Consider the following 230,686-nt stretch of genomic DNA (forward strand, 5'->3'; position numbering starts at 1 on the left):
CCTGAAAAAAATGTGCCTGTCGCCGTTTTGGCAGGAACGATGATTGCCGGCGTATGCTACATGATCTCCACGGCGATTATCGGAGGGCTTGTTCCTCATACAGAGCTGGTGTCCGCCGGCGCGCCTTTCGGTCTTGCTTACGCGGCCATGTTCGGAAATACAGTAGGACATATGGTATCTGCCATTCTTGTTGTTTCCTGTTTCGTATCCCTCACCGCATGGCAGTTCACCATCTCCGAGGTGGTAAGAGAGGCTGCCACCATCGGCCACTTCCCTTCCTATCTCCGTAAAGTCAATCGTTTCTATGCGCCTTACATGGCAATCGGGACCCTGGTTTGTATCCAGTCCCTACTGACGCTGTCTACAATCAGCCCCTCTCTGTTAAAGCAGTTCAATGTCCTTATCAATCTTGCCGTCATGGTCAATCTCATTCCCTACCTGCTTGCCATGGCTGCCGTTCCCGATCTGCAGAAAGCGGAAGGCATCTCCGCGGCAAAAGCAAAACTACCGAATATGGCAGCTATCATCGGTGGTGTATACAGCGTATATGCGGTCTACGGCTGCGGATGGGATATCATTCTTTACGGGACACTCGTTACCGTCTTCGGCATCATGATCTATATGCTGAAAACAGCCCGGCTTTCTCCTGCCGGATTCCAAACCTATCCGCCCAAAAAATAACGTTTCAACTTCAAGCCTCCGCAGGGAGGTTTTTTTACTGCGAGACACACACGATAAAACCCCTCCCGAAAGAGGGGCCTTTATTTCTTATAAGCCAAGATTTCTGTTTCCGTATTTACATCATATGCTTCTTCCCATTCTTCAGGAAGATTGTCCAATTTTTCCCATTCCCTGCATTCTTCCCCATCATCTTCCAAATTGAGGAAAGGGGAGAAATAAACAGGTTTTCTGATCTGCAGGTATCCCTTTTCAAAGATAAAACGGACTGCCTTTGTAAGATACACGCGGTATTCCGCTTTACCACAGCGGGAAAGCGTTTTCTTCTCATTGATGATCCGCACTTCTTTTATTTCTTTTTGAAGGGCATGATCTTCCTGCACCACGGCAGGGCGGCTCGAGTGGATTTCTTTTTCTTCCGCTTCACGGAAGACCCATTCCAAAACATCCGTCTTTTTTCCGCCGGCCGCCCTGCCCGTCATTTCCTGCGTCATTATATAGCATTTTCCGCCGGCATAAATACCGACGGGCAGGAGATATACAGGATGGAAAATGGACGGATCGCATCGGTACTTTTCAAAAACCTGTCCTGCCATCCCTTTTAAAATCTTCAGTGTTTTTTCGCTGAATCGTAAATCCAATAATTCCATGTTTTCCCTTTCTGATGAAAATGTCCGCCTCGCGTAAATAAAGGCGGACATTTTTTATTTCTGTTCTTTCTTTTACTTCGTCCCGAAAATCCTGTCTCCCGCATCGCCGAGTCCCGGAAGGATGTATTTCTTTTCATTCAGCTGCCTGTCAAGGGCGGCGGTGTAGATCGGCACATCCGGATGCGCGTCGTTCACGAGTTGTACGCCCTCCGGTGCAGCGACAAGACACATGAATTTGATCTTCTTCACGCCTTTTTCTTTCATCATGTCAATAGCCGCCACGGCACTCCCCCCGGTCGCCAGCATGGGATCAATCAATATGAAATCACGGTTTTCCACATCGGGAAGTTTGCAGTAGTACTCCACAGGCTTTGCCGTAACGGGGTCACGGTACAGACCGATGACACCTACACGGGCGGAAGGAACGAGTTCCAGAAGCCCGTCAAGCATTCCGAATCCCGCCCGGAGGATGGGGACGATCCCTACTTTCTTCCCTGCCACGCGTTTCCCTTTCATCACTTCCAAGGGCGTTTCAATTTCTATATCTTCCATAGGCAGGTCACGAGTCAGTTCATACCCCATGAGCAGTGTGATTTCCTTCAGAAGCTTTCTGAAATCACCGGAACTGGTTTCTTTCTGGCGCATAATCGTCAATTTGTGCTGAATAAGCGGATGGTCGATTACCTGGATCTGCATTTCATTTCCTCCTGTTACAACGGATTTCTCAATTTTACTCCCATTATTTTATCACTTTTTATTTTGGATGTCTGTAATTCTTCCGGCGGGCCACCGGAAATATTCTTACAGGCGCCGGTGACGCATATCTTCCCATGCCATGATCACCGCACCGCCGGCAAGAATAATCTGGACCGCCAGATGGATCCAGAGAAAGAGGAAGATCAGGCCGATAAGGGAACCGTAAGTGACGCCCATGCCCGATATATGGAGGATATAGTAACCATACCCTGCAGTCAGGAAAAGGAGAGCCGCCGCCACCAGAAAGGAAGCAGGAATGATGCGTGTCCATTTCGTGATGTACCTGTTTGGCGCATAACGGTAAAAGGCGGATAAAGACAGGCTCATGACGACAAAAGGAATGGCATACCGCGACGGCCGCCAGACCTGCCAGAAGACAGACGGCAGGTCCATGATATAGTCCTGTACAAGGAATATGACGGCATTGGCAAAGACAATCAGCGTAAGAGAAAGAATCATGGCAAATACAAGAAATACGGTAAAGAAGCAGGCTTTCAGGCTGACCTTGAGCCAGGACTGGATATTTCTGTCCTGAAAAAATATTTTATCCATCCCGCGGACAAGGACGGCCGTCCCCTGTGAAGCGGTCCACACTGCAGCGCCGAGACCGGCAAAGAGCCATATCGTACTCCGCCCCGCGATGATACGGGCTATATTTTCCTCCATACTTGCCGCAAACTGGGCCGGCAGATATTGCAGCAGGTCAAGGATCGTATCAAGCTGGGGCGCCGCAAAGAACAAGATACAGTTCACCAGGAAAATCATAAACGGAATGAGCCCGAGGATAAAGCAGTATGACGCTTCTGACGCAAAGGAGCCCACATCATCATCGATATATCTTTTAATCAAACACTTTATGAAGTATACGGCTGACGGATCTGAATTTTTCGGTTCCATATGCTGCCCACCTTGCCATTTTGAAAAACACTATAAAAAGGAGGTATAAAGGAATAAATTTCATTTCTCCATACCTCCTTTTGCTGCACACAATCAGAAATATCTGTGTATTTTATTATAGCACCAACTCTTACTGTCCGCTCTGGCTCTTCTTCGCATTGGCATTCTTGTAGCGGAGCTGCTTGGAAAGAACCATCTTGCGCATGCGGATACTGGAAGGCGTCACTTCCACCAATTCATCATCGTTTATCCATTCCAAAGCGGATTCAAGGGTAAAGAGGCGGCACGGCGGCAGTTTAATGGCATCATCGGAACCGGAAGCACGGGTATTTGTCAGATGTTTCTTCTTGCAGGGATTGACGTCCATATCCTGCTCACGGGCATTTTCGCCGACAATCATGCCTTCATAAACTTCCACGCCCGGGCCAAGGAAAAGTTCCCCTCTGTCCAGTATGGAATTCAGACCGTAAGCGGTGGTCGTGCCCGCTTCAAAGGCGACAAGCGAGCCTCTCGTTCTTTCGGGAATATCCCCTTTATACGGCGCATATCCCTGGAATACATGGTACATGATGCCTGTGCCGCGAGTGGTGGTGAGAAGTTCATTTCTGAATCCCAAAAGTCCGCGGGCTGGAATGGAAAAGTCCATCTTCATATATCCTGCCAGTTCTTCCATGGAAATCATTTCCGCGCGGCGCGGACCGAGTCCTTCCATGACGGCCCCCATAAATTCCTGCGGCACTTCGACAGTCAGCCTTTCCAAAGGTTCGCAGCGCTTGCCGTTGATTGTTTTATAAATAACCTGCGGTTTGGATACTTCCAATTCGAACCCCTCCCGCCTCATCGTTTCAATGAGAACGGACAGATGAAGTTCTCCCCGGCCGGAAACGAGGAATGCATCGGATGTTTCCGTTTCTTCCACACGGAGAGCCACGTTCGTTTCAATTTCTTTCATCAGGCGGGCGCGGATGTGGCGGGATGTAACAAAATCGCCTTCTCTTCCCGCGAAAGGACTCTTATTGACATGGAAAACCATGGACAGCGTCGGTTCATCGATATGAATGGATGGGAGCGCTTCCGGATTGGCGGCATCGGCTACCGTTTCACCGATATTGATGTCTTTAAATCCTGCCATCGCCACGATATCCCCCACGCCTGCTTCGGCGACGGGAGTACGTTTCATTCCCTGCCAGTTGAAAAGCTGTCCTACATGATCGGTACGGATTTTTTCTCCATCCGTAATAGCCACGGCCATCCCCTGCTTGACCGTTCCCCTGGTCACACGGCCGATCGCCACTTTGCCGAGATAATCATCGGCTTCCAGCGTGGTCACCATGATCTGCAGTCCTCCATCCGGATCACCTTCCGGAGCGGGAATCCGTTCCAGAATCGTATCAAACAGAGGCTGCAGATCCTTCCCTTCATCATTCATATGGAGTTTGGCGATGCCGCTCCTGGCGGACGCATAAATCAGCGGAAAATCAAGCTGCTCATCATCAGCATTAAGCTCGATGAAAAGTTCGAGAATTTCCCCTTCCACATCAGACACACGCTGGTCAGGACGGTCAATCTTATTGATGACGACGATCGGTTTCAGGTGATGCTCAAGAGCTTTACGGAGAACATACTTCGTCTGGGGCATCGGGCCTTCATGGGAGTCAACAAGGAGCAGGACGCCGTCCACCATGTTCAGGATACGTTCTACTTCCCCGCCAAAATCGGCATGCCCGGGCGTATCTACAATATTGATCTTCACACCATTATGCATGACAGACGTATTCTTCGCCAGGATTGTAATTCCCCGTTCCCGTTCCAGCGGATTGGAATCCATGACGCGTTCCGCCACCTTCTGATTTTCCCTGAAAATATGGCTCTGCTTCAGCATGGCATCCACAAGAGTGGTTTTACCATGATCGACATGGGCGATGATCGCAATGTTGCGGATATCTTTTCTGATCATTTCTTTCCTTCTTCTCTCCGGCCTTCCGCCTCAATCTATAAATCCACAGTATAACAAAATCTTTGTATCGGTAAATACAATTTATTTTACCACATCACAGACTCGGATAAAAGCATTTTCAAAAAATATTTTCCTTTTTATGCATCATATTTTTGTATTACCCCCTTGAACTATGTTAAAATGTAATTAAAGAGAGAAGATTTTTCTCCCTGGAATTTCATTTATAAAAGAAAGGTGGGCTGATGATCATGTTAGATTACAAACGGATTCTTGTACCTTACGACGGTTCCGAGTATGCGAAGCGGGCTCTTGACCGTGCCGTTTCCGTGGCAAGATGCTGCGACGGCGCAAAACTTTTCATTGCGACCGTTTCCCGGCCGATGCCGCCGATGGAAAAAATCGCGCGGGAAAAAGCATATGTCTTTGATGCCGATAAAAAAGAACCGGAAAAGAAAGACCCCGGGCAGGTTATTTTGGATGATTCAGAAAAACTCATTCCCGAGGATATTCCTCATGAATTGATTTTCCGTGTAGGCAATCCGGGATCCGTCCTGCTGGATCTCTCCTTTGAAAAAAACTGCGACTTGGTTATTATGGGCAACCGAGGCCGCGGCGCTCTCAAGAGCCTTTTCATGGGTTCCGTTTCCAGCCATCTGGCAAGCAACGTGAAATGCCCCATCCTTATTATTAAATAGTACAGCGGAAATACCGCGGAAAAGGAGGTCCGCCATGCTTACTTTCAAAAAAATCCTTGTTCCCTTTGACGGGTCGGAACACGCAAAGCGTGCCCTGGCAAAGGCTGTATCACTGGCGCAGTGCTGTGACGGCGCAAAGCTGTATATCATCACTGTTGATGAAGATGTTTCCGCGCTGAGCATGAATAATCTGGAAAGGGCTTACATCAATGAACAGATGCAGGCCATCCACTTCCGCCCGGCTGATAAAACTCTTGATGAAGCAAAAGCTGCCGTCCCTGAAGGAATCGAAGCGGAATATATCGCCAAAACCGGAGACCCCGGCATGCTGATTGAAAATACGGCAGACCAAATCGGCGCAGACCTGGTTGTCATGGGCAGCCGCGGCCTGGGCGCCCTTACGGGCATGCTCCTCGGCTCCGTATCCAATTACCTGTTGACCCACGTGGAGGCGCCTGTATTCATTGTGAAATAATTTCCCGTAAGACGAAACGCCGACCTTTAGAGGGCCGGTGTTTTCTCCCTCCGGTGCAGCCGATATTTTCACAGGTATTTCTTTATTTTCCGCACAGAAAATCAGATTTCTCCATCACAAAAAGAAAGGCGGTTATTATGCTGGATTTCAAAAAGATTCTCGTCCCCTATGACGGTTCCAGCCATGCGAAAAAAGCGCTGAACCAGGCCATTTCCCTGGCGCAGTGCTCAGACGGCGCAGAACTCTATGTCGCAACGATTTTAAACAGCACCATCCCTGCGGATGATGATCCCGACCAGGTCGACATGGCGGAAGTCGAAAAACTCATTCCTGAAAACATCCCCCATAAGGTTCTTCTTGAAATGGGGGAACCGGTACCCATGCTCCTCTATCTGGCAGGAGAAATCGGTGCCGACCTGATCATCACGGGCAGCCGCGGCCGCGGCGCTCTCAAGAGCCTTTTCATGGGTTCCGTTTCCAGCGGCATTTTGAAGAATGCAAAATGCCCCGTCTTTATCATAAAATAAACTTCCCAATTGAAAATACCGATACCGGACTCCCTGAAAATATGTCTGACTTTTTCAGAGATAGTGCGGTATCGGTATTTTTATGATGCTTTCGGCCCTTCCACCTTATAGTACCAGCAGTAAAGCGCAGGAACGACCAGTAATCCTATAGCAGTCGCAAGGAGAAGTCCGCCGATAAACGATACGGCAAGGGGACGCCAGAACGGACTGGGAATCAGCGGAACAAAACCAAGTACATCGGTTACGCTGGAAAGCATGATCGGCCGGAAACGGAGCGCCGCCGACTCGATGACCGCATCATAAGGCTTCTTCCCATCTGCCAAATGCTGGCGGATCTGGTCAAGAAGGATGATGCTGTTCCGGACAACCATGCCGGATAAGGCCAGCATACCGACAATGGATACGAATCCCATGGGCTGCCGCGTAAGAAACAGCGACAGAATCGCACCGATCAGTCCCAAAGGCCCGGTTATGCCCGCAATTACCATCAGCGGAATTTTATCCAGCTCAAACATCAGAATCATAAGGATAAGGAAAATCATGATCGGAACCGGCGCCGCCAGGTACTGTACGGATTTTTCACTGTTTTCTATGGCTCCGCCTTTTTCCAGCGTATAACCGTCAGGCAGATGTTCTCTAAAGTCCTTAAGCGTCCGGTCGTACAGTTCATTGACTACGGAATCGGCAGTCTTATCCCCGCCGGCTTCGCCGCGGATAGTGATGGTCGGGTGCAGATCGCGCCGCCAGATCGTGCTTGTTTCATTCTCATAGGAAATATCCGCGATTTCCCCAAGAGGCACATACCGTCCACTCCCCACATGGACAGGGAGGGAAGAAAGATCGGCCAGCCGCGCCGCATTGCTTCCTTCCAGCCGGAAGCTGATCGGCACGAGCTGATTTCCCTGATAGGATTCCGCCACTTTATAGCCTGACAATTTCACATACAGATCCCGGGAAATGGAATAATTATCTCCCCCCAGTTTCCTTACTTTATCCTGATCGATTTTTAACCTGACGACCGGTGTTTCTTCCGGCCAGTCCATACTGACATTCTTCATGCCGGGATACTGAGAAACAAGAGCCGCCGCTTCTTTAGCAAACTTTGCCGTGTCTTCCACATTCTTTCCCGAAAGCCGCAGCATGATCGGATATTCAGCAGGAGGCCCTGTGGTAATCAGACGGGCATGGGCCCTTGCATCCGGATATTGTTCCGCAATAAATGCCAGCGTATCGTCACGAAGACTGTCTCTCACCTTGCTGTCGCGCGCTACAAGGATCATCTGTCCGTGGCTGTCTTCCGGTGCCAGCGGATCAAAAAGCAAAATAAACCTCGGCGCGCTGTCCCCTACATAGGTGGAAAAGGAAGATACCCGATTGTCCCCGTATAAATTGTCCGCAATGCCCGCCATGACCTCTTTCGTTTCCTTGATGGATGCGCCGGAAGGAAGGTTCACATCAAGAATGATTTCCGGCCGTACGGAATCGGGGAAGAACTCCTGGTTCACAAAAGGAATAAGTGCCACTGTCCCCGCAAAAATCGCTGCTGTACCTATGATAACCGTCTTTTTGAAACGGATGCACCAGGCGATTGCCTTATAAAACAATCGGTAAGCCCTGTCCGCAAAAGCGGATTTCTTTTCTCCTGCTTTCACCCTGATGAAACGATACCCCAGAACCGGGCTCACAAAGATGGATGCCACCCAGGAAAGAAGAAGCGTAGAGGCGATAACCCAAAAGAAGGCGCCTACATATTCCGCCGTCTGCCCTGCGGCAAAACCGACAGGGATGAAACCCGCTGCTGTAATAAGCGTCCCAGCCAGCATCGGTTTCGCACATCCTTTATACGCCGCCTGTGCTGCCGCCAGACGGTCCATCCCTTCTTCCAGTTTGACCTGCATCATTTCAATTACGATAATCGCGTCATCTACAAGAAGGCCGAGCGATACGATGAGCGTGCCGAGGGAAACGATATGGAGATCGATCCCCTGCCATTTCATGTAGATAAAAGAAGCGCATACCACCACCGGAATGCACAACGCCAGCACGATCCCGCTCCAAAAGCCCAGCGACAGGAAACTGGCCGCCATGACGATAACGATGGCTTCCAGCAGGGATTTTGTAAATTCATGAATAGAATCATTCACCACCGACGGCTGATCCGCCACCTGCTCGATATCCAGACCGGCAGGAAGCTCCGCTTTCTCTTTTTCAATTTCCTTCTCCAGATTTTTCCCGAGAACCAGATTATTTCCGCCAGGCGCCATAGACACGGCAATTCCTACTGCCGGTTTTCCATTGAAATACATGAGAGACGTTTCCGGATCCGCATACATCTGTGTGACTGTCGCCACATCGCCCAGATGAAAAGAACGCTCTCCCACGTGGATCGGAAGTTCTTTCAGTGACTCCACCGTATCCAGAAGCCCTTCTACACGAACCGCCACATTTCTGGAATCAGTGTGGATCATACCGGCAGGCATCATCGCGCCCTGCTGCTGCAGCATGGCAAACACATCCGACGGCCTCATGCCGAAAGAAGCCAGCTTATTCTGATCCATTTCGACATAAATTTCCTGCTTCTGGACACCGAGAAGTTCTACCTTCTGCACATCCTCCACACCTGTCAGGCGCCGCCGGATATTTTCCGCATATTTACGTTTTTCTTCATAAGAAAATCCGTCTCCCGTGACGGCGTAAATAGAGCCGTACACATCATCGAACCGGTCATTAATATAAGGCCCCATGACTCCCGACGGCAGACTGCCCCATTCATCATTGACCAGATTGCGTATTTCATGCCAGCGGGTCTGCATCTCCTCTTTCGGCACAGAATCTTTCAGATTGACATAAATCACGGTTTTACCGTCATGGGTGAAAGATTTGATATAATCGAGCCCCTTGGTATCCTGCAGTTTCTTTTCCAAAGGATCCGTCACCTGCTGCGTGATCTGCTGCGCCGAAGCGCCCGGCCATGCAGCCATAACCACGGCCTGTCGGATTGTAAAATCAGGGTCTTCGCTGCGCCCCAGATGGAAATAGGACCACAGTCCGCCCGTAATGATGGCGATAATGAAAAAATAGACAATCTGTTTATGCCTGATCGCCCATTCTGCCAGATTCAGGCCTTTCATAACCGTACCTCTTCCCCTTCATGCAGTTTCTGCACACCGGCGGTCACTACACGGTCGCCTTTCTGCAGGCCTGAAACGATCTCTACCGTATCATTCCCATACTGTCCCGTTTCCACCTTCTGCAGATATACTTTATGATCCCGCACGATCCACACGGCAGGCTGCTCCGACTGTGCAGCCATAGCAGAAAGCGGCACCATGATCTGTTCATTCCCCTGCGGGTCATCAAAAGACACTTCCGCCGTCATTCCCACCACGACATCGGAAGGCGCGTCAATGAGCGTCACTTTCGCGTCATAAGTTCCCGTGGACGTATTTGGCGCTGCCGCCACTTCTCTGACTGTTCCCTTCAATTGCAGATCAGGAAACGCCCAGAAGGTGACTGTACAGGGAAGGCCGACAGAGTATTTTCCGTACTGCTTTTCCGTAAAGGAAATATGGACATCTTTTTTCGTATCATCCACGATAAGAACGACCGGCGTTCCTGCGCCGACCACCTGACCCACTTCGTAAAGCGTGCTTCCCACCACGCCGTCACGGTCTGCCGTAAGCGACGTGAAACCCAGATTATTTTCCGCCCGCGCCAGAGCAGCCTGCGCCTGGGAAAGCTGGGCCGATGCCAATTCATACTGGTTCTTCGTCTGATCCATCGCCAGGTCAGAAATTGCCTGAAGTTCGTGAAGCTTTTCATAACGGGCCATCGTGGATGACGCCAGACGATACTGCGCCTCCGCCGCATTCAACGCGCCCGCGGCAGCAGCAGCCTGTTCCGATGCATCTTTGGAATCCACCGTCATAAGGACCTGTCCTGCTGTGACACGGTCACCGGAAGAAACAAGACGGCGCGTAATCCGTCCCCCCACCTGAAAAGCAAGCGGCGATTCAAAATAGCCGTGAACCGTGCCGGAAAACTTACGGCTTTCTGCTTTTGCCGTTTCTCCGACAACCATCGTCTTGACAAGCACCGCTTTCGTTTCTGCCTCTTTTTTATTCCCACACCCCGTCAGTACAAGAGAAAAGCCGACCCATACAGCGGCAAAGATGACCGCGAACTTTTTCATGTATTCCTCCCGAAAGAATTTTAATAAACATTTGTTGATTATCGTTCAAATGTATTATATACTTAGGCTGACTGTAAAGGCTATCGGCAATTCCCATGAAAGTGCCTTTTATGAAACTGTTTTAGAGAAAGTGTTCAACAATGACTGATAAAAAAAAGGACTTGCGGTTCCGTAAAACGGAACTTTCCATCCGGGCTGCCTTCTTTGAACTGTTAAAAAGCAGGCGTATCTCTGAAATCACCGTGGCGGAAATATCAAGAAAGGCCATGCTCGGGCGGGGGACTTTCTACCTCCACTACAAAGACATCCATGACCTTCTGGACACCCTTGAGAACGAATATGTCGAAGCCATTGGGAATATTATTGACGAGTACTATCCCATCGCGCCGGCGGCAAATATTTCGGACCTCACGGAAAAACTGTTCCGTTACATCACCGCCCACGAAGAACAGCTCCGCCTTCTCTTCCACCACATTTCCACACGAAGCTTCATCGACCGCCTGATTATCCGCCAACGTTACGTATTCAGCCGTCTGGTGGAAGAAGGGGGCTGTGATGCTGCGTACAATGCAGTGGAAATGTCTTTCATGATTTCCGGGTTTGCCGGTGTTATCCTTGATTATTGGTTCTTAGGCTCTCTTCCTCTGTCAGAAAAAGAAATCATCTATAATCTGAACCGCCTTCTCCTCAATTTTTCCCGGGCGAAAAAGGAAATGAAAAGAGGCGGCCCGTCATGAGAAATATCCGGATCACTCTTGCCTATGAAGGAACGGCATACAGCGGGTTCCAGCGGCAGGAAAACAGTATAACCGTCCAGGAAATTCTTGAAACCGCCCTCCAAAAACTGACAGGTACGAAAACCACGCTCTACTTCGCCGCGCGCACGGATGCCGGCGTTCATGCCTACGGGCAGGAATGCACCTTTTATACGGAATCTTCTATTCCCGGCGATCGTTTCATATTCGCGCTGAACATTCTCCTTCCTCCCGATATCCGTGTAACGGAAAGCAGAGAAGTGCCCTATGATTTTTCCGTGCGCAGGAACAATTACGGAAAAACCTACGGCTACCTCCTTACCGAAGAAAAAGACTGCCCTCCCTTCTTTAAACGGTATACCTGGCAGACAGGACGAAAACTGGATATTTCAAAAATGGAAAAGGCGGCAGAAGTGCTGTCAGGCACTCATGACTTCACCTCATTCCGCGGGAATAATTCCGTTCCTGCCAGCCCGGTCCGTACTATCCATGACATACGGATCATCAAAAAGCATCACTTCTTTCACATTTTCGTTACCGGAGAAGGATTCCTTTATCATATGGTAAGAAATATCGCAGGTGCGCTCGCTGATGCAGGCACCGGAAAACTGACTCCCAAAGATCTGCGGGAGATACTGGAAGCAAAAGACAGAAAATTCCTTGGCGCCACCGCTCCTGCCCACGGACTCTGCCTTCTCAAAGTATACTTCACGCCTGTTACAAAAGAATTGACGGAAAAGACAATCTGCGGCTCTTATGCACCGTGGAGCGTATAGCAGACTCTGTTGCCCACACAGCAAAAAAGACATCTCCTCCCTGTAAAAGGAAAAGATGTCTTTTTTTATGTCCTGAAATAAAAATACATGGCCAGCAAAACGGCTGTCACAAGAAAGACTGTGATAAACGCCAGCCTGTCCCTGGACGTATACGCCAGCTGATGCATTTTCGTACGCCCTTCCCCGCCGCGGTAGCACCGCGCTTCCATGGCGGTCGCCAGATCATCGGCGCGGCGGAACGCGGAAATAAAGAGAGGCACAAGAAGGGGCACCATCCCTTTGGCTTTCTGCCACAAATTCCCGCTGGTAAAATCAGCACCGCGGGAAGACTGGGCTTTCATGATCCGATCCGTTTCTTCGAGCAGCGTCGGAATGAATCGGAGCGCGATGGTCATCATCATTGCCAGTTCATGGGCAGGCACGCCGAAACGGCGGAACGGATTTAAAAGCACTTCAATCCCGTCTGTCAGGACGATAGGACTCGTAGTATACGTCAGAAGCGAAGAAAAGCCGATAAGGAATACAAGACGGAGCGTCATAAAAAGACCGTTCCGAAGACCTTCTTCACTGATATGGATAAATCCATAACTGAATACTTCTTTCCCCGGCGTAGTCAGCACATGGATCAGGAGCGTAAATACCAGAATGACCCAGAGCGGCTTCACCGCTTTCCAGACCATGACAGGCGGCACGCCCGAAATCATGATGCATCCCAGCGTAAATACCGTCACAAGCAGGTAAGACCATGGATTGTTCGCCAGGAAAATGGCACAGATAAAAATCATGGTACAGAGAATTTTTGCCCGCGGGTCCATACGGTGGAGGAATGAATCTCCGGGATAATACTGACCCAGCGTAATATCGGTAAGCATTATTTCCCTCCTCCCAGCACAGCATACATTTTTTCCGCCGCCTCTTCCACTGTCCGTGCGGTTTCCGGCACAGGAATTCCTTTTTCTTTCAGATAGAGAAGCGTCTGTGTCAAAGGCGGCGCATCCACACCGCACTCCTTGAGCGTCTCCCTGTGATGGAGGAAAATATCCATAGGATCCCCGTCAAGGACAAGGCGCCCCTGATGCATGACAAGAAGACGGGTCGCCAGACGGGCAATGTCATCCATATTGTGGGACACAAGAATGACGGAAAACACGCCCTTTTTATACCATCCCTGAATACGGCTGAATATTTCCCGCCGCCCCACAGGATCCAGCCCGGCAGAAGGTTCATCCAAAATCAGAAAATCAGGATGCATGGCAATCACGCCGGCGATGGCCACACGGCGCTGCTGGCCGCCGGAAAGGCGGAAAGGCGACCGTTCGGCAAATGTTTCATAATCAATCCCCGCAAAGCGCATGGCGCTCTTTACTCGTTTTTCCGTTTCCTCTTCATCACAGCCCTGGTTCCGCGGACCGAAAGCAATATCTTTCGCCACCGTTTCTTCAAAAAGCTGATGCTCGGGATATTGGAAAACCATGCCCACCGAATGGCGCTTCACCATAGCTTCTTTTGTCTTTTCCGCCAGATCTACGCCGTCTACGGTCACTTTCCCCACGGACGGATGAAGGAGGCCGTTCAGGTGCTGTATGAGTGTAGACTTGCCGCTCCCCGTATGGCCGATGATGCCGATGAACTCTCCTTTATCTATGGTCAGGTCAATATCTTCAATCGCCGCCCGTTCAAAAGGAGTTCCCTTCCCATATATATAACTTACATTTTCGACACAAATGGACATAACGCCTCTCCCAATTCTTCATCGGTCATACACTTCTCGGAAACCGCCATCCCTTTCTTGCGGAGGCGTCTTGCCAAATCCGCAGGGACAGGCACGTCCAGACCGATTTCCGTCACCTTATCCGCCTGTGAAAATATTTCCCTCGGCGTTCCTTCCATCTTGAGGACACCCTTGTCAATAACAAGGATATGATCCGCCGTGACCGCCTCCTCCATGAAATGGGTAATGAGGACGATGGTGATCCCCTCTGTTTTATTCAGCTCATGGATCGTGTCCATGACCTCCTTACGCCCTTTCGGATCAAGCATGGCAGTCGGTTCATCAAGAACGATGCAGTCGGGCTTCATGGCAAGAACGCCGGCAATAGCCACACGCTGCTTCTGCCCGCCGGAAAGCATGGACGGCGCCTGTTTACGATAGGATGTCATCCCCACCTTTTCCAATGCAAGATCCACACGTTCTCTTATTTCTTCAGGAGGCACGCCCAGATTTTCAGGACCGAAAGCCACATCTTCCTCCACCACGGCAGCGACAAGCTGGTTGTCGGGATTCTGGAAAACCATGCCCACCTTCTGGCGGATATCCCATACACGGCCGGCGTCGGAAGTGCGCATTCCTTCCACAATAAGCTCTCCTTCCGTCGGTATGAGGAGCGCATTCAGATGGCGGGCCAGCGTGGACTTACCGCTGCCGTTCGTCCCGATGATGGCGGTAAATTCCCCTTTTTTGATCTGTGCCGTTACATCTTTGAGCGCATCAAAAGTTTTGCCTTCCTCCGTTTCAAAAGTATGGGAGACATGGCAGATATCAAAAAGAACTTCTCCGGAATCGCTTTCCATTCTTTCCTCACTTTACATACAACGGCGTTTCATAACAACAAGGCGGACTGCTTTTCGCCAAATGCAATAAATCAGTTTATATTCTAAGGAACTATGCGGCTTTTGTCAATGATTCCCTTCCTCTTTTCGTTAACAATACAATATAAAAAGGAGTTGGTCTCCCAACCCCTTTTAGTAAAAAATATTATTTCTTTGCTTCCAGTTCTTCAATCTTCTTCTGCTGGAGAGCAAGCTGTTCCTGCATACGGCCGATCATGTCATACAATTCAGATACAGAAGCGGTTCCCTTCATCGAAGAACCACGTCCCAGCTTGACGGAAGCACCGAAGGTATAAGCATTATCCCCATTGGAAATGCTGCTCCCGAAACTGAACATCACATCTCTGTTCGGACGATAGAAAGCACCCAAAGCGACAGATGTTTCGCTCTTGTATGTGCCGGTGGCTACGGCAACATTCCATTTATTGGCAGGATCAAAATCAAGCGGATGCAGGCCTGTCAACGCGGTGACTTTCGCCAGTCCTTTATTCGTCTCCGTATGCAAACTGTCGATCTGTCCCTGCAGGAATGTATCGCCTGCCTTACGTGCAGACGCTTCTGTATCGATATTGGTCTGCAGCCTCTTATCTGCTTCCCCGCGAGTCGTTGCTTCTGCATCGATATTGGCCTGAAGCCTCTTATCTGCTTCCTCGCGAGTCGTTGCTTCTGTATCGATATTGGCCTGAAGCCTCTTATCTGCTTCCTCACGGGCAGACGCTTCATCCTTAATAAGCCCGTGCAGCTTCATATCCATCTGCATACGTGCGTGTCTCTCTTTATCCACATTCCCTTGAACGGTATCTACTCTTTTATTCAGGTCTTTTACATTTAACTTCCGGAAATTCGCTTCAGTCTCCAGTTTTTCTTTAATATCGTTATCTGCCGCTTCTCGAGCCGCAGCCTCTTCTGCTACTGCCTGTTCACGGGCAGACGCTTCATCCGCAATTGCTTTATTCAAAATACGATCTGCAGATTTACGGTCTTTCAGTTCCTGAGTTATCATGTCTTTATTTTCCTTAATGGCCGCTTCCGTTTCTGCCTTATCCGCTTTATTCTGCTTCAACCCCTTGATAGCAAGATGATCTGTTTCGCTGCGGTCATCAATCTTGTTCGTTAAATTTTCTAAATCAACGATACGCGTTTCATGATCTTCCAGTGTCGGCGCAGCATACACCCCCGTTGTGCCTGCTGCCACCATAGCGGCTAAAACTGCTGTCCATACCAATTTTCTTTTCATCATTTTTTCTCTCCCTCTAAAAAATAACAAAAACCGATTACACCCATATGTAATCTAATACGTATCAATCTTATTACCCCCCCGATTTTAGTCAATATTTAACTTTTATTTTACACGTCCATAAATAAAAATTAAGCATTATGGAACATCATTAAGAATTAGTATACTGTTGCACAAAACTCATACCAATCCATCTGATACCCAAAATAAAAGGCTATCCTGCTGTCAGATAACCCCTCATTTCCCGCGATAATCCTATATATCCTTCTCATTTCCGGTCTGCTTATGAAATTATATATTGGGCAGCATCATATTCTTCATTCAGGCTGCCTTATATCCACCCGAAATGTCTGCACGCATTATAGATACCATCATCATCGGCATCATCAGTAATATACTTCGCCTTCTTTTTCAAAACCGGCTTCGCATTCCCCATAGCGACCGTCATCCACTCGGGACGGAACATGGAACAGTCATTCAGTCCGTCGCCAAAAACAACGATCCGGTCATCGGATACATTATACCTCTTCATAATTTCAAAAATGCCCCTCTCTTTGTGGACAGGTTCTACAAGCATTGTTCCTTTCGTAAGCCACACATGGGGCAGCGTGTGCAGAGGAATCTCTTTTACTTCCCTTTTGGCGCAGGCGATAAAAATTTTGTAAATCTGCTCCTCCCTGCGGTAATCGTAACGGCTGTCCACCACTGTTTCATAGTACCGGTCCGTCACACGCTCAAGGTAGTCATCGTACTTTGTTTTCCGCCGCTTTTTATTTTCCGTCGTCACCGCCCAGGGATGTTTTTTCCCGTCGATTTCACCAAGTAAACGGAAGCAGGCCTCCAGCGGCAGTCCTTCATGGTAAAGAATCTTTCCGCGGCAGGTCACGCCATTTCCCCCGTCGGAAATCACGGAATCGATACCAAGTTCTTCCGCCACGTCGACGGCATCCGCCTGCAGGCGCCCCGACGCAATAGCTACAAAATTTCCCTTTTCCTGCAGCCGGCGGACCGCTTCCCTTGCACTGTCCGGATAATCGGCAGTAAGCGGTGTCGTCAGTGTTCCGTCTATATCAAAAAAGAAATATCGTTTCATACAGCCTCCCTTGCTCTTTATTTTATGGTACGGGAAAGAAGCATTTCCTGCAAGCCGCTCCTGCGTTTCTCCTGCAGGAGTCCCTTCTCCAATTCCATGAATATATTTTTATTTAATCTTTAAAATATTTTTTGTATTTTATATTGACAATATCAAATTATAGTGGTAACATTGTTTTAACAGATAGTTAATACATAGTTTTAACTTGGAGTATATGCAAAATGATTAATGAAACACTGCACACATTCATCTCCGTTACCAAAAACGGCAGTTTCAACAAAGCGGCGGAAAAGCTTTCCCTTACCGCCCCTGCCGTGATGAAGCAGATGAATTCTCTGGAAAAAAGCATCGGTGCCCCTCTCTTCGAGCGGACGAACCGCGGTATCCGCCTCACACCGGCAGGAGAATCTTTTTTGAAAGATGCCAAAACCATCCTCCGGTACACAAGAAAATCCATCGAGCGTGCGCAGATCGCCTCGGGACAAACCCCTCATCTGCCGACATGTGGTGCGCAGAAGGCGGACTCTGTCCATCCTGCCGCCCCCCTCCCCACTGACAGGGAAGAAAGGAACCGGCGCGAATCGGCGAGACGCCACGCGGACATTGCGGAAGCCCAGGGGAAATCCGCAGAAGAAATTCATGAAATTTTCGAAAAGGTCATGAACGGCACAGGCAGGTGCAGCAAAAGATAGTCATCCATCGGGATGCAAACGGCGCCCATATATTTCCGTAAATAAAACTGCTATCTGTAAATATATTTTTTAAGAAAGAAGGAAAACATAATGACACATCCACAATATCCAATTCCTCAGGATGAAGAGGGAAGAAAACGTTACGAATCGGCAAAACGCCATGCGGCACTCGCAAAAGAACAGGGAAAATCCCTTGATGAAATCCATGAAATCTTCAAGAAGGTCATGAACGGCACAGGCAAGTGCAGCGGCAGGAAAGAAGAAGCGGTTTCAAAATGCCACGGCCATTACCCGATTCCCGAAGATGAAGAAGGCAAAAAGCGCTATGAATCTGCTCTGCGCCATGTGGCCATTGCCAAAGAAAACGGCAAGTCTGTTGACGAACTCCATGCAATTTTCAAGAAAGTCATGGAAGGCACAGGCAAGTGCAGCGGTAGGAAAGAAGAAGCAGTTTCAAAATGCCACGGCCGTTACCCGATTCCCGAAGATGAAGAAGGCAAAAAGCGCTATGAATCCGCTTTGCGTCATGTGGCCATTGCCAAAGAAAACGGCAAGTCTGTTGATGAGCTCCATGCGATTTTCAAGAAGGTCATGGAAGGCACAGGCAAGTGCAGCGGCAGAAAGCAGTAATCTTTTACCGGAAGCAGAAGATATGACATGAAATTTGTGTCATATCTTTTTTCATGCTGAAAATCCCGGTGATCTCTTGCGGAAGAAGACCGGCAGGTATTTTTGTACATTTCCCACAAAAAAACAGGAGCGCCACTCCCGTTTTTTTACAAAAAGTTCTGCCTTTCTCCGGTAGGATATTTTACAGAATTATTTCTTTTGTTTTTCCATTTCTTTCAGGCAGTCGATGGCAAATTTTGCGTAAATCGCCGCCCCGTCCGGAAATACATCTTCGTCCACGTCAAAGGCCGGGTGATGATGAACGCAGCAAATTCCCTTTTCCATATTTCTCCCGCCGAGGAATCCGAACACGCCGGGAATGGTTTCCATATAAACGGCGAAATCTTCCGCCCCCATTTCCTTTTCCATGGGAACCAGTGCCTTTTCGCCCATGACAGCTGCCGCTGCTCTCCGCGCGATACGGTTCAGAGAAATATGTTCATTTACTAAGGGAGCCGGGCCGAAGAAGTATGTGCTTTCCGCTTCGCAGCCGTAGCCTTCGGCGATACCTTCCGCCGCTGCCTTGATCATATCAGGGAGCCCTTTACGGAATTTCTTGTTGAAAGTACGGGTCGTACCGACGAGTTCCACTTCTTTCGCGATAATATTGCTTTGTGTTCCGCCATTCATCATCCCCACGGTCAGGACGAAAGTATTCTGCGGATCCGTACGCCGGCTTACCAGTGTCTGCAGCCCCATGACCACCGCAGCGGCAGCCACGACGGCATCGGCGCCTTTATCCGGCTCGCTTCCGTGAGCGGCTTTCCCTTTGATTTTCACAGTAAAACGGTCACTGCACGCCATCCGTTCCCCATCTTCGAAATTGACCTTGCCCGCGTCAAGAGTCGCCCAGATATGCATACCGAATATGGCATCCACATCGCTTAAAGAACCGTTTTCCACGTAATGGCGGGATTCCGTCCCTATTTCTTCCGCCATCTGGAAAAGAAGTTTCACGGTACCATGGATTTCTTCCCGATGGGCGCTTAATATTTTCGCCGCCCCAAGGAGCATGGCGGTATGGCAGTCATGGCCGCAGGCATGCATGACTCCCGCATTTTGCGATGCATACTCTTTCGTAAGATCTGCCTCCTGTATGGGAAGCGCGTCTATATCGGCACGAAGAGCCACCGTACCGCCGTCATGCCCGCCGCGGATAACGCCGATACAGCCTGTAATATCGCTGAACGTCATCACCTCGATCCCCATCTTTTCCAATTCTTCTGTGATACGCTTCGTTGTTTCCACCTCATGACGGCCCAGTTCGGGATGGGCATGGAAATGGCGGCGCAATGCCGTAATATATTCTTTTTCTCCATAAGCAAGCGCTTTGATATCCATCATGGCCGCGCCTCCTTTTCCAGATAATCATAAGCAAACTTTGCAAACAGTGCCGCGCCCTTATCCAATATTTCATCATTTACACGGAAATCTTTGGAATGGAGCGGATAAACAGTTCCTTTTTCTTCGTTATGGTAGCCGAGGAAACAAAGAACGGAAGGCACTTTTTCCATAATGACGGCAAAATCTTCCGAACCCATCTTTTGTTTCATCGATGCGAAGCAGTCCCCGTAGAGCGTTTCCACCGCATTATGAGCCGCCAGCCTGATGGATTCATAGTCATTGATGGCTGCCGGTTCACTCGTATCAACAGCCACAGAAACATGGCACCCCATGGCTTCTGCCGTTCCTTTTGCCATGGCTTCCAGCCGTTTCGGCATCGACGCGAATAAATCCCTGTCAAAGGTACGTATCGTCCCTTTCATGACGACTTCATCCGCCACGATATTGAACTGCGAACCGGCACGGACGGAACCGATGGAAACGACAAGCGGACGGAGCGGAGAGTGCTGCCGGCTTACAAGGGTCTGCAGATTCATAATGACCGCGCTCGCCGCCACAATCGCATCATGTCCCAGATGAGGCATCGAACCGTGAGTCGCCGTACCATGAACGGTAAGGGTAAAATCCGTGCATGATGCCATACGGGGACCCGCTTCGATACTAAACGTTCCCTCCGGTATTTCATTCATCATGTGTATCGCCATCGCCGCATCCACGCCGTCAAGACACCCGTGATCCACATAGTAATTCGCGCCATGCCCCGACTCTTCTGCTGACTGGAAAAGAAATTTCACGGTTCCTTTCAGTGCATCACGATAGACAGACAGAATTTTCGCCGCCCCCAGGAGCATGGCGCTGTGGCAGTCATGACCGCAGGCATGCATGACACCCGCATGGACGGAACAAAAATCAAGCTCATTTTCTTCCCGGATCCCAAGGGCATCGATATCCGCACGGAGGAGGACAGTCTTCCCTGCCCGGCCGCCTTTCAGGACACCGATCAATCCGTAGTAATCAGAAAAACGGATCACTTCGATACCCATACTTTCCAATTCTTTTTGGATATATTCCGTCGTTTCTTTTTCCCGGAATGAAAGTTCGGGATACTGATGGATATGACGGCGGTGATTTTGTATATACGGCAGAAGTTCCGCCGCTTCACGGGCAAAATCCATAATATTTTCCTTTCTTTAAAACAAAGGCAGGCAGAGAAACCCCGCCTGCGCTGAAAATCAATTACGGCAGATAGATGCCGCCGCCCGGCCCCAGCGGCAGGTCAAGCATGACCCATACTGCCAGCAGAACAATCCACGCGGCAGTGAAAGCAATGGAATAAGGCAGCATGTTCGCGATAATCGTTCCCATGCCCGTATCTTTTTCATAACGGCGGACAAAGCCGAGAATAAGGGGAAAATAGTAGAACAGCGGTGACAGCGGGTTCGTAATGGAATCACCGATACGGTACGCCACCTGGGTCACCGCAGGATCATAGCCGAGAATCATCATCATCGGTACCATGACCGGTGCAAGGATTGCCCACTTGGCCGAAGCAGAGCCGATGAAAATATTCACAATGCAGGACACGATAACCAATCCGATAATCAGCGGGATACCTGTAAAATTCATCGCCTGCAGAAGCCCCGCCCCTTTGATGGCAAGAACCGCCCCTAAATTGGACCATGCAAAATAACTGGTAAACTGCGCGCAGAAGAAGCACAGAAGGATATAGGATGAAATATCTTTGAAGGCCTGGGAAATATCGGTAAACATGTCCTTATCATTTTTATATTTCCCTGAAGCGAATCCGTAAACGGCGCCCGGGATGAAGAGTACCAGTGTTACCGTAAGAATGATGCCTGTCATAAAGGGAGATTTCCCGTCCATGACAGAGCCTGTCTGGGGATCGCCGAGAATCGGATTATCGCCGATGCAAAGGAGCACCAGAACGATAATGCCGATAACGGTGGCAATGACAGCTTTTGTCACAGCCGCACTTTTCTTTGGTGTGAGATTGAGTGTATCCGCATCAAGTTCATATTTTGACAAATCCGCACCTGCGAAACGGGGCGCCATGAACTTCTCCGTAACGAACGTTCCTACAAGGGAAAGAACGATGCAGGAAGCAACAAGGAAGTAATAATTAATGGCTGGCGACTCCGCATAGTTCGGATCAATCATCTGCGCCGCCGCTTCGGTAAAACCGTAAGCAAGGGAATCAGACATACCGATCATCAGGTTGGCGCAGAACCCAGCTGCCACGCTGGCATAACCGCAGAATACGCCAAGGAGCGGATGGCGCCCCATACCAAGGAAAATAACGCCCGCCACAGGAGGCAATACGACAAATGCCGCATCCCCCGCCACGTTACCGTTGATTCCGATAAGAATAATGGTAAAAGTAACGATGGCAGGTGCCGCGCTGCCTAGTACTTTCTGCATAAAAGCCGCAAGGAAACCGCTCTTTTCAGCTACACCTGCGCCGATGACGCAGACGAGTACCATACCCAGCGGAGCAAATCCGGAGAAGTTGGACACCGCCTTGGACCAGATCATCCGGAACCCGTCAACAGTCAGTAAATTCACGACCTTAATGACCTTGTGTGTTCCCGGATGGACGGCAGACGCCCCCATCGCGCCGAATACCGCTGACAGGACAAGCACCAAAACCGCCAGCAGGATAAATAATGTAGCCGGATCAGGAAGTTTATTTCCCGCGGCTTCGACAGTATTTAAGAATCTGTCCATCAATGACTTCTTCGCTACAGGCTCCGCCATTTTGAATCCTCCTTTATAAACTGCTGCCTTTCTCCCAATAAAAAAAGACCTCCATGCACAGGCAAGACAACTGTCCCGTGTACAGAATCCCCATCGATTACAGACAGCCCATATGAACTTGATTAGAGTATACCATATATAAAATCCCTTATCAAACCGCTTTTTTCCCCTGCCGCAAAAAAAAGAAGCAGCAGTGCCGCTTCAAAAAGGGGGAGGCACCATCGCGCCTCAAATGAGAACTATATAATAACATCATGTCGATGCTATTACCAAAGAGGGGGGAGAACGATGATGGTATTTCCCTGTTACCACCATCGTTCCAAGGAGGGTGAACCATGGCCGGCCAAGCCGGCAGTAATCATCCATAGTTCAAGCACGAATATATGTCTGCTCCGTTTCCGGAGTTACCGTAAAAAGGGGGAACGATGACTTTTCCCTGCCGCCATCGTTCGGAGAAAGTGAACCTTGCAAGTTATCCCTGCAAGTATATGTAAAGCCGTTTCCGGCATTACAACGAATATACAGAAACGCCTCTCGGGCTGTTCCTGAAAGGATGAACGATCGTATTTCCCTTTACCATCGTTCTTGAGAGAACCCACAAAAAATCCATCCCCTGCTGATGTAAGGATGGATACTTTGCGCGTTAAAATCAATACACGCTACCTCCCCATCACTCGCAGGTCAAACAGTAGTAAAAACAGGCAGTTCTCCTGACTTTGCTTCATCGCTTGTCCGGTCTTCCCAATTCCTCAGTGACTTTCATCGGATTCGCTCGGCATTACAGTGGCGGGACCGTGCCGGTATCTCACCGGTCTTCCCTATTAAGCCTTTACAGGCACCTGTTCCTTATTATGCAGTTTCTCCTCTGTCGAATAGACTTCGCCAATAAAAAACCTCTTTACACGAACGCAAAGAGACTATATAAGATCTCCTTCCCATCGCTCGTGGGTCAAACGGTGATTTTAAACAGGCAGTTCTCCTGACTCTGCTTCATTGCTTGTCCGGTCTTCCCAATTCCTCAGTGACTTTCATCAGACTTGCTCGGCATTACAGTGGCGGGACCGTGTCGGCATCGCACCGATCTTCCCTATTAAGCCTTCACAGGCACCTGTTTTTCCTATTCGGTTGTCCTAATGATATCACTCTATAAAGCTTCTGTCAATGATAAAATGATTGTTCCGAACGCATGATCAGCGCAAGCCAATTCATATCGTTTCAGGTGAGGATTTCCAGTGTTCCCGCCTCTTCTAAAAGTTTGATATCGATAGGAGAATAGGTATCTGGATATTTCCTGAGAAAATATTGTTCTTCTTCCGGTGCGGCATAGAAGTTTTCCAGGCGTCTGGCTTCTGTGCGGATCGGCGGCCGTATATTTTTCTCATTTTCATACTCATTGAAAACAAGACAGGATTCACTCACAGGCCTCGAGTTGCCCCTGTTCTGGTAGTAGGCCATATAGTAGGTAATCTGCGGCGTATCTTCTCCTGATACGTAATAGATGCCTGTCCTGTAATGGGGTCCGGTGCATTTCCCCTGGATACCGTCGGTGTAGGGATTGACTATGGTAAAAAACACAGAGAGCAATGTCCCTATATCTATTTTTTTCGGGTTATAGGTTACTTTTACGCATTCTACCGCCTGTACTTTTCCATTTTCCACGTCTTCTTTCCGCGGATTCGGTACAGAGCTGTTGGCAAATCCCGCGGTTGTCTCCACAACGCCTTTTATACGGGAAAATACTTCCTGCACTCCATAGTAGGGACCGCCCGCAAGATACAAGTCTTTCACGGCAATTCCTCCTTTTCTGCTGTCTTCGTTTCTGACAAATTCATATCGTATTTCATGGTAAAAATGAAGAATCCCCCCGAGGTCCTCCCCCGGGGTTTTTCTCCACACTTATTATTTCTTAATATTTTGTTTCTTCCAGGTGGCGCGCAGAAGCCCTATCCATATCAAAGATACGGATGAGTTCCGTAACTGCCTGGCTGGGTGACACGACGCCGGTCAATACCGCCGCACGGACTTCCGGCATACGGCTCTTGATGATCGGATCTTCAAAGAACAGGTTATGAAGATGTTCTTCAATCATACTGTGCACCCAGGAAAGAGTCTGACGCTGGCGCCGGTTCTCAAAGACACCCGATTTTTTGGTGACTTTCTCAAACTCGCGCATAACTGCCCAAAGTTCAAGCAGTCCCGTTTTCTTCAAAGCCGAGCAGCGATAAGCATGGGTCTGCCAGCCTTCTGTGGCGGGACGGATAAATTCTACCATCCGTTCATATTCCCCCTGGGTGACTTTCGCCCGTTCCAGGTTGTCTCCATCGGCTTTGTTGACCACAATAGCGTCCGCCAATTCCATAATCCCCTTTTTGATGCCCTGCAGATCGTCCCCTGCGCCTGTCAATACGACAAGCATAAAGAAGTCGACCATATCGCGTACTGTCGTTTCCGACTGCCCGACCCCGACAGTTTCCACAAGGATGACATCATAGCCTGCCGCTTCACAAAGCAGCATGGTCTCACGGCTCTTGCGGGTCACACCGCCCAGTGTCCCCTTAGAAGGAGAAGGACGTATGAAACAGTTCGGCTCTCTGGAGAGATTCTGCATACGTGTCTTGTCTCCTAAGATGGATCCGCCGGTAATGGTGCTTGTCGGGTCGACTGCCAGCGCCGCCACTTTGTAGCCTTGCTGGCAAAGCATTGTACCAAAAGATTCGATGAAACTACTCTTGCCTGCCCCGGGCACACCGGTGATCCCGACACGGAGCGCATGGCCCGTGCGGGGCAGAAGAGCCTGGAGCACGCGCTGTGCCTTGTCAAAATCCTTGGGAGCATTACTTTCGATAAGGGTGATGGCTTTGGAGAGGATCATGCGATCCCCCTTCGCCACCCCTTCGACGTATTCTTCGATAGACATTTTCTTACGAAGCGGCACTTTTCTCAAATGCACGGCATCCGGATATTCTTTGGCACCGGTCACACTGTTTACGGCACTGTCAATCCCCCGCACGACGGAACATGCAAATTCCGGGTTCGGTTCTTCAGGCACCCAGCTGGGTCTCAAGTCATCATCGTTCTTGGACATAATACTTACCTTAACCTTCCTTGGCTTCCGCCTCAGCGCGGTCTACGAGCATGTGGAGCAGCTTAATGCAGCATTCCGGAATGTTTGTGCCCGGTCCGAAGATCGCCTGTGCGCCATGATCGTAGAGGTATTGATAATCCTGTGCAGGAATAACACCGCCGATGCAGACAAGGATATCTTCACGGCCGCGTTTCTTCAGTTCTTCTACGAGAGCCGGCAAGAGGGTCTTGTGACCTGCCGCAAGAGAGGAAAAGCCAACCATATGGACGTCGTTATCCACAGCATCCTGTGCCGCTTCTTCCGGCGTCTGGAACAGCGGTCCTACGTCGACGTCCCAGCCCATATCGGCAAAGGATGTCGCGAGAACCTTCTGGCCTCTGTCGTGTCCGTCCTGCCCCATCTTAGCCAGGAAAATACGGGGACGGCGGCCTTCCAATGCTTCAAATCTGTCGGCCAGTTTCTTTGCTTCTTCCAGTTTCGCGGAACCGTCAAATTCGCTGGAATATACACCGGAAATAGTATGGATGGTGGCGTTGAAACGACCGGATACTTTTTCAACCGCATCGGAAATTTCACCGAGGGATGCGCGGTCATGAGCCGCCTGTACCGCAAGTTCAAGCAGGTTGCCGTTTTCACGGCTTTCTGCCGCTTTGGTGATCGCTTCCAGATCGCGGGCAACGGCCTCAGGATCACGGATGCTTCTCAGTTTTTCCAGACGTTTAATCTGCGCATTACGGACAGCAGTATTATCGATGGACAGTACGTTCAGCGGATCTTCCTTCGCCAGACGGTACTTGTTCAGACCGACAATGGTTTCCTTACCGCTGTCGATATCCGCCTGACGGCGGGCAGCGCATTCTTCGATACGCATCTTCGGCAGACCGGTGGAAATCGCTTTTGCCATGCCGCCCAAAGCTTCGACTTCCTGGATATGCGCCCAGGCACGGCGAATGATTTCATTTGTCAGGTATTCTACATAGTAGGAACCGCCCCACGGATCAATAATCTTGCAGGCTTTCGTTTCATCCTGGATATAAAGCTGTGTATTACGTGCCAGACGTGCGGAGAAGTCGGTCGGCAGCGCGATAGCTTCGTCAAGCGCGTTGGTATGGAGAGACTGGGTATGACCCAGAGCCGCAGACATGGCTTCCATACAAGTACGGGCGATATTATTGAAAGGATCCTGTTCCGTCAGCGACCAGCCGGATGTCTGGGAATGGGTACGAAGTGCCATGGATTTCGGATTCTTCGCGCCAAACTGTTTCAGAATCTTTGCCCAGAGAACGCGGGCCGCTCTCATCTTTGCGACTTCCATGAAATAGTTCTTGCCCTGGTCCCAGAAGAAGGACAGACGTTTAGCGAAGGCATCGACCGCAAGTCCCGCTTTTTCGCCGCAGCGGATGTATTCCATGCCGTCTGCCAGCGTATAACCGATTTCAAGGTCACAGGTAGCGCCGCATTCCTGGATATGGTAACCGGAAATGGAGATACTGTTGAACTTCGGCATATAGTTGGTGGTATATTCGAAAATATCACCGATGATACGCATGGACATGGCAGGCGGATAAATGTAAGTATTACGAACCATGAATTCTTTCAGGATATCATTCTGGATCGTGCCTGCCAGAATCTTCTTGTCTACGCCCTGTTCAATGCCGGCACTGATGAAGAATGCCAGAATCGGAAGAACGGCGCCGTTCATCGTCATGGATACGGACATCTGATCCAGCGGAATGCCTGCGAAAAGGATATTCATATCAAGCATAGAGCAGACGGATACGCCTGCTTTGCCGACGTCGCCGATAACACGGGGGTTATCCGCATCATAGCCGCGGTGGGTCGGAAGGTCAAATGCGATAGACAGCCCTTTCTGGCCTGCCGCCAGGTTTCTGCGGTAGAACGCATTAGATTCTTCAGCAGTGGAGAACCCTGCGTACTGGCGGACCGTCCACGGGCGGAATACATACATCGTGGAGTAAGGTCCGCGGAGGAACGGAGGGATACCGCTCATGAAGTCCAAGTGGTTGCACTGGTCATACACATCTTTGCCGTAGAGCGGACCTACAGGAATACGTTCCATTGTATTTTCATAGAGAGCATCATAATTTTTGCCCGTTGTTTTTTCCAGTTCCGCTTTCCATTCATCATAAGAACAATGGGGATGTTCTTCAAGGTTTAATTTTGTAAAATCGGGGTTCATTGCCATCTTATTTTACCTCCTCTTCCGTAATCTTCATGCCTTTTTTCTGCTGGAGCATACGGAGGATATCGTAGCAGTTTGCTTTCACGCTGATAAATTCATCTATGCCGGCTTCACGATATACCGCTTCCATATCTTTCGGAGCAGCGCCCGCAAGGAAAAGCGTACCTTTCCCCAAAACTTCCTTTAAACGCGGCGCCAGCGCCGGCACATCTTCCGGATAAGTAGCGTCAGTAGAGCAGATAACGGCACAGTCATAAGGAGTTCCTTTATCATCGCAGCCTGCCTTCAGCGCTTCCACACACTTATCCCAGCGTGAACCCGGTTTATCTTCATCATCCTGGAAGCCGTTATTCAGATGAACGCTGAATTCGCCTACCTGCAGGAAACTGGTGGAGAAATCAGCTCTCGCCTTATGCTGCGGAATCGGTCCCATATTGGCCAGGAATATTTCCACATTCTTGCCGGTTTCCTTTTTAAACGCCTGTGTGTCAAAGCGGAGTTTTTCAAAACGTTCGGTCCAGCGGTGCGCATAAATCTTTCTCACTTCGATGGAATCCGCTTTGGCAGCTCTTGCTGTGCGTACTTCAGAAATTGTAGCGCCGGCGGAGAATGCGGCAATTGCCTTCTCAACGATGTCGGTATCGGCTGCTTTCAGTTCTTCCAGCTTTTCCTTCAGGAAATCTTTGTCCATATCGGCACGATATTTCTCAACGCCTTCAGACAGTTCTTTTTTCAGCGCCGGTACATCTTCCGGACGCGGATCAAGAAGTTCTTCCGTCATATTCGGATACATATTTGTCCCGACAGCGCTGTCCTTGCGGAGGTCAAGCGCTTTGAAACGCTGTTTCAGGATTTCAAGAATCTGCTGCTGCGGATATTCTTCTTTAAGAGCTTTCAGGATACCGCCAAGAGATTCGATTTTCTGGAATTCTCCCCAGATTTTTTCAGCCATTTCCTTGGTCAGTGCTTCAATCCCCCAGGAACCGCCGGCCGGATCGATCGGACGAAGCATGCCGAATTCTTCCTGCAGCATAATGTGTACGTTTCTTGCGATACGGCGGGAGAATTCATCACCCTTGCGTACCGTTGCGTCATAAGGATCATTTTCATAAGAATCAACACCGCCGACAACTGCAGAGAAAATCTGGGTCGTTTCACGAAGCATATTTACACCGATATCGAAAATCGTCTTGGTAAACATCGCCGGACGGGCATGGATTTTGCAGGAACGGTCTTTTTCTTCGGCGCCGAAGGCTTTCATGATATTAGACCATACCTGGCGGGCAGCACGGAGCTTGGCAATTTCAATGTAGAAAGTGGCGCCTGTATTAAATGCGAACTGCAGGGACTGGGCAATATCATGGATATCGATGCCGCGCTTCTGCATTTCACGGATATATTCGACAGCGATAGCAAAAGTATAAGCCACTTCCTGTACGGCATTCGCACCGCCATTGGAGAAAATATCGCTCCTGACGAAAATGGTGCGGAGCTGCGGCGCATTCTTTCTCGTCCAGCGGATAGATTCCACCATTTCATCATACAATTCTTCCAGCGGCTGGTTCAGCTTTCCTCTCTTGATCAGCTGGGCAATCGGGTTTGCTCCGATAACACCTTTCACTTTGCTGACATCTTTTCCCTTAGCCTTCAATGTCGCGGCTACCAATGCCAGCATACGGAGAGAGGAAGTACCAGCATACATCATAAACGGGATCTTTTCCATATCAAGACCGTCAAGCAGGGTATGCATATCTTCCAGCGCGGTAATGCTTACGCCTATATCGCCCGGCTTTTCGGCATCCATGACATCAATGCCGTCGGCAGTGGCGGTATCAATACGTACATTATAAACAGTGGAACCTCTGTCGATTTCATGCTTCAGAAGTTCATTATTTTCTTTCGGCAGCGTTTCATCGCATGCCTGGGCAATACCCCAGGGAGCGCATTTATAGCCGTTTACCGTTGCGCCGCGGAGAAAATCTCCCATGCCCGGATAATCATCTGTCGGAAGAATCTTATCAGTTGCTGACGGTCCAGTTCTCCATGTATAAATCGGATCAAAGGTAATCCCTTCATAAGTCTTGGTAAACATGATCTTATCGAAAGGCTTTCCTTTCAACAGAGCATTGCAAGCCTCCACCCACTCCTCATAGGTCGGCTTTTCAAATTCGTCAAATTTTACTTCTGGGAAATCGGCTTTTTCATTTGATTTTCTCAAGATCGCTTCCAACTCTTTGTCAGTAAGCTGCTTGACCGATTCCTGGGTATTCTGTTCTGCCATGAAAACATCCTCCTTATAATAATTTTAGACAATTCCGCGGAAAATACAGCTTGCAGACAAGACGGCAGAGTCCCTGACGGAACATCCTTTCAAATGCCTGGCATAACGTCTTTCAAGCCGGACTTTCAAAATCCCCGATATGTGCACCTCCTTACAATCTACTCACAAAAAAACGACTATCACGCGAAACTGATAGCCGGACAAGGAAATAATTTCCCAATCCCCTCCCCATCTCTCGCAGGTATAACGGTGATTCTTAGACAGATAGTTCTCCTGGCTCAAGTTCCTCGTTTATATCGCCTTCCCAGTTACCCAGTGACATACTTGATATAAACTCCCTTTACAGTGGCGGGACCGCTCCGGATTCTACCGGATTCTCTTTTACGCTTTCGCACCTGTCAGATATGTGAAATTGTCTAAATAACTACATTTTTAGTATAATTCATTACATTCTAAGTGTCAATCAACCACATTCATATTTAATATAATTAATTTTTATATTTATCCACATCTTTACCCCTGATTTATTGATTTTTCATTCATTACTACTATATAATGATGTTAATGTTGCAAACTATTAAAAATATCTTACCTATCTTATAGGAGGAAACAGGAGGTCGGAAATATGACAAACACTGAAAAAGAAAGACGAACTGAAGAAGCATTGAAACTGAGCAGCCTCTTCGAAGAACTGGATGGCCGCCGTCCGAGGCTTTTCATGCCGGAGCTTGAAGATGATGACGATAAAGAGGCAAGAAAACTTGCCGCCACGACATTTGCCGACCACGGCTGGGACGTAGATGTAAGCCCCCTCCTCTCCCCGGAAAGCTCCGCGCAGAATGCTGCCGACAATGACGTCCATTTCATCTTCTACACATCCAAAAGTCCTACGATGAAGCAAAAATTAATCGCGCTCTCTCAGACACTTGCCATGATCGGCCGGGACGACATCCTCATAGCCGCCCATCAGGTCAGCAAAGATGATAAGGAACTCCTCTTCCGTTACGGCATCCTCGCCGCTTTCGACAAGAATACGGATGTAAGCGATGTAAGCCTTACCATGCTCCGCGTCCTCGTCTCCATGGCAAAAGAAGAACAGAATCCCACCGAGGAAATGCCTTATTGATCCTCAGTCCCTTATAAACAGGAGAAACATCCTCCTGTTTTTATTGCGGACAAACAGCATATGGACTCCCAAAAGAAAATGCCGGGCATTGCAAAAAATATTTCAGAAATACTTTCATCTACTCATCAGCATACTTTAAGCACTGCTATCCTGTATCTGTACAGACATGCAAAAACGATTTGATCCCCCAGCTCCGCGTTTCGGTCCGGCATCTCCGGAACCGCCTCAATACCACCTCTCCATGCAGCTGCTGTATAAGCAGATACAAATCAATATTCAGCAGTTTAGCAGATGACTTATTGCATAATTCTATTACGACCGGAGCCCTTAAAACACAATCAAAAAATTCTTCCGGCATCTCATAATGCAAAACAACCTATTCTGTATGCCCGACTGTTTCGGGTTCTCTATACTCATCAAGTAAGCAGAAATACTGCTCATCATTATAGTCAGATTCTTCCCCACCTCCTTACAAAGATGAATAGTACCTGCACTTTAATATGATATCTGCAATCCAGGAATCTCTAAAAATCTCTTTTTGCCTTTAATGAAATCCATTATCCCGTTCACAAAATTAAACAGCAAAAAAGCAGTGCCGAAGCACTGCTTTTTGTAATTAGAATCAGCCAACTGTAAAGAGTGTGTCGCCGCCCTGTACGCTCTGGCCTTCGCTGACCGGCATACCGGTAATCTTGCCATCGCAGGGAGCCATGATCGGGTTGCCCATCTTCATAGCTTCGAGAACGAGAACTTCGTCGCCTGCCGCTACTGCGTCACCAACGTGTTTATTGATACGCAGGACTTTGCCCGGCATCGGAGCTTCTACGACTTCACCTGCGCCGGCGGGTGCTGCTGCCGGTGCGGGAGCTGCTGCTGGAGCGGGTGCCGGAGCCGGAGCTGCCGCCGGTGCGGGAGCTGCTGCCGGTGCGGGAGCTGCCGCCGGTGCTGCTGCTGCGGGTGCTGCTGCTGCGCCGCTGTCTTTAACTACTACATCGTAATCCTGGCCGTTAACTGTTACGGTAAATTTTCTCATTGTTCTTCCTCCTAATTTTGTACTTTCAACTTTCAATTAGAACTGCTGGTTTCCGGAAACACCTGCAATGCGGGCGCCTGTGGTCCAGCCAGGTCTTGCTGCCGGGCGGATAGAAATGATTTCACCGCCGCCCATAGCAACGATTGCTGCTGCAATGGCTGCTACAACAGCACCATTATCAGCGGCTCTCGAAGCTGCCGCCGGCGCCGCTTTTTTAGCCGCTGCCGCCGGTGCTGCGGACTGATTGAGAGATGAACGTACTTGGCAGATCATGATCAGGGCAATGACTGCCAGAACGGCAGCTGCTACCGCGATATACATAACTGTATCGTTATTCATCCAAACCCATCCTTTCAAATATTATCAATGTGTAAATACATATTACAGCGGAATGTTTCCGTGTTTCTTAGCCGGATGTACTTCATGTTTGGAAGCAAGCATCTTCAGAGCATTGATAACTACCGGACGAGAGTTTCTCGGATCAATAACTGCGTCTACATAGCCGCGTTCTGCAGCTTTGTAAGGAGTTGCAAATTCATCAACATACTCCTGTGTACGCTGTTCTTTCTGCGGATCCTTCTTGAAAATGATATTTGCTGCGCCGGCAGGTCCCATAACGGCGATTTCTGCGGTCGGCCATGCAAATACTTGGTCAGCACCCTGTTCACGGGAGCACATGGCGATGTAAGAACCGCCGTATGCTTTACGGAGAATCAGGGTAATCTTCGGTACAGTTGCTTCGCAGTATGCGAACAGCATCTTAGCACCGTGACGGATTACACCCGCATATTCCTGCTGCTTGCCGGGCAGGAAGCCGGGAACGTCGACAATGTTCAGAACCGGAATATTGAAGCAGTCGCAGAAACGAATGAAACGGGCTCCTTTATCGGAAGCATTATAGTCAAGGCAGCCTGCCATGAAGTTTGGCTGGTTGGCAATAATGCCGACAGTCTGTCCATCCATACGGCAGAAGCAGGTAATGATGTTCTTAGCCCATTCCTTAGCTACGTCGTAGTACTCGCCGTTATCAACGATGGATTTGATGACATCGTACATATCGTACGGTGCATTGGAGTTTTCCGGCATAATGGTATCCAGACTTGCATCTGTACGGGTCGGATCATCTCCGGTTTCAACAATCGGCGCGTCTTCCATGTTGTTGCTCGGCAGGAAGGAAAGCAGGTAACGAATCTGTTTAATGCAGTCTTCGTCATTTTCAGCTGCAAACTGGGCCACACCGGATGTACGGTTATGGGTCATAGCGCCGCCGAGAGCTTCAGCGGTAATCTTTTCGCCGGTTACGGATTCAACTACTGCCGGTCCTGTCAGGAACATCTGAGAGGTGCCTTTTACCATGTAGATGAAGTCGGTCAGTGCCGGAGAATATACGGCGCCGCCTGCAGACGGTCCCATAATTGCGGAAATCTGAGGAATAACGCCGGATGCAATGGTATTGCACCAGAAAATCTTGCCATAGCCGGAAAGAGCATCTACTGCTTCCTGGATACGGGCTCCGCCGGAATCATTCAGGCCTACGCAAGGAGCACCGACTTTAAGAGCCAGTTCGTTTACGTGAACAATTTTCGCAGCGTGCATTTCACCAAGGGAGCCGCCTTCTACCGTGAAGTCCTGGGCAAATGCGAATACGAGTCTTCCGTCTACAGTACCATAACCGGTAACGACACCTTCGCCGGGGAGATCTTTCTTCTCCTGGCCGAAGTTGTAGCAGCGGGACTTAACAAGCGCATTGACTTCTACAAAAGAGCCTTCATCAAACAGAAGAGCAAGTCTTTCGCGGGCTGTCAGTTTGCCTTTTGCATGCTGTTTTTCAACTTTCTTTTCTCCACCCATAGCCTCTACGTGTGCGAGGTTATTGTGAAGAAGTTCAATTCTTTCTGCAACAGTTGCCATTCTTACACCTCCAAAAATATTGGTCCCTTACCGGGACGTCCCTATTATAGCATAGGGACCGATCCTTATGCTATTAGAAAGACGGGCCGCCGGGGCGTTCGGTCAGTTCCAGCAGAAGGCCGGTAGCTTTCGGGTGCATAAATGCGATGTGGCAGCCGCCAGCACCAACTCTCCAATGCTTGTCAAGCTTTGCGTCTTCCGGAAGTGCAGCAAGCGCTTCGACAATGTTGTCTACGCGGAGAGCTACATGCTGGAAACCGTTCTTGCCGCCGTTCTTAGCGATATAGCGGGCAATCGGGCCGTCCGGAGTTGTGGAACCCAGGAATTCCAGTTCGCATGCTTCGCTCTGTGCGGACGGTTTGAAGAAGCTTGTCGTTACATGCTGTTCTTCTACCGTTTCATCCGGAAGGGATGGTTCAAGGTTCAGCAGATCTTTCATCTGCTTCTTGATCAGCGCCAGATCATTAACAGCTACGCCGACATGGTCTACACATAATACTTTGAATGCCATAATAATTCCTCCTTTGAATTATTTAAATATATTTCCCACGATAGAATCAACGACTGTGAAAGGATCATTTTCTCTTTCATAGACTTGTTCTACGTAGTCAGCAAATTTACCCGTCTGTACGATATCTTCCATAACATGACGGGAAATGCGGTCGTGAATCATCTCTACCATCTCAGTGCGGGCGCGTTCACGTCTGCGTTCTTCCAGCAAGCCGGATTCTTCAAGATATTTACGATGAGAATTAAGAGATTTGACAACGTCCGCGACGCCTTCGTCCTTGTTTGCAATCGTCCTTTCAATAGGAGGACGCCAGTTTTGGGCTTCACCCAAATCAAGCATCATTTCGATTTCAACATTCAGACGGTCCGCGCCGTCACGATCACATTTATTAATGCAGAATACATCCCCGATTTCAAGGATGCCTGCCTTAATAGCCTGAATATCGTCACCCAGTCCGGGTACGAGCACAACGAGTGTTGTATCCGCATTCTTGACGATATCTACTTCTGACTGCCCTACGCCTACTGTTTCGATGAAAATGACATCGAGACCGAAAGCATCCATCAGTTTTACCGCATCGGTAGTCTTTCTGGACAAACCGCCAAGACTGCCGCGGGTACCCATACTGCGGATATATACACCTTCGTCCAGTGTGAGGTCATTCATTCTGATACGGTCGCCAAGGATAGCACCGCCGGAGAATGGAGAAGTCGGATCGATAGCCACAATACCGACTTTCTTGCCCTGTTTTCTGTACTGTTTAATCAGCGCGTCTGAAAGTGTGCTCTTACCCGCACCAGGTGCACCAGTGATGCCGATGACCTGTGCACGACCGGTATGGTGGTAGATTTCTTTCATGATATCTTCCCAGCCATCACGTTCGTCTTCAACGATGGTTATTGCTCTCGCTAAGGCACGTCTGGAACCGTCCCAAAAATTTTTCATTGAGAATTCCATGGATACACCGCCTTTTTAAGAGTAAATAATAGCGGCATGGGGCTACAGCAAATGCAGCCCCGTGCAACTATCGAGCTTCTATTGGATAGAAGAGAATGTCAATTATACGTTAGCTTTGATAAAGTCGATAATTTCCTTGGTCGGTGTGCCAGGTGTAAAGATAGCTTTTACGCCGGCCTTTTTCAAACCAGGGATGTCACCGGCAGGGATTACGCCGCCGCCGATAACGAGAACATCTTCCATTCCTTTAGCTTTCAGTGCTTCTACCACTTCCGGGAACAGGGTGTTGTGAGCGCCGGACAAAAGGCTCAGTGCTACAACATTAACGTCTTCCGCATCTGCCGCTTCAACGATCTGAGCGACAGTCTGGCGAAGACCTGTGTAAATAACTTCCATACCTGCATCGCGAAGTGCGCGGGCAACTACTTTTGCACCGCGATCATGTCCATCAAGACCCGGTTTAGCAACGAGTACTCTGATACGTTTTTCTGCCATAGTTATATACCTCCAGAATTTTAGTTAGGATTAAAGTGTGTTATGTGCTTTGTATTCGCCGAATACTTTGCGGAGAACGCCGCAAATTTCGCCGAGAGAGCAGTAAGCACGTACGCAGTCAAGGATAACAGGCATCAGGTTGACGGATTCGTCAGCAGCTGCAACTTCCAGCTTGGCCAGTTCTTCCTTAACCTTTGCGTTATCACGTTCTGCCTTAACTTTAGCCAGTTTGTTCTTCTGGAATTCGCCGGCGGATGCGTCAACCTTCAGGAGGCCTTCAACCGGAGCTTCTTCCATAGTGAACTTGTTGACGCCGACAATTGTTCTTTCGCCGGATTCAACAGCCATCTGCCAAGCATAAGCAGAATCCTGGATTTCTTTCTGGATATAACCTTTATCGATAGCTTCAACAGCGCCGCCCATTTCATCAATCTTGCGGATGTATTCTTTAGCTTCCGCTTCGATGGCGTTGGTCATAGCTTCTACATAATAGGAGCCGCCCAGCGGATCGACTACGTCAGCCAGACCGGATTCATAAGCAACGATCTGCTGTGTACGCAGAGCGATGGTTACGGATTCAGTGGTCGGCAGAGCAAGAGCTTCATCGCGGGAGTTGGTATGCAGGGACTGTGTTCCGCCCATAACTGCCGCTGCTGTCTGGAGAGCAACACGAACGATGTTGTTGTTCGGCTGCTGAGCTGTCAGCATGGAGCCGGCTGTCTGGGTATGGAAACGCAGTTTCATGGACTTCGGGTTCTGAGCATGGAAACGTTCTTTCAGAATCGTAGCCCAGAGACGACGGGATGCACGGAATTTAGCAACTTCTTCAAGTACGTTGTTGTGAGCGTTCCAGAAGAAGGACAGACGGCCTGCGAAGTCGTCGATCTTCATGCCTGCTTTCAGAGCTGCTTCGATGTAAGCGATACCATCAGCGATGGTAAAAGCGATTTCCTGAGCAGCGGTGGAACCTGCTTCACGGATATGGTAGCCGGAGATGGAAATGGTGTTCCACTTCGGTACATTCTTGGAGCAGTATTCAAAAATGTTGGTAATCAGACGCATAGACGGTTTAACCGGGAAAATATAGGTTCCGCGGGCTGCGTATTCTTTCAGAATATCATTCTGGATAGTGCCGCGGAGCTGATCAGCCGGTACGCCCTGCTTTTCAGCGACTGCAATGTACATAGCCAGCAGTACAGATGCCGGTGCGTTGATGGTCATGGATGTAGAAACCTTGCCCAGATCAATATGGTCGAAAAGGATTTCCATATCTTTCAGGGTATCAATGGCTACACCTACCTTGCCGATTTCACCGATAGCCATTTTGTCATCAGAGTCATAGCCGATCTGGGTCGGAAGGTCAAATGCGCAGGACAGGCCGGAACCGCCGTTTTCAATCAGGTAACGATAACGCTTGTTGGATTCTTCAGCGGTAGCGAAGCCTGCATACATACGCATAGTCCAGAGACGGCCGCGGTACATGGTCGGCTGTACGCCGCGGGTATACGGATATTCGCCCGGGATGCCGAGGTCTCTTTCATAATCAAAACCTTCGATATCAAGAGGTGTATACACCTTATTGTGTTTTAAACCAACTCTTTCCGGAGTCTTTGCGTAAGATTTAGCGCAAGCAGCTTCGTATGCTTCGAGTTTGGCTTTCAGGGATTCGTTTGCCATAAGTTCATCTTCCTCCTAAAAAATAAGTAAAATTGGGAAAGGTCTCATCCTTGGCAGAAATGTCAGATTGCGGCTTTTAGGCTCTTCTCATCTGTATTTCGCAGACAATCGCTTTCATTGGTATGGATCCGCAAAGCCTCTTGCTGTGATGCCGCATTATGTCTTGTCACCACAGCGGAGGAACTCTTGCGAGATCCATGTATGATTCTGCTCTCAGCAGTTATCACCATAGACAATTATATAACAATCATGCTTTTTGTAAAGAATGTATTATGGGAAAATTATTTTTTAAAAAGCATGGAGCCTGTTTCAGCAAGGCTGGTATGGAACTTGAATGCTTCAGAGAGAATATGCGGGGTCTGGCTGTTGCCGTTGAGCGCACATGCTCTTTCAAAGTAATCCATCAGCTGGTCACGGAAAGTCGGGTGGGCGACATTATTAATGATTACCTTTGCTCTTTCCTTCGGTGACAGGCCGCGGACATCTGCCACACCCTGTTCAGAAATGAATACATGGGTGTCATGTTCGGTGTGATCAACATGAGAACACATCGGAACAACGGCAGAGATAGCGCCTCCCTTAGCCACACTGTGGCAGAAGAAGCAGGACAGAGCACCGTTGCGGGCAAAGTCTCCGGAACCGCCGATACCGTTCATCAACTTGGTACCGGTTACATGCGTGGAGTTTACATGACCGTAAATATCCATTTCCAAAGCGGTATTCATAGCCACTACACCGATGCGGCGGGCTACTTCGCCGTTATTGGAAATTTCCTGCGGACGGAGGATGATCTTCTTGCTGTATTTTTCAATATTGGCATGGAAGCGTTTCAGTCCATCCGGGGACGGGGACAGGGATGTCCCGGAAATCATATCGATCTTGCCTTCATCAATCAGGTCGAACATGCCGTCCTGGATAACTTCCGTATACACAGACAGATTCTTGAAATCGGAATGGACAAGGCCGTTGATTACCGCGTTTGCCACATTGCCTACGCCGGACTGGAGAGGAAGCAGGTTTTCCGGAAGTCTTCCATGTTTTACTTCATTCTTCAGGAAATCAACCAGATTGTTGCCCATTTTTTCAGCGTCGTCATCAAGCGGAGCCAAGGCGCGGGTAACATCGGGCAGATCACAGGGAACAATAGCAACAATCTTTGCCGAATCTACCGGGATGTAGGTCTTGCCGATACGGTCACCGGCTTTAACGATCGGAATCGGCACACGGTGGGGCGGATTCGCCACTTCATAAATATCAGCCATGCCGTCCAGCGCTACCGGCTGGGTGGTATTCACTTCGATGATGACTTTTTTACCCTGGGATACGAATACAGGAGAATTGCCGATGGCGGTCGTGGGTACGATACCGATTTCACCGTCTCTGTTAACGATCTTGCAGGCTTCAATGACCGCAAAATCCGGACCGGTTACATGTTCTCCCTTAACATTGGTGAAGAAACCTTCACGGATCTGCTGCGCCACATGGCTGAGATGCAGGTCGAAATAGTTGATCTGGCCGGCATTGATTGCTTTTCTCAGATTGGCGTTTGTCTGATAGGGCATACGGTTTCTGATACCGTTTACTGCCACCAGTTCGGTATCGATCTGGGAACCTGTGGAAGCACCCGTCCAGACATCTACCTGGAACGGTGTCTGCTTCATACGTTCAGCCAGTTCATGCATCGTGATTTTCGGATAGCCGCACGGTGTGAATCCGCTGATCCCCAGGATATCCCCCGGCTGGATCATGGCTGCTGCCGTTTTGCCGTCGCATACTTTGTCCAGCAGTTCTTTAGGCTCGATACGGCTAAGGAATTCACTGTCATTGATGTCGATCATTACTATCATCCTCCCAAAATAAATAAAATATAAAAGCCCGCGGTGACGATTCGTTATTTTTCTCAGTCCGCAGAACCTTCAGCCCGGTAGTCCCCTCCAAACTTCATCAAAACAGTTCGGAATGAAGGCGCTGTAAAACAACCCTCCGTGGCTCATTACCTTGTTTATTATAGCATACTTTTACGGATAAAGTTCCATAAAGAATGCTTATCCTTTCTCAAAATTCCCTAACAGGGATTATAAATTTTTCCTATTGGACAAATACATTTTTATATGTACTTGGATCCGCATAATTGATTTACCCTGCCGCGCCCCGTCTTTCTTCTGAAACACAAAGCGCAGACAACGCCCAGAAGCAGCAGGAAACCGGGCAGCTGAAAAGCGCATAATCTCCGATCCCGTCTATGGCTGCCGACAAGACAAGAAGCATGCCCGACAACCCGAAAAGTTTCATAACGCCCACTCCTCTGCGCCAAATCCGCCATGACATCACCCCTTGCCCGAAGAAGAAAAGGAAGTACAAAATGCCGCCGGGAATGCCCACTTCCGCAGGGATATGGAGGTACATATCATGGGCGTGGAAAATAACGACACTCGCGTCCTCTATAAAAAAGTTGTATTCCGGATAAGCCAGCCAGTAGCTTCCCCAGCCGATTCCAAGCAGAGGATGTTCCTCAATCATGGCGATCGTACTTTCCCACAAAGCCAGGCGAAGTGAAAGCGATGTATCCTCGCCGGAAAAAAGAGAAATGAAACGCTCCGCCACCTGTCCATGGTAAAAAAATAAAATAAGAGGCACCGCCAGAAACACCAGACCGAACCGCTTATCATAAAAGACCGCAAGGCCTAAAACTATCCCTGCCAGACTGATCCATGCCCCCCGGGAATAGGTCAGTGCCAGGCATACGGAAAGAACAAAAAGAAATCCGGCAAACAGTATTTTTCTCTTATTATTTTTTTCCCCCAGAGCAAAAGGCGCAAACACACTGATAAGCATCAAAAGGTAGGCGCCGAAAAGATTCGGATTCCCCAAGGTGGAAAACATGCGCCGCCGCAGAAGAGGAAACCTCTCAGGATCCACCCATCCTTCGGCATTCAGGTCTCTCGCCATGCATCCCGCATCGGCATACTGTATAAATCCCCAGATGACAACGCAGACGGCACCCGCCAAAAAGACATAAAGCGCTTTCTTCTTTCCATCCTCTCCCGCAAGGTATGTAGAGATAAGCACATAAAAAAACGCATACGCCAGGGGCAGAAAGCACCAGTTAAAAATGGAAAAGAATTTGTCCGGCGCATTAAACACAGATAAAAAAGAACAAATTAAAAAGCCCCCGCCAAACCATCCCCACTTGCCGCCATAATTGACCTTCCGCTTCGTAAGGAATATGTCCCCCATAGAAAGCAATGCCGCCGGAACAAGGGCAAAGTAAAAAAGCCAGGAGCTTAGAGGCAGGAGAAATATCGTCAGATAAAGACAGATAAGAATATTCCGTTCACTGCAAATCCATCTCCCCATCACCATAAGCCTCCTCCTCTTATTTCACTGTTTATAGAAATCATGAAAATACTCTTACCGGCTGTCAGGTGATCAAAAACGATCTGCCGGCTTTTATTCCCGCTCCCCGCCGCCGTGTATCCTTACGGGATGATAGAGCCTCCACCCGAAAATGATTGCGCAGACACGGAGAAGAAGAACCGCGCCAAATCCGCCCCATGACGCATATACAATCCCCGTGAGCGGATACAGGACGCATATAACGATACCTCCGACGACCGAAGCCATGGCATACACATCTTCATACAACACCACCGGGACTTTCTGCGCCAGCACGTCACGGAGAATACCGCCTCCCACCGCCGTAATGAGCCCAAGCAGAACGGGAAGCACATACCGGTAGCCGGGATAACTGTCAATCGCCGTCATCGCGCCGGTCACCGTGAAAGCGGCAAGACCTGCCGTATCGGAAACACGATAAGCAAAAAGGACAAGTTTCCGTCCCCGGCGGGGTATATGGAAATGCCGGAAACCGATACACACCGCTGCCGCCGTCATGAGGGCAAATATGATCCCATCCGGCCCGCGCAGGGCAAAAGGCGGAAATATACCCGCCAGCACATCGCGGAGGATACCGCCTCCCACTGCCGTCACCACAGACAAGAGCGCAATGCCGAAAACATCCATTCCCCTTGCCAGTCCTACAGCCGCTCCGGAAAAAGCAAATGCCACAGTCCCCAGTATTTCAAAAACCGCCCACGTTAAAGACATACCGCACCTTTCCGCATTACATCTGCAGCACGGAAGCAATCAGGCGGATCGTCGTTCCCGTATAAAACTGCGCCAGCGGATTAATAATCCGTCCTATCATGCCGCTGAAAACCAGGAACAGTAAAAGAAGGAAACTGTAACGGTAACTGAAATTGTGGAACGCAAAAGCCAATTTGCCGGGAAGCACCATTTCCAAAATTTTGGAGCCGTCCAGCGGCGGCACGGGAATCAAATTAAAAAATGCGAACCACACATTGTACAGCATAATCCAATAAAGAAATAAATGCCCCGGCTGCCCCGCCGTTAAAAGCCCGAGCTTCATCATCAGCAGCATAATGCACTCCGCCAGAAAACAAATAAGCAGATTCATCCCCGGCCCGGCAAAAGAAACCTTCATCACGCCGCTTCTGAAATTCTTATAATAATTCGGATTGATCTCCACCGGTTTTGCCCAGCCGAAACCGCAGATTACAAGAAGCATAAGCCCCACCATATCCAAGTGAACCAGAGGATTCGCCGTAAGCCGCCCCTGCATGGACGGCGTGGGATCCCCCAGACTGTCCGATACATACGCATGGGCATATTCATGAAGCGCCATGGCAATCAAAAGCGCCGGCGCACGGTAAATCAAAGTACTCCAATCAAGAAAATCAGACATAAGACTCCTTTATGAAATCAATTTCAACAAACTGCTGTTTTAAATATCTGCCGCGGTCTTATTTCAAAACGGCCCTTCGGCCGACTGAAATTCAATGTGATTATTATAACCTGATTTCAAAATAGTATACAAGGATGACTGACCGATTCATTTTCCTCCTTGCTGCACGAAAATGGCAGCAGACACAAAAAAGAGACCCGCACAGGCCTCTTCCGTTTTTCTATCTGCCTCCAAAAACTTTCTGAAACAGTGTAAGGCGGCGGCGTTTAGATTTCTCCGCCCATTCAGCAGAATCCAATTCCGCCTGTTCCATCCGATACTCGCGATATGCGCGGTACACATCCATATCCAAAAGCACCACGCCCACCTGGCAGCAGGGATAAGCACGCTGAAGAACACATTCATCAGAAGCCGCCGGAAACTCGATTCCCTTTTCTTCCAGTTCCATAAGAGCCATACCGAGAGCTTCCCGCGCTTTCCGCGCAGCCTCCGCCATAGATTCCGCTTTCACGGCACACCCTGTCAAATCAGGAAACACCGCGCGGAATTCATTCTTTTTTCTATCCAAGGTAAAAATGGCCGGATAAAAATACTTCATCAGATTCCTCTTTTCACCCACCTGCACCATTGCGTAAACATTTTCTTATTATTTTGTTTTATTGTAATACATTTTATTGCCTGCTGCCAATAGCAAATCTTAAAAAAATTGATTATTTTCTCCAAATTTTACTAAAAATCTAAAATATTTCATCAAAAATCTGAAAAACTTTGTGTGCAAAACAGGAATTTCTCTTCTATTCCTTATAAAAAAAGCCGCATGTAAAAACGCGCCCGCCGAAGCATGACGCGTTTCGTGTAATTCTATTTTCAAAAACAGATCAGAATTTATACTTCGTTCCGACCATGAAGTATCTGCCTGGCATAGCGGAACTTCCGAGCCCGTTCCAGCTGTTGTAGGATATATAACCCCGGTTAATAGATTAACAGAATAAACTCCTCATTTCTTTTATTTCTATTGCATAGCACCGTCCCCTTTGCTATAATTTGAAAAGCATGGGGGTATAGCTCAGCTGGGAGAGCGTTTGAATGGCATTCAAAAGGTCAGCGGTTCGATCCCGCTTATCTCCACCACGTATTTAATCCACCACATCTGTCCGATGTGGTTCTTTTTATTCATTCCCCTCACCGCAATAAGTGACTCACTCGATTTCATGCGTCACTTTGTTCCTTTGAAATCGGTTCCCTACTTAACCGGTTCGATCCCGCTTATCTCCACCACGTATTTAATCCACCACATCTGTCCGATGTGGTTCTTTTTGAAAAAAGAAAACCCCTGGTTAGACCAGGGGTTCAGTTGAGCTTTAGCGTTGAGTCTTTGATATAAAAAAGCCTCCTAAGTATTAATATAAAATTGCGGCCTGTAAACTGCAGTTTTAATTAATAGAAGGAGGCTTTTCAACATGTCATATGAACATAGTTTAGCACATACAAAATGGATTGTAAGTATCACGTAGTATTTGCCCCTAAATATCGGAGGAAGGTATTTTATGGACAGAAAAGATATGAAATAGGACAAATACTACGTGAACTTTGTAAATGGAAAGGAGTAACTGTATTATCGGCTGAAGCTTGTCCAGATCATATACATATGATGTTAGAAATACCGCCAAAGTATAGCATCTCAGGATTTATGGGATTCTTGAAAGGGAAAAGCAGCTTAATGATATATGAGAAATGGGGAAACATGAAGTATAAGTATAGGAATAGACAGTTTTGGTGTAGAGGATACTATGTGAGTACGGTGGGGAAACAAGAGAAAGTGATAGAAAGATATATAGAAAACCAGTTAAAAGAAGATGCAATGAGTGAGGAATTAACATTGAATTTTGAAGACCCGTTTACGGGTAGCAAGAAGTAGGATGCAAGTGAACAGGCCGCAAGCGCGTAGACGCGCCGCTGGTAAGATAGGCCCTTGGGCCGCATAAGAAGAACCACCGGCTATGCCGGTGGGTTTCTCTTTATTCATTCCCCTCACCGCAGTAAGTGACTCACTCGATTCCATGCGTCATTTCATTCCTTTGGAATCGGTTCCCTACTTAACCGGTTCGATCCAGCTTATCTCCACCACGTATTTAATCCACCACATCTGTTCGATGTGGTTCTTTTTATTCTTTCCCCTCACCGCAATAAGTGACTCACTCGATTTCATGCGTCACTTTGTTCCTTTGGAATCGGTTCCCTACTTAACCGGTTCGATCCCGCTTATCTCCACCACGTATTTAATCCACCACATCTGTTCGATGTGGTTCTTTTTATTCTTTCCCCTCACCACAGTAAGTGACTCACTCGATTCTATGCGTCGCTTCGCTCCTTTAGAATCGGTTCCCTACTTAGCCGGTTCGATCTCAATCATCTATATCACAATAAAAAAGGTCCCGTTACTTGCGATGCGTTCTTTTTTGTATAGACGCTAAAAAGGAACAATACCTCATCTATACGATGGTATCGTTCCTTTTTGTTTTACCCGGTATCGTCCAGAAAAATTATTTCAGAAATGCATCGTCGCGGACAGGATGTATGTCCGGCCGGGGTTCAGCATGACCATGCCGTCCGCCCACACGGTCGTAGCCGTCGACCAGTATTTTCTGTCAAACAGGTTATACGCATTGAAGGAGAAGGTGGTGGGTATCTTTGCCAACTCGGTATCGTATGTGGCGCCCAGATCAAATCTTGTCCATGAGGATACGTTCACTTTATTTCCCGTATCCGCATAGGATTTGCCGAAATGGACAACACGTCCATTAATAGAGAGTCCTTTTACCGGGGTGTCCCAATTGAGCGCCAAGGTGGCATTCAGTTTAGGCGTACCATGAACACGGTTGCCGTCATTGGCACCATTCTGGGTTCTTTTGTATTTCGCATCGAGGAGCATGAGGCCGCCGGTAAGAGTCAAGTTTGAAGAAACTTTGCCGCTAATATTCCATTCCACGCCGCGGTTCCTTGTTTCACCGTCCAGTACATAGTAGTTGTCGGAGTTGGTGATGCCGGTCGGCTGTTTGATATGGAAGAAGGACAGCGTCGTCACCCAATCTTTAAAGTCTTTCTTCAGGCCGAATTCATATTGCTTTGTCTGCACCGGCGGCAGGACTTCTTTCTCATTCTTCGTCCCGCTCGGTATGGACAAGGTAGTAAGTCCTTCCGAATAGTTTCCATACACCGATAAGGTCGGTGTCAGTTTGTACAGTACGCCGACGGTGGGGGATGTCTTCGTCTTGTCGTATTTCTTTGTCAAAGCGCCTGATGTACTGAAAGACTTCGTCTGGATATTCTGGCGGCGGGCCCCCAAGATGACACGGAGGTTTCCATCCATCGCGGAGATGGTATCTGTCAGGATAAGGCTCCGGTTAATTTTGCGGCTGCTGATGTACCACGGTCCGCTGCTGAGCATCGGGGCACCATCATTAACTTTCCAGATGCCTGTATAAATATTTCCTTCAGGCTTCGAACGTTTGGCAGAGGCGTTCATATAGTACCAGCCATTGGAAAGCATTTCAAAGCCAAAATTGATTTTGTGGCTGACCGATGGTGTATCTATGTTAAACAGGAAGCCCGTAGTGAGGGAGCGGCGTGACCATTTGCTGTCCTGGGCACTCCCAAATCCCCATTTGCCGAAGTTGTAATCGCCGGCATCATTGAGAAGTACCGGTTTCTGATCGTAGTAGCCCGGCCAGCTCAGTTTTTCATAGCCCCCTTTCAGATAGAAAGTGACATGTCCATTCAGCTGCTGTTCATGGGAAAGCGTGTACACGTGGCGCTGGTGGGAAAGATCTGACCATGTCGGCATAAAGTTTTCAACCACTTTTGACGGATCCGGCAGTTTTGTCACGGTGCCGCCCCAGTTGTTAATCACGTTCAAAACTTCCGGCATACCATGGTTAATGACATGGTCATGTCCATACATGACGGACGTATTGCTTGATTTTGTTCTCTGGTCAAAATGAATGTAAAGATCGTTTCCATGAAGCGTCTCATTCGAGAAACTGGTGGTTCCGCTGTATCTTTCCGCATTGATCCGAATACCGTAACGATGATCATCGCCGAAACGCTGTCCCCAGTCGATGGCATGATTGAACAGTCTGTGGCTGGAATATGTTTCTGAAATAGCAAGAATCGGTTTATCTTTTGCGATTTTAGGAACAAAATTGATATATCCTGAAACACTCTGATTGATGCCGGTGCCGCTGAGAACGATGTTCGGTCCTGTGACCACGTCAATTTTTTCCACCCAGTTCATGGGAATGATCCCCATGGCCATCATGCCGGGAAGTCCATCCATTGTCATATCGTGGGTATTGAAAGCACTGCCGCGGATTTGAAGTTCCACATTATTATTGGTAGAAGCACCGCCGACCATGATGGACGGATTATTGGTCACCGTATTCATGAACGTACGGGCAGGAATATAGTTCTGCTTAATCGTCTTTTCTGTATAAGAAGCAATATTGGCCGGAACGTCCATGAGATCCATATTCCCATACAGGCCGAAGTGGATACGGCGGTCCGTCTTGCCCCCGGGCATAATGGTATCATCGGTATACTTATCCCCATTCACGATGATTTCATCCAATTGATAAACAGCAGCATCAGCGGTAATCCCGCATAAAGCCGCACCGGCAGCCGCAGCAACGGCAATAGCCAACAGTTTCTTTTTCATCTTACCATCTCTCCTCTTTTTACCGACAAATAACTGTACGATGAAATAAATCCCCCGCAACACCTGCCTTTCCTGCACGTCTTACTTAATCGTGGGGGTGAAAATCGTATTCTTTAGGGAAATCAAACTGCCCCGGGTACATCAGCCCCGCCATATATCCTGCCGAATCGATGACCCTTGTCATCGGGCCGTAAGCGTACTTCAAGGGCATTTCATAAATCCGGCCGCTGCGGACAAAATTCAGATGACTGAAAGCTTTTTTATTTCTGAGACGCGCCAGGCGTGTTTCCGCATCATCATAAGTAATAACAAAAACAATGTCCGGATTTTCTTTTATAATCAATTCATCGCTGACAGCGGCAGTTGTATTCGGGACAATGCCCCCAAGTTTTGACGCAATGTCTCCGGCGATTTTATTTCTTCCATAGGAAATCGTCGAGGAAAGCAAGTCCAGAATCATGACTTTCGGCGGTTTTTGCCCTTTTACTTTTTGCCGGACTTCTTCAAACCGCACCCTCGTTGCCGTTACAATCTTTTCCGCTTGCTCTTCTTTATGGTAAACCGCTCCCAAATCTCGGATGTATTTTATTTCTTTCTCCACGGTTTCCGGCTGATTTGTTTTGGCTGGTCCGGTTGTATTCAGAGACACCAAAGTATGGATACCTTTTGCGTTCCAATACTCTGTGCTTCCCAAACGATTTTTTGAAAACCACGATTCTTCTGAAATAATCAAATCCGGCGCGAGATTCAGTACACGTTCCATCGTCACTTGCTGCCGCGGCAGGAAATTCAATCGCTGAAAAGCAGCCTGGTTGCAGTCTTTGATCGGATACTTCTTATCATCTTCGTATTTCACCGCCCACAGGATTGAATCTTCCACACCCATATCCAAAAGTGTCTCCGTCTGTGATGCCCCGATGACCAATACACGGGAAGGTACTTTTGAAAAATACTGCACATTCTCGCCTAAGTTAAAGTAGTTTTCCACTTGAATATTGGTAATGGGTATCCCTGATTTTTCCTGCTCCGGATCTGCTGCGCAGCCTGACAAAAGGAGTATGCAGCCTGTAACCGCCATCCATTTCTTCATGGCCGGCCTCCATACTTCCCGCCAAGAAGCAGCCATGCAAAGAAAGGTGCGCCGCAGACTGCAGCCATGATTCCGACAGGGAGTTCTGTACCATTTATAAGGTTGCGTCCCAATACATCAGCCCACGCCATGAAACAGCCACCTGCAAGGCCCGCCAAAGGAATAAGGGATTTGTGCCCGCTTCCCGCCGCCATCCTTACCATGTGGGGAATGATAAGGCCGATAAAACCGACCATGCCCGCCACGTAAACGATAGAGCCCACTAAAACGGCAACAACCAGTATATATATTTTCCTGTATACCGCCAGATTCCTTCCCATACTGAGGGAAAGCTCATCACCGATAAGCATGAGGTCAAGAATTCTTCTCTGTCCCATAAAGAAAATACTTCCTGCCGCAATAATGCCTGCCAAGATCCCGATATCCGTCCAGCTGTCCGCCATAATATTTCCCATCAGCCAAAACTGGACCGACTTTGTTTTATGAGTATCCGCCATAGCCTGGATAATAAAACTAAGTGCCGCGGAGCAGAGAGCATTCATGGCAAAGCCCACAAGAAGCAGTGTCAGGCTGTCCCCTTTTCCCGCCGCAGAAGCAACAAAAAGGATAGCTAAAGAAATTCCCACAGCCCCCAAGAAGGCGCACATACTTACACCATGTACCCCCAAGTAAGCATCGGCGCCCAGCGCCATGGCAATGACCGCACCAAGCCCAGCCCCTGAGGATATGCCCAGCAGATAAGGATCGGCCAAAGGGTTCCTCATGACAGCCTGCATGACGGTCCCGCAAAGAGCAAGTCCCCATCCAACAGCAAAAGCAAGGATAAAATGGGGAAGGCGTAAGTACTGTACTACATCGGAAGAAATACTCCCGCTCTCAACACCAAGGACTGCCTGCCATGTATAGACCAGCGCTTCCCCCGGCGTAATTTCCACCGTTCCCCAGCTAAGCGACAGAAACGACAGTGCAAGAAACACAATCGACCACCCTGCTGTGCGGAGCTTCCCTTTCATCGTTTGTCTCCTCTTTCATAAATAATAGCAGGACGGCCGTCCGCTCTCATAAGAATTTCCGCATTCACATGGTAAAGAGCCTTTATGTTCTCTTTTGTAAGAACTTCCTGTGGAGTTCCTTGCGCTATTATTTTTCCATTTTGCAGTGCCACGATATGGTCACAGTACATGGCAGCAATATTCAAATCATGGATAGCGGCAATGACTGTCATATTTCTTGATGTAATCAAGTCCATGATCTGCAGCTGGTAGGTTATATCCAAATGGTTGGTCGGTTCATCAAGAATCAGACAGGATGTTTCCTGGGTCAAAGCCCGTGCCAGCATGACACGCTGCTGCTCGCCGCCGGAAAGTTGTATGAAACTGAGGCTGCCCATGTCAGCCACGCCGGTCTCTTCCATGGATCTTTCGGCTATGGCAATGTCTTCCACATTGTCCCCTTCCGCAATGCCTTTGTATGGAGTACGCCCCATAAGGACGACATCTTCCACGCTCAAATCAAAACCCGTCCCATGATGCTGTGCCAAGACAGCGATTTGTTTCGCGCTTTCTTTATAGGAAAGCTTCCCTATATTTTTATCTCCCACGAAAATCTGTCCTGCCGAAGGTTTCATAACACGATAGATACATTTCAGCAGTGTACTCTTTCCGCTCCCATTCGGCCCGATTAAGCCGGTCAATTGATCGGATGGAAAAGAAATATCCACATCTTCCAATACCTTTTTATTTCCATATCCCGCAAAAAGATGGCGGACACAGATATTCATGACGGCTCCTTTCCAAAGTTATAGGATTTCCGGACTTGCATATAAATAAAAAGCGGCGCACCAATCAGTCCCAAAGTGACCCCCAGGGGTACATCAGCTCCCGTGACAAGGACCCGTCCAAGAATATCCGCCCACACCGTGAGAATACCTCCGCATAAAACAGCTAAGGGCACCAGCTTTTTATGATCTGCCCCTATAAAGGATCTCACGAAATGGGGAACCACCAGCCCGACAAAGCCGATGAGCCCCGCCTCCATCACGATACATCCCACCAAAAGTGCATTGACTAATATATACAGCCGAAAGAAGGGCATCAGGTCCCTGCCCAAGGGCAATGTCCCTTCCCTTCCGAGAAGCATCAGATTCAGTATCCGCGACTGCCGGAGGAAAAAAGCGGATATGGCAATGACAATCATTAAAAGAAAAACGGCGTGATCCGTCTTGGCAAAAGCAACACTTCCCATCATCCAGTACAGCGTCACATCTATGCCGGAAGACGCTGCGCCCGAATAAATAATCACGCCCGTAATTCCGCTGCAGACAGCGCCAAGCGCCACTCCTGCGATAAGAATATAAGACGTACCGCTTTTCTTTCCAATAACCCCTGCAAGTATGACAGACATCAACAAAGCACCTGCAAAAGCACCCAGTCCGACACCACCTGCGCCCCAAGCCGAGCCGATTCCCAAAAACACGGCAGCAACAGCACCCAGTGAGGCTCCTGAAGAGATACCCATAATGTAAGGACTTGCCATCGGATTTCTGAACATCGCCTGCATAACGACACCGGAAAGTGCAAGTCCCATCCCGGCGGTTGCCGAGAGGAGGATCCGGGGCAATCGGAGATCACGGACTATATCTGCTGCCGCTCCGTCACATCCTGTCAGCGCGCCAAGCACTTCGGGAAAAGACAACGGAATATATCCGAGCATCAATCCTGCAAGGCATGAAAAAAGCAGTACAGAAACGGCAATCACCGCCAGTCCGCTGACGGACAGATATTTTCTGTACTGCATACGATTCTCCTTATTCCCAAAACAACTGACACCCAAGTATTAATTCCCTCAAAAGAAATTCAGGCCGTTCCGCCTCTGCACATTTTACAAATGAAGAGTGGCGGAGAGCATGAACGTACGAGGCGTACCGAGTACGACAGTACTGTTCCCCGCGCGGGCACTCCAATAATCTTTCCCAAATACGTTATAAAGCATCACCTTAAAAGTAATCGGCGTATTGCGGACATCAGCCTCATACGTTGCACCCAGATCGAAAAGAACATGAGACGGTACTTTGTACTTTTCATTGATAATCCAGGATGATCCCTGATAAGTCGCCCGTCCAAGAATATTCAGCCGTTCTGTCGGCTTATAAATGAGAGCCGCCGTACCGGACCATTTCGGCACTCCGTTTGCTTTCTTTCCCGTCCCTGCCTGTTTAGCGTCGACATAAGCAATACCGCCGATTAAATCAAGCTTCCTGCCAAGCGCGCCGGAGAAAGCATATTCAAAGCCTTTATTCTTCTGTTTGCCGAAAATACCGTAATAATTATCTTCTGTCCTTCCGAAGTTGGGCTGTTCGATCTTAAAGAAGCTTAAAGTATGGAGCATATCCCCCACTTTATATTTAAAACCGAATTCATTCTGTTTTGTCTTGCCGGGATCCAATGTTTCTCCGGAGTTTTTATATCCGGCGCCCACAACACGGCCGATCATAAAATCTTCAGCATGACTGGCGTATACAGAGAAATTGTCCGAAATTTTATAATTCAGGCCGAATGTGGGATTTACGCCATGATATTTTTTATTCTCCCCATTCTTCTTGATTTGTTTTGCATGATGCCCATGAAGTCCAACAATCATATTTAATCTGTCATCAAACATGGAAATATCATCCGATATATGCCATCCCGTAACAAACTGGGAAGAACTCCACGGCGCACTTCCTTGTTCATGAGGATACATATAATACTGTGAATCATCCATATATCCGGTATACATATTCCCGCGCAGAAGGATTTCACCGTTATTGCCCCATTTCTTATTCGTTCCGCCATAGTTGTCATACATCATCCGATCCGCGCTTAATACATAGTTATGCTTTGTCAAGCCCAGATTAAACTTACCTTTGATGCCGCCGCCGAAATACTTCGTTGTTACTGCCAGCGGATAGTTTTCCGAATGAACAGTATAATCCCCGTTCGCATTTTGAAGACGCGGCGTGCCATACTGGTAGCCATACCAGTCTTCGCGATGATATCCTGCATTAAAGAATGCCGTGGTATGATCACTTAATATCTGCTCATGATTCAATGTGGCAATCCAGTTATCATATTCATTATTTGTCCACTCCGGCAAATAGCTGCGTCCGTTATCAGGCGCCTTGGGCAGGCGGCTTCCCTTAGGCTGATTATATTCATTGAAATTCCAGGTAAACTGCGCCCCTTTCTGATCTGCATAATTATATCCGATAAGCAGATTTGTCTTGCTCTTTTTTGTTTTCTGGTCAATATTCACGAAGAAATCCCGCTGCGTCAGTTTGTCTCCGTCAATTGCCGTTTCTCCCTGTATATTATCCGCCATGACACGGATACCCCAGCGCTGATTATGTCCGAGGCGGGTACCGAAATCAACAGCTTCTTTAAATGATTTCCCGCCCTGATAAGCCAAAGTCAGATCGAGGTTCGGTTCCGCCTGCGCCTTTTTGGAAGTAAACAGAATAGTACCCCCTAAGTTTTCACGGTTCGGCGTCCCTACAATACCAAGATTCGGACCGGCTATTACTGTTGCCTTATCAATATAAATATCGGCAGCGTGCTGCTGGTCAAGCATCCCCTGTATACCGTTCAAATACATATTATGCCCGTTCAGGTTAAAACCGCGGATAGAAACATCATTGTAAAGATTACTCGAAGCATCTCTCACGGCAGGATTCAAGGTAAGCATGTCTGTCGGTCCTTTTTCAGGGCTTCCGAAATAATCCAAATCTTTCCGCGTCAATGTCATGCTGTTAAAAGGTGTCTCCAAGGCATCCTTTTCTCCTAAGAGCCCTACATTCTGGACCTGGTCCGCTACAACCCCCAATGGTTTAATAACACTTTCATTTCCGTTCTGGCGGTAGCGGTCCGCTTCTACGACCACCTCATCCAGCTGGCTTACCTCCGCCATAATTGGCACATTTGCCCCGGATACCATCATGATTGCCGCAAGCGCTGCAAGAATCTTTCCCTTTTTCATCTTTTCCTCCTCAGACAGAACAACTGATTGTGCTTTTTTGCTGCTCTATAAGGTCTCTGCGGCGCGATAAAAAATGTATCCCTGTTTCCATTTCCACCGCGCCCTGCGTATATGACCCGCCAGCATCCACAAAACAGCATGAAGCATTAATAATTACATACTACTACTTTAATTATAGTTAATCAATTTTGTATTTATTTTCATGAAATATTTTTGTAATTGATTTTATTTCAAATATAAACTGCACAAATTAAAAAGGAACCATACTTTATCTATAAGATGGTATCGTTCCTTTTGGTTTTATTAAATTTACTCACCCGGGTAAAATCAGAATTCGAATCGGGCAGAGAGCATGAATGTCCTCGGCATGGATAATCCGAAGGTGGTGGAACTCCCTCTTCCCATCCAGTAATCTTTATTTGTCACATTGTAGCACATGGCGCTTAAAGAAACGGGGATTCTCCCCAAACGTGTTTTGTAGTTCACACCCAGGTCAAAGGTGGTGTAAGACGGGATTTTCGTTTTTCCTGACGGCGCATTGGAATTATCGATATAGGCAGCGTCATTCCAAACGACTCTCCCTATGATTCCCAGGCTGTCGTTCGGTTCGTAAACGAGTCCCAGTACGCCGCTCCGGTCTGCCACGCCGTTAACGAAGCGGCCGTCGTTCTTCCCGCCCTGCGTTCTATCCCGCTTGGCGTCAATGTACATCAGCCCGCCGGTCACTGTCCATTTCGGTGCCAATTTCCCATTCACTGTCCATTCCACACCTTTGAACTTGTCTCTTCCGTCAGCAGCGCGGCGGTACTTACCGCTTCCCACATCTATATCAATGACATTTTCCTGATCGATATAGAAATAGCTCAAAGTGGTGAGAAGTCCGCCGTATTTATACTTCACGCCGATTTCTTTCTGCCTGCTCACCGACGGCACCAAAGTCTCTCCCTGGTTGACATACTTGCTGTCATTGGAAACGACGCCGCCCCTGGAAAGACTTTCCGTCTGTCCCGCGTAAAAGGAAAGATGATCATTTGCTTTGTAGGTAATCCCGAAAGTCGGAAGCCAGTCATCATTCCGTATGAGCTGCCCTTTAATTTCATTTCTGAAATGTTCGTGTTTTCTGGAAACTGCCAAAAGGACATCCCATTTCCCGTAGGCAAGAGAATCGGCCAGTGTAATGCCTGTATTGATTTCCGACCAGGAAAGTTTTGCTTTCCGGAGCGAAGGGATATAGAAACTGTTTTTATAGGCTGTACCGTCATAAAGACCGCCTGTGATATTTCCTTTCACGCTGTTATTCGTGTCATTCCAGTATCTGGCGCCGGAGCGGTCAAAGGCAAGGGATACATGATGTTCTACGGCGCCGGTATCGAACTTCCCTTTGATCCCTGTCTGGAAATAAGAATTCGTTCCTATTTCATTCTGTGCATTGGACACATTGCTGCTCATGAAATTTCCCTTTTCGTCAAACTTCAGGGCAGAGCTGGAATTATACTTATTTCCGCTTCTGCGGTTGACGCCCCAGTTCACGAACCAGCTCCAGTTACCATTGAGTTCTTTTTCGTGATTCACAGTAAGAAGCCAGCCGTGCATCCACTTCGTAGTACCGTCAAAATCATAATCCGTATTGGAATCCGGTGCGGAGGGAAGGACATCGGATCTGCCGCCATAGGTGAACCAGCGCTGCCCTTTATTCACACGGAGATCGAAAGACCCTGCAAAAATATTCGTAACGGATGTTTCCCCTTTGCGGTCAAGGTTGATGAAAATATTCTTTTCTTCTTTTTCCGCATGGCGGAGCGCCAAATCGCCATCCATGTATTCGCCCATGACACGGACGCCCCATTCGCCATTGGCGCCTGTCCTGCGGCTTACGTCAATAAACTCACCAAAGCTGCTTCTTCCCGAAAAGGTCTGCGTGTAGTTCAAAACAGGAGTCTGCCCCGCTTTTTTCGTGACAATATTGATGGTTCCCGGAGCCGGCGTGGCGCCGCCGTTGGTTCCATTATTCGACATGCTGACCCCATTGACGCCGGCATTCGGTCCTGAAGTAATATCCATTCTTTCGATGATGTGATTCGGCGGACCGTTGAACTGGTAAAACAGGCTGGGGATCCCGTTCAGCATCATATGGTTTCCGTTCATATTAATTCCGCGCATGGAAAAGTCCGTATACATGGGGGACGATGTGCTGGAACGGATAGAAGGATTATTCTGGAGCACATTGGCCAGCGGCTGGGACGGATCACTGAAAGTTTCCAGTGTCTTTTCAGTCATACTCATTTCAGAGTAAGGGATATCCATAATACTTTTATTTCCCAAAATCCCTAATTTGGCCGTCTGATTTACAAGCCCGCCCGGAAGCGCCGCCACAATCCCTTCTCTGTCTGCTGTGACGGTAACTTCGTCCATTTCATACACGGCACCTGCAGTCACAGTGCCAAGCGCTGATGAAACCAGCACAGAAAGCAGCGCTGCCGATAAGATTTTCTTTTTCATGCTTTTCTCCTCTTTCATAAAAATAACAGTATCCAAAATGTTTTTCATAGCCTGCCGTTTTGATTTCCACACCCTTGATCCGGCTCAAAATGTAAAGAATGCGGAAATCAATTCTTTTGTATACGGAGCCGCAGGACTGTGGAAGAGTCTCTCCGTTTCCTCCATTTCCACCAGTTTCCCCTGATTGAGTATTCCGATCCGGTGGCAGCAGGCGCGAAGCAGGTCAAGGTCGTGGGAAATGAAAAGATAGGAAATATTTTCTTCTTCCTGCACCTCTTTCAGTATCCCAATGATCTGCGCCTGCACGGAAACATCCAGCATAGAAGTGGGTTCATCAAGAATCAGAAGCTCGGGTTTCAGAAGAAGAAGCCGTCCGAGGCATACGCGCTGCAGTTCTCCTCCGGAAAGCTGGTGGGGATAACGGTACAGAAGCTCTTCCCTCAGCTGGAGGCGTTTCATCATGTCACAAATTTCCTGACCGCGGGAAATGTCCATTCCGTATATCCGCGCCGGTTCTTCCATAGATTCTCTGATTTTCATTCGCGGATTTAAGGAAGACGCAGGATTTTGGAAAAGCATATGCATTTGCCGCCGCCTGCGCCGGGCTTCCCTTAAAGATGTTTTTGTCAGTTCTTTTCCCTGAAAGACAATGTTCCCGCCGTCTTCACGAAGCAGACCCATGATGACTCTCGCCAGCGTGGATTTCCCTGCGCCGCTTGCCCCTGTAATGCCCACCGTTTCCCTTTTCCCTACACAAAAAGAGATATCATGAAGTATTTCTTTTTTCTGCTTACGGATAAATCCCGTTTCCACACTCCGGGAAATATGTTCTATAGAAAGAAGTGTCATAAGCCGCCTCCTTTCCGGATACAGCGGACGTCATGGTCTTCTGCAAGCGTAAGCATTTTCTGCTTTTCATCGCAGGAATTTTTCCTATACGCCGGGCAGCGGGATGCAAAAATACAGCCGCAGGGAAGACGGGAAAGATCAGGCGCGATACCGCAGATCGGCTGCATGCCCCTGTCGGGAGCTGCGGCAAACAGGCCTTTCGTATAGGGGTGCACCGTATTTGAAAAGATGTCTTTTGTCTTCCCATATTCAATAATCTCTCCCGCATACATTACCGCCATAAAATCGGAAAGGCGTTCCGCCAACCGGAGATCGTGGGTAATGAGCAAAATGCCCACACCTTTTTCCCTCAGTTTCCTGAAAGCGTCCGCTGCCTGCCGGCGGACAAAAGCATCAAGGCCTTTCGTCGGTTCATCTGCAATAAGCCATTCAGGACCGGGCAGCGTCATCATGGCGGTGAGCACTCTTTGCGCCATACCACCGGACAGTCCGAAAGGATAAGCATCCCACACGCGCTGGGCATCGGAAAGTCCGAATTCTTCCAACTGCCGGATACCGTCCGCTTTTGTCTCTTTCCCGTTCTGATAAAAATGCACCCCTTCCATCATCTGTTTTCCCACTTTCATCATGGGATCCATCGCTGTCACAGGATCCTGGGCAATCCACCCGATCCGTTCGCCGCGGATAGAATTCAATTCTTTTTCGGATAGAGAAAGAAGATCTGTATTTCCAAATAAAATTTCCCCTGAAACCCGGACAGACGATTCCAATAACCCCATAACCGCCGCGCCGAGGATAGATTTACCGCTTCCCGACTCCCCTACGATCGCCGTAATTTTCCCGCTTTTCAGGATTATATCCGCATTTCGCAGGACTTTTGCATCCCCCTTTGGCGAAGGGAAAGAAACAGACAGATTTTTAATTTGAATATCCACTTCTATCCCCTCCTTTCTTCCGGCGATTTTCTAATCTGCAAATTGTCCCGCAAAGCGTCTCCCAGAAGATTAATCGACAGACAGAACAGGGTGATTCCCATGCCCGGAGCCAGTATCATCAGAGGATAAGAGCGAAAATAGGTCCGCGCGTCGCTGATCATGACACCCCAGTCCGCTGTCGGCGGAGAAACACCGAGTCCCAGATAGGATAAGGCAGATGCCGACAAAAGAGAGGTTCCTGTTCGTAAGGTAAAGAGGACTATCAGAACAGGCAGCAAATTGGGAAATACATATTTCCGCAGGATATACCAGTGGCCGGCGCCGATGCTCCGTATTCCTTCCATGTATGTTTCCCCTTTGATACGGAGCACTTCATTACGGACGATACGGGAAAACCCCGTCCAGGACGTCAATGTCAAAGCGATGATAATGCGGAAATCATTTTCAGGAAGAATGGCTGCAATGGCAATCATGAGGCTTGTCCCGGGAAGTCCCTGAAAGAGCGCCACAAGGCACTGTACGGATTTATCCGCCAATCCCCCAAAATACCCTGACACCATGCCCAAAGACAATCCAAGCACCATGGTACAGAATGCGGAACAGAATGCAAAAGCCACGGAAGACCGGGCACCATAAATGACCCGTGAAAGAATGTCTCTTCCCAGGGCATCTGTTCCAAACCAATGAGCTGCGGAACTGTGTTCCAGTACTTCCTCAGGCGATACGGCTGATGGGTCATAGGGCGCAAGGAGCGGTGCAAAAACGGCGCAGAAAATAACGGCAAAAGCGATAACAACGGCCGTCGTGTAAAGGAGCCTGACGGCATTCTTATTCCCTTTCATAGGGCGCCCCCTTTCCGCACCGACGGATTCAGCATGCCGCACAGGATGTCCACAAGGTAATTAAATGTAAGGAAGACTGTGCCGCTTACAATGACATACCCCTGGATAACGGGATAGTCACGCCCCCATATGGCGGCCAGCACGTAACTGCCCAGTCCGGGAATGGAAAACATATCCTCAATGATGACGGATCCTCCCAAGATAGCGCCGAAGAAAGTGCCCAGCATCGTAATGACGGGGACAAGAGCATTGGGCAGTACGTGTCTTTTCATGATAAAAGGCATGGGCAGCCCTTTCGCCCGTTCTGTCGTGATGAATTCCTTTCCTGCCACCTCCGTCATGGACGTCTGCTGAAGGCGCATGACAGCCGCCGATGTTCCCGCCGCAAGGACGAAAGAAGGCATGATCATCTGCATCATGCTCCCGTACCCGCCGGAAGGCAGGAGCCTCCACTCTTCAGAAAAAAGGAGCATGCATAAAATGGCCAGGAAGAAAGAAGGGACGGAAATAAAGAAAAGAGCACCTGCGCGAAGGACTATTTCCCCTGCGGTGTCTTTTTTCTCTGCAGCCCAGATTCCGGTGGGTATGCCGGTAACCAGTACCCAGCCGATGGCCCATACCGCCAGATGGAAAGTAATGGGAAACCGGCGGAGTATTTCATCCAGTACAGGTTTCTGTGTAAGATAAGATACGCCCAAATCTCCGTGAAGCGCATTCATAAGCCACCGCCCATACTGGATCCATACCGGCTGATCCAGTCCCATAGCGTGGCGCAGCGCATTCAGTTCTTCCGCTGTCGGTTCCGACGTGCCGTCCATGGTAAGCAGCGCCAGCGCGGGGTCGCCCGGAGACAAAACGCCTAAAAGAAAAGCAACCAGCGTAAGTCCTATGAGGAAAGGGATCAGCATGCAAAAGCGGCGGAGTGCATAGAGAATCAATTCTTTCATTCTTTCCCTGCTCCTTTCCGCCAATAGACTTTATCCAATGTAATTCCATAAACGGCTGCCTTGTAGCCGCCAAGCTCATGGCTGCAGACCGCTATATTTTGATCTTCCAAAAGAGGAACTACTGCCGGATCAGCCAGAAGCTCATCAAGTATTTCCGTATAGACAGTCCGCCGCTCATCCAAATCATAGACCGTCTTTAATGCTTCAAAACAGGCATCCACTTTCGGATTGTTGTAACTGATGCAGCTTGCTTTATTCGTAGCGCCCTTTGAATTGAAATATTCAAAAAGGAGCGATGTGGGATCCAGGTTGCCAAGTCCCCTCGTACCGATAGACAGATCGTAGTCCCCTTTAGCCATCATTTTCCGTGAAGTCATCCCATCCACCATGACAATCTCTGCATCCAGCCCCAAAGGTTTCAGCTCCGCCTGGATAAATTCGGAAATCGTCTTGTAAGGATACCGCGCCATTCCGTACTGGGGCAGAAGGAATTTGACCGTCTGTCTTTTATCCCCCAGCACTTCTTTTGCCAATTCCTTTGCTTTTACGGGATCAAAGACAGGCTTCTCCACACGGCCGAAAGGATTGGTGCTGTTCAGAAAACTCATGGTAGGCGTGCCGAATCCGCGAAAATAATATTTCACGATTTTTTCCCGATCCACCGCCAGATTAACTGCTTTTCTCATACGCACATCGCTGAAGGGAAAACGTCCTCCATTCAAAGTGAGGTAATGGGAAATCGTGGAATGGGTGGCGTTCACGGTAAAACGCCCGTCACGCTCCAATTCTTCTGCCATAATAGGCGCAAGTCCGCCCAGATCCAAAACGCCCTGTATTTCCCCCGACTTCATCGCCGAGTACCGGGCATCAGACGACGTGATGGTCCGGATCCTGATTCGTTTTGCTTTTGCCTTTTCTCCGTGGTACCCGTCAAAACGCTCAATCACGGCGTAGGCGTCAGGCACCCGCTCCTTGATCATAAAGGGGCCCGTCCCTTTTGCCATACCCGTCCAGTCCCCTGTGGCGGAATCAAAACACCGGGGGCTGAACATGGCGCTTCCCCAGCCCGCCATGCGGTAAATGAGCATGGGTACCGGCTTTTCAAAATACAGATGAAGCGTGTTTTCATCATCCGCTTCCGCCCGAAGAAGCCCGGGATAAATACGGTCTGCCAAAAAGCCGTAAAATGTAGACGGACGGTATCCCATATTCCGGTATCGGCGGAAATTTTCCAGAGTTGCCGCAGCATTGAACAGCTCGCCGTCATGAAAACGGACACCTTCTTTTAAATGAAATATCCATTCCGTCTTATCCGCATTGCTTTCCCAGCTCTCCGCAAGAACAGGCATTTCATGGCCGTCATCGGAAATGCCCACGAGAGGTTCCCATGTTTTCAATATAATGGTGGCATAGTACGGATCTTTTTCCCCCTGCACCAGATCGCGCGCCGCGGCAAGGACGATTTCCTGCTCCCCTGTTTCTGTTTTATGCCCGCATCCCGTACATATTCCTGTCAGAAATAAGAAAATCAATCCGCACAGGAAGAGCCCTATCCTTCTCAAAGCGCCCTCCTTTCTCAGTCAAAACTCTTCTGCAGATAAAGAAAAGGGGCCGCCGCCTGCCCCTTCGCCTTATCATTTCTTAAAAATGCAGCTTCGCCGTAAAGCTGAATGTCCGCGGCAGGGAGAGATATACCTGGTTGCCTCTGGATACCTGCCAGTAGTCTTTATCAAAAACATTATTTACCATCAGGGACAATTCCGCAGGGATTTTCCCAAAATGTGTTTTATGGGTCACACCCAGATCGAAAATGGTGTATCCCGGTGCCCAGATTTTTTCATTCATGACCGGAGTTTTGCCCGTATAGATCGCGCGTCCCAGGATGCTCCACGCTTCATTCGGATTGTATTCCAGTCCGAGGACGGCAGTCCATTCGGAAGTTCCGTTGACACGGATTCCGTCAAGCGCTCCTTTAGTCGTCTTTTCCTGTTTCGCCGACATATGGGAGAAGCCGCCCAAAATATTCCACTTGTCGGCCAGTCTGCCGTTGATGGAAAATTCCAGGCCTTTATGGCGGGCCTGCCCGTCTTTCGACTGGAAAGGTTTTACATAGCCGTCTTTGTAGACGCTGATCAGGTTGTCCTGCTTGATGTCATAGTAGGCCAGGGTGTAGAGTAAATTATTTCTTTTATACTTGACACCGATTTCATTCTGCTTCGTCTTCAAAGGCGGAAGAATATCGCCGAAATTTTCAAAAGTCGTATTTACGCCGCTGCCTGCGTCGAAGTTTTCCGAATGGCTGGCATAAACGGACATATGGCTGTTGGGACGGTAAATGATACCGTATGTCGGACTCGTGTCATCAGTCTTTATACGCTCAATATAGTTCAATGTATTGTCATTCTTCCATTTATAGACTCTTGATTCCGCTTCATGCTTGTGGATGCCGAGGATAATATCCCATTTGTTGTAAGTCATGTAATCAACAAGAGAATAACTCTTCACTCTTGTTTTATTATTCCAGCGGGTATCAAATTTCGTAGGCGCCGCCAGTGTCTGATGGATGCCCGTGTACAAATCCCCGGTACCGATCTTAAGAAGCGGTCCGTTATTATACGCGCTCTTTCTGTTTCTCCATGCCTGATTGTAAGAAAGCGTGATATCATGCTTCACAGCGCCCGTATTATAGTGCGCCGTGGTACCTACCTGCCAATAGTAATATTCCTGCGGCGTGGAACCCGGTTTTGCTTTTACGTCAAGCGTGCCGTCATTGTGGAGTGTATATCCGCTGCCTCCGTTCGCCATGACATTTTTATCCAAATCGTTCCTCTGCATGCCGAAGTTGAAAAAGCCGTCCCAATGGTCATTAAATTTCTGATCATGGTTGTAAACGGCAAGCCAGCCGTGGGTCGCCTTTATCATCCCGTCAAACCCGTAGTCATTCTTTCCGGAAGGAACGGCGGGCAGTTTATTAACATCGCTGCTCAGGATAAACCACCGAAGACCGCGCTGGATATCCATATTTCTGTATCCGATAAATAAATTGTCTTTTGATCTTTCCGTAGTCCGGTCGATATTGGCAAAAATGCCCTGTCCGTTAATCTTCGTACCTTTGACGGATGTACGGCCGTTGAGATTTTCCGTCATAATGCGGACACCCCATTCCTTCTTATCGCCAAAACGCTGTCCCCAGTCAAGATATTCACCAAAAAGCCCGCGGCCGGAAATCGTCTGGGTATAGTCAAAAACACCCTTATCGGGAGCGACTTTTGATTTCACACTGACGATGCCGCCGGGATTCGTTGTTTCATACTGGACACCGGTGCCGTAAATCCCTACATTCGGTCCGGAAATCAATTCCAAAGATTCGATGGGATAGAGCGGCGTATTAAACTGGGTGAACACGCCGGGAACGTTATTCACATAAAAGTTGGTTCCGTTTGTACGGAATCCGCGGAAAAAGAAATCACCATGAAGAATAGATCCGGACTGGCGCACAGACGGCGAGTTCGCCAAAAGCGCATCCATCGGCTTATCAGGCCCCGTAAAGGTGTCCATCGACTTTTCCGTGAAATGCATCTGGGAAAAAGGAACATCCATCGTATCCTTCCCTGCCAGAAAACTTGTCTGGGATTTCGTGTAAACAAAATTGCCCGGCAAAACATCGCGCTCTTCATCACGGTTCCCGATGACAACCACCTCATCAAGAACGTAAGCGGCATCCGCCGCGCCCGCCGTGCAGATACCTGCAGCCGCTCCGACCGCACCCATGACGGCAGCAGCCAATAATTTCTTTCTCATAAGATTAAAACCATCCTCTCCTCAAAACAAATGAAACCATAAAGAAATAATTTATGGCTCCGCTTCCATCAAAACCACCGATGCAGGCTTCTGTACGGAAAACGAAAGCCTTCCAAGAAACAGATTTACTTCCCATGATTAAATTATTTTAAATGAATTATATCATTAAATAATTTTTATTACACTCCTACTTTAAAAAACTATTTGCCTGTTCTTTTTTCATTTTAACTGAATCATATCTTATTGCAAAAGAAATTTGCCGTCTTCTCCCTCATCCGCCGGCATACCTCAATATTCCTTCTTTATCTGCCTTACCGGTACAGACAGCAAAAAAGAACGGCGCATCCTGTACCACATTCCAAAAATCAGACTAAAAATCTAACGTCTGGACACCGGTACGGCGCCGCTCTTCTTTTTTAATTCTACGATTCGGTTTTGATTTGTATTACAGCTGCGGGGACGTCCTGCTCCGTCCCAGATCCGCCGTCATGACCAGATCCTCTTTCGGATCTCTGCCGCCGGTGGTAAGATAGCCGCCCACCATGATACCGTTAAGGCCGCCGGAAAGCGCGTGGGCCTGCAGGCTTCTCAGATTGACTTCACGACCGCCTGCCGTACGGATGAGGGCTTTCGGAAGAACAAAGCGGAACATGGCAAAAGTGCGGAGGATTTCCAAAGCGGACGGACGTTTATTATCATAAAAAGGCGTTCCTTTTACAGGATTCAAGATATTCAGCGGTACGGAATCAATGTGCATTTCTTTCAGCTTAAACGCCATTTCCACGCGCTGGTCCAAAGATTCGCCAAGCCCGATAATGCCGCCGGAGCAGACACGGATCCCTGCCTTCTGCGCCGTGCTGATGATATCTTCCTTGTCTTCCATGGTATGGGTAGTACAGATTTCCGGAAAATAGGACGGAGACGTTTCGATATTGCAATGAATGCGGGTAATGCCCGCTTCCTTCAGCCGGAGCGCCTGCTCAGAAGAAATAAGCCCCAGGGAGCAGCAGACTTCGATACCTACTTCCTTACGGATACGCTTCACGATTGCAATAATTTCTTCAAACTCATTGGGATTGTCCTGATTACGGCCGCTGGTAACAATGGAGAACCGGACGGCGCCTGCCGCTTTTGCTTTCTTTGCCGCTTCAATAATCTGTTCTTCCGGCAGCAGGCGGTATACCTTGGCACCTGTCCTGTACCAGCCGGACTGGGCGCAGAACTTGCAGTCTTCCTGGCAGTGCCCGCTTCTCGCATTGATGATGGCGCAGAAATCCACGGAGCTGCCGCCGAATTTTTGACGGATTTTATCCGCCATGGCAAGAAGCAGCATGGTGTCTCCATCTTTTGTACGAATGAGCCTCCCTGCCTCTTCCGGCGTGATCTGTCCGCCATCTATGACCTTTTCCGCCAAGCGGATAATTTCCTGACAAGCACTTTCCATAATAGAACTCCCCTTTTTACGGAATCATTCCGTTTCCTTTATTGTTATCTCGGATTCAAGTATAAAATAAGCAGTTTCTTCTGTCAATTGTTTTTATGTTATAAGTTTACAATATATTTTCGATATTCATTCCCGGAAATTCACACACAAAAAGCCCGATTTTCACCGGGCTGTTTTACCGATTACCATTCCCACCGGTTCCCGTATTCTCTTTTTGCCCATTCCGTATATGTCCTGACGAAATCTGTCTTTGCCTCCGTGTATCCATCCCTGTCATGAGGATACCCTTTCCATAAATGCAGTTTCAATGTTTCATACTCTTTCGCAACAGCAGGATGCGCCTGCAGATAAGAGAGAAAATACAATTCATCATGATCGCAGGGCAGCCGGATATGCAGATGATATACCTTCTCCGCAAATCCCTTTTCCGTGTACCCTTTATTCATGGAAATACGGGGTTATAGGACAGAACGTGTTGGTGGTTAATCCCAAAAACAAGCAGGAAATGAATCGGATTTATGTAATTCTGACCACACAATAGCATCTCCCCATGTGGGAATTGAATCCTCTAATTGGGATCGTTCATTCATCGCTTTATACAGTTTAGAAATGCTTCTGTCAGTGGGCATTATCTTTAGGATTTCAGATGCAGAAAGCGGTTTCGGTGTGTGGAAGTAACACCACCAGAAAACCGCTTTTATGCGTCTTTCAATGGACATCCCCCGATGGTTTCTAAGCATCGTTCTTAATTGTGCATTTATTCCGCCTTCTATACGGTTATTTGTCGATGGTAGTTCTTCTCCACAAGATAACGATTCATCCAAATAGGTAAATAATGTGTTTTGCCGTACTAATCTGACCAGTGACCGCTCGGCCTTTAGTAAACGTTCATGCATAGGGCGAAGTTTGCCTTTTTCATCTTGTGTCATTTCACTAAGAAAGGTCTTATGCTTTATTCTCCAGTTTATCAATCGGGTTGCCCAATGACCTGCTTGCTCCATGTCTTTTATCATCAGCAAATCCTTTGCTATCATGTACATCTCAATGCCGGCAATGGTTTTAGGACTACCGGTTGTATATCTCTTTACCTGGATGAATGCATGGAAAGTACAATGCTGCAACTTAGCCTTGGGCCAGACTCTTTTTAGTGCTTTCCGGAAGCCGTGGCCTCCATCAGAAACGACCATAGCGGGAGCCGCAATTCTCTGCATCAATGCTTCCCAGGCTCTGGAATTCTCATAGCGGCACAAATACCATCCAAGCACATATCTTTCATTACAACAAATAAGGATACATGCTTTTCTTCCTAAATAAATCCCATCCACATATATGACATTCATCGGACTCTCAATTTTAGGCTGCATAGGCCATATTTCCCAAAATTTAGAGGTTTTCCTTCGAAAACCACGACCGTTGCCAGGCATGGATTTTTGCACATCCTTACCAAACAACCACTGAATAAAGTGCTTAAAATCATGAACCGTCTTATTAATCGGATTCACAAAGACAGAATGACATTCTTTGCAGTACCACCGTTGCCTTCCTGTACGAGTTTTACCATATTTTGAGCAAAAGAAACCGCAATATAAACACCTAACTTGTTTCATAAGGTTCTCCTTTTAAAATAAACATATTTTAAAAAGATATAACCCTAATTAAAGCAGTCATAGCAATCATTTTCGGATTTTTTACCAACTCATTTTGTCCACCCTTTATCTTCTTAGGAAAAGGATAAAATACCGATGAAGCCAGACAATGTCTAACTTCATCGGTATTAAAATCAACACAAAATGTCCTATAACCCGAAATACGGTTCTTTGAAGTGTTCATGCAGAGCCAGCCGTTATTTTTCAAAATTTCTCGTACCTCTGCCATTCTTTTTTTATCCGGTACTTCTAACAGGATATCTATGATATTTTTGGCCCAGATACCGGAAACAGCCGTACTTCCGATATGGCTGACGCGCTTTATCCGCCCTGCGCCCAGCAGAACTTCCAAACGACCTTTTTCTTCCCTGTACCAACCTGCCCATTTTTTTATGCGGCACAAGAAATATGGGAAACAGCTGCCACAATTCTTCCAAACCCCTGTCTTCCAGTCTTTTCCCCATATATTCCTCCCTCCATTTTCCTCCAGCTTATTATAAACAGCCATGAAACGCAAACTGTTTATGGGAACATAAAAACAGGCCACGATAATGGGGGATTATCATGACCTGTTCCAAAGATGGACGGTACCGGGGAAGTACCGCCCGGAGAGAAAGCATGAATAAACTTTTCAGTATTCCAGGAATATCTTATACATCATCTTCAGTCAATCTGGATACGATGGGGTGCTTTTTCAATTTCCTGCGGGAGTTTCGGCAGTGTAATCGTCAGAATCCCGTCTTTCAAGCCTGCCTTGATGCCGTCTTCTTTGATCCCTTTCACATTGAACTGGCGGCGGAAGACAGAACTGGAACGTTCACGGCGGATGTAATGACGGTCATCATCTTTTTCCTCCGTCTGTTCCTCTTTCTGAGCGGACAGGGACAAAATTCCGTTTTCATAAGAAATACGGATCTGATCCTTGGTAAACCCGGGCATATCACAGGTAATTTCATAGAAATCTTTTTTATCCTCAATATCCACCTTGGGTACAGACACATAGTCTTTGTATACAGCCGGAGCATCACTGAAGAAATGATCCAGCGCCGTATCACCGAAAAAACCATCAAAAGGAAGTAAACCACGCATAATCAAAACCTCTTTTCTTTAAAATATTTATAACATATCTCAGGAGTCCATCTTTTCTTCCTGACAACTGTATTATATCACATTTAGCACTCATGTCAATAGAGTGCTAATAAATATTTTGACTTTTTGATTATTTTTTTACCATGGATATTTTCCAACAGTTATTTCATAATAAAAGAAATGAAATTCTCCATGAAGGAGGTTTACCATGAATGAAAAAACAATGGAAACAATAACGGTGGAAAAGCGGGCGGCACATATTATAGACATGTGCCACCGCATGACGGTCCATCACACCCTTTGGTTCCGTGAAGTAGAGCACCAGCTCGGTTTTGAAAAGGCGCTCAATGTCATGGACTACGCCTGGAAGCAGACACGAAAGGCGGCAGTTCGTCGTTTGGCGGCGCAATTTCATTTCCCTGAACAAGAGGGTTGTCCCGCTTTCCTCATCCGCCTTCCCAAAGAAGAGCAGCTTTCTCTTCTGGACACCATCGCAAAAAGCTGGCTTGCCCAGGACGGCTTCTGGTTTCAGGGAGTGGAGTTTTCCTACGGCATCAATGATGCGAAACGGTGCAACGATTCTACATGGGCCCGGTTCTCTCCCTTTGAAGCGCACTCCATTAAAAAACTTCTTGGCATGGAAGAGCATCCCGGGCTGGAAGGATTGGCGCAGGCTTTAAACTTCCGTATGTACAGCCGTCTGAACAGACAGTCCTCCCGCTTTGAAGACGGTTCTCTCATCTTCACAATGGATAACTGCCGTGTCCAATCGGCACGGATGCGGAAAAATTTACCCGACTATCCCTGCAAAAGCGCCGGTCTTGTAGAATACGCCCACTTTGCCGAAGGTATAGACGACCGCATACAGACAGAATGCATAGGCTGTCCCCCTGACGCCCACCCGGAAAGCTGGTTCTGTGCCTGGAAATTCACACTCAAATGAAATCGACTCCCTCATATCTTTCGCTGCGGCAATGAACAAAACTCTTCCATGGATTTCTCCAAACAAAAAGACCTCCGGCAAAAGAGGTCTTTTATATTGTCCCGTTACTTTTCTGTCATACAGGAAAGCGTCAGCATACTTAACTTATAAATTTCCACTGCTGACCGCCGACTTGCCTTTCTTATTCTCCCATCTCCGTAAGGACTTTAGCGCATCTTGCGCAGACGTGTTCATGTTTCGGATCGGAGTTTACATCAGGAGTGCGTTTCCAGCAGCGTTCACACTTTTCAAGAGTGCAGACGGCGATAGAAACTTTCACCGTTCCGTCTTCAGAAGCGAAGGCATTCTCAGGAGCGGCAGACAGATCGCCGGAAATCTTCGCCTGGGAAACAAGGCAGAAATCCGCCAGTTCTTTTTCCATGGCTTTCAGTGTTTCCAAATGTTCACCATCTGCGTAAATAGTAATTTCCGCGTCCAGAGGGTGGCCGATGACTTTCGCCTGGCGGGCTTCTTCCAGCGCTTTTGTCACAACGCTGCGGAGAGCAAGGCGCTTCTTCCACTTTTCTTCCAATACTTTATCCATGTATCTGTCGTTTTCCGCCGGCATATCCGCCATATGGACAGACCATTCTCTTTCTTCCCGATTCGGGAGTGCCTGCCATACTTCTTCGGCAGTAAAGCAAATAACGGGGGCTACCAGCCTTACGAGAGAGGTAAGGATTTCATACATGGCAGTCTGCGCGCTTCTTCTCAGGAGGGAATCATCTTTTTCTGTATAGAGACGGTCTTTCAGTATATCCAGGTAAATGGATGACAGGTCCACAGTACAGAAATTATGGACGGCATGGTACATGACGTGGAATTCATAATCCTCATAGGCTTTAAGAACGGTACGCTTTACCTGTTCCAGACGAAGCAGCGCCCAGCGATCCAATTCTTCCATATCCCCATAAGCCACGCTGTCGGTCTTCGGATCGAAATCATAAAGATTCCCCAGAAGGTAGCGGAACGTATTTCTGATCTTTCTGTATACATCGCTCATGGATTTCACAATCTTATCGGAAAGGCGGACGTCTCCCTGGTAATCGACGGAAGAAATCCACAAACGCATCACGTCAGCGCCGTACTTATCAATAATGTCCTGGGGCGCGACTACGTTTCCTACCGATTTGGACATCTTCCGTCCCTCTCCGTCCATGGTAAAACCATGGGTCAGAACAGCCTTATACGGCGCGCAGCCATTGACTGCCACACTGGTCAGAAGAGAGCTGTGGAACCAGCCGCGGTGCTGGTCGGAACCTTCCAGATACAAATCGCAGGGATACGCCGCGCCGGTCTCTTTCCACACCGGATGAGGGTCTTTTAGAACACCGTTCCATGTGGAGCCGGAATCAAACCATACGTCCATGATGTCTTTTTCCTGGTGGAAACGGCTGCCGCCGCAGTGGGGGCATTTGAAATCCTTCGGCAAAAGTTCTTCCGCCGGATGTGCCCACCATGCGTCGGTACCCTCTTTTTCCACGATTTCTTTCACGCTTTCAATCGTTTCGGGCGTGATCACATAATTGCCGCAGCCGTCGCAGTAGAAAGCAGGAATCGGAACACCCCAGGAGCGCTGGCGGGAAATACACCAGTCCTGGCGGTCACGAATCATATTATACAGGCGGTCATGCCCCCAGGAAGGGATAAACCGTGTCTCGTCGACCGCTTTCAATGCATCTTCGCGAAAATCATTGATGGAAGCAAACCACTGCTCTGTCGCACGGTAAATGACGGGATTCTTGCAGCGCCAGCAATGGGCATACTGGTGGTGGAGGGACTTTTTGCCAAGAAGCATGCCTTCGTGGGCAAGCGCGGAAATACTCGGTCCTTCCGCTTCCCATACAGTCTTCCCTTCCAGAAAGGATCCGGCTTCTGCCGTCATACGGCCTTTATTGTCCACAGGACAGATGACTTCCTGCTTCAGTTTTCCTTCATTTTCATATTTCTTATATACTTCAAAGTCATCCACGCCGTGGCCCGGGGCAGTATGTACACAGCCTGTACCGGCATCCAGCGTGACATGGTTGCCCTCAAGAACATACACGGTTCGGTTATAAGATGCCCAAGGGTGCATAAATTCGGCCAACTCCCATTCGGCGCCTGTCATTTCGCGGCCGGCAAACTCGTAATTTTCAATCTTGCAGTCCGCCAAAGCTGCCGGTGCCAGCTCCTTATTCATCAGATAGTACTCGTCGGCATCCAGATTATGCACCCATACATAGGTGAACTTCGGGTTGACGGAAATATACTGGTTGGCAGGAATGGTCCAAGGCGTGGTTGTCCAGATGACGGCAAAAAGCTTGGATTGATCTACGCCCTCCGGTCCGAGTCCTTTGATATTTTTCGCAGGGAACTTCACATAAATAGACGGGGACTTGCGGTCCTTATACTCAATTTCCGCTTCCGCCAGCGCCGTTTCACAGTGGGAACACCAGTAAACGGCTTTCTTTCCTTTATAGATGTATCCTTTTCTTGCCATTTCGCCAAAAACTTCTATTTCCTTGGCTTCCAGATGCGGATCAAAAGTAACGTAACGGTTATCAAAATCGCCGATAACGCCCATACGGATAAAATCAGTCTTCTGGATTTCAATCCACTTTTTCGCGTATTCCAGACATTTGCGGCGCAGTTCAAGAACGGACATATTCGCCCGATCCTCTCCCGAATCTTTCAGTACGGCATATTCAATCGGAAGGCCGTGGGTATCCCAGCCAGGAATATAATTTGCCATGTACCCCGCCATGTACTTGTAGCGGACAATAATATCCTTCAGTGTCTTATTCAGAGCGTGGCCGATGTGGATCTTGCCGTTCGCATAAGGAGGTCCGTCATGGAGCACGAAGCGGGGGGCGCCTTCTTTCTTTCTTTTCTCTATTCTCTTGTTGTATAAATCCTTATCTTGCCAAAGTTCCACAAACTGCGGTTCCTTCTGCGGAAGATTTCCGCGCATGGGGAATTCTGTCTGCGGCAGGCGCAGCGTCTTGCTGTAATCCATTCCATTTCCTCCTGTATGGTGTAAATAAAAAAAATCCCGCCCGAAAAGGGGCGAGAATATTTCCCGTGGTACCACCCTAATGACCCAAAGGCCACTCGGCACAGTTAACGGTGTCCCGTCAGGGCATTTCCTCCCTGAAGCTCAGAAGTGATCCGTCCGCGCCGCCCGCCCCTTCTTTCACCGGCCGAAGGCTCTCTCTGCCGGGCGCTTACGCAAACCGTCTTCATCACAGCTCTTAGTATCTTTTGTATTGTACAGATAATCATGAATATAGTCAAGTCCGCCCGAACTATTTCCAAAGGAAAAAAGCGAAAGCTGCCTGTAAAAGAAAGAGGACGGGCACACCGAATTGAAATGACACATGGCGTGTCTTATGGCGAAAAAAACGCATAGCAAGAAACGCGCCTGCCGATCCGCCCGCAGCGGCAATAAACAGAAGCGTCCTTTCCCTTATCCGCCGCCGTCCATGCACCGCTTTCCATTTGTCAAGGCCGTACAGAAAAAAGGCGGCGGCATTTATGGCAAGAAGTCCCCCAAAAAGCAATTCACCTGCTGACATAACTCTTCCTTCATAACCTCTCCGCCGCTTTGACTCCCATGAGGAGTGCCTTATCGCGGCTTTCTTTTCCCCACGCCCGCTGTTCGTGAGATAAATCGTGAAGTGTATCGGCGGTAAAAAGGATCTGGGCAAATACCTTCCCCCTGTATGCCGCACATGCCGCCAAAGCGGCGCATTCCATATCCACGACGCGGCAGCCTTCCGCCCGCCGCGCTTTTACCTTTTCTTTCGTTTCACGGAAAAATCCGTCCGTCGACCAAGTTACACAGCTTTCACAAGGCACATGATTTTCCCGAAGCACTCCTTCTACAATATTCGCCGCCGATTCATCAAGTGTCACAAACCGTGCCGACGGAAGATAATGGTACGACGTACCCTCATCACGAAGCGCCTTGCGTACGACAAAGAAAACATTCTCCGCCAGCTTTTCCAGCGCGCCGCAGCATCCCAGAGCTACCACTTTTTCCACACCATACGCATAGAGCCGTTCCAGAAGCAGGACTGCCGCCGAAGCTCCCGCCGGCGCCTGAAGGACGCAGAGTTCTTCCTTATCCGCTTTAATCATCCACAGGGGAAAATCTTTTGTCAGAGAAACAAATGTCCCGACCTTTTCACCGCCCCGGGCAAAAGCAAACCTTTCAATCCGTTTCTCTCCAAGAAAAGCAAAAACCGCTTTCTTCGGCAGGTGCAAATCCATTTTTTCAAAATCCGGAGAAATGATTCCCGGTGATTTATCATACTCCGATAAAATGTTTTCCATTTCCCCCTCCTTCTTACAAAGCGCTCATTCCCCGTTTTTCCAAAAACTTCCTTTCTCTCCAGTCCGCAATCGTAAAGACCGCAAGAGCTGACCAGATAAAAGAAAAAGCAGACACCTGTGCACGGGTAAAAGGTTCGCCGAAAAGGAATATCCCCAGAAGCAAAGTGATGGACGGAGAAATATACTGGCAGAACCCGAGAACGTTCAGCGGCAGATCATTCGCCCCTATGGAAAAGAGTACGAGAGGCGTCGCCGTCACAGCGCCTGCGCCGATAAGAAACACTGCTGTCCGCAGGTCATCGACAGTGAAATGTCCCATACCGTCATTCCCAAGAGAAAGTACATAAGCAAGAGCAAAAGGAAGAACAAAAAATGTTTCCAGCGTAATGCTGTAAAAAGCATCCAGATTCAATTTCTTTTTCACCGCGCCATAGAGGGCAAATGTCGATGCAAGACCGACAGCAATCAGCGGGAACCTTCCCAACTCCCAGGTCATCACACCGATTCCCGCAGCGGCAACAGCAATAGAAAACCATTTCATTTTTGACAGCCGCTCATGAAAACATACAACACCAAGAAGAACGCTCACAAGGGGATTCATGTAATACCCCACACTGGTATCCACCACATGGCGGTTCGTCACCGCCCAGATGAAGATGCACCAGTTTGCCGTAATAAGAAAAGATGCCAGTGCAAGGAGAGCGCCCCGGCTTTTATCCGCCCAAAGATGTTTACATTCCTCCCAAAACGACACCATCCGTCCCATGAAAGAAAGGATCATGAGCATGAAGAAGAACGACCAGATAATGCGGTGCGATAATATTTCATATGCGGAAACGGCAGACAGCTGCTTCCAGTAAACCGGCAGAAGCCCCCACAGCAGGTACGAACCTACAGCCGCTGTTAACCCCAGGTTCCTTTTTTTCATAGATGTACTTCCTTTTATTTATAATAAGTCATTTTATCACAAAAGAAAGGGAAAAAAGAAGAAGCGCCCCTGCCGGAAAACGCTCCTTACCATATCAGCCCGTTATTTTTTCTTTGCCGCCTCTTTCACCGCGTCAAAAACATCCATAAAAGGCACTTTATTTCTCTTCGCCAGTTTTTTCACGGTATCGTATTCAGGATAGGCCCGCGTCATCTTTCCCAGAGACACCTGCTTCACAGATGCTTTGCCGTAAACCGTTTCCACTTCTTTTTCTTCTCTATCTAAGACAGAGCGCCCGAGGGGATATTCGCGGATACCGATCGTCGTGGTTTCCGTGAAAATAATTTGTTCCAGCTCCTCCGCTTTGTCTTCCCCGCAGATCACTGTCAGTTCCCAGGCCGGACGGTTCTTTTTCATGAAAACGGGAGCATAGTGGACATCTTTCGCTCCTGCCTTGAACAATTTCTTCATGACATACCCCAAAACCTCGCCGGAGCAGTCATCAATATCCGTTTCCAGTTTCACAACTTTATCACGGCCTTCATTCTCCTCCCCCTGGATCAGGAATGCCTGGAGAATGCCGCTCCGTTCTGTGTATGCCCGTTTTCCCGCGCCAAGGCCTGCCTTCTTGATAACAAAAGACGGCGGCAGCTGATGGCTTGTGGAAATGGCCGCCGCAATGGCCGCGCCGGTAGGCGTCACATACTCCCCTTTCGCCCCAGTGAGCTCCATGGGGATTTTATAAGCGGAAACAATATTCACTGTCGCCGGCACGGGCACGGGCATGACTCCATGCCGGCACCGAACTGTCCCTGCCCCTTCCGTAAGTTTAGGGACAATCACCTCTTTGATGTGAAGGCTGTCAAAAGTAACGGCAGCCGCCACCACATCCACAATGGAATCAAGCGCTCCCACTTCATGGAAATGGACTTCGTCAAGGGGCAAATCATGGGCTTTCGCTTCTGCTTCGCCGATAATCCGGAATATTTTACGGGCCAGCGCTTTTGCTGTTTCCGTCATATCACAGGCATCAATCATCGGAAGAATTTCCGCAAGCCCCCGATGGGTATGATGATGATCTTTTTCCTGACGGCAGCAGTGATGTGCCTCCCCGTCATGCCCTTCCTCATGGCAATGGCAGTGATGTTCTTCTCTGTCCGGTTCTTCATGACAAGAGCATCCCGATCCTGCCGCCGGGGTCAGACTTCCGTAAAGGTAGTCCATGTCATGGTCATGGTTCTCACAGTCATCATCAAGCCGGACATGGAAATCACAGCAGTCGATGCCCGATTTCTTTACTCTGCCTATCTCTACGAAAAAACCGCCTGCCGGGATGGAGTCCAGCGCTTTTTGAAGAGCGTCCGGATCCGCCCCCAAATCGATCATTGCCGCCACGAACATATCCCCGCTGATCCCGGAGCCGCAGTCCAGGTATAATTTTTTATCCATTGCTTTTTCCCCTTTCCGCCAGCCTGTTGATCTGTGTCGCTACATACCCTGCGCCGAAGCCGTTATCTATATTTACCGTCACAATGCCGTTCGCGCAGGAATTAATCATCGTCAAAAGAGCCGACAGCCCATGAAAGCTTGCTCCATACCCCACGGACGTGGGCACGGCAATGACGGGATTAGCCACAAGACCGCCGATTACCGACGCAAGAGCGCCTTCCATACCTGCCACGGCAATGACGCAGTTGGCTTCCCGCACTTTCTTTTCACAGGATAAAAGACGGTGGATGCCGCTGACACCCACATCATAAATACGTTCCACACGGCTGCCGAAATATTCCGCCGTCTGCGCCGCTTCTTCTGCCACGGGAATATCTGACGTTCCTCCCGTGCAGACCGCGACTAAGCCTGTATGCTCCTTATCTTTCTTTTCCAGTTTCAAGATACGGGAAACAGGATCATAAGAAATATCCGGCAGTACGGCGCGGACGATTTCATATTGATGGGCATCGGCACGCGTACCGAACACCTCTCCTTCCGCTTCATATAACTTTCGGAATATCTCCGGCAGAAATTCATCCGATTTCCCCTGGCAGTAAATGACCTCGGCAAATCCGGAACGCCGTTTCCTGTCCGTATCCAGTTTGGCATATCCCATTTCTTCATAGGCGCGGACTCCGGAATGACTGCGCAGATACTTTTCCGCTGCGTCAATTTCCAGCTTCCCGCCTCTGACCTTTTCCAAAAGTTCTCTGATATCCATGCTACACCTGCCCTATATCCATGGACCCCGAGCGGAACCCCTCCAGATCCATCGTTATATACATAAACCCCAGTTCTTTAAACCGCGCGGCCACGACCTTTCTTTTTTCCACAAGCAGGGAAAATTCCTGCGGACGGATTTCAATACGCGCCATCCAGTCATGGCTGCGGACACGGAATTGGGTAAATCCCATTTCAAAAAGAAACTGCTCCGCCATTTCTACACGGCGCAGCTTTTTCCCGGTGATCGGTTCGCCATAAGGAAACCGTGTCGCCAGACAGGAAAAAGACGGCTTGTTCCATGTAGGAAGATCTTCCTTTTTCGAAAGCGCCCGTATTTCCTCCTTTGTCAGCTCCGCCTCTCTTAAGGGACTCACCACGCCCAGTTCCGCCAGCGCCTTCAATCCGGGCCGGTAACCGCCCATGTCACTGAAATTCGTGCCGTCCGCCACACAGGAAATATGATTCTTCTTCGCCAGCTCTTTCAAAAAAGAAAAAAGAAAATACTTGCAGTGGTAGCATCGGTCTCTTTCATTTTCCGCAAAGCCCTTAATCAGGAATTGGTCCTGTTCGACAATCATCTGCCGTATATGTTCCCGTTTGCAGAATTCTTTGGCGTCCTTCCATTCGCGGAAAGGAAAGGAATTCAATTTCATTGTCACCGCGACAGCTTTCTTCCCAAGAACGGCATGGGCCTCATGGAGCAGAAAAGTGGAATCCACGCCGCCGGAAAAAGCGACCGCCACAGTTCCCATTTCTTTCAAACGAAATCGCAGATCCTCCTGCTTTTTCAGTAGTCCGCTTTCCACCGCAGTCTCCTTTCCTTTTCTTAATTTAAATAAATTATACCATTCCGCCAAACAGGCTTTGCATGATTTTTCTTTTCCTTCCCAAGAAAATCCTTTCTAATTTATATTTGTACTTGCAGTCATATCGCTGTATAATAAATTATTAGTATAATAAGTAATTCTTGAAAGGACTCTATATTGAAAAGAAATCAGTATACCCTCGGAAAACCGATTTCCTTTAAGGGAAACGGACTCCATTCCGGAATTCCCGTAACAATCACGATGCGTCCCGCTCCGGCGGGCAGCGGCATCATCTTCCGGCGTATCGATCTTACCGGTGCCCCTGAAGTGCCTGCAAAGAGTGAATTTGTGACAAATACACTCCGCGCAACGACGCTGGAACGGGGAAATGCGAAAGTTTTCACCGTGGAGCATATCCTTTCCGCGCTCTTTGCGCTCCGTATCGACAACTGCATTCTTGAGATGGACGCGCCCGAACCTCCCGTAGCTGACGGCGGCGCCCTTACATTCTCCCAAATGATTTTAGAAGCGGGTATCGTGGAACTGGAAGAACAGACCGATATTCTTACTCTTGAGACGAGCGTAGCCGTATATGAAGATAATAAATTCATCACTGCGCTCCCTTATGACGGCCTCCGCATTACATTTACATCCATCAATCCCCATCCGCTTTTAGGTACGCAAATGAAAGACTTCACAATCGACAAGGAGACATACATCAGAGAAATCGCCCCTTCCCGTACCATCGGATTTACCTGGGAGCTGGAGGCCATGCGGCAAATGGGGCTCGGCAAAGGCGGTACGTTGGAAAACGCTGTCGTTTATTCTGAAACGGACTGCCTGTCAGAATTGAAATTCCCCGACGAACTTGTCCGCCATAAGATTTTGGATATCCTTGGCGATATTTCCCTTGTGGGCCCGCTCCACGCACACATCATCGCGGTCATGGGAAGCCATAAGCTGAATGCCGCTCTTGCGGCGAAACTGAGAGTATTGAAAAAATAAAAAGAAGTTCATGAACAGGAGAGAATCAATTATGGAATTAAATATTGAAGAAATCATGGAAATCCTCCCCCATCGTTATCCGATGCTGCTGGTAGACAAAATTACCGAACTCGTTCCCATGGATTATGCCGTCGGAGTGAAATCCGTCACCATCAACGAACCATTTTTTCAGGGACATTTCCCCGGCCACCCCATCATGCCTGGCGCCCTTATCTGTGAAGCCATGGCACAGGTCGGCGGCGTTGCTCTCCAGTATCCCGAAGAAAATCGGGGCCTCATTCCCATGTTTACAGGCATGGACAAAGTCCGCTTCCGTTCCCCCGTCCGCCCGGGAGACCAGCTTGTAACCAAAGCGGTCATCAAAAAGATCGTAGGGCGCATGGGCAAGGTACACTGTGAATGCTATGTAGGGGAAACCTTCAAAGCATCGGCTGATTTCCTTTTCTACCTCGCTGAACCGGAAAATAAAAAAGAAAAGGACGAGAACAATAAATAATTCATGAATCACAGTAATATAATCCGCAGTATGATTTTCCAGTTAATTCCTGCCATACGCAAGATATAAGGATCTCATACCGGATATTACCGCTTTATCAATTAGAAAGGATGATTTTTATGTCAGGTTGGAGTAAAACCTTTATTTTATTATCCGGTATTTTATATGCCTTTGTCGGTGTATACTGCTTCTTCCAGCCGATAGGCGCTCTGATCGGATTGGCATGGAGCATCGGATTTCTCGTACTGACAAGTGGTATTTTTGGTGTTATAGCCTATATACAGATTCCCAAGGAAGAGCGCGTAATCTGGGGACTTCTGGTGTGCTTGACGGACATTATTTTCGGCATGTTAGTACTTACTTTTAACGGCACCATGATATTATCTGCCCTGCTGCCGCTTTTCTTTGCGGTCACATTCATTATCCGCGGTATTTTTACACTCATCCACAGCCGTGATTTTGATGCATTGATTACACACAAAGTGCTGTTCCGCATCCTCTGCATCATGCAAATCCTGCTTGGTACCGCTCTTCTTGCATTTCCGCAGGCCGCCGCGCTTACGATGGTTTATTTCTTTGGCATAGGCTGTCTCTTTGCCGGTTTTGCCAAGATTTCTCTCTGGAACGATTTGCGTAGTCTATGATACCGTTTACCTTCTCTGTCTTTTATATGACACGGCAGAAAAACATAAGAACAGCATTAGGGTAAATTTTTTATACTTATATGTAGTAGAAATCAGTCGATATTCAAAGAAAAATAAAGAAAAATAAAGAAAAACGCATATATTTCGACAAGACCATTGTTTTATTTAAAAACCGTCTTGCCGATGTATGTATAAAAAGAAATTAAAATCCGGCAGGCAGTATCCGCCTGCTGTTGAAGGGAAACCATGAGAATGGAATTAACAGTTATCAAATCAGCGGAGCCGCAGATTCATGAAACGGCCGTTGTTGATCCTACTGCCAAACTTCATAAAAATGTAATTATCGAACCTTATGCCGTCATCGGTCCCAACTGTGAAATCGGCGAAGGCTCCATCATCGGCTCCCATGCGGTCATTTCGAAAAACGTACGCATGGGGAAAAACAATCATGTGTATCCGAACGCCGTCATCGGAGAAGATCCACAGGATTTGAAATTTGCCGGCGAATACAGTACGGTCGTCATCGGCAATGACAACAGCTTCCGCGAATTCGTCACCATCCACCGTGCTACGGGAGAAAACTGCGAAACCCGTATCGGCTCGCATAATATGCTTCAGGCATACACCCATGTGGCACACAACTGCAATTTCGGAGACTACATCGTCATGTCCAGCTTTTCCGGAGCAGCCGGCCACGTCACTGTGGAAGACCACGCGGTCATCGGCGGCATGAGCGGTATCCACCAGTTCGTAAAGATCGGCGCCTGCGCCATGGTGGGCGGTATGTCCAAGATCGTACAGGACGTATGCCCATTCGTGATCGTTGACGGCAATCCGGCAAGAGTGGTCGGACTGAACAGCGTAGGACTCGCCAGAAACAATATCACCCCCGAAGTAAGAAGCTGGCTTAAAAAAGCATACCGCACCATTTTCCGTTCCGGCCTGAAGCTGTACGAAGCTATCCATGAAATGGAACAGGACTTCCCGCCGACACCGGAAATTGAGCATCTTCTCCGCTTTCTCCGCAACTGCGAGCGCGGACTTTGCAGAACAAAAGATAAAAGTCAGAAATAATAAATATAAAAAGGCTTTCCATTTTTAGGGAAAGTCTTTTTTGCTGCGCCCAGCCTTTATACATTTTAATCTCCCTACTTTCAGGAAGACATATCCGTTTCCTTTTTACGCCTCCGTCGTCTCCGCACCCGGTTGATATGCCGCTCAAAATCTCCATGGCTGATGAGTTCCGCCAGAATGAGCTGATCCAATACAGGAACGGTACAGGAATAAAATCCCGTCCGCTCCTGAAATCTGGACAGACGATTTTCGGGAAGTACGAGGTACGCCACGCGGACAGAGGGAGCAATTGTTCGTGAGAACGTATTCATATATACTACCGGGCCATGGGGAGCAAGAGAAAAGAGCGTGTCTTCCGCTTTTGACAAAAGAGTGAACTCCGAATCAAAATCATCTTCAATAATCAGACCGGACCGCTCCTCCGCCCAGCGGATATACTCCCGCCGCTTCGAAGCATTTGCCGTAATGCCGCTTGGATAACTGTGGAACGGTGTCACATGAAGCACACGTGCGCCTGCCCGTTTCAGTTCTTCTGTCAGAATTCCTTTGTCTCCCAGACGGAGAGATTCTGTCCGTATGCCATGGGCACGGTACACCTGCCGTATCTTCTCATAGCAGGGATCCTCCACCGCTACAAGCCGTTCCCGGCCAAGGGCCTGCACTACAAGGCTGTACAGATACTCCGCTCCCGACCCGATGCATATCTGCTGCGGAGAAACGATGATATTCCTGCTTCGCGCCAGGTAGTCGCAAAGTGCATTCCTCAACTCCGCCGTTCCCTGATTGGGAGAGCGGGCCAGCACCTTTTCGCCCCATTTGGAGAGCACTGTCCGTGCCGTTTTCGCATAAACGGAAAAGGGAAATACTTCTTCATCCGTCTCCGAAGGAAGAACAGGCTTCACTTCCTTTCCCCTGTACCCCATGGGGAAAGCATCTTCCTCTTTATAAATGATAAAGTAGCCGCTCCGTTCCCGTGGTTCGACATACCCTTCTTCCGCAAGAAGCGCATACGCATGCTCCACGGTGATGACACTCACGCCATGCCTTTCCGCCATAGCGCGTTTGGAAGGCAGCTTGTGGCCCCACCGGTAAATCCCGCCGGTAATCGCTTCACGGACACGGGCATAAAGCGCCATATATGCCTTCTCTTTTACGCTATTCTCCATCACGCCTCCATCTGGTTATATTTTTATTTTTATTTTTGGTGATTTTCATAATGCCAGTTTATCATTATACTGTTTTTAAGTAAAGCTGTATAAGGAGGCTCTTCATGACAAACACCAATACCCCGGCAGGAAATATTTCCGCCGCCCCCCGCTATAAAGCCAGATGGCTCACGGTATGCGGCTTTTTAATGGCAATGAATACCGTCCTGTCATCTTTCAACATCCCCGTCCCCGGCGGACACTTTTACCTGAATGATGTCATCATCGTAGCGGCGGCTCTCTCTCTCGACCCGCTGGGCGCGTTCCTGGTCGGCGGTGTAGGCGCATTCCTGGGCGATTTCTTTTTCTACCCTCTCCCCATGTTTGTTTCGCTTGCCACCCACGGACTGGAAGCCGTCGTTATTTCCCTCTTTGCCCGGCGTTACGGAAAGAAGAATCTTCTACTCACCTTCTTTGGCGTCTTCTTAGGCGCGCTCATCGTGGTTATCGGTTATTCTCTCGGCAGGGCTTATGTATACAGTACCCCGGAATATTCTCTCATCAAACTCCCCTTTGAAATACTCCAGGCAGGCATCGGTGCCATCCTCGGCGCGTTCATCTGGAAAAACAGAAATATGGGAGACACCATCCAAAAAATCATCAACAAAAAGTAAGATGTCTTTAACCGCCTTACGGCGGTTTTTTATTTCCTTTGCCGAAGAAGCCTCCCGCCTTATCAGCTATTTCCTTTTCTGGTACAATAATACAGAAAGAATATTCACCAGGAGGAACTATGAGAACACTTCGCGATGCGGTATACGGACTGGCGGTGGGAGATGCCCTCGGACTGCCTGTCCAGTTTGAAGAGCGCGGTTCATTCCATGTGGAAAAAATGACAGGTTACGGCACGTATAATATGGCACCGGGGACATGGTCCGATGACACCAGCCTCACCCTTGCCACTTGCGACAGCATCAAACTCATGGGACGGATCGACCTGGAAGACCTCATGTGCTGCATGACCGACTGGTACAAAAACGGCAAGTATACCCCTGACGGAAAATCCTTCGATGTAGGCATGACCACGGGAGCCGCCCTCAGCCGCGGAGAAGGCCTCTCCGATGAAGCTTCCAATGGAAACGGCTCCCTCATGCGCATCATCCCCCTCGCGTTCCTTCCCGAAGTAACAGACGATGAAATACGGGAAGTATCGGCACTCACCCATGGACACCGCATTTCAAAAAGCGCCTGCGTCACCTATATCCATATCGCCAGGGAACTTTTACAGGGAAGATCCATAAAAGAAGCTGTGGAAACTGCCGTCAATGACGGTATAGAAGAAAGCCTCTTTAAAAACCTTCTTACCATCAGCAGCCTGCCGGTAGAACAAATCAAAAGCACCGGCTACGTGGCAGACACCCTCGAAGCAGCCATATGGACACTGGAAAATACAGACAATTTCAAAGACGCCGTCATGATCGCCGTCAATCTCGGCGATGATACCGACACCGTAGGCGCCGTCACAGGAGCGCTCGCAGGCATCATTTACGGTTATGATGCAATTCCTGCAGAATGGCTGAAAGATTTACGCAGGAAAGACCTCATTGACAAATATCTCTTCCAATGACAAAAGGGCGGTCTTGCGTCCTTTTCTTTTACCAATCGCAAATAAGGAGCTCTTATGCATCAAAATGATACTGTCGGTCTTCCCCATAAAATAAAATGGATTACGCTATGCGGACTGCTCATGGCAATAAATACTATTTTCTCTTCTTTCAGCGTTCCCGTTCCCGGCGGGCATATTTACCTGAACGATATCATCATTGTCATTGCCGCCTTGTCGCTCGACCCCCTGGGCGCATTTCTTGTCGGCGGTGTGGGCGCGTTCCTCGGGGATTTCTTTTTCTATCCCCTCCCCATGTTCGTCTCCCTTGCCACCCACGGTATCCGCTCCGTCGTCATGTCCCTTATCGTGGGCAGGTATGGAAGAGACAACTTCCCTGTCATTCTTGGAGCGACCATCCTTGGCGCCCTCATCGCCATCGCGGGATACACTTTGGGCAAGGCCTACGTGTACAGCACCTGGGAATATGCCATGCTGAAACTCCCTTTTGAAATACTTCAGGCCTTCATCGGATCCGCCATCGGACTCTTCCTCTGGAAAAACAGAAAATGGGGCAAAACGATCCGCCGCTTCCTTGGGTATTAACCCCTTATTCACTCTAACCGGCTCAATATAAATTCCATTTTACCGCCTTCGTTTTTTCCGCTATTACACCATTTTCTGTGCTTCACCACATTACATAAATTGTAAATTTAACGGATAAAATGCAGTTTTTAATCAGCCTTGATTTATTTACCTGTAAACTGTAACATGCATATAGGCTTGATTAGAACACTTGCTGCGTAATTTAGACAACGAAATGGCATAAACCGGAAAATATATCGCTTAAAAAATAGCAGGCAAATCCATAAATTCCCCGCAGGAGAAACGGAAATGCAATTATCGTCAGGCACCAGTCAGATGTGGGCAGCGGTGACATAGTCGTGGTTTTATTAATGGAAACGACGCTACCATAAAACAAATCGGTAAATCCGAAAATGGACTCACGCTGATAGGTTGGGATCCTTCCGTTTATACGCGAGCGACATGCACAAAGGGGCGTGAATTGCTTGTTTCTATTTTAGATAAAGTCGTTGAAATCTAAAAAAAATTATAATTTTTTTCAATTTACTATATACATGGTCTTTACTATTATGAAACCAGAAATTTTTAACACCGTTTAGTCCGTTTTTGTTACCTTTTAGGAAAATTTTGTTGCGTCTTAGATTGACAAAAAATCTAATTTTTTGTATCATAGCTATAGATTGAGCCGCTGAGCAGTATGAGATGCGGACCGAAAATAGCCTTGGTACAAAAGTGTGCCAGGCTATTTTCTTTATATACGGAGAGTACATATGAGCGCTAATCCTACAACTATTGATGAACAGATTAATATTTTAAAGCGTCGTGGACTTGATGTCGGTTCCAATCCAGGAAAATATCTAATCCAATATGGTTACTATAACTTAATCAATGGATATAAAGATTTATTTATTGATTCAGAGTTGACACGTCAAGCAAAAGAAGATAGATATAAACATGGAACTTCACTTAACCACTTAATTGCCCTCTACGAGTATGATGCAAGACTCCGTCATCAGCTAATGGCTATTACAATTAATATTGAAACACAACTGAAATCTCTAATTTCTTTACATTTTTCTTTATCTTATGGGTATGGCTACGGTTGCGGGTACGACCTTCCCTCTAACTTCACTCCAGCACCAAAACAGAAAAAACATGTGACAAGTCTTATTGACAAACTGCAGGATGACGTCGAAGATGCATATTACTATAAACGTACTCCTACAATCTGCCATTATATGAATAATTATCAAAAAGTCCCGCTGTGGGTATTAAATACAATTATTTCTTTTGGGGAAATGAGTAAATTTTACAACAATTTAAAAGCAAATATGCGCAGAAACATAGCTGCCGATATAAACCCAAATCTTAAATCGGATGATTTATCTTCAGCGCTTAGATACTTAACCACGATAAGAAATAAATCTGCACATAATAATCGTCTCTTCTCACATAAAAAAGATCAACAAGCCAGCCGCGTATCAACTATTCCCGAGTTCCAAGTGCATAAAGATATAGGCATTGCATACAGAAATAACCGCTATTTATACGGACAAGATGATATACTCGCCGCATTCATTGTATCTTCTGTTATTTCTAAACAAACTGAAATATTTCATATTCAGTACCAAAATATCGATAACGATTTAAATAAATTATCAAAACAAATCCCAAATGAGACAGTAATGCAGATAAGAGAAATCACGGGATTGAAAAGTGAATACCTGTCAAAATTAACCCGTTATGAATTTTAGTATTTGATAATATGAAAAAGCATACGATAAAAAACTATACTTAAGGGGATTTTTATGTAGACGGCAGACAAACGTCAAAAATTTATTTATACATGGCTTCTATATACCTATCGGTTTTTTTGCGTATATCGTCCGTCTTTTCTGTGATACCGAAGGAAAGCCAATAACAAGAAACCACATTGAGAAAATCTCCCGCAGGATATTTGACGCCATGGGGTTACCGAACTTTACTTTTCATAGTCTCCGCCATACGCATGCCACTTTGCTTTTAAAAAAAAGGATAAATTCCAAGGTGCTAGGGAACAGGCTGGACCATAGCACATTATTCCAGCAGATAATGGACACATATGGGCACTTTATTCCGGATCTTGAAATGGGCGTAAAAAACACTGAGAAAGATAAATCATAATCACCCATAAAACGGGTGGTTTGCTCTGCCCCTATAAGGGTCTTCCTCTAGTGGTTACCCTCTAAAGAGGGTATTGAATGATCCGGCAACCACTCTGTTATTACAGGCTGCCCCCTACTCGGGGGCTCTTTCTACGCCTACTTCACTGGCTCACCCGTAAACGGGTCTGTATATTCCTTAAAATTTAAGCTGTCTTGCGCTATGTCTTCTTCCAGTTGATTGCGTATATACTCCTTTATCGCTCCTTCATATCTTCCAACTGTATCTACATAATAGCCTCTACACCAGAAGTGGCGATTCCCATACTTATATTTTAAGTTAGCATGTTTATCAAATATCATAGGATTTTCCCAATATCACTTCTTAATTTCCTGTATATGATTTGCCGTCTATATTTAGGGGCAAATACTATGTGATATTTACATCTCCACTTGCTGTGTGATAAGCTTTTTACGTCATTCATTGACACCGAACCTCCTAATGGTACAATGATGTGGTTGCCAGACCGCTATCATTGTACCATTAGGAGGTTCTTTCCTTTTCTATAAGATGACTTTTATCTACCTCCCAGTTTAACTGGGGGTTTACTCATGCCTTTTCGGCAGACAATTAAAACCGGACATGTGTCAGAAAGCATTGCCCGGTTTTTGCATGGGGTGTTCCATGGATTATCCGTTATTTCTCTTTGTTATTTCTTCTTTTATTTTCCCAAGCAGCTCTTCTTCTGTAAAGCCGCCTTTTGCCGCGATGGTCCGGAAATCAGCCACCCGGCTCATCATCGCAAACAGCGCTGGATTGGAAAGGGGCTTGTACTTCGGAGAAAGCTGTAAAAGGAATTCTTTCAGGTAAGGATATGTCTGGAGCGCCCGGTGGAGAGTGGTATCGCCTGTTATCTCCAACGTATTTCCTTCGTCTCCCTCTTTCTCCGCCGTTTCCGCTTCCACTTCCGTGCCGCCGTCTGCTTTGCTTCCCGTCCAGACAGGAGCGGACTGCGGTTTATTTCCTAAAGAGCGGATATGCTCCACATCCTGCATGGTTTCCAGACAGCCGCGGTACACACCGTTTTCATCACGGACAGCTATATAATTTACAAATATCTGTTTCCCCGGCTTGTTGATAAAAAATTCCGCCGTATCTTTTTCTCCGCTTTTAAAAGAACCCAATATCCTGTTCACGACAGGCAGTATTTCTCTGGGATGGCAGTTCTGCACTTTCCGGCCTATCACACCGGCGCTCCGGCTGAACACACGAACCGGCGTATCGGTATAAAACTTCACAATATCGTTTTCATCAACAAATGTCAGGTCAATGGGAAGATGGCGGTAAATCAGATTGATCTGCGCAAGAGTGAGCTTCCCTATAGCCACATCCATCTCCGTATCCGTGCCCGCCCCCATATGATACTTGCTGAGAAGCGCGCTGAAGTCCTTCATAAAGGACGGTTCTCCTCCGGAAGACCACTCTGTTTTTTCCGGCGGCAGGAAGCCTTTCGGCGCCTCCATGTTGGCAAAGCCCACTTCCTCCTCGCCGATGCGCATTTCCCGAAATTCCTCTTCCGACAGAAGCTCCATGGATGTCGGGTACAAAACCCGGGTCTCCTTGAAAATAATATCCTCTATCTTCTCAATCACTTCGGGCTGCATTTTCAGGAACGCCTCTTCTTTATCCATATCCAGATATCTTGCGCTGCGGAGGATTGCTTTTTTCACATGATCATCAAACGTCCACATGATGAGTGTCGGGCGGTCAAACCCTTTCTGTTCCAGATAAGGGAAAAGCTGGTTATGTTTCCTTGTAATATGCTTTATGTATTCTTTCAGCCTGTCATAGACCTCCAGCCAGCGGTTTTTGATAAATTTCCCCGCCAAAAGCTCTTTCATTTCTGCTATCGTGCCGAGGATGATCTGATTTTCCTCCATGAATGAACGGATAGGGTGGCCTTCCGGCAATTCCAGATGCTCCCGTTCCATGACACCGTCGAAAAGCCGGATGATGTCATCCATTTTTTCATGCATGGTTTCATCATCAATGCCGTCATCTTTCAGCATCTGTTCGCCGAAAGCAAATTCCTGGGGCGTGACGGAATCAAAACGCTGCAAAATAATTTCACGCGCTTCCTCAAACGTCAGCTCCCCTTTAATGTATTTTTCTTTTATGTCGACAATTTCCCGGCACTTGGCTTCATCAAGACCGAGAATATCGTTCATTGTTTTAGTCATATATCCTCCTTATATAACCGGCTGCATATTGTAATTCTCTGCAAAATAAGTATATCAAGAAAAGTCAATATATGCCATGCCATCCTGCCTATACGCCACACCTTTCCCGCCTGTAAACCGGCTGGCTGAATGGATACCGGCTGCCGGAAAGCAGCGGCCGGGTAACAAATGAAAAAGAAGCTGATTTCAAAAATCGTCGCCCATGAAACCATGCTCACCACAAGCGCCTTCCGGAAACCGCATTTTACCGGTGCTGAAATAAACGGAAACAGATCGTACGCTCTTCCGCTTTCCATACGGGACAGCAAAAAAGACTTCCCTCTTCTATGAGATGGGAAGCCTTTTGTTTTCGGGAACGTTTTCACCCGTTTTACTTTAATTATGAATTTTCTTCATCTTCTTCCGGTTCGGAAACCACATCGATGGAAGCAATCCGGTCTCCCTCTTCCAGACGCTGGAGGATGACGCCCTGTCCTCCTTTTGCTTTCTTGCTGGAAATCTGGTCGGCAGGAATACGGATGGTGATTCCCTGTTCGGAGATGCCCACCAATTCATCCCTGTCGTCAGCAGCGACAAGCGCCACTACTTCATAGCCTTTCTTGAAGTTGATCGTCCCCTGCCCGTTCCTGCCCTGCAGACGGTAGGCAGAAGCGGCATTTCTCTTCGCGTTTCCGTCAGCGGAAATGGTAAAGATATCTTTCTCCGCCGCCACAACTACGCCTACCACATCATCCCCTTCTTTGAGACGCATGCCGTGGACACCGGACGCGGAACGGCTGAGAGGCCGTACATTGTCATCATCAATGGAGAAGCGGATGGCCATGCCTTTTCTCGTCCCCATGATGATTTCCTCATTGCCCTTGACCGGAAGCACCGCTACCAGGCGGTCTTCGTCTTTCAGGCGCATGGCGATGAGGCCGTTCTTATTGATATTCTTATATTCTTCCAAGGCCGTCTTCTTGATGTAGCCGTACTTCGTCACCATGAGGAGGTACTTGGTTCCCTCTTCGGAAATATCCAGATCCAGAAGCTCCGTCACGTGTTCATCGGCGCCAAGGGATGTAATGAAGTTGATCATCGCGCTTCCCCTTGCAGTGCGGCTTGATTCGGGAATGTCATAAGCCGTCTTCATGTAGACCTTGCCCTTGTTCGTGAAGAAAAGGATCCGGTCATGGGTGGACGTGGTGAGGATTTTACGGACATAATCTCCGTCCTTCATCTTCAGTCCGCTTACGCCGCGGCCGCCTTTCTTCTGTGTGCGCAGATCAGAAGAATCAATGCGCTTAATGTAATTCTGCTTGGTCAGGGTAATGGTCATGGGCTTGTCGGGAATAAGGTCGGTCACATCCATATCGCCCAGGGCTGCCGCAATTTCCGTACGGCGTTTGTCCCCGAAATTATTCTTTTCGTCAGTGAGTTCCGCTTTGACTACCCCCATGATTTTCTCCCTGCTGGACAGCAGATCGCGGAGGTAGGCGATGGTTTCCTGCACATCCTTGTAATCCGCTTCAATCTTATCTCTTTCCAGACCGGTCAAACGGCGGAGGCGCATATCAAGAATGGCGACTGCCTGTTTTTCCGACAGACCGAATTTAGAAATCAGCGCCGTCTTCGCCACCTCATCGGTTCGCGATTCACGGATGGTGCGGATGACTTCGTCAATATGATCAAGGGCAATGAGCAAACCTTCCAGAATATGGGCTTTGGCTTCCGCCTTTTCCAATTCATAGCGGCTTCTTCTTGTAATGACTTCTTCCTGATGTTTCAGATAGTAGTAAAGAATCTGCTTCAGGTTGAGAATACGTGGATGCCCGTCGACGAGCGCCAGCATGATGGAACCGAAATTGACCTGCATCTGGGTATGCTTGTACAAGTTGTTCAGCATGATTTGCGGATTCACATCAGAACGCAGCTCGATAACGATGCGCATGCCGCTTCGATCCGATTCATCACGGAGTGCCGTGATGCCGTCAATGACTTTTTGGCGGGACAGGTCGGCAATCATTTCCACCAGGCGCGCCTTATTCACCTGGTACGGCAGTTCCGTCACAATGATACGGTTCTTCCCGCGTTCCATTTCTTCGATATCCACTCTCGCGCGGACGGTGATGGAACCGCGGCCCGTGCGGTAGGTATCTTCAATGCCTTTATGCCCCTGGATAATGGCCGCCGTCGGGAAATCGGGCCCTTTGATATATTTCATCAATTCATCAATGGTGATTTCCGGATTATCAATCATCGCGCAAAGCCCGTTCACCACTTCCGCCAAGTTGTGGGGCGGCACGTTCGTCGCCATACCTACGGCGATACCGTAAGAACCGTTGACGAGCAGGTTCGGTATACGGGACGGCAGCACAAGCGGTTCTGTCAAAGAGCCGTCATAGTTCGGCATGAAGTCAACCGTGTCTTTATCAATATCACGGAGCATTTCCAGCGTGATTTTCGCCATACGCATTTCCGTATAACGCATCGCTGCCGCCGAGTCGCCGTCAATTGAACCGAAGTTGCCGTGACCGTCTACCAGCGGATAACGGATAGAGAAATCCTGCGCCATGCGGACAGCGGAATCATAAACCGCCGTATCGCCGTGGGGGTGGTACTTACCTAAAACGTCGCCGACGATACGGGCGGATTTTTTATATGCTTTATTGGGCAGCATCCCCGCTTCGTTCATCGCGTACAGAATACGGCGGTGTACCGGCTTGAGACCGTCGCGTACATCAGGCAGCGCACGGGTCACAATGACCGACATGGCATAGTCGATGTAAGACGTCTTCATCTGCCGTTCCAGCGGCGTATTGACTATCTTTCCTTCCTTCCAGTCCATACATTCTCCTTATTCCCAAAAACGGCGAAATAATCCGCCGCGGAACCATAAAGAAACAAAGCGCCTCTTTTTCACCAAAGCGCTGACATTTATATTATACCACACACCTTTGTTTAAAGCCCGTTTATTCCGTTTTTTAGCGATTGTAAAACATATCTCATTTATTCGTTTGTTTTTCTGCTCATTTGAAATGCCGGTTCTTTTTCTTTCCCCGAAAATTTTTCTATTTTTGCGTATGCCGCCTATGCTATGTTAAAATGAAATAAATTTAAAGTCATTGGCAGGAATAAACCATGAAAAAATATATCATCCTTGGAATCATCATTTTAGCAGTCGTCCTCGGCGGCGGCGTTTTCGCCCTTTTTTCCGCGCTCAGCGGCGGTCCGTGGGAAGGCGTATGGTGGGGCGTGCAGGAAGCGGGCATGAATTGGTCCGGCGACAACATCCGCAACCTGGAAACGATTACATTCACGCGAAACGACGATAAAACGATTACAGTGGATCACCGCGTCCAGCAGGGCAGCAAAGAAGTGGAAGGCAGCCTTTCTGGCATGGGGGCCATTGACGGCGGCCGTCTGATTGTCACCACGAAGACAGGACGGGAAGTCACTTTCTCTTACAGCCGTATCAGCAAACTGATCGAGCTTCCTTTAAAGAATGCGGACAAGACTCCTGTCACAATAAAGCCGCTTACAGAAGAAAACAATAATGATATGGAAGAAATACGGAGCGAGATCGTAAAAATTTCCCAGAAACCGGAAAATAAAATCGATACCACGTTAAGCTCCACAAAAAGTTAATCCGATGATCAAAGACAGGCAAATACCCTGTCTTTTTTCGCGCGCGAAAATACCGCTCCCTTCCCTGAAGCGGCATTTCTGTCCTTTATTTCATTCCATCTTCTATTTCCTTCTTATTTCTTTTTCAATGTGAAGATCGTCAGTTCGCGGCTTGTATCAAAGCGGAAAGGAAACCAGCCGCCGCTGCCGCGGGATACATAGCCGCAGTGCTTCCCGTCGCTGTACATTCCCCTTGTGTACTTGAAAGGCGTAATAATCGGTTTCCCAAAAATGCCGAACTGCGTCCCGTGGGTATGCCCGGTGAGCGTGAGGAACGCCCGGTTTTCAAAACCGGCATCAATGAAATCAGAATGATGGGCAAGAAAAATCTTCGCGCTGTCTTCCGGAATGCCGTCAAATGCGTCCCGCACCATTTGTGCCATCAGTTCCGCCCTTCCTTCTCCCCGCATTTCAGGATAGTCCACACCCGCCACATAAAGCAGGGCGCCGTCTTTCTGAAGCGCCACGTGGCTGTTGTCCAGTATCTTCACCGATGTTTTGCGGAGTTCATTTTCAATATAATCGGGATCTTTATACAGTTCATGGTTCCCCCGCACATAAATGATGCCGTAAGGGAAAAGCACCGCGCGGGAGTTTAATATCTTTGCCGTTTCAGGCATGACACGGATATCGTCAATCAGATCTCCCGTAAGCATCACCACGTCGGCCCCTTCCGCCTTTGAGCGCTCCAGATCGTTTGCCAGATCAGCATTTCTGTAGTATGGCCCGATATGGGTATCCGTGATTTGCGCCACTTTCAGTCCGTCAAAGGCTTCCGGCAGTTCTTCGGCGGCAATCGTATACCGCTCCGCCTCTTCCTTCATTTCTCCATCCACAGAACCATAAACGCCGATGAATAAAGAAAGCGCCATCACCGCCGCGCCAAAAATCTGCGCATACCTGCGGATAAACCGCACCGTACCGATCATCATCAAAAGAAAGAGCGGCAGTACAAGCATGATATCCGCCGCTATCAGCGCGCAGGCAAAGTACGCGCCGAAGTGTGCCGCCCAGCCATATTCCGGATAGGCAAGCGCATACCACACGTAGTACTGCACTGCGCCGCAGGAAATAAGCGCTCCGGCAATTCCATACAAATAAAACCGTTTCAGCCGGAAGAGCCCCGCCGCAAAAAGTCCGTTCATCAGTCCCAAAAAGGAAAAAAGCAATGTAATGATCTGATAGAAATCCATGAGATCTCCTTTTTATAAAAACAGAGTTCCGTTAAATAAAAAAATTGTCCTTTCAATGTCACGGGGCAGCTATTTTCACTCTTCCAGGTACGGCTCTATATACGCCGCCAATTTTGCGTGCGGCCCTGCCAGCGGTATTTCCCTGTATTCTTCGCAGCTGTACCAGCGGTAATCGCCTTCAGGCTCTTTTGCACCATGAAACAAATACGCTTTCATGTGCCAGATGCGGTGCGTGAACACATGGGTATACGTCCAGATTCTTTCTCCCGCTTTCCCGCCGAGAAGCTTCTCCAACATTTTAACACCGTCTTTTTCGCTGTCCGACAAAACCATGGGCAGCTCCCACATGGAAGAGAGCATCCCCTTGGAAGGGCGGAGATGGAAAAGCGCCTTCCCCTCTTTAATCATGACCGCGCAGCAGACGATGCTTTCCTTCTGTTTCTTCTTCGGCGTGCGGATCGGAAGCACATTTTCCAGTCCAAGGCGGAGCGCCGCGCACTCTCCGTGAAGAGGACACTTTTCACACTTGGGATGCTTGGGTACGCATACCTCGGAGCCTAAATCCATAAGCGCTTCATTGAAATCTCCTGCCCGCGCCGGCAGCGTCTTTTCCACTAACGTTGTGATTTCTTTTCGTCCCGCCGATTTTAAAATGTCCGACTCAATACCATAGAGCCTCGCATACACACGGAGAACGTTTCCGTCCACCGCCGCTTCATGCTTTCCGTAAGCCATGGATAAAATCGCGCCTGCCGTGTATTCCCCGATGCCCGGAAGAGCGCGGACGTCCTTTTTATCTTCCGGAATCGCTCCGCCGTACTTTTCTGCTATTTCCCGCGCCGCTTTATGAAGATTTCTTGCGCGGCTGTAATAGCCCAGTCCCTGCCATGCATGCAGTACGTCCGCCTCTTTGGCTTCCGCCAGTGCCTCAATGGTAGGGAAACGGCGTTTCCAACTTTCAAAGTACGGTTTCACCGCTTCTGTCCGCGTCTGCTGAAGCATGATTTCCGACACCCACACATAATAGGGGTTCCGCGGCCTGCCTTCCCGCCAGGGCAAATCACGGCGGTTTTGATCGAACCAGGCTAAAAGCTTATGCGGCCATTCCTGTCCCGGCTGTATTCTATCCAAAATGAATCCTTTCCTTAAACCATTTCAAAATGGTAATCATAGACTGTGCTCCCGTCTTTCTCAAAATAAATCGTACCGCGTATTTTATTTCCTTTCAAAATCATAGGGAGCCATACGCGGTCAGCCATCCACATTTCGCCGAAAGGAATTTCTTCCGGAAGGAACCACTTCGGCTCCATCTCATCGGAAAGATGCACTGTCCCCGTCCACGCGTAGATAAAGTATACGATGCCCGCATGAGACCAACTGGGATCGGAGGGCTGATGGAAATATAAATCTCCCGCCGCCTCAAAAGCTTTCGGATCGGCAATGAGTCCGCTTTCTTCAAAAAGTTCCCGGGCGGCGCATTCCCGCATCGTTTCCCCGTCTTCCCTTTTTCCGCCGAAGCCGTTCCATTTACCGGCTCCCATGCCGCGCCGTTTATGTCCCAGAAGAATCCTCCCGTCTTTCCGTACCGGATAGACAAGCGACGTGTCACGCATGAATGCCCTCATAGCTTTCAAAATACAATTCCCGGAAAATACGTTTCCCCGCTTCCGTTTTATAAAGACGGTTATAAAGCGCGCGGTTTTCCTTATCACTTCGGCCGCTTTCATACTGGTTCACCAGCATATCCGCCTCCGCCAGAATCTGCGCGTCCGGACCGTCTATACTCCCGTAGGAATGATGATGGGCGGCCAGCCAGCAGATGCGGTCAATATCTTCCGTCTCGAATCCGAGTCTTTCCAATATAGGGCGTGCTTCCCCCGGCCCCAATTCCTCCTGTATCTTTCCATCATTCCTGCCGAACTCCATTTCGCCCCGATGAATCCCGATATCATGGACATAAGCGGCCGCTTCCAAAACGAAAAGCTGTTTCTCCGGAATCCCCTCTTCCCGCCCAATTTGTTCGGCAAAAGCATGAACTTTCAGAAAATGATGAATCCGACGGGGATCCCCTTTATCATAAGCAATCATTTCCCTGCACAATTGATCAAGCAATTCCATGGCATCCTCCAAAAACTTTATTTCTTTTATTATAAAGCTTTCCCTGCCATTTTGGATATAAGAAATAAACCCGCAAAGCAAAAAAGGCCAGAGCTCCCGCGTTTACACCAAACTACTATCTCCACACAAAAAAGAGACCCCGAAAGGCCTCTTTTTCATTTTAAGATTATTTTGTGAGTTTTGCACCGACTTCAGAAGTTACATCTGTGCCGCCATCAATCACCGCGCCGGCTTCCAGAATGACATCCAGTCCTTTTTCCTGACGAACCTGCTGGATCGCTTTGCGGATATCCTGCAGAATCGGCTGCATGGCAGTTCTTTCTTTGGCAGCCATATCACGCTGGATTTCCTGGGCGATCTGTTCCTTTTCCTGATCGCTCTTGCCTGCGCTACGGCTGTTGAAATTTTCCTGTGCTTTTTGTGCTGCCGTTCTCATATCCAGCTGCACTTTTTCCATCTTCGGATGAGCCTGGAGCAGGGCGCCGGAATTAACAAAACCGATGCCTGCCGCTGATGCGGACGCCATGGCGCCAAAAGTGATGATACCAGCTGTAATAGCTGCTGCTGTCTTATTCATTTTCATTCCCACATTCCTCCTTAGAAATATCCCGACATATCATGGGATTTTGGGTATGTATTAATAATAGTATAATCAGTCTTATCTGTCAATATAAAATGACTAAAAGTCAGTTCACCTGTTTTACACTTTTGCTTCAAGCGCTGCGGTTTCCGCCTCTTCTTTCATGGCCTCTTTCGCTTCTTTCAGCGCCGCTTCCCGCACCTCGTTCTTTTTCTCTTTCTTCTTCGTAAAATGGGATACCGCTTCAGGGATCATGTTCAGCACCCTGTCGATCGTACCATTCGGTGTGGCATTTTTAATGGAGAATAATTCGACGCGTTCTCCTTTCATAATCAGAACCGCCGTAGGGCTCATTTTGCCGCCGCCTGCTTCTCCGCTGGATTCTCCGTTTGTCCCGTGATTTCCCGTACCGAAGCCGAAAGAAATATCCACAAACGGCACGATCGTGGCATCGTCCAGATAAATCGGCTGGCCTACAACCGTTTCCGTGCGGATCATTTCTTTAAATTCTTCAAAAATCTTTTTTCTTGCATCATCATTCATCGTGGATTCCTCCCTGTCTGTACCGCCAGAACTGACGTGCCGGCGCGCTTGCCGCCAAGCGCAATACAATGTATACCGCATAGAAGGGAATGATTCTTCCCTGTCCTTTCCCCTTTAGTTTATACGATGGCTCTATATATTTCCACACTACATTTTTCGCAGCTTCCGGAAGAAACGCCTTTGCCATCCCCGCAAGCAGGCCGGTCTGCATCGGATCCCCCGTACCGAACTCTCCGCAAAAATCCCATTTCCGCGGCATGCTGTGCGCCAGAACCGCTGCGAGAGCCTTAAAAATATTTTCCGCCAGTCCATTATGGACAGCAAACCGCAGCTGCTTCCACAGCGGAGGATGTTTTTTCTTTTCTCCTTTCCCTTCGTCTGCCGATTCTTTGTGTTTTTCTGCTTTATTTTCTTTCGTCTTTTCTTCAGGCGCTTTTTCCGGTTCCGTCTCATCGGCAAGAATCATTTCTGCCCTCTGGGCAGCGGCAGGCCGCTCCTCATCTGCAAAAAGGAGTTCCTCTATTTTTTCGTCCGCATCCGCGGTTCTTTCTCGTTTCTTTCCCGGCAGTTCCATCGTTTTCTTATAAAGCCCGAAAATGAACTCCACTGTCACGGCAAGGTGCTTTATTTCAAGGATGAAACGGTAGCGGATCGGAATCAGCAGAAAAAGAAACAGGACAAAGAAGATCCCAAGACATATTTTCAGTCCCATCATCCACCGCCATAGAGACGGGTCAGGTTTGCCGCCGCCTCTCTTACAGACTTCACCAGCGCAGCCGGCGCCACCACTTTGACAAGCGGCGCATTTTTCAAGGCCCAGGCAAAGATAATCGCCGGGGGCGCTTCTATTTCCACAAGCACCTGTCCCTGCGTGGCCGACACAATAAACGCGGATTTCCCGAAATCTGTCACGATATCCGTCATAAGTTTCCAATCCGCCTCAAAGCGGCACTTTTCCGACGGGCCTGCATATGTACGGCTTAAGACAGAAAGAAAATCTGATACGCGGATCCCCATTTCCGCGCCGGGAATTGTCTTCTGCGGACGCGCCTCTTCCTCAAGCAGGGAAACGCTGTCAAGAAGTTCCACCGCAAACGGTGTAATCTCATCCTTTCCGTCAATATTTCCCAAAAGGAAGTACCGTCCGTCCGATGCGGCCACTACATAGGGGCTCACACGGTATACACGGTCGACGCCGCCTATATCTTTGCCGTGGTACCGTTTCCCGTCAGCCTCATAATGATCGTAAAAAAACTGTATCATCTTTTTATTTTCAATAGCCTCCGCCAAAACTGCCAGTGTTTCATCAGGCGGTTCCAGCTGGTTCAGCGCGGGAATATTTTTCACGGCTGCCTTGCCGTCATCAAAAGGACGCATGTATAAATTTTTTAATTTTTGCGCAAGCTGGCGCACCTCGGCCGCGGGAAGATGGGAGAAATATAAAAGGTCGATAAGCGCTTTCATATCCTCCTTTGTCAAGTCGTGATCCCAGTACCAGTCCAGTGAAAGCGGCGCCGCTTTCCCTTCTATGACACGCTCCACTTCACGACACACTACAGGAAGCCCGCTGTCACGAAGGGCTGCCAGATTCCGGCGCACCGCCTTGCGGTCCATTTCCATGCCGTACCGTTCCCGCAGAAATGTCAATATCTGCTGCTGGGAAAGCGGATGCTCCGCATCAGACTCACTGAGCAGGATCTGGGCAATATGGACAATCGATATTTTCCTTCCTCTTCCTTTCCTCTCCGCCAATCCGGTCACCTGCTTTTCCCTATGTATAAAATACTGTCAGATAATAAAGACAGGGCTCTTGTCAATTTTTTTATGAAAGTAACTGCAAAAGGTTTGTTTAATACCCCATGAACCGCCGCGGCAATAGCGCCGCCGCCAAGAATATCCGAAGGATAATGCATCCCCGCAAACAGCCGGGAAAAGGCAAGCAGCCCTGCCAGGCATGCCATCCACCGGCATCCGGGCATACGATCCCGCAGAAGCTGAAAAGCCACGGCCGCGCTGTTCATGGCATGATTGCTCGGAAAAGACGCATTCGCTTTATGCCCTGTAAAATTCCAAATCTGCCGGTCTCTGGTAAAAGGCCGCCCCCGATGCCACAGCTTTCCGACAGCAAGGGAAATCACGGAGCATAGGCAGACTGCAAGAAACGCCGCCACGCAGCTCTCCCGCCGATGCTTTTGATTCTTCCCCGGCGCAAACCATAGCAAAATTCCATAAATTAAAAATGCCCAATGACCGTAACGGGTAATCAGATCCATCATGAGATCCACGGGGCGCGCCTGTCCCGCCAATTTATTAATCTGTCTCACAACGTCCAATTCGAGATCCATGAAAATACCTCTTGGGAAAATAAACTGTCTTTCCAAAGACGATTCCTGCCGAAACCGACCGGATTTCTACCTAAATCTCATAATTATACTTGCATTTTAACATAATCAGCCGATGAATAAAAATCGACACGCTCCCGACGCTAAGAAAAGCCTTACAAACACCTTTCCGGTTTTGGCAAACAAAAACGGCGCCTCACAAACGCCGTTTGCATAAATATATTTCTCTGTTTTATTTCTTCCGCCCGTTACTCTTTCTTTGCCTTGTCTACTTCTTTCTTCTCTTCCCGTTTCTTCACCGCTTCATGCTCCTTTTCTTTCAGCCTCTCCATGTATCCGCTTCGATGAAGAATCGTGGATACAAAAGCCACAACGGTGCAAACCGCGATAAAGAGATTCACCAAAGTGAAACCGTCGACGAAACCTATTTTATAAATAACGTAGCACGCCACGATTACGAGAAAGATATCATTGAATCTGAACATAGCCGCCCCCTATTTCCTTAACCATACAAGAAAGCAAGGTTTGCCGTCAAGATGAAAAAATTATTTTTTTCGGTGATATAATATAAATTATTATCAAATCTATGGGAGGATTCTATGAAATACATCGGTTCCGCTTCTGCCGTTTTTCTTTTATCCGCGCTGCTGCTTTCCGGATGCAATGCAGGCAGGCCTGCCGTCCCGGCCAAGACAGCCGCTGTTGAGGAAGAAAATACGCAAAAAGAAAAAGCCCCCGCCTTGCAAGCCGCCCGCCTGGGAGATACGCTTGATATCTGGACCGCCGCCTATGGCGCGCCTGCCGGAGACACAGTTTATATGAAAAGATTCAATAATGATACCGTGACGGTCATTGTTTTTAAAGAACATATCGTAAATATCACGCTGTCCGATCCTGCCGGTCCGTCAAAGGCACCACAGGACTATAAAGATTTCATTCCGGAAGACAGCATCCTTCAAAACACAAAGGAAGAACAGGATGAAAAAGGCAGCTACAAAACAGAAATGTACACCAGCTTTTCTCTCGAAAAGGCCTTTCCCCTGTCGGAAGGAAAGTTTGCTGTAGTCACAGCGCAAAGCAGGACAGACGGAAAATACCTTGCCACAGTGATTGACTGCACACCGTTATCCCAATGAATCCATTCTATGCAAATCATAACAGACTGTAACAAAATATTTCTGCATTTTATTACGGCTCTTTACTCATGCCTTTTCAGCAGGCAACTAAAAACCGCTTTCTGCAGTTTGACATAAAGGTCACTACAGAAAGCGGTTTTATTATGTATAAAAATAACAAACCGGGCAGGGAGCCATTCTCTCGGGATAATCATCCGCCTGCCGTTTTAAATCATCAGCATACCGCATCAAGGAGCCGTCTGGTATAAACGGTTTTCGGCCGGGTGATCACTTCTTCGGTGCTTCCTTCTTCCACCAGTTCTCCTTCATTCATGATAAGGATGCGGTCGCTTATATTGCTCACCAGCGGAAGATCATGAGTAATGAATAAAATGCTTACATTATGGATCCTGCGCAGATGCATAAGAAGCTCCACAATTTTTGCCTGTGCGGAAACGTCAAGCGCCGAGGTGGCTTCATCGCAAATGAGAATTTCCGGATGGACGGACATAGCTCTGGCTATCGCCGCACGCTGGCATTCGCCGCCGGAAAGCTCATGGGGATATTTTTCCGCATAATCCCCGGGGAGTCCCACATGATCCAAAAGAAGGGCCGTTTCCTTACCGGCCGTATGCTTATTTTCTCCGCAGAGACGGCAGAGCGTATCTGAAATAGACTCCCCGATTTTCCTCCGCGGATTAAAAGAGCCGACAGCGTCCTGAAATACCATCTGCACTTTGGTATACACTTCTTTCTGTGCCTGCCGTTTCAGACGGACAATCGATCGGCCGCCAAGAAATATATTTCCTCCTGTCGGCTGATAAAGTCCGGTAATCAGTTTCGCAATGGTCGATTTTCCGCTTCCGCTTTCCCCGATAATGCCGAGAACTTCATTTTTACGAAGAGAAAAGCTCACATTTTTCAAAGCATGCACGATGTATTCGCCGTCATCAAAGGTCATCGTCAGGTTTTCACAGACAAGGATTTCCTCCATCATGCCTCCTTTTCCATGGCATGTGCCAGTTTCGGCACGGCAGCCATGAGCGATTTCGTGTAGGGGTGCTGCGGGTTTTCGAGAACTTTTTTCGTTTCCCCCATTTCCACGATTTCCCCTTTATAAAGCACCGCCACACGATCCGCCAGACGTCTGGCCACGCCGATATTATGGGTAATAATGATCATGGCGGTACGGAGGGTGTCCCGGAGCATGAGAAGTTCTTCAAGAACCTGCTTCTGCACGGTGGTATCCAGCGCGGAGGTGGGTTCATCGGCAAGAATCAGTTTCGGATGGAGCAGCACGGCAAGAGCAATCACTACACGCTGTGCCATTCCGCCGGAAAGTTCAAAGGGATAGGCATTCAGTATCCGTTCCACATCGGTCAGTCCGATCCGCTTAAAAACAGAAGCAATCAGTTCGTCCATTTCTTTTTTCTCCATCCGCCTGTGGGCAAGGATGGTCTCATAGAACTGGACACGCACTTTCCGCGTAGGGTTCAGGGAATCGCCGGGATGCTGAAACACATAGGCTATCTCTTCTCCCTGGCATTTTCTTTTTTCCTCCGCGTCCATATGGAGCAGGTCCTCCCCATCGAAAGTGACTGTTCCTGTATAGACATCGGTCCTGAGGCCTTTCACTTCCGAAACGGCTTTCAGAAGCGTCGTTTTCCCGCTGCCGCTTTCCCCGACGACGCCCAGTATTTCACCGGGCATCAGTGTAAGGGAAATATCACGGATGACCGTTTTGCCGCCATAACCGGCGCTGAGGTCTTGAATTGTCAGTAATGGCTGCATAGATTTCTCCCGCTTATTTTTCGAGGTCTTTCGTCACCTGGTAATAATCATTCGGTGTAATCAGGTAGCCTTTGACATTTTTGCCCATGCCTACCTGGATCGTATTGAATCCGACAAAATCCATGGCCGCGTCATCAATGACCGCCTGCTGGATCTTATGGACAAGCTGCATCCTTGCCTCACCGTCAGACAGTTTCTGCAACTTTTCCAGCCATCCCTGCACTTCCGGATTATTGTAGTGCCCGAAATTGACTTTGCTGTCCTTGTCATAGGCATTGTAGAGGAAATCGTAGGGATCTCCCACCGGCATGGTGACTACATAATAGAGAGCGATATCGAAATCCCCCGGCGCGAAGAAGGTTGCTTTTTCAAAATTCTTAATCTGGACATCAATGCCGATCTGCTTCAGCTGAGCCTGCATTTCCGTAGCAATGGGAGCTATCGCGGCGCGCTTATAAACGGAAAACTGTACAGTAAGCGGCTTACCGTCCTTTTCCACGACACCGTCGCCGTTGGTATCTTTATATCCCGCATCGGCAAGAATCTGTTTCGCCTTGGCAGCATCAAACATACGGGGTTTCAGATTCTTTGCTCCATAAGCGCTGTCATCAGGAAACGCGCTGTAAGCAGCAGACACCGAGCCCTTCATCAGTTTTTCTCCGATATCCTTCTTATTCACGCCGTACATGATCGCTTCGCGGACAGCTTTATCTTGCATTTTGTTCAGATTGAAATACATCTGGTACACGCGGGGCTGTGCCACCCTCTTCACAACGAGGTTGTCTTTTTTCGCAACAGTTTCGGCAGCATCTACGGTCAGATCCTGGGCGATATCCACTTCACCGCCCTGGAGAGACATGGCAAGCGCATTCGCGTCAGTGACTTTGGTATATTCCACGCCGTCAGACTTGACTTCCCCGCCCCAGTACTTCGGATTCTTTTTCATGACGGCTTTTTTATTGCTCTCATACGATGCCATCACGAATGGGCCCGTACCAATCGGCGCTTTTTCAAAATCTTTCGTATTTGCCACGTCGATAATGGCCGCATAAGGATCCGCCAGGTCATTGATCAGGGTAAGGCGCGGTTTTTCCGTCTTAATGACGACAGCGTCCCCGTCAACAGTATAAACGGCGGTTTTCAGGAAACCGGCACGTTCATTCATGTCGCCCACACGTTTCAGGGAGTCAATCACTTTCTGCGATGTCATGGCTTCCCCATTGGAGAAGGTCACGTTCTTTTTCAGTGTGATTTTCCAGGTCAGGTCATCTATCTTTTCAAACTTTTCAGCAAGCCAGGGTTCAATCTTGAGACCATCCCCTACTTTAAACAGTGTCTCGCCGACACCGTAGCGGACGATGTACCAGCCATCCCATCCTTTTGCCGGATCCATGGACGAAGAGGATACGGATACTGTCCCCGCCACACGGACGATTTTATCCGCCGCCGCTTTCTTGTCATCACCGCAGCCGCTGATAAAAACGGAACAGGCCGTTACCGCTGCCAATCCTGCAGCAATCCATCTCTTTTTCATGTTTTTTCCTCCTAAAAAATATAATTATTTTTCATTTTTCGGATCCAGTAAATCTCTGACCTGGTCACCGAATAAATTAAAAACAAGCATAACGGAAACCATGACGGCACTCGGTGCGAGAGCCACCCACGGCGCATTCTGAAGACAATAGCGTCCTTCGCTGATCATGGATCCCCACTCCGCTTCCGGTACCTGCACCCCGAGTCCGAGAAATGACAGCCCGGCGAGCCCCATCATCATACCGCTTACATGGAGCGTCGCGGTCACGATAAGCGGTCCCGCGATATTCGGCAGAATGTGGAGAAATATGATCTCCCTGTCACTGCACCCGCCAAGGCGGGCGGCATGGATAAATGTTTCTTCTTTAATAGCAATAGTCGAACTCCGTGCCAGCCGGGCATATTGCGTCCACGCCGTCAGCACGAGGGCGAACATGGCATTCAAAAGACTGCCGCCTAAAATGCCCGCTACGGCAATTGCCAGAAGGATATCGGGAAACGCAAGAAATACATCGGTCACCCGCATAAGACAGGCGTCCGTTTTCCCGCCGAAATAGCCGCCCATAAGACCTACGAAGCTTCCCAATGTCCCTGCGCAGGCAATAATGGCAAATGCGGCAAAGATGGAACTGCGGCTGCCCACCATCACGCGGGAAAGCACATCGCGCCCATGATTGTCAGTACCGAATAAATGATTCATATCCGGCGCGGCAAGGATATTGTCGGAATGGGTCAGATAGGGATCATTAGGTGCCAGGTACGGCGAAATCAAACTGAAAAGAATGATAAACAGGATAATGCCGAGAAGACACCACATACTTTTGGAAATCCGTTTTGCAAAAAGATCCATAGGTCCTCCTATATATCTTTAATTTTCGGATTAAAAACAGTATAAGAAATATCGGTGAGCAGATTGACCACCATGAAAGCAGATGCCATCCATACGATGACCGCCTGTACCACAGGATAGTCTCGCTGGCTGATCCCTTCCATAATAAGACTGCCGAGACCGGGCCAGGTGAAAACGGTTTCCACGATGACCGTTCCGCCCAGAAGAGAGCCGAGGGAAATACCGGTGAGCGTAATCACCGTTACCATAATATTTTTCAATACATTCTTATACAAAATGGTCGTTTCGGAAAGTCCGCGGGAACGAAGTCCCACCACATACCCCTTGCCCAGCTCATCAAGCATGGCGGCACGAATCTGCCGGATATAACGGGACGACATGACCAGCGCCAGCGTAAGCGCAGGAAGGATAAGGCCTATAGGCTTTGTCGTCGCCAGCACAGGAATCCACCCGAGACGGTAGGAAAAAATAAACATGAGGCAAAGGGCGATGATAAAGTTAGGAAGAGCATTTCCCACAAACGCCATGACACGGACCACATAATCAAACTTGCTGTTCTGCATGGCCGCCGTGAGTATCCCTACGGGAATCGAAATGCCAAGGGTCAGCAAAAGAGAAGCGCCCGCCATTTTTAATGTATAAGGCAGCGCTTTCAAAATCTGATCCAGCACGTCAGCGTCAGTAATATATGATTTTCCCATATTGCCGTGAAGAATATTCCACAGCCAGTCACCGTACTGCACAAGAAGCGGACGGTCAAGACCCATGGATCTGCGCATGGACTCCATGATTTCAGGACTGACGGAAATACCGCCTGCCGACATACGCACGCTCACAGGATCGCTTGGCGATAAATAGATTAAAAGGAACGCAAGAAAAGTAATCCCCAGCAGTACGGGGATAAATTGCAAAACACGTCTGATAATGCTTCGCCGCATTCGTTTGCTTTTCATGTAAATTCCATCCTTACCGATTCAGCAGTCGCTTAATCTGCGAATAAATTTCAATTCGCCCTACAGCATATCATACTTTCTAATTGTTATCAAATAAAAGGTGGGTTTCTTTTATTGTCTCCGCAGTAAACTTTTATCATATATTCTGAATGACGAAGAACTATAAGGCGTCATAATGGCAGGAAACAGGAGACATCATTCATAGTGCTGTCAAAGGATTGGTTATGAAAGTGACGATTAATGTAAAACGTCATTCGGAGCGTAGTGAAGGATCTGTACCCATGGTGAGGAAAACAGAAAGAGTCATTTTGTGATGAACAAAGAAGAGACCATCCCGTGTCATGAGTGTCATAGATTCTTCACTCCGTGTCATGTTGCCGTTTCTCATCTTTCCCACACAGTATTTTCCCACCGTTCGGAATGACGATTAAAGGAAAGCGTCACTAACGATGGGGAACGGAAAGCGTCATAATGACAAGGAACGGTAAAGCGTCATCCTGAACGAATGCGAAGGATCTGCACCCGTGGTGAGGAAAGCGGTAAGAAGATAAAAGCTATCAGCTGTGAGCTGTCAGCTGCAAGCTAACTATTCTTTTACGATTTAAATCATTACGACAAGCGAGTATCCTCAATCGCACACTGCGTGCGCCAGCAGCTCCTTCTGACGGCCGGCTCCATGATCCTTGTATAAGACACGTTAAGGCTTCATAATGAGAAAAACGTTAATCGTCATCCTGAACGAACGTGAAGGATCTATTGCCGTGGTGATGAACAGTGCTACCGCAAATGTATTCATAAAATCATTCCAGCACAAAAAAATCCCCTGAAGTTTCCTTCGGGAGATTTCATCATCTGTCAATATTTGTCGCCGTATAGTTCCTTATTCCGCTCAATAATGGACATGATGCGGCTTGCCGTCTCTTCAATGGCTTTATTTGATACATCAAGGACGGTGCAGTGAAGCTGATGCATGACTTCTTTGGCATAAGCCAGCTCATCTTCAATGCGCTCGATATCAGTGTAATTCGCCGTTCCTGAAAACCCGAGCGCTTTCATTCGTTCTCTTCTGATTCCGTTCAGTTTGTAAGGGTCAATAATGAGGCCAATCAGACGATAGGGAGGCACCTGGAATATTTCTTCCGGTATCTGCACTTCCGGCACAAGGGGCAGGTTTGCCACCTTGTACTTTTTGTGCGCCATATACATGGACAGCGGTGTCTTTGATGTGCGGGACACACCGATGAGAACCATGTCCGCTTTTGCGAAGCCTGCCGGATTTTTTCCGTCATCATAGCGGACGGCAAATTCGATGGCTTCCACTTTCTTAAAATATTCTTCATCAAGACGGTGGATGATTCCCGGCTTCATGCGGGGCTGCACCCCTGCCGCATCAGTCACCATATTCATCATGGGACCTAAGATATCCACATAACGGACATTTTTTTCATGAGCTATCCGTTCAAAGTCGGCACGGAGTTCAGGACTGACCAGTGTGTGACAGACCACAGCCCCCGCCTGTGCCGCTTCATCAATAATTTTTTCTATCTGATCCGTATGACGGATAAAGGGCACACGATGGATCTCAATATCCGTGTCGTACTGGCCGATGGTCGCCTTAGCCACACTTTCCGCCGTTTCTCCAAGAGAATCGGAAACGACATAAACCTGCGGTTGTTTTGCCATTTATTATTTTCTGCCGCCTTTCCCCAGTTCCAAAAAGAGACGGGTGATATTCGTTTTCGATACACGCCCGATAAGAACAAATTTCCTGTCATTTCCCACATTTTTAAAAGTCCCTACAGGAAGACAATCGACTTCATAATCCATCATCTTCTGTGCGATGGATACAAGATCCTCTTTCGGTTCAGCATAAATCATTTTCGAGCGGGATGTCATTACCATGGAAATCGGCACTTTTGCCAAATCATCACGGCCCATGGCCGCTTTCAGAAGATCTTTCCTGGAAACGACGCCCTGTATGTCATCTTTTTTCCCCACGAAAAGCGTACCGATATCTTCGGTGAACAGGAGAACCGCCGCGTCATAGGCATTGGATTCCGCTCCGACAAGTATCGGGCGGGACATACAGTCTTCCGCCGTGCAGGAACGGATTTCAGCAGCCGCGGGATCTTCTCCGCCCCCAAGGTAATAGTAGCCGAGACGGCGGCGGGCAGCGATTACCTCTCCTGAAAGAAGAACCGCCAGATCTCCACGCAGCGCGCTCCTCGTCACATGGAGACGCTGTGCAATCATTTCCCCTGTGATAGGACCGTTTTCCCGAACGATCCTCGTGATTTCCTGTTGTCGGCCGGTAAGCTGCATAATTTCCCTTCTCTCCTTCTTCCGCAAAGCGGAACTGTGGCGGAGGACATGTCAACTTTCCCATGTCCTCTGCCATTATTTCAAAATCAAAGTTCGTAATCTTCCTGGTCTACGACACCTCTGCCCGTCGCCGCATCCAGCATCAAACGCTGCTCGATGCGGGCTACATTCAGCCGGGTACTCTTCACCATGTCCGGGTTGACGGACACATAGTCAATGCCGCTCTTTACGAGGAATTCCGTAAAGTCTGGATATACGGACGGCGCCTGTCCGCAGATGGATACGGTCTTGCCGTCTCTGTGCGCCACTTTGATCAGGTGGCGGATAGCCCTCTTGATGGCCAGATTGCGTTCATCGAAGAGAGAAGCCACGGTATCATTATTTCTATCGCAGCCCAGAATAAGCATTGTTAAATCGTTGGAACCGATGGAATAGCCGTCAACAAATTTATTGAAACGGTCTGCCAGGAGAATATTGGCCGGAATTTCCGCCATAAGGAGAAGTTTGAAGTCCGGACCGCGTTCCAATCCTTCTTCTCTCATAATGGCCGTTACTTTTTCTGCTTCATCAACGGTGCGGCAGAACGGAATCATGCAGTTCAGATTTTTCAGGCCGTATTCTTCACGGACTTTTCTGACTGCTTTCAGTTCCAGGCGGAATGCATCGGTATATTTCGGATCATAGTAACGGGAAGCGCCTCTCCAGCCAAGAAGGTCGGCCGGTTCTTCCGGTTCGTACTTATCGCCGCCCTTGAGATTTCTGTATTCGCCAGATTTAAAATCGGAGAAACGGAGAACAACGGGACGGGGAGCAAGAGCGCGGCATACTTTGCTGATGCCTTCAGCAAGCATATCTACCACTTTTTCCGGCCGGCCTGTTTCGATCAGGTACAGCGGATGTTCATGAATAAAGGTGGTCCAGATGAACTCTTCCCGCATGAGTCCGATACCATCACAGGGAAGCGACGCATATTTATCAGCCAGATCGGGATCGCCGAGATTCATAAGAACGCGGGTGCCTGTAGGCGGGAAATATTCGGCAGCTACTGCCGCTGTACCTGCTGCCTGGGCAGCGGGCGTTCCTTTCTTCACAAGATCGGCAACAATGCCGTCATAAACAATGCCGTTGCGTGCATCAATGGTAATATCCTGTCCTGTTTTCAGCACGCCTGTCGCTTCTACACTGCGGCTCTTGGTCCCGACAACACAGGGGATTCCCAATTCGCGGGATACGATGGAAGCGTGGCAGGTCATACCGCCGGCATCAGTCACGATAGCGACTGCCTTCTTCATAGCGGGTACCCAGTCGGGAGACGTCATGGTGGTGACAAGAACTTCCCCTTCTTTAAAGGTATCAATGTCTTTCGGATCGGTGATGACATGGCATTTGCCTGCCGCCATGCCCGGGGATGCGGGAAGTCCTTTTACAAGTACGTTGTGATCAGTTGTCATGACTGTTTCTTCCTCCGATTTCTTTTCTTTATTTTTCTTGGACCAGACTGTTTCAGGGCGTGCCTGGAGAATCCAAAGGCGGTCTTTATGGTCGACAGCCCATTCCATATCCATATAGCAGCCGTAATGTTTTTCAATACGTTTCGCGTAATCGGCCAGCTGGGCAATCTGTTCATCGCTTATAACCTGCGCTTTGGCACGTTCCGGTTCCACTTTTCTTTCTTCCACATCGCCGCCTTCTTTGCGGATCAGTTCGATGGATTTTTCATTGATGCGGCGGGAAGTAATGGTAAGAGAATCTTTATCCACAACAAAATTATCGGGTGTTACGGTACCCTGCACGATGTATTCGCCAAGCCCCCAGGAACCTTCGATCATGATGCTGTCGTCAGCGCCGGTCGCCAGGTTGACGGTGAACATGACACCTGCCGCTTTGGCGTCGGCCATCATCTGGACGGCGGCAGAAAGCGCCACATTTTCATGGTCAAAGTTTTTCTTCGCACGGTAATAAACGGCACGGTCGGTGAAAGTGGACGCATAGCATTCCTTTACTTTCCGGATAACCATATCCCGCCCGGTGACGTTCAGGTATGTATCCTGCTGCCCGGCAAAAGAAGCATCCGGCAAATCTTCCGCGGTAGCAGAGGAGCGGACGGCAACGAAAGGATTCTTTTCACCCACCTTTTCGGCAAGGTCTTCATAAGCCTTGCCAATCTGTTCGGCAAGGTCTTCCGGCATAGTGGCAGAGCAGATGCTTTCACGGATTTTTGTACAGACTTCATGGAGCTCTACGGAATCTTCCACATCCTGCAGTTCCTGAAGCATCTTATGGATTTTCTTATTCTGTCCCGTCTTTTCCATGAAATAGCGGTATGCGCTGGCTGTTGTCGCATATCCGTACGGAACAGGCACATCCACGGAAGAAGTCAGTTCCCCCAGAGAAGAGGATTTTCCCCCTACCAATCCCACGTCCGCGCGGCGCAGCTCATCAAACCACAGTACATAAGCATTTTCTCTTGCGTCCATCATGACCCTCCTTAGTCAATGAATGATATGTAAAAACGTATACTATATTCTTTACATCAGAAATTATAGTATACCACTAATACAAAAAAGTCAAATAGAAAAGGTTCGCAGAACCATCTTATTTGCGGAATGGACATACACATAAAATTCCCATTTTATTCATTTATCTTAATTCGGCCAATTCCACACAAAAGAAAAGCAATAAGCGTATATTAAATATTTCATTAAGGCCGTCTTTTACAACAGAAAAAACGCTTCCCCGAAGAAAAGCGCTTTCTACTCTATTATATTATTCTATTTATTTACATACCGAAAATGAAGTACCGTGTCTCAAGATAACACCCTGCCACAAAAAGAGACAGGAGCATCAGAGGAAAACACCATTTCATAAAAGCGGTAAAGCTGATATTGAACCCTTCTTTTGCCGCGATAGCCACCATGATCACATTCGGTGAAGCGCCAATCATAGTGCCGTTGCCGCCGAAGCACGCGCCGGTCGCAAGCGCCCACCACATATAATCGGCATGGGGCAGATTCATGAGAGACTGCATATCTTGGATCAGGGGAATCATTGTCGCCGTGAAAGGAATATTGTCAACGAAAGCGGAAGCTACACCGGAAAGAAGCAAAATGAGGAAGGTAATCAGGTGGCTGTCGCCGTCCACCATTTCAATCCCCTTTTCCGCAATTGCCGTAATGACGCCGGCATTTTCCATGCCCCCCACCAGAATGAAGAGGCCCATGAAGAACATGAGTGTGTCCAGATCCACCTCTTTAAGAGCATCCTCCGGATTGATACCGCAGAAGAGCAGTGCCGCCATACCACCCGTCATGGCGACCGTTGCCGATTCCAGACCGAAATGGGAATGGACAACGAAGCCGAGGACCGTAAGTGCGAGAACCATAAGCGACCGGCTGAAAATAGATTTGTCTTCCACGCCGGACATAATATCAATTTTTTCCAGCTCTTTCGCACTCATGCGGACACCGGAAAAATCATTCTTGAAAATGAGAAGAACCGCAATCAGGATAACAATGACCGTAATGACAACGACCGGAGCCAGATTTATAAGGAAGTCATTGAAATCCAGGTGTGTCGCGGAACCGATCATGACGTTTGGCGGATTCCCGATCATAAGTGCCGTACCGCCTATGTTGCACATCAATATTTCAGAAATCAGAATAGGCACGGGAGACATACGAAGCATGCGGCACAGGGAAATCGTCATGGGCGCGATCAGGAGTGCTGCCGTGACAGAATCAATGAGCGCCGCCCCCACCGCCGTGACGATAGAAAGCAAAATCAGCAGCTCCCGCGGAGATCCCTTTGATTTCTTCAGCGCCCACAACGCAAGTACCTGAAAGAAACCGGACTGCTTCACAACGGAAATCAAAATCATCATCCCCGTCAAAAGTCCCAGTGTATTGAAATCGATAAATTCTGTAATCGCCTGCTCCTGCGTAACGAGGCCAAAGTAAATCATAGCGCCGCCGCCGGCAAGAGCACAAATTGTACGATGTATTTTCTCTGACATAATGCCCGCATAAGTCATGAGAAAAATAAAAATCGCCAAATAAAACTGTACTGAACTGCTCATTCTTCCAATCTCCTTTCATCCCCCGGCGGGTGTCTGTCCGCATCCGGGATGAATCGAATTTTATTTTATCACAACCATCAGAAAAAACAATGATTTTCTTTATATACATTCATCTCATAATCAATAGAAATTAATCTGCCTTCCCTTCATCATAGAAAGATGCGGTAACCATTAATATGTAAAAACTCTCGCATAAATTTAAACCATGAAATCTGCAGTTCACAGACAGATACACATATAAAAATGCGTACCTACGGTACAGTGTCGTTTAAAAATACCAATAAAAAAACGCGGCTGTCCGCGCAATATATTGGCAGGGGTAGGTGGAGTCGAACCACCGATAACGGAGTCAAAGTCCGTTGCCTTACCGCTTGGCTATACCCCCATTATGGAAAATGGATCCTATCCTGCAGACCGTATAGATTTGTGTAAAAAAAATGGGGCGAGTGGTGGGGGTCGAACCCACGCATAACGGAGCCACAATCCGCCGTGTTAACCACTTCACCACACCCGCCGCATCTTGTCATACAGCACCTGCTGTATAACGGAATGTATTATACCATGCTTGCCCACAGGCGTCAATATTTCAAGTTTCCGGAGAAAAGCTCTTGTACGCGGTGGATCCCTTCTACTTTTTCTCTATCTTGCCCGGAGCTATATAATAAGAAGAGTAATAAAACCTGTAGGAGGTCCTATGTCTCTTAAATTTCATGAAATGACGATTGATGCTTACCTATCCGCTCTCGGTTCTACGGCTCCCGCTCCCGGCGGCGGCGCTGCAGCGGGACTCATCGGAGCGCAGGCCTGCGCCCTGGGAGAAATGGTTTCCCGCCTTTCTTCCTCTGGAAAGAATACTGATGATTTCCGTGAAAAAGCGGAGCAGTATGCCGCCATTTTCGAATCAGCCCGTTCTATTTTCCTGGATTTGATGGATGAAGATGCAAAAAACTTCCGTGAATTGATGGCGCTTCTCCAATCACCAAGGGATCCTGCCGACACGAAGCGGAAAGAAAATCTGGAAGCGGCTTTTAAAAAATCGGCAGAAGCACCTTACCGGATGGCAGACGCTATGAGCGAACTGCTCCCCGCATTTACCCAGCTTCTGCTTCACTGCAATAAGAATGTCATCACCGACGCGGTTATCGCCGCAGAAGAAGCCGTTTCCTGTATCCGTGCGGCCAGATTGAATGTGGAAATCAATGCGAAGTACGTAAAAGATGAATTTTACGCCCGGGAGATGAAGGATTCTTACCTCACCTGGGAAAATGCCATTTCCGCTATCGACGCGGTACTCACTTACCAGGTTAAACTTTAATTTTCAGGCTGCAGCATCTTCGCGGCTTATTTCTATCGGAAAGATTATGGACTCTCAATCGGAAAAGGCGGAAAGGGAAGAATCCCGCCTGCAGTTTAACAAACAGCTTTTCAAAACATATCTCGCTCTTGATCACTGGCACCGATTCCGTCTCCGCCTTTTTCTGGAAGGAATCCTCGTCGGAATCGCCGGCGGTCTTTTGATTGCCCTTTTCCGTTTCCTCCTGGGACTGGCTGATACCTATCGCCGCCGTCTGTTTCAGGAAATCATTATCCCGTCTTTCGGGATTTCCGATTTCCTCCCCCTCCTTTGGTGGCTGGCAGCACTTTTCTTCATCGGCGGCGTACTTTACGGCATGTGCCGATACGCCCCCATGGCTTCCGGGTCGGGGATTCCGCAGGTGAAGGGTGTCATTCTCGGTTTCTTCAAAATGAAATGGTTCCGCATTCTCTGGGTAAAAATCACCGCAGGTGCTTTAGGCATCGGCGCGGGCTTGTCTCTGGGCCGTGAAGGGCCGTCTATTCAAATCGGCGCCGTTGCCGCCCAGGGCTTGAGCCGCCTCATGGGACGGACACGCATGGAGGAACGGTATCTCATCACCAGCGGCGCCAGCGCGGGTCTTGCGGCGGCGTTTAATGCTCCCCTGGCGGGAACAATGTTCGCTTTGGAGGAGCTCCACCGCAATTTTTCGGGCGCTGTCCTTCTCCCTACAATGGCTTCCGCTATTTCCGCCACCATTGTGTCCCAGTTCTTTTTCGGATCGGCGACAAGTTTTTCCTTTCCTCTCCTTGTCCATCTGCCGTCGGAATACTTGTGGTGTGTGGCGCTTATCGCCGTTTCCTGCGGTTTTGCAGGTATCGTTTTCAATTACGGCCTGATCCATATGGACGCTTTTTACGGTCTTCCCATCTTCAGAAGCCAATATATGAAAATCATGTTTGCCCTCTTTGCAGCGACGATTCTTGCTTTCACACTGCCCGATGTTTTAGGCGGAGGAAATTTCCTGGTCGATTCGCTGGCAAAAGCACGGTACGGCTTCGGATTCCTTGCGGCGCTTCTTCTGGCAAAATTTCTTTTCACCCTCATCAGTTACGGCTGCGGCGTTCCCGGCGGTTTTTTCCTGCCTCTTCTCGTCATCGGCGCCCTCATCGGCTCCCTGGAGGGGGAACTCCTCATCTCTGCAGGCATTTTATCCGCCCTCTACCTGCCAAACATTATTATCATTGCCATGGTCGCTTTCTTTGCCGCCAGTATCCGCGCTCCCATTACGGGGACGCTCCTCATTCTGGAAATGACAGGTGACTTCCATCACCTCACGGCGCTTGCCCTCGCTTCCGCCGTAGCTTATGTCACAGCGGAACTGCTGAAAGGCCAGCCGATTTATGATTCTCTCTTGAAAAAATCCCTGTCCAATGGTTCTACGCCCGTTTCCGACGAAGAAAGAAATATTCTGGAAGTTCCCGTGGGCAGCGGTTCCATCCTCGAAAACCGGACAGTGGAGGAAATCCCCCGTCTGTCTCACACGGTACTCGTCAATATCAAAAGGCAGGGGGCAGATATGATTCCCGACCCTGATACAAAACTTCTCTCCGGTGATTTCCTTTACTTCCTTACAGAAAGCAGGCATACGGAAGAAATCCACCACCTCTGCGAGGCACAGATTCCCAAAGACCATATCCGGTAAATTGAAAAGCGCTTGGACTGTTTGGTTCCAAACGCTTTTTTTGTCCTAATTTTCATTCAGAGAAACAATGTACCGCTCCACCATCTCCGCCAGATTCCCGTTCGCTTTCAGACCGGGAGCAAGAGAAATGAAACGAAGACTGAAATCCTCATCTCCGCGGGGAGGTATTTCTTTCGGAAAAACCGCCCACACTTCTTTTACAGGGCGGCTGTTCCTGAGAGAATCGCTTTCTTCCATGCCGCGGTAAAATTTCGTATTCATATCGCGGTACGCGTTGAACTGGGTACGGATGCCCGCACTTCTTGCCGCGTCGCGCCACAGAAAAAAAATGTCACGGTATTTAAAATCTGCCACGAGAGAGCCATTATACGCTCCGTTCCGATAGTAGTCCATGCGGAGGTCAGGACGGCGGTGGACATTATTCGTATAGAGGGGATCCGTTTCCCTGTCGGTGTCCGATGCATGCTGGGGCACAGTGCCGTCATAAATGAGATGGATCTTTTCATCATTCCTTGACAGAGTAATTTCCGTTCCTTCTTCCAGGCTGGACAGACGGTACTTCCCGTCTTCCTGTACCACGGCAGGGCCCGTTGCCAGCTCCCACCCCTTTTCTTCCAGCGCCTTGATGAATTGGAGGAAACACCAAAGTTCGTACAGTTTATCCGTCCGCTTCCACTGGAATTGATAGAAAGATGATACGGAAAGACTGTCGGCAGGATTTCTCAAATTTCTGTACAGCCTGTACAAAAGGGAATAACGGGGGTCAAGAAAAACAGTCATGGGCAGTGTTTCGGGCATTCCGCTTTCTGCTTCATGAAACCAAGTCGCCTCTGCCACCATCCGGATAGCATTTCGTATATGCACCGCCCGGGCCCGGTATTTCTCAAAATGAGAAAGCGCATTGGCCCCGTTTTTAAAATCTCGATTTTTATAGTATCCCGCATTGGCATCCTGTACTTTTCCCAGCCGCCGTGCATGATCGTCAATTTCCTGTACAAAAGAACGGAGATTTTCATCCAGCTTTTGTAAAATAGCTTTGGCAAAACGATTCTCCGCCACGTTCCAGGTCACTTCCGAGCAAATGACAGGCAGGACGGGCGTCCCTTCCCGCGACTTTCCCGATGCGCAGCGGATATGGGCGCCTGCGGCATCCCGATTGCTCCTTACGACACCCTGTTTGCGGACAATGCGGGAATTTGCCGTACGCGCCAGTTCCCCCAGCACCTGCACGACACGGTCCGACTCTTCGCTGATGGCATAGAAACGGAGCAGCATGGCAGATTTCAGCCCCAGTTCGCCTTCCATGGAACGGGAAATATGGATACTCCGTTTCATAAAATCGAAGGAAAGATCTTTTATTTCCTCTACCAGTTCCTCACGCATAGCCTGCCAGCTCTGCCGTCCCATGAACTTGGGGGTGATTTCCAAAAGCCCCCGCCATATTTTTCCCGCGCCTGTCACGGTAATCACATAGTAACCGGGAACAAGCGGGAAGTCTCTCCCCTCAAAAAGAAGGAACGGTTCTCCTTTCCATCCGGGGCGGAGATAACTCTGTCCGTCAATCTTTTCCGCATGGGGCAGCGTCACCACATCGAGCCCGTCCATGGTAAAACGGAAATCGGGAGGCCCGTCGAAGCGGAGCCAGATATCCTGATTTTCCACGAGACTCACACCGGCGGATTCTTCCAAAACTGCTTCTTCTCCGTTTACAAACCGGGTAAACGGGTAAACACGGCCGCTGTCGCCTTTTGTAATGAAAGAAAGCCTGAAGGGCAGTTTCTTTTCACGGCGGTTCCTTCTCCCCGGCGAAAATATCCGGTTCCGTTTTTCTCCTGACCGTTCAGACCGTGTAATCATACAAATTCAGTTCCTGTGCTTTAGCACGCAAGGCACATCGTGATTCCTCAAAATCGGAAAGATCGGAAAAACTGTCAAGCACCTTGACTAAACGCCCTTCCACTTCGCCTTTGTCAGAGAGCGAGAGCAAAGCAGACAGCTGCTGGGCAGAGCCGCGTATTTTGGTAAGTATCCTTTGTACCAGCTGGCAGTCCAGTCCCGCTTCCCGATCGAAACCGTCATTTTCTGGAATATTCTTTAAGTACCTGTCCATCTGGCGCGCCACGCGGAAACCGATACACCCCTGGACACCGCCTTCCCGAAGGGCATCATTCAGCGTATCAAGGAATTCCAATTCCCGCGCCGTGAGTTCCATATCCCCCGTTTTCCGGTAACTTTCAAACTGGGCAAAGGATATTTCCTTCAGATCCGGCGGCTCCGCCTTTTCGGCAGTGAGCCAGTCGCTGAATCGTTCCTGATGGAGAGTAATCATGTTCGCGCGGTCGAGGATTTTATCGGAAAGACGGTACGTCGATTCATCCACGTTCACCGTACCGGTGAAAATGACATTTCTTCCGATGGAAATTTCCGCGGGATAGGCGTCTCCATTATAAAGACGCCCCTGGAGCGACGGATTATACAGGCGGATAACCGGATCCTCCTCTTTTTCCAGTACGGAAATAAATTGGGCAAAGTAATGTTCCGCTCTGGCCAGGTTCATTTCATCAAAGCAAACGATATACATTTCCTCCGGATGCCTTTCCGCATCAAGAAGAAGCTCCGCAAGGCCCGTGTCGGCAGGGCGGTAAATCATATTTTTCATATCCGCATAGCCGAGAATATCTCCGTCATCCATCCATGACGGGCGGACAGGCACAACGGCGATGCGGTCATCAGGCAGTCCCAGGGCTTCGCCGTAAAGACGGACAAGGCGTGATTTCCCTGTGCCGCTCATCCCCGACAGGATCGTCAGGCGCGAAGATTTCACAGAAATATGGAAATTGATCAAATCTTTTTCCGCATACAGAAGTCCTTTTGAAGAAGCAAGCGCGGAAAAACGGTTCAGGAATTCATCTTCCCTGTCCGGTTTTTCCTCCGTTTCTTCAGACATTTCTATTTCTTCCACTTTCTCATCGATTGCCTGTCCTTCCTCTCCGGCAGTCACGCTTTCAGAAGTGTCTTTCTCCAAAAGGGAAGGCAGGATATTTCCCAAACCTGCAGGCGTTTCCGCGGCGGACGCAAAGGATACCGCCGGCCTTTCTTCAATGCCGCGGGCGGATAAGATATCCCCGTCAGCCGGCACTTCTTCCATCCCCTCCTTCAAGCGTTCAATATATTCAAAAGGTACGAACCAAAGGGGTGAATTGGCACAGCGGAGAACGTGGCCCGCCATGATTTCGTCAGAGATGTCAATCACTTTGTACCCGAGACGGCCACCGTGAAAATACGCGCCGCCTTCGTCAATGACCGTCTCTTCAAAAGCATCACCGTCCAAAGGTGCAAAAAGAACAAAGTCGCCCAACTTTCCATCGTGCCGCTCCGCAGCTGCAGCAATGAAGTAGGGCGTAAAATCATTGTTCCAATATTTTTTTGACAGGCCGGGTATAGGTTTCCCCTCCAAAAGATGGCGGCAGAATTTATTGATATCTCCTTCCATCGCAGGCTCTCCCTGCCGTCCAAAAGCGGGAACGGGACGGTAATCTTCATCTTGTTCCATGAAAGGGGTGCGTCCTTCCTTTTTCAAATCATCAAGGACGAAAAACTTATTATTTCTAAGAGCAGGCGTGAATGTCACGAAAGAACCGCCCAGATCTTCCTGCAATCTGGCAAGCGCCTCCTCTTCACCGGCAAAAGCATTGAAACCGTAGCCGCTGCGGCTCATAAATCCGGTAAAGCCGAACCGCGGGCCTTCTCCCATTTCAGGCGGCAGCGATGACAAAGGATCAACAAAAAAGCGGTAATCCTTCACTCCCGCCCGCGGCGTGGATCCCTTGACAAGGGAACGGACGCGGCCGAGAACTTTCCCTTCTGCCTGCCGAAGAGGGAAAGCGGAATTATCCGCCGTAACATTCGGGGTAATAAAATAAGCCATATAAAATTCCTCTTTTCTTGCATAAATAAAAGGTGCACGAAAATTCGTGACAAATACTAAATGGATCAGCTCATGATCCGTGGAAAGAATCCTTTCCTTTAATGATATATCAGATCTCCCTGATACATTTTCATTCTACCATAAAACCGATCTTTCCCACTATTTTATTTTCCTTACACGGACACGCCCCGTGTACATGGCTACCGTAATCATCCGCCCGTATTTCCCATTGTCGGTGGTCAGAAATATATTATATTCTTCTCCCGTTCCTGCGAAACCGTCTTTCCGGAAACGGAGCGAGGCCTTCCCTCCGTCCACGCGGATCCCTTTGGGCAGATATCCTTTCGGATTCACGCGCTCCGTCCCTTTCCTCGTGTAATACCGTCCCGTGCCGTCAGTCATCGTTTCACAAAAGAACGTGAGCCCTTCCGACATAGAAGGGTAATCGGCCGACTCATTTTTCGCAAGGATTTCCACCTGCCGTATCGCCGAAGCCACTTCCTCCGCTGCCAGTTCCAGCCTTTTCTCGCTCCGCCATCCCGTGTACAGAGGAATCACCGCCAGCGCCGCAAGCGATAAAATTACCGCTGCCAGAAGGACTTCAAATAAAACAGTGCCACGATGGAAAGAACGGAAGCTGAAATACTTCCGCGCCATACGCCGCCACACCTCCCAACGCGATAAACGGGCAGAAAGGAATCCCCTCCCTGCGGGACATTCTTCCAAGGAAAAGAAGCACCATGCCTGCCATAGCCGCGGAGGAAGCGGAAAGAAACAGGAAAAGCGGTACGGAAACCGGTGCAAGCCATAATGCAGCCGCACCTGAAAGAAATATGTCTCCCGCCCCCATGGCATGCTTTGCCAGCAGAAAGAGAAGCCCGTACAAGCCAAGAACAAAAGCGCAGGATATAAAACCATCCGTCAGACGGCTGTAAAAAACATTGTGCCCCAACCCTGCCGCTGCAAGGAAAACGCTCCAATGGTCGGAAACATACCCCGTCTTCCAATCCTCCCAGGCAGGCGGAAGCAAAAGAAGCGTCAAAGAAACTAAAGGGCTCCGGAAGAAAACCGCCAAAGCGGCAAGAAAGAAATAACATAAACCGAGAGGAAAAGTAAATTCTCCTCCCCAAAAGCGCTCCTCCCTTTTTATTTCATCGCAGGCCGTTCTTTCCCACTCATCCTCTTCCATATGTCCTCCCGCGCACCGCTCCAATCCCCTGTGTCCTCTCATCATTCTACGTCCAGTATAGAAAATATAAACCGATTATTCAAGCCGCCGGCTCTTCCATGAAACTTGAAAAATCGGGTCAACGTGCTAAGATGGATACATCTATTAAAAGTATTTAACCGTCACACAGGGAAATCATGAATGCAGAAATCATAAAACAAGCGGCGGAAAAAGAAATCGCCTGCCATCCGGATCAAAAGAATATACGATTTAAAATCGATGATACCATTTTCTGGATCAAAAGAAAGTACAGCAATAAAAGAAACCGGCTGGTAAAACAGCCTCCGGAAACGGAATTTCTTTTCGAAGTCGCCCGGATTGCTATCGCCGCGAAGGCATGCCCCGGGCTCGTTCCGCAAATCGAAGTTCTCACATCCGAATACATGGTCACCCGTGACGGCGGCCCCACGATAGAAGATTGGATGAAAGATCCTGATTTCACCTTTGAAGAAAAAAAGAATCTTCTCTACCGCATAGGCGCGTCTCTCGCCGCACTCCACAATGCGGATGTCATCCACGGCCGTCCTGCGCCGCGGGATATCCTGTGCAGCACCGGTGGAAAAATTACGTTTCTCGACTGGGAAAGCCGGCGCTACTGCAGCAGGAAAGAAACGCAGAAAATACAGGATTTCCTTCTTCTTCTCCACGGAATCTGCAGAATAAACTACGCAGAAGAAAGAGACTGGCTGGATGCCATTGAAAAAGGCTATACCGATACAGATAAAAATGGGATAAAAGAAAAAGCGGTCCGCTTCCTCCGCTCCCACCCCTTTATCGGCATGCTTACCAAAAAACTCCACCGCTTCCATATGACAGACGTGGAAGCTGCAGAAAAACTCTACCGCCGTTTTTGCTGAAAAATACATCCTATAAATATTAAAATGCCGCCCTGGCCGTCAGACCTGAATCTGACCTTCAGAGGCGGTTTTTATCCGGCAGAATAATTATCCCTTATCCCCCGGACACCCTTTCCGCACCCAGCTACTCAGAGCAGGAGCAAGAATGCTGTGTGAGAAAGACAGGAAGCGAGATAGTGACACAGAGTGAAAAATCTATTACGCTGATGACGTCTTGCCGCTAACAGCTAACAGCTAACGGCTAATGGCTATCTACTAGCTTCTAGCTACTAGCTCCTAGCTGCTAACTGCTAACCGCTAATAGCTAATGGCTAATGGCTAACAACTGACGGCTTGATACCCTATCCATAAAAAAGAAAGTCCATCGGTTTGATATATCCGACAGACTTTCTGATTTCGACAGCAAAACAGGCTTACTATTTCCTGTTTTCAGTCATACTGCCATACTCCCCTTAATTCGGGAAGAAAGGCCATACCACGGGGATTACCGCAATGGATACCACAAGGCAGATGACAACAAGACCGGTGCCGCACTTGACGAAGTCCATGAAAGAGTACTTGCCCGGGCCGAGAACGAGAGTATTCGGCGGAGTACCTACAGGACTTGCGAAAGCACAGGAGGATGCGATAAGAATCGCCATGAGAACAGCCCGCGGGGACGCGCCGACCTGGGCTGCCAAAGCGATGCCCACAGGGCAGAGGAGTGCTTTGGAAGCGGTATTGCTCATGAACTGCGTCAGGACAACGGCCAGGATGAAGAGCACCGCGGTGATGACATAGGGAGACGGATCTCCACCGAGAGCCGCCACTGTATATTCCGCGATGAGTTTCCCCGCGCCGGAGGTATTCATAGCGCTCGCCAGCGGAATCATGCCGGCGAAGAGGAAAATGGTGACCCAGTCAATAGAATCATACGCCTGGCGTTCGGAAAGGCAGCCGGTGATGACACAGAGAAGCGCACCGATAACCGCCGCAATTTCCAGCGGTACGAAGCCTGTCGCCATGGTGATAATTACACCGAGCATGATCATACCGCAGATGATTTTCTTTGTTTTAGATGTTTCATTGGCCTCGATTTCCTGTTCCACTTCATCCACATTAAAATCATCGGCGTCTGTCTTAGGCAGCAAGTGGCGGCCGATGAATACCATGTAGAGAATGCCTGCCACGGTAATCGGCACACCGATCCAGGCATATTCAAAGAAGCCGAACTGGAGGTCCCCCATGCCCGCCGCTTTCAGGGCGACGTTCGCAATGATGTTTGGAGGGGTACCGATGAGGGTGCAGGTACCGCCGAGACCTGCCGCAAAGGCAAGGGGCATCATTTCACGGGAAACCGGAATGTGTGCTTCTTTACAGATACCGATAACCACCGGAATAAGACACGCCGTGGTGCCTGTATTGGACAGGAAGGCAGACATGACAGCAGCAATAACCATAATGCCGACCATCAGTTTAATTTCCCCCGTACCAAAAAGCTTGACGATCTGTCCGCCGATATCCTGGGCAAGACCGGTGTAAAACATGGCGGCGCCTACGATAAACATACCGCCGAAGAGGACGACCGTCGAATCGGCAAGTCCCAGAAATACCTGTTCAATCGGCACAAGGCCCAGAAGCCAGCAAAAAATGGCTGCGAAAACTGACGTCACCGCCAGCGGAAGTTTTTCCGTAACAAAGAGGATCGCCACGACAGCAAGAAGGCAAAGACACTTCACTGCCGGATCCATCATCATAATCATTTCCATAAATTGAATACTCCCCCAATCCTGTAAAAGCAATGGTAAATTGTAAGCATGAAATAAGTCATAAAAGTGCAGTAATCACCAAGACGTTTTCTGAACTATTTCCTACCTGCAGGGTTACTCCTCCTCCAAAGGAGGAATAGTTCCGCCCGTCTCTTCTGCCGCATCTACCATTTCTTCGGACAAGGATTTCCTTTCTTTGATATCGGGACGATAATATTTTTTATCCACCTTCTTCAGGAATTCACGAATCTTACGTTTTTCCTCTTCTTCCATTTCCATGCAGCAACCTCCTTTCTGTCCGGGACTTTAGGAAATACGGAACCGCCATTTTCGCAAGGTTCCATCAGTTCGTCATAAGAAACATGCCGGCAGGGGCTGCCATGCACTTTAACCGCTTCTTTTTTCAGAGCAGGCCGATTAATTCCGGATCACTGCGGAGCGGTTTCCTGCCGTCGTTCCTTTGGCTGATAAAAGATTAACATTTATTCTAAAATATTAAAAATATCTTATAAGAATATTTAGATATGCCTTATAAATAAGTTATTCCTATTTTTTCTTTTTAATATGAAATATAGGCAATAAAATATAGACCCTGAAAAGCCCGCTTCCCTTTCCTGAGGGGAATAAACCGCCTTCCCGCTCTACTAATTATTCTTTAATATTTTTTACTTCCACATCAGAATAAAAATTATTTTCTCTTTACCATTAATCATTAGCTGTTAGCTGTTAGCTGTTAGCAGTTAGCAGTTAGCGGTTAGCAACTAGGAGCTAGAAGCTAAGAGCGGCAGCGAAGGATCTGTTTCTGCGAGGAGGAAAGCCGGTAAGACGTCACCAGAGTAATAGATTCTTCGCCGACACCCTGAATGACGATCAGCGTTTCCTGTCATTATGACGACTTCTTTCGCCGACTCAGTAATGCGGGCAAGACCGTTAGAATGATTTGTGCCGGTGCCCGCCTATTTCCTAAACAAGCAAACAAAAAATGACCTGCACAGGCAAGCCATTTCGCTAAAGGGACAGATAATAAAATCGAATCTGGGAAGGTGAGAGCCGATCCGATATTATTTTGTCACAAGAGATAATCTGATTTTTTCTGCATGACGGGCGAGCTCCGATTTGGTCACGGGCGCCCCCTGGATATAATCAGTGAAATCTTTTCCCTTCTCACCTAAATTCGGGAATAATTTCGCAGCGTCAAGACGATGGCGCAAAATTCTGCCAAAAGCCTGTTTTTTCTGAACTGTCATGATAATTCTCCTCTCTGTTTCGGAAACAGCAAACTCAGTACATTATGCAAATCTATTTGGCCGGCAGCCTTTCTTATGTCTATACAGTACACCAGGCAGAAAGAAAATAAAAATACCCGATTGGAATTTGAAATATTTCTTATTAGAAATTTTTCCATTTTTGCATACTTTTTATTGACTTGCAATTAATAATATACTAATCTATATAGAGATACAGCAAACTCTGACAAATGCAAATTCGACCGGCATCGAAACGAAAAAGAGGAAACTTTTCCATTGCATTGAAAAGGAGTCTACTCATGGAAATAGATAATTACAGAAATTTTCTGGCTATCGTGGAAGCGGGCAGCATGACGTCAGCTTCTGAATTTGTCCATATTGCCCAGCCGGCGCTTTCCAAACAGCTGAAATCGCTGGAAGGATATTTCGGTACAAAATTGATTATCACCACAAGAGGAAGCAAGCATCTGATCTTAACGGATGCAGGAAAAATCCTTTACCACAAGGCGAAGTATATTTGTTCACTGGAAGATATGGCACGGATTGAAATTGATGACATCAGCGATGGAAACCGGGGCACGCTGCGTATCAGCGCTGCCAATTCCCGTTCATCCATTTTCATTAAGACCTGTCTGGAACCATTCCATGACTTATTTCCGAATGTGGTTTATGAAATTTACGAAGGCAGCGTAAATGAGCAGTCACAGCAGCTTCTTTCCGGCATCACGGAACTGGGCATTTTAAGTGTGCCCCTGATCCATCAAAATGATTTTGAAATCTTATTCCAAAGAGAGGAAGATATATGCGCTATTTTCTCGAAAAATTCCAAATTCCTCACCGACATCGGCGACAAGGAAACGGTTTCCATTAAAGATCTGGCCTCTCTGCCGCTCTGTGCATCCGCAGGCTGCAATCTGATCATGAACAAAATTTTTAAGGCACATAATTTAAAGCCGAATATTCTCAGCATCTGCACGACAAGGACTGCGGCACTCCAATGGGCGGAAGATGATTACGGCGTAAGCCTCGTTCCCATTGAGCCGGGGGAGGACATCGGCTGTCATTTCACCTGCCGCCGTATCGAAGAAGCCGACACAGAACTGTACAAAACGGTGGTCAAGGTCAAAGGCCGTCCCCTCTCCGTCATCGCGCGGAAGTTCCTCAAGTTCTATTCTGAAGCGCGCCATTCCCAAAGAGTGGGAAAGCTCAGCACGATGCTGTAAAGAAATACAAGGATTACGGAACATCATGCCCACCCTTTAATCGTAAACAAGAAGTATAAAAAGGAAGTGCGTAAGTTATCGGCATCCGACTTACGCACTTCCTTTTTGTCCTGTTTAAATCTCTTACGATGCCAATCTGAAAAGATTTCCCACTTCTCATGGCAATACAGGGTTTTACATAAAGCAAAACACCTTCCTCCCTATCTTGGGAAAAGAAATACAACTTCTTTCTTTATATATCAGTATTCTTTTTCCTCCGATTATCCGTAATATTATTATTGTCTGTCACCGCCTTATCTGTTTCCAGGCCGGCAGCAGGGATTCCGTTTGCAGGCGGCATAGCGTTCCGTTCTCTTCGATATTCTTTTTCAAAATAAAAATAGGTTCGTTCCAATCCTTTCTGCCAATCCGTTTCCGGTGCCCAGCCAAGATATTTTCCCGCCATCTGGCTGCACAATGCCGATCGGAAGATATCTCCTTCTCTTGCCGCGGCATGGCAGATCGGCTTTGACAAGCCGGACAGCCGGAGCAGCCGGTCCGCTGCATCCTTGACTGTCACTTCGCGTCCGGTGGACAGATTGCAGGTGATATTCGCCGCTTCCGAAAACAGCGCTTTCCGTATGCCGTTGGCAATATCTCCAGCGTAAATGAAATCCCGCGTCTGCTGTCCGTTTCCATAAACGGTCGGCGATTTCCCTTCCGCCAGCTGTCTGGCAAAAATACTCACTACGCCGCCTTCCCCGCCGTTTCCCTGCCGTTCGCCGTACACATTGGCAAAGCGGAAGATGACATAGGAAAGGCCGTAAGCTTTCTGATAGAGGCGGATATAATTCTCACAGGTCATTTTAGACAGTCCGTAAAAAGATACCGGGCGGAGCGGCTCCGTTTCCCTCACAGGAAGGCACTCCGGAGCAATATCTCCGTAAACGGCGGCCGAAGAAGAAAAAATGATCCGCTTCACACCGTACTTCCTCGCCGCTTCCAGGATATTCACTGTGCCTTCTATATTATCTTCCATATCTTTCTTCGGATCCTCCATAGAGGCAGGTACCATGGTCTGCGCCGCCAGGTGGACAATGGCATCGAAGTGTCCATTTTTCACCACGTCCCGGGCCAGCGGGCTTTTGACATCACAGCAGACGAAATTTGCATCATCCGGTATATTTTCCAGCCTGCCGGCGGACAAGTCATCCAATATGGTAACTGTCTCGGAGGATAGCAGCCCAGTCAAATGGGAACCGATAAATCCGGCCCCTCCTGTAATCAGAATTCTCATCACTTGCACTTCCTTTCACTTCAATAATCTCGGTGTCTCCCATTTCCGTACAGGGCGATACAACAATAAAATATCCGTCTTTATTGTCTTTAAGTTTTTCCTCAGAATAGAACGGCATCACATTTTTGGCGTTCCATGAAAGCGTTCCCGGTTTTAACCTGTCTATCTCATCTGCTGATGCCAGACGGTAAATTATTTTTCCGCTGTAAAAAACAGTTGATGTCCGGTACTTATTTTCATAAACGATGATTTTATTTCCCGTATCCATAGATGCCAGCGCGGTTCCCGGCCCTTTTCCCGACCGCATGTATGTCAGAACGGGTACAACGGTCAGCACCAGAAGTGTATATACAGCGCCTGTCATCAGCGCTTTGCGCCCCACTGCCATGTCATATCCGGCAAGAAGCTTTGCCGTAAGGATGGCAAAGGCGAAAAGAGAGGGAAATGTATAGGTCGTATACTTGGTGGCAATCAGCTGGAAAACAAGGAGAACCGTCACTCCCCAAACCAGAAGGAACTGCGTTGCCGTATCCGCCTGGGCAAAAGAAAGTCCGTGTTCTTTCCGTTTTCGGAAAAGGGCGGGAAGCATGAAGAAGCTCCAAGGGAAAAAACCGGCGAAGTACATGGCAATGTAGAACCACCAGTGGGCGGTACTCTGATGCTCCGCCACCGTGGCACGAAGATAGTTATGGACACCGAAGAAATTCAAAAGGAAATCGGTGCCGTGATAGACGGTCATGTATATGTACCACGGCGCGCAGAGAAGAAGAAATAACACCATGCCGGAAATCAGACGGACGTGGAGCATTTCCCTCAGATCCCGCCTCCATAAAAGGAATAGGATTGCTGAAAGCCCCGGCAGCGCCAGCCCGATCGGACCCTTTGTCAGAACCGCCAGCGCCGCCGCCGCATAGCAGAGGAAATAGTACTTCCTGTCTTCCCGATAGCCCAGATAGAAGGAAGCAATGGAAACACTCATAAAAAAGAAAAGCGCCGCATCGGTGACCACTGCCTTGGACAGGAGCCAGAACTCCAAAGATGTTCCGAGGATCAAAGCCGCCGTCCAGCCTGTTTTCCTGTCATAAACCTTGGAGGAGAACCAGAAAGTATACAGCACGGACGCCACACCGAAAACAGCCGACGGAAGGCGCGCCGCAAATTCATTAAAACCGAAAGCGGCAAAAGACAATGCCAGTTCCCAATAAAAAAAGATCGGCTTGTCATACCAGTAATGTCCATAAATCCGCGGCGACATCCAGTCCCCGGACAGCACCATTTCCCTGGCGGTAAGCGCATAATTGGATTCCGCCGTGTCCGTCACGGCAGCCAGCTCGTTTCCCGCAAGAAACAGCAGAACAAAGATCGCCGCCAGAAACAAATACGGATGGCTTTTCATTTTTTCCTTCATAGATTTCATTTCCCCTCTTGTTCTCTATGGATATATTTGATCATAATAGATTATATCACACAGCAAGTAATCTATAGATTTCATTCCTTCTTATTCTCTATGGATACGATACCTGAAAACCATGAACGCACCTTTATCCGTTTTTAGACAAAATTTAAACTCTCTTTTCTCTTGAAGGCGTCTATCATTTGAGGTAGGGTAAAAGAGAAACTATACAAGGGGAAACTATGACTGTAGAAAGCCGGCTGCTGATTTCGCACCTCATCATGTTTATCGTGCCTATTTTCATGACTGTCATCGTTGCCGCTGTTATGCCGGCCGGCGCCCCAACCTTGAGCCGCGGCAATAATTATCTGTATCTGGAAAATATATCCAAGTGTACGCGTGCCGCCGAAATTTCCTGCCATAACTTTTTTCACGGCAATCTGGAACATCCGGAAAATTCCGCCGGCCGGCGGCTGATTTCCCTCCTGTCCCCAAAGCAGAATCTTATTCTCTTCACCAAAGGAAAAGATCCCATTTACATCTACGGAAACAAAGACTATCTGCCGCAGGCTGCGGGAACAGCTGGATATTCCCATCCTCATCGTCAGTGCCAGAAGAGATGACATTGACAAAATCAGAAGTCTCGGATTCGGCGCCGATGATTACATCGAAAAACCATTTTCTCCCGCGGTACTGGCCGCCCGCGTAAAATCACAGCTTGCCCGTTACGAACGTCTGAAAAGGACGGCAAAGAAAAATACCGGCATCATCACGATCGGCGACATCACTTTAAACCCATCCACCCGCATCGTCACCGTCCGGGGAGAAAACAAACTGCTTCCCAATAAAGAATTCCAGCTGCTTGAATTCCTTATGATTAACGCGGATATCGTTTTCAGCAGGGAAACCATCTACAACCGCATCTGGGGCATGGAATCCTTCGGCAATACATCCACCGTCCCCGTCCACATCAACCGCATCCGGGACGCCATCGAAAAAGACCCCGCCGATCCCCAGCATATTCTGACCATCTGGGGCGTGGGATACAAGTTCAGGCCATGACCGGCCCTTCCCATGCGAAAAGCCCGTGCAGGATTTTCCCGTACAGGCTTTTTTATTTCTGAAAACACGAAATGAAGTATACTGCCACGGTATCAATTACAGGAAAAGCCATGAGGATTTTTCGTTTTCTTTCCTCACGGCTTTTTGATTTACAGGTTCCAATACTTGGGCATATATTTCTCTTTGAACAGGTTGATGGCAAAATTATCGGTAAGCCCGCTGATGTAATCTCTGGCAGCCAAGAAAATATTTCCCTGCGCCAGTTTTTTCTGCTTCTCCGGCAGCTCATCAGGATGGCTCATGTACCATTCATAAAGCATGACAACTACGCCATGTCCCCGTTTCCGATCGGGGATGAGCGGCTGTGACATGTAGACCCGGTCAAACATGAAGGACCGGAATTCAAGAAGGACTTCGTCCCCTTCTTTGTCCATGTGTATGGTATCTTCATCCATGGAATTTTCCACCAGATTCTGTACCATGGCAGTAATCATGGAGGAGTGGGTCGTCCCCAGCACGCGGCGGACACGGTCAGGCAGTTCCTTTGCCGAAATGAGCCCCATATTTTCCGCGTCATCATAGTCATGGCAGAGGTAGGCGATACGGTCGGCGTACTTGATGAGCCCGCCTTCCAGCGTGTGCGCCTTGAGATTCCCTGAATGGTTGAGCATGCCGTCTTTCACTTCCTCGGTCAGATTGAGTCCTCTGCCGTCATTTTCAAGACATTCCACGATGCGCACGCTTTGCTCATTATGCTCGAAGTGTCCGCATACGTCGCGGAGCGCCTGCTCTCCCACATGTCCGAAAGGAGTGTGTCCCAGGTCGTGGCCCATGGCGATGGCTTCCACAAGGTCTTCATTCAGCCGCAGGGCGCGGGCCATCGTACGGCCGATCTGCGCCACTTCAAGGGTATGCGTCATGCGTGTCCGGTAGTGGTCGCCTTCAGGCGCGATATATACCTGTGTCTTATGTTTCAGCCGGCGGAAAGAATTGCTGTGGAGAATACGGTCCCTGTCGCGCTGAAATTTCGTGCGCATGGGATCTTCCGTTTCCTCCCTGCTTCTTTTTGCGTCCGCGGAAAAAGCCGCTTTAGGACTCAGAAGTTTCTTTTCCAGCTCCTCTGTACGTTCACGGATCAGCATGGTCGCTCCTTTCTCGATTCATCACTTCTCTGTCTTTTATTGTATCACATGTTTTGAGAAAGACTTTCAAGAAATACGCGGACCGCCTTCCGGTAAGCATCGCCGTTTGCCGCCATTTCCATAGTATGGCCCGCGCCGTCAAAAATAAAAAGTTCCTTTTTGCTGCTTCCTGATGCCTGCAGTAGTTCCTCTGCCGTCTTCGGCGGAATGAGTGTGTCCGCGCCGCCGTGGAGAAAAAGGACAGGCGCTGTCATACGTCTGACCGCCTCCAGCGGATCTATGTCGGACAGTGTCTTTCCGCTCTTCAGCCACAGGACGCTTTGGAAAAAAGGCTCCACGAGATCCATCCCCCACAAAAACCGGGGATCGCCGGTATAGGCGGAGATCTTGTCCTTCCCCAGTTCCATCATGCCCCCATAAGCACTGTCAGCCACATAGAAAGAAATATTTTTCCCTCTTTCTGTTCCGCTGTAAATAAGAGCCATCGCCGCGCCGAGCGAAATCCCATGCATACCGATTTTCACACCGCCGTCCTTTCCTCTCAGCCACTCTGTCCAGGCATCAAGATCGTCTGTTTCACGAAGACCCCAGGTGGTATGGCTGCCGCCGCTTTCTCCGTGGCCCCGCTGGTCGATGAGGAGGACATTATACCCCATATCCCGATACATATCCACATAAGGGATGCACATGGAGCGATTCTGGTAAAGCCCGTGAAGAAGAATAACCGTACGGTCAGAAGAGCGGCTGTTTTCGATGTAGGTTCCGCGAAGTTTTGTCCTGTCAGCGGAACGGATTTCCACGGGCTGCCACCCGTCCTTCTGCTCCCTGCGGTGAATGCGCGAAAGATCTGCTGTCTGTTTCGTCACGCCGAGGATTTTTTCCCACGGCGCGGTGAGCATCGTTTCATAAGCGGTATTTCCCGCATAGAATCCTGCTCCGACAAAGGCAAACAGAAGAAAAAGAATCAGTATTTTTACTATTTTAAAGAAAAAACGCAATCAAATCTCCTTATTTCCGTTTATTTCATCTTTGAAATTGATATATACGACAATGCCTGCTGCAAGGAAGGCAACAGCGGTAGACCAGAAAACGGCCGCATAGCCGCATACCATGGCAAGCGCTCCGCTGCATACAGGGCCCGCCACGTTGCCCATGAGAACGACGCTTGACACGACGCCGAAGACGATGGATCTCTTTTCATTGGGCACCGCCTGCGCGATGAGCGTATTGGCCACAGGCATGATGAACCCCATGCCGATTCCTGTAACGGCACGGAAGAAACCAAGCCCCCACACGTTTGTCATCATATACTGCATGATAAAAGTCAGTCCCACAAAAACGGTCGCCGCTGTCAAAAGCCGCGGCAGAGAAACGCGGGCCGTCACTGCCCCTGTGGAAAGAGAGCAGAGCGCGCTCGCGCCGCCGGCAAGAAATATAATGATGCCTACGATCGTGGCGATAATCTCCGACCCGCCGCCAAGCATGTCCTTGATGTAAAGAGGGAGTATGGGACCGATACCGGTGATGCCGAAATTACAGAGGAACTGGATCCCCACCATAAGACGCACGCGGGGAACAGCAGCAAAATATTTCAATTCCTGCCAGGTGGAAGATTTTTCTCCCGATGCCCCCTTGCGATGGATTTCAGGCATGAACAGGCGGAGGCAGATCAGACAGAGGAGGGACAGGACGCCAAAGAAAACAAAGGGCATGCGGTACCCCAGTGTATCCGCCACAAGACCTCCCACAAGAGGGCCGAACATAATGCCTGACACCATGGCCGCCTGAAAGTAACCGAGCGTGCGGGACGTTTCTTCTTCCGGAGATACGGAAGCGATGACCGACAGTCCGATGGGAACGAAACCGCCCACCAGCCCCTGCAGCAGGCGGAAGATAAACACCTGCCACGGCGAAGTAGACACGGCGCAGAGAAACGCTGTCAGTGTCACCGCCGCAAGGACGATGGACATGACAAGTTTCGGGCCGCGGCGGTCTGCCTGGATAGACCAGAAAGGCGCGGAAAGAGCAATCATAAACGGCGTGACCCCTGAAATGAGCCCCGCCCAGAAAGCCGCCTCGCCCGCATCAGTGACACCGATTTCACCAAGAAAAAGAGAAAGAAACGCCATGACGCCGATCATCGCGATTCCCGCACCCACCTGGATGGCACACATCAGGTACACGATACGCTTCCAGCCTGTATTTTTTTCCATAGCTCCTCCTTCCCTTTTATCATTTTAATATTCTCTTACAATATACAGTTATATCCAATGCATTCCCGAATGTCAAATGGCTGCCGCACCGCTTTCCCCGCTTCTCCTCCTCCTCGCCTGATTCTCACCGATTTGTTATACTGTTTATGTCAATTACAAATCATTTATAAAAGGAGGCTTGTGATGGCTTTTACAGAAATCACCCCGGAAGAAATAAACATCAATCCTTTTACCTCATGGAGCAGGTACGTCCTTGTGACCGCAGGAAATATAGAGAAATGCAATACACTTCTCGTTACCTGGGGCGGCTTCGGCGTCATGTGGAGAAAGAAAACCGCCACCATCTACATCCGACAGAGCCGTTTCACCAAAACGATTCTCGACAGCCAGGACTATTTCACCCTGTCATTCCTCCCGGAGAAACACAAGCCGCAGATGAGCTACATGGGCAGCCACTCCGGCCGGGATGAAAACAAGTATGAAGGCTCCGGACTCCACCCTCTTGCTATCGGAGACGCGTCAGGCATCGAAGAAGCGAATCTCATCTTCGTATGCAAAAAGATATATACCGCCGAGATGACGCCGGATCATTACACCGACAAGAGCGCGTATGACGAGTGGAACACAGGGCGCCGCGCCGGCAATAACCACAGCGCCTACATCGGGGAAATCATCAAGATTCTTCAGAAGAAATAAAAACTACAGCCAAAACATCATTTCCGGCTTCCACCGAAGAAATAAAAAAGACGCCGCCGCGTCTTTTTTATTTTCCTGCCTTATTTCACATCATAGAGGCCCGTGGTTCCCTCTTTCAGATTGATCATGATATTTTTCGTCTGGCTGTAATGTTCCAGCATGACCTTGTGAGTTTCGCGGCCGATGCCGGACTCCTTGTAACCGCCGAAGGGAGCGCCCGCGGGAATCGCATTGTACGTATTGACCCAGACACGACCCGTCTGTACACCGCGGCTGACCTTCATGGCCGTATTCAGGCTGCCTGTGAAAACGCCGCCACCCAAACCGTAGACGCTGTCGTTCGCCAGTTCGATAACTTCATCAACCGTCTTGAACTTCTGCACCACAACGACCGGCCCGAAGATTTCTTCCTGGCATACGCGTGCCGCATTTGTCTTCGAAATGAGAATGGTCGGTTTCATGAAGAAGCCCTTGTCGCATCCGTTTTCCGTGTAGCGTTCGCCGCCGGTCACCAGCTCGCCGCCCTCTTCCAGACCGATCTTAATATATTTCAGCACCTTTTCCTGCTGGCTCTTATAAATCTGCGCCCCCAGCTGGGTAGACGGATCTGTCGGGTCGCCCACTTTGACTCCTTCAAAAGTTGCCTTCAGCTTAGCGACAAACTTATCAAAGATGCCTTCCTGCACAAATACGCGGGAACCGGCACAGCAGACCTGTCCCTGATTAAAGAGGATGCCTGTCGCCACACCTTCCACCGCCTGCTCCAGATCGCAGTCGTCAAAAATCATGTTGGCCGATTTGCCACCGAGTTCCAAAGTGACAGGAATCAGTTTGTCTACAGCTGCCTGATATACGCTGCGGCCGATTTCAGTAGAGCCTGTGAATGCCAGCTTGTCGAAATCGGGATGATCAAGAATCCACTGCCCGGATTTGGATCCGGCACCGGTAATCACGTTCAGCACGCCTGCCGGCAGCACATCGGCAATCAGTCTGACCAGTTCCATGAGAGACAGAGACGTATGGGAAGACGGCTTGATAACGATCGTATCGCCTGCCGCCAGCGCCGGAGCAAGCTTCCAGCAGGCCATAAGAAATGGGAAATTCCAGGGAATAATCTGTCCGACCACACCGATCGGTTCATGAATCACAAGAGACATCGTATTGTCGTCAAGCATCGTCGCCGTGCCTTCCTGCGCACGGATGCATCCTGCGAAATAACGGAAATGGTCCGCCCCCATAGGAATATCCACCGCGCTGGTTTCACGAATCGGCTTACCGTTGTCCAGCGTTTCGACAAGAGCCAGATGCTCAGCATTCTGATCAATAATATCCGCAATCTTCAGGAGATAATTCTGTCTTTCAATGGGAGAAGTCTTGCGCCAGGATTTCAAGGCGCGCCGAGCGGCTTTCACCGCCAGATCCACATCTTCCCGGGTCGCTTCCGCAAAAGACGCAAGCACTTCTCCGTTGGCGGGATTGTGGGCTTCAAAAGTTTTGCCGTCAGAGGCGGGCACAAATTTGCCGTCAATGAAAAGATCATACTGTTTCTGAATGTTTGCCATAAATAAACCACCTTTCAAAAAAAACATGAAACAAGAGATTGTCTTCCCGGAGTTTTTACGATTGGCCGGAGGTCCGAGAGTTCATTCAAAGTCATCCTAACCAAAGACATCACCTGACATAGATTCACACAGTATTCTTCGGCTCATCCGATTTTGTGCCTTTATTATAACAGGGCATATCGAAACATTCAAGTCATTCGATATACTTTTGCGAAAAATTTTTATTTTTAGTGAAATATGCGGTATAGCAGGTAACAAAAAACAGTAAACCCTTTTTTGATTTACTGTTTCATGCGCAACCGTGTGATAAAATTTTATTTCATTATTTCAGTTGGACAAACAGGACTGTCCTATTCAGTTTCCATTTCCTTTACTATCTTATATCCATCATCTTTTACTAATACCGCTTCGCTGTTGTTTATCGGTATTAAATCTATCTTATCTTTATAAAAATCCAAGGTTTCCTGTGCAGTTTCCTCAAAAGGATATTCTCCCATATGCGGCAGAATATAGTATTTAAATACATTTAATCCGAAGTAATCTTTTAATTCTGTCGCGACATTTTTATCATCCATGATCTGGCTATATGCGATATCCTTCGACATAATCATCGCTCCCGCCGATTCACCCATATAGAACATGCCTTCTTTAATCCTGCTTGATAAAAACTCTGTAAGATTCTTTCTTTTTAATTCCTGCAGTAAATAAAAGGTATTGCCTCCCGATATACATATACATTCCGCTTTTAAAAATTTATCCTTCAGGACCTCTTCTTCATATTTTGCGATATCGACAATCTCTATTTCATAGCCTAATTCTTTCAGCATACCGACACCTTCATCGATAAACCCAGTATATTCCTCAACATTTCCGGCAGTAGGTATGAACGTTATCTTCTTATCAGTCATTTTTGAAAGATATTTCTCAACAATCGCCTTGGTTCCGGCTAAATACGACATAAGTAAAATTTCCATCAGTTTACCTCCTATAAATTCCATCACTGCGACCGTTTAATCCATGCATCAAGAAATGCCATCTGCTCCTTTGTATGAAACCAGTGCTCGCCTTCTTTCATCACCGTCAATCCCGCGCCGGTCAACCTCACAAATGCGGATATCGTTTCGCAGGATGTCATATGGTCGCTCTCCCCATACAATACTTCGGTAGGAATATTCCAGGCAAGAGGATTCTTTCTGACATAGCACAGGTACTCCCACGATAATTTTTCCCCACAGGATGTATATATCTCTTTTCTCTTTTCCAATTCTCCCTCTATTATGCCCGCCTGTGCCATCATCTGTATGATCAGTTCTTCCATGTCAACAATCGGGGAAATCAGAAATGCTTTTTCGATCCGCTGTCCGGCTAACGAATGCAGCGCGAAGTACGCCCCTATGCTGTTTGCAATCAGAGTCACCGACTCATATTCCTTACACAGAGAACGGATAGCGAACGGAAATTCTTTCTTTGCCTCCCAAGGTGTCTGCGCTTTGTAATCGAAGCCTTTTACGTCATATTGGGGAAACAGAGGTTTATAATGCTCCGCTTCATTTACATTGCCATCTTTTCCATGTATATAAACCGCTATTTTGTCCATAATTTCCCTTCGGCATGTGCTGATCTCTCTGTATTTTTCTTAAACCTTTTCTGCAATCTTTCCTGCGCCCCTTCTCACAGAAACAGCTCTATAACCCAAAAATCCGCTCCGTATTTATTTTCGCGTGACGGATCACGTCCTTTTCGCTGACTCCCATGTAGTGGGCAAGGGTCCGGGCGACATATACGATATTCTGAGGCACATTCGTCCGCTTAAGGCCGGGAATCCCCCGCGGGGTGAGGTAGGGTGCGTCCGTTTCCAAAAGAATGCGGTCCGGGGGAATGATTTTCACCGCTTCCCGCAATGCCTCCGCCCGGCGCTCATCACAGATCCATCCGGTGATCCCGATGGAAAACCCCATGTCCAAAAGCGTCTCCGCCGTCTCTTTATTTCCCGTGTAGCAATGCACCACCGAACGCCTGCATATGTCTTCATGCCCGTCAAAGCAGGAAATGAAATCTTCCTCCGCGTCCCGTTCATGGAGGAACAGCGGCTTCTTCAGCTTCTCGCCGAGAGCAATCAGCTTTTTGAAATAATAAAGCTGGTTTTCCTTCGTCGAATACATCCGGTCATAATCCAGTCCGCATTCCCCCACCGCCACGATCTTCGGATTGGAAAGAATGATTTCCTCGATCCGTTCCAGATCCTTGTCCGCAGCGTCATCAGCAGCATGGGGATGGATACCCGCCGTGCCATAAACATCATGGGTTTTCACGAACTCATTCACAAGCTCATTCTCCCGCGCTTCCGAGCCCGTAAGAATGCAGCAGATTCCCGCCGCTTCCGCGTCCGCAATAATCCGCTCCGGATCGGGAAAAGAACGGGTAAATAAATTCAGTCCGATATCATAATATGTCCTCATAACTCCTCGCTTTCATTTTCCCATCGTATCAGACTTCCCCCGCCGCGGCAACTCATTCTATTCTGCCTTCTGTTATACTATAAAAGAAATTTCCCTAAACTTTGGACTAAATGTAAAGGAGAAAACAATGAAAAGAGGAAAACGACTTATACTGTACCTGATGGACGGAGATCCTACCGACAGAATAAAATGCAAATTAGATAATCGGACAAGCATTGCCTACAAAATTCCTCGAACATCCATAGATAAATGTAAAAATATTCCTCATCTTGAACAAAGCGGTATCTATTTCCTTTTTGGCACAGATCACGAATTGAACGACATCGTTTATGTGGGACAGGCCTGTGTACGAAAAAACAAGAATGGAGTTCTGTCCCGTATACTTGAACCCCATGATACTATCGACTGGAATGAAGCTATTATTTTCACCACCACAGACCACTCTTTCGGGTTAACGGAAATAAGTTATCTTGAACATCGCTTCTACAACATTATCACCGACGCCAAACGCTATACTGTTGTAAACATCAATAATCCCACCGAAGGAGATCCCGTCGAAGAAATAAAAAGCGCCATGGAAGACCATATCGATGACGCAAGAATTATCTTCCCTGCGTTAGGGCATAAACTTTTTGAACCAATTACCAAGCCAGAATCCAAAGAAGATCCCGATAATGAACCATTACTGCACATGGAATATAATGGATATAAAGCAACTGGCAAACGAACCAATGAAGGTTTTGTCATCCTTAAAGGCAGCGCTGTCAATCCAAATTTAAATAAAAGCTGTCCTGCCAATGTCATCAGATTTCGTGAAAAATATGGAAACCAAATTGATAAAGCCACCTGTACTCTCACAGAAACCATTCTTTTAAGCAGTCCCAGCGCCGCCGCAGGTTTTATTGGCGGTTGTTCTTTAAGCGGAAATATCTTATGGAAAGATGAAAAAGGTACTTCACTAAAAAAACTGGAACAGTCTTCTCTTTCGCAGAAGCAGGTTTTGTTATAATTCCTGTACAATGATAAAAAGGCAGCGCCATCAAAAACGGTTCTGCCCTTATTTACTATCCGATTCCGAGGACTGCACAGAATGGTTTACATGCCCTCAAAACAATTCTGCCCGCTGTTGAAACGTAAGACCTATTTTTATTGCCTTCCGTCAGATAAAACGGTACTCCCCCTGATGATCCGCCTCATGATTTCCCTCAGTATAACAATCAGAAGTTTTTATATCTTTCCGGTGCGATTTCTTTAAACTTTTCTCCCGCATAGATATACTCTTTTCTGCCGCCCGTTTTCACCTCAAACAGCCAACCGAAGTTCACCTTGCAGTTAATTTCCAGCGTATGCAAAATTCCGCCTTGAATAAAATCGTAAAAACGGTATCCATTATGAGCAAATTCTCTTTTCATGGTATTCAATATGGCAATTATACTTTTATCTGTAAGTTTTTCAAAGACAATAATGCAGAGCAAAAAATTTATTCCTCTGGATGACACCTTACCGTTCCCCGTCATTTAGGTCGGATGCAAAAATGCTTTGTGGAAAAAACAGAAAAAGGGGCGACAACACAAATCGAAGAATGACTCTTTAGGGAAAAGTGTTAAATGTCATCTGCCAGCGTTCCATGATAAGCCATAAATTTAGATTGCATAAAACTTTTCTTCTCTATTTTCTTTGCAGATAAATCTCTTTTATCCGGTACATGTACCCGCCGTTTTCATAAATGATCTTCTCCGCTTCCACCCAGCTTTCTTCATCAGTGAAATGGAACATGTGGAGGGCGCCCGCCATTTCCATGTACTGCCAGTAGGGCTTTCCTTCTTCCGTTTCCAGCAGAAGAAATATATACGGCGTGAGACTGTTCACCACTGTGGCGTAACAGTCGTGCTTTTCCGAAAGTTTTTTCAGTTTTTCCAATTCTTTATCCGCCGCTTTCCAGTCTGCCGTGCCTTCGACAAGAGACCCGTTCGCCTGTGAAATAAAATCTTTGGCTACGGTAATCATGCTGTAATAGCGTATGGGGTACCGCTCTGTCGTCTTTTCCATGTTCATCTTTTATTCCTTTTTAAATTTTCCAAATTGGCAAGAGCCAGCTGTTTGATATTTTCCGCCATGGTTTCTATCGGTATATGGACAGGCATTTCCCTGCGCAGGGAATGGTGCCGTCCGAGGAGGCACACGGCAAAAGGCGCGGCAAGGGTAATAATCCCGCTGTACAGCCGGGGATCATCGGCGGTATAGCCTGTGTATTCTGAAAATATTTTTATGATGACGGAGATTTTCGGGAGCGCTTCTTTTTGAAATATTTTTTCCAGCATGGGAGAAGGATTCATCACTTCCCGTACCCACACGCTGATCTGCCATTCATTTTTTCGGAAGGCATTTCCTGCCAGAAAGTCAATAAGTTTTTCCATTTTTTGCCGCGGTGCCAGATCCGACTCATACAGGTCGATCAGCTGCTGCAGCCCGACAAGGTACTGCTGGACGTTTTCCAATACGGCAAGATAGAGTCCGTCACGGCTTCCAAAATGGTAATTGACCGCCGCCAGATTCACACCTGCTGCCCGGCATATTTCTTTGCTTGTCACGGAAGCGAATCCTTTCTCTGCAATGAGCTGTCCCGCGCATTCGATGATTTTCTCTTCGGTTTCCCGCCCGTCCATACGGCGCCCGTTTTTCTGATTTTCTTTCATTGCAATTCCTTTATCCTAATTTATGTCTGAACATCCATGCAGCAAGGGGCATTGTCACCGCCGCCACGATAAGCATGGGAATGAAGTCGTAGGCAATCATGGAAAGAGAAGCCCCCTCGATATATACGCGCCGTACGCCGTCGATGGCAAAGCGCATGGGATTGATATAGGTGAAATACTGAAGCACAGTGGGCATATTCCTTACAGGCGTCGCCATGCCTGACAGGAGCATGATGGGAAGAAGCACCACAAAGTTGTACACAATAACCTGCTGCATATTTTTGGCGACAGCAGAAATGGAAAGACCGATTCCTACACAGGAAAGGAGAAATACCGCCATGACAAGGGCGAGGGTAAAGAGGGAACCCACGAGGGCCACTTTAAACCATACGACAGCAATCGACAGTACGATGAAAGACTGGAGCATACCGATAAGGAGCGGCGGTACCGCTTTGCCGATGAGTATTTCCATGGGAAGGAGCGGCGTCACCATGAGCTGGTCAAAAGTACCGTTTTCCCTTTCCCTCGCCACGGACAGCCCCGCAAGGATCATTACCTGTGTCAGGCTGACCATGGGAAGGAGCGACGCGAGGAACCCCCATCGGGAAATCAGGTTCGGATTATACCATGCTACCGGGTCTATATGGAGAAGCTGATGACCGCCGTGAAGCCGGCTGTTATATGCCGCTGCCACCGCGGAAATATATCCTGATGCAATGCTCGATGTCATCGTATTCCTTCCGTCGGTGACTACCTGGACAGGCGCGGTTTCCCCCGCGGTTATCTTATCTGCAAAATCATGACCGATGACAAGGACGACGCCTGCTTTCCGCCCGTCGATGAATCGGGCGATCTGCGATGTGCTCCCAAGTGTCGCCACCCGTTTAAATATCCCGCTTCCGTCCAATTCGGCAATCAATTCTTCGGAGCAGCGGCTCCTGCTTAAATCAAGGACGGCATAATCCACGCTGTCCAGATTATACGATGCCACATAACCGAAAAGCAGGGACTGGATAATGACAGGCATAATAAGGATAATGCGGCTTTTCGGATCTTTCAGGGTGGTCAGCATTTCTTTCCGTACCATGAAAAGGATGCGGCGGATGTAAAGCATAATATGTTCCATCATTCCAGCCTCTTTTTCGTTACCACGCAGGAAAGTCCCGTAAAGAACACAGCGTATCCCCCTAAGATCAGACAGTTCTCCCTGATAAGCGCCCAGTCATTTCCCGCAAGGAAGAGCGACTTCAAAAGTTCCATGTAGTATGTAGCAGGAAGGACATGCCCCACGGCATAGACCACGGCAGGCGCGCTTCGCAGATCGAAAATAAATCCTGACAGCATAACCGTAGGAAGCGTACTCACCAGCATAGACACCTGGCACGCAAAGAACTGGTTTTTGATCACCGACGAAATCGTAAGTCCCATACCCAGCGTCACGATGAGGTAAATAACGGATCCCAGAAGGATCATTAAGAATGAACCGTGCACAGGCACGCCGTATAAGTAACGCGCCGCCGCCATGCAGAGCCAGAAGCCGATTGCGGCAATGCCGAAGTAAGGGATCATTTTCGAAAGAAGTATTTCTATCGGTCTCACCGGCGTGATGAAAAGGGCTTCCAGCGTGCCCCTTTCCCATTCCCGCGCCATGACCATTGTAGTCAGGAACAGGCCGACAAGCGTCATGATGAGCACCACCAGCCCGGGAATAAAGAACCACGTACTTGTATTGGCGTCATTGAACCACTGCCGCGGCGTGACGGATACGAAACCGAGGCCGTCGGATACGGTCATGTACTTTGACGCATTGGCCGCCTGCCATGAAGCAAGGCCTGCCTCAAGATAAGATTCTGCCGTCCGTGCGGAAGCCGCGTCCACGCCCCAGAGAATAATCTGCACATGGCTGCCGCCCCGAGAAAGATTTTCCGTGAAATTCGGCGGCACACGGATTATGGCGTCCACTTCCCGCCGGTTCATCATTTCCGTACCTTCTTTCATGGACGTGGTATAGCGGGGATCAAAATAGTCGGAGCCGTCCATAAAAGAAAGCATATCCTGCACCGTGGGTGATGCATCTTCCATGACCACCGCCACAGGCACATTTTTCACATCCAGCGACAGGCCGTACCCGATAAGAAGAATGAGCATGATGGGAATAACGATTCCGATCACCAGACTGCTGCGGTCACGGATAAGCTGGTTATATTCCTTTCTCACCAATGAAGAAATACGGCGGAAGGTCTCCATCATAACTCCTCCTCTCTCCGGCTGTTTTCCACAATGGCAATAAACGCTTCATTCATGGTGAGATTTTTCCCGCCCCTGTTCCGTACTTCCTCGGGCGTTCCAAGAATAAGCATCTTTCCCTGATCCTGTATCATGATGCGGTCGCAGTATTCCGCCTCGTCCATAAAATGCGTCGTGATGATCACTGTCGTTCCCTTTGCGGCCAGCGCTGTTATCTGCCGCCAGAAAATCCGACGGGCAGGGGGATCAATGCCGCTTGTCGGTTCATCGAGAAATAATATTTTCGGTTCATGAAGAAGAGCCGCCGCCATGGACAGGCGCTGTTTGTACCCGCCGGGCAGATCGCCGGCCATCCTGTCTTCTGCGCCGCTGAGACCAAACTGGGAAAGGACCTCTTTTATCCTTTCTTTTATTTTCTGCCGGGGCAGTCCGTAAGCGCCTCCGAAAAATTCCAGATTTTCCCGGACAGTAAGCATACCGTAGAGAGAAAATTTCTGCGCCACATATCCCACATTGGCCCGAGCCGCCGCCCGTGCTGTCCGCAAGTTTACCCCTGCCACCGACAATTCGCCGCTGCTGGCGGGAAGAAGTCCGCAGAGCATTTTAAACGTTGTCGACTTGCCTGCGCCGTTCGGCCCCAAAAGCCCGAAGATTTCTCCCTCATGAACCTGAAATGATGTATTGTCCACAGCGGTGAAATCACCAAACCGGCGCACCAGATTTTTCACTTCAATATCCACTTTGCCGGAAATATGTGCCGGTTCTTTATAATCCAGTTCAAATCCTTCAAGAGGACTTTCTTTTCTTTCCAATTTCCCAAGACAGCACATAAAACTGTCTTCCAGACGGGACGGCACTCCTTCCGTTTCCAAACGGGGATAACAGGAAAACGCTTTTATCCGTTCAAGCGGCACCCCTTCCTTTAAAACGAACCGTACATTCCCCTTTTCGGGAACGGCATCCTCCACAGACTCCCGATCATCCAGAAATGCAGCCTGAAGCACGCGGGGCGGTATCCCTTCCGGCGTTTTCGCCATCCGGCAGCGGCCTTCCGTTTCCTTCCTCAGCTCCTCCGGCGTGCCCCTGTCAAGAACTTTCCCTTTATTCAGGATGTATACCTCGTCACAAAGCTCCGCCTCTTCCATGTAGGCTGTGGATACAAGGACGGAAATATGCCCGCCCTTCACAAGGTCTTTCAATATTTCCCAAAGCTCCCGTCGGGAAAGAGGATCGACGCCTGCTGTCGGTTCGTCAAGAATAAGCAGCTCCGGTGTCCGCACGAGAGTACACGCCAGTCCCAGTTTCTGCTTCATGCCGCCTGACAGCTTTCCCGCAAGACGTTGTGCAAACGGTGCAAGACCGGTCATATGAAATAATTTTTCAAACCGTTCTTTCCGTTCCTCTGCCGAAATCCCATGAAGATCAGTGTAAAGATTCATATTTTCCATACACGTCAGATCCTCATAGAGCCCAAACCTCTGGGGCATGTATCCAAGACGCCTCTGCACATCTGCAGGTTTGTCCGCCACAGAAATGCCAAGTACAGAAAGAATCCCTTCAGTAGGAAACATCAGCCCGCAGACCATGCGAAGGAATGTCGTCTTCCCCGCGCCGTCTGGCCCGATAAGCGCTGTCATCTTCCCCCGCGCCGCCCGTATATCCAGACAGTCCACGGCAGTCAACAGTGCTCCCCCGCGGGAATCCCTGAACCGTTTCGTCACACCGGCCGCTTCCACCACATATCCGTCAGCCACGATACATCCTTTCCCGGTATTTAAAAACTTTCCGTGATTTCAAAACTTCACCGTTGCCGGCATTCCCATGCGGAGGCGATTCTCTTCGTCATCCACAAAAATGCGCACTTCATAAAGGAGCGATGTCCTGAGTTCCTCCGTCTGTACAGATTTTGGCGTGAACTCCGCTGTATCGGAAATATATCCCACTTTTCCCTTAACCGCTTCATTCGGGAAACTGTCCACATAAACATCCGCTTCCATACCTTCCCGTAACTCGCCAAGACGGCTTTCAGGCACATACGCACGGATCCATTTCGGATCGGACAGACCGATAAGATACACCGGCCTCGCAGCAGATGCCATATCCCCCGTTTCCATCAAGCGGGAACGGATCACGCCGTCCTGCGGCGCGACAAGCGTTGCCTGGCTCAAATTGTACAGATCATTTTCAAGACCTGCTTTCAAAGCGGAAAGCTGCGCTTCCGCCGCCGCGATATCTTCATCACGGGGCCCTTTGTTTGCCAAAGACAATGCAGCCTTCGCATTTTCCAAATTGGCAGCCGCCGCTTTCCATCGTGCTTCCGCATCATCGGCACTTTGCCTGCTTACCGCACCGTCGGCAAGAAGCGATGCCATACGCCGGTAGTAAGCGCGGGCATTATTTTCCGCGGCCGCCAGAGATTCCACCTGCGCTGCCGCCTGGGTAATTTCTTCCGGACGGGAACCGTTGTGCAGCTTTGCCACCACCGCTTCCTGCTGGGCAATCACCGCCTTCTTTTGGGCAATCGCCAGCTCCAGCGGGCGGGTATCCAGCCTCGCCAGCACATCGCCTGCCTTCACCGCATCGCCTTCCTCTTTCAGCATTTCCTCGATCCGCCCATTGCTGTTGAAAGCAAGAGAAATCTGACGAATATCTACATTTCCGTAAAGGATCAGTCTTCCCTGTTCCGCATTCCTGCTCTTATAAAAGAAATATCCCGCAGCAAAAGCGATCACCAAAACCACGGCAATGATGACCGATTTCCTGTTCCGCCCCAGCCATTCCATTTTCAAGTATCCTTTCTTCCTGAACGCTGCTTTCTCATAAATTCCATTCTTTTCTCCATGGTATCAAATTCAAATTTGAATTACAAGTTCACGTAAAAGAAAACGGATTGACGGAAACCGCTTCTTCCTGCGGCTGCCGGACAGGGTGTTTTAACCGCCGGTACAGAATACTCTCCTCCGGCAGTGATTTGGAAATCATCTGCATCAATCATAAGAAAAAAATAGTTCTTTGTTATTTCTTTTCCTGTAAATACCGCTTCCATAAAAAATTTTAAAAAAATAATTGAAAGTAGTTTTCAAAATCATTTATTTGTGATATACTACTTACAGGCAGAAGCGGATTCATGAAACGGTTCTGCCGTTGGGAAATTTTCGCACTCCCAAGCGAAAATCACTCCTTTCCAACTTCCTTTATTTTTTTATACTCCTGAAAAGGGACGGTGCGAGCCGTCCTTTTTTACTGTATAAGGGAATCGGCTTCCAGAAATACCGCTCTCCCGTTTTTTCTGAAAAGGCAAACAAGGCTTACAGGACATTTCATATCAATACATTACGATAACGGATTCCACCCTCTATACTGTTTTGCATCAGCTTTCCGTTCCCGCATTCCTAACCACGAAAATAAACATTTAATACAAAACCTGTCCCAAGACGGACACATGAAAAGCCCGCGATGATCTTATTTTCTCCCGCGGGCTTTTCATTTTTGATTTTATTTTTCGATGCTTACGAATTTGTAATCTTTGTCTTCGACAGCCTTCCGTACATCCGCATCAGCGACTTCTTTGGAAAGAGTGAGCACGGCGGTACCCGTTTCATGGGACACTTCCGCGCGATCCACGCCGTCAATGGCCTCCAGCGATTTCTTTACTGTCGCCTCGCAGTGGCCGCACATCATGCCTTCAATTTTTACTGTTTCTTTCATTTTCATTTCCTCCTTTGGAAATACCATTCCTTTGTAAATGTAATCCGCTTCGGAAATTGCTTTCTTCACGGTTTCTTCATCAGGAGCGGCCGAGCAAGTCATCTTTACTTTTCCTGTGGTATGATCCGCTTTTGCTTCCACAACACCTTTTATTTTCTTCAACGCATTTTCCACGTGGTGCTCGCATATTTCACAGGTCATGCCTTCTACGGAAATAATAGCCGCCCTTTCCTTTCCTGCCGCCTCTTTCTTCTCTATAGCAGTGCCGGTTTCTGCACCAGGCACTTCCGCCGGCAGAAGCGCTTTCTTCTTCAGAGGCTTGTCCTTCCCGCTGTCATGGACTTTAAACAGATTCAGCCGAAGGGCATTCAGACAGACGGTGACACTGGAAAGAGCCATCGCCGCCGCGCTCCACATGGGATTTATGGAAATCATAGGATATACGCCGGCCGCCACGGGGATAAGCAGAATATTATATGCGAAGGCCCAAAATAAATTTTCACGGATATTTTTCAGCGTCTTCCTGCTTAATCGGATGGCAGCGGAAACATCGGTGAGCCTGGAATTCATAAGAACGATGTCGGCGGAGTCGACAGCTACATCTGTCCCTGCGCCGATGGCAATCCCGATATCCGCCCCGGTAAGCGCGGGTGCATCATTGATCCCGTCCCCTACCATGGCCGTCCTGCCCCGTTTCTGCAGATTTTTGATAACAGCCGCTTTCCCGTCAGGAAGGACGCCTGCAATGACACGGTCAACACCCGCTTCTTTCCCGATGGCGTCTGCCGTCCGCTGATTATCTCCTGTGAGCATGATGATTTCAATCCCCATATGCTGCAGTTCTTTAACAGCTTGGGCGGAGTCTTTCTTAATCACATCGGCGACGGCTATAATCCCCAAGAAGATCCCGTTCCGTTCAAAGAAAATCGGCGTTTTTCCTTCCCCCCCCAATGCCCGGGAGAGTTCTGTCATATCCTGCGGTATATCCGCCAGCGTGGAAATATAGGTTTCCGACCCGCCGTGAATCGTGTCCCCGTCCATAACGGCGGCAAGGCCGTTTCCCGCAAGAACCCGGAATCCGGAGGTTTCTTTCGGACTCATGCCTCTTTCTTCCGCCTTTTCCACAACGGCCCGGGCAAGGGGATGCTCGGATTTCCGTTCCAGCGAATACGCCAGAAGGAGAAGTTCATCGTCCGTCATATGTCCCGCAGGATAAATGCCGGTAACTTTCGGCTTCCCTTCCGTAACGGTACCGGTCTTGTCAAGCGCGACAATCTGTATTTTTCCCGCATTTTCAAGAGATTCGCTTGTTTTGAAAAGAATGCCGTTTTTCGCGCCTACACCGCTGCCGACCATAATGGCAACGGGCGTTGCCAGTCCCAGCGCACAGGGACAGGAAATGACGAGAACGCAGATGGCGTATTCCAATGCTTTCGCCACGGGCGCGCCGAGGAGTGTCCACACGATCATGACGAGAACGGCTGTACCGATGACGGCAGGCACGAAAACGGCGGACACGGCATCAGCGATTCTTGCAATCGGCGCTTTTGTAGCAGCCGCATCGCTGACCATGCGGATGATCTGTGAGAAGGTCGTGTCTTCGCCCACACGGGTGGCACGGGCACGGATGAATCCGGAACGGTTTATAGTGGCAGCTTTCACGGTGTCGCCTTCTGCTTTGTCCACCGGAACGGATTCTCCCGTAAGAGCGGATTCGTCTGCCGCTGCCGCGCCTTCTATAATCACGCCGTCTACGGGAATGGTTTCTCCCGGTCTTACGACAAAGATATCTCCCGGCTGCACCTCGTCGATGGCAACGGATACTTCCTGCCCGTCTTTTTCAATGGCCGCCGTTTTTGGCGCCATCTTCATCAGACTTTTCAAAGCATCGGTGGTCCGGCCTTTGGATAGAGATTCCAGTGTTTTCCCTACAGTGATGAGAGCAGGAATCATGGCGGCGGACTCAAAGTAAAGCCGGTCGTGATAAATTTCCATGAGATCCGTGTTCGATGTACCATGCGTAAGGAGGTAGGTCATCTCATAAAGAACATAGAGCGACCAGAGGAAGGAAACTCCCGAGCCGAGCGCCACGAGGGTATCCATATTCGGCGCGCCATGGGCGAGGGATTTCCCGCCGGAAAGGAAGAAATCTTTATTGACATACATCACGATAAGGGCAAGGAACATTTCTGTCAGAGCAAGTCCCAGATGATTATGGTCAAAAAATGCGGGAACAGGCCAGCCGAGCATATTGTGCCCCATGGTGATATACATGAGGAGCGCAAGAAATACGGCAGACCATATGAGGCGCCTTTTGAGCTTCGGTGTTTCATGGTCGGCCAGGGCTTCCGCTTCCTGTGCCAGTTTTTCTGAAGCGGAGCTCTTTTTCTTTTCTTCACCTTTGAGCCGCGCTCCGTACCCCGCGTTTTCAACGGCGCGGATGATTTCTTCGTTTGATGCGGTGCCGTCGACCGCCATGGAATTTGTCAGGAGCGCCACGGCCACCGAAGAGACCCCCGGCACTTCAGCGACTGCCTTTTCCACATGGGACTGGCACGCTGCGCAGGTCATGCCTGTAACCGTATATTGTCTCATTTTTTACCTCTTTCATTTCCTGTCAAAAAATTATTTCATCAGTTTTTGGAGCATGGTGCAGAGCTCATCCACTTTTCCGTCCCGTCCTTCGCGGATATCATCGGAAACGCAGCCTCGGATATGGGATGCCAGAAGCAGTTTGTTAAAAGAATTCAGCGCATTGGATACGGCTGATACCTGCATGAGGATATCTGGGCAGTATGCGTCAGCTTCCACCATTTTCTGTATGCCCCTGATCTGCCCTTCCACCGTCTTAAGGCGGATAAGCAGTTTCTTTTGTTCTGCCGGTGTCCGTTCCGTACGGCAGCAGGCTTCCTCTGTTTCCATACCGGTTATCTGTTTTGTCTCCTTCGCTTCCATTTCATTTTCCTCTCTGCTTTTTCGTACTCTCTCTCATTCTTACTGCTGAATCGAAAATCTTCTTTTTGATTATACTATACCCCCCTTGGGTCTATCTGTCAATAAAAAAATTAAATATACGGAATAAATCCGAAAAACATGTCCGCTGCCATACGGAAATAAACTGGAAGAACGCAGTCATATGCAAACAAAATACCGAATAGAAAAAGCAAAGCGGCAGGATCGTTTTGTCATCCTGCCGTCTTGTATAAAGCTAAACTTTCTGTAAACCGAGATTTGCCTGTTTCTTTTCAGAAATGGATATTCCTACAACCGCACACCTATCTCCATACACCGCTTCGGAAATCAATGAATCCTATCCCCGTCCGGCTTCTTCTCTTCCGCATTGATAATTTCTGTTTTTCTCATTGTTTATATATTCTTCTAACGCCTGTATCATGAGCGGATCCCGTTCCGGAATATAGTATGGATTCTCATACAAGTCAGCCTGTTTATATCCCGACTTGGTCAATATACTGCACGAAAGGCTGTCCAATATGTCCTGATCCGAATCATATTCTTCCACATCCATACCAATCCTGTAATAGAAGTATCCTATAAACCTGTATGGCTCTTCAATCGGGTAATTCCACCACCAGGATTCCCAATACAGATGTGCGAAATTCATTACAGACTCTGGTGTCCGGCAGTTTCCTTTCAGATATTTGAACGCTGCATGAAAAACCGTATCCCAGCCAAAATCTTTCACAAGACCGGCCGCGAGTTCTTCCATCTTTTCCTCTTCCTGTTCCGACAACTCAACAAACCAGTCACGATTAAAGAATACATTCAGTTTTTGATTCAGCTCTTCATGAAAAGACATTTTTATCTCCGGATGTTAAAATGTCAATTTATGCGATTTCCCTGTGTATAAATTCATTATACCATCTTTGTCTGCGATTCATATATCTCCTTATGCTTGCTGTTCAGCTGCCGGGAGAGGATTATTTTTACAGCTTTTTCTCCGTTTTACATCCTGTCTCCCCCATACTATAATGAAAGAAAATATATTTCTTTAAGGAGGTTATCATGGCAGATCTTACGGTGGGCAAAAAAGCGCCCCTATTCACACTTCCGTCTGACGGCGGACAGGATATTTCCCTTTCCGATTACAAGGGCGGGAAGGTGATTCTTTATTTCTATCCGAAAGATAATACTTCCGGGTGCACGCTGGAAGCGCAGGCATTCCGCGCCAATCTGGAAGAATTTAAGAAGCGGGGTTATTCCGTACTTGGCGTGAGCCGCGACAGCGTGAAAAAGCACTGCAATTTCCGCGACAAGTATGAACTTAATTTCCCTCTCCTTTCTGATGAAAAGGAAACGGTGTGCAATTTGTACGGCGTCATGAAAGAAAAGAGCATGTACGGGAAAAAATACATGGGCATCGAGCGCTCCACATTCATCATTGATGAAAAAGGCGTATTGGTAAAAGAATACAGGAACGTGAAAGCTGCTTCTCATGTAAACGATCTGCTGAGAGATCTGCCATAGCCAATTATAAAGAGGCTGTGACAAAATATTTTTGTGCCTTGTCACAGCCCCTCCACTCATGCCTTTTCGGTGGACAAAAAAAGAGCGTCGTTTCTTTTTACGGAAACTCCGCTCTTTTTTCATTTCAATCCGTCAGATCTTCAATGAGCCATGCCTTTTCAAAGGGGAAAGCGGCATATGCTTCGCCTTCCAGGATCGCCCTGCCGGGGTCGTAAATATCGATAATCCATTCCTTGCCAAGACTGTCATTGACAAAGTAGCGGATTTTTTCTCCAAGGAACATTTTATTTTGAATGGTGACTTTTACATTCACCTGCCCGTCAACGGCCTCTTTCACCAACTTCAGACATTCGGGACGGATGCTCAGGCAGTATTCCTGCCCTGCATTTACGCTCTTCGTAGTGGGAATTCTGTCGTTTCCGTAAGAAACAGTATTTTCTCCCAGCCCTTTTACGCTGAGGAGGTTTGTCGTGCCGATGAAGTCCGCCACGAACGGCGTTTTCGGTTCAAAGTAGATCTCCTGGGGCGATCCTGTCTGATGGACGACGCCGCCTTTAAGGACGACAATCATGTCCGACATGGAAAGAGCTTCCGACTGGTCATGGGTGACATAAATCGTGGAAAGCCCCATCTTCTTCTGGATGTCACGGAGTTCCACGCGGACGCTTTCGCGCAGCTTCGCATCCAAATTGGACAGCGGTTCATCAAGAAGAAGAACTTCAGGATTCATGACAAGGGCACGGGCCACAGCAACACGCTGCTGCTGTCCGCCGGACATCTGGTTCGGGAAACGGTCCTCCATGCCTTTGAGCTGCATGAGATCAAGCGCTTCTTTGACACGTCTTTCTATTTCCTCTTTCGGACGGTTCTTCACACGAAGTCCATAGGAAACATTATCAAAAACGTTCATATGCGGAAAGAGGGCATATTCCTGAAATACCATGGCCGTATTTCTGCTGTAAGGAGGAATCCTTTCGATTCGTTTGCCGTTGAGAAGTATTTCCCCGTCATCCGGCTCATAGAAACCTGCCACCATGCGGAGAAGCGTGGTCTTACCGCAGCCTGACGGCCCGAGGAATGTAACGAAATGCCCCTTTTCAAAATCAATGTTCACGTCTTTGATGACATGGCTCCGACCGAAATATTTATTGATCTGTTTCAGCTGCAATACTAAGTCTGACATATTTCCACCTCTGTTGTAAACTTTGAGCGATTATAAATCAAAGATATTGATCTTGTCACGGAGTATCAGTTTCACCACACCGAAAGTCAGGTAAATAACAAGCATGATGCCTACGGCAGTGGCGCTGGCAGTCGGGAGGAATCCCTGATTTGCCAGGCTCATGATATTGATGGATGCCAAGTTCCATTCCGGTGACACGAGGAAAATAACGGTGCTTAAGGTGTTCATGGAACGCATAAACGCGTATACAAAGCTGACAGAAAGTGAATTTTTCAGCATAGGCAGCACAATTTTCCGGAAAGTCGTGAAGCTGCCTGCCCCTAAGTTGGTAGACGCCTGCTCTAAAGAGCCTTCAATCTGTTTCAGCCCCGCCACGGCCTGCCGATATCCTACCGGCAGCTGGCGGAGGGCCATACCGAGAATGATAATAGCAAGCGTACCCGTCATTTCAAGCGGTCCGTCATTAAAGGCGAGAATCATGGCAAGACCGATAAACGTCCCCGGCAGAGAGACGGGAAGCATGGCAAGGAAATCCATAACTGTTCTTCCCGGGAATTTTTTACGGAGCACCAGAAACGCCAGAGCAATGCCGAAGACCGTGCTGATTGCCGCCGTGGACATGGATGCCACCCAGGAGTTCACCATGACATTGGAGTTGATGACGCCTTCTTTGAAATACTCAAGAGTGAAGGTGTAATCCGCACCGAAAGAAACGGTAAAGGCAAAAAGCACGACCACACCGATAATCATAAGGATGCCCAAGCTGAGAAGCATGCAGAAAGTAAAGAAACACCATGTTGCCGCCGGTCCCGCCGTCACACGGATGAGGCCTGCCACGGGCTTTCCCGTAACGGTAACGTAAGAGTTCTTTTCCAGATAATACCGCTGTACAAAGAAAACAATGAGTGTCGGAATGACAAGGAATACGGAAAGCGTGGCGCCCATGGGAAGATCCCAGGCACCGGTGACCTGTGTGTATGCTTCCGTGGCCAGGACATGATAATTACCGCCGACCAGCATGGGGTTGCCAAAGTCCGCCAATGAGTTGATACCGACCAGGAGGAACGCGCTTGCCAGCCCCGGTGTAGCCAGTCTGAGGGTCACCGTACGGAAAAGGTACCACCCTTTCGCCCCCAGGTTCTGTGCCGCCAGTTCCAAATTCGGACTGATATTTTTCAAGACACCCGAAATAGTAATGTACGCCAGCGGGAAAAAAGCGATAGTCTGCGCTGCCCAAAGTCCGACAGGTCCGTAAAGATCCACCTTCAAATGAAGCATTTCCCATGTAATAAAGCCGCGGCGGCCGAAAAGCATGATGAATGCCAGACCGCTGACAACGGACGGCGCCATGGTAGGAAGCAGAGCCACCACCTGAAAGAAACGCTTGCACGGCATATTCGTGTAATTCACGCCGTAAGCGAAAATGAATCCGAAAACGATAGCCGTCGCCGTAGCAACAAAGGACGAGAAGATCGTGTGGCTGAATACCTCGATGAACTCCTTATCCGTGACGGCGCGCATCCAGTCTGCCGATGTCGGAACGAGAAGAATTTTCACAAAAGGATAAATAATAAATACGGCAAACAGAAGGAATACGGCAAGAATACCGATGAGAAGCGGCGGCTCCCGAAGAAGTACTTTCATCTCCGCTGCGATTCCGGTGTGTTCGCGGCCGGACTCTTTTTCATTCATACAAAACTCCTTAGATATAAAAAGGATTTATTTCTTTAAAACAGCAGGTGCCTTCCGGCTTTTCCATCGGCGAGGGAAGGGCAGGTATAAAACAGACTATTTCTTAAATAAATAAAAGTAATAGATAAAAAGTTACCCCCACCGTCATTGGTGGAGGCAGCTTTTTGACAGACATATTATTCAGCAAAGAATGTATCGCAGTTCTTCTGTTTATCGGCGCCCGCCTTGACCAAATCATAAGTCTTGAACAGCGGCAGCTCTTTCAGCGGCTTCATGCCCTGGGGCGGAGCCACTTCCGGATTGCAGGCAATGCCGTTCGTCGTCTTTACAAGGATATCTCCCGCTTCTTTGGTAAGGACAAAATCAATAAACGCTTTCGCCACATCTTCATTGACTTTGTTCTTAATCTTGCCTACGGGACATACTGTCCAGCCTGCCTGATCGTAAATGGTGCTCACCAGTTTCTGTCCCTTGGCGCTGACCAGATTCTGATCGGAAATAAAATTGACGGCGATAAGATATTCGCCGGCGCCGGCTTTCTGTCCCGGTGTAAATCCGGAAGGAGTGAACTGCGCCACCTGCGGTTTCAGCGCTTTCAGGTATTCCCAGCCCTTTTCTTCTCCCATATTCTGGAGAACGGAACTGATAAAGGTGTTGCCTGTACCGGATTTACGGGGATCAGGCATAATAATTTCCCCTTTGAATTCAGGTTTCAGAAGATCCTGCAGTGTCGTCGGAGCGGCGACGCCTTTCGGTTTAAATTCTTCATTGAAACGTTTTTCATTGTAGCCGATTGCCAAAACTTCCAGATACGTGCCATACCAGAAACCGTCTTTGTCCTGGTATTCAGGCATGATCATTTTGGCATTCTTGGATTTATAAGCTTCCAGAAGTCCGTCAGCCGCCGCTTTCGCATGGGCGTCCGCCGTTCCGCCGAGCCAGATATCCGCTTTCGGTGCGTCTTTTTCTGCCGTGATACGGGCAAGAGCTTCCCCGGTCGGCAGACGGATGAAGCTTACATCTGCACCGGTCTGCTTCTTAAACAGATCCGCCAGTTCTTTCGCCGTGTCTTCATGGAAAGACACATACATCACCAACTTCTTGCCTTTCAGATCCTGACCGCCCGCTTTCGCACCGCCTGCAGCCGCCTTGTCACCGCCGCCGCAGCCGGCAGCAATCAACGCCAATCCGGCCAGGGTGCATGCAGCAAGAGCCTTCCATTTCATGAAAAACATCTCCTCTCAAATCTTAAATATGTTTACTTACCAAAGCAATTTTAGCATATATCCCAGACACTAACTATAAAAAGAAAGTCCGTTGTAATTTTAGCATAAATGTATGCTGTTTTCATTACTTTTTATCATTACATAACACATATTCCTTTTCCCGTTTTCATATTTTCTGCAAAAGAAAAGGACGCCTTTTACGAAACGTCCTGTCCTTTGTCAATTTATCTTCTTCCCGTTACTGTTTTTCCCCGGACTTTTCTGCCGATCGGCCCGAAATCCTGTCAAGAAGTTTATTCCCCGCGGATTTCACTTTATCCTTCAATGCTTTTTTCGTTTTCTCCGCTTCTTCCTTTTTCTTCTTTTCCGCCGCTTCCGCTTCCTGCTTCGCCCGCGCGGCCCTTGCTTTTTCCATACTGCTTCTTACGGAAGCAGGAATTTCGAAGTTCTTCACGGTATAACCGCTTTCCGCTTCGTACATATAATCGCGCCAGATCGCCGCCGGAATGGTGCCGCCGGTATACCCCGCATTGGTGGACGCGTCATCGCCGATCCAGACCGCCGTGGAAAGATCCGGCGTATATCCGACAAACCATGCGTCATGTTCATCATCAGTAGTCCCCGTCTTGCCTGCCGACGGCCGTCCGATATACGCATTTCCGCCGGTCCCGCGGGAGATGACTTCTTCCAGCACGCTCGTCAATGTCCATGCCGAGGCTTCATCAACGACCTGCGTACTTTCCGGCGCGCCGGAATGATCTTCAAGCACCTTTCCATTGCGGTCGACAACTTTCATAATGACCGTCGGTTCCACCAGTTTGCCGCCGTTTGCAAACACGCTGTATGCTTTTGCCATATCCCAGACGGATACGCCGTAAGTCAGACCACCGAGAGCTGTTGCCAAGTTCGTATCACTGTATTCACCCTCGGTAACTAAGGTGGAAATCCCCACATTTTTTGCCGTCTGAATAATTTTTCCCATGCCTACCTGATCCGCCAGATGGACCGTAGGTATATTCATGGACTTCACAAGCGCTTCCATGACGGTTACGCTGCCGCCGGAAGTGCCTCCGTAATTCTTTGGTATCCAGCCGCCGCCGAAATCTTTCGTTTCATTACTAAGAATGTCGAAAGGCGTTACTTTGTTTGCAAATGCCGTCAGATAGACAAAAGGTTTAAAAGCCGAACCCGGCTGGCGGGTCATCTGTACAGCGCGGTTAAAGTGATCCTGCCCGCGGCCGCCCACCATAGCGCGGACGTATCCCGTTCCCACTTCTATGGAAACAAGGGCGCCTTGAGGCTGTGTCAATTTCTTATCATCGGTATAGGCATTAGGAAGATTTTTCTTCAGGGCCGCTTCCGCTTCCTTCTGCAAATCAAGATCCAGCGTAGTGTAAATCTGCAGGCCCTCTTTGTAGATCGCATCGGAATCATACTTTTCGCTGATCAAGTGAATGACATAATTTACAAAATAAGACGCCACACTATCCGTTCCCCGCTGTTCCTGGGGCCGGGCCAGATGGATATCCGCTTCTTTTGCCGCAGCGGCCTCACTCTCGGTAATGTACCCGTACTTCACCATCTGATCAAGAACGATGGACTGCCGCTGTTTTGCCGCTTCTACACTGTGGAACGGAGAGTAATAATTCGGACTGTTCGGAAGACCCGCTATGAGCGCGCACTGGGCAAGAGACAAATCCTTCACATCTTTTCCAAAATACACTTTAGATGCCGTCTGGATACCATAACAGCCCTGTCCGAAATAAATCTGGTTCATATACATTTCCAGAATTTCTTTTTTGGTATACTGCCGCTCTATCTTTAAAGCAAGAAAAGCCTCCAGCAGCTTGCGTTTCAGCGTCTGTTCCTGCGAAAGGAAAGCGTTTCGCGCCAGCTGCTGCGTAATGGTGCTCCCCCCCTGCGCCGTGGCATTGCCGCTGATGATATTTCTGAAAACGGCACGGATGATACCGATAGGATCCACGCCGTGATGTTCATAAAAACGGTTATCCTCTACCGCAATAAATGCGTTTTGTAAATTAGCCGGCACTTCATCAATGGACACGGGGAGACGGTTTTCCTCGGCGTGAACCGTAGTAATAAGCCGCCCCTTGGCATCATAAATGCGGGACGACGCATCCGGTGCAATATTTGCGGAAATATCCGGAAGCCCGCTGCTCACCGACAGAAAGAAACCTGCCGCCGCCCCGGCGCCTGCAATAAAAACGATAATGAAAAGAAAAAGAAAAATCTTTTTTACCGTGGAAGATTTTTCTTTATGCTGTCTGCGAATTTCAGAATTTCTCATGAAAGCCGGCGCTCCTCTGATTAATCAATGTATATCTCATATAAAAATTTTTACTCAAAAATATGAACGGTTAAACCAAAAGATAATAATATTTGTTCCATTATAGCACAATCCCGCCGGCAAAAAAGAAAGAAGGCTTTCTCTTCCTTTTTAGAATCATCGTTTTTAAAATCATCGTTCCCCTTTTCTTTTCTGCCGCTGTTTCTTCCATCCCCGGTACAAGACTTCATCCCCTCATACCGTTTATGGAAATTTCATTTCTTATTCTACTATATACAGTACCCTCTTCTCTATAGGTGCCTATAGAAAAAATCTTGAATGAGTACCTCCATTGTGAAACGTTTCGTGAAACGCCAAGGCCTCCTGTCTCCTTTCCGCCCCATATCGACATGCCTGCATTTTCCATATTTTTGATTTTCCGCAGCTTTGAAAAATAATAGTATTTTTTTAATTCGTTTTTCCTATTCCATTTCCTGTGAATATGTTGTACTATAAATCACGATACAATATGTTGTATTACAGCAGAAGTAAAAACTATATTTTGTACGTATCATTTTAATTTTATTATATTCAATCATTAATAGGGAGTGTAGTCATGCAGCAGGGAAATGAAGAGAACGTCATCGTCCGCACAAATGTCATCAAAAGAAACGGACAGGAAGTCACTTTCGATATCACGAAAATCATCAACGCTATCGGCAAAGCCAATCATGAAGTCGCCGGCATCCATCAGATGAATAATTTCCAGATACGTGCGATTGCGGATAATATCGCGAAGAAAATTTCCAATTATCCCCACGCGGCCAATGTCGAAGATATCCAGGATATGGTAGAAACGGGCATCATGGAAATGCGCGGCTATGAAGTGGCCCAGAAATACGTCCGTTATCGTTATAAACGCGAAATTTCCCGCAAGAGCAATACCACCGATGACGGTATTCTTTCTCTGATCGAACTTAATAATGAAGAAGTAAAACAGGAAAACTCCAATAAAAATCCTGTCATCAATTCTACCCAGCGCGACTATATGGCCGGCGAGGTATCCAAAGACCTCACGCGCCGCCTTCTTCTTCCTGAAGAAATCGTCAAGGCGCATGATGAAGGCATCATTCACTTCCATGATGCCGACTATTTCGCGCAGAAAGAACATAACTGCGATCTCATTAACCTGGAAGACATGCTCCAGAACGGTACTGTCATCAGCCAGACGATGATTGAAAAACCCCATTCTTTCTTCACCGCCTGCAATGTAACGACCCAGATTGTTGCCCAGGTGGCGTCCAACCAGTACGGCGGCCAGTCCTTTACGCTTTCTCACCTTGCGCCCTTCGTCGATATCAGCCGTCAGAAAATCAAAAAGGAAGTCATTGAAGAACGGAAGCTGACCGGCGAATCCATGAATGATGAAATCATTTCCAAAATTGTTGAAGCCCGTCTCCATGAAGAGATCAAGAGCGGTATTCAGACAATCCAGTACCAGCTCATTACTCTGATGACCTGTAACGGCCAGGCTCCTTTCGTCACCATGTTCATGTATCTTGATGAAGTACCGGAAGGCCGCACCCGTGACGATCTCGCCATGATCATCAAAGAAGTCCTTCTCCAAAGAATGAAGGGAGTAAAGAATGAAAAAGGCGTATGGATCACACCAGCATTCCCGAAACTGATCTACGTCCTTGATGAAGATAATATCCATGATGACTCCCCCTACTATGAGCTGACGAAACTTGCTGCGGAATGCACAGCAAAACGTCTCGTCCCCGACTATATTTCCGCGAAAATCATGAAGGAATACAAAAACGGCGACGTATACCCCTGCATGGGCTGCCGCAGCTTCCTCACCCCCGACACGGAAGGTCTTGGTAAAAATGGCGAGCATAAATATTACGGCCGTTTCAACCAGGGCGTTGTCACACTGAATCTGGTAGACGTAGCCTGCTCGGCAGAAGGAAATATGGATGAATTCTGGAAAATCCTTGAAGACCGTCTCGAACTTTGCCACCGGGCTCTCCGCTGCCGTCACGAAAGACTTCTGGGCACCATTTCCGACGTAGCCCCCATCCTCTGGCAGCACGGCGCTCTTGCCCGTCTGAAAAAAGGCGAAGCCATCGATAAACTGCTCTTCAATAATTACAGCACCATTTCCCTCGGCTACGCAGGCCTCTATGAAATGTGCGTAAGAATGCTGGGCGTTTCCCACACCACGGAAGAAGGCAAAGCATTCGGCATGAAAGTTATGCAGAAGCTGAACGATAAGTGCGCCGAATGGAAAGCCGCCGAACATATCAGTTACTCCGTCTACGGCACTCCGATGGAATCCACCACTTATAAGTTTGCCAAATGCCTCCAGAAACGTTTCGGCATGATCCCCGGCGTCACGGATAAAAACTACATCACCAACAGTTACCATGTCCATGTGGCCGAACATATCGACGCTTTCCATAAACTGAAATTTGAATCCGATTTCCAGCGGCTCTCCCCGGGCGGCGCGATTTCCTACATCGAAGTGCCGAATATGCAGAACAACATCCCCGCTGTCATTGCCGTCATGAAGTACATCTATGAAAACATCATGTATGCGGAGCTGAATACCAAGAGCGACTACTGCATGCAGTGCGGCTACGACGGAGAGATCAAGATTATTGATGATGAAAACGGCAAACTCATCTGGGAATGCCCGAACTGCGGCAACCACGACCAGCACACCATGTCCGTGGCAAGAAGGACATGCGGATATATCGGCACCCAGTTCTGGAACCAGGGCCGCACACAGGAAATCAAAGACAGAGTCCTCCACCTTTAATCATCATTATTAAGATAAGGCGGCGCCATCCTGTATGAGCGCCGTTTTTATTCCCTATCGCGCGAGGTATTTATGAACTACGCCGGAATCAAAGAATATGATATCGCCAACGGGCCGGGCATCCGCTTTTCCCTTTTCGTTTCCGGCTGCACCCACCACTGCAGAGGCTGTTTCAATCCGGATACATGGTCTTTTCACTACGGCAAGCCCTTCACGAAAGAAACGGAAGACTACATCATCAGACAATTGGGGCAGGACTGCTACCAGGGCATGACTCTCCTCGGCGGCGAGCCCATGGAGCCGGTCAACCAAAAGGGACTTCTGCCCTTGGTGAAACGATTCAAGGAAACCTATCCGGAAAAAGATCTCTGGTGCTTCTCCGGCTATCTTTTCGATAAGGAAATACTCGGTCATTTCGCAAAGATTATGCCTGAAACAATGGAGCTTCTAAAATATATAGACATCCTTGTGGACGGCGAATTTGTCCTCGCGAAAAAAGATATCACCCTTCTCTTCAAAGGCTCTTCCAACCAGCGGACAATCGATGTGCAGAAATCTCTCCAAGCGGGAGAACTGCATTTTTGGAATCCGGGAGACACAAGTATGTCAAAAATGACAAAAATTTAAAAGCTGCAATATAAAAAGGAACCCGCCGGCTATGCCGGCAGGTTCCTTTTTATATTTTATCCATGATGACGGGCTTTCCCGTAGTATGAAGTGCCTTTGTCAGAGTCATGCATAAGATCCATGAGTTCTTTGGCCCGTTCCAAAGTGAATCCGCATCGGTTGGCGTATTCCACAAGGGGATTTCCCCGCAGTTCACGTTTCTTTTTCATATATGCCCTGCGGTCTTCCTCGGAAAGCCCTTCCACATCCTGCAAATCCTGCATACGGCGGGCATTCCTGAAAATCATGTACACTTCCGTCCGCTCTGCTTCTTCTGCCGTCATCTTTCCTTCTTTCACAAGCTCCGTCAGATAGTACACCGCCGCTTCCGGCTTATGGGGACTCGTTCCTTTGATATCCTGCGGCATGGATATCGGTTCGGGAAGCCTCGCCGATACGGTGCCGGCAGCAAAAAGGATAGCAGCTAAAGCAAGTCTAAGTATTTTCTTCATATGTTCTCCTTAAAAAGAATGACGCAACGTAAGGGTGTACGTTCTTCCGCTTGCCGCTTCGCTGTCATAAATCACTTTGTCGAAAAGATTGTAAATATAGAATTGGGCGGTGGTGTTCTTCGTGAAACTGTAATTGGCCGATAAGCTGGCGATGAAGAATTTTCCCGCAGAGTAGTACACGCCTGTCGCCGCATCAGGTTCCTGGCGTGCGCTGACATACTGGGCATCAGCAAGAATATCCCATCTCTTATCGGTAAACTCCGCGCCGAAGTGGATAAGGTGTTTCGGAATATCCCAGTTATGTTCGCCATCAATGGATTCCGTTTCCCATGCATAATTCAAATAGCCGCTTACCTTATCGGAGAATTGATGGGTAGCACTGAACTCGAAGCCTTTTTTCTTTGCCTTGCCAAAGTTCCTGTACTGGGAATAACCTTTTTTATAGAATACCCCCTTGTAAGTAGATGCTTTGCCCGTGGAGAAATAACGGATAGCATCTTTCGTATCCGCTTTGTAGACAGCAATATTCGCAGTGGTGTCTTTCCATTTTTTCTTCAATCCCAGTTCATACGTATCCGTCTGTTCCGGGTCAAGATCGGGATTGGGCAAAGATCCCCTTGTAGAAGCCGTAGGCACGCCATTGACAATCTTGATGGGTGATCTTTCAGAACGATATACCTGGTAGAGTATAGGCGGCGTGAAGGAATGTCCATAACTTGCATATACAGTGGTATCATTTCCCATAAGGTATTCTAAGGATAATTTCGGGCTCCATGCATTATAAATACCTTCTTCATCGTCCTTCACATAACCGGTCGTAAGGAATTCATGATGGCCGCCATATTTCTTGTAGCGGTCAAAACGGAGTCCTGCGTAAACGGCAAATTTTTCAGAAGCCTGCCATTTATCCTGGAAATAAGCAGACAGGGATTCGTCTTTACCGCGATGTTTTTCATAAGCATTTATTTTACTGCCGTGATCTTTGTAATGGGCCAGATTGTATCTCGTTTGGTCAAAAGAATTTGCCCTGTATGCCAAGCCGCCGATCAGGGTATGGGACCCCAATTCCCAGGTTTTATTCAAATCAAAATCTTTTGTCTTGCTCGGATAAAAAGACTGTACTCCTTCCCCATTCCACGCATAAGTCTCCTCTTCCGTCATGGGCAGCCACGCATCATCTCCGCCGGCACTGCTGTAGCCGTCTTTTTTGATATCTGTATATCCTGCATGGACATGAAACCGGTTTTTATTATCATCATAAAAAATATTGTGCATACCCCATTCTTTTGCACCCACATATCCGAGAAAATCACCCGGTGCAAAATCTATACCTTTCCCGTTGGGGTAAACAACGCTGCCATAGAAAATGCTCTTTCCAGAAGCATCCTTAATCAAAGTGAAGGGATGCTCATAACTGTATTTATGATCCGTATGAAGGTAGGAATAAGTCAAAGACTTGTCATCATTGAAATGATAGGTCAGCTTGGCATGGTAACTTTCAGAAGTCCACGCTTTTTCGCCGCGTCCCCCAAGGATGACCCTGCCGCGGCCGTCAATAGGTAAATTACCCGCATCAAATTGCGGTATATTTTCCGTACTGCCTGATACGCGGGAATCCACATAATATCCCCGCCAACCGTCAGTTTTACGTTTTTCATACCCTGCACCGATATCCCATTTATCTTTACGGACAGATACATCATAAACCTGTTTTGTCGTACTGCTGCTTCCGTAAGAAAGCGTCATATTCCCATGAACCCCTTCCTCATGGGTATTTGTCGTAATCGAAATGACGCCGCCTGTCGCACGGCCGCCGTAAAGGGAAGAAGCCGCACCGCGGAGCACTTCAATCTTCTTTATATTTTCCACAGGGATCATCGTCCAGTCTACAGAACCGTTCCAACCGGAATTGACAGGCTGTCCATCTACCAGGACAAGGATATCGCTGGATGCGAAACCGCGAAGGGAAATCCCGCCATTTGCTACAGGCGACAGGTAAACCCCCGGTTCCTGCCCCAATGCCTGGGCTACACTTTGATAACCGCGGTCTTTAATTTCCTTTGCCGTTACCACAGATATACTGGCCGGCACTTTTTCCGTGGACTCTTCAATTTTAGTCGCTGTAACGACAACTCCTTCCAACTCATAAACACCGGCCGCATGAGCCGTGCCGCCTGCCAGGGCAAGCAATACCGCCAGCCCTAAAACCCCTGATTTTTTCATACTATACTCCTCTCCTTGCATATAAAAAATACCTGTAAGAGACGGCACCGAAGTCTCCAAATTTCCTTCTCTGCCATATTCCCTCAGGTTCATAAACAAACTGATCCGTGCGGAAAAGTATCATTCATCCCCGTCTGCTACTATTCCACATGAACTATTATACTTATATCCATATGTATAATCAATCTATTTCACATTTTATTATAATTTTTTCGGTCTATTTGTTTAGAAATATATGGTTTTATTCCAAAAATAAAGGAAATTCGCTGGCTTGCCATAGGTACGGCCGCCCACGGCATGGGTACGGCGCGGGCGATGGAAATGGGACCGGTAGAAGGTGCCATGAGTTCTCTTTCCATCTGCGTCGCCGGTATCATGACCGTAGCAGGCGCGAGCCTTTTCTCCTACTTTTGGTAAAATTTCACAAAAAAAGCGTATCGCACTTTTATCCGCGGTACGCTTTTTAAATTTCCCTGCTTGGAGAAATATCTCCATCAGTTCTTTCTTTTTAATAAGGACCTGAACCCAAACAGACGCGGTCTTCATAGAGGCTGATATATTCCGACTCATCTTCACCTGCCGTAAAAAATTCATTCATCGGGCCTCCCATTTTATAGTATGCGGCATAACTGTCCCGGGGACTGTCCGCATTCAGACCGGAACGATCGAACGTTTTCCTGCTGCCTTTTTTAATCCGTATGCCGTTCACAATCCCTCCATAGAAATATACACTGACCCCTTCCTTTACATAGCTCCAGCTCTGGTATGGAAATCTCCCGTCCTCGCAGTCCGGTTCTCCGTAGATCTGGCGCACCTCTCTCATCTCCATTCCCAGATATATGCCGTCCACAGACTCAAAATGCTTTCCGGTGAGACGACAGTATACCTGACTTCCATACACCAGTATTTTATAATTCGGACTCATCACATTCCAGCTGATCTGCTCCATGACCGGCTGCCCTTCATGCAGAAGCACCGCTTTCACTGCCCCCTGCACTCCTCCGCCGGCCACATCATACATGCCGTCCAAAAGATCTCCGTCCACGGCACGGGGGGTAATCTCCAAAGTCCTTCCTCCATGAATATCCGTCCACGTCCCGCAGATTTCATGGGGAAATTCAGCCTGTTCATAAACCCTTTCATCAGCAAAGGATACCACCGACATTCCGACGAGGAACAGCCCGATGCCTGCCGGCAGCCATTTCATACGCATCACGCATCTCCCCTTTCAGACATGACAAAGTTTACATCAGGCCTTACATAATCCGCCCATTCCTCATCCACTACGATTTTAAATCCAGGAAGGCTCCACTCCTTCGCCTCAAGCTTCATCTCATCCATGCTGCCGTGCATTCCATCGGGCTTATTTTTCATAAGACTGCCGTATATGGTTCGTATACCTTCCACATACAAAGAAATATCCGTATTCCCGACCGACTTTTTATCTTCTGCCGAAGCGACAACTTTCCCCTGCCCGTCCAGTCCGTACCATTGGGAAAAAATGATTTTCAGATACACGCCGCCCTTCTGATTCGCCAGCACCTCTCCCACTTGCACATGCTTCATTTTCTGTATTCTTTCATCATTAAGAAAAGTCGTTTTGACACCTCCATGATAATAGGTGACAATCGCCATATAAGAAGTATGCCCGCTGCACTGTCCGTCCATCAAAGCAAAACGGCCTTTAAATGCTCCTTTTTCAAAATCAGCAATCTTATGCATCTGGTCCTCATAGGCGGTACTCATCTGGCACATATCCTGATGAATCACTTTCGCCTCTGCCGGAGATCCCATACAGGTGAAGAATAAAAGCAGACCTATAATCCGTTTGAAAAATTTCATTTTCAGCGCCTCCCTTCCCACAACTCAAGATCAATGTATGGCTGGCCGTCTCAGAATTCTCCCAAAAAGAGAGAGCCGTCGTCCCCGCTCATGCCGATATAGAACCGTCTGGTTCTTCCGTTTTCGTCCGTATAGGAAATCCCGTACCCCGGCGTGTCTCCATGAAATACCATGCCGAGCACAAGCGGTCTTTCCGCCGTGATCCGGCCGGTATAGTAGAGTTCCGTTTCAGAGAACGTCATATTTCCTTCTTCATCCAGATCAGGAACCAAACGCAGTACTCTGAAATCCCCGACCTCATCTTGCGTAGAAAACAGGACCCGCGCCTGGTATTCCGACGTCTCCGCCATAAATTCATCGTACTCCCCATAATCGGAAAGCGCGTCCTCCGCCCAGCGGGCCTGCACCGTTCCATCCGCCGCCGCTTCATGACCGCAGGCATATTCCGAAAAGGGAACCTTTCCTATCGCTCTTATCCCTGTCCGTAATGTTTCGTCCATTTCAAAAAAACGGCCGCGTGAAATAAATAATTCTTCCGCTTCCGCCTTCTTCCATACGCCCGTTGTATTATGGAAATACCCGATCGTTCCCGCACTGCTGTCTTTGATATCGGAGAAGTAAAAATCTTCCCACTCTATCCGGCTGCCGTCATAAGAAAGATGACAAGTCCCGAATGCGCTGTACGCCGCGCCGCCGGAGCCGTGGTAATAAAACCGTCCGCCGCCGAGCGCATAATACCCGTTTCTTGCCCACCCGTCAAGAACGGCTGCCGGCGTGCCGTTCCGTATCGTATACACGGCATATACAGACTCTCCGGAACCGGGCATACTCCCTACCAGCAGCTCGGGAACCCCATCGCCGGTGATATCCTCTATGGCAAAACCTGTCCCCTGAAGCGCCGCTTCCCGTCCCAGGGCATTCACCGTCTCCATAATCCCTGCCGAACCCGCCAGCTGATCATTTGAACCTTCTCCGACAGCCAAATTCTCATAGAGTGCATCCAGCGTTTCTTTATAAGGCCCGCCTCCGCTCCTTTCAAAATCGGAACAGCTGAACGCTCCTGCCGATACGGTGGCGGCCGCTATACATCCTGACACAGCCAATATCCGCAGCCATTTGGAAAATTTCATAAAATACTCCTTCCCGCCCGACGGCACACTTCATATCATAAACAATGAACCTTACCTGCATGAAAGAAAATGTATCACATGAATCGGTATTTTTTACCTGTCATATATCTTTTGCCGAATGTATCCCTTTCCTCTGATAATATCCCGCCCGGCAGACATCGTTACGGTATCCTTTCCGCCGATACCAGTATTTTTGTATGGGGGTAGTACGTTATCCGGTACATGACATCTTTCCCTCCACCGATCTGTCCGCCGTCGTACATCGCAAAACTCTTCCGTCCCTCTTCCACGGCAGGTATCAGATCCTCTATCCGTATCGTTTTCCCTCTGACCGTCAGCCCCTCCATCATGGACGCGAGAACCTCCCTGTCTCTTCGCGCAATATGGAAATGGACATATTCATCCCCGCCGTCCATCATCAGATCAAACCGACCTGCCGCCTGGGCCGGCAGAAACTGGCTGTACAAACCGGCGCCTCTTGCCCAGGTCTTCTCATACATCACGTGGCTCAGCGCCATATCTTTGGTCACCGTTCCCGAAAAGACATCCTCCACGCCGCCAAAGCAGTCGGTAAACGACATTATACCGAACAGGACAAACATCCCTGCCGAAAACGCATATTTCACATACTGCCGGATCCTCTGCGGACCGGCCAATACGACCCACATGAAAGACGTGACAGCCACAGTCAGTGACGGTCCCGCCAGCAGCCCTTTCCAGATCAGCCCCGGCACACCGACTGACGGCATATCAAAATACATATCCAAAGCCAGCACCGCCGTGGAACTGATCATCACCACCCACGCATAAGGCCGGTTTTTAAGCTGCGGATTCTTCTTCCGCTCCCTGTCCGCCATCGCCTTATCACGCGCGGCAGATTCTGCCAGCGGTTTCCTGTATATCCAAAGCAGAACTATCAATATAAAGATGACAAGGTGCAGCAGAAGCATCCCCACAAACATTCCGCCCATCATAATTCTCCTTTTCAAACGGCCGCCGGTTTACAGCAGTTTTTTCCAAAACCGATCACAGCCGTACGCGGGGGCATGCACATAAAAAACCGCTCCCTTTACTTTGTATTATATCAAAAACAAGATTTATATTCTTTTTATATGTGTTTATTAAAATTCTTAAAGAAATAGATTTTATCGAACGTGATAATGTGCTTATGTGTTATCACGTTTTATATTGTCCCACGCAAAGACATTGATTTATTTTTGAAATCAGGGTCAAGATTGAAGCCAAATATCATAAATTTTATCCAGTTTTACAATCATCCAATCCTACCACATCTTACCTGTCGCTTTACCTGTATTAGGCCTGTTACATAGTAAAAACAATCCCCATTTTTGCTCTGGGAAGCGTTTTTCACATCAGACAACCTTCTTTTGATAAATTTACCCGTTGCTTGAAATATCATCATTCAGAAAATGCTCGTTAGGCACTATTTTCTTGATGTCTAAATGATTATCGGGGGGCATGGGAATCGTTGCGCTCTTGTTTCAGTTATTAGGAATATCCTGAAATCAAGAAAATTATATTGTATAGTCTACTATGTGAATTATTTCGACCTGCTTATATGCCTTATATGCTGTTATTGGCAATCTGCATAATCTATCTACTGTTATTTATGCAATAAAAAACAGACTGCTTGTTATGTCAGTCTGCCGTACTACTGTTATGTAATTGTCTTATCTGTTATTGATTGTCACGCTTTTTAAAAACTATGTCGTACCCAAGAGCGGCCGCTATGTTATATAAATCTATTGCTCTTAGCGATCCCCTTGAAATTTTATTGTTTAAATTTTGCGGTGTCATATCTGCCTTTTGTGCTGCACATGCCGCTGTGACATCTGCTAATGCAAACAGTATTTTTAACTGTCTGTGAAACTCTTTATTATCCATATCTATATGCCTCCATTATTATATAATAACCTATCGTTATTATAGCAAAACAAAATATATTTTTTTATATGCATTTGCTAAACTCCTTAAATAAGTAGATTTTATTGAATGCGATAATGTGATTATGTGTTATCACATTTTATATTGTTCCGCACAAAGACATTGAATTATTTTCAAAATCAGGATCAAGATTGGGATTAAACATCATAAATTTTATCCAATTTTACATTCATTCAATCCTACCATATCTTATCTGTCGCCTTACCTACATTAATCCTATTACATAGTAAGAACGCTCCCCATTTTTGCTCTGGGGAGCGTTCTTCACATCAAGCAACTTCCTTTTGATAAATTACTATAGCTGATATTCCATTATTCAAAAAAACACAAATTTTTAATCTCCTGTTTTAAGAGTCATAAATAAAGATTTCGTTCATAGAACCTCCCCTGCTTATCCATCAAAGCTCTTGCAACTTTGCCATATCCCGCCGGAAAGTACTTTCACTTTTTACCTTGTACAACCCATCATTACAAGTTGTGGAAAAGGTCAGAAAGAAAGTATCATCCCTGCCTTTAGCCGCTGCATATACAAAAGATACAAGGATTTTTGCGTGCCGCTTAAACAACGAAATGCTTCTGAATGGGTCAGCATAGTTTAATATATTAAGCCTGTCATCTTTTCGGGAGCTTTGCCACGGCGGAAATGGCTCTTTCTTTCACATACCTTCGGAATGCCCACAAGGTTATTTCCTGGCTTTTGATACGCCGTTCAAATGAGGCAAGCTGGCTCTGTATCTCAACATCATTAGCCGGCATAAAATATCCCCCTTTTCCCTCCATCCTAGAACAAATCAATACACCGGATTTTCTTTCATCTTCTACTGCTTTTGTAATTTCCCGTATCGTCTTGCCTGTTAGAATGCGGGTTATAGGACATTTTGTGTTGATTTTAATACCGATGAAGTTAGACATTGTCTGGCTTCATCGGTATTTTATCCTTTTCCTAAGAAGATAAAGGGTGGACAAAATGAGTTGGTAAAAAATCCGAAAATGATTGCTATGACTGCTTTAATTAGGGTTATATCTTTTTAAAATATGTTTATTTTAAAAGGAGAACCTTATGAAACAAGTTAGGTGTTTATATTGCGGTTTCTTTTGCTCAAAATATGGTAAAACTCGTACAGGAAGGCAACGGTGGTACTGCAAAGAATGTCATTCTGTCTTTGTGAATCCGATTAATAAGACGGTTCATGATTTTAAGCACTTTATTCAGTGGTTGTTTGGTAAGGATGTGCAAAAATCCATGCCTGGCAACGGTCGTGGTTTTCGAAGGAAAACCTCTAAATTTTGGGAAATATGGCCTATGCAGCCTAAAATTGAGAGTCCGATGAATGTCATATATGTGGATGGGATTTATTTAGGAAGAAAAGCATGTATCCTTATTTGTTGTAATGAAAGATATGTGCTTGGATGGTATTTGTGCCGCTATGAGAATTCCAGAGCCTGGGAAGCATTGATGCAGAGAATTGCGGCTCCCGCTATGGTCGTTTCTGATGGAGGCCACGGCTTCCGGAAAGCACTAAAAAGAGTCTGGCCCAAGGCTAAGTTGCAGCATTGTACTTTCCATGCATTCATCCAGGTAAAGAGATATACAACCGGTAGTCCTAAAACCATTGCCGGCATTGAGATGTACATGATAGCAAAGGATTTGCTGATGATAAAAGACATGGAGCAAGCAGGTCATTGGGCAACCCGATTGATAAACTGGAGAATAAAGCATAAGACCTTTCTTAGTGAAATGACACAAGATGAAAAAGGCAAACTTCGCCCTATGCATGAACGTTTACTAAAGGCCGAGCGGTCACTGGTCAGATTAGTACGGCAAAACACATTATTTACCTATTTGGATGAATCGTTGTCTTATGGAGAAGAACTACCATCGACAAATAACCGTATAGAAGGCGGAATAAATGCACAATTAAGAACGATGCTTAGAAACCATCGTGGGATGTCCATTGAAAGACGCATAAAAGCGGTTTTCTGGTGGTGTTACTTCCACACACCGAAACCGCTTTCTGCATCTGAAATCCTAAAGGTAATGCCCACTGACAGAAGCATTTCTAAACTGTATAAAGCGATGAATGAACGAGCCAAATTAGAGGATTCAATTCCCACATGGGGAGATGCTATTGTGTGGTCAGAATTACATAAATCCGATTCATTTCCTGCTTGTTTTTGGGATTAACCACCAACACAAAATGTCCTATAACCCTAGAATGCAAAGTTCTGTTATTGTCAGGGCGTTTTCTATGCCCACGGCATTATGCTCCGTTAAAACAGTTTCTATCATTTTTCATCACGCCCCATTCTGTTCAATGCCCTATCAATGACCGACTTATCATAAAGGGAACGCCTGCCTATCTTTTTCAATGCGCCTACCCTTTTGCCGAATTCAAACGCCCTATTTTTTCCTAATCCGATATATTGCTGTAATTCGTTAATACTCAATAAGCTTTTTCCGTTAGATCCTGAATTTGTCAATTTCCGTTAACCTGCTTTCTGTTTAAATTAACCTAAATTACCATGGTTGTTCGGTCATATAATATCTTTGAGCTCTACATAAATGATACTGTGTGCTAGAATGAACAATAAGATGTGGAAAAACATCGTTTTTAATACGCTTATTTTTTTAAGCGTATTAGCTGTTTTGAAAAGGAGATATTTTTAAAATGGGCAATATCAGCATGCAAAACAAAATGAATAAAAAGATTTTTATTGCACAAGGAAAATCCACGCTAAAAGCACATGCCAATAAATTTAATATACAAAAAGTCTGTGAAAACATAATAAAGGTCTATGAGAAACTATGTAATACCGGAGCTTGTTTATCACAAGAAGATTTTTATCGTTTGGTTGCCGTTACTAATAATTCTCCTGAAAATGCACGTACCCAAATGGCACGTATAAAGAAAGGTAGAATCAAAAGTTTTGACTTAGAATTTATACATAATGTCGCAACTTTAGGAGGTATATCCATTGACGATTTAATATATGGGGAAGTTAATATCAATATACCGTCCAAAGCTCTCGGTCTTGGATATCTGCAAGCGCGATTAAACCGATTAGTTCCCCATGCAACTATCGGAGAAGCAATGAAACAAATGGGATTCGATTCAATAAAATCCTATTTAAAAACAATCCAATAAATTACACAATTAGCACAAAAGGAAAAAGCCTCCTATAAATTAGGAGGCTTTTTCCTTTTGTGTGGTCAGAATTAGGGTCAAATAAGGATAAAAATTCTCTATATCTATCGAATATATCAAATATCGTCGAATTGTTTGTATTATAAAGGAAGCGGTTTTATAAATTCCAGTTTTTCAGTCTTATGATTCCACTGCGCTTTTCAGTTCCTCTACGAAAGTATCAAGCGGGCGATAGCCGGACATGCGCTTTACAGGCTTGCCGTCTTTAAAAACCACCAGAGTCGGAATGGACATGATATCAAATTCAGCGGCCAGCTGCTGCTGCTCATCAACATCGACTTTTACGAAATTGATTTTGTCACCAAGCTGCTGTTCGGCGCTTTCCAGCACAGGCGCCATCATACGGCACGGCGGGCACCAGGTCGCCCAGAAGTCCACAAGGGCGTATCCTTTGTGATTGGTTATTTCCTTTTCAAAGTCTGCTGCGGAATGAATTTCTTTGCTCATCATCATCTCTCCTTTTTAAATTCTATTACATCTATATCTTTCTATATACTCATTATAATATAGACATCTTTCAATGTAAAGGCTCCAATAAACATTTCTTTGAAATCTTTATTTTTATCGGCTGTTTTTTGCCATATAGTATAATGAAAGCATTACAAGACAGATTAAGGAGAATCTATGAAATCAGGATATTGGACACGGGAATTTATTGTGGGGCTTTTCCACCTGATTACCCCTTATTGGAACAGCGAAGAAAAGAAATCGGCACGGCTCTATCTCGCAGGTATCATTACCCTCACAATTGCCGCCGTATATATGACACTGCTTTTAAACGAATGGTTCAATTCTTTTTACAGCGCTTTGCAGAATTATGACAGCGGCGCAGTTTACCGCGGGCTGCTCCGTTTCACGGGACTGGCCTTCGCCCATATCGCCTTTGCGGTATACAGCTACTACCTGCAGCAGCGCCTGGCGCTCCGCTGGCGGAAATGGATGACGAAAAACTATCTTGCCAAATGGACCGGACAGCAAATGTACTACCGTCTTGAAATGTTTTTCCAAGGCACGGCAGACAATCCCGACCAGCGTATTTCCTAAGACATCAATCTTTTTACGGCACGCACGCTTTCCTTCATGAGCGGGCTGCTCCGCTCGGCAACGACCATCGTGTGCTTTATCTTTGTTCTCTGGAATTTATCGGAAGTCCTGTCGTTTTCTGCCGCAGGACAGGAAATTCATATTTACGGCTACCTTGTCTGGACGGCGCTCGCCTACTCCGTTCTCGGCACATGGATCACCCATAAAGTCGGCCACCGCCTCGTTTCCCTCAATTACCTCCAGCAAAAACTGGAAGCCGACTTCCGTTTCTCCATGGTCCGTCTCCGTGAAACGGCGGAAAGCGTGGCATTTTATAACGGCGCGGCAAAAGAAGAATCCTTCCTGTCAAACCGTTTCATGACCCTCCTCAGAAATACCCTTTTCATCATCAAAAAGCAAAAACAGCTTTCCTGGCTGACAAACAGCTACGCCCAGATTGCCATTATATTTCCCTTTGTCGTCGCTGTGCCGAGATATCTATCTCAAAATATTTCCTTAGGCGGCTTGATGCAGATTGCCAACTGCTTCGGCAAAGTCCAGGACGCCATGTTCTACTTCGTCGATGTATATGCATCTCTGGCGGAATGGCAGTCCTGCGCGGAACGTCTGCTGTCCTTTGACAAGCACATAGCGGCCATCGAAAAAGAGACAGAAGAAAAATCAGGCAGCCTTGTCCGCGAAGAGACTCCTGACAGGCTCCGCCTCACGGATGTCACCATTTCCGTGCCCGCCATGGATGAAAACAAAAGGACACGGGAAATCATTTCATCTGCCGCCTGTACAATCAGATCGGGAGAACATGTCATCCTAAAAGGCCCTTCGGGAAGCGGGAAATCCACCCTTCTCCGTACGCTGGCAGGCTTCTGGCCCTACGTCAAAGGACATATCTCCATGCCTGCCTCCTCTGAAATGATGTTCATTCCCCAAAAACCTTACATTCCCATGGGCACCTCTGCCGAAGCCTCATCGTACCCGCTGGAAACGGCGAACAAGGAAATCCTTTCCCCTCTCCTTATGGAATGCGGCCTTTCCCATTTAATGGAAAAGCCGGATACCGAGGCGGACTGGAGCCACATCCTCTCTTTAGGGGAACAGCAGAAATTGGCTTTTGTCCGCGTGTTCCTCAGAAAACCGAAATGGGTCTTCCTTGACGAAGCCACCAGTGCCATGGACGAAGAAACAGAAGAAAAGATGTACCGTCTTCTGACGGCGCTCCCCGGCACAACGGTCATCAGCATCGGCCACCGTTCCACCTTGGATAAATGGCACGACAGGGTTCTCCGCATTACAAATGGAAAGCTCATCGGATAACAACACCGCTTTTTTCCGTTTCACCGCATAGGTGCCGTCAATAAGACAAAAGAAAACAGTCCGTCTCTGTCAGTCCCGGTTTCCCGGACACAGATACAGACTGTTTTTATAATGGATAAGAAATGGAGACGGGCGTGCTCATAGGATGGAATGTCCTGTTTCACGCTTTGATTCCCATCCCCACGCGGTCAGCTTCTACAACTTTTCTGAAATCATCCGTACTGTATACTTTCCCATTATAAGTAAAAGTTCTTGCAAAAGGATCCACCGCCACATGGTAATATACATGTCCTTCCGGATATATGCGGAAATCTATTTCCAGGCGATTCCCCGCTTCTTCCATATGCTCCAGGTTATAAGAATGGCACAGGGGTATGATCTCCTCTCCCGTCACCGCATCAGACAGGCCGAACCCGTTGATCCAAAGCGCCATACGGAACTCCATAGGGTCTATGATCAGCTTTACCCGTCCCTGGAGCAGCCTTCTTTCCCGCCTGTATTCTCCCATCATATCCTTCTTTCCGCAATATACGCCCCTGCTTAAGATTTTTCCGATTTCATAAACTCACTGATCTGCGCCCCGGCTACTTTTTGGTAAATAAAACTTTGCCAAGTAATGACCCGCTTTTCTTAAATCCCTCTTTGTAAGATGCCTATCCACTGGCACAAACTCATTATCATTAATAGTATAAAAATCTATTTTCTCCACCTTACCCTCTTTATACCAAGCAATATCACATACTTTGGATGTAATAAAGATATGTGCACCAATTTTATATTTATATGGTTCTTCTTCAGTTTTAGTAAATGCCTTTAACTTTTCTTCATCATGCTTAAACCCAACATCATACTTTGCTTTAGACTTTATCTCTAAGACCATACGATTATTTTCTTGTATTTTACGCTTATGCACAATTAAATCTGGATAAGTATATTTTTTCCCTACTAATGCCTTGGGTCTATCTTCTTTCCTGTTGTATTCAGAATCAACAATGAGCCCCTCCTTTCTAAAGAGTTCATCTAGATATATACCCAGTCGAAATGTGATAGAACGTTCGTTTGCTCTAATCTCCAGTAATTCACCGTCTTTTTCATATAGTTCTTCTAGAGCTTTTAATAACTTTTCTTCATCAGTCATAGCAGTTTCTCCTTTAATATCACAAAATTCTTTTTATAAATTTATTTATAGTATAAACAATAATTTTAATGCGCTGATAAATGGAGGTGTTAAATCATATGAGCGGTAATAATCGTATAACTATATGCGTTAGTCTTTCCGCGATATACGCCCCTGCTTAAGATTTCTTCGATTTCATGAACTCACTGATCTGCGTCCTTGCTACCTTTTGGTAAATAAAGGCCCCTTCCGGATCACATTGATTCAGGTCTGAATAGGATGTCGTTTTTTTCAGATCCAGCGGTTCCACTTCCACCACATCTGTCGCTTCCAGCAGTCCCGCTCCATTCTCCGCCGCATCCCGGAGCGCTTTCAGAAGTACGGCCCCGTTCTCCATGAAATAATCATCGACCGCTTCCCGTATTTCCTTATTTCCTTCATAATCGGAAAGAAGTTCTTTCACATGTTCTGCGGACAGATAAACACCGGCAGAATAATTTTCGACGATTCCCCGCTGTGCAGGGGGTAAGATGCCTTCAGGAAGAATATCCTTCCATGGCGTGATATATCTTTCCATCAGCGGGTACTCCTCCGCCATGAAAGAAACGGCAGTCCCCCGCACATAATAATGCTTGCGGAAAAACCCCTGCACTACCGCCATATAAAACCCGTGGGTGGTTTCAAATCGTTCTGAAGGCGGCGTCCCGGCGGCATACTTCATCAGATCCCTGTATTTATTTATGTAAAACGGATCCATCCCCGCTTCTTCCGCCACCGCCTCCAGCCGGGACGTATCCCCTTTCGCCAGGCCGTCCAGCAGGGAAAAATACCATGCATCCATCTGCTCTTCGCTGATCGGATGGAAAGTGATGTCATACCCCATATCCATTCTCCTTTACGCTTTGAATCCTTTTACATCATGATGAATCGGTACAGTAAAGCATGAAACGCCATATTATAACAAACCTTACAGGCTATACTTCATCTTCCCTTAGCTCTCTGAAATCCCAAAGATGATATCCAAAATAACATTTGCCCGATCGGCCTATAAAAATTCCATGTTCCGGCATGTTGGCCAGTTCCCCCAGGTAAACTAAGGGCAGATCATCGGAAAACGGATAATCAACCGTTATTCCTTCTTTGAGCGTGACCAATGTTTTTTCTTTCAGCTTACTCATGAATTGCCTCTCTTCACATCACCCGTCCACGCTGAAATGACTTAACTGCTTAAACTCGTCATCCAGGTATTCCAGCGTAAAGATATGCTCGTAATCAAACGTATGCTCCAGATAATTAATTTCTCCCATCGTAAGGTCGATGACAGGTTTCCCCAGTTTCCTCTTTATCTCTCCGGGATCCGTAACTCCATACATTTCTTTCAAATCCGGGGCAATATGCCGGACGATGTCATCAAGCCTTTCGTAATAATTTGCTGCCAGTTTCTTCACCGTATCAGAAAAGTCTTTCTCCGGTTCCTCATCCCAGGCAAAGACGATCCCTTCGTACTCATAAACAAACTGACGCAGGTTTTCATCAAACCGCATACTCTCTTCCCCTTATCCGACATGGAATCAATCCGTTTTACTCCGCACATAAGTTTACAGCAAGCCGGCCGCCACAATAAATGAAACAGCAGATAGTTTGAAATGATAAGCAAACAACCATTACCCGGTATGCTTATTAAAAGTCAAGGTAACCCTTCTTACTCCTTTGTAGTATTTGTTCATTGTAAATAAAATTTTAATGTTTTTATATGGCACGCCTTCTGCATTTTCCTCCTCTGTTTCCGGCGGAGAAATCCCCAGCATTTCATAGGGATCTTTCCATTCCCTCCGTTCATCAAAAGCAAGATCAATCCTTACCGGATCGACATATATTTCTTTCGCATCATCTATGACTGCTTTTACAATCGCTGCCTCAGGCAAAGAACAGGGCGAGTCCGATACGTTTTCAGCCTGTAATGTTATCGTTGTAAATTCATACCGGCTCTCACTTTTGAAAATATAGGGTCTGCTTATTTCTCCGGGCTGCAAGATGATATTGTCCAATTCTTCAGGCGTGCCGTTCTTTAACATAAGGTTTTTGTGAAAGCAGTCACCAAAAGTATCGCTGCCCAAAATAAATGATTTCCCTATATCTGCGTGAAATGTAAAACCGTCCGGATTATCCGCATGCGTTTTTAGCTTCGGCGCTAATTCCTGACAAATTTCTTCGTATGACACAATGCTGAGACCGTCTTTTTTTGCTTTGGATATGTGTTGAAATATCAGGGTATCGTCATCATCTGCACCTTTCAAACGGATACCGGTAATATCCATTCGTATATTCAATAACCCTTCATCAATAAGAACCGGATATTTTTCGGAAACAAAGGCAATAAATCCCATCGCCCTGTCATAAGGCACTTTCAATTCTTCAAGGGATTTAACTTTTGTGTGATATACGAAATCAATGGAATCATCAAAAACAAGAACATCATCACCAAGTGCATGCGTTTTTTTGTATTCTTCAACTGCATGCTCACTGAAAACTTCATCAAAATTTGTCGTTATAGAAGGTGATGTCATGGAAAGAGGATCACGGGATACCGTATAGTAAACAGTAAGATCCGGATATTGGTTCAATGTCACAAACCAGCGATAATAACTCTCATCCTGCTTAATTGTATATGTATCCTTTCCAAATCTGTTATCCAAATACCGGATGATCCTTTCTTGATCTTCTTTTGTATGACCACAGCCGCCGGATAAAACGGTACTGAACAGCAGGAATAAAATGACTATCGGTTTTAAAAATTTCATCTGCCCCACCTTTTATGTTACATACGCAGATATTCTCTACGCACAGAATCCCCTGATCCTTCTATAAAACAGCCGGGAGAATAGCTCCCGAAACCATTATGACGGCGCCGAATATAATCCCCAGTATACACAGGGATAAAACCATACCGGATGTATGGCGGTACACCTGAATAGAAAACAAATTGTAATCTACGGGCCGCTTAGTTACGGCATTCACAAGAAATGCGCATGCTTTGTCTCTGATACGCACTTCATCATTCAAGGAAACCGTATATGTGCCGGCTTCCGCCTGAAAGGAATACAATTTCAGCCTGGACTTGCTGAGCCCAGTCACAGCGGTACGCAAAAGAGGAGCACACAGGGGAACGGATTGTCCCGTATCCCGGTTGACAAGGGTCAGTCCAAATTCTCCGAGTGGCGCTTTTTTAAACTTTTCCCCGCTGAGCCATAAGCCATATTTCCCCCTTGCAGCAAGCGTAAATGTACCTGTTCCCCTGCTATAAGGCATTTCATAAATCATTTCAGACTTAGCAAAACGAATAACATATTTGATGCTTATAATCAACAGGAACAGTCCTGCCGGTATCAATAAACAAAATAAGTATTTCATGTTTCCCTCTCAAACAAAACTTTATAAAAACACAAAACTATCCGCCTGCCGTACCATTTTTTCAGTCAGCCGCAAGTATCTGTACAGCAATAAATCTGAGTAACCGGCTTTAAGCACGGCGGATAAGCCATAGTGAGTATTACAGCAAGCCATCCACAATCTCAATGGTATACTTCATTTCCGATCGCCTGCGGATACGGCTGTTTATGAGTTCCTTTGCCAGACCGCAGGCCTCCGCTTCATTCTTACCGCTAAAATAATAAATACTGTTATCATCCATATCCGCTTCACTGTCCGTTGCTTCCAGCTGCAGGCCGGGAATGTGCCGGATAAGATACTCATCGACTTCCCGGTTAATCTCCAACTCCCTGCTCACATGGAGCTCACCGCCGCCATAATTATAAAAACAGATTCTAATCATTGTCCCCCTCACAAAGACCTGTTCTTTTCGTAAGTCATATCCGCCGCTTCAAATGCGGCAAACCAATCCTATAACCGAATCCATTTCAGGCCATGAACATCCTGCAGCCTTAAAGAATGTCCGTCATGGCCGTTTTTCAATTCTATCCCCTTCTCTTCCACAGATATACGGGAATACCGGTGTTCCAGGCCGGCATACTTCCCTCTATGAATGTCAATCATGACACTGGTTATCGGCCTCCATGTATTGTTATTAACTGTTTCTGCCAGTAAATAATAGGCATCTAAAAACAGCAGGCCCCTTCCATACACCAAAAAGGGAAGAGCGACGTCCAGCAGCGGAAGTCTTGCCGAATAAATTCCATCTCCCCGGGGCGATACAATCGTCCGGTTCAATTCTATTTCGCTTCCGTAATAAGCAATAAGCGCATTTTGATCGCAAATATATAATGGAACACCTTCTTCGGCTACGTAAAATTTTTCCGTGTCCTCTTCCCTTTCTTCTGTTTTATTTTCAATTTTATTGACCGGTTTATCATGCATATCAATCCATCTCATCGATCTTTCGGTTACTCTCTCATATCAAATCGAGGTCAATCATGCCGATCCGCATATCTGCCACAAATCATATCCTTGTCCCCTTTTCTTCAAGCTTCCCTCTCCGGTCACCCGGCGATTTCCGCATCCTCTATGTTTCCGTTTTTATCCATACGCACAATGATGCAGTGTCCCCAGAAAATATCCCCGTCATCATAATACGCTTCTATTGATCCGTCGTTACGGAAAGCCAATTCGGACAAGGTGATCCGATCTGCAAATTGCTCTGCCGTGATTGGTTCCTCATCAGCATCACCCAGCCAGTCGTTCGCTGTGTCCAGCATATGACCGGCAGCATAGGCGCGAAGCTGCCGATCCAGTTCGGGCATATTCATTTCGTGCTTCTTATATGCGGCTAATGCAGCTTCACAGGTCTCGTCAGAACCTTCATCCGCATCTAAGGTAAAACCACAGTCCGGTGTCTTCATTTCGTACCATTTATACTGCCGGTTTAACAGAAAGTCTCCCCGCTGTGTGTGAATGTATTTAGGCTGCTGTAAATAGGCTGCCAGGGCTTCCAGCTCCTTCTGTCCGGCATCCCATTCCAGAACTTTCAGTACCAGGTACCGATTGTTCCATGACGCCACCCTATTCTCATCTAATATTTTGATTTTTGCTTTTTTGACTAAGAGCCTGTAAATCCCATACTGCTTGAAGTCATAGCCCCAGCCCGCTTCACGATCTGACGAAATAAGCCAGGTAAGAATCCCCTCACGCCGATCCAGCACCCCTGTTTTGCAGTCTACGGTAGCCTCCGTATAGACAAGAGGCCTGAGATAATCCTTCAAGTAAGCTGCGGCACCATTGGGCGCCTCTCGAAGCAGTGCATAGATTTCAATTTCTTCCTGCTCAAACTCCTCTTCAAATTCTTTTACACGTACAATACCCATAATGCCTCCTAATTTTTTAACAACCTGTTTTTATATAAGGATACCATATATTTTCTTCACAGAGTTTATAACCGGATTCCTATTTTATTTATATTCCTTGATTTCTTCTTCTGTCATGTTCAAAAGCCCGGCCACCCACATTCCTATGATATCGGAAAGAACGGGGTCACACCTGTATTCTTTTTCTCCATCCGGGTATGTACAGGAAAAAGCAGGTCCCCTTACAGCGGCTTCATAAAACTTCATAGCCAAACCTGCTAATTGATCGGGATTAAAAGAAAGAGATAATTTTTCGGCTATGGCACTGCGAATATTATCCCAGTCCCGATTCCGCTCTTTATAATCGTCTCTTACCTTTGACACATATGCCGCGCAAAAGGTATGAAGCAAAGTTTGATTTTCATACAGATATTTACAATCAAAGTCAGAAATACATCCGGCATGGAGCAGGAACGTCAATAATTCGTCCATATTTTCCGCTACTCTCCCGACACTGCCTTCACTGCTGATGAAACCGATACTGCCGTCTTCAAGAAAAACATATTCTCCTCCGCTGCCGTCACAGGCAAAAGCCTTGCATGGCATGGAGTAGGTTTCCTGATTTTCCGAAAACTGCACGTCCTGAAGCTGTTCATAAAAATAAATATCACATTCATGCATCAGCATGGTATTCAATTCTTTATTTTTTCCTATACTATTACAAAAGAAGCTGTCCATATATCCCTCTCTCCATACGCCTTACAGCGGATGATATTACTCAAAATATAAATAAGGATGCGCCTGTATCAGCGCATGCCAATCCCTGTCGTATTCTATAACACTTTTTATGGATAAGTATATTTATGATAACAACAATGGTCTATGGCATGAGCTGCAAGGCGATCATTACATACCCTGCCTGACAATTCCGGAGGAAGAAAAACATTCCATTGGCATATGGGAGCGGCGCAGGAAACGGTGCGACGGCCTTCTGTAACTGTTCTCCTTGTATCAGGATTATTATTTCTTGACCATTCATCAATTATTGGAAGTGCTTTCCTTAATCCATACCAATTATTCTCCAGCGGACTTTTATCGTTCAATCATTCTTCTTTGTTGTCTTTGGAATTGTTCCATCTGCTGCATAAAAAATTCCGATTCTTTTCTATCCGCGATGATATTTACACCCATTAACTTATTTAGTTTCTTCTCACGAAACCCATAAAAAACAGGATTCCGAACTTTGATGGTCAGCTTTAGGCAATTAAATGGGCGCTTTTTAAATTTTATTTGTTCTATATCTTCGAGTTTAAATTTAAAATGCAATACACTCCGCCCTCTGCTTCCATAAGTATAATATTTAACGATATTATTTTCGTAAATTTCTAATTTCACTCCATTTATGAAGAGATAATATCCCATAAACCATATAAGGAGCGGAGCGCCAACCAGTACTATTGCCATAATAATTTTATCTGAAAAATCAGTATTATAACTCATAAGATGATTCAGTATCCACAGAACAATAAAAGATAAAGATACCATGGATGAAAAGCCTATCCTATTAAATGTAGACTTATGAGGATATGCCAAGATAAGTTTTGGTTCATCCTGTAAATGATCTACTCCCATAATTTACCCTTTCTCACTTATCATTTCATTTTATTTATTATTTAAATCCTGATTTATCCATCACTAAAAACGGGATTTGTAAGGCTCTTTTTTCCTCTTTGAAGCCATTTTCCATCAAAGAAATTTTTTCTATTGCTGCTTTCGTATCGTGTAGCATAAAGAACGAGTCTAATGCCCTGAACACACAGATGATCATTACAACGTATAGTAATGCTGTCCCAACACCAAGCTGCACGGACTGAGTTTGATTTCATCATTTGCGTCAAAAATCTTACCATGGCGTTTCTTCACACGCTCAAAGATTTTTCCGGTTCTGTTATGGACAGTGAGCTGACCGTCAGGATTGGAACGCGCATCAGAAGCAGTATAAAACTTCAAGGGACTATGAATATTACATTCGTCCTCTTAATAATCCTTTAGAAAGAAATAACGGCAGGCAGTCCAAACCATTTCGCAATCACACCATACAGAACCCAGGGCAGGAAAAGAAACAAAGGTGTCACCAGGAAACACACGGCTTCAACTGCCGTTATGGCTGCATCCAGAAGCGCTCCGCCCAGATAGGCTGTATCCCAACTTTTTATGGCTTGATAGAGCACCAGGATATCTCCCCTGCTGTAAGACGAAGAGATGAGTTTTTCCCGGACTTTCCAACTGTAATGGTACACAATAATCTTCCACACGGAGAGTACTTCCAACGCAGGCAGGCAAAAGAGAAACAGTACCATCCAGAAAGAGCCTCCCCAAACGGCAATGCGGTTTATGATTATATATTGAAGTATATATATTTTAATTAACATAACCAGAAAGAACAGGGGAATCAGCAAAAAAATCAAGGGAATTTGAAAGAGTCGTTTAATGTCCATCATCTACACACCGCCCTTATGTCATCACAAGTTTTCAGAAGCATCACGGTTCTTTTATCAAATCCTGTACTTCCATGCATCCGCACAAGTGCAGCTCAGGAACACCAATTCCGTTCCTTAAAGCATTGGACCCCATGCTGCCGAAGCTCTTTCATCAGTAAATCCGTGGATAAATCAATGATGTGTTCATTGGTAATCCAAACTATATGTCCATAGTACACGCTGCCGTCAAAAGAAATCCACCGGCACCGATGACCATTCATTTTAATCACCCGTAATTCACCCACATAACCGCCCAGACTCCAACGGCCTTTTATAGGAAATTTTACAAATTGTACTTCTAAAATTTCATTCAGCTTATATGTATGAGCAAACAGTCCGTATCCTATGGTCAGGCTGTCTCCTTTGAAGCGGAGAACTTTATACCGTTCCCGCGCAGGAAGAGAGGAGATTTTCATTAAATTATACGTCGCGGCTCCTATACAGACAGCCGCTATCAGCATAAAAGCCAATAATACCGTTTCCATCATTCCATACCCCGCTGATAAACATCTTCTGCTGTCTCTTCAGCCCGTTTTTCCACTTTTTTCTGCCTTCCGTTATTTCCTATAGACAGAAGAAATACCATGTCTTTTTAACTCCTCCCGTAAATACGCTATGGTCCGCTCGATATCTTCTCCGGAATCGAGGATCGGGCAGAATTCTCCGGTGCGGGATCCGCTGTCAAACTGGAACGGTCCGCTTCTTGTCCCGTCTTTCATGATAATCAACATCTTTCCTGCATGAGCCCATGGAATGCGCCAGCTGTGCATGCAGGAAAAAATGATCGTTGCTATCTTATTCTTTTCATACCTGACAGAAAATAACGCACGGACAACCAGCTGATTTCCTTCTATGGTAAAGATTCCGGTGTGCAAATGAAATTTCTTCACTAAGAAATCCAGCATCCATTTAAAAATATACAGAAAACCAAAAATGAAAACCAAGCATTCAAACAATTCATCCATATAATGCCTCAAATCACAAGATAATTTACTTCTGTAAATAAGGCCTCGGAAATATCCGGCCGTTCCCTGAATCAAAAACAGGTACCAAGGGAATCCTTTACGCAGAAGGCTAACCTTTCATACCTGTGCGGATTGTCTCCGCCAGCCTGGCATACCCCGGCGCGCCTTTGTATTTCCGGACAGATGCCAGCAGCCTGCCGTCCGCATTTTCCTGCAGCCATAATTCGATACCGTCATATACATCATAATTGAACGTATTTTCATATGTTTCATCAAAATACAAATCAATCATTTTTTCCAGAGCGGCAGGAAGATCGCTTTGCGCCAGCGCTTCATACTTTTTCATTAATCTTTCCATTTCATCATACGCATCCGCCATGCTTTTTCCTCCTTCGGCCGCCGTCGTCCGGACACAAAAAAAGAAACGAACCTTCATTTCTTAGGCCGATCCCGCAAAACGGCTCCAGGCAAAAAAGAGAGCCGCGCCTTGCAGACTCTCTTTATATGTCATCATCTTATTCATTCTTGGAGCAGCATTTTCAAATCGTACCCATAACCGGCAGTGCGGTCACAGGCAGTCTTCTGCCAATCCTCATGAGCCGTGCCGTCCTTATGGAGGAAGTACCCGGAATCCAGGTAACGGATGATGACAAATTCCGAAGTGCTCTGCCCGAAACCGTCACCCCGTGAGAAATCAATTCCATGCCCTGTATTTCTGGTCATGACGGCTTCCAGCAAAGGAACGGTCAAAGCGTTCAGGGTAACGGTCATCTTCGGCATGTCAAAGAAAAATCTTCCTTTATCCGTAGTATAGATGCACAGATTGCTGATCGTACCGTTTGTAATGCATTTGACCCGGCGGATATCATGGATGGGGATTTCCTTTTTCCCATTTGTAATCACCCCTCCGGACAGGCGGGTTTCCCTCTTTTTAAAGTAAGAATAATCCAGCGGCAAGTCCAGTGTGTCCAGATTGTCCGGAAAATCATCAGTCAGCTTATGACGGGCAAAAGCGGTAATAATGGCTTTGGTCTCCCGTATATTATGGCCGCCAGAGGTATTGTACCGATCCGTATCCAGCTCAGAAGCCATATTTTTCCAGTTCCGGCCGCGGAAAATAAGGTTATAACTGATGTTCGAATTCAGGTAACGTAAAGGCAGAATCCCATTTACGTCTTCAAAGTCCACATCTTTTAAAACTTCCCCATTGCTGTCTTTATACAGCAGACCGTTTCTGCTGACCGTCAGTACATGTCCGTCTTTTTCTTCCAGAATGACGGGCTGCGTATCAAATACAGATATCATGTTTTTCCTCCTGTGCACCTATAACGTTTTCAAAATGATTTCTATGACAAGCCCATGATTTTATTCAGCGGGATAACTCCCCTCTGGTTTTTGATTATAGCATAAACATAACGGCAGCGGTATAAATCAGATCGGCCCGTTATCACTTATTTCAAGCTTTCTGCCCGCCGGTTCATAGCGGAGTATATAGCGCCTGCCGCCGGTAAATCGGACCGTCCGCTCCTGCTGCTTTCCCTTACTTGGAAAAGACGGTATATTCGACAGCTGGTGCCGCAAGGTATATCCCGCCATTTCCAGCCTGTGCTCCCCGGGAAGAATATATACGCTCTTTCCGACCACAACAGCCGCTTTCGATTTTTGAATCGGCACGCCGTCTACAGAAAGGATTACGGCGCCGACGGCTTTCAGGAAACCGCCGCGTCTTTTCATCCGGATAAGGGCATGAGACGGATTCCTTTTCCGCCACCGCCATGCCAGCACAATACTTCTCATGTACACAAGGATGATACCCAATATAGGCATGCCAGGCGCCAGTAAAAATGCTTTTTCCCGAAACCGGGTCAGCACAAAATCCAATCCCAAAAAGAGCAGGGTTATCAAGGTGAAAATGATGCCTCCTATTTTCAGCGCCTGCTTCCAGAAACTCTCTTCATAAGCAGAGCGGAGCTCCATGATCACCACACTCATATACACAAAGAGTATGGTCCCCGTTGCTATGATCAGGAACGGCAGAGATATGGAATTACTCATGACCTTTATTCTCCTTGGATGTTTTAAAATTGGAGAAGCTTTTCTCCTTCTTTGCCAAAAGCATTTTATACCTTTCTCTTAAATCAGAAGAATATACTTTCGGTAGGTCAGATTCTTTCACTGCCTGCCATAGGGCAGCCGCCATCCGCAGCGGATAACGAAATCCCGTGTTCCTTTTATCCCGGAAGAAATCTTTTACAAATCGGTTCCACTCACAAACCGATGCGTCATACTTTGCATAGTCCGATTTCCCCCGGTATACATCCAGCATATCCTGCATGGTAAACAATCTGTCTTCTTCCTTCTTTACTTTCCGCCATGCCGCCGCCATATCCGCCGTGAATTTAAAAGGCCTGGTTCCTGTCTGTTTCGCAAAATACTCCCTGAAAAAAGCGTTAAAGGAAAAACCGCAGTCCAAAAGCGGCGTATGTAATTCTATATCAGATACTTTTTTAGAAAGGCGCGGTACATCTTTCCTTTCCGCCAATTTTCCGCAAAAGTACTCTTCTATATGATGATTCAGTTCCTGTTTGGTTCCCCTGTATTCGATCCCGAGCCTTCTGCATATACCGGATAGTTCTTTACGGTACCAATAATATTTTTTAAACTCTTCATAAGAGGCCAATGTCTCAAAATCAGGCCGTTTTTCCATTGAATCCTCCTGAAAATAACGCTGACAGACAGAATGCACCTATCCGTATGATTGTCATTTTCCCTCATTAATATTGAATATCTTACGTTTCCTGTCAAATATAATTTGATAGCGTCGGCCGGCTTTCAGTGCAACGGTCTTTTCACACCGCCCCTCCTCCACAGGAAATGAAGGCCGTTTATAGCCATGCCTTGCTGTGTATCCTGCCAGCTCCAGAGTGTGTTCCCCCGCGCGGATATATGCTGTCCTTCCCGTAACAACCGCATCATTGGAATATTGAACGGGAACCCGGTTTATGGAAAGGAGCATGACGCTCCGCTCTTTCCACAACCCATAGCGGTATTCCATCCTGACGACAGCATATAAAGGATTTTGTTTACGCCACCTCCGTGTTTTTCTGTAAGTAAAAGCAAGCAATAAACCTATCTCAAGTACCGCAATTCCTGTGAGCCACAAAAGAAATGACGGCCCCGCTTTCGCCCATGACAGAAACAGATTAGAAAGTGCTCCTATCCCCAACATGAGAACAATAGAAGAAACTGCAGCCGCCGTTACGATTTTCCCCTTCCCTATCGGTTTCTGATAAGACGAACGTATAGGAAAGCAAAAAGCTGCCACGATGAGAAGAAATCCCCATCCCGCCACCAATCCCAAAATTTCCGCCGGTACGCTTGAAAACATCTCTCTCCCCTTCTTTTAATTCGCCGGATCCTTCCGCATCCCCTCTTCCACAAACGGATCCTCTGTCCACAAAACAAGCACACCGGCAACACTGCCGCGGCAAGGGACATGTAAAGGCTTTTCCTTTACCGCCCGGCCATCCATCTTACAAAAATCAGACTGGCCGCAGCCATTCCCGTAGCAACAGCGATCGTAGCCCCCATGGACAAAATAATGGAAAAATAGTAAAAGTCCCTCCGCAATTCGGGCACAATTCCGGAATCAAGGCGCTCGGACTGCCGGGCTTTCCACAGAATCCACCATCCAAGAGGCACACCGTTAATTACACCACAGACAATATACGCCAGAAGGAGAGCTGCCATCATGCCCACATCAGACTCATTAAAATACCACGTATTCATGCCGAGAATAACCGTAACGGCAAGCCATGCTCCCAAATCAATCTCTATCCGTTCTGTCAATGTCAGATTTTTCAGAAGCCGTCCGAGTCTCACCCGATATCTTTGCAGGGAGCGTACCGTATCCAGACCAACAAGCAGGACAGCAGTCAATACAGCGACGCTTCCCAGAAACCATTCCATACTGTCCATTCTGACGAAGCTCCTCTCATTGCCTGTCTCTCTTTACTATATGATTATCTTTGATAATGCTGCCCACCACGTCTGTTATATTTTCCGCCGCATAAGTTACACTGTCCGGATCATGCACGTAACAGAGAAGCTGCCCCTCTTTCCCCGCCTTTCCGGGCGCAAAGTCCAGCATCAAATAGCAGCTGTCACAATACTCCGCAAAGGGAAACCATTTCGTGTGAAATAAATACGGCCGCAGTCTGGCGTCCGCCATCCGCTCTATATCTTCTTTGGAAAAATAATCAGGAAAATCTGTCAGCAGTGCATCCCTGTTCTGAAAGTATCCCTTTACACGCCTTATCTGTTCTAAAGACAAGAGGGAAAATGCATACTCTCCTTTTCCCAATACGCAGGGCAGCATGCTGAAAAAACCGCTGCCGTTCTTATAGCGGTAAAGCTTTTTCCAGTCTTCAGGCAGAGAAACTCCATAGTCTTCCTCAAAGGTTTGAAGCTCCTTGTCCGAAGCGCCTTTTATTTCTTCATAAGCAGAAAAATATTCTTCCTCTACAGGATCATCCAGCCCCAGTTCTTCAAAATTTTCGCATACATATATCTCTATTGCCTTTATTTTTTCTATGAGATTCATCTGCTCCTCCGTTTCAGATACACCGCCGGTCTAACATATCACTCCAGGAAAATATGCCACCAACTCAATATGTCACTCAATGGAACGCCACCGATGAAATACGCCATGAATCCCCATATCACCCACCCCACTCCGTACAGAAGCACCTTGTAAAGATAGGGCGCCGCCAAAAGAAATATAATAACTACCCCTGCTATGATGACAATCTTTTTCATTTTATTTTCTGTATTCATTCCCCATTCTCCCTTCACGAGCCGGATCTATCATATCTTCCCATTTGATGACTCTCAACTCCCGCAGCAGACATAAAACACAGGAATCCCGTCAGGATTATCGATAAGCCCGTTCCCTTCGCATTCATGTCCTTCATACTCCATTCCTTCCAGAAATACATGATCCCCCAGCTCTTTATCTGCCATCAGGTTCTGTAACTTGAAAATGAGTTCCTGCAAAGTAAATGCTTTCCCGTTATCCGCTTTCAAATGTGCCATGATTTCTACCTGCCACATATCATTATCCTTATTTTCCTCTTTCAGATCATCTTCTTCATTCAGCCGTTCATTGTCATATAGCTGTGCCGGGCTCCGTATCCATGCTTCATAAATGACAAGGATTTCCGGTTCCTCCAATACAAACTCATCGGCCCTGCCCTCCGACCAGTCATCAGGATACCGTTTCGCCATATACATATTGAAGTCACGGGCAAATGCATCCGGTAAGTACTCCTGTTGGTTAAAAATCCATTCTATGGCTGAAACTTTTTTATACTTTTCCTCTTTTCCACTGCCCTCATTGTCCGGCCGCGCCTTCAAATAATAAGCACTTAGCCGGGGAAATGACGACGGATTCATCTTTGCCAGTTGAGTCAAATCCGGCCGTAAATCCATCATTTCCAGACACCAGTCAATCACTTCCGGCGTCTTACTGCCTGTGATCGCCTTTTCAATCATTTCAAGCGCTTTCCATTGGTACAAAAACTTCTTTTCCTGCAGACGCAAAGAAATAGCGGCATAGGCATAGCCGTACCGGTAATACCACTTGGCATCCCGCTCCTGTTCTTTGACCAAGTCCAGCGTTTCCATCGCCTTTTCAGGCTGAATACTGTTATTATAAGCAACGGCAAGCTGGTTCAGCAGTTCCGCACTTAATGCATTCGTACCGACAGATGTCAGGATACAGATGACTTCTTCCGGATCAAGAGATTTGATCCTTCTTATTTTTTCTTTTTCACTCATTGACAAAAAATCTTTAAGGTTTTCCATAATTTTCTTTCTCCGTTAAAATCCGGGGAATTCATTCTTTCTTTTATATACGGCGGCTTCCCGTTTCGGCGCATTCACACCAAACGACCGGAACTCCCGGCCCGAACAATTACGCTTCCGATTCTCCCGCAAAATGACTTTCTGCTTCTAAAAGGCGATATACCAGTTCCCCTGCATCATATAAATCTTTTTCTCTCAGGCTTTCACGATTGGTATGGAAATCTGTCATTCCCACACCGACCAGGACGGAAGGAAATCCTTTCACACAGAAAAAGTTCGCATCGCTTCCTCCTCCGCAGGGCGCTGTTTTTACAGCAAATCCCGCTTCTTTGCAGGCCATGCGGAATAAATTCATAAGCGGCGCGGTTTCTTCGATACGGAACGCGTCGTATTCTTTTACTTTTTCTATTTCCAGTGTGCCGGAAGGAAATGTCCCGGCGGCATTTTCAAAAGCGGCCACAATTTCACCAACCAGCTTTTCCAATTTTCCTTCGTCACGGCTCCGTGCTTCCGCTTCTACTACACAAAGTTCGGGGATTATATTCGTCGCGCGCCCGCCGGTAATCGTTCCGATATTGCAGGTTGTCTCTTCATCAATCCGTCCCGACGGGCACGAAGCAATGGCTTTTGCCGCCATGGCAATGGCATTCAATCCCTTTTCCGGTTCCATGCCGGCATGAGCCGCTTTCCCGTGAAATGTGAATTTCATCGCGTAATGCGACGGCCCTGCGGTGAAAACATGCCCTGCTTCCCCGTCCGCGTCAAACGTATAGCCGAAATCAATATCCTGCAGATATTTTTCTTCAATATTCTTTGAACCGACAAGACCGATTTCCTCCTGTACCGTAAAGATGGCGGTAACCTTCCCGTGAGGAATGAAATTTTCCTTCATCAGCGCGAGTCCTTCCAAAATAGCCGCCACGCCCGCTTTGTCATCGCTCCCGAGAATGGTTTCGCTGCGGGAACGGTACACGCCTCCCTCAAGAACAGGATCAATCCCCCGGCAGCATTCCACACAGTCCATGTGTGCCGTGAGCGCCACTGACGGAAGTCCTTCTGCATTTGCAGGAAAAACGGCAATCAGGTTGCCGCTGTCCCCCCCTTCTACGGAACCGTTATTGTCCTCAATGATTTCCGAGGCCCCCAGCGCTTTCAATTTCTTTTTTAAAAGATCGCACACGTCCCGTTCCCCTTTGCTGGGCGCATAAATGCGTACCAATTCTTCAAACGTTTCTCTCATTCTTTTTTCGTTAACCATGCTAACCTCCTGTGACATGTATTTATGTCTGTTGTAAAACTCATCCGTTATGAAGGAGCTCTTACTCTTCTTCGGACGCTTCCTTGTTTTCTTTTTCCTTTTCTTCCATCTCTTTCCTTTTTTCTTCCTCCAGCCAGAAGCCTTTCCGCAAAGCATGCTCCCCGAATTTTTCCTGTATGGCGTCCATCACTGCTGCCGCTTTAACCTGCTTTTCCCTCATAGTCGAAAAAAGATCCACCGTTTCCAGCGGCGGTGCCAGGTTGGATGCTGTCACCCCGATCAGGCGCACCCCCTCATTCATGTAAATCCGTTTTTTGAGTTCCAGCGCGGCGGCATATATTTCCTCCTGCAAATCTGTCCCCTCTTCCAAAGAAAGGGAACGCGTCACTGTACGGAATGAAGCAAACCGTACCTTAAGGGAAATCGTCCGTCCCGCCAGCTTGTGCCTGCGGAGCCGCTTTGCCACCACATCGCTGTGGATGGCGATCTGCCGGTCAATGTCTGCAGATTCCGTCAAATCCTTTTCGTAAGTCGACTCGTCTCCGATGGACTTAATCCGCCGTGACGCCTCTACAGCACGGTCATCTATGCCGAAAGACAGCCTTTGTATGAGAGACGCCTGGTTTCCCAAAACGGAAGCCAATTTTGCGAAGGGCGCTTTTTGTATATCTCCGATTGTCAAAAACCCCGCATTCCGCAATTTCCTTTCCGTCACATGTCCTACGCCCCAAAGACGGCGTACGGGAAGGGGCGCAAGGATTTCCTTTTCTTTCCCATAAGGGATGATACGGAGACCGTCAGGCTTATCCAGATCGCTTGCCAGCTTTGCCAGGAATTTATTGGGCGCGATGCCTGCCGATGCCACAAGTCCCGTCTTTTCCTTTATTTCCGCCTTGATGGCACGGCCTACTGCTCCCAGGGTTTCATACTTCCCGCAAAGACCTGAAATATCCATGAATGCTTCATCTAAAGAAAGCGGCTCGATTTCCACCGCATAATGCAGCATAATTTCATGGATTTCATTTGAGACGGATTTGTATACGTCAAAACGGGGCAGGACAAAAACGGCGTCAGGGCAAAGTTCTCTCGCTTTCACCGCAGGCATGGCGGAATGGACGCCGAATGCGCGGGCCTCGTAAGACGCAGTCGCCACCACGCCGCGGCGGGAACTGCCGCCCACGATGACCGGTTTCCCCCGCCATTCCGGATGATCCCGCTGTTCTACAGACGCATAAAAAGCATCCATATCCACGTGCATGATCCACCGCCTCATTCCCTCGCCTCCTCCGGTTTGCAAATATTTCCGTATTTCATCTTATGAAGAAATACGCCTGCTGTCAAACTGCTATCTTTACGGAAATGTCTGCATCGGTTAGTATAAATAGGAAGATTTAAATATATAAGTTAATCGATTGTCGAGGAGGTATCATGAAAGCACTCGTACTTTGGTCATCTCGCACAGGAAATACGAAAGCCGTGGGAGAAGCGATTTATGAAGCTCTTCCCTGTGAAAAGGAAATTTTTGAATCCGGCCGTCAGCCGAACGATCTTTCCTGTTATGATTTGATTTACGTAGGATTCTGGGGTTACCGCCAGGGCGCCGACATGCCATCAAGAAATGTCCTCTCTTCCCTCCATGGAAAGAAAGTCGCTATCTACGGCACGGCAGGCACCTATCCCGACTCTCCTGCGGCAATGAGCTACCTGAAAAGTTCATCAGAGCTGCTGGCAAAAGATAATATATTTTTAGGCGGTTTCATGTCACAGGGCCGCGTCCACTCCTTCCACATCGGAAAACGGAATGAGCATGCGGAAAAAGTCCACCCCATGACACCGGAACGTCTGGCGCGTTTACAGGAAGCAGAAAAACACCCGAATGAAACAGATTTTAAAAACGCCGCTGCATGGGCCTTAAAAATGCTGGAAAAAGCAAGCCTGTAAAATCTGTAAAACCGGGTAACCTTTTTCAAACGGGTATATACGTTTTCATTTTAATAAGCTGTTTTTCTTTCTTTTATAATGAAATAATTTCATACATATTTACCATGTCATCCATTCCTTAAACGCATTTCATTCCCATTTATTATGAAACTTTCGAATACATACGCTTTTATTTATTGACAATGCCTTTTATATCATTTACAATGGCTACATATTTAAATGTATCGATAGAACTGCTTGGAAATCTGCTTATGGAATTTCCGCGGAAAAGAGGATTTTATGGATTACGAACCGAGTTACAAAGAATTTGCCACCATTTTCAAAGCACTGTCCGACGAAACGCGTCTCCGCGTCATTGATATGCTTTCCTGCAAGGAAATGTCCGCCTGTGATATTCTCTCCAATTTCACCCTGTCCCAGTCTACACTGAGCTACCATATGAAGATTCTCATTGAAGCAGGCGTCGTTGATGCCAGAAGGGAAGGACTTTGGACGAAGTATTCCATCAACGATGATACATTCAACAGGATCATGGACTTCATGCCGGAGCTGTACAAGCTGAAAGATAAATGCATCTGCCGGCAGATTAAATACTGCAAGACACCGGAAGAATGCGGCGAAGGAAAAGATCCTTTTGGTAACTGAAAAGGATTAAGAGCCTGTAAAGGCTCTTTTTTTGTCTGCATAAACAAAAATGACCATTTTGTGAGAGTGCCCCGGCGCAGTAAATTTCCATTTCTGCCCAAATGACAGCAAAAATGAAAAAGACTTTCCTTTGACGGGAAAGTCTTTTTCATTTTTTATTTTGCTTTTCTTACTTTGCTTACAAGATGTTTCTTCACAGGCTTCGCAGGCGGTGCAGCATGTTCTTTCGTATCTGCCGGAGCTGCCATAACGTTTTCGTCAGTGTCTTCCTCTACCTGTGATTTCCATTCATCCGACACTCTGCCTGACTTGGCAAGAGAGTCCGACAGTTCTGCCACTGCCATGAAGTTGGCGCGGACACCGCTGCCCGTATTTTTATATTTGACCGCACGGTCTCTGTCGATCCCCAGGTTTTCTGCTTCCGCCGCGGCATCGATATTCGCGCCGAGGAAAATAAATTCCCAGCCCGCATTTTCCTGCCTGTCTTTGATGAGCTTCTTCACATCGGCATAAGTGTATTCTTTGCTGTCATTTTCCTCTCCATCGGTAATGATAACGAAAAGAACTTTATTTCCTTTATCTTTGCGGTGAATTCCCGACACCATATCCATCTTGTGGATCGTACGCCCCACAGCATCCAAAAGCGCCGTCATGCCGCCGGGCGTGTAATCCTTATCCGTCATTTTTCTGACATTCTTGAGTTCCCGTCGGTTATAAAGCATCTTATACTGATCATTAAAAAGAATGGTCGTCACATGGGCGTCCACGTCCAGTTTCTTTTCTTTTTCGATCATGGAATTGAAACCGCCGATCGTATCATTGGTCAAATCGCTCATGGAGCCGCTTTCGTCAAGGACAAGGACCATTTCCACATGGGATGGTTTTACTTCCTCCGCCGCTTTTTCTTCCGCCACAGCAGTCTGCCCGAAAAAAAGCGCCGCTGATAATGCAGTGATTGCCAATAATTTTTTCATAATTCCTCCTTATGTTTCAAAAAGAAATTCCTCTCCAATTCCTCTTCATCCATCACGGAAATTCCTTTTTTCATAAGCGCTTCGGCAAAAATACCGGCGCCCTTGATTTTCGTTCCCGTAAATGTGCCGTCATAAATTTCACGGACACCGCATGTAGGGCTCCGTGCTTTTAAAACCGCTAATTCAATTTCTTCACCTTTAATCTCCTCCATGACCTTTTCCACACCGCCGCGGTAGATTTCATCCACGTCTTTCCCATTTCTATCGGTTACTTTTCCGTTAACGATTTCCGCAGGCACCCGCGGACTTCCCATACCGGAAGAAATTTCAGGGCAGACGGCAATAACTTCCTTCCCTCTGCAAAACGCTGCCACCGTTTCATTGAAATTGCTTCCGCCGTCGTACTTGCACTTTTCTCCCAGCAGACAGGCACTGACCAAAATTTTCATATTGCTCCCCGCTGAATTTCTCTATATTTCTTTTAGTATACCAACTGACTTGAAATATTACAATTTTACGGCGGTACCATAAAAGTCAAACGCCGGTCGGTTTCTTTTTTATAACGGGGATAAGAAAAATTCTTTAGCCTCTATATAAAAATACAATGCAGGCTATCCATTTTTCATGAAAAACATGGTAAAATAATGATGGCATATTAACTTTATGACTCCATGCAGCTTAGTATGCAGCAGTATAAAATCAGAAAGCCGATTACAGAAAGGACTTTTCATGTCTGTCCGGTCATATTTACCGATCATTTTTACAGTGGCGGTTCTGTTGCCTTGCACCGCATTTGCCAATACCGCAAAAGGGACAGCCGTTATTATCCATAACAGCGTTTCCGGTATGGATAATCAAATCTTATATTCTTCTTTTTATTCCGCCGATGACGGCACCGATGAAGCGTCTACCGTATTTTTCAATGACGGGTTCGGCCGGCTTACCGCGTTTGAAAAAGAATATAAAGACGGCAGGATGACGATTATAATCCGTCAAAACATGAATATCGTCTGGAAAAACACATATACCGTCTCAAGCAATCATTTTTCCGTAGAGCGCATTGATACAGACGGCCATATCCTGTTCCGCATCCATGTAGGAGAACGGATCTTGGTCGGGGAAATTGACAGCAGGGACAGATGGATTATGACGGAACCCCAAAAAACCCCCCGTGATGAGACCATGATTCCCCTTGCTTCAGCAGGAACTGCAGAGCAGCCGTAACATTCCTGCGCAAGTTACTTACGTTTTTTACCGTAAATTCCGCTCGTGTACCCTTTTATTTCCTTTATAACCGTATGTGAGTTTTGTATAAACAGAGACAGGTGGTATCCATGAAAAAGCAAATCCATTTACACCCTGACGACCTGAAAAAAAGCGACCAGATGGGGCTGACGTATAATCTGGGGCAGGCACATAAACGCATGCTCCTGAAACAGTCTTCCATCATGAAGAAATACGGGCTCACCGCCCGCCAGGCGCTTATCATCGCCTACCTGTCCACACATAAAAAAGAAGTGGTCACCCAGAAGGTACTGGAAGATCACCTCCACCTGACCAACCCCACGATCACCGTCATGGTACGGACCATGATTAAAAAGGGCCTCATACGCAAAGAGCGGGTAGAAGAAGATGCAAGGAAATACCGCCTCTTCCTTACCGACCGGGCAAAAGAAGTGGAAGAAGTCAGCCGCAAAGAAGCCATCGCCTTGGACAGACGTTTCTACCAGGGCGTATCGGATACGGATATGAAAATCTTCCAGGGTGTTCTTGGAAAAATTTTGAAAAATCTGGATACCGTCTGACTTATGTCCATCAGGAACCGATTCACTTCGGTTCTTTTTTATTGCATTCCGCGGAATATGAACGGGGAATGGTAAAGCGTTCTGAGCCGTGCAAAGTCTGCTGTCATAATGAAAGGGGAACGTTAATCGTCATCCGAATAATAGATTCTTCACTCCGTGCCACGCTGCCGTTTCTCATCTTTCTCACAAGGCCTTCTTGCCACCGTTCAGAATGACGATTTTGGGAAAGCACGTCACTAACAACGGGGAACGGAAAGCATCATAATGACAGGGAATGAAAGGCGTTATCCGAAGCGAACGTGAAGGATCTATTACCGTGGTGAGGAAAATGGTAAGAAGATAAAAGCTATCAGCTGTGAGCTGTAAACTATTAGCCGTTAGCTGGCAGCTGTCAGCTAAAAGTGCTGAATGACGGCGGACGGTCAGGTGTCACCCGGAGCAATGACGAAGGCTTGCTGCCGTGATGAGGAAGACCATAAGACGTCAGCCGGAAACGAATGTGAAGGATCTATACCCGTGGTAAGGAAAGTGGTAAAAAGATAAAAGCTATCAGCTGTGAGCTGTAAACTATTAGCCGTTAGCTGGCAACTGTCAGCTGCAAGCTAACTATTCTTTTACGATTCCATTCTGCTTTCCATGCAAAAACCGCGGGGCAGGGAAACCTCCGCGGTCGATGTTATTATTGTTCTCATTATTATTGTTTATTATTTCACAAGATCCACTTTCTTTTTATGCGGTCCGTCCTGCAAAGAGAGCACGCATAGCATTCAGTACGGCAAGAATCATGACGCCTACATCGGCAAAGATGGCAAACCACATATTGGCGATGCCGACCGCTCCCAGGAGGAGAACAACCAGCTTGATACCGATAGAGAACCATGTGTTCTGGTTGACGATGGCCAGGCATTTACGGGAAATCCGGATCGCCTGGGAAATCTTCATGGGATCATCATCCATAAGAACCACATCCGCCGCTTCGATTGCCGCGTCAGACCCCATTGCGCCCATGGCAATTCCGATATCTGCGCGGGTGAGCACGGGAGCGTCATTGATACCGTCTCCGACAAAGGCAAGATTTCCATTTCCTTTATTCTCCAGAAGGAGTTCTTCCACGTTCTGCACCTTATCAGCCGGCAGGAGCTCGCTGCGTACCTGGTCGATGCCAAGTTCCTTTGCTACAGCATCAGCGACTTCTTTCGCATCACCTGTGAGCATGACTGTCCTGGCGACACCCACTGATTTCAGAGCGGCAATGGCCGCTTTTGATGTTTCTTTCACCACATCGGAAATAATCACATGACCTGCATATCTTCCATTGATGGACACATGGATGACCGTACCTGCAGCATGACGATGGCAGTCATACCATTCGGCGCCTACGGCTTCCATCATTTTGGAATTTCCCACACATACTACATTGCCGTTTACATGGGCACGGATCCCCTCCCCGGCTATTTCCTCTACTGCTTCCACACGGCAGCTGTCCGATTCGTTAGGATACGCTGCACGGAGAGAAGCCGCGATAGGATGCGTGGAGTACCGTTCTACATGGGCCGCCAGATGGAGCAGTTCTTTTTCACTCATTTCCTGCGGATGGGCGGCAGTCACCTGGAACACCCCTTTGGTCAGGGTACCGGTCTTATCAAAAACCACCGTCTTAACCTTGGAGAGCGTTTCCAGATAGTTCGATCCCTTTACAAGGACGCCCGCCTTGCTCGCGCCGCCGATGCCGGCGAAGAAACTCAGGGGAATACTGATAACCAGCGCGCAGGGACAGGAAATAACGAGGAACGTAAGCGCCCTGTAAATCCACACATCCCAGTCAGCCGGCACCCCCATGAATCCCATACGGACAAACGGAGGAACGAGGGCAAGAGCGATCGCCGCCGCTACCACGGCCGGAGTATATACACGGGCAAATTTAGAAATAAAATCTTCCGCTTTTGATTTACGGGAACTGGCGTTTTCCACAAGATCAAGAATTTTAGAAACCGTCGATTCCCCAAACTCTTTCGTCGTCCGGATTTTCAGAAGACCATTGATATTGATGCAGCCGCTGATGACTTCATCGCCCGATTCCACTTCACGGGGCAGGCTTTCCCCTGTCAGGGCGCTGGTATTCAGTGTAGAACTGCCTTCCACTACTTCGCCGTCGATCGGAATCTTTTCACCGGGCTTCACGACGATGATCGTCCCCACTTCCACTTCGTCAGGATCGACCGCTTCCAGCTGCCCGTTTTCCCTTTCCACATTTGCGTAATCAGGACGGATATCCATCAGCTCGCTGATATTTCTGCGGCTCTTGCCGACGGCATAGCTCTGGAACCATTCGCCGATCTGGTAGAAAAGCATGACGCCAATGGCTTCCGTGTAATCACCGTCTTCATAAACAGCCAGGATAATCGCCCCCAGCGTGGCAATCGCCATAAGAAGGCTTTCATCAAAAGGCTGCCGGTTCTTCACGCCTTTAAAGGCTTTCCACAAAATATCATACCCGATAATCAAGTAAGGAACCAGGTAAAGCCCGAACCGTACCATACCGCTTACCGGCGCAAAATGGAGGACAATCATCAGGATTGCCGCCACGATAATGCGCATTAAATTTCTTTTCTGTTTCTTGTTCATGTCAGCCTCTTTTCCCTTGCCGGCCAATATTCAAACATTCTGCCAACCATCTTATTTCAGGAAAATCTCGCAGTCATCCTCCACCTTTTTGCAGTTCTTATACACTTCCTGCATAACGGTTTTCGGATCCTGCCCGTCTTCAAATTCCACATTCATCTTGAGCAGCATATAATTAACTACACAGTCTTTAACGCCTGCCGTTGCTTTGGCGGCATCTTCCATCTTCAGTGCGCATGCAGCGCAGTCCACGTCGATCTTGTAACTTTTTTTCATTTTTCTTCTCCTTTATTTTACGCTTAAATAACCATTTAATCGTTAATCATATTATATTTATTCTTTTACCTTTTGTCAAGACTCTTTTCCGATAAATTTATCCTGCCATTTTTCTATGTATGTTACAATTAAGAAAAATAATTTCTAAAGAGGTATACCATATGACAAAAAATAAATGCGGACTTCCGCACCACCATGGAAATGATGAAGAACGTATCATCAGCCGCCTGCCGTCCCAAGAGACAATCGATGATGTATCCATCCTGCTGAAACAGCTCAGCGATCCCACGCGGCTGAAAATTTTCTGGATTCTCTGCCACATAGAAGAATGTGTTATCAATATAGCCGCCATCATGGACATGAGCAGTCCTGCCATTTCCCACCACCTGCGTCTGCTGAAAGCCTGCGGACTGATTATATCCCGCCGCAACGGAAAAGAAATGTATTACAAAGCCGCCGATACGGAAATCGTGAGTGAGCTCCACTACGCAATTGATAAAATCGCCGCTATTACCTGTCCCGACTGAAAGCAAAAGACCGTTCCCTGTAAAGGCAGCGGTTTTTTTAACGTTGAATAACATCTTACCGTTTTCCCCACCACGGGTGCAGATCCTTCGCTGTCGCTTCAGGATGACGTCTTATGGTCTTCCTCATCACGACAGCAAGCCTTCGTCATCGCTCCGGGTGACACCCCTGACCGTCCGCCGTCATTCAGCACTTTTAGCTGACAGCTGACAGCTAACGGCTAATAGTTTACAGCTCACAGCTGATAGCTTTTATCTTCTTACCGCTTTCCCCACCACGGTCATAGATTCTTCGCTGACGCTCGTATTATTAAGTAAGTCAAGCAAATCGCTTGATCATATGCTCCGGAAGGAGTATACGGTATACTGTTTTGAGATACTGTGGATTGGTCACATGCTGCGCTACCACACAGATGGTTTTTCAGAGTCTCCAACCACAGTCTCTTTGTTACTTTGTTGATCAGTTAGATACCGCTTGACGGTTTATGTAGAACGAGTATACAAGCGCAAAGAGCCCTGTGGATCCATACAGTATCAAAAATCATATGGGAGGTTATAATATGATCTTAGTTGGCATTGATGTGGCCAAAGACAAGCATGACTGCTGCATCATAAACTCTGACGGAGAATTTCCTGAGGAGGTATTCTCTATTTTAAATAACCGTGAGGGTTATGAAACTCTTTATAAGCGGATTTGCTCATTAGCCGTAGATCTTGCAAAAGTAAAAGTAGGGCTGGAATCAACCGGCCATTACAGCAGCAACCTTCTTGCCTTTCTGCTGGACAAGCATCTCACCGCTTATGTAATCAATCCTTTGCGCGTTAATCTTTTTCGTAAAGGACAGAGCCTAAGGAGAACAAAGACTGACAAGATTGATTCAAGAAATATTGCTCATCTGCTTATGACCGATTCAAGCTTAAAGCCCTACTCCTTATCATCCTACCACATGGAGGAATTAAAGTCTCTTACAAGATATAGAGCTTTTATAGTCAGGGAACGGACAAAGCTTAAGACTTCTATAGCCAGGCTTGTTACCATATTGTTTCCTGAACTGGAGCAGCTGGTCTCCAGTATCCACATACATTCTATTTACGCTATGCTGGAAGAGTTTCTGGGGTCCGCATATATCGCAGCTGCCCATCTTACCCGGTTAACCGCCCTGCTCCTTAAGGCTTCACGAGGACGCTTCGGTAGAGAAACGGCCATCAGGATCAGGGATACGGCAAAGCGATCTATCGGGGCAGTCAGTCCTGCCAAATCGATGGAATTACAGCATACCATAGCACATTTACGAGTTTATGATCAGGAGATTGGTGAAATCGAATCCGAGATTGAAAAGATCATGGATGATGTAAATTCTCCAATCACTTCCGTGCCGGGCATCGGTATGCAAATGGGGGCGGTTATTCTTGCGGAAATTGGCAGTTTCCGCAGATTTGACTCTCCTGATAAGATTCTGGCCTATGCGGGCATGTCACCTTCAATGTATCAGTCCGGTAAACTGACAGGCAGCTATTCCCGTATGGAGAAAAGAGGATCCCGCTATCTTCGTTATGCACTGTTCAATGTCACAAGGTATGTCTGTCACTATGATCCCGGCTTCACTGCCTACCTGTCAAAGAAACGGAAGGAAGGAAAACATTATTACGTTGCCATCTCCCATGCAGTAAAGCGGCTTGTGCGGGTACTGTATGCCATGGAGATATCAGGGAATCGGTACAAAACAGCCTGATCAGCATTCTTGAATATTTTAATTTTCTTGAGGCATCTTTATAGATGTCTTTTTGTCCTGCTCTAAAAACAGTATGAACTTGTTACATGCCATTCATAAAATAATTGTTTTGTAGCACTTGACTTTTTATAGTTAGACTCAGAATGACGCCTTTCGTTCTCCGTCATTATGACGCTTTCCGTTCCCCATTATTAGTGACGTGCTTTCCCCAAATCGTCATTCTGAACGGTGGCAAGAATGCCTTGTGGGAAAGACGGGAAACGGGACAGTGACACGGAGTGAAGAATCTGTTACTCGGATGACATCTTACCGCGAGTGCCGCTTTTATCAAAAGACGAAAAAACTGTCAGCTTACAGATGATAGAAGCCGGCTATCCGTTTGTTTCCTTTCATAAGAAAAAGACTCTTTTCGGAGTCTTTCTTTTATTTTATTTTTGTATTTTCGTTTCAGAGATCTTTTTTCTTATTTCAGGAAATTTTTCATTGATTATTTTCCCCATTTTTTCTTTTGCTTCTTTGTCGGGATGAAGGCCGTCCGCCGCAAGATTTTCCGGCATGTCTTCATACATGGCAAAGGGCGCTGCCGTATCGATATGGGTCTGCGTCCGTATCCAGCCGTTCACTTTGTCAAATTCCGCTTTCCAGTTTTCTGCCGTCGGCTGGTGGTAATATTTCCAAATCCGATCCGGGGCGATCGGGGGAATGGTAAGCAGGACAGGCTTGATGTCATTAGCCCTGCATTTTTCCTGAAGAGCTTCCAGGTCAGAAATGACCTCTTCCGCCGTTCCCCCGCAGCGCAGATTGTTTGTTCCACCCATAATGAGAAGGTACCGTACATGGAAAGGGAGGACATCTGCATCGAACCGCCGGAGAAGGTCGTCCGTTTTATCACCGCTCCGGGACATATTTATCGTAGGAAAATCAAGGTAGTACGCATAATTGTAAGGCCAGTCCGCCGGACTGTAAGACATCCTTCCGCCGCCGTGGCTGATACTGTCTCCAAGAATGCCGGTTTCCCAGTTTTCCGCGGGATCATTCACGATCTTTTCCGCTTCGCTCCATACGCCTACAGGCCCGCCGTTTTCATCAAGACCGCGGACACGCCACCAGACCGTTCCCTGCCGCGGCGACTCATCAAAAAGTTCGGGAATTGTAACAACCCCCTGCGAAATGCGATGAACAGACGGTTCACAGCCGTCAGGATTTTCCGGTTCTTCATCAGTAATTTCCACTTCATAAGAAACCGCGTGGGGAATTTTCACAAAAGAATAGGCCGGATAAAGGAGAACCGTACCGTTCTGCTCATGGTATTTCACACGGATCTTCGGCGCGTACCGTTCCATTTCCTGCGCGGCCTTTTCCATCGGCACAGGCGCCGAATAGGCGGAAATGCTCTGCCCGTCCAGACCGATGGCTTTCACCTGGCAGCAGAGGATCCCCGGTCCGTTATAGCTGTCTGTAATTTCTTTTTCAATCATCACACTGTCACGGAAAACATGGCCATCTTCATAAATCGGCGGGCGCATTTCTTTCCGTCCGAAATGCTGTGTCACAGGCACGATGCGGAAAGAATACCACACCGCGTCCGGATTCGCCGGCCAGCGGACAAAAAGAAGTTCCGGAGAAGCATCCGCCCCGGCAGCGGTCCACATAAAAGCAAAAAAGAAAAGAGAAATAAAAATCCTCTTCATCACAGTCCCCTTTCACTAAACCATGAAAGAAGTATAAGGGATGGAAGAAGAAATAACAAGGAAAAGAAATTTGCCCGTCAAAAAAGAGCCCCTGCAGAGGAAACTCTTATCTGCCGCAAAAGAAAAACACTCGCTGCCGGCAGCAGGAATGTTCTCTTTCTTCCCTTTTCTATTTTTACGCTTTTGCGGTTTTCGCCTTTCGTGATCTTTTGGCCTTCCGATTTACCGTTTCTTCCGCTTCTTTCACATCGGCCGCTTCCGTTTTTCCTGTGCGCTTTCTTTTCGGCTTTTCTTCCGCGGGCTTTTCCTCTGCCGGTTTTCCGGATTTTATTTTCCCTTTTTCAGATCCGGCCGTTTTAACTTTTGTTTTCTGTTTTGCCTTTTCTCTTCTCAGGCGCTTTTCATACAGGTGGTACAGTTTATCCGCCAGACCGGCAATGATTTCTTCCCCTTCCACCAGATCCTTCCAGTAATTCGGAAGAAAATCTGCGCCGAAGCGGACGCCTTCTATGGCTCCTGTCAGCGCTGCCGTAATCGGGCTGTTTCCGTTATGGTTCGCCGCGGCGATGATCGCATCCACAGGATCATCCACGGCAAGGGCAGCATATACGGCTATCGCCAGAGCTTCATCTGCCTGATCGCCGCTTCCCAGAGAATGGATACTGTCGATGTACGCCCAGACATTCCCCTTTCCGGCAGGCTGGTCGTTAGCCTGCTGCTGCGCCGCAGAAAGAAGCGTGGTAATGCTGTCGGTCCGATGGGTTTTATTCAAAAGCCCGTGAATCCGTTCAATAGCCTTGGGAAGCGTCATTCCGTCAGCAAGGCAGGCAATCAGTGCCGATACCGCCCCTGCCGCATAGTAAGCGACAGGAGTCGAGTGGGAAAAAGCCGCCGCCCTTACGCCGGCATTAAAAGCTGTCTTACTGTCGCCGGCATAAAGGAGCCCGATAGGTACCACTCTTGTCAGCGCGCCGCCGCCTTTGCTTTCATTTACCTTATTTTTCGTTGTCCCCATCGTTTCCCCGGAAAACGCATTCAAAAGACCTTCTTCCGGTTTACGGCGGGCATGCATGAATTTTTCCCGCACAAGGCAGATCTCCCGTTCATGAGGCTGCCGTCTCATCCATGTACGCTGCCCGCGCCGCGGTTCCTCCCCCGTCTGGCTGTAAAACCAGCGCATATAGCCGCGGTACAGCCCTTCTGCTTCTTCCAATTTCTTTGCATCTGTCCACAGAAGTCCGTCTACCGTGGCCAGTTCCATCTGCGTATTTCCCGTCACCGGCGCCAGATTTCCGCACTGCCCGTTCCGCACAAGCGTACGCAGGCCAAAGGGCCCGTACTTGTGCTGAATACGACAGACAGAAAGCTCCTGCAAAGGGTACCCCAGAGCATCTCCGCAGGCGCCGCCAATCATCGCGCCGCGGAACATTTCTATCTCCGTCATCTATCCTCCCTCAATCCCGCAAAACCTGATTCCAAATAAAAACACGACCAAAGAAATACGAAAACGGTTCTCCACATTTCCAATATATAAAGAGGGAACTGCAAAAATTTCCGTAAACCCCAAAAATTCACAGAAACACTGCTGAAAAATAAAAAATAACCGTTTTATATTTATGTATATTGTATCATAATTCACTGCTTTAATCATCTAAAGATACTTTTTTGGAAGGAAAACCGTCCTTTCTCCGTTTCATTTTTTCTGCCGTGGTTAACTTTCTTTTTTCCGCTCCATCCATTAAAATGTAAATGTACTTTATTTTAAAGAAAACGAGGTCACTATGAAAAGAATATTAATCTCATTATCCGCAGCACTCCTTCTTTCTTCCGGCATTTCCCAGGCAGCGGTTCCGCAGGGAGGATATTTCCTTGACAAGAACGGCGTTCCGCTCACGGAAGAAATGCAGACAAAGCCAAGTCTGAAAAGCAATCCCATGCTTCCTCAGAGCGGTGCCGTCCATGCCGCCATGGAATCCCTTCCTCATTCTTCCTCCACAGTCATCCGGATGACCGTCACGGAAGACGGGATCCCCACCGATGCCGTTATCACCCAAAGCGCAGGATCCGTTGTTCTTGACGAATATGCCATGAGATGCGTAGAAAGCTGGCGCTTCAACCCCGCCAAACTGGGAGACAAGCCGGTGAGCGCTGCCGTATCCATTCCTGTGCGCTTCCTTTCCATGATGGTTTCCACACCTGCTGCTCCGTCCGACTGCCCGATGAAGAAGGCGTCTGCCGAAGTGAAAGAGGCCATAGAAAGAAATAACCATCCTGTGATTCGTGTTTCCGTCTACATCACGGCGGATGGGAAAACTGACGGCAAGCCGAAAGCGGACAACGATGGAAATCTGCCGGGCAGCGATTTCAAAATCCTTTCCGAGTATGCGGAAAATTCCGTAAAAGAATGGAGCTTCACACCGGCCGTGAATCCTGACGGAGAACCCATTCCCCAGGAATTGATTGTCCCGGTGCAGTTATAATATTTCTTTGTATCCTATTTCAAAATCATATCCCGTTTTAAAATAAACCCCTTTTGCCGGACGAAGCATTGTCAAAAGGGGTTTTCACTGCAATAAAAAAATCCATCGGTCTTTTAACTGATGGAAAATGGTGCGAGCGAAGGGACTCGAACCCTTATGCGCAAGGCGCAGGATCCTAAATCCTGTGCGTCTACCAATTCCGCCACGCTCGCATATTTTCTTATTATAGTTTGTAACGGAAACAGGGTCAAGAAAAGACCGGTAAAAAACCTTCCCTGCAAAAACAGAGAAGGCATCCTGCAAAAAAGATTACTTTGTTTCATCAAGAACAGCTGTGCAGTGTGGACAGCGGGTCGCATCATCGGCAATGGGTTCTTTGCAGAACTGACAGGTGCGCGCCGGTGCGGCTTCTTCTTTCGGAAAAGCCCTGTTCATCTGGCGGACCACAAGGAAAATCACGAAAGCGATGATCAGGAAATCAATGATTGTATTAAGAAACTGTCCGTAAGCGATGACAGGCACGTTCATTTCTTTAGCTTCCGCCAGTGTAGCCACCGGTGTTTTTCCCAGATTGATAAACCGATTTGAGAAATCAACACCGCCCATAATCATTCCGATAGGCGGCATGATGATATTTTCCACCAGGGAAGATATGATCTTTCCGAAAGCGCCGCCGATAACGACGCCGACTGCCATATCGACCACATTGCCCCTGACAGCAAAATCCCTGAATTCTTTCATCATGCCCATCTTATTTCTCCTTTTCATTCGCAAATATATTAATTTTTTTATACTATAGCACATCCTCATCTGCATTTCTACATATTTCTATATAGCTTTATAAAATTTCCGCGCTTCGATTGTTAATCTCCTGTCACTTTCTTACTTGACAAATAATTGCCATCAAGATACAATAGAAGCGTAAACAGAAGAGACAGCCATTGGCCGTGGCGTTTCTGCTCATTGTTGCTTCTTACACAACCTCTATGAAAAGCTTCCTTTCACCGGGAAGCTTTTTTCGTACTGCAAAAGAGAGAAACCGCCCGGGTTCCCCTCTTCTTTCATCATAGATACGGATTCTTCACTGCGCAGAATAACGCTTAACAGTTCTGCCGCGCCTGCAGCATACCGGCCCTCAACCGTAAAAAGAATCTGTATTTTCCTATTTCTGTCTTTTCTGATCGGGGGAAACATCCCGATTGCTCATCTGCCGGCATCCATCCGCTAAAAAACAGCGGATAAGCACCCGCTGCCTTTCTGATAACCGTTTTATTCCTTAATGAATGTATTTCCTGTCACTACAGGAACAGAGCGATCCTGCCGGACCATTTCTCCTCCCAGCGGATCGATGGCAGACGATACGGTAAGCATCGTGCAGAATGCTCCCCACACGAGAAGAACCGCCTTGCTCTCCTTCAATTCCGCCGTCATCCTTCCGAAGAATCTTTTCATCGGCAGCCTGCTCCCTGCTGCGCCTCTTCTTTCTGATTCTGCCGGTGTATAATGATTGGCTGCTGTCATGAACTTCATCTCCTTTATCATCCGCTCTTGTACCATTTCCTTTTCTTGGCCTCATTATACCCACACGGGTATCTACATTCAATAATCATTTGCAAAATAAAGTCCATTAATGGACAATTCGCGCAGATTGTACATTGAATGGCAAAATCAGCCATATCCCTGCACAATAAAAAACTCACAGCAGATCCGCATCAAATCTCCATACACGAAGAAGCTGCCATGAGCTGTAAAAATTTCCGGCCGGAAAAATAAAATGAAACTTCATACCGGCAAGAACATTCCCTTTCTGTTTTTCACTTATTTCCCTTGTCCGTACGTCGCATTCGGACCGTGCTTTCTTTGGTAGTGCTCGTCAAGGATGTATGCGGGAAGCGAGGCCGAAGGATTCAATAATTTTGTTTTCAGCGCCATTTCCGCCGCAGTCTCCATGACGACCGCATGGTACACAGCGTCCGCCGCGTTTTTTCCCCAGGCAAAAGGCCCGTGGTTCCGTACAAGGGCACCGGGCACGGCAAGCGGCTCGTATCCGCGGCAGCGCACAGTTTCTATAATGACGGCACCCGTATTTTTCTCATAAGCGTTTTTCGTTTCTTCTTCCGTAAGCGCCCTTGTGCAGGGGATATCCCCATAAAAATAATCCGCATGGGTCGTACCGAGGGCAGGAATATCGAGTCCCGCCTGGGCAAAAGCTGCGGCATTGACGGAATGGGTATGTGTCACACCACCAATTTCAGGAAACGCGCGGTACAGCGCCAGGTGGGTCTCCGTATCGGAAGACGGTTTCCATTTCCCTTCCACTGTTTCTCCCGTCTCCACATCGACTGCTACCATGTCGCCCGCTGTCATGCTCTCATAAGGCACACCTGACGGTTTGATGACCATAAGGCCTTTCTCCCGGTCGATACCGCTCACATTCCCCCATGTATAGATCACGGCACCCCGTTTCACAAGTTCCAGATTGGCGGCGCACACCGCCTCTTTTAATGTCTCCAGCATAGAACCCTCCTGCTTTTTCTTTTTAATAACAGTACAAAACCACACCCTGTTATTTTATTGATTTACGCTTTATGGTTTTTATCAATTCTTCCATAAATTTCTCTCCGCCGCTTCGGATGACGATTAACGTTCCCCCATTATGACGCCTTTTCTCCCAATCGTCATTCTGAATGGACGCAAGAATGCCTTGTGGGAAAAATGGGAAACAGCAACATGACACGGAGTGAAGAATCTATGACTCAAATGACAGCTTCTATCTCCCAGCTTACACTCTCCGATTTCTATCTTCCGATGATTTCCCAAAAATATATGCCGCTGCGCCTTCCGCCATTTTTACCCCCTGATGAGCCGCGCCTTCTACGGTTTCCAGTTTCCAGCGGAAAGGAACCCGCAGCTCCTCCGCTTTTGCTTTACATTGCCGGAAATAATTCGTACACCGTTCCATTCGGTTCATCCCCTGGGCGTCTGCTTCGGGCGTATCGCGGAACGGCGGTTTCCGCTCCACATCCTTTTCACCCATAAAGAGAATGACCGGCTTTGCAAACGCTTCCCCCAGTTCCTCATCAGTAATCCCCACATTCTTTATGCCGTAAGGATAATCAATATCCCTGTCAGGCATGGTAAACCAGCCGGAATTGGCCACGGCGATTACATCCACGTTTTTCTTTCCTCCGAGGAGCGCCCATCGATGGACAAACTGCCCGCCTGCAGAATGGCCGAAAAGAATGATTTTCCCTGCTGCCTGCGTGCGGTTTTTCACTTCTGCCACGATCCGGTCCGCCGCGGAGAACGTCCGCTCTTCTTTTTCACGGATATGTCCGTCTGTATCCATGATGCCGCCTTCCTGATACCATTCCGCGCCGGGATACTTCCTTTCCGTCAACTCCGGACAGACAATCAGCATATTCCTTTCCTCCGCCAGTTTCCGGAGCGCTTTGCAATATTCCGCGCCATCCCTGCCAAAGCCATGGAATGCAATAAAGACGGCATCCTTTCCCGTCCACCTGCCGGGACGATAGTAGTACAGGCAAAGAGCATCCTGATTCACCCCTGTCCGTTCCCTGATGCAGGACATACTTTCTCCCGCCGGAATGGGGCGTACCGTCATTTCTCTTTTCCTTTTCGGCAGAAGCCACACAGCAGCTGCTGCAGCAGCGACAGCGGTGAATGCCTTGAAAACTTTGCTTCCCATCATTTCTCCTCATCCATTATTTCTATCATTTTTATGAAATCTTTTCTATCGGCATTATACCACAGGGTTCTTCTTTTCAATTTCCCATATCTTTCTACCGGTCCTCATCAAATTTTATTGCCGCCTCTCCGCCGGGACTGTATATTCTCCCTTTGGTACTCTCCTATAAAAATTATATGTAATCTTATTTCTTCGTTCAGCTCTTTTTTAAAATGACTTCAAGTTATTGTTTTTGTGTTTTGGAATACATTTTACTCATTACCATAGATCCATTTTTCCATTCACTCTCTATTAATTGTATTATTTTTCTTTTCGGAAATTGCTCTTTATTTGTGTATACTTATTTCATAAGAGTCCCCGCCCGCAAGGAGCCTCAGCGCTTTTTATATTGTTGTACGGCGGCCGGCATGGTACAATCAGAAAGAGAAAATGCGGACAAGATCAGACTGCATTTATTTTATTGGGGAAATGTAAGGAGGTTTTTCAATCATGAAAAAGAAATTGGCTGTGCTCGCCGCAGCGGCGGTCGCTGCAGGTATCCTTCTTGGCGGATGCGGCGGTTCCAAGAGCGGCGGCGCAAAAAGCGGCTCTGCCGCCTGGAAGCCGGAAAAAGATGTGAAGATCATCGTCGCCTATAAAGCCGGTTCCGGTACGGATACAGGCGCGCGTCTGCTGGCCAACAGCGCCAAGAAGTATGTCGGCCAGACCCTGGTCATCGAAAACAAACCCGGGGCTGACGGAAAAATCGGCTGGACGGAACTCGCCAAGGCCAAACCGGACGGATACACCTTAGGATTCATCAATCTGCCGACCTACACCACGCTCGCTTCCCAGAAAGGCGCTGCCTTTGATGAAAAGTCCATTATCCCGATTGCAAACCATCTGACGGAAACCGCTGTGGTTGTCGTCAGAAAAGACGCAAAGTGGAAGGACTTAAAAGAACTCGTGGCAGACGCACAGGCAAACCCGGGGCAGCTGAAAGCTTCCACCAACGGCGTACAGGCCTCCAACCACACCTCCGCCCAGCTTCTCGCCCAGTCCGCGAAATTTGAATATAATGCCGTTCCTTATGGCGGTACTGCCGACCAGCTCCTTGCTCTCCGCCAGGGCGAAGTGGACTTCTCCTGCGCTAAAGTTGCCGACGTCATCAAACTGATTAACGGTGAAAATGCCGAACTCCGTGTCCTCGGTGTATTTGATGAAAAGCGCGACCCCCAGCTGCCTGACGTTCCGACACTCGGCGAACTCGGCTACTACAATAAATGGTACGGATCTGCCCGCGCTATTGTCGCCCCGAAAGGCACCCCCGAAAATATAATTAAATTCTATGAAGACGCTTTCAAAAAAACCATGGAAGACAAAGATGTTGTGGAAGCCCACAAGAAAGCTGGCATGGTTCTCGATTACAAGGACAGCAAAGATCTGGGCAGGCTCATTGACGAGCAGCTCGCTTTCTGCAAAGATGTAGTCAGCAAACTGTACGAAAAGAAATAATCGTGCAAGTGCTGCATGAAACAGGGAAAATCACGCATTTCCCTTTAAGCGTCACCGCGTTTCATTAGACATAAAACCTGCTTCTTTTCCAAGGGGCAGGTTTGTCCGTTCTGACCGGTTTGAAACCGCGGAGGTTCTCTTTAAGGAGTATTGTATGAAAAAATCAGATATTTATATCTGCGGATTCATGTATCTTTTCTCATTTTTCTTTTTATATCTGACACTGGACTTTCCCGAGCCGGCAAGACACTATCCGTACTTTGTCATCGGGCTGCTCCTTCTTCTGACGACGGTCCGCATGAGCCATCTGTTCCGCGATTACAGAAGAGAACACAAAGTCATCAATGACAGCGCCGAAGTATTTGACGGCTTTCTTCCGAAACAGTTCTGGATCATGTTTGCCGCTTTCCTCCTGTTCTTTCTCCTGATGTACCTCTTCGGCTTCTACATCGCCTCCATTGTGTACATCTTCATCTGCCTCCGCTTCTTCAGGATAAAAATGAAATACATTTTTCTCGTCCTGATCTGCATGGCCGCCCTCATCTACGGTACATTCGATGTATTCCTCAATGTACCCCTGCCTGAAGGGATCATTATGGAAGAATTCTTATAACCGGAGGAAATACCATGGATGCAAACACATTCGGACTCATGTCGGCAGGTTTTGCCAACGCCCTCATGCCGTCTAATCTAATCATGATGATTATCGGCGTCACCATCGGAATCGTTGTCGGCTGTATGCCGGGCCTTTCCGCCGCCATGGGCGTAGCGCTTCTTCTGCCGCTTACCTTCGGCATGGCTCCCGAAACGGGACTGATCATGCTCGGCGGCATTTACTGCGGCGCCATCTTCGGCGGTTCTATTTCCGCCATCCTGATCCATACCCCCGGCACACCCGCTTCCGCGGCAACGGCGCTCGACGGGTATGAACTCACCAAACAGGGAAAAGCCGGCAAGGCACTCGGCACGGCATGCATCGCTTCTTTCTTCGGCGGTCTCCTTTCCTGTATTTCTCTTTATTTCTTTGCTCCCATGCTTGCTGAACTGGCTATGAAGTTCGGAAGCCCTGAATATTTCTGGCTTGCTCTCTTCGGACTCACCATCATTGCGGGCGTCACCACGGGCTCCATGGTGAAAGGGCTTATGAGCGGTGCCTTCGGCCTTATCCTTTCCACCATCGGCATGGATCCCATGGAAGGTACGGAACGGTTCATGTTCGGCATCGACGAACTGTACAACGGCATCAACGTCACCTGTGCCCTGATCGGTCTCTTTTCTCTTTCCCAGGTCTTCATTCTTGCGGAAAAAGCGATTAAGGAAAGAGGAAGCATCGTCAAATTTCACGACTCCGTCATGCTGAAATTCCATGAGCTGAAACAGATCGGTCCGACCGTCATCCGTTCCTGGCTCATCGGGAACATCATCGGTATCCTCCCGGGCGCGGGCGCTTCTATCGCCTGCTTCCTGGGCTATAATACGGCAAAACAGTTTTCCAAAAAGCCGGAAGATTTCGGCCGCGGCTCCATTGAAGGCGTCGCTGGTTCGGAAGCGGCAAACAACGCTGTTACCGGCGGCTCCCTCATTCCCACACTGACACTGGGCATTCCGGGAGAATCAGTGACCGCCGTGCTCATGGGCGGCCTCATCATCCAGGGACTCCAGCCGGGCCCGGAGCTTTTCACCAAGTACGCTCCCATGACTTACACCTTCTTTGCGGGGTTCGTCATTGTCCAGTTCTTCATGCTCCTTATCGGCCTAGGCGGATGCCGCATATTTGCCCATATTTCCAAATTGTCCGACGCCGTTCTCATTCCCTGCATCTTTGTCCTCTGCGTTGTCGGCTCCTTTGCCATCAACAACAGCTTTGTCGACGTAGTTATCATGTTCATCTTCGGCATTATGGGCTACCTGATGAGAAAGCTGGGATTAAATACGGCGGCCGTCGTCCTCGCCCTTATTTTAGGACCGATCGGCGAAAGAGGCCTCCGCAGAAGCCTGACTCTTTCGGGCAATGATATCACCATTCTGTTCTCCACTCCCATCTGCTGGGTACTCATCACTCTCTGCATCCTTTCCTCTTTCTCCCCGCTTCTCATGGACTGGCTGAAAAAAGGAAAACAGGCAATCAAGGGGAAATAAAAGAAATACCCCTTCATACATTTCCCACGCAAAAACGGATCCGCGCCATATATGCAGATCCGTTTTACTATGCATTGAAATAATTTCACCCGCAGTTCCGGAAATGCGCCTCTCCTCTGAGAACGGATGAAAAGCCGACAGCCCTTCGTCTCCTTCCATTCAGAATGACATCTTACGGTTTTCCTCCCCACGGTAACAGATCCTTCGCTATCGCTCAGGATGACATCTTACGGTTTTCCTCGCCACGGCAGCAAATCCTTCTCCGCTGATATCCAAAGCAATGAGCAAACAGCGTCTCCTATTTTCAGTCTTTTGTCTCTGACCCACAGCTCACAGCTATCAGCCATCATTCCCTTTCCGAAAGATTAGGGTTATTTATAAAAATAGTGGCAAAAGGCATTCAGTTTTTATATATTTCCATGTATAATAAAGTACAAACAGAAGGAAGCGCTGACCATTTGTATTGGTGCAGTTTTTATCTTCCCGTAAGGAAAACCGCGGAGTCATAGAGAATTTCGTTTTTTCGACAAGGTAAATAAAAAACGCGCCGCCGTGAAAGCGGAAAGTCCTGCGCTTTCTTTTTATAGTTGCCTGATTGCAGGCATAAAGCGGCTGCGGCGTCACCGCTTCTATACTTCCCTGAAAGGTCGTGTTCGGGACATGAAAGAATTGGTCCGTCTGGAGGGAATCACCAAGGCTTACGGTGATCATGTCATTATCCCCCCGCTCTCACTCTCTATCCATGATGGCGAGTTTTTAACTTTATTAGGTCCCTCAGGCTGCGGAAAGACGACTCTTCTCCGTATGCTTGCAGGACTGGACACTCCGACAAAAGGAAAAATCATCCTTGACGGACAGGATATCACGAATCTCCCCCCTTACAAAAGGGACGTGAATATGGTATTCCAGAATTATGCTTTGTTCCCCCATATGACAGCAGAGGAAAATATCGGTTTCGGCCTGCGCATGAAAGGCGTCGGCAAAGAGGAAGCCGCGAAGCGCACACAGAAGCTACTGAAACTGATCCAGCTGGAAGATCTCCGCAGCCGTTATCCCGCGCAGATGTCGGGAGGACAGCAGCAGCGTGTCGCCGTAGCCCGCGCCTTGGTAAATAATCCGAAAATGCTTCTTTTGGACGAGCCCCTCGGCGCTCTTGATTACCAGCTCCGCAAAACGCTCCAGATCGAGCTGAAAGACCTGCAGGAAGAACTCGGCCTTACTTTCGTATTCGTCACCCACGATCAGGAAGAAGCCCTCACCATGAGCGACCGTATCGTTATCATGGACAAGGGAGAAATCCAGCAGGACGATGACCCCAATACGATTTACCATTATCCGAAAACAAAATTTGTCGCCGAATTCATAGGAGAAAGCAATTTCTTTGATGACGGAAAAGAAATCCTTGCCCTTCGTCCTGAAAAACTGAATCTCTGCGGCGGAAAAGATGGCGATGATTCCCATCCCGCGCCGCGCTTATTCGGCACGGTGGAGGATGTGATTTTTTACGGCACCATTGATAAAGTATTCATCCGTCTTGACGGCACGGGCCAGGAAGTCCTCGCCTACCAGTACTTTGATGACGTCCACCGTTGGCAGATCGACGACCATGTAGGCATCTGGTGGTATGAAAAAGACGAGGTCAGAGTAGAACGATGAAAAGAAACGGAAAATATCTGCTCCTGCCGTCCATGATCTGGCTGACCGTTTTCTTTGTCATTCCCATGCTCATCGTGGTAGCGGTTTCTTTCGCTTCCCGCACGGCGTACGGACAGATCGTTTTTGACTGGACTTTCCAAAACTATACAAGATTTTTGGATTCTCTTTATATTTCCATTTTCGGACGGACAATTTTCATAGCCGTCGTGACCACGGTATGTACCATCCTTATGGGCTATCCGCTGGCATACTGCATCGCCCGGCTCCCCCGCCGTCTGCGGCAGAAAGGGCTGATCCTCTGTATGATTCCTTTCTGGATCAATTTCCTTATCCGCTCCTATGCGTGGGTGATCATCCTCCGCAGCCAGGGCGTGCTGAATACGATTCTGATGAAACTGGAAGTTATTTCCCAGCCGATTCAGTTCCTGTATAATGAAGGCGCCGTCATGCTGGGCATGGTATACGCCCTTCTTCCTTTCATGATCCTCCCCGTTTACGTCTCCATTGAACAGCTCGACCGCAGGCTTTTAGAAGCAGCCGCCGATCTGGGCGCTTCCCCCGTGACAGCATTCCGAAAAGTCACCCTGCCTCTGACGATGCCCGGCATCGCGGCAGGAACGGTACTGGTCTTCATTTCTTCCCTCGGCATGTTCGTCGTCCCCGATGTCATGGGCGGGGCGAAAGCGGCTCTCGTGGGCAATGTCATACAGAACCAGTTCCTCTCCGCCCGCGACTGGCCTTTCGGCTCGGCACTGTCCATCGTGCTTGCCCTGCTTTCCCTCATTCTCATTTTCCTCTATTATCGGGCAATTCGGGCGCAGAAAGGAGACAGCAATGCAGAAAACATGGCGTAGCCATCTCCTTGTTTCTTACGCTTTGGCGGTGCTGGCTTTCCTTTATCTGCCTATCCTTATCCTGGCGCTGTATTCCTTCAATGACTCCCGCATGAATGCTGTGTGGGCAGGCTTCACGTTCAAATGGTACGCCCAGCTTTTTAATAACCGCCATGTGGCAGAGGCGCTCGCCAATACGCTCGTCATCGGATTCATTTCCACGGCGGTGTCCACCATTCTCGGTACGACCGCGGCGCTCGCCCTTCACAAATACCGTTATAAATGGCAGGGACTCCTGAACGGCCTTATCTACCTTCCTATCCTCATTCCCGAAATCGTCATGGGACTTTCCCTTCTTGTCCTCTTTTCTCAGATCCATTTATCGCTGGGACGGACAAGCATCATCCTCGCCCATATCACCTTCTGCCTGTCCTTCGTGGTCATCACAGTGGGCGCGCGGCTTGACGGGCTGAAGCAGGAATACGAAGAAGCCGCCGGCGATTTGTATGCCCGTCCGTGGCAGTGCTTCCGCTACATCACGCTTCCCCTCATCATGCCGGGAATCACTGCGGGCGCGCTCATCGCTTTCACACTGTCCATCGATGACTTCATCATCAGCTTCTTCGCAGCCGGACCGAATTCGACAACTCTCCCGCTTTACATCTACGCCATGGTGAAGCGAGGGATTTCTCCGGAAATCAATGCCCTTTCCACCCTCATGATCGCCGCTGAAATCGCGCTCGTCCTTCTGGCGGATTTTTTTCAGATCCGGCAGGCGGGAACCGGCAGAAAAAAAGAACTGCCCGATGACCGGCAGTAAACAGCTTCTCTTTTCTCATGATCCGCCACCCCAAAGTATTCCTTGATTGTCTTAGACAGGAGTTCTCATGGATATCAATTTCCTTTTATTTGAGCAGTTTGAAACACTGGATCTCTTCGGTCCGGTCGAAATATGCGGCCGCCATCCCGATTTCCAACTTCACTATATCTCACAAAATGGCGGCCTTGTCACGAGTACGCAGGGTGTAAGAATTGATACGGAACCCCAAAGGAATATGAATACATCAGGTGTACTTGTCATTCCCGGCGGTGCCGGTACACGCACACTGATAAAGGAGGAACCTTTTTTGAAAAATTTACGCCGTCTTTCGGAAGACGCCTCTTTCGTCCTGTCCGTCTGTACCGGTTCCGCCCTTCTTGCCCGATGCGGGATCCTCGAAGAGAAAAGGGCTACCTCCAATAAAAGAGCTTTCGACTGGGTCGTTTCCACATCCGATAAAGTCCATTGGATAAGAAAAGCACGCTGGGTGCACGACGGAAAATTTTATACCTCTTCCGGCATTTCTGCAGGAATGGACATGACGCTCGGCTTTATCCGCGACCGTTTCGGCGCACCTGCCGCAGAACGTATCGCCTGCCGTATGGAATACATATGGAACAAAAATCCCGACATTGATTTCTTTGGTACATAAGAACCATCCTATGCTCAATCCCCTACATCCCCATTATCCCGAACCGATTTTCGTTTTCCCTGAAGGAGATTTCCTATGAAAAAATTCTTTTCCCTTTTCCTCGCAGGCGCATGCCTTGCCGCTGCCGGCTGCGGATCCGCCCCTGACAGTAATACGAAAAGCGGGGGAGACACGCAAGTCCTGAACCTGTACAGCTGGGCGGACAACTTTTCTCCCGACGTCCTTTCGGATTTCGAAAAGAAATACAACTGCAAAGTCAACTACGACGTTTTTGCGAACAATGAAGAACTCCTCGCGAAAATACAGGCAGGCGGTTCGGAGTATGATGTCATCCAGCCGTCAGACTACATGGTAGCCACCATGATCAAGCTGGATCTCCTCGAAAAACTGGATAAAAGTAAAATAAAGAATACGGAAAATATGCTTCCCGCCCTGCAGAATCCTCCCTATGACCCTTCAGGCGATTATTCTGTCGTCTATACCTGGGGTGTCACGGGCATCGCTTACAATACAAAATACATCAAAGATACGCCCAGCTCATGGAATGATTTGTGGAAAGACGAATACAAAGGCCGTGTCATCCTGCTCAACGACAACCGTGAAGTCATCGGCATGGGACTCAAGAAAAACGGGCATTCCGTAAACTCGAAAGATCCAAACGAAGTCACACAGGCCGTCGATCAACTCCGTAAACTGACACCCAACCTTCTCGCCTTTGACACCGACACCATCAAGCAGAAATTCATCGCCGAAGAAGCCTGGATCGGCACCATGTGGTCCGGCGATGCTTCTTTTACCCACAAGGATAATCCAGACATTGCCTTCATTATTCCCAAAGAAGGCGCCGTCATATGGGCGGACACCTTTGCCATCCCCAAAGGAGCGAAACACAAAGAACTGGCGGAAGCTTTCATCAATTACCTCTATGATCCGCAGGTCAGCGCGAAAAATTACGAATACATCGGCTACAACGACCCCAACGCCAAAGCGGAAACCTATCATTCCGAAGAATATAACAGAGATCCCATGCTGAAAGCCGCCCGCGACTACATTTCCCGCGGTGAATGGATCGAAGACATCGGAGAAGCCCTCACCATGTACGACAGGGTATGGACAGAACTGAAAATAGGGAAATAGAAATAAGAGCCACAAAAGCAAAAGACGGTTGCACTGACCGTCTTTTTTGCTCCGAATCCTACCGGTTCGGATTAAATACTTTACGAGGATACTCGCTCGCCGGAATGATTCAAATCGTAAAAGAATAGTTAGCCTGCAGCTGACAGCTCACAGCTAACAGCTAATAGCTATTCCCCTTTTTGCCGGCTTCCTCACCACGGTAATAGATCCTTCACATTCGTTCAGGATGACGCTTAACTGTCCGTCATCACTCAGAACGGGGGCAGAAAAAGAATCTTCATTCTATTCTTTTGCGTCATTCCCCCAAGCCAGTATCCTCCGTCCGGCTTCGCCGGCCACCTCCTTATAAACAAGGAGGCTTACCCAATCCCTATTCTTCCCGTTAGAATCCCTTTCCTTAACACTGTAACAAATCCTTTGTTGTCGCTTTGAATGACGCCTTACTGATTCCCTACCATGGGTGCAGATCCTTCATATCCGCTTAGTATGACGATTAACGTTTCCCTCATTATGACGCCCTTCCCTCCAATCGTCATTCTGAGCGGAGACAAGAATGCCTTGTGGGAAAGACGGGAAACGGGACAGTGACACAGAGTGAAGAATCTATTACCCTGGATGACGCCTTACCGTCAATACCGCTTTTACACAAGGATCATGGAACCTGCCGCCAGGAGGAGCCCGTAGGTCAGGCGGTTGAACATCTGCTGGTTGATCATGCTGTGGATTTTATTTCCCAGATAGACTGCAATGACGAGAGGAATCACGCCGATGCCCAGAAGTTCAAAAAATTCCGTATTGTACAACCCCTTTTCATAGTCTGTGAACATGAGGACAAGGTTCAGCACGGTCCAGACAGAAGCCACATTGGCACGGAAGGAATTTTTATCCCGGAAGGCCGACGCCAGGTAAACGACCAGGAGCGCGCCGCCGGAAGCAAACATGCCGTGGATGATGCCCGCGCCGAGAAGGACAGGAATGGCAACCCAGACAGGAAGGGATGCACCGGACGGTTTTAGGAGAAGATTTTTGAGCGCCACGCCGACAATGAGAAGTCCGTACACAGGCACAAGAATGCGGGCGTCCACAATATTGTAGAGATAAATACCGGCCGCCATGCCGATAAGCATGAAGAGAATGATGCGTCCCAGTTCTTTTTTATTGATGTACTCTCTGTTTTTAACCATAAGGTATACGCAGACCAGCCAGCAGATCACATTGATGACCGCTTTGGCCATGTCCGGCCCATAAAGCAGGATTGTCGGCGGAATAGAGAGCATGACACCGGCAAATCCGGTGAGTGCCTGTACGATATTCGATATGAAGACGGCTGCCATGAAGAGACTCATTTTTATAAATACAGGAAGCCCCATAAGTTCCAAAATAATCACGCTTTCTATATACAAGTAAATTCATATTTATCGATTTTCTTCATTATAGTCTCCCTTTTTCCTTTTGTACAGCTGTTTTCTAAACGGATATCCATGAATGCGTTTAAGTCATTTTGGGGTTTTCAAATGCATTTCATGCATGCAATCATCAAAAGAAATATCCCTCCGTTTATCCATTTTCGCCCTGATTTTTCCCCTGCAGAAAAACAGGAACAACAATGGATAATCCATCCCAATAAAAAACGCCGCTTTGAAAAGCAGCGCAGGAAATATATTTTCTTACAGAAGCCAGCGGTAGAAACCGAAGTATGCCAGCGTGGAAAGGGTAACGACACCGATCGCGGAAATACCGAACATTTTCACAAAGAGACGATCCATTTCTCCTGCCGCAGCGCCTGCTTCTGAGGAATATGCTGCAAGGGCCAGCGCGCCGCCGGTAGAGAGGGGGCTGATCCCTGCCGTATTGGACACCATGGAAATTGCGGTGACCCATTCCACCGGATTCACGGATATGCTCATCTGGTGAATAATATGGGGCACTGTGGGAATAAGTGTGGGCATCACTACGCCCGACGTGGAAGAGAACCATGACATGACGCCTGCGGTGACACCGAGGATGGCAGTAGCCGTGGCAGCATTCATGATGGACGCAAGGGAAGCGGAAAGAAGATGGATACCGCCGAGGACGATAATCACATTCATCAGTACCCCTACGCCGCAGATCAGGAGGAGCGTCCCCCAGGGAATCCGTTTCAGCGCCTCTCCTTCATCGGACACGCGGAAGAAGGAAAGTGCCATTGCCGCGGTAAAACTGGCCAGTCCCACATTCACTTTGAAAATCATTACCATACCTACCATTGTGCAGATGCCGAGGAGCGTGATGATCTGTGCTCTGTTAAAGGAAGCGGTGTCGGAAAACTTCAGCGCTTTCTCCGATTTCAGTTTATACCCGCCGAAAGCGATGTAAACGACAGCGGCATACACGGTGGATGAAAATACGCCGTTCACCAGCAGAGGCGCTTCGATACCGGTCAGTCCGAATTCTTCGCACAGGTTGAGTCCGATGATCCCCGTCGCTGCAAGAGGCGACATACCTCCGCCGGCCGCACCGAGGAATATGATTGCCGCCAGCATGGCAGGATTGATCTTCATTTCCACGGCCAGTGTCATTCCGAAAACCATCATAATCGCGGTGGTGGGAATCGTACCCGGCCCCAGCGCGGACAGTACTGTGGCGAAAAGGTACATGACGACAGGGATGAGATATGTCCGTTTCCCTGCCAGAACGGTGATCTTCTTTGTAAGAAGTTTCAGTGTCTCGTTCCATTCCGCCAGTCCGAACAGGTAAGTAACGCCGAGAAGCATGAGGAAAAGGGAATAGTTGAATCCGCCGATGATTTCCTTGTCCGGAATGCCGGCCAGTTTCCCCAGAAGCAGCGCAAAGCCGATACAGACAAGCCCCGTATTCATTTTTCTGAAAAATCCAAGGAAAATAGCCGCTGCCAGCGAGCCGAGTGAAATCAATGCCATTGTGCCCTCCTGTTCTGAATCATGCCTGTTTGGTAATACGTTTTCATCTCCATATTGTTTCCGTAAAATTTAATTTTCCAAAAAATCATAGCATGAAAAATTGTTTGGAATAAAATAATTAAGAGTTATCTATGTTATTCTCTTTTCTTCTTACTCTTTGTTTTTATTATTTTTAAAATTCTTTTCTGGAATTTAAAGGGAAAATTTTGCGTTTTTCAGGCCGAAAAATCCGAAGTTATGAAAGCGGGGCATAACTTTTTCGGATACATTCTTTATAAATAGTTTTTATACGGAATTACAGAAAATATTACTTTACTCTTGCTTTTACAGGTATGAAAGTATAAAATATTTGAGATAAGTTTATTGTCTTTAAAGAAGGGAGGATCGCTGTTTGGGACGCGGTCTTCCTTTTTTCGCGGGTGAAGGTTTTTATGGAGGGTTTTATGGAAAAAAGAATTATCGAAGTGGAAGAAAGACTGCCTTTGCTGCCGACTATACCTCTCAGCCTGCAGCACCTGTTCGCCATGTTCGGCTCGACGGTGCTCGTGCCGTTCCTCCTGCATGTGGATCCGGCGACCTGTCTTTTCATGAACGGCGTGGGCACGCTGCTCTACCTGTTCATCTGCAAATGGAAACTGCCCGCCTATCTCGGTTCCAGTTTCGCTTTCATCTCTCCGGTTCTCGCGGTTACCGCCACAGAGGGTATGACCTATGCCGACGCGCAAAGCGGATTCATCTGCTTCGGCCTGTCTTTCATGATTCTCGCGCTCCTTGTAAAGAAGATAGGGACTTCATGGATTGATGTGCTGTTCCCTCCCGCCGCTATGGGCTCCATCGTCGCCATTATCGGCCTGGAGCTTGCCCCGCTTGCCATGAGCATGTCGGGCTTCTCCGGAGAAGCACAGGGTATGACAAATGCCATGGCTGTCATGATTTCCATGTTTACCCTCATCGTCACCATTCTCGCCACTGTACTGGGCCGCGGATTTATTTCCATTATTCCGATTCTTATCGGCGTCATCGCGGGATATATCCTTTCCATCATCATGGGCGTCGTCGATTTTTCCAATGTAGCCGCGAAAGAATGGTTTGCCGTCCCCACCTTTTATTCGCCCCGCTTTAATTTCAGCGCCGTCATGATGATCATGCCCGCCCTTTTCGTGGTCTTCGCCGAACATCTGGGCCACCTCTTCGTCACCAGCGACATCGTCGGCCGCGACCTCATCAAAGATCCGGGGCTCCACCGCTCCCTCTTTGCCGACGGTTTGTCAAATATGATTTCCGGTTTTGCCGGTTCCACGCCAAATACCACTTACGGTGAAAATATGGGCGTCATGGCCATGACAGGCGTATACAGCACCTGGGTCATCGGCGGCGCGGCAGTCTTCGCCATCATCTTTTCCTTCATCGGCAAAGTGGCCGCTGTCATCCATGCCATCCCCACCCCCGTCATGGGCGGCGTGTGCATTCTCCTCTTCGGTTTCATCGCATCCTCAGGGATCCGCATGCTCATCGAAAAGAAAGTGGACTACACGAAATCAAGAAACCTGATTCTCACCGCCGTCACCATGATTTCCGGACTATCGGGCGCGACCGTTACCCTGGGACCTGTCCAGCTGAAAGGCATGGGACTTGCCACCATCGTTGCCATGATCCTCTCCCTCTCATTCCTGATCTTTGACAGACTTCATCTTTCCAATGACAAGAAATAAGGAGGCCCTATGGACATCAATGAAGAAATCACAAAAATGAATCTGTATAAAACTTTCGAACCCTACATCGACAAAAGCGTCACCATGGAGGAGCGGTTAAAAGCACGGGTGCGCCTTGTGGATACCGCGCCGCAGGAAGCAAAAGACGCTCTTGCCAAATGGACAGCCATGAAACTGAAATCACGGCTGTTCTGAAAGCTCAATATCAGGAAATAGAAAACGCAGACAGTGTACTTGTGACCGTCTGCATTTTTGATTTGTCTTAAGTTCCGCCATCCGCCGATACCTTATTCCTTAAATTTCGGCAGTTCCCTGTTAATAAGCTGCCCCATCAGGAATTTCCCTTTCCAGTCGATGTGGATACCGTCTGCGCCGTACTCCGGTGATAATACATCCATATCCGCAAAGAGCACTGCCGTATCGATATGATCCTGCGTGCGTATCCATTCATTCACCGTAGAAAAGCGCTCTTTCCAATCGGGTGCCGTGTCTTCACCGAAATAACGTTTAATATTGTCAGGATTGATTGGTGCCAAAGTGAGATAAATCGGCTTGATCCCATTTTCCCTGCACTTGTCGCCGATATATCGCAGATCACCGATGACTTCCTCCGGATCTTCTCCTCCGCGGAGACTGTTCGTACCGCCCATGATGAGGAGATATCTTAAGCGGAAAGGAAGCACATCCGCCTCGAACCGTTCCGCCATCCGCCGGCTCGTGTCACCGCTTTGTGCCAGGTTCACCGTTGGCTCGTCAAGATAAAAGCCCAGATTGTACAGCGCATCAGACGGCGAAAAAGACATCCGTCCTCCGCCGTGGCTGATGCTGTCGCCGAAGAGCCCCGTTTCCCATCCGTCAACAGGCATTTCCATTCTCCGCGCCTCACTCCACACACCGAGGGCATTTCCGTCTTCATCAAGGCACCGTACCCGCCACCAGTACACGCCCGTACGGGGAAAGTCATCGTAAATCTCCATGATTTCCGTCGTCCCCGACCACACGCGGTACATGGACGGTTCCGTACCGTCAGGATTTTCAGGCTCGCTGTCCGTCACTTCCACTTCATATGATTTTGCGCCGGGAAGCCCCACATAGGAATAAACGGGGTAGAGCAGTTTCATCCGCCGGTCCTCGTGATTATCCGGACGGAGAAGAGGCGCTTCCCGTTCCAGAAAACTGCCGACCGCCTCGAAAGGCTCTCTTTCGGTCCAGCCATGGAGAGGCCCGCCGTATAAATCGAAAGGCCGCACACGCCAGAAAATTTTCTCTTCCGCCTCCGAGGGGATATCCGCCGGAAATATGACTTCATTCTGCCAGACGGAATCATCGGCATAGAGAACTTCTCCGTCCTCCGTAGTGACTTCCAGCGCATAACAGACTGCGTCCCCATCCATATCCCAGGATAAAAAGTAAAGGCCTGTTTCCGCGCCTGCCGGACTGCAAAAACATACGGCCATGAGCAGCCATAAGAGGCAGATGCATTTCTTCATCATGACTCCTTTACCCGCATAAAAAAACGGATTTCCCGCCGCTTCCATATGCTCCGATGGCGGCCAGCTGAATTTTCAGTTTCTCTTCGGAGATTTCCCCATAATCACCAAAAAGCTCATGCGTGAGGTATGCAGGCTCTATGCATTCCACGATTTTCCGCGCCGCTTCCGTGGTGAAAGGACGGTGCTGGTCGATAGAGGTAATATGCATCATGACGGTTTCTCCGTCCATGTTCTCCGGCGGCACGGCGGTACAGGATTTCTGGTACTTCCCGGACAGGGAACAGGACAGGTGCATCCCGCGGAACAGTTTTTTCATGCTCCCCAGTTTTTCCGCCATGGCACAGATATACTCCGCGCCGTCCGCTTCAGTTTCCAGATCCGGATTGGTATTCATGAAATGGCCCGTGTCTAAGACAAGTCCTACATTTGACCCTTTCAAAAGGGAAAAGAAATAGTCTATTTCAGAAGGCAGAAGGCGGCACAGCCCCGGCCAGAAAATATTTTCGAAAAGGACTTCCACCGTTTCAGGCACTTCTTCGGAAACGGCATTGTAAATAGCCGCCGTTTCCCGAAGAACGTCCTTCGAAGTGTAATAAAACTGCCGTGTCCATGCTTCTTCTAGAGTACAGTCTGCCACATGCCACACAAGGTACTCCGGCTTTTCCGCCAGCGCCGCGCGGATATTTTTCCGTATTTCTTCAAGCCAGCCGTCCGTGTCGGAGGCACCATAGTAAGCGGTAAGGGCTTTTTCATCGGGGAACTGTTTTTTACAGCGCTTCGTATTTCCCAGGTAAAAATCCATCCACCTCGGCCAAAAGCGCAGATGCGCCCCCACCGTGAGCGATGTGAAAAGATTGGATGACGGTTCATCACCGTAAATAAGGTTTTCAATGCCGTCCAGCCCCAAGCGGTGCACCAATTCCGCCGTTGCTTCTTCTTTTTCATCAGGCATGACATAGTGGCTCACACTTTGCTTCAATGTCTCTCCCCCGCCGTCTTTTTCTTTACGATACTTCTGTCAATGGCATGTTTCAGGAGCCAGAGATTGGTGATGAGTGAAATCATCTGCATCGTTAAGATGATGATATCCAAAGTTCTGTTTTTCTTTTTCCCTTTCTTCGACATAGTTCCTCCTCAATATCCTTTAATCTGTTTTTCCCCGCTCATATCAAAAAGGGGGCCGTAAGCGGCGTTTGCCATCGCTTTCACCGCATAGACGCAGTTCTGAGACGACGCATAGATATACCGGTCCTCCAGGGGAATGACACGATGGTAAGCACGCATATTCTGAATGGCGGGATTTGCCAAAAAACTGTCCCTGAATTTCCCCGCTCCCGTTTCATCCGATTCCCTGTCAGCAGAAACAAAGAAGAAATCCGGATCCGATTTGACAATCAGCTCCTGCGACAAAAGCTGCCCGTTGGCTACGCCCACTTCGGCAAGGGCGTTTTTGATTCCCGCCCTTGTCAGCAGTTCATGGTACATGGAACCCGGTCCGCCGTAACGGCTCATTTGGGAAACAAGAAGTCCTGTCTGGAGCGGAAGATTCCTTGCAGAAAGTGTACTGTCCACCTCTTTTAACTGCCGTTCCATTTCGGCGACCACCTTTTCTCCCCGCTCCGTTTCCCCCACGGCAGCCGCGATGATGCGTATATCCTTTTCTGCCTGGGCGATGGACGTCGGGCCGTCGATCATGACGACAGGATAGCCGAGGCTGCGCCACATATCCAGTTCCTTCTGCCTCGTATAAGATGACGCCACGATAAGATCGGGACTTATTTTTGTCAATATTTCCATAGAAATCCCGTTCAGGGGAATCTCCGGCTTGATATCCTTCACCTCGTCCGCGATATAGGACATGCCGGGATCTTTATCCGCGATGAAGCACGCCGCCAGCCGTGACGGTTCGACAACGCCAAGAAGCATCGTATCGATAGCAGAGTCCGTGCCGAGGATCTTTTTCGGTTTGTGGGGAATAGTCACCTGATTGTCAAACGCGTCAGTGACGACATAACTTTCCTTCGACGCGGCATCGCCGCCCATCTTTTTCATTTCGCAGCCGCTCAAAAGGAAGAGGGCTATACAGAGAAGCAGGAAAACGAACCATACTTTTCTGTTTCTTATACTGAATTCCATACTACCGCCTTTCAAAAACATTATATCCAGTGTAGCCAATAAAAGCGTACCGGTCAAATAAAAAGAGAAAATCCCGCCATGAAAACGCCCCCTTGTCCCATACTTCAGGAAAGGAAAGAGCGGCGCAGGCATAGGAAAAGCCGCCCGATGACAGCGCGGCTCTCCCTGCTTATTTCTTTTTCCCCTTCTTCTTTCCTTTTTTATCCTTTTTACTTTTCTTTCCTTTTTTCGTCTTATCTTTCTTCTTTTTTACGTCTTCCGCTTCATCCCCCACAGCATCCATATTCCAATCCTGCTCGATATTTTCACTCTCGTCAGGCTTACCGGGCATATGGCTTCTATACTCCACGTCGACACCGCCTTCAGATTCTTCACGGCAGGGGATTTCTTCCCCATCATGGCCGGCTTCCGCCTCCGATCCGCAAGTGTTCCTCACGAGCGTGTCCAGCACGTTTTCCATGACGCCTGCCAGCTCCATGATTTTCCGTATCCGAAGATCTTCCGCGGGACGGTTGTCGGGATCGGGATCGAGAAGAGACATCTGGAGGAAAGCGCGGTTTTCCCGCAGTTCATCATGAATGGCAAGAATCACCTCTTCTAAGGACAACCCCCTGTAATCTCCGTCTTTGTACATACTATCCTTCCCCTTCCGTAACTAATACTTTATCAACTCTGCGGTTGTCGCAGTCCATCACTTCAAAGGTAAAACGGCCGAAGGAAATTTTTTCCGTTTCTTTCGGAATATAGCCGAACAGGTACGTGATAAACCCGCCAAGCGTCTTGTAGTCATCTTCCGCTTCTCCCGGAAGTTCTTCTTCGATATGGAAATACTCCCTGAACTCATCAATGGTGCACAGTCCTTCCACCAGCCAGGAATTTTCCGTGCGGCGGATAAACTTATTTTGCGCCTCCAGCATGTCTTCCTTGTCGCCGGGCATGTCCCCCACGATTTCTTCCAAAACATCATGGAGCGTGACCAGTCCCGTCAGGGTGCCGTATTCATCAATGACCACCGCTTCGTGGACCACCCGGTCTTTGAACAGGGCAAGAACTTTTGTCAATATAAGTGTTTCCGGAATCAGGAGCGGACGGTAAGCCGAGTCCATGATGGACGCTTTGATAGACTTGCCGGGATTCCGGTGCTGGTCGCGGAGCACTTCGCTCATATCGGCAAGACCTTTGAAATCATCAAGGGATCCGTTTCCCACGGGAAGACGGAAGTGGGTGGAATGATTAATATCCTCCCAGATATTTTCCTCCGTATCCTCCAGATCAATCCATACAAGCTGCGGCCGCGGGGTCATAGTATCCGACGCAGTGAGATCATTCAGAGAAAAAACATTCTCAATCATTTCCGGTTCTTTTTTGTCAATCGTGCCGAGCTGCGCCCCCTGATGGAGAAGGACACGTATTTCCTCTTCCGATACGGGCGTTTCGCCCCCCATGCGGACGCCGAGCATCTCCACCACAAGCTTCGTTGACCACGTGCTGAATACCACAAGAGGCTTGCACAGGTTGGAAAATAAAATCATGGGACGGGCGATGAGGCACGCTGCTTTCTCCGGTTCCGCAATGGCGATCCACTTCGGTGCCAGCTCCCCGATAATCAAAGCAAAATACGTCACCAGCGCCATGACAAAGAACATGCTCAAAGGTGCCAGGAAAGCGCCGGCTATAGGAATGCCGCCAAGAAAATCAGCAAGAGGGCCTGCCAGAGAGGCGCCGGAGAACATACCCGTCACGATGCTGATGGTGGTAATCCCCACCTGGATGGTAGAGAACAGCTCCTCTTTACGTCCGGTCAGCTTCAGCGCCTGTGCCGCGCCACGCTTCCCCTCATCCGCCAGCTCCTGCAGCTTCGTCTTCCTCGCTCCCACAATGGCTATTTCCGCCAATGAACACACGGCATTTCCCAAGACAAGCAGAACAATAATAAATAATTCAAACCATATATGGCCGTCGTCCATGAAGCTCCTCCAAACCATTTACCCGGACACTGTATTCTTTCCGTTTTCCTGTCTTCATTATACCAAAGGAAACCGCCCAATTACAGCGGCGGAAATTTTATTCCAAACCCTTTCCGGATCATTTAAATGACTAAAAGTCATTGCATTTATACCCCGCTTATTTTATACTAATATAATATAAATAATAAAGGAGGATGCGCAATGCCTTTAACCAAAAAAGCCGAGCGGACAAAAGCCAAGCTGACCGCTTCCGCCAGAAAACTCATCAGCGAACGGGGATTTGACAACGTTTCCGTCGAAGAAATCACGAAAGATGCCGGTGTGGCAAAAGGCACATTCTACCACTATTTTGTATGCAAGGAAGATGTCGTCCGTGAATTTTCCACCCGAGTCATAGAAGAAATATTTACCACTGCCATGACGATGCCCGGAGGCCCACAGGAAAAACTGACCTATTACTTCAATGCTATTCTCCACGAAGCGGACCGCATGGGTGTAAATCTGATCCGCCAATGGATCCGCGATATCATGTCTCCCCGCTCCGCAGAAGAAGGCGCGGAAAATCTCCGCGAAGGATATCGTAAAATCTATACCATTCTCAAGCACACCAAAGAAGAAAACCGGCTGAAAGAAGATACACCGGTCGCGTTCCTTACGAAACTTCTTCTCTCCCATCTTTACGGTGCGCTCATCACATGGTGCATGCTGGGCGGCTCTTTCAAGCTGAGCGAAGAATCCAACCAGTTCGTCACGGAAGAAGTCAATGCCTTCCTCTATAAATATATGAAATAATAAAAAGCAGCCGCCGGCTTACAGATGAAAAAACGCCGCATATCCAACAGCGGCGTTTTTGCTTGCAAAAATTCATCCTATTCTTTTGTGTCATTACGGCAGCAGATCCTTCACATTCACTCATTATGACACCTTGCCGTCCGTTGTCATTCAGCACTTTTAGCTGACAGCTGACAGCTCATAGCTAACGGCTAACAGCTTTCAGCTCACAGCTGATAGCTTTTATCTTCTTACCGATTCCCTCACCACGGCAGCAGATCCTTCACGTTCGTTCAGGATGACGCCTTGCCGTCCGCCGTCATTCTGAACGGAGGCAAGAATGCTTTGTGGGAAAGACGGAAAACGGAACAATGACACGGAGTGAAGAATCTATTATGCTGATGACAGCTTACAGCCTTTCCACCATTGCCTGCGCCCATTCCGTATCAATAATGACATCCGCAGGCGAAAGGGCGTCTATGGTTTCCAATGCCTTTTCCAGGAGCGCGTCATACAGGGCTTTGTCAAATTCCACCGCTGCCAGCATTTCTCCATGTCCGCGGAGAAGGAATCCGTGCTCCCCCTCTTCGTTGGTGGCAAAAAATATTTCATCAATCCCCTTATCTTTGTAATGAGCCTCCACATTGGCATAAATACCGCTTTTCATGACTTCCACAATCTTGTCATTGAATCCCGCGTCAAAAATCAATAGTTTTTCTTTGAATGCATTGTGAGACAGGACGATGCGTTTCGTGTAGCCTTTAAAGGCGTTGTCCTCCGCCGTGAGTGTTTCTTTCATCGCCGTGTAATCGGAACCGTCAGCGCTGCATACGATAAAAAGCTTCTCCGCCGGTTCATGGTAGATGAAATTATAATGCAGTACAGCAGACGCACCGCAGTCCCCGCAATGAAAAGAAAAGGCTTCATCATTCCTGACCGCTTCCTTAAGCGGAGGATCTTCCATCGTATTGATACTGTCCCACACACGGAAAAATTGTTTCTTCCCGCACTTCGGGCAGGTGATTTCCTGCATCTGTGACTGTGACATAACTGCTCCTTATGATTGATGAATCGTGCGGAGGGCTTTAGCACCCCACTCCGCATTAATAACCGGCTGGTTCCTTGAAAGTGTTTCCAGCATATCTTTCACACCCGTTTCAATTTCTCGGTACATCGGCGCCTCAAATGCATATGCCGCGATGACTTTTCCCTTTTCCTCAAAACGAAAATAATGGTTCCCGTCAGCCCCATATCAAAAAGGACACGCTCCGGATGAAGTTCGGGACTATGACGCCGGAGCGACATAAAGGCAAGCCCCTTCATCAATTCAATGACCCGATCATCGAAACCGCTGTCAAGGATCATAAGCTTTTCCCGAAGTGCCTCCCGTGACGTGACAAGCCGTTTCTTCACGCCCCGAAGTTTTTCTTCATCAAGGCGGCGTCCTCTATCCTGCCCGGTAAGCATCTTCCACGCCTTTTCATAGTCTTCCTGATCTGCTGCATAGTACACCAGGAACAGCGCCGACGGCTGATAGTACAAAAAGGAATAGTCCATACGGGACTTTTTACCGCAATGGCCGCATATCGACACGAAAGCCTCTCCGTCGCGCACTTTTTGTATCATCTCCGGCCGCTCTTCCGTATTGATATAATCAATCGGTGAAAACACCATAGACTTTCCGCAGTGAGGACAGGCAGTTTCAAGCAAAGACATAGACTCCCCCTGTTTTTTGTTCCATTATATCACGGCCTGCCGGAGCAGACGGAAGTGGATAAAGAAAATAATTTTTCCCTGCTAATAAAATAACGGACTCCCTTTTATGAGAGTTCCGTTATTTTCCTTTTCTCCTATTCCTTATCTGAAAGTCAGCACTTCCTTTAAAGGCTTTCTTTCATTCGCAGCGGGTATGACTTCGGGATGGCCCACCGCAATGATGCAGGACACATCATACTCTTCGGGAAGATCAAGAATTTCTTTGATCTTTTCTTCGTCATACCGTCCCATGATGAGCGTCCCCAGATCCACCGCCCGTGCGGCAAGGCAGAAATGATCCGCTGCCATGCCCGCATCAAAAGACTGCCAGTGGGTTCCCTTTGTCGTAGACGCTTCTCCATTCGGTTCATAGCCGGAAAGCCCTTTTACTGTGCAAAGCACGATGAGCGCAGGCGCTTCATGGATATTTTCCGTATTCCAGGGAAACTTCTTCGTGCATTCATCGGCAATACGGTTCTTCAGATCATTGTCCAGCACCGCTACATAACGGACAGGCTGCGTATTTTCCCAGCAGGAAACCATCTGCGCGATTTCCACCACATTTTCGATGTCCCCTGCGGAAACAGGCTCTTTCGTATAATTGCGGATACTTCTCCTTGTAACCAGGCATTCGATTGCGTCCATAGTACCATCCTCCAGACTACAAAAATCCTTTTCTCTATTATACGGGATTCTTAAAAATTCGCCACTGTTTCATGAGAAAAACAGACATATTTTTCTGCTGAAGAAGCGCCCTGTCCTGCTCCCGATTTCTTCATTTTTTAAGAAATATCTTTTCCACATAAGGCGAAGTGAAAGCGCGGAGAACGGAGAAATACCCCAGCCGCAATTCCACGATATCTCCCACTTTGTATTCCTTCACGCTGTCTGTCACATCCAGCATGAGATGATCCGAACTGGCACCTAAGATAAGAATGCCTTCATCCACAGGCGTTGCCGTTTCCGCATCAAAATCCTGACGTCCGATGGCACAGATGACCTTTTTCCTCTTTTCACCCCTGTTTGTAAAAACGGGTTTCCGTCCATAGCTGTCCACCCCCGCCGTTCCCCAGGGAAGGCTCGGTTTGACTTTCGCTTCCACCACTTCACATTCCAGAATAAATCCGTCATTCCTCGTTCCCGGCAGGAAAGTATACCTGCTCCGTTCCTTGCCGAAAAGAAGGCTTTCCCCAAGACGGAAATTATCTACCCCTTCACAAATACCTCCGCGCATCATGAGATCCAGGGCCGCACTGTTTCCTCCGCTGACGATTTCCAATGTATGGCCGGCGGCATTCTCCACTTTCTTCCGCATTTCCGCAAGGCGTTCCATTTTTTCCTCATCGGCCTGAATAAAAGAAAAGCAAGTCAGGTTGGTGCCGATACCGTAAAGATCCACACGAGAAAGCTTTTCCGTTTCCACCGCAGCGGCAATCAATTCTTCTTCATCCACATATCCCTCGCGGATATCGCCAAGATCCATCATGAGGATGATTTTATGGCACTTCCCCTGCTTTTCACACTCCTTATTTATCGCACGGACGGTTTCCATTTCAGACTGAAGCGACACATCCGCATAGCAGACCAG

The 230,686-nt window shown here is 47.9% G+C and carries 219 protein-coding genes, 4 tRNA genes, 4 pseudogenes and 3 riboswitches (2 of these 230 only partly in view); of the genes and pseudogenes, 58 read left to right on the plus strand and 169 right to left on the minus strand.

The window, feature by feature from the left end; translation table 11 throughout:
* Nucleotides 1-681, plus strand: the 3' portion of a protein-coding gene (potE, locus tag GCWU000321_RS04690) for a putrescine-ornithine antiporter (protein WP_040381300.1). The gene continues 648 nt to the left of window position 1, outside the view; the window shows 681 of its 1,329 coding nt (coding positions 649-1,329); the start codon falls outside the window, past its left edge; it ends in the stop codon at nt 679-681.
* 80 nt (nt 682-761) lie between these two features.
* On the opposite strand, the gene GCWU000321_RS04695 is transcribed toward potE, so the two are convergent.
* The 4 genes from GCWU000321_RS04695 to typA all read right to left on the minus strand — a co-directional run bounded on the left by GCWU000321_RS04695 (nt 762) and on the right by typA (nt 4,938).
* Nucleotides 762-1,328, minus strand: coding sequence for a hypothetical protein (locus GCWU000321_RS04695; RefSeq protein ID WP_040381302.1), 567 nt, complete (start codon nt 1,326-1,328; stop codon nt 762-764).
* Between the two features lie 72 nt (nt 1,329-1,400).
* The gene (gene upp / locus GCWU000321_RS04700; RefSeq protein WP_007069945.1) at nt 1,401-2,024 is read right to left on the minus strand and encodes a uracil phosphoribosyltransferase; all 624 of its coding nucleotides are present in this window, start codon (nt 2,022-2,024) and stop codon (nt 1,401-1,403) included.
* Between the two features lie 105 nt (nt 2,025-2,129).
* Entirely contained in the window at nt 2,130-2,981 is an 852-nt protein-coding gene (locus tag GCWU000321_RS04705) for a YihY/virulence factor BrkB family protein (protein ID WP_007069946.1), read from the minus strand.
* A 130-nt stretch (nt 2,982-3,111) separates the two neighbouring features.
* The gene (gene typA / locus GCWU000321_RS04710; RefSeq protein ID WP_007069947.1) at nt 3,112-4,938 is read right to left on the minus strand and encodes a translational GTPase TypA; all 1,827 of its coding nucleotides are present in this window, start codon (nt 4,936-4,938) and stop codon (nt 3,112-3,114) included.
* A 242-nt stretch (nt 4,939-5,180) separates the two neighbouring features.
* On the opposite strand from typA, the gene GCWU000321_RS04715 reads away from it, so the two are divergent.
* The 3 genes from GCWU000321_RS04715 (at nt 5,181) to GCWU000321_RS04725 (ending at nt 6,635) form a co-directional block, all read left to right on the plus strand.
* Complete coding sequence (locus GCWU000321_RS04715; protein ID WP_007069949.1) at nt 5,181-5,633, plus strand: universal stress protein; 453 nt, start codon at nt 5,181-5,183, stop codon at nt 5,631-5,633.
* 34 nt (nt 5,634-5,667) lie between these two features.
* Complete coding sequence (locus GCWU000321_RS04720; protein ID WP_007069950.1) at nt 5,668-6,108, plus strand: universal stress protein; 441 nt, start codon at nt 5,668-5,670, stop codon at nt 6,106-6,108.
* A 137-nt stretch (nt 6,109-6,245) separates the two neighbouring features.
* A complete protein-coding gene (locus tag GCWU000321_RS04725) occupies nt 6,246-6,635 on the plus strand; it encodes a universal stress protein (protein WP_022027626.1) in 390 nt (129 codons plus the stop codon).
* An 80-nt stretch (nt 6,636-6,715) separates the two neighbouring features.
* On the opposite strand, the gene GCWU000321_RS04730 is transcribed toward GCWU000321_RS04725, so the two are convergent.
* The gene (locus GCWU000321_RS04730; RefSeq protein ID WP_007069952.1) at nt 6,716-9,766 is read right to left on the minus strand and encodes an efflux RND transporter permease subunit; all 3,051 of its coding nucleotides are present in this window, start codon (nt 9,764-9,766) and stop codon (nt 6,716-6,718) included.
* Nucleotides 9,763-10,827 carry an efflux RND transporter periplasmic adaptor subunit gene (locus GCWU000321_RS04735; RefSeq protein WP_007069953.1) on the minus strand — a complete coding sequence of 355 codons (1,065 nt, stop codon included), beginning with the start codon at nt 10,825-10,827 and terminating at the stop codon, nt 9,763-9,765. Before GCWU000321_RS04735 ends, GCWU000321_RS04730 begins: the two co-directional genes overlap by 4 nt.
* Before the next feature lie 140 nt (nt 10,828-10,967).
* Here GCWU000321_RS04735 and GCWU000321_RS04740 point away from each other — a divergent pair, with 140 nt between their 5' ends.
* Together GCWU000321_RS04740 and truA are read left to right on the plus strand one after the other, a co-directional pair.
* Entirely contained in the window at nt 10,968-11,564 is a 597-nt protein-coding gene (locus GCWU000321_RS04740; RefSeq protein WP_007069955.1) for a TetR/AcrR family transcriptional regulator, read from the plus strand.
* Nucleotides 11,561-12,358 (plus strand): tRNA pseudouridine(38-40) synthase TruA, encoded by a 798-nt coding sequence (gene truA, locus GCWU000321_RS04745; protein WP_007069956.1) that lies wholly within the window; start codon nt 11,561-11,563, stop codon nt 12,356-12,358. The genes GCWU000321_RS04740 and truA overlap by 4 nt, the downstream gene beginning before the upstream one ends.
* Before the next feature lie 65 nt (nt 12,359-12,423).
* Here truA and GCWU000321_RS04750 read toward each other — a convergent pair whose 3' ends face one another.
* The 5 genes from GCWU000321_RS04750 to GCWU000321_RS04770 all read right to left on the minus strand — a co-directional run bounded on the left by GCWU000321_RS04750 (nt 12,424) and on the right by GCWU000321_RS04770 (nt 17,298).
* Nucleotides 12,424-13,230, minus strand: coding sequence for an energy-coupling factor transporter transmembrane component T family protein (locus GCWU000321_RS04750; protein WP_007069957.1), 807 nt, complete (start codon nt 13,228-13,230; stop codon nt 12,424-12,426).
* Nucleotides 13,230-14,090, minus strand: coding sequence for an energy-coupling factor transporter ATPase (locus tag GCWU000321_RS04755; RefSeq protein WP_007069958.1), 861 nt, complete (start codon nt 14,088-14,090; stop codon nt 13,230-13,232). Before GCWU000321_RS04755 ends, GCWU000321_RS04750 begins: the two co-directional genes overlap by 1 nt.
* A complete protein-coding gene (locus tag GCWU000321_RS04760; protein WP_007069959.1) occupies nt 14,066-14,929 on the minus strand; it encodes an energy-coupling factor transporter ATPase in 864 nt (287 codons plus the stop codon). Before GCWU000321_RS04760 ends, GCWU000321_RS04755 begins: the two co-directional genes overlap by 25 nt.
* A 184-nt stretch (nt 14,930-15,113) precedes the next feature.
* Nucleotides 15,114-16,208, minus strand: a complete 1,095-nt coding sequence (locus tag GCWU000321_RS09145; RefSeq protein ID WP_007069960.1) for a YadA C-terminal domain-containing protein — start codon at nt 16,206-16,208, stop codon at nt 15,114-15,116.
* A 328-nt stretch (nt 16,209-16,536) separates the two neighbouring features.
* Nucleotides 16,537-17,298, minus strand: coding sequence for an HAD-IIB family hydrolase (locus GCWU000321_RS04770; RefSeq protein WP_007069961.1), 762 nt, complete (start codon nt 17,296-17,298; stop codon nt 16,537-16,539).
* Nucleotides 17,299-17,519: 221 nt separating this feature from the next.
* Between GCWU000321_RS04770 and GCWU000321_RS09150 the strand changes: the two genes are divergently transcribed.
* Together GCWU000321_RS09150 and GCWU000321_RS09695 are read left to right on the plus strand one after the other, a co-directional pair.
* Entirely contained in the window at nt 17,520-17,990 is a 471-nt protein-coding gene (locus GCWU000321_RS09150; RefSeq protein WP_007069962.1) for a LysR family transcriptional regulator, read from the plus strand.
* Between the two features lie 90 nt (nt 17,991-18,080).
* The gene (locus GCWU000321_RS09695; protein ID WP_007069963.1) at nt 18,081-18,620 is read left to right on the plus strand and encodes a hypothetical protein; all 540 of its coding nucleotides are present in this window, start codon (nt 18,081-18,083) and stop codon (nt 18,618-18,620) included.
* Nucleotides 18,621-18,809: 189 nt separating this feature from the next.
* Here GCWU000321_RS09695 and GCWU000321_RS04785 read toward each other — a convergent pair whose 3' ends face one another.
* From GCWU000321_RS04785 to GCWU000321_RS04815, 7 genes are all read right to left on the minus strand, one after another.
* On the minus strand, nt 18,810-20,003 hold the full coding sequence (locus GCWU000321_RS04785; protein ID WP_007069964.1) for a M20 metallopeptidase family protein: 1,194 nt from the start codon (nt 20,001-20,003) through the stop codon (nt 18,810-18,812).
* Complete coding sequence (locus GCWU000321_RS04790; RefSeq protein ID WP_007069965.1) at nt 20,000-21,178, minus strand: M20 metallopeptidase family protein; 1,179 nt, start codon at nt 21,176-21,178, stop codon at nt 20,000-20,002. The genes GCWU000321_RS04785 and GCWU000321_RS04790 overlap by 4 nt, the downstream gene beginning before the upstream one ends.
* A 61-nt stretch (nt 21,179-21,239) precedes the next feature.
* A complete protein-coding gene (locus GCWU000321_RS04795; RefSeq protein WP_007069966.1) occupies nt 21,240-22,778 on the minus strand; it encodes an AbgT family transporter in 1,539 nt (512 codons plus the stop codon).
* A gap of 683 nt (nt 22,779-23,461) precedes the next feature.
* Nucleotides 23,462-23,636: riboswitch (cobalamin riboswitch) on the minus strand.
* Between the two features lie 94 nt (nt 23,637-23,730).
* Nucleotides 23,731-23,905: riboswitch (cobalamin riboswitch) on the minus strand.
* Between the two features lie 88 nt (nt 23,906-23,993).
* A complete protein-coding gene (locus GCWU000321_RS04800; RefSeq protein ID WP_022027641.1) occupies nt 23,994-24,566 on the minus strand; it encodes a peptide-methionine (S)-S-oxide reductase in 573 nt (190 codons plus the stop codon).
* Between the two features lie 118 nt (nt 24,567-24,684).
* Nucleotides 24,685-25,863 (minus strand): methylmalonyl Co-A mutase-associated GTPase MeaB, encoded by a 1,179-nt coding sequence (gene meaB / locus GCWU000321_RS04805; RefSeq protein ID WP_007069969.1) that lies wholly within the window; start codon nt 25,861-25,863, stop codon nt 24,685-24,687.
* Nucleotides 25,864-25,873: 10 nt separating this feature from the next.
* Nucleotides 25,874-28,069 carry a methylmalonyl-CoA mutase gene (scpA, locus tag GCWU000321_RS04810; protein WP_007069970.1) on the minus strand — a complete coding sequence of 732 codons (2,196 nt, stop codon included), beginning with the start codon at nt 28,067-28,069 and terminating at the stop codon, nt 25,874-25,876.
* A gap of 1 nt (nt 28,070) precedes the next feature.
* Complete coding sequence (locus GCWU000321_RS04815) at nt 28,071-30,347, minus strand: methylmalonyl-CoA mutase family protein (protein WP_007069971.1); 2,277 nt, start codon at nt 30,345-30,347, stop codon at nt 28,071-28,073.
* Nucleotides 30,348-30,593: 246 nt separating this feature from the next.
* Nucleotides 30,594-30,761: riboswitch (cobalamin riboswitch) on the minus strand.
* Between the two features lie 211 nt (nt 30,762-30,972).
* Here GCWU000321_RS04815 and GCWU000321_RS04820 point away from each other — a divergent pair.
* Entirely contained in the window at nt 30,973-31,473 is a 501-nt protein-coding gene (locus GCWU000321_RS04820; protein WP_007069973.1) for a hypothetical protein, read from the plus strand.
* Between the two features lie 622 nt (nt 31,474-32,095).
* Here the strand turns inward: GCWU000321_RS04820 and GCWU000321_RS04825 are convergent.
* The 12 genes from GCWU000321_RS04825 to GCWU000321_RS04880 form a co-directional block, all read right to left on the minus strand.
* Nucleotides 32,096-32,506 (minus strand): biotin/lipoyl-containing protein, encoded by a 411-nt coding sequence (locus GCWU000321_RS04825; RefSeq protein ID WP_007069976.1) that lies wholly within the window; start codon nt 32,504-32,506, stop codon nt 32,096-32,098.
* A 36-nt stretch (nt 32,507-32,542) separates the two neighbouring features.
* A complete protein-coding gene (locus tag GCWU000321_RS04830; RefSeq protein WP_007069977.1) occupies nt 32,543-32,845 on the minus strand; it encodes a hypothetical protein in 303 nt (100 codons plus the stop codon).
* Between the two features lie 42 nt (nt 32,846-32,887).
* Nucleotides 32,888-34,417 (minus strand): methylmalonyl-CoA decarboxylase subunit alpha, encoded by a 1,530-nt coding sequence (gene mmdA / locus GCWU000321_RS04835; protein WP_007069978.1) that lies wholly within the window; start codon nt 34,415-34,417, stop codon nt 32,888-32,890.
* 73 nt (nt 34,418-34,490) lie between these two features.
* Nucleotides 34,491-34,928, minus strand: a complete 438-nt coding sequence (locus tag GCWU000321_RS04840; protein ID WP_007069979.1) for a VOC family protein — start codon at nt 34,926-34,928, stop codon at nt 34,491-34,493.
* A gap of 18 nt (nt 34,929-34,946) precedes the next feature.
* On the minus strand, nt 34,947-35,885 hold the full coding sequence (meaB, locus tag GCWU000321_RS04845; protein ID WP_007069980.1) for a methylmalonyl Co-A mutase-associated GTPase MeaB: 939 nt from the start codon (nt 35,883-35,885) through the stop codon (nt 34,947-34,949).
* 102 nt (nt 35,886-35,987) lie between these two features.
* The gene (locus GCWU000321_RS04850; RefSeq protein ID WP_007069981.1) at nt 35,988-36,380 is read right to left on the minus strand and encodes a cobalamin B12-binding domain-containing protein; all 393 of its coding nucleotides are present in this window, start codon (nt 36,378-36,380) and stop codon (nt 35,988-35,990) included.
* A gap of 30 nt (nt 36,381-36,410) precedes the next feature.
* A complete protein-coding gene (locus GCWU000321_RS04855) occupies nt 36,411-38,057 on the minus strand; it encodes an acyl-CoA mutase large subunit family protein (RefSeq protein ID WP_007069982.1) in 1,647 nt (548 codons plus the stop codon).
* A gap of 281 nt (nt 38,058-38,338) precedes the next feature.
* Complete coding sequence (locus tag GCWU000321_RS04860; RefSeq protein WP_040381306.1) at nt 38,339-39,895, minus strand: succinate CoA transferase; 1,557 nt, start codon at nt 39,893-39,895, stop codon at nt 38,339-38,341.
* Nucleotides 39,896-40,193: 298 nt separating this feature from the next.
* Nucleotides 40,194-41,414 (minus strand): O-antigen ligase family protein, encoded by a 1,221-nt coding sequence (locus GCWU000321_RS04865; RefSeq protein ID WP_156777741.1) that lies wholly within the window; start codon nt 41,412-41,414, stop codon nt 40,194-40,196.
* Nucleotides 41,415-41,507: 93 nt separating this feature from the next.
* Nucleotides 41,508-42,164 carry a trimeric intracellular cation channel family protein gene (locus GCWU000321_RS04870; RefSeq protein WP_007069985.1) on the minus strand — a complete coding sequence of 219 codons (657 nt, stop codon included), beginning with the start codon at nt 42,162-42,164 and terminating at the stop codon, nt 41,508-41,510.
* A gap of 16 nt (nt 42,165-42,180) precedes the next feature.
* Nucleotides 42,181-42,822, minus strand: coding sequence for a site-2 protease family protein (locus tag GCWU000321_RS04875; protein WP_007069986.1), 642 nt, complete (start codon nt 42,820-42,822; stop codon nt 42,181-42,183).
* Nucleotides 42,823-43,042: 220 nt separating this feature from the next.
* Complete coding sequence (locus tag GCWU000321_RS04880) at nt 43,043-43,420, minus strand: type II toxin-antitoxin system HicB family antitoxin (RefSeq protein ID WP_040381308.1); 378 nt, start codon at nt 43,418-43,420, stop codon at nt 43,043-43,045.
* Nucleotides 43,421-43,877: 457 nt separating this feature from the next.
* Here GCWU000321_RS04880 and GCWU000321_RS04885 point away from each other — a divergent pair.
* Together GCWU000321_RS04885 and tnpA are read left to right on the plus strand one after the other, a co-directional pair.
* Nucleotides 43,878-43,953, plus strand: a tRNA-Ala gene (locus GCWU000321_RS04885).
* 329 nt (nt 43,954-44,282) lie between these two features.
* Nucleotides 44,283-44,740, plus strand: a pseudogene (gene tnpA / locus GCWU000321_RS04890) (IS200/IS605 family transposase).
* A gap of 630 nt (nt 44,741-45,370) precedes the next feature.
* Here the strand turns inward: tnpA and GCWU000321_RS04895 are convergent.
* The 18 genes from GCWU000321_RS04895 to GCWU000321_RS04980 all read right to left on the minus strand — a co-directional run bounded on the left by GCWU000321_RS04895 (nt 45,371) and on the right by GCWU000321_RS04980 (nt 67,691).
* Nucleotides 45,371-47,536, minus strand: a complete 2,166-nt coding sequence (locus GCWU000321_RS04895; RefSeq protein WP_040381311.1) for a TonB-dependent receptor — start codon at nt 47,534-47,536, stop codon at nt 45,371-45,373.
* A gap of 85 nt (nt 47,537-47,621) precedes the next feature.
* Nucleotides 47,622-48,626, minus strand: a complete 1,005-nt coding sequence (locus GCWU000321_RS04900; RefSeq protein WP_007069991.1) for an ABC transporter substrate-binding protein — start codon at nt 48,624-48,626, stop codon at nt 47,622-47,624.
* Entirely contained in the window at nt 48,623-49,639 is a 1,017-nt protein-coding gene (locus GCWU000321_RS04905; RefSeq protein WP_007069992.1) for a FecCD family ABC transporter permease, read from the minus strand. Before GCWU000321_RS04905 ends, GCWU000321_RS04900 begins: the two co-directional genes overlap by 4 nt.
* Nucleotides 49,636-50,406 (minus strand): ABC transporter ATP-binding protein, encoded by a 771-nt coding sequence (locus GCWU000321_RS04910; RefSeq protein WP_007069993.1) that lies wholly within the window; start codon nt 50,404-50,406, stop codon nt 49,636-49,638. Before GCWU000321_RS04910 ends, GCWU000321_RS04905 begins: the two co-directional genes overlap by 4 nt.
* On the minus strand, nt 50,403-51,422 hold the full coding sequence (locus GCWU000321_RS04915) for a FecCD family ABC transporter permease (RefSeq protein ID WP_007069994.1): 1,020 nt from the start codon (nt 51,420-51,422) through the stop codon (nt 50,403-50,405). The genes GCWU000321_RS04910 and GCWU000321_RS04915 overlap by 4 nt, the downstream gene beginning before the upstream one ends.
* 84 nt (nt 51,423-51,506) lie before the next feature.
* Nucleotides 51,507-53,639 carry a TonB-dependent siderophore receptor gene (locus tag GCWU000321_RS04920; protein ID WP_007069995.1) on the minus strand — a complete coding sequence of 711 codons (2,133 nt, stop codon included), beginning with the start codon at nt 53,637-53,639 and terminating at the stop codon, nt 51,507-51,509.
* Nucleotides 53,640-53,966: 327 nt separating this feature from the next.
* The gene (locus GCWU000321_RS04925) at nt 53,967-56,138 is read right to left on the minus strand and encodes a TonB-dependent receptor (RefSeq protein ID WP_211204377.1); all 2,172 of its coding nucleotides are present in this window, start codon (nt 56,136-56,138) and stop codon (nt 53,967-53,969) included.
* Nucleotides 56,139-56,222: 84 nt separating this feature from the next.
* Nucleotides 56,223-56,987: an ABC transporter ATP-binding protein gene (locus tag GCWU000321_RS04930; RefSeq protein ID WP_007069998.1), complete on the minus strand. Its 765-nt coding sequence runs from the start codon at nt 56,985-56,987 to the stop codon at nt 56,223-56,225.
* Nucleotides 56,984-57,922 (minus strand): ABC transporter ATP-binding protein, encoded by a 939-nt coding sequence (locus GCWU000321_RS04935; protein ID WP_007069999.1) that lies wholly within the window; start codon nt 57,920-57,922, stop codon nt 56,984-56,986. The genes GCWU000321_RS04930 and GCWU000321_RS04935 overlap by 4 nt, the downstream gene beginning before the upstream one ends.
* 2 nt (nt 57,923-57,924) lie before the next feature.
* Nucleotides 57,925-58,764, minus strand: coding sequence for an ABC transporter permease (locus GCWU000321_RS04940; protein ID WP_007070000.1), 840 nt, complete (start codon nt 58,762-58,764; stop codon nt 57,925-57,927).
* Nucleotides 58,761-59,711, minus strand: a complete 951-nt coding sequence (locus GCWU000321_RS04945; RefSeq protein WP_007070001.1) for an ABC transporter permease — start codon at nt 59,709-59,711, stop codon at nt 58,761-58,763. The genes GCWU000321_RS04940 and GCWU000321_RS04945 overlap by 4 nt, the downstream gene beginning before the upstream one ends.
* On the minus strand, nt 59,708-61,273 hold the full coding sequence (locus tag GCWU000321_RS04950; protein ID WP_040381316.1) for an ABC transporter substrate-binding protein: 1,566 nt from the start codon (nt 61,271-61,273) through the stop codon (nt 59,708-59,710). The genes GCWU000321_RS04945 and GCWU000321_RS04950 overlap by 4 nt, the downstream gene beginning before the upstream one ends.
* 79 nt (nt 61,274-61,352) lie before the next feature.
* Nucleotides 61,353-63,512 carry a TonB-dependent receptor gene (locus GCWU000321_RS04955; RefSeq protein ID WP_007070003.1) on the minus strand — a complete coding sequence of 720 codons (2,160 nt, stop codon included), beginning with the start codon at nt 63,510-63,512 and terminating at the stop codon, nt 61,353-61,355.
* 445 nt (nt 63,513-63,957) lie between these two features.
* Nucleotides 63,958-64,956, minus strand: a complete 999-nt coding sequence (gene bioB / locus GCWU000321_RS04960) for a biotin synthase BioB (RefSeq protein WP_007070006.1) — start codon at nt 64,954-64,956, stop codon at nt 63,958-63,960.
* Nucleotides 64,957-65,138: 182 nt separating this feature from the next.
* Nucleotides 65,139-65,402, minus strand: a complete 264-nt coding sequence (locus GCWU000321_RS04965) for a GrpB family protein (protein WP_007070007.1) — start codon at nt 65,400-65,402, stop codon at nt 65,139-65,141.
* A 36-nt stretch (nt 65,403-65,438) separates the two neighbouring features.
* Nucleotides 65,439-66,563, minus strand: coding sequence for an IS256-like element ISDin1 family transposase (locus GCWU000321_RS04970; RefSeq protein WP_040381318.1), 1,125 nt, complete (start codon nt 66,561-66,563; stop codon nt 65,439-65,441).
* Nucleotides 66,564-66,591: 28 nt separating this feature from the next.
* Entirely contained in the window at nt 66,592-67,110 is a 519-nt protein-coding gene (locus tag GCWU000321_RS09155) for a GrpB family protein (protein WP_007070009.1), read from the minus strand.
* A 155-nt stretch (nt 67,111-67,265) separates the two neighbouring features.
* On the minus strand, nt 67,266-67,691 hold the full coding sequence (locus GCWU000321_RS04980) for an Hsp20/alpha crystallin family protein (protein WP_007070011.1): 426 nt from the start codon (nt 67,689-67,691) through the stop codon (nt 67,266-67,268).
* A 208-nt stretch (nt 67,692-67,899) separates the two neighbouring features.
* On the opposite strand from GCWU000321_RS04980, the gene GCWU000321_RS04985 reads away from it, so the two are divergent.
* Complete coding sequence (locus tag GCWU000321_RS04985) at nt 67,900-68,634, plus strand: DUF6125 family protein (RefSeq protein ID WP_007070012.1); 735 nt, start codon at nt 67,900-67,902, stop codon at nt 68,632-68,634.
* A 181-nt stretch (nt 68,635-68,815) separates the two neighbouring features.
* On the opposite strand, the gene ileS is transcribed toward GCWU000321_RS04985, so the two are convergent.
* The 7 genes from ileS to larE all read right to left on the minus strand — a co-directional run bounded on the left by ileS (nt 68,816) and on the right by larE (nt 76,938).
* A complete protein-coding gene (gene ileS / locus GCWU000321_RS04990) occupies nt 68,816-71,671 on the minus strand; it encodes an isoleucine--tRNA ligase (protein WP_007070013.1) in 2,856 nt (951 codons plus the stop codon).
* 289 nt (nt 71,672-71,960) lie between these two features.
* Entirely contained in the window at nt 71,961-72,230 is a 270-nt protein-coding gene (locus GCWU000321_RS04995; protein ID WP_007070015.1) for a DUF1294 domain-containing protein, read from the minus strand.
* A gap of 10 nt (nt 72,231-72,240) precedes the next feature.
* The gene (locus GCWU000321_RS05000) at nt 72,241-72,990 is read right to left on the minus strand and encodes a nucleoside phosphorylase (protein WP_007070016.1); all 750 of its coding nucleotides are present in this window, start codon (nt 72,988-72,990) and stop codon (nt 72,241-72,243) included.
* Nucleotides 72,991-73,003: 13 nt separating this feature from the next.
* Nucleotides 73,004-73,918, minus strand: coding sequence for an EamA family transporter RarD (gene rarD / locus GCWU000321_RS05005; RefSeq protein ID WP_007070017.1), 915 nt, complete (start codon nt 73,916-73,918; stop codon nt 73,004-73,006).
* 102 nt (nt 73,919-74,020) lie between these two features.
* Nucleotides 74,021-75,367: a nickel pincer cofactor biosynthesis protein LarC gene (gene larC / locus GCWU000321_RS05010; RefSeq protein ID WP_007070018.1), complete on the minus strand. Its 1,347-nt coding sequence runs from the start codon at nt 75,365-75,367 to the stop codon at nt 74,021-74,023.
* Nucleotides 75,360-76,130 (minus strand): nickel pincer cofactor biosynthesis protein LarB, encoded by a 771-nt coding sequence (gene larB / locus GCWU000321_RS05015; protein WP_007070019.1) that lies wholly within the window; start codon nt 76,128-76,130, stop codon nt 75,360-75,362. Before larB ends, larC begins: the two co-directional genes overlap by 8 nt.
* Nucleotide 76,131: 1 nt before the next feature.
* Nucleotides 76,132-76,938: an ATP-dependent sacrificial sulfur transferase LarE gene (gene larE, locus GCWU000321_RS05020; protein ID WP_040381887.1), complete on the minus strand. Its 807-nt coding sequence runs from the start codon at nt 76,936-76,938 to the stop codon at nt 76,132-76,134.
* Nucleotides 76,939-77,115: 177 nt separating this feature from the next.
* Between larE and lpxC the strand changes: the two genes are divergently transcribed.
* From lpxC to lpxA, 4 genes are all read left to right on the plus strand, one after another.
* Nucleotides 77,116-77,943: a UDP-3-O-acyl-N-acetylglucosamine deacetylase gene (gene lpxC, locus GCWU000321_RS05025; RefSeq protein WP_211204380.1), complete on the plus strand. Its 828-nt coding sequence runs from the start codon at nt 77,116-77,118 to the stop codon at nt 77,941-77,943.
* 31 nt (nt 77,944-77,974) lie between these two features.
* A complete protein-coding gene (gene fabZ, locus GCWU000321_RS05030; protein WP_022027683.1) occupies nt 77,975-78,439 on the plus strand; it encodes a 3-hydroxyacyl-ACP dehydratase FabZ in 465 nt (154 codons plus the stop codon).
* A 119-nt stretch (nt 78,440-78,558) separates the two neighbouring features.
* Complete coding sequence (locus tag GCWU000321_RS05035; RefSeq protein ID WP_022027684.1) at nt 78,559-79,083, plus strand: HdeD family acid-resistance protein; 525 nt, start codon at nt 78,559-78,561, stop codon at nt 79,081-79,083.
* Between the two features lie 252 nt (nt 79,084-79,335).
* Nucleotides 79,336-80,157 (plus strand): acyl-ACP--UDP-N-acetylglucosamine O-acyltransferase, encoded by an 822-nt coding sequence (gene lpxA, locus GCWU000321_RS05040; RefSeq protein WP_007070024.1) that lies wholly within the window; start codon nt 79,336-79,338, stop codon nt 80,155-80,157.
* A gap of 80 nt (nt 80,158-80,237) precedes the next feature.
* On the opposite strand, the gene pdxR is transcribed toward lpxA, so the two are convergent.
* Nucleotides 80,238-81,323 carry a MocR-like pyridoxine biosynthesis transcription factor PdxR gene (pdxR, locus tag GCWU000321_RS05045; RefSeq protein WP_007070025.1) on the minus strand — a complete coding sequence of 362 codons (1,086 nt, stop codon included), beginning with the start codon at nt 81,321-81,323 and terminating at the stop codon, nt 80,238-80,240.
* Between the two features lie 104 nt (nt 81,324-81,427).
* Here pdxR and GCWU000321_RS05050 point away from each other — a divergent pair, with 104 nt between their 5' ends.
* The 5 genes from GCWU000321_RS05050 (at nt 81,428) to GCWU000321_RS09465 (ending at nt 85,653) form a co-directional block, all read left to right on the plus strand.
* The gene (locus tag GCWU000321_RS05050; RefSeq protein WP_007070026.1) at nt 81,428-81,976 is read left to right on the plus strand and encodes an ECF transporter S component; all 549 of its coding nucleotides are present in this window, start codon (nt 81,428-81,430) and stop codon (nt 81,974-81,976) included.
* A 119-nt stretch (nt 81,977-82,095) separates the two neighbouring features.
* Nucleotides 82,096-82,929 carry an ADP-ribosylglycohydrolase family protein gene (locus GCWU000321_RS05055; protein ID WP_007070027.1) on the plus strand — a complete coding sequence of 278 codons (834 nt, stop codon included), beginning with the start codon at nt 82,096-82,098 and terminating at the stop codon, nt 82,927-82,929.
* Between the two features lie 54 nt (nt 82,930-82,983).
* Nucleotides 82,984-83,511 carry an ECF transporter S component gene (locus tag GCWU000321_RS05060; protein ID WP_007070028.1) on the plus strand — a complete coding sequence of 176 codons (528 nt, stop codon included), beginning with the start codon at nt 82,984-82,986 and terminating at the stop codon, nt 83,509-83,511.
* Nucleotides 83,512-84,260: 749 nt separating this feature from the next.
* Nucleotides 84,261-85,244 (plus strand): Abi family protein, encoded by a 984-nt coding sequence (locus tag GCWU000321_RS05070; RefSeq protein WP_007070031.1) that lies wholly within the window; start codon nt 84,261-84,263, stop codon nt 85,242-85,244.
* 127 nt (nt 85,245-85,371) lie between these two features.
* Nucleotides 85,372-85,653 (plus strand): tyrosine-type recombinase/integrase, encoded by a 282-nt coding sequence (locus GCWU000321_RS09465; RefSeq protein ID WP_277352339.1) that lies wholly within the window; start codon nt 85,372-85,374, stop codon nt 85,651-85,653.
* Between the two features lie 137 nt (nt 85,654-85,790).
* Here GCWU000321_RS09465 and GCWU000321_RS05080 read toward each other — a convergent pair.
* Together GCWU000321_RS05080 and GCWU000321_RS05085 are read right to left on the minus strand one after the other, a co-directional pair.
* Nucleotides 85,791-86,116: pseudogene (locus tag GCWU000321_RS05080) on the minus strand (transposase).
* A gap of 205 nt (nt 86,117-86,321) precedes the next feature.
* Complete coding sequence (locus GCWU000321_RS05085; protein WP_007070035.1) at nt 86,322-87,872, minus strand: PAS domain-containing protein; 1,551 nt, start codon at nt 87,870-87,872, stop codon at nt 86,322-86,324.
* Nucleotides 87,873-88,040: 168 nt separating this feature from the next.
* Between GCWU000321_RS05085 and GCWU000321_RS09555 the strand changes: the two genes are divergently transcribed.
* Complete coding sequence (locus tag GCWU000321_RS09555) at nt 88,041-88,202, plus strand: hypothetical protein (RefSeq protein ID WP_156777742.1); 162 nt, start codon at nt 88,041-88,043, stop codon at nt 88,200-88,202.
* Nucleotides 88,203-88,251: 49 nt separating this feature from the next.
* On the opposite strand, the gene gyrA is transcribed toward GCWU000321_RS09555, so the two are convergent.
* The gene (gene gyrA, locus GCWU000321_RS05095) at nt 88,252-90,699 is read right to left on the minus strand and encodes a DNA gyrase subunit A (RefSeq protein WP_007070037.1); all 2,448 of its coding nucleotides are present in this window, start codon (nt 90,697-90,699) and stop codon (nt 88,252-88,254) included.
* 293 nt (nt 90,700-90,992) lie between these two features.
* On the opposite strand from gyrA, the gene GCWU000321_RS05100 reads away from it, so the two are divergent.
* Complete coding sequence (locus GCWU000321_RS05100; protein ID WP_007070038.1) at nt 90,993-91,499, plus strand: hypothetical protein; 507 nt, start codon at nt 90,993-90,995, stop codon at nt 91,497-91,499.
* A 113-nt stretch (nt 91,500-91,612) separates the two neighbouring features.
* Here GCWU000321_RS05100 and GCWU000321_RS09160 read toward each other — a convergent pair whose 3' ends face one another.
* From GCWU000321_RS09160 to GCWU000321_RS05150, 10 genes are all read right to left on the minus strand, one after another.
* Complete coding sequence (locus GCWU000321_RS09160) at nt 91,613-92,731, minus strand: metallophosphoesterase (RefSeq protein WP_007070039.1); 1,119 nt, start codon at nt 92,729-92,731, stop codon at nt 91,613-91,615.
* Between the two features lie 75 nt (nt 92,732-92,806).
* Nucleotides 92,807-93,862, minus strand: a complete 1,056-nt coding sequence (mutY, locus tag GCWU000321_RS05110) for an A/G-specific adenine glycosylase (protein ID WP_007070040.1) — start codon at nt 93,860-93,862, stop codon at nt 92,807-92,809.
* 14 nt (nt 93,863-93,876) lie between these two features.
* Nucleotides 93,877-94,344: an 8-oxo-dGTP diphosphatase gene (locus tag GCWU000321_RS05115; RefSeq protein WP_007070041.1), complete on the minus strand. Its 468-nt coding sequence runs from the start codon at nt 94,342-94,344 to the stop codon at nt 93,877-93,879.
* A complete protein-coding gene (locus GCWU000321_RS05120; protein WP_040381890.1) occupies nt 94,337-94,849 on the minus strand; it encodes an HD domain-containing protein in 513 nt (170 codons plus the stop codon). The genes GCWU000321_RS05115 and GCWU000321_RS05120 overlap by 8 nt, the downstream gene beginning before the upstream one ends.
* A gap of 166 nt (nt 94,850-95,015) precedes the next feature.
* Nucleotides 95,016-95,432 carry an OmpH/Skp family outer membrane protein gene (locus GCWU000321_RS05125; RefSeq protein WP_007070043.1) on the minus strand — a complete coding sequence of 139 codons (417 nt, stop codon included), beginning with the start codon at nt 95,430-95,432 and terminating at the stop codon, nt 95,016-95,018.
* 117 nt (nt 95,433-95,549) lie between these two features.
* Nucleotides 95,550-95,972, minus strand: coding sequence for a GerW family sporulation protein (locus tag GCWU000321_RS05130; protein WP_007070044.1), 423 nt, complete (start codon nt 95,970-95,972; stop codon nt 95,550-95,552).
* On the minus strand, nt 95,965-96,687 hold the full coding sequence (locus GCWU000321_RS05135; RefSeq protein WP_007070045.1) for a hypothetical protein: 723 nt from the start codon (nt 96,685-96,687) through the stop codon (nt 95,965-95,967). The genes GCWU000321_RS05130 and GCWU000321_RS05135 overlap by 8 nt, the downstream gene beginning before the upstream one ends.
* On the minus strand, nt 96,684-97,733 hold the full coding sequence (locus GCWU000321_RS05140) for a helix-turn-helix transcriptional regulator (protein ID WP_007070046.1): 1,050 nt from the start codon (nt 97,731-97,733) through the stop codon (nt 96,684-96,686). The genes GCWU000321_RS05135 and GCWU000321_RS05140 overlap by 4 nt, the downstream gene beginning before the upstream one ends.
* Nucleotides 97,730-98,317, minus strand: coding sequence for a phosphatase PAP2 family protein (locus GCWU000321_RS05145; protein WP_007070047.1), 588 nt, complete (start codon nt 98,315-98,317; stop codon nt 97,730-97,732). The genes GCWU000321_RS05140 and GCWU000321_RS05145 overlap by 4 nt, the downstream gene beginning before the upstream one ends.
* A 245-nt stretch (nt 98,318-98,562) precedes the next feature.
* Nucleotides 98,563-98,799: a hypothetical protein gene (locus GCWU000321_RS05150; protein ID WP_007070048.1), complete on the minus strand. Its 237-nt coding sequence runs from the start codon at nt 98,797-98,799 to the stop codon at nt 98,563-98,565.
* A 114-nt stretch (nt 98,800-98,913) separates the two neighbouring features.
* Here GCWU000321_RS05150 and GCWU000321_RS05155 point away from each other — a divergent pair, with 114 nt between their 5' ends.
* Nucleotides 98,914-99,450, plus strand: a complete 537-nt coding sequence (locus GCWU000321_RS05155; protein WP_007070049.1) for a hypothetical protein — start codon at nt 98,914-98,916, stop codon at nt 99,448-99,450.
* 214 nt (nt 99,451-99,664) lie between these two features.
* Here GCWU000321_RS05155 and GCWU000321_RS09700 read toward each other — a convergent pair whose 3' ends face one another.
* The 12 genes from GCWU000321_RS09700 to GCWU000321_RS05210 form a co-directional block, all read right to left on the minus strand.
* Entirely contained in the window at nt 99,665-100,426 is a 762-nt protein-coding gene (locus tag GCWU000321_RS09700) for an ABC transporter ATP-binding protein (RefSeq protein WP_007070050.1), read from the minus strand.
* A complete protein-coding gene (locus tag GCWU000321_RS09705) occupies nt 100,423-101,220 on the minus strand; it encodes an ABC transporter ATP-binding protein (RefSeq protein ID WP_007070051.1) in 798 nt (265 codons plus the stop codon). The genes GCWU000321_RS09700 and GCWU000321_RS09705 overlap by 4 nt, the downstream gene beginning before the upstream one ends.
* Nucleotides 101,221-101,233: 13 nt before the next feature.
* On the minus strand, nt 101,234-102,754 hold the full coding sequence (locus GCWU000321_RS05170; RefSeq protein WP_007070052.1) for an ABC transporter substrate-binding protein: 1,521 nt from the start codon (nt 102,752-102,754) through the stop codon (nt 101,234-101,236).
* A gap of 24 nt (nt 102,755-102,778) precedes the next feature.
* A complete protein-coding gene (locus GCWU000321_RS05175; protein WP_007070053.1) occupies nt 102,779-103,603 on the minus strand; it encodes an ABC transporter permease in 825 nt (274 codons plus the stop codon).
* A gap of 8 nt (nt 103,604-103,611) precedes the next feature.
* Nucleotides 103,612-104,556 carry a nickel ABC transporter permease gene (gene nikB / locus GCWU000321_RS05180; protein WP_007070054.1) on the minus strand — a complete coding sequence of 315 codons (945 nt, stop codon included), beginning with the start codon at nt 104,554-104,556 and terminating at the stop codon, nt 103,612-103,614.
* A gap of 250 nt (nt 104,557-104,806) precedes the next feature.
* Complete coding sequence (locus GCWU000321_RS09565; protein WP_007070055.1) at nt 104,807-104,953, minus strand: hypothetical protein; 147 nt, start codon at nt 104,951-104,953, stop codon at nt 104,807-104,809.
* Between the two features lie 458 nt (nt 104,954-105,411).
* Nucleotides 105,412-106,239 carry a pyruvate, water dikinase regulatory protein gene (locus GCWU000321_RS05185; protein ID WP_007070056.1) on the minus strand — a complete coding sequence of 276 codons (828 nt, stop codon included), beginning with the start codon at nt 106,237-106,239 and terminating at the stop codon, nt 105,412-105,414.
* Between the two features lie 3 nt (nt 106,240-106,242).
* Nucleotides 106,243-106,878 carry a helix-turn-helix transcriptional regulator gene (locus tag GCWU000321_RS05190; protein WP_007070057.1) on the minus strand — a complete coding sequence of 212 codons (636 nt, stop codon included), beginning with the start codon at nt 106,876-106,878 and terminating at the stop codon, nt 106,243-106,245.
* Nucleotides 106,879-106,964: 86 nt separating this feature from the next.
* Complete coding sequence (gene ppsA, locus GCWU000321_RS05195) at nt 106,965-109,358, minus strand: phosphoenolpyruvate synthase (protein ID WP_007070058.1); 2,394 nt, start codon at nt 109,356-109,358, stop codon at nt 106,965-106,967.
* Nucleotides 109,359-109,657: 299 nt separating this feature from the next.
* Nucleotides 109,658-110,953 (minus strand): ArsB/NhaD family transporter, encoded by a 1,296-nt coding sequence (locus GCWU000321_RS05200; RefSeq protein ID WP_007070059.1) that lies wholly within the window; start codon nt 110,951-110,953, stop codon nt 109,658-109,660.
* A 311-nt stretch (nt 110,954-111,264) separates the two neighbouring features.
* Nucleotides 111,265-111,338: transfer RNA gene (locus GCWU000321_RS05205), tRNA-Gln, on the minus strand.
* A gap of 53 nt (nt 111,339-111,391) precedes the next feature.
* Nucleotides 111,392-111,467 (minus strand) — tRNA-His (locus GCWU000321_RS05210).
* Between the two features lie 180 nt (nt 111,468-111,647).
* Between GCWU000321_RS05210 and GCWU000321_RS05215 the strand changes: the two genes are divergently transcribed.
* Together GCWU000321_RS05215 and GCWU000321_RS05220 are read left to right on the plus strand one after the other, a co-directional pair.
* On the plus strand, nt 111,648-112,268 hold the full coding sequence (locus tag GCWU000321_RS05215) for a cyclodeaminase/cyclohydrolase family protein (RefSeq protein WP_007070060.1): 621 nt from the start codon (nt 111,648-111,650) through the stop codon (nt 112,266-112,268).
* Nucleotides 112,269-112,314: 46 nt separating this feature from the next.
* Nucleotides 112,315-113,952, plus strand: coding sequence for a ClC family H(+)/Cl(-) exchange transporter (locus GCWU000321_RS05220; RefSeq protein WP_007070061.1), 1,638 nt, complete (start codon nt 112,315-112,317; stop codon nt 113,950-113,952).
* 45 nt (nt 113,953-113,997) lie between these two features.
* Here the strand turns inward: GCWU000321_RS05220 and GCWU000321_RS05225 are convergent, their stop codons facing one another.
* From GCWU000321_RS05225 to GCWU000321_RS09165, 4 genes are all read right to left on the minus strand, one after another.
* Entirely contained in the window at nt 113,998-115,809 is a 1,812-nt protein-coding gene (locus GCWU000321_RS05225; RefSeq protein WP_007070062.1) for a nuclease domain-containing protein, read from the minus strand.
* Nucleotides 115,793-117,880, minus strand: a complete 2,088-nt coding sequence (locus GCWU000321_RS05230; RefSeq protein WP_007070063.1) for an McrB family protein — start codon at nt 117,878-117,880, stop codon at nt 115,793-115,795. The genes GCWU000321_RS05225 and GCWU000321_RS05230 overlap by 17 nt, the downstream gene beginning before the upstream one ends.
* A 159-nt stretch (nt 117,881-118,039) precedes the next feature.
* Nucleotides 118,040-118,537, minus strand: a complete 498-nt coding sequence (locus GCWU000321_RS05235) for a pilus assembly FimT family protein (RefSeq protein WP_022027714.1) — start codon at nt 118,535-118,537, stop codon at nt 118,040-118,042.
* Nucleotides 118,482-119,069 (minus strand): prepilin peptidase, encoded by a 588-nt coding sequence (locus GCWU000321_RS09165; protein ID WP_050754520.1) that lies wholly within the window; start codon nt 119,067-119,069, stop codon nt 118,482-118,484. The genes GCWU000321_RS05235 and GCWU000321_RS09165 overlap by 56 nt, the downstream gene beginning before the upstream one ends.
* Before the next feature lie 176 nt (nt 119,070-119,245).
* Here GCWU000321_RS09165 and GCWU000321_RS09170 point away from each other — a divergent pair, with 176 nt between their 5' ends.
* Nucleotides 119,246-119,965 (plus strand): BUD32 family EKC/KEOPS complex subunit, encoded by a 720-nt coding sequence (locus GCWU000321_RS09170; protein ID WP_007070066.1) that lies wholly within the window; start codon nt 119,246-119,248, stop codon nt 119,963-119,965.
* A 452-nt stretch (nt 119,966-120,417) separates the two neighbouring features.
* Here GCWU000321_RS09170 and GCWU000321_RS05250 read toward each other — a convergent pair whose 3' ends face one another.
* The 3 genes from GCWU000321_RS05250 to GCWU000321_RS05255 form a co-directional block, all read right to left on the minus strand.
* A complete protein-coding gene (locus tag GCWU000321_RS05250) occupies nt 120,418-121,695 on the minus strand; it encodes an SLC13 family permease (RefSeq protein WP_040381911.1) in 1,278 nt (425 codons plus the stop codon).
* Nucleotides 121,696-121,827: 132 nt separating this feature from the next.
* A complete protein-coding gene (locus GCWU000321_RS09570; protein ID WP_007070068.1) occupies nt 121,828-121,992 on the minus strand; it encodes a hypothetical protein in 165 nt (54 codons plus the stop codon).
* Nucleotides 121,993-122,774: 782 nt separating this feature from the next.
* Entirely contained in the window at nt 122,775-122,960 is a 186-nt protein-coding gene (locus GCWU000321_RS05255; RefSeq protein ID WP_007070069.1) for a hypothetical protein, read from the minus strand.
* 299 nt (nt 122,961-123,259) lie between these two features.
* On the opposite strand from GCWU000321_RS05255, the gene GCWU000321_RS05260 reads away from it, so the two are divergent.
* Nucleotides 123,260-124,183 carry a LysR family transcriptional regulator gene (locus GCWU000321_RS05260; RefSeq protein WP_156777744.1) on the plus strand — a complete coding sequence of 308 codons (924 nt, stop codon included), beginning with the start codon at nt 123,260-123,262 and terminating at the stop codon, nt 124,181-124,183.
* A gap of 232 nt (nt 124,184-124,415) precedes the next feature.
* On the opposite strand, the gene GCWU000321_RS05265 is transcribed toward GCWU000321_RS05260, so the two are convergent.
* Nucleotides 124,416-125,459: an NAD-dependent epimerase/dehydratase family protein gene (locus GCWU000321_RS05265; protein WP_071585484.1), complete on the minus strand. Its 1,044-nt coding sequence runs from the start codon at nt 125,457-125,459 to the stop codon at nt 124,416-124,418.
* Nucleotides 125,371-126,876: an ArnT family glycosyltransferase gene (locus GCWU000321_RS05270; protein WP_007070072.1), complete on the minus strand. Its 1,506-nt coding sequence runs from the start codon at nt 126,874-126,876 to the stop codon at nt 125,371-125,373. The genes GCWU000321_RS05265 and GCWU000321_RS05270 overlap by 89 nt, the downstream gene beginning before the upstream one ends.
* 218 nt (nt 126,877-127,094) lie before the next feature.
* Between GCWU000321_RS05270 and GCWU000321_RS09780 the strand changes: the two genes are divergently transcribed.
* Both GCWU000321_RS09780 and GCWU000321_RS09470 read left to right on the plus strand, forming a co-directional pair.
* Nucleotides 127,095-127,475 (plus strand): hypothetical protein, encoded by a 381-nt coding sequence (locus tag GCWU000321_RS09780; RefSeq protein ID WP_040381334.1) that lies wholly within the window; start codon nt 127,095-127,097, stop codon nt 127,473-127,475.
* Nucleotides 127,453-127,914 carry a winged helix-turn-helix domain-containing protein gene (locus GCWU000321_RS09470; protein WP_244835145.1) on the plus strand — a complete coding sequence of 154 codons (462 nt, stop codon included), beginning with the start codon at nt 127,453-127,455 and terminating at the stop codon, nt 127,912-127,914. The genes GCWU000321_RS09780 and GCWU000321_RS09470 overlap by 23 nt, the downstream gene beginning before the upstream one ends.
* A gap of 149 nt (nt 127,915-128,063) precedes the next feature.
* On the opposite strand, the gene GCWU000321_RS05285 is transcribed toward GCWU000321_RS09470, so the two are convergent.
* From GCWU000321_RS05285 to GCWU000321_RS05295, 3 genes are read right to left on the minus strand one after another with little or no spacing between them, the layout of a single operon-like run.
* Nucleotides 128,064-129,056, minus strand: coding sequence for a deoxyguanosinetriphosphate triphosphohydrolase (locus GCWU000321_RS05285; RefSeq protein ID WP_007070076.1), 993 nt, complete (start codon nt 129,054-129,056; stop codon nt 128,064-128,066).
* Nucleotides 129,057-129,100: 44 nt separating this feature from the next.
* The gene (locus GCWU000321_RS05290) at nt 129,101-130,054 is read right to left on the minus strand and encodes an alpha/beta hydrolase (RefSeq protein ID WP_007070077.1); all 954 of its coding nucleotides are present in this window, start codon (nt 130,052-130,054) and stop codon (nt 129,101-129,103) included.
* Entirely contained in the window at nt 130,055-131,269 is a 1,215-nt protein-coding gene (locus GCWU000321_RS05295) for an MFS transporter (RefSeq protein ID WP_007070078.1), read from the minus strand.
* A gap of 183 nt (nt 131,270-131,452) precedes the next feature.
* Between GCWU000321_RS05295 and GCWU000321_RS05300 the strand changes: the two genes are divergently transcribed.
* Nucleotides 131,453-131,965: a flavin reductase gene (locus GCWU000321_RS05300; protein WP_007070079.1), complete on the plus strand. Its 513-nt coding sequence runs from the start codon at nt 131,453-131,455 to the stop codon at nt 131,963-131,965.
* Nucleotides 131,966-132,045: 80 nt separating this feature from the next.
* Here the strand turns inward: GCWU000321_RS05300 and GCWU000321_RS05305 are convergent, their stop codons facing one another.
* The 4 genes from GCWU000321_RS05305 to GCWU000321_RS05320 form a co-directional block, all read right to left on the minus strand.
* Nucleotides 132,046-133,527 (minus strand): aldehyde dehydrogenase family protein, encoded by a 1,482-nt coding sequence (locus GCWU000321_RS05305; RefSeq protein WP_040381338.1) that lies wholly within the window; start codon nt 133,525-133,527, stop codon nt 132,046-132,048.
* Between the two features lie 350 nt (nt 133,528-133,877).
* Nucleotides 133,878-134,501, minus strand: a complete 624-nt coding sequence (locus GCWU000321_RS05310) for a Type 1 glutamine amidotransferase-like domain-containing protein (RefSeq protein WP_040381340.1) — start codon at nt 134,499-134,501, stop codon at nt 133,878-133,880.
* A 23-nt stretch (nt 134,502-134,524) separates the two neighbouring features.
* The gene (locus tag GCWU000321_RS05315; protein ID WP_007070082.1) at nt 134,525-135,124 is read right to left on the minus strand and encodes an alpha/beta hydrolase; all 600 of its coding nucleotides are present in this window, start codon (nt 135,122-135,124) and stop codon (nt 134,525-134,527) included.
* Nucleotides 135,125-135,212: 88 nt separating this feature from the next.
* Nucleotides 135,213-135,986 (minus strand): TatD family hydrolase, encoded by a 774-nt coding sequence (locus GCWU000321_RS05320; protein WP_007070083.1) that lies wholly within the window; start codon nt 135,984-135,986, stop codon nt 135,213-135,215.
* A gap of 127 nt (nt 135,987-136,113) precedes the next feature.
* On the opposite strand from GCWU000321_RS05320, the gene GCWU000321_RS05325 reads away from it, so the two are divergent.
* Nucleotides 136,114-136,995: a GIY-YIG nuclease family protein gene (locus GCWU000321_RS05325; protein WP_007070084.1), complete on the plus strand. Its 882-nt coding sequence runs from the start codon at nt 136,114-136,116 to the stop codon at nt 136,993-136,995.
* A gap of 208 nt (nt 136,996-137,203) precedes the next feature.
* Here GCWU000321_RS05325 and GCWU000321_RS05330 read toward each other — a convergent pair whose 3' ends face one another.
* The 10 genes from GCWU000321_RS05330 to GCWU000321_RS05380 all read right to left on the minus strand — a co-directional run bounded on the left by GCWU000321_RS05330 (nt 137,204) and on the right by GCWU000321_RS05380 (nt 148,454).
* Nucleotides 137,204-137,461, minus strand: coding sequence for a hypothetical protein (locus GCWU000321_RS05330; RefSeq protein ID WP_040381342.1), 258 nt, complete (start codon nt 137,459-137,461; stop codon nt 137,204-137,206).
* Between the two features lie 193 nt (nt 137,462-137,654).
* Nucleotides 137,655-138,041: a hypothetical protein gene (locus tag GCWU000321_RS05335; RefSeq protein ID WP_007070086.1), complete on the minus strand. Its 387-nt coding sequence runs from the start codon at nt 138,039-138,041 to the stop codon at nt 137,655-137,657.
* Nucleotides 138,038-138,682, minus strand: coding sequence for a TetR/AcrR family transcriptional regulator (locus GCWU000321_RS05340; protein WP_007070087.1), 645 nt, complete (start codon nt 138,680-138,682; stop codon nt 138,038-138,040). Before GCWU000321_RS05340 ends, GCWU000321_RS05335 begins: the two co-directional genes overlap by 4 nt.
* Nucleotides 138,683-138,692: 10 nt before the next feature.
* Nucleotides 138,693-139,811, minus strand: coding sequence for an ABC transporter permease (locus GCWU000321_RS05345; RefSeq protein WP_007070088.1), 1,119 nt, complete (start codon nt 139,809-139,811; stop codon nt 138,693-138,695).
* On the minus strand, nt 139,808-140,932 hold the full coding sequence (locus GCWU000321_RS05350) for an ABC transporter permease (protein ID WP_007070089.1): 1,125 nt from the start codon (nt 140,930-140,932) through the stop codon (nt 139,808-139,810). Before GCWU000321_RS05350 ends, GCWU000321_RS05345 begins: the two co-directional genes overlap by 4 nt.
* Nucleotides 140,929-142,683, minus strand: coding sequence for an ATP-binding cassette domain-containing protein (locus tag GCWU000321_RS05355; protein ID WP_007070090.1), 1,755 nt, complete (start codon nt 142,681-142,683; stop codon nt 140,929-140,931). Before GCWU000321_RS05355 ends, GCWU000321_RS05350 begins: the two co-directional genes overlap by 4 nt.
* 39 nt (nt 142,684-142,722) lie before the next feature.
* Nucleotides 142,723-143,712 carry an HlyD family secretion protein gene (locus GCWU000321_RS05360; RefSeq protein ID WP_007070091.1) on the minus strand — a complete coding sequence of 330 codons (990 nt, stop codon included), beginning with the start codon at nt 143,710-143,712 and terminating at the stop codon, nt 142,723-142,725.
* Between the two features lie 712 nt (nt 143,713-144,424).
* Nucleotides 144,425-147,232 (minus strand): heavy metal translocating P-type ATPase, encoded by a 2,808-nt coding sequence (locus GCWU000321_RS05370; protein WP_007070093.1) that lies wholly within the window; start codon nt 147,230-147,232, stop codon nt 144,425-144,427.
* A 30-nt stretch (nt 147,233-147,262) separates the two neighbouring features.
* Nucleotides 147,263-147,592: a metal-sensing transcriptional repressor gene (locus GCWU000321_RS05375; protein ID WP_007070094.1), complete on the minus strand. Its 330-nt coding sequence runs from the start codon at nt 147,590-147,592 to the stop codon at nt 147,263-147,265.
* A 355-nt stretch (nt 147,593-147,947) separates the two neighbouring features.
* On the minus strand, nt 147,948-148,454 hold the full coding sequence (locus GCWU000321_RS05380; protein ID WP_007070095.1) for a hypothetical protein: 507 nt from the start codon (nt 148,452-148,454) through the stop codon (nt 147,948-147,950).
* A gap of 206 nt (nt 148,455-148,660) precedes the next feature.
* On the opposite strand from GCWU000321_RS05380, the gene bcp reads away from it, so the two are divergent.
* On the plus strand, nt 148,661-149,122 hold the full coding sequence (bcp, locus tag GCWU000321_RS05385) for a thioredoxin-dependent thiol peroxidase (protein ID WP_007070097.1): 462 nt from the start codon (nt 148,661-148,663) through the stop codon (nt 149,120-149,122).
* Nucleotides 149,123-149,246: 124 nt separating this feature from the next.
* Here the strand turns inward: bcp and GCWU000321_RS05390 are convergent, their stop codons facing one another.
* The 4 genes from GCWU000321_RS05390 to GCWU000321_RS05405 form a co-directional block, all read right to left on the minus strand.
* Nucleotides 149,247-150,305, minus strand: a complete 1,059-nt coding sequence (locus GCWU000321_RS05390) for an ABC transporter ATP-binding protein (protein ID WP_007070098.1) — start codon at nt 150,303-150,305, stop codon at nt 149,247-149,249.
* A gap of 30 nt (nt 150,306-150,335) precedes the next feature.
* On the minus strand, nt 150,336-151,997 hold the full coding sequence (locus tag GCWU000321_RS05395; protein WP_007070099.1) for an ABC transporter permease: 1,662 nt from the start codon (nt 151,995-151,997) through the stop codon (nt 150,336-150,338).
* Nucleotides 151,998-152,173: 176 nt separating this feature from the next.
* The gene (locus tag GCWU000321_RS05400; protein WP_050754521.1) at nt 152,174-153,223 is read right to left on the minus strand and encodes an ABC transporter substrate-binding protein; all 1,050 of its coding nucleotides are present in this window, start codon (nt 153,221-153,223) and stop codon (nt 152,174-152,176) included.
* A 238-nt stretch (nt 153,224-153,461) separates the two neighbouring features.
* Nucleotides 153,462-155,531, minus strand: a complete 2,070-nt coding sequence (locus GCWU000321_RS05405; RefSeq protein ID WP_007070101.1) for a transglycosylase domain-containing protein — start codon at nt 155,529-155,531, stop codon at nt 153,462-153,464.
* A gap of 595 nt (nt 155,532-156,126) precedes the next feature.
* Between GCWU000321_RS05405 and nrdD the strand changes: the two genes are divergently transcribed.
* Nucleotides 156,127-158,334, plus strand: coding sequence for an anaerobic ribonucleoside-triphosphate reductase (gene nrdD, locus GCWU000321_RS05420; protein WP_007070104.1), 2,208 nt, complete (start codon nt 156,127-156,129; stop codon nt 158,332-158,334).
* A 72-nt stretch (nt 158,335-158,406) separates the two neighbouring features.
* Nucleotides 158,407-158,961 carry an anaerobic ribonucleoside-triphosphate reductase activating protein gene (gene nrdG, locus GCWU000321_RS05425; protein WP_007070105.1) on the plus strand — a complete coding sequence of 185 codons (555 nt, stop codon included), beginning with the start codon at nt 158,407-158,409 and terminating at the stop codon, nt 158,959-158,961.
* A 56-nt stretch (nt 158,962-159,017) separates the two neighbouring features.
* Here nrdG and GCWU000321_RS05430 read toward each other — a convergent pair whose 3' ends face one another.
* Together GCWU000321_RS05430 and GCWU000321_RS05435 are read right to left on the minus strand one after the other, a co-directional pair.
* Entirely contained in the window at nt 159,018-159,452 is a 435-nt protein-coding gene (locus GCWU000321_RS05430) for a hypothetical protein (protein WP_007070106.1), read from the minus strand.
* Between the two features lie 9 nt (nt 159,453-159,461).
* The gene (locus GCWU000321_RS05435) at nt 159,462-161,675 is read right to left on the minus strand and encodes a TonB-dependent receptor (RefSeq protein ID WP_050754522.1); all 2,214 of its coding nucleotides are present in this window, start codon (nt 161,673-161,675) and stop codon (nt 159,462-159,464) included.
* Nucleotides 161,676-161,951: 276 nt separating this feature from the next.
* Here GCWU000321_RS05435 and GCWU000321_RS09370 point away from each other — a divergent pair, with 276 nt between their 5' ends.
* Nucleotides 161,952-162,092, plus strand: a complete 141-nt coding sequence (locus GCWU000321_RS09370) for an LrgB family protein (RefSeq protein WP_277352340.1) — start codon at nt 161,952-161,954, stop codon at nt 162,090-162,092.
* Nucleotides 162,093-162,183: 91 nt separating this feature from the next.
* Here the strand turns inward: GCWU000321_RS09370 and GCWU000321_RS05445 are convergent, their stop codons facing one another.
* The 6 genes from GCWU000321_RS05445 to GCWU000321_RS05470 all read right to left on the minus strand — a co-directional run bounded on the left by GCWU000321_RS05445 (nt 162,184) and on the right by GCWU000321_RS05470 (nt 167,524).
* Complete coding sequence (locus GCWU000321_RS05445; protein WP_007070109.1) at nt 162,184-162,888, minus strand: hypothetical protein; 705 nt, start codon at nt 162,886-162,888, stop codon at nt 162,184-162,186.
* Complete coding sequence (locus GCWU000321_RS05450) at nt 162,888-163,517, minus strand: hypothetical protein (RefSeq protein ID WP_040381349.1); 630 nt, start codon at nt 163,515-163,517, stop codon at nt 162,888-162,890. Before GCWU000321_RS05450 ends, GCWU000321_RS05445 begins: the two co-directional genes overlap by 1 nt.
* A gap of 50 nt (nt 163,518-163,567) precedes the next feature.
* Nucleotides 163,568-164,647: a hypothetical protein gene (locus GCWU000321_RS05455; RefSeq protein WP_007070111.1), complete on the minus strand. Its 1,080-nt coding sequence runs from the start codon at nt 164,645-164,647 to the stop codon at nt 163,568-163,570.
* Nucleotides 164,648-164,808: 161 nt separating this feature from the next.
* The gene (locus GCWU000321_RS05460; RefSeq protein ID WP_007070112.1) at nt 164,809-165,621 is read right to left on the minus strand and encodes a hypothetical protein; all 813 of its coding nucleotides are present in this window, start codon (nt 165,619-165,621) and stop codon (nt 164,809-164,811) included.
* A 724-nt stretch (nt 165,622-166,345) separates the two neighbouring features.
* Nucleotides 166,346-166,552, minus strand: a complete 207-nt coding sequence (locus tag GCWU000321_RS05465) for a hypothetical protein (RefSeq protein WP_007070114.1) — start codon at nt 166,550-166,552, stop codon at nt 166,346-166,348.
* Between the two features lie 672 nt (nt 166,553-167,224).
* Complete coding sequence (locus tag GCWU000321_RS05470) at nt 167,225-167,524, minus strand: hypothetical protein (protein WP_007070116.1); 300 nt, start codon at nt 167,522-167,524, stop codon at nt 167,225-167,227.
* A 148-nt stretch (nt 167,525-167,672) separates the two neighbouring features.
* Here GCWU000321_RS05470 and GCWU000321_RS05475 point away from each other — a divergent pair, with 148 nt between their 5' ends.
* Both GCWU000321_RS05475 and GCWU000321_RS05485 read left to right on the plus strand, forming a co-directional pair.
* Nucleotides 167,673-168,797 carry an IS256-like element ISDin1 family transposase gene (locus GCWU000321_RS05475; protein WP_040381356.1) on the plus strand — a complete coding sequence of 375 codons (1,125 nt, stop codon included), beginning with the start codon at nt 167,673-167,675 and terminating at the stop codon, nt 168,795-168,797.
* Nucleotides 168,798-169,281: 484 nt separating this feature from the next.
* Entirely contained in the window at nt 169,282-169,758 is a 477-nt protein-coding gene (locus tag GCWU000321_RS05485) for a hypothetical protein (protein WP_007070119.1), read from the plus strand.
* Nucleotides 169,759-169,938: 180 nt separating this feature from the next.
* On the opposite strand, the gene trxA is transcribed toward GCWU000321_RS05485, so the two are convergent.
* On the minus strand, nt 169,939-170,265 hold the full coding sequence (trxA, locus tag GCWU000321_RS05490) for a thioredoxin (RefSeq protein WP_040381930.1): 327 nt from the start codon (nt 170,263-170,265) through the stop codon (nt 169,939-169,941).
* 177 nt (nt 170,266-170,442) lie between these two features.
* Between trxA and GCWU000321_RS09785 the strand changes: the two are divergent.
* Nucleotides 170,443-171,480, plus strand: a pseudogene (locus GCWU000321_RS09785) (ABC transporter ATP-binding protein/permease); the annotation flags it as partial.
* Nucleotides 171,481-171,594: 114 nt separating this feature from the next.
* Nucleotides 171,595-172,173, plus strand: a complete 579-nt coding sequence (locus tag GCWU000321_RS09790) for an ATP-binding cassette domain-containing protein (RefSeq protein WP_244835147.1) — start codon at nt 171,595-171,597, stop codon at nt 172,171-172,173.
* 160 nt (nt 172,174-172,333) lie between these two features.
* On the opposite strand, the gene GCWU000321_RS05500 is transcribed toward GCWU000321_RS09790, so the two are convergent.
* The 26 genes and pseudogenes from GCWU000321_RS05500 to GCWU000321_RS05630 all read right to left on the minus strand — a co-directional run bounded on the left by GCWU000321_RS05500 (nt 172,334) and on the right by GCWU000321_RS05630 (nt 190,488).
* Nucleotides 172,334-172,684 carry a hypothetical protein gene (locus GCWU000321_RS05500; RefSeq protein ID WP_007070124.1) on the minus strand — a complete coding sequence of 117 codons (351 nt, stop codon included), beginning with the start codon at nt 172,682-172,684 and terminating at the stop codon, nt 172,334-172,336.
* A 54-nt stretch (nt 172,685-172,738) separates the two neighbouring features.
* The gene (locus tag GCWU000321_RS09180) at nt 172,739-173,311 is read right to left on the minus strand and encodes a hypothetical protein (protein ID WP_007070125.1); all 573 of its coding nucleotides are present in this window, start codon (nt 173,309-173,311) and stop codon (nt 172,739-172,741) included.
* Nucleotides 173,312-173,468: 157 nt separating this feature from the next.
* Entirely contained in the window at nt 173,469-174,173 is a 705-nt protein-coding gene (locus GCWU000321_RS05510) for a hypothetical protein (RefSeq protein ID WP_050754523.1), read from the minus strand.
* 91 nt (nt 174,174-174,264) lie between these two features.
* The gene (locus tag GCWU000321_RS05515; RefSeq protein ID WP_007070127.1) at nt 174,265-174,468 is read right to left on the minus strand and encodes a hypothetical protein; all 204 of its coding nucleotides are present in this window, start codon (nt 174,466-174,468) and stop codon (nt 174,265-174,267) included.
* Nucleotides 174,469-174,486: 18 nt separating this feature from the next.
* The gene (locus GCWU000321_RS05520) at nt 174,487-174,834 is read right to left on the minus strand and encodes a hypothetical protein (RefSeq protein WP_007070128.1); all 348 of its coding nucleotides are present in this window, start codon (nt 174,832-174,834) and stop codon (nt 174,487-174,489) included.
* Nucleotides 174,835-174,954: 120 nt separating this feature from the next.
* Entirely contained in the window at nt 174,955-176,091 is a 1,137-nt protein-coding gene (locus GCWU000321_RS05525) for a hypothetical protein (RefSeq protein ID WP_007070129.1), read from the minus strand.
* Between the two features lie 61 nt (nt 176,092-176,152).
* A complete protein-coding gene (locus GCWU000321_RS05530) occupies nt 176,153-176,701 on the minus strand; it encodes a hypothetical protein (RefSeq protein ID WP_007070130.1) in 549 nt (182 codons plus the stop codon).
* A gap of 139 nt (nt 176,702-176,840) precedes the next feature.
* Nucleotides 176,841-177,122: a hypothetical protein gene (locus GCWU000321_RS05535; protein WP_007070131.1), complete on the minus strand. Its 282-nt coding sequence runs from the start codon at nt 177,120-177,122 to the stop codon at nt 176,841-176,843.
* 68 nt (nt 177,123-177,190) lie between these two features.
* On the minus strand, nt 177,191-177,679 hold the full coding sequence (locus GCWU000321_RS05540; protein WP_007070132.1) for a hypothetical protein: 489 nt from the start codon (nt 177,677-177,679) through the stop codon (nt 177,191-177,193).
* Between the two features lie 107 nt (nt 177,680-177,786).
* Nucleotides 177,787-178,608 (minus strand): DUF2262 domain-containing protein, encoded by an 822-nt coding sequence (locus tag GCWU000321_RS05545; RefSeq protein ID WP_007070133.1) that lies wholly within the window; start codon nt 178,606-178,608, stop codon nt 177,787-177,789.
* 84 nt (nt 178,609-178,692) lie between these two features.
* On the minus strand, nt 178,693-179,325 hold the full coding sequence (locus tag GCWU000321_RS05550; protein ID WP_007070134.1) for a hypothetical protein: 633 nt from the start codon (nt 179,323-179,325) through the stop codon (nt 178,693-178,695).
* A 354-nt stretch (nt 179,326-179,679) separates the two neighbouring features.
* Nucleotides 179,680-180,219 carry a hypothetical protein gene (locus GCWU000321_RS05555; protein ID WP_007070136.1) on the minus strand — a complete coding sequence of 180 codons (540 nt, stop codon included), beginning with the start codon at nt 180,217-180,219 and terminating at the stop codon, nt 179,680-179,682.
* Between the two features lie 416 nt (nt 180,220-180,635).
* Nucleotides 180,636-180,947 (minus strand): hypothetical protein, encoded by a 312-nt coding sequence (locus GCWU000321_RS05565; protein WP_156777745.1) that lies wholly within the window; start codon nt 180,945-180,947, stop codon nt 180,636-180,638.
* A 233-nt stretch (nt 180,948-181,180) separates the two neighbouring features.
* On the minus strand, nt 181,181-181,615 hold the full coding sequence (locus GCWU000321_RS05570; RefSeq protein WP_007070140.1) for a hypothetical protein: 435 nt from the start codon (nt 181,613-181,615) through the stop codon (nt 181,181-181,183).
* A 69-nt stretch (nt 181,616-181,684) separates the two neighbouring features.
* Nucleotides 181,685-182,092 (minus strand): hypothetical protein, encoded by a 408-nt coding sequence (locus GCWU000321_RS05575; RefSeq protein WP_007070141.1) that lies wholly within the window; start codon nt 182,090-182,092, stop codon nt 181,685-181,687.
* A gap of 109 nt (nt 182,093-182,201) precedes the next feature.
* Complete coding sequence (locus tag GCWU000321_RS05580) at nt 182,202-182,471, minus strand: hypothetical protein (protein ID WP_040381363.1); 270 nt, start codon at nt 182,469-182,471, stop codon at nt 182,202-182,204.
* A 140-nt stretch (nt 182,472-182,611) separates the two neighbouring features.
* Nucleotides 182,612-183,397 (minus strand): hypothetical protein, encoded by a 786-nt coding sequence (locus GCWU000321_RS05585; protein ID WP_007070143.1) that lies wholly within the window; start codon nt 183,395-183,397, stop codon nt 182,612-182,614.
* Nucleotides 183,398-183,523: 126 nt separating this feature from the next.
* A complete protein-coding gene (locus tag GCWU000321_RS05590; protein WP_007070144.1) occupies nt 183,524-184,147 on the minus strand; it encodes a hypothetical protein in 624 nt (207 codons plus the stop codon).
* Entirely contained in the window at nt 184,140-184,799 is a 660-nt protein-coding gene (locus GCWU000321_RS05595) for an SAP domain-containing protein (protein ID WP_007070145.1), read from the minus strand. Before GCWU000321_RS05595 ends, GCWU000321_RS05590 begins: the two co-directional genes overlap by 8 nt.
* A 54-nt stretch (nt 184,800-184,853) precedes the next feature.
* On the minus strand, nt 184,854-185,480 hold the full coding sequence (locus GCWU000321_RS05600) for a hypothetical protein (RefSeq protein ID WP_007070146.1): 627 nt from the start codon (nt 185,478-185,480) through the stop codon (nt 184,854-184,856).
* A gap of 125 nt (nt 185,481-185,605) precedes the next feature.
* The gene (locus GCWU000321_RS05605) at nt 185,606-186,070 is read right to left on the minus strand and encodes a hypothetical protein (protein WP_007070148.1); all 465 of its coding nucleotides are present in this window, start codon (nt 186,068-186,070) and stop codon (nt 185,606-185,608) included.
* 16 nt (nt 186,071-186,086) lie between these two features.
* A complete protein-coding gene (locus GCWU000321_RS05610) occupies nt 186,087-186,695 on the minus strand; it encodes an SMI1/KNR4 family protein (RefSeq protein WP_007070149.1) in 609 nt (202 codons plus the stop codon).
* 38 nt (nt 186,696-186,733) lie between these two features.
* Nucleotides 186,734-186,928 (minus strand): hemolysin III, encoded by a 195-nt coding sequence (locus GCWU000321_RS05615; protein WP_156777746.1) that lies wholly within the window; start codon nt 186,926-186,928, stop codon nt 186,734-186,736.
* A 54-nt stretch (nt 186,929-186,982) separates the two neighbouring features.
* Nucleotides 186,983-187,330: pseudogene (locus tag GCWU000321_RS09880) on the minus strand (SMI1/KNR4 family protein); the annotation flags it as partial.
* Between the two features lie 736 nt (nt 187,331-188,066).
* Nucleotides 188,067-189,215 carry a M20/M25/M40 family metallo-hydrolase gene (locus tag GCWU000321_RS05625; RefSeq protein ID WP_040381366.1) on the minus strand — a complete coding sequence of 383 codons (1,149 nt, stop codon included), beginning with the start codon at nt 189,213-189,215 and terminating at the stop codon, nt 188,067-188,069.
* A gap of 61 nt (nt 189,216-189,276) precedes the next feature.
* Nucleotides 189,277-190,488 carry a DNA polymerase IV gene (locus GCWU000321_RS05630; RefSeq protein ID WP_007070153.1) on the minus strand — a complete coding sequence of 404 codons (1,212 nt, stop codon included), beginning with the start codon at nt 190,486-190,488 and terminating at the stop codon, nt 189,277-189,279.
* 155 nt (nt 190,489-190,643) lie between these two features.
* Here GCWU000321_RS05630 and GCWU000321_RS05635 point away from each other — a divergent pair, with 155 nt between their 5' ends.
* Complete coding sequence (locus tag GCWU000321_RS05635; protein ID WP_007070155.1) at nt 190,644-191,156, plus strand: flavodoxin family protein; 513 nt, start codon at nt 190,644-190,646, stop codon at nt 191,154-191,156.
* Between the two features lie 279 nt (nt 191,157-191,435).
* Complete coding sequence (locus GCWU000321_RS05640; protein WP_022027794.1) at nt 191,436-191,801, plus strand: ArsR/SmtB family transcription factor; 366 nt, start codon at nt 191,436-191,438, stop codon at nt 191,799-191,801.
* A gap of 155 nt (nt 191,802-191,956) precedes the next feature.
* Here GCWU000321_RS05640 and GCWU000321_RS05645 read toward each other — a convergent pair whose 3' ends face one another.
* Complete coding sequence (locus GCWU000321_RS05645) at nt 191,957-192,775, minus strand: vWA domain-containing protein (RefSeq protein ID WP_007070158.1); 819 nt, start codon at nt 192,773-192,775, stop codon at nt 191,957-191,959.
* A complete protein-coding gene (locus GCWU000321_RS05650) occupies nt 192,772-193,224 on the minus strand; it encodes a 2-thiouracil desulfurase family protein (RefSeq protein WP_007070159.1) in 453 nt (150 codons plus the stop codon). Before GCWU000321_RS05650 ends, GCWU000321_RS05645 begins: the two co-directional genes overlap by 4 nt.
* A gap of 280 nt (nt 193,225-193,504) precedes the next feature.
* On the opposite strand from GCWU000321_RS05650, the gene GCWU000321_RS05655 reads away from it, so the two are divergent.
* On the plus strand, nt 193,505-193,999 hold the full coding sequence (locus tag GCWU000321_RS05655) for a hypothetical protein (protein WP_007070161.1): 495 nt from the start codon (nt 193,505-193,507) through the stop codon (nt 193,997-193,999).
* Nucleotides 194,000-194,109: 110 nt separating this feature from the next.
* A complete protein-coding gene (locus tag GCWU000321_RS05660) occupies nt 194,110-194,580 on the plus strand; it encodes a MarR family winged helix-turn-helix transcriptional regulator (protein WP_007070162.1) in 471 nt (156 codons plus the stop codon).
* A gap of 729 nt (nt 194,581-195,309) precedes the next feature.
* Here GCWU000321_RS05660 and GCWU000321_RS05665 read toward each other — a convergent pair.
* A complete protein-coding gene (locus GCWU000321_RS05665; protein WP_040381367.1) occupies nt 195,310-197,205 on the minus strand; it encodes a heavy metal translocating P-type ATPase in 1,896 nt (631 codons plus the stop codon).
* A 51-nt stretch (nt 197,206-197,256) separates the two neighbouring features.
* The gene (locus tag GCWU000321_RS05670) at nt 197,257-197,478 is read right to left on the minus strand and encodes a cation transporter (protein ID WP_007070165.1); all 222 of its coding nucleotides are present in this window, start codon (nt 197,476-197,478) and stop codon (nt 197,257-197,259) included.
* 161 nt (nt 197,479-197,639) lie between these two features.
* Between GCWU000321_RS05670 and GCWU000321_RS05675 the strand changes: the two genes are divergently transcribed.
* The gene (locus GCWU000321_RS05675; protein WP_007070166.1) at nt 197,640-198,005 is read left to right on the plus strand and encodes an ArsR/SmtB family transcription factor; all 366 of its coding nucleotides are present in this window, start codon (nt 197,640-197,642) and stop codon (nt 198,003-198,005) included.
* A gap of 557 nt (nt 198,006-198,562) precedes the next feature.
* Nucleotides 198,563-199,735 (plus strand): IS110 family RNA-guided transposase, encoded by a 1,173-nt coding sequence (locus GCWU000321_RS05680; RefSeq protein ID WP_040381369.1) that lies wholly within the window; start codon nt 198,563-198,565, stop codon nt 199,733-199,735.
* A 428-nt stretch (nt 199,736-200,163) separates the two neighbouring features.
* On the opposite strand, the gene GCWU000321_RS05685 is transcribed toward GCWU000321_RS05680, so the two are convergent.
* Both GCWU000321_RS05685 and GCWU000321_RS05690 read right to left on the minus strand, forming a co-directional pair.
* A complete protein-coding gene (locus GCWU000321_RS05685) occupies nt 200,164-201,426 on the minus strand; it encodes an SGNH/GDSL hydrolase family protein (protein WP_007070168.1) in 1,263 nt (420 codons plus the stop codon).
* A 175-nt stretch (nt 201,427-201,601) separates the two neighbouring features.
* Nucleotides 201,602-202,870 (minus strand): ADP-ribosylglycohydrolase family protein, encoded by a 1,269-nt coding sequence (locus GCWU000321_RS05690; protein WP_007070169.1) that lies wholly within the window; start codon nt 202,868-202,870, stop codon nt 201,602-201,604.
* Nucleotides 202,871-203,207: 337 nt separating this feature from the next.
* On the opposite strand from GCWU000321_RS05690, the gene GCWU000321_RS09190 reads away from it, so the two are divergent.
* A complete protein-coding gene (locus tag GCWU000321_RS09190) occupies nt 203,208-203,906 on the plus strand; it encodes a TonB family protein (protein WP_007070171.1) in 699 nt (232 codons plus the stop codon).
* Between the two features lie 128 nt (nt 203,907-204,034).
* Here the strand turns inward: GCWU000321_RS09190 and GCWU000321_RS05705 are convergent.
* From GCWU000321_RS05705 to GCWU000321_RS05730, 5 genes are all read right to left on the minus strand, one after another.
* Nucleotides 204,035-204,118: transfer RNA gene (locus GCWU000321_RS05705), tRNA-Leu, on the minus strand.
* 97 nt (nt 204,119-204,215) lie between these two features.
* Nucleotides 204,216-204,656 (minus strand): large conductance mechanosensitive channel protein MscL, encoded by a 441-nt coding sequence (gene mscL / locus GCWU000321_RS05710; protein WP_040381370.1) that lies wholly within the window; start codon nt 204,654-204,656, stop codon nt 204,216-204,218.
* 519 nt (nt 204,657-205,175) lie between these two features.
* Nucleotides 205,176-205,427, minus strand: a complete 252-nt coding sequence (locus tag GCWU000321_RS05720; protein WP_022027361.1) for a hypothetical protein — start codon at nt 205,425-205,427, stop codon at nt 205,176-205,178.
* A gap of 297 nt (nt 205,428-205,724) precedes the next feature.
* On the minus strand, nt 205,725-206,423 hold the full coding sequence (locus GCWU000321_RS05725; protein WP_040381373.1) for an L-ribulose-5-phosphate 4-epimerase: 699 nt from the start codon (nt 206,421-206,423) through the stop codon (nt 205,725-205,727).
* Nucleotides 206,424-206,688: 265 nt separating this feature from the next.
* Nucleotides 206,689-207,618 carry an alpha/beta hydrolase gene (locus GCWU000321_RS05730; RefSeq protein WP_007070176.1) on the minus strand — a complete coding sequence of 310 codons (930 nt, stop codon included), beginning with the start codon at nt 207,616-207,618 and terminating at the stop codon, nt 206,689-206,691.
* 486 nt (nt 207,619-208,104) lie between these two features.
* On the opposite strand from GCWU000321_RS05730, the gene GCWU000321_RS05735 reads away from it, so the two are divergent.
* The 8 genes from GCWU000321_RS05735 to GCWU000321_RS05775 all read left to right on the plus strand — a co-directional run bounded on the left by GCWU000321_RS05735 (nt 208,105) and on the right by GCWU000321_RS05775 (nt 216,346).
* Entirely contained in the window at nt 208,105-209,109 is a 1,005-nt protein-coding gene (locus GCWU000321_RS05735; protein ID WP_007070178.1) for a tripartite tricarboxylate transporter substrate binding protein, read from the plus strand.
* 154 nt (nt 209,110-209,263) lie between these two features.
* Nucleotides 209,264-209,722: a tripartite tricarboxylate transporter TctB family protein gene (locus GCWU000321_RS05740; RefSeq protein WP_007070179.1), complete on the plus strand. Its 459-nt coding sequence runs from the start codon at nt 209,264-209,266 to the stop codon at nt 209,720-209,722.
* 14 nt (nt 209,723-209,736) lie between these two features.
* A complete protein-coding gene (locus GCWU000321_RS05745; RefSeq protein ID WP_007070180.1) occupies nt 209,737-211,248 on the plus strand; it encodes a tripartite tricarboxylate transporter permease in 1,512 nt (503 codons plus the stop codon).
* Between the two features lie 660 nt (nt 211,249-211,908).
* On the plus strand, nt 211,909-212,904 hold the full coding sequence (locus GCWU000321_RS05755; RefSeq protein ID WP_007070183.1) for an ABC transporter ATP-binding protein: 996 nt from the start codon (nt 211,909-211,911) through the stop codon (nt 212,902-212,904).
* Complete coding sequence (locus GCWU000321_RS05760) at nt 212,901-213,758, plus strand: ABC transporter permease (RefSeq protein ID WP_007070184.1); 858 nt, start codon at nt 212,901-212,903, stop codon at nt 213,756-213,758. Before GCWU000321_RS05755 ends, GCWU000321_RS05760 begins: the two co-directional genes overlap by 4 nt.
* Complete coding sequence (locus GCWU000321_RS05765; RefSeq protein WP_007070185.1) at nt 213,739-214,557, plus strand: ABC transporter permease; 819 nt, start codon at nt 213,739-213,741, stop codon at nt 214,555-214,557. Before GCWU000321_RS05760 ends, GCWU000321_RS05765 begins: the two co-directional genes overlap by 20 nt.
* Nucleotides 214,558-214,624: 67 nt before the next feature.
* Nucleotides 214,625-215,209 carry a DJ-1/PfpI family protein gene (locus GCWU000321_RS05770; protein WP_007070186.1) on the plus strand — a complete coding sequence of 195 codons (585 nt, stop codon included), beginning with the start codon at nt 214,625-214,627 and terminating at the stop codon, nt 215,207-215,209.
* A 75-nt stretch (nt 215,210-215,284) separates the two neighbouring features.
* Nucleotides 215,285-216,346, plus strand: a complete 1,062-nt coding sequence (locus tag GCWU000321_RS05775; RefSeq protein WP_007070187.1) for a polyamine ABC transporter substrate-binding protein — start codon at nt 215,285-215,287, stop codon at nt 216,344-216,346.
* Nucleotides 216,347-216,987: 641 nt separating this feature from the next.
* Here the strand turns inward: GCWU000321_RS05775 and GCWU000321_RS05780 are convergent.
* Entirely contained in the window at nt 216,988-217,734 is a 747-nt protein-coding gene (locus GCWU000321_RS05780; protein ID WP_244835065.1) for a sulfite exporter TauE/SafE family protein, read from the minus strand.
* A gap of 279 nt (nt 217,735-218,013) precedes the next feature.
* Nucleotides 218,014-219,264, minus strand: coding sequence for an SLC13 family permease (locus GCWU000321_RS05785; RefSeq protein WP_007070190.1), 1,251 nt, complete (start codon nt 219,262-219,264; stop codon nt 218,014-218,016).
* 443 nt (nt 219,265-219,707) lie between these two features.
* Here GCWU000321_RS05785 and uraA point away from each other — a divergent pair, with 443 nt between their 5' ends.
* Entirely contained in the window at nt 219,708-220,976 is a 1,269-nt protein-coding gene (uraA, locus tag GCWU000321_RS05790) for a uracil permease (RefSeq protein ID WP_040381376.1), read from the plus strand.
* Nucleotides 220,977-220,985: 9 nt separating this feature from the next.
* A complete protein-coding gene (locus tag GCWU000321_RS05795; RefSeq protein ID WP_007070192.1) occupies nt 220,986-221,171 on the plus strand; it encodes a hypothetical protein in 186 nt (61 codons plus the stop codon).
* A gap of 92 nt (nt 221,172-221,263) precedes the next feature.
* Here the strand turns inward: GCWU000321_RS05795 and GCWU000321_RS05800 are convergent, their stop codons facing one another.
* The 6 genes from GCWU000321_RS05800 to GCWU000321_RS05820 all read right to left on the minus strand — a co-directional run bounded on the left by GCWU000321_RS05800 (nt 221,264) and on the right by GCWU000321_RS05820 (nt 226,572).
* Nucleotides 221,264-222,469: a GDSL-type esterase/lipase family protein gene (locus GCWU000321_RS05800; RefSeq protein WP_169303246.1), complete on the minus strand. Its 1,206-nt coding sequence runs from the start codon at nt 222,467-222,469 to the stop codon at nt 221,264-221,266.
* Nucleotides 222,470-222,476: 7 nt separating this feature from the next.
* Nucleotides 222,477-223,448, minus strand: a complete 972-nt coding sequence (locus GCWU000321_RS05805) for an apurinic/apyrimidinic endonuclease family protein (protein WP_156777747.1) — start codon at nt 223,446-223,448, stop codon at nt 222,477-222,479.
* Nucleotides 223,445-223,594: a hypothetical protein gene (locus GCWU000321_RS09580; RefSeq protein ID WP_007070195.1), complete on the minus strand. Its 150-nt coding sequence runs from the start codon at nt 223,592-223,594 to the stop codon at nt 223,445-223,447. Before GCWU000321_RS09580 ends, GCWU000321_RS05805 begins: the two co-directional genes overlap by 4 nt.
* Before the next feature lie 9 nt (nt 223,595-223,603).
* Nucleotides 223,604-224,605 carry an ABC transporter substrate-binding protein gene (locus tag GCWU000321_RS05810; protein ID WP_156777748.1) on the minus strand — a complete coding sequence of 334 codons (1,002 nt, stop codon included), beginning with the start codon at nt 224,603-224,605 and terminating at the stop codon, nt 223,604-223,606.
* A 169-nt stretch (nt 224,606-224,774) separates the two neighbouring features.
* Complete coding sequence (locus GCWU000321_RS05815; protein ID WP_007070197.1) at nt 224,775-225,239, minus strand: hypothetical protein; 465 nt, start codon at nt 225,237-225,239, stop codon at nt 224,775-224,777.
* A 1-nt stretch (nt 225,240) separates the two neighbouring features.
* Nucleotides 225,241-226,572 (minus strand): hemolysin family protein, encoded by a 1,332-nt coding sequence (locus GCWU000321_RS05820; RefSeq protein WP_040381380.1) that lies wholly within the window; start codon nt 226,570-226,572, stop codon nt 225,241-225,243.
* Between the two features lie 201 nt (nt 226,573-226,773).
* Between GCWU000321_RS05820 and GCWU000321_RS09195 the strand changes: the two genes are divergently transcribed.
* Complete coding sequence (locus GCWU000321_RS09195; protein ID WP_007070200.1) at nt 226,774-227,364, plus strand: TetR/AcrR family transcriptional regulator; 591 nt, start codon at nt 226,774-226,776, stop codon at nt 227,362-227,364.
* Nucleotides 227,365-227,752: 388 nt separating this feature from the next.
* On the opposite strand, the gene GCWU000321_RS05830 is transcribed toward GCWU000321_RS09195, so the two are convergent.
* The 4 genes from GCWU000321_RS05830 to GCWU000321_RS05845 form a co-directional block, all read right to left on the minus strand.
* Complete coding sequence (locus GCWU000321_RS05830; RefSeq protein WP_007070202.1) at nt 227,753-228,391, minus strand: CpXC domain-containing protein; 639 nt, start codon at nt 228,389-228,391, stop codon at nt 227,753-227,755.
* Between the two features lie 98 nt (nt 228,392-228,489).
* Nucleotides 228,490-229,059, minus strand: coding sequence for a CpXC domain-containing protein (locus GCWU000321_RS05835; RefSeq protein ID WP_050754524.1), 570 nt, complete (start codon nt 229,057-229,059; stop codon nt 228,490-228,492).
* A gap of 141 nt (nt 229,060-229,200) precedes the next feature.
* The gene (locus tag GCWU000321_RS05840; protein ID WP_007070205.1) at nt 229,201-229,743 is read right to left on the minus strand and encodes a nitroreductase family protein; all 543 of its coding nucleotides are present in this window, start codon (nt 229,741-229,743) and stop codon (nt 229,201-229,203) included.
* Between the two features lie 130 nt (nt 229,744-229,873).
* Nucleotides 229,874-230,686 carry the 3' portion of an alanine/ornithine racemase family PLP-dependent enzyme gene (locus GCWU000321_RS05845; protein ID WP_007070206.1) on the minus strand. The gene runs 258 nt beyond the window's last position, so only the last 813 of its 1,071 coding nucleotides appear in the window; its start codon lies beyond the right edge, outside the window; it ends in the stop codon at nt 229,874-229,876.

Origin of the sequence: Dialister invisus DSM 15470, assembly GCF_000160055.1 — a bacterium.
GTDB lineage: Bacteria > Bacillota > Negativicutes > Veillonellales > Dialisteraceae > Dialister > Dialister invisus.

Excerpts from the sequence above, each read along its gene's own strand:
- GCWU000321_RS05375 (WP_007070094.1), bottom strand. The coding sequence starts at position 147,592 with ATGGAAGCGAAGGAGACAAAACAGATAACCGGTATGGAAACAGAGGAA.
- GCWU000321_RS05300 (WP_007070079.1), top strand. The coding sequence starts at position 131,453 with ATGGCTTTTACAGAAATCACCCCGGAAGAAATAAACATCAATCCTTTT.
- GCWU000321_RS04980 (WP_007070011.1), bottom strand. The coding sequence starts at position 67,691 with ATGCGTGGTTTACTTCCTTTTGATGGTTTTTTCGGTGATACGGCGCTG.
- GCWU000321_RS05745 (WP_007070180.1), top strand. The coding sequence starts at position 209,737 with ATGGATGCAAACACATTCGGACTCATGTCGGCAGGTTTTGCCAACGCC.
- GCWU000321_RS04920 (WP_007069995.1), bottom strand. The coding sequence starts at position 53,639 with ATGAAAAAGGGAAAGATTCTTGCAGCGCTTGCGGCAATCATGATGGTA.
- GCWU000321_RS04815 (WP_007069971.1), bottom strand. The coding sequence starts at position 30,347 with ATGGCAGAACAGAATACCCAGGAATCGGTCAAGCAGCTTACTGACAAA.
- GCWU000321_RS05690 (WP_007070169.1), bottom strand. The coding sequence starts at position 202,870 with ATGACGGAGATAGAAATGTTCCGCGGCGCGATGATTGGCGGCGCCTGC.
- GCWU000321_RS05470 (WP_007070116.1), bottom strand. The coding sequence starts at position 167,524 with ATGTCTAACTTCATCGGTATTAAAATCAACACAAAATGTCCTATAACC.
- GCWU000321_RS05540 (WP_007070132.1), bottom strand. The coding sequence starts at position 177,679 with ATGAGATGGATTGATATGCATGATAAACCGGTCAATAAAATTGAAAAT.
- GCWU000321_RS04865 (WP_156777741.1), bottom strand. The coding sequence starts at position 41,414 with ATGGGGAGATGGATTTGCAGTGAACGGAATATTCTTATCTGTCTTTAT.
- GCWU000321_RS05035 (WP_022027684.1), top strand. The coding sequence starts at position 78,559 with ATGTCAGGTTGGAGTAAAACCTTTATTTTATTATCCGGTATTTTATAT.
- GCWU000321_RS05435 (WP_050754522.1), bottom strand. The coding sequence starts at position 161,675 with ATGAAAAAATCAGGGGTTTTAGGGCTGGCGGTATTGCTTGCCCTGGCA.
- nrdG (WP_007070105.1), top strand. The coding sequence starts at position 158,407 with ATGAACTACGCCGGAATCAAAGAATATGATATCGCCAACGGGCCGGGC.
- GCWU000321_RS04870 (WP_007069985.1), bottom strand. The coding sequence starts at position 42,164 with ATGTCTTTAACGTGGGCGGTTTTTGAAATACTGGGGACTGTGGCATTT.
- GCWU000321_RS05765 (WP_007070185.1), top strand. The coding sequence starts at position 213,739 with ATGCAGAAAACATGGCGTAGCCATCTCCTTGTTTCTTACGCTTTGGCG.
- GCWU000321_RS04830 (WP_007069977.1), bottom strand. The coding sequence starts at position 32,845 with ATGAATAACGATACAGTTATGTATATCGCGGTAGCAGCTGCCGTTCTG.
- GCWU000321_RS09150 (WP_007069962.1), top strand. The coding sequence starts at position 17,520 with ATGATTAATGAAACACTGCACACATTCATCTCCGTTACCAAAAACGGC.
- GCWU000321_RS04825 (WP_007069976.1), bottom strand. The coding sequence starts at position 32,506 with ATGAGAAAATTTACCGTAACAGTTAACGGCCAGGATTACGATGTAGTA.
- GCWU000321_RS05635 (WP_007070155.1), top strand. The coding sequence starts at position 190,644 with ATGAAAGCACTCGTACTTTGGTCATCTCGCACAGGAAATACGAAAGCC.
- GCWU000321_RS05650 (WP_007070159.1), bottom strand. The coding sequence starts at position 193,224 with ATGAAAATTTTGGTCAGTGCCTGTCTGCTGGGAGAAAAGTGCAAGTAC.
- ileS (WP_007070013.1), bottom strand. The coding sequence starts at position 71,671 with ATGGATTACAGCAAGACGCTGCGCCTGCCGCAGACAGAATTCCCCATG.
- GCWU000321_RS05660 (WP_007070162.1), top strand. The coding sequence starts at position 194,110 with ATGAAAAAGCAAATCCATTTACACCCTGACGACCTGAAAAAAAGCGAC.
- gyrA (WP_007070037.1), bottom strand. The coding sequence starts at position 90,699 with ATGGACTGGAAGGAAGGAAAGATAGTCAATACGCCGCTGGAACGGCAG.
- GCWU000321_RS05840 (WP_007070205.1), bottom strand. The coding sequence starts at position 229,743 with ATGGACGCAATCGAATGCCTGGTTACAAGGAGAAGTATCCGCAATTAT.
- GCWU000321_RS04880 (WP_040381308.1), bottom strand. The coding sequence starts at position 43,420 with ATGAAGTATTTTTATCCGGCCATTTTTACCTTGGATAGAAAAAAGAAT.
- GCWU000321_RS05345 (WP_007070088.1), bottom strand. The coding sequence starts at position 139,811 with ATGATGGAACATATTATGCTTTACATCCGCCGCATCCTTTTCATGGTA.
- GCWU000321_RS05235 (WP_022027714.1), bottom strand. The coding sequence starts at position 118,537 with ATGGCGCGGAAGTATTTCAGCTTCCGTTCTTTCCATCGTGGCACTGTT.
- GCWU000321_RS04915 (WP_007069994.1), bottom strand. The coding sequence starts at position 51,422 with ATGCAGTACAGAAAATATCTGTCCGTCAGCGGACTGGCGGTGATTGCC.
- GCWU000321_RS05830 (WP_007070202.1), bottom strand. The coding sequence starts at position 228,391 with ATGTCACAGTCACAGATGCAGGAAATCACCTGCCCGAAGTGCGGGAAG.
- GCWU000321_RS05185 (WP_007070056.1), bottom strand. The coding sequence starts at position 106,239 with ATGGCAAAACAACCGCAGGTTTATGTCGTTTCCGATTCTCTTGGAGAA.
- GCWU000321_RS05190 (WP_007070057.1), bottom strand. The coding sequence starts at position 106,878 with ATGCAGCTTACCGGCCGACAACAGGAAATCACGAGGATCGTTCGGGAA.
- GCWU000321_RS05430 (WP_007070106.1), bottom strand. The coding sequence starts at position 159,452 with ATGAAGAAAATACTTAGACTTGCTTTAGCTGCTATCCTTTTTGCTGCC.
- GCWU000321_RS05785 (WP_007070190.1), bottom strand. The coding sequence starts at position 219,264 with ATGGCATTGATTTCACTCGGCTCGCTGGCAGCGGCTATTTTCCTTGGA.
- GCWU000321_RS05795 (WP_007070192.1), top strand. The coding sequence starts at position 220,986 with ATGGACATCAATGAAGAAATCACAAAAATGAATCTGTATAAAACTTTC.
- GCWU000321_RS05350 (WP_007070089.1), bottom strand. The coding sequence starts at position 140,932 with ATGATGGAGACCTTCCGCCGTATTTCTTCATTGGTGAGAAAGGAATAT.
- GCWU000321_RS04695 (WP_040381302.1), bottom strand. The coding sequence starts at position 1,328 with ATGGAATTATTGGATTTACGATTCAGCGAAAAAACACTGAAGATTTTA.
- GCWU000321_RS09695 (WP_007069963.1), top strand. The coding sequence starts at position 18,081 with ATGACACATCCACAATATCCAATTCCTCAGGATGAAGAGGGAAGAAAA.
- GCWU000321_RS05120 (WP_040381890.1), bottom strand. The coding sequence starts at position 94,849 with ATGGAATTGCTTGATCAATTGTGCAGGGAAATGATTGCTTATGATAAA.
- pdxR (WP_007070025.1), bottom strand. The coding sequence starts at position 81,323 with ATGGAGAATAGCGTAAAAGAGAAGGCATATATGGCGCTTTATGCCCGT.
- GCWU000321_RS04900 (WP_007069991.1), bottom strand. The coding sequence starts at position 48,626 with ATGAAGAAATGGATGGCGGTTACAGGCTGCATACTCCTTTTGTCAGGC.
- GCWU000321_RS05680 (WP_040381369.1), top strand. The coding sequence starts at position 198,563 with ATGATCTTAGTTGGCATTGATGTGGCCAAAGACAAGCATGACTGCTGC.
- GCWU000321_RS05295 (WP_007070078.1), bottom strand. The coding sequence starts at position 131,269 with ATGGAAAAAAATACAGGCTGGAAGCGTATCGTGTACCTGATGTGTGCC.
- GCWU000321_RS05755 (WP_007070183.1), top strand. The coding sequence starts at position 211,909 with ATGAAAGAATTGGTCCGTCTGGAGGGAATCACCAAGGCTTACGGTGAT.
- uraA (WP_040381376.1), top strand. The coding sequence starts at position 219,708 with ATGGAAAAAAGAATTATCGAAGTGGAAGAAAGACTGCCTTTGCTGCCG.
- GCWU000321_RS04905 (WP_007069992.1), bottom strand. The coding sequence starts at position 49,639 with ATGAAAGGGAAGCTCCGCACAGCAGGGTGGTCGATTGTGTTTCTTGCA.
- GCWU000321_RS05585 (WP_007070143.1), bottom strand. The coding sequence starts at position 183,397 with ATGATATCTGTATTTGATACGCAGCCCGTCATTCTGGAAGAAAAAGAC.
- GCWU000321_RS05485 (WP_007070119.1), top strand. The coding sequence starts at position 169,282 with ATGGGCAATATCAGCATGCAAAACAAAATGAATAAAAAGATTTTTATT.
- GCWU000321_RS04965 (WP_007070007.1), bottom strand. The coding sequence starts at position 65,402 with ATGAATAAAGGGTACACGGAAAAGGGATTTGCGGAGAAGGTATATCAT.
- GCWU000321_RS05640 (WP_022027794.1), top strand. The coding sequence starts at position 191,436 with ATGGATTACGAACCGAGTTACAAAGAATTTGCCACCATTTTCAAAGCA.
- GCWU000321_RS05225 (WP_007070062.1), bottom strand. The coding sequence starts at position 115,809 with ATGATTACACGGTCTGAACGGTCAGGAGAAAAACGGAACCGGATATTT.
- GCWU000321_RS04790 (WP_007069965.1), bottom strand. The coding sequence starts at position 21,178 with ATGGATTTTGCCCGTGAAGCGGCGGAACTTCTGCCGTATATACAAAAT.
- GCWU000321_RS05450 (WP_040381349.1), bottom strand. The coding sequence starts at position 163,517 with ATGAAATTTTTCAAACGGATTATAGGTCTGCTTTTATTCTTCACCTGT.
- GCWU000321_RS05135 (WP_007070045.1), bottom strand. The coding sequence starts at position 96,687 with ATGATGGGACTGAAAATATGTCTTGGGATCTTCTTTGTCCTGTTTCTT.
- GCWU000321_RS05545 (WP_007070133.1), bottom strand. The coding sequence starts at position 178,608 with ATGGGTATTGTACGTGTAAAAGAATTTGAAGAGGAGTTTGAGCAGGAA.
- GCWU000321_RS05260 (WP_156777744.1), top strand. The coding sequence starts at position 123,260 with ATGGAAATAGATAATTACAGAAATTTTCTGGCTATCGTGGAAGCGGGC.
- GCWU000321_RS04985 (WP_007070012.1), top strand. The coding sequence starts at position 67,900 with ATGAATGAAAAAACAATGGAAACAATAACGGTGGAAAAGCGGGCGGCA.
- GCWU000321_RS09705 (WP_007070051.1), bottom strand. The coding sequence starts at position 101,220 with ATGCAGCCATTACTGACAATTCAAGACCTCAGCGCCGGTTATGGCGGC.
- meaB (WP_007069969.1), bottom strand. The coding sequence starts at position 25,863 with ATGTCCAAGAACGATGATGACTTGAGACCCAGCTGGGTGCCTGAAGAA.
- GCWU000321_RS05325 (WP_007070084.1), top strand. The coding sequence starts at position 136,114 with ATGAAAAGAGGAAAACGACTTATACTGTACCTGATGGACGGAGATCCT.
- GCWU000321_RS04925 (WP_211204377.1), bottom strand. The coding sequence starts at position 56,138 with ATGAAAAAGAAAATCTTATCGGCAGCGCTGCTTTCTGTGCTGGTTTCA.
- rarD (WP_007070017.1), bottom strand. The coding sequence starts at position 73,918 with ATGAAAAAAAGGAACCTGGGGTTAACAGCGGCTGTAGGTTCGTACCTG.
- GCWU000321_RS05580 (WP_040381363.1), bottom strand. The coding sequence starts at position 182,471 with ATGGCGGATGCGTATGATGAAATGGAAAGATTAATGAAAAAGTATGAA.
- GCWU000321_RS09160 (WP_007070039.1), bottom strand. The coding sequence starts at position 92,731 with ATGGATTTCTATCAGATCATTACATTGCTTTTTTCCTTTTTGGGACTG.
- GCWU000321_RS05070 (WP_007070031.1), top strand. The coding sequence starts at position 84,261 with ATGAGCGCTAATCCTACAACTATTGATGAACAGATTAATATTTTAAAG.
- GCWU000321_RS05445 (WP_007070109.1), bottom strand. The coding sequence starts at position 162,888 with ATGCGTATGAAATGGCTGCCGGCAGGCATCGGGCTGTTCCTCGTCGGA.
- larB (WP_007070019.1), bottom strand. The coding sequence starts at position 76,130 with ATGGATATCAGAGAACTTTTGGAAAAGGTCAGAGGCGGGAAGCTGGAA.
- GCWU000321_RS05170 (WP_007070052.1), bottom strand. The coding sequence starts at position 102,754 with ATGAAAAAGAGATGGATTGCTGCAGGATTGGCAGCGGTAACGGCCTGT.
- GCWU000321_RS05380 (WP_007070095.1), bottom strand. The coding sequence starts at position 148,454 with ATGTCTTTTCATGAAGAGCTGAATCAAAAACTGAATGTATTCTTTAAT.
- GCWU000321_RS05150 (WP_007070048.1), bottom strand. The coding sequence starts at position 98,799 with ATGTTCAGATTCAATGATATCTTTCTCGTAATCGTGGCGTGCTACGTT.
- GCWU000321_RS05000 (WP_007070016.1), bottom strand. The coding sequence starts at position 72,990 with ATGGAAAACATTTTATCGGAGTATGATAAATCACCGGGAATCATTTCT.
- GCWU000321_RS05735 (WP_007070178.1), top strand. The coding sequence starts at position 208,105 with ATGAAAAAGAAATTGGCTGTGCTCGCCGCAGCGGCGGTCGCTGCAGGT.
- GCWU000321_RS09580 (WP_007070195.1), bottom strand. The coding sequence starts at position 223,594 with ATGTCGAAGAAAGGGAAAAAGAAAAACAGAACTTTGGATATCATCATC.
- GCWU000321_RS05800 (WP_169303246.1), bottom strand. The coding sequence starts at position 222,469 with ATGATGAAGAAATGCATCTGCCTCTTATGGCTGCTCATGGCCGTATGT.
- GCWU000321_RS04725 (WP_022027626.1), top strand. The coding sequence starts at position 6,246 with ATGCTGGATTTCAAAAAGATTCTCGTCCCCTATGACGGTTCCAGCCAT.
- GCWU000321_RS09145 (WP_007069960.1), bottom strand. The coding sequence starts at position 16,208 with ATGATGAAAAGAAAATTGGTATGGACAGCAGTTTTAGCCGCTATGGTG.
- GCWU000321_RS05720 (WP_022027361.1), bottom strand. The coding sequence starts at position 205,427 with ATGACAGCAGCCAATCATTATACACCGGCAGAATCAGAAAGAAGAGGC.
- GCWU000321_RS05810 (WP_156777748.1), bottom strand. The coding sequence starts at position 224,605 with ATGGAATTCAGTATAAGAAACAGAAAAGTATGGTTCGTTTTCCTGCTT.
- GCWU000321_RS04910 (WP_007069993.1), bottom strand. The coding sequence starts at position 50,406 with ATGAATATCTGTGTCCGCCATCTTTTTGCGGGATATGGAAATAAAAAG.
- GCWU000321_RS05265 (WP_071585484.1), bottom strand. The coding sequence starts at position 125,459 with ATGAGAATTCTGATTACAGGAGGGGCCGGATTTATCGGTTCCCATTTG.
- GCWU000321_RS04970 (WP_040381318.1), bottom strand. The coding sequence starts at position 66,563 with ATGAAACAAGTTAGGTGTTTATATTGCGGTTTCTTTTGCTCAAAATAT.
- GCWU000321_RS09570 (WP_007070068.1), bottom strand. The coding sequence starts at position 121,992 with ATGGAAATGGAAGAAGAGGAAAAACGTAAGATTCGTGAATTCCTGAAG.
- GCWU000321_RS04955 (WP_007070003.1), bottom strand. The coding sequence starts at position 63,512 with ATGAGAAAGAAATTATTGGCTGCTGCCGTCATGGGTGCGGTCGGAGCG.
- GCWU000321_RS05405 (WP_007070101.1), bottom strand. The coding sequence starts at position 155,531 with ATGAGAAATTCTGAAATTCGCAGACAGCATAAAGAAAAATCTTCCACG.
- GCWU000321_RS04930 (WP_007069998.1), bottom strand. The coding sequence starts at position 56,987 with ATGACACTTCTTTCTATAGAACATATTTCCCGGAGTGTGGAAACGGGA.
- GCWU000321_RS04720 (WP_007069950.1), top strand. The coding sequence starts at position 5,668 with ATGCTTACTTTCAAAAAAATCCTTGTTCCCTTTGACGGGTCGGAACAC.
- GCWU000321_RS05315 (WP_007070082.1), bottom strand. The coding sequence starts at position 135,124 with ATGGACAAAATAGCGGTTTATATACATGGAAAAGATGGCAATGTAAAT.
- GCWU000321_RS04995 (WP_007070015.1), bottom strand. The coding sequence starts at position 72,230 with ATGTCAGCAGGTGAATTGCTTTTTGGGGGACTTCTTGCCATAAATGCC.
- GCWU000321_RS05815 (WP_007070197.1), bottom strand. The coding sequence starts at position 225,239 with ATGTACAAAGACGGAGATTACAGGGGGTTGTCCTTAGAAGAGGTGATT.
- GCWU000321_RS05255 (WP_007070069.1), bottom strand. The coding sequence starts at position 122,960 with ATGACAGTTCAGAAAAAACAGGCTTTTGGCAGAATTTTGCGCCATCGT.
- GCWU000321_RS05595 (WP_007070145.1), bottom strand. The coding sequence starts at position 184,799 with ATGGAAAAACGGCCTGATTTTGAGACATTGGCCTCTTATGAAGAGTTT.
- GCWU000321_RS05395 (WP_007070099.1), bottom strand. The coding sequence starts at position 151,997 with ATGAATGAAAAAGAGTCCGGCCGCGAACACACCGGAATCGCAGCGGAG.
- GCWU000321_RS05685 (WP_007070168.1), bottom strand. The coding sequence starts at position 201,426 with ATGAAGAGGATTTTTATTTCTCTTTTCTTTTTTGCTTTTATGTGGACC.
- GCWU000321_RS09165 (WP_050754520.1), bottom strand. The coding sequence starts at position 119,069 with ATGGAAGAGGATGAGTGGGAAAGAACGGCCTGCGATGAAATAAAAAGG.
- GCWU000321_RS05360 (WP_007070091.1), bottom strand. The coding sequence starts at position 143,712 with ATGGAATGGCTGGGGCGGAACAGGAAATCGGTCATCATTGCCGTGGTT.
- GCWU000321_RS05085 (WP_007070035.1), bottom strand. The coding sequence starts at position 87,872 with ATGACTAAAACAATGAACGATATTCTCGGTCTTGATGAAGCCAAGTGC.
- GCWU000321_RS05510 (WP_050754523.1), bottom strand. The coding sequence starts at position 174,173 with ATGGGGTATGACATCACTTTCCATCCGATCAGCGAAGAGCAGATGGAT.
- upp (WP_007069945.1), bottom strand. The coding sequence starts at position 2,024 with ATGCAGATCCAGGTAATCGACCATCCGCTTATTCAGCACAAATTGACG.
- mscL (WP_040381370.1), bottom strand. The coding sequence starts at position 204,656 with ATGGGCATGATGAAAGAATTCAGGGATTTTGCTGTCAGGGGCAATGTG.
- GCWU000321_RS05100 (WP_007070038.1), top strand. The coding sequence starts at position 90,993 with ATGAAAAAATATATCATCCTTGGAATCATCATTTTAGCAGTCGTCCTC.
- GCWU000321_RS09180 (WP_007070125.1), bottom strand. The coding sequence starts at position 173,311 with ATGACTGATGAAGAAAAGTTATTAAAAGCTCTAGAAGAACTATATGAA.
- bioB (WP_007070006.1), bottom strand. The coding sequence starts at position 64,956 with ATGGAAAGTGCTTGTCAGGAAATTATCCGCTTGGCGGAAAAGGTCATA.
- GCWU000321_RS04945 (WP_007070001.1), bottom strand. The coding sequence starts at position 59,711 with ATGAAAGAATTGATTCTCTATGCACTCCGCCGCTTTTGCATGCTGATC.
- GCWU000321_RS05555 (WP_007070136.1), bottom strand. The coding sequence starts at position 180,219 with ATGGGAGTAGATCATTTACAGGATGAACCAAAACTTATCTTGGCATAT.
- GCWU000321_RS04820 (WP_007069973.1), top strand. The coding sequence starts at position 30,973 with ATGACAAACACTGAAAAAGAAAGACGAACTGAAGAAGCATTGAAACTG.
- trxA (WP_040381930.1), bottom strand. The coding sequence starts at position 170,265 with ATGAGCAAAGAAATTCATTCCGCAGCAGACTTTGAAAAGGAAATAACC.
- GCWU000321_RS05270 (WP_007070072.1), bottom strand. The coding sequence starts at position 126,876 with ATGAAATCTATGAAGGAAAAAATGAAAAGCCATCCGTATTTGTTTCTG.
- GCWU000321_RS05630 (WP_007070153.1), bottom strand. The coding sequence starts at position 190,488 with ATGAGGCGGTGGATCATGCACGTGGATATGGATGCTTTTTATGCGTCT.
- GCWU000321_RS05665 (WP_040381367.1), bottom strand. The coding sequence starts at position 197,205 with ATGAACAAGAAACAGAAAAGAAATTTAATGCGCATTATCGTGGCGGCA.
- GCWU000321_RS05320 (WP_007070083.1), bottom strand. The coding sequence starts at position 135,986 with ATGAGGACATATTATGATATCGGACTGAATTTATTTACCCGTTCTTTT.
- GCWU000321_RS05220 (WP_007070061.1), top strand. The coding sequence starts at position 112,315 with ATGGACTCTCAATCGGAAAAGGCGGAAAGGGAAGAATCCCGCCTGCAG.
- GCWU000321_RS04760 (WP_007069959.1), bottom strand. The coding sequence starts at position 14,929 with ATGGAAAGCGATTCCGGAGAAGTTCTTTTTGATATCTGCCATGTCTCC.
- GCWU000321_RS04860 (WP_040381306.1), bottom strand. The coding sequence starts at position 39,895 with ATGATCGACATCAATGACAGTGAATTCCTTAGCCGTATCGAGCCTAAA.
- GCWU000321_RS09700 (WP_007070050.1), bottom strand. The coding sequence starts at position 100,426 with ATGATGGAGGAAATCCTTGTCTGTGAAAACCTGACGATGACCTTTGAT.
- GCWU000321_RS04940 (WP_007070000.1), bottom strand. The coding sequence starts at position 58,764 with ATGAAAGGGAATAAGAATGCCGTCAGGCTCCTTTACACGACGGCCGTT.
- GCWU000321_RS04750 (WP_007069957.1), bottom strand. The coding sequence starts at position 13,230 with ATGCTTACCGATATTACGCTGGGTCAGTATTATCCCGGAGATTCATTC.
- scpA (WP_007069970.1), bottom strand. The coding sequence starts at position 28,069 with ATGGCAATGAACCCCGATTTTACAAAATTAAACCTTGAAGAACATCCC.
- GCWU000321_RS04875 (WP_007069986.1), bottom strand. The coding sequence starts at position 42,822 with ATGTCTGATTTTCTTGATTGGAGTACTTTGATTTACCGTGCGCCGGCG.
- lpxA (WP_007070024.1), top strand. The coding sequence starts at position 79,336 with ATGGAATTAACAGTTATCAAATCAGCGGAGCCGCAGATTCATGAAACG.
- GCWU000321_RS04895 (WP_040381311.1), bottom strand. The coding sequence starts at position 47,536 with ATGAAAAAGAAACTGTTGGCTATTGCCGTTGCTGCGGCTGCCGGTGCG.
- mmdA (WP_007069978.1), bottom strand. The coding sequence starts at position 34,417 with ATGGCAACTGTTGCAGAAAGAATTGAACTTCTTCACAATAACCTCGCA.
- GCWU000321_RS05835 (WP_050754524.1), bottom strand. The coding sequence starts at position 229,059 with ATGTCTTTGCTTGAAACTGCCTGTCCTCACTGCGGAAAGTCTATGGTG.
- GCWU000321_RS05610 (WP_007070149.1), bottom strand. The coding sequence starts at position 186,695 with ATGAATCTCATAGAAAAAATAAAGGCAATAGAGATATATGTATGCGAA.
- GCWU000321_RS05770 (WP_007070186.1), top strand. The coding sequence starts at position 214,625 with ATGGATATCAATTTCCTTTTATTTGAGCAGTTTGAAACACTGGATCTC.
- GCWU000321_RS05285 (WP_007070076.1), bottom strand. The coding sequence starts at position 129,056 with ATGCTGATCCGTGAACGTACAGAGGAGCTGGAAAAGAAACTTCTGAGT.
- larC (WP_007070018.1), bottom strand. The coding sequence starts at position 75,367 with ATGGATAAAAAATTATACCTGGACTGCGGCTCCGGGATCAGCGGGGAT.
- GCWU000321_RS05455 (WP_007070111.1), bottom strand. The coding sequence starts at position 164,647 with ATGAAATTTTCCAAATGGCTGCGGATATTGGCTGTGTCAGGATGTATA.
- GCWU000321_RS05740 (WP_007070179.1), top strand. The coding sequence starts at position 209,264 with ATGAAAAAATCAGATATTTATATCTGCGGATTCATGTATCTTTTCTCA.
- ppsA (WP_007070058.1), bottom strand. The coding sequence starts at position 109,358 with ATGATGGACGCAAGAGAAAATGCTTATGTACTGTGGTTTGATGAGCTG.
- GCWU000321_RS05670 (WP_007070165.1), bottom strand. The coding sequence starts at position 197,478 with ATGAAAAAAAGTTACAAGATCGACGTGGACTGCGCTGCATGCGCACTG.
- GCWU000321_RS05775 (WP_007070187.1), top strand. The coding sequence starts at position 215,285 with ATGAAAAAATTCTTTTCCCTTTTCCTCGCAGGCGCATGCCTTGCCGCT.
- GCWU000321_RS04840 (WP_007069979.1), bottom strand. The coding sequence starts at position 34,928 with ATGGCATTCAAAGTATTATGTGTAGACCATGTCGGCGTAGCTGTTAAT.
- GCWU000321_RS04755 (WP_007069958.1), bottom strand. The coding sequence starts at position 14,090 with ATGTCCATTTGTGTCGAAAATGTAAGTTATATATATGGGAAGGGAACT.
- GCWU000321_RS05520 (WP_007070128.1), bottom strand. The coding sequence starts at position 174,834 with ATGCGGTTTGATGAAAACCTGCGTCAGTTTGTTTATGAGTACGAAGGG.
- GCWU000321_RS04705 (WP_007069946.1), bottom strand. The coding sequence starts at position 2,981 with ATGGAACCGAAAAATTCAGATCCGTCAGCCGTATACTTCATAAAGTGT.
- GCWU000321_RS05655 (WP_007070161.1), top strand. The coding sequence starts at position 193,505 with ATGTCTGTCCGGTCATATTTACCGATCATTTTTACAGTGGCGGTTCTG.
- GCWU000321_RS05390 (WP_007070098.1), bottom strand. The coding sequence starts at position 150,305 with ATGTCAGACTTAGTATTGCAGCTGAAACAGATCAATAAATATTTCGGT.
- GCWU000321_RS05055 (WP_007070027.1), top strand. The coding sequence starts at position 82,096 with ATGAGAACACTTCGCGATGCGGTATACGGACTGGCGGTGGGAGATGCC.
- GCWU000321_RS05115 (WP_007070041.1), bottom strand. The coding sequence starts at position 94,344 with ATGCGTGACACGTCGCTTGTCTATCCGGTACGGAAAGACGGGAGGATT.
- GCWU000321_RS04735 (WP_007069953.1), bottom strand. The coding sequence starts at position 10,827 with ATGAAAAAGTTCGCGGTCATCTTTGCCGCTGTATGGGTCGGCTTTTCT.
- GCWU000321_RS05460 (WP_007070112.1), bottom strand. The coding sequence starts at position 165,621 with ATGATGGGCGGAATGTTTGTGGGGATGCTTCTGCTGCACCTTGTCATC.
- GCWU000321_RS04855 (WP_007069982.1), bottom strand. The coding sequence starts at position 38,057 with ATGGCAAACGAATCCCTGAAAGCCAAACTCGAAGCATACGAAGCTGCT.
- GCWU000321_RS05310 (WP_040381340.1), bottom strand. The coding sequence starts at position 134,501 with ATGGAAATTTTACTTATGTCGTATTTAGCCGGAACCAAGGCGATTGTT.
- GCWU000321_RS09780 (WP_040381334.1), top strand. The coding sequence starts at position 127,095 with ATGACTGTAGAAAGCCGGCTGCTGATTTCGCACCTCATCATGTTTATC.
- GCWU000321_RS05820 (WP_040381380.1), bottom strand. The coding sequence starts at position 226,572 with ATGGACGACGGCCATATATGGTTTGAATTATTTATTATTGTTCTGCTT.
- GCWU000321_RS05230 (WP_007070063.1), bottom strand. The coding sequence starts at position 117,880 with ATGGCTTATTTTATTACCCCGAATGTTACGGCGGATAATTCCGCTTTC.
- GCWU000321_RS05600 (WP_007070146.1), bottom strand. The coding sequence starts at position 185,480 with ATGTTTTCAAGCGTACCGGCGGAAATTTTGGGATTGGTGGCGGGATGG.
- GCWU000321_RS05565 (WP_156777745.1), bottom strand. The coding sequence starts at position 180,947 with ATGGTACTGTTTCTCTTTTGCCTGCCTGCGTTGGAAGTACTCTCCGTG.
- GCWU000321_RS05645 (WP_007070158.1), bottom strand. The coding sequence starts at position 192,775 with ATGAAAAAATTATTGGCAATCACTGCATTATCAGCGGCGCTTTTTTTC.
- GCWU000321_RS05145 (WP_007070047.1), bottom strand. The coding sequence starts at position 98,317 with ATGGATCTCGAATTGGACGTTGTGAGACAGATTAATAAATTGGCGGGA.
- GCWU000321_RS09190 (WP_007070171.1), top strand. The coding sequence starts at position 203,208 with ATGAAAAGAATATTAATCTCATTATCCGCAGCACTCCTTCTTTCTTCC.
- GCWU000321_RS09170 (WP_007070066.1), top strand. The coding sequence starts at position 119,246 with ATGAATGCAGAAATCATAAAACAAGCGGCGGAAAAAGAAATCGCCTGC.
- GCWU000321_RS05335 (WP_007070086.1), bottom strand. The coding sequence starts at position 138,041 with ATGAACATGGAAAAGACGACAGAGCGGTACCCCATACGCTATTACAGC.
- GCWU000321_RS05155 (WP_007070049.1), top strand. The coding sequence starts at position 98,914 with ATGAAATACATCGGTTCCGCTTCTGCCGTTTTTCTTTTATCCGCGCTG.
- meaB (WP_007069980.1), bottom strand. The coding sequence starts at position 35,885 with ATGGAATTCTCAATGAAAAATTTTTGGGACGGTTCCAGACGTGCCTTA.
- GCWU000321_RS04850 (WP_007069981.1), bottom strand. The coding sequence starts at position 36,380 with ATGGCAGAAAAACGTATCAGAGTACTCGTTGCTAAACCGGGTCTTGAT.
- GCWU000321_RS05465 (WP_007070114.1), bottom strand. The coding sequence starts at position 166,552 with ATGGATAATAAAGAGTTTCACAGACAGTTAAAAATACTGTTTGCATTA.
- GCWU000321_RS04730 (WP_007069952.1), bottom strand. The coding sequence starts at position 9,766 with ATGAAAGGCCTGAATCTGGCAGAATGGGCGATCAGGCATAAACAGATT.
- GCWU000321_RS09195 (WP_007070200.1), top strand. The coding sequence starts at position 226,774 with ATGCCTTTAACCAAAAAAGCCGAGCGGACAAAAGCCAAGCTGACCGCT.
- GCWU000321_RS05730 (WP_007070176.1), bottom strand. The coding sequence starts at position 207,618 with ATGATGGGAAGCAAAGTTTTCAAGGCATTCACCGCTGTCGCTGCTGCA.
- GCWU000321_RS04715 (WP_007069949.1), top strand. The coding sequence starts at position 5,181 with ATGATCATGTTAGATTACAAACGGATTCTTGTACCTTACGACGGTTCC.
- GCWU000321_RS04740 (WP_007069955.1), top strand. The coding sequence starts at position 10,968 with ATGACTGATAAAAAAAAGGACTTGCGGTTCCGTAAAACGGAACTTTCC.
- GCWU000321_RS05500 (WP_007070124.1), bottom strand. The coding sequence starts at position 172,684 with ATGATGGGAGAATACAGGCGGGAAAGAAGGCTGCTCCAGGGACGGGTA.
- GCWU000321_RS09555 (WP_156777742.1), top strand. The coding sequence starts at position 88,041 with ATGAAAAAGAAGCTGATTTCAAAAATCGTCGCCCATGAAACCATGCTC.
- GCWU000321_RS05570 (WP_007070140.1), bottom strand. The coding sequence starts at position 181,615 with ATGATGGAAACGGTATTATTGGCTTTTATGCTGATAGCGGCTGTCTGT.
- GCWU000321_RS05400 (WP_050754521.1), bottom strand. The coding sequence starts at position 153,223 with ATGAAATGGAAGGCTCTTGCTGCATGCACCCTGGCCGGATTGGCGTTG.
- GCWU000321_RS05760 (WP_007070184.1), top strand. The coding sequence starts at position 212,901 with ATGAAAAGAAACGGAAAATATCTGCTCCTGCCGTCCATGATCTGGCTG.
- GCWU000321_RS05050 (WP_007070026.1), top strand. The coding sequence starts at position 81,428 with ATGACAAACACCAATACCCCGGCAGGAAATATTTCCGCCGCCCCCCGC.
- GCWU000321_RS05060 (WP_007070028.1), top strand. The coding sequence starts at position 82,984 with ATGCATCAAAATGATACTGTCGGTCTTCCCCATAAAATAAAATGGATT.
- GCWU000321_RS05305 (WP_040381338.1), bottom strand. The coding sequence starts at position 133,527 with ATGGCAAACATTCAGAAACAGTATGATCTTTTCATTGACGGCAAATTT.
- GCWU000321_RS05125 (WP_007070043.1), bottom strand. The coding sequence starts at position 95,432 with ATGAAAATGAATAAGACAGCAGCAGCTATTACAGCTGGTATCATCACT.
- nrdD (WP_007070104.1), top strand. The coding sequence starts at position 156,127 with ATGCAGCAGGGAAATGAAGAGAACGTCATCGTCCGCACAAATGTCATC.
- GCWU000321_RS05200 (WP_007070059.1), bottom strand. The coding sequence starts at position 110,953 with ATGAGCAGTTCAGTACAGTTTTATTTGGCGATTTTTATTTTTCTCATG.
- GCWU000321_RS05725 (WP_040381373.1), bottom strand. The coding sequence starts at position 206,423 with ATGCTGGAGACATTAAAAGAGGCGGTGTGCGCCGCCAATCTGGAACTT.
- GCWU000321_RS09155 (WP_007070009.1), bottom strand. The coding sequence starts at position 67,110 with ATGGCTGTTTATAATAAGCTGGAGGAAAATGGAGGGAGGAATATATGG.
- GCWU000321_RS05675 (WP_007070166.1), top strand. The coding sequence starts at position 197,640 with ATGACAAAAAATAAATGCGGACTTCCGCACCACCATGGAAATGATGAA.
- GCWU000321_RS04770 (WP_007069961.1), bottom strand. The coding sequence starts at position 17,298 with ATGAAACGATATTTCTTTTTTGATATAGACGGAACACTGACGACACCG.
- GCWU000321_RS05525 (WP_007070129.1), bottom strand. The coding sequence starts at position 176,091 with ATGAAATTTTTAAAACCGATAGTCATTTTATTCCTGCTGTTCAGTACC.
- GCWU000321_RS05625 (WP_040381366.1), bottom strand. The coding sequence starts at position 189,215 with ATGGTTAACGAAAAAAGAATGAGAGAAACGTTTGAAGAATTGGTACGC.
- GCWU000321_RS05475 (WP_040381356.1), top strand. The coding sequence starts at position 167,673 with ATGAAACAAGTTAGGTGTTTATATTGCGGTTTCTTTTGCTCAAAATAT.
- GCWU000321_RS09790 (WP_244835147.1), top strand. The coding sequence starts at position 171,595 with ATGGATGAAAACAAAAGGACACGGGAAATCATTTCATCTGCCGCCTGT.
- GCWU000321_RS05250 (WP_040381911.1), bottom strand. The coding sequence starts at position 121,695 with ATGGATCCGGCAGTGAAGTGTCTTTGCCTTCTTGCTGTCGTGGCGATC.
- GCWU000321_RS05215 (WP_007070060.1), top strand. The coding sequence starts at position 111,648 with ATGTCTCTTAAATTTCATGAAATGACGATTGATGCTTACCTATCCGCT.
- GCWU000321_RS05615 (WP_156777746.1), bottom strand. The coding sequence starts at position 186,928 with ATGAATACAGAAAATAAAATGAAAAAGATTGTCATCATAGCAGGGGTA.
- fabZ (WP_022027683.1), top strand. The coding sequence starts at position 77,975 with ATGGAATTAAATATTGAAGAAATCATGGAAATCCTCCCCCATCGTTAT.
- GCWU000321_RS05530 (WP_007070130.1), bottom strand. The coding sequence starts at position 176,701 with ATGAAATACTTATTTTGTTTATTGATACCGGCAGGACTGTTCCTGTTG.
- GCWU000321_RS05175 (WP_007070053.1), bottom strand. The coding sequence starts at position 103,603 with ATGGATCTTTTTGCAAAACGGATTTCCAAAAGTATGTGGTGTCTTCTC.
- GCWU000321_RS04785 (WP_007069964.1), bottom strand. The coding sequence starts at position 20,003 with ATGATGGATATCAAAGCGCTTGCTTATGGAGAAAAAGAATATATTACG.
- GCWU000321_RS05370 (WP_007070093.1), bottom strand. The coding sequence starts at position 147,232 with ATGAGACAATATACGGTTACAGGCATGACCTGCGCAGCGTGCCAGTCC.
- GCWU000321_RS05340 (WP_007070087.1), bottom strand. The coding sequence starts at position 138,682 with ATGAAAGAAAATCAGAAAAACGGGCGCCGTATGGACGGGCGGGAAACC.
- GCWU000321_RS05535 (WP_007070131.1), bottom strand. The coding sequence starts at position 177,122 with ATGATTAGAATCTGTTTTTATAATTATGGCGGCGGTGAGCTCCATGTG.
- GCWU000321_RS05575 (WP_007070141.1), bottom strand. The coding sequence starts at position 182,092 with ATGGATGAATTGTTTGAATGCTTGGTTTTCATTTTTGGTTTTCTGTAT.
- GCWU000321_RS05130 (WP_007070044.1), bottom strand. The coding sequence starts at position 95,972 with ATGAATGATGATGCAAGAAAAAAGATTTTTGAAGAATTTAAAGAAATG.
- nikB (WP_007070054.1), bottom strand. The coding sequence starts at position 104,556 with ATGAAAAGCAAACGAATGCGGCGAAGCATTATCAGACGTGTTTTGCAA.
- bcp (WP_007070097.1), top strand. The coding sequence starts at position 148,661 with ATGGCAGATCTTACGGTGGGCAAAAAAGCGCCCCTATTCACACTTCCG.
- GCWU000321_RS05515 (WP_007070127.1), bottom strand. The coding sequence starts at position 174,468 with ATGAGTAAGCTGAAAGAAAAAACATTGGTCACGCTCAAAGAAGGAATA.
- GCWU000321_RS05605 (WP_007070148.1), bottom strand. The coding sequence starts at position 186,070 with ATGGACAGTATGGAATGGTTTCTGGGAAGCGTCGCTGTATTGACTGCT.
- typA (WP_007069947.1), bottom strand. The coding sequence starts at position 4,938 with ATGATCAGAAAAGATATCCGCAACATTGCGATCATCGCCCATGTCGAT.
- GCWU000321_RS05590 (WP_007070144.1), bottom strand. The coding sequence starts at position 184,147 with ATGAGTAATTCCATATCTCTGCCGTTCCTGATCATAGCAACGGGGACC.
- truA (WP_007069956.1), top strand. The coding sequence starts at position 11,561 with ATGAGAAATATCCGGATCACTCTTGCCTATGAAGGAACGGCATACAGC.
- GCWU000321_RS05550 (WP_007070134.1), bottom strand. The coding sequence starts at position 179,325 with ATGGACAGCTTCTTTTGTAATAGTATAGGAAAAAATAAAGAATTGAAT.
- GCWU000321_RS04795 (WP_007069966.1), bottom strand. The coding sequence starts at position 22,778 with ATGGCGGAGCCTGTAGCGAAGAAGTCATTGATGGACAGATTCTTAAAT.